The following is a 230,686-nucleotide window of genomic DNA, read 5'->3' on the forward strand; positions in this document are numbered from 1 at the left end:
GAGAAGCGTCTCGTTTCTGCTTTCTAGGCTCTTAATCAGCCATTTTGCCTCTTGCAAATTGCTGCGAATGTACTGGCTATCCGCACTGTTGCCTTTGCCTAGTTGCGCATATTGTTGATTTACTTTTAGTTTCGGAATGCTGTCAGGGTTAATGGATACGGTCCACTTACCATGATCTTTAAATACAGACACATCCGGAATGACGTATTCAGTGTCATCAGGTGTGATACGGCTGCCTGGGCGAGGGTCAAGTTGTTGAATCAACTTCAATACTTCACGCAGATCAGCTTCTTTAAGCTTAGTCTCTTTGATAACAAGCTTGTAGTCGCGATTACCAAGGTGATCGATATGATCGCTAAGAATCATCTTCGCTTCAGCAAGCCATGGCGTGTCTTCAGGGAATGTCGCCAGTTGCAGTAGCAAGCACTCTTGTAGATTGCGAGAAGCAACGCCAAGTGGGTCAAACTGCTGAATACGCTTACGTACTGCTTCTACTTCATCCAATTCCACTTCTTCGTTGTCGAAGCTCTCGTGAATTTCTTCAGGAGAAAGGGTTAGGTAGCCGTAGTCGTCGATAGCATCGATGATCGCGAGGGCAATGGTGCGGTCGGTTTCACTGAAAGGTGTTAAATCTAACTGCCACATAAGGTAGTCATGCAGCGATTCGGTAGTTTCACCTTGGTAGACAGGCATGTCGTCGTCAAGCGCTAGGCCTGTGCTGCCGGTGTTTGCGCTGTAAACGTCATCCCAAGTGGTATCGATTTCTAGCTCAGAGCTGATTTCTGATTTCTCAATCACATCTGAACTGTCTGGCAGATCGGGCTCTGAGGCATCGTTGGCTTCGTTCGCACTGTTATCAGCAGATTCAGACGCTGATTTGTCTTCACCGTTTGCTTGAGGTTCTTCGTGGCCTTCTTCAACTTCCAGTAGCGGGTTGGAGTCAAGTGCTTCTTGGATTTCTTGTTGAAGATCGAGCGTCGACAATTGCAACAAACGAATCGCTTGCTGCAGCTGCGGCGTCATGGCTAACTGTTGACCTAGCTTGAGTTGTAATGAAGGTTTCATTCAGTGTTACTTACCTTGTAATGCTCAGAATCTTACCGTTCCTAATGTAATCATAGACGGAATTGTTCGCCGAGATAAACTTGTTTCACCTGTTCGTTATTGAGAACTTCATCCGGAGTTCCCGATGCAATTAGGTGTCCTTGGCTTACGATATAGGCTTTTTCACAAACGTCCAAGGTTTCGCGAACGTTATGGTCAGTGATTAACACGCCAAGGCGCGATCGCGCAAGTGTTCAATGATTTTTTTGATGTCGTTAACCGAAATTGGGTCAACACCCGCGAACGGTTCATCCAACAAAATGAATTGAGGGTTAGCGGCCAGTGCTCGGGCGATTTCTACACGGCGGCGCTCACCACCTGATAGTGCCATACCCGCACTGGTGCGTATGTGCTGTATGTGGAATTCTTCCAACAAATCTTCAAGCTTATCTTGGCGTTCTTCTCGAGTAAGCTCTTGGCGAGTCTCTAAAACAGCCATGATGTTGTCTTCTACCGACAGCTTACGGAAGATCGATGCTTCTTGTGGCAGATAGCCAATACCTAAACGTGAGCGGCTGTGCATCGGAAGGATACTGATATCTTGATTGTCGATAGTAATGGTGCCTTCATCACGTGGCACCAAACCCACAATCATGTAAAACGATGTAGTTTTACCCGCACCGTTTGGACCCAAAAGACCAACAATTTGGCCAGACTCTACTTCGAGACTTACATCGGTAACGACCTTGCGCTTTTTGTAGCTCTTCGCAAGGTTCTTTGCGCTCAGTACTGCCATATTAGTTCTCGATTTGGTTCGGTTGTAGGATGGTGGTTACGCGCTCATCCTTCGAGCTGTCAGCGACTAGCTTCTGTTGACCAATTTGGTAACGAATCGACGAACCTTTGATGGTATTGCCGTCTTGTGCCAGTTGTGCTTGACCTTTCATGGTCAATTCATCAGTAGAGATGCGGTAGTCTAACTCAGTTGCTTGGCCGCTTAGCGTTTTGCCATCGTCCATCAACTGAGAAAACGTAGCAGGCTTACCAAATGCTTGGATCTGCTTGATAGACTCGGTCTTAGGATCGCGAGTCACAACGATTCTATCAGCATCGATATTGATGCTACCTTGCTTAAGCGATACATCACCTTTAAAGATGACCTGGTTACTCTTCATGTCCACCTGTTGGGTGTCTGAATTGATGTAAACCGGTTGTTGAGTATCCGACTTAAGTGCTAACGCTTGCGGCGCTGCTAAAACCAATGCCAGTAGGCTAAGGTGTAACGGTTTCATATCGACCTTGAACTTCATCAGTCAGAGTCGCAGTGTGAGCTTTTAAGTTGCCCTGCATTGCGCCTCCGGTAGTTTCAAATTGCGGTCCAACCAACATCACTTGTTGATCGGCTTTAAAATCACGATTACTTAGATTGATGACCAGTTTGTCTGTTGCCATGGTGTCGAAACTCGCATCAGGCAATAGATTCTGCATAAGTACTTTGTCGTACAAGGTCAGAATTTGGTCTTCATCTAGTACTGCTCTTGTTGCAGTAACTTTCCACTCCACAACGCTACCTTCGCGGTAAACCATCAGTGTTGGGCTTTTAAAAATCGTGTCTCCACTCTTGGCATAGTGATCCAAGTTGGTGGAACGGATGATGTAACTGCGGACACCATCTTCACCATAAGTGATATTTTCTAGTCCAGTACCACTGAACATAGGCAGTTCTAAATTTGGTGCTACTTGGATATCTTCATTACCTTTTGGCGTGAGTAGGTAATAACCACACCAAGCGACAACAAAAACCAAGAGCAAATAAATAAGGCGAGTAAAACTCATAAAATAAAGGCCTTTATCTTAGCTCAGTACTTCCCTGACCATTGCCTTAATCTGTTAAATCAAATCGTTAAGTCTTTTGGAGGCGCGATCTTACATCACGCCTGCTTTAAGTAAATCATGCATATTGAGTGCGCCAACAATTTTATTGTTATCGCACAAGATCAGAGCATTGATGTTCTTGTCTTGCATTAAGTTTAGTCCTTCCACAGCCAGCATTTCTGGGTGCGCGGTGGTTGGGTTCTTCGTCATTACGTCACCGATCGCTGTGGTATGGATATCAATGCGTTTGTCCAGAGTACGGCGCAAATCACCATCGGTGAATATACCAAGCATAGCATCGTGCTCATCGACAATAGCGGTCATACCCAAGCCTTTTTCAGAAATCTCGAGTAAGGCGTCACGAATCAGAGCGTCCGGTGATACTTTTGGTAGTGCATTACCGAAGTGCATTATATCAGACAGCTTAAGCAGCAATTTTCTTCCCAGTGCACCGCCAGGATGTGACAGGGCGAAGTCTTCTGCTGAAAAACCGCGAGCTTGCAATAGCGCAACTGCAAGGGCATCGCCCATTACTAATGTCGCCGTTGTGCTGCTTGTCGGAGCAAGGCCCAGCGGACAAGCTTCTTTAGGGACTGTAATTTGCAAATGCAGATCGGACAGTTTCGCCATATTTGATTCTGGCTTGCCTGTCATACTGATGATTTTGATGTTCAGGCGTTTCAAAACTGGGAATAGAGACAAAATCTCATGAGACTCTCCCGAGTTTGAAATCGCAATAACAATATCACCCGCGCTGATCATGCCTAGGTCACCATGTGCAGCTTCGCCAGGGTGAACGAAAAATGCCGAAGTGCCAGTGCTCGCAAGGGTCGCAGCAATTTTGTTGCCGATATGACCTGATTTGCCCATGCCCATTACGACAACTTTGCCGTTATTGGAAAGAATCAATTCGCAAGCTTGTTCAAACTGCGCGTCAAAGTATTGGTCAAGTTGTTGTAAGGCCGTTACTTCGATATCGAGAACTTGTTTAGCAGCAGCGCGAAAATCAAATTGAGTGGACATATCAGTGCTCCAATTTGTCTTTACTTATTATGTTATTAAGCGGCCATGTTTGCGAATAGGTACACTTGGTAAGCCAAGAAACATACAAACAGGATGCCACCTTCAAGGCGGTTAATGCTGCGTGATTTACCAAGACACATCGCTACCAAGAGTAGAGATACACCTAGCATCACCCAGAAGTCACGACCCATTGCGTATTCGCTCAAGGTTGAAGGGTTAATGATGCCTGGCAGGCCCATTACCGCAAGAATATTGAATACGTTTGAGCCGATGATGTTACCCACAGCCATGTCGTCTTCGCCTTTTAGAACGCCAGCAAGAGAAGCGGCAAGCTCAGGAAGACTTGTACCAATGGCAATGATGGTTAGGCCGATAACAAGATCACTCATGCCGAAGTACTTAGCAATAACCACGGCGTTATCAACCAGCATGCTTGCTGCCAAAGGAAGCAGTATCAAGCCAATCACTACCCACATAACGGCTTTTGAGTTGCTCACACCGTCTGGAACTTCAGACTCTTGCTCATCAACGAAAGCATCGCCCGCTTTTTGTTCTTTGCGGCTGATTTGCAGCATGGCAAATAAGAAGCCACCAAACAAAACAAACAACAGTACACCTTCGTAGAAACCTAGATGACTATCCCAAAGTAAGATACCCGCTAGAACAGTCACTGCTATCATCAAAGGCAGCTCACGACGAATAACGGCAGAACTGATAGAAAGTGGTTTAATTAGGGCTGTAATACCTAGGATCAGAGCGATGTTGGCAATGTTCGAACCCAGAACGTTACCTACAGCAGTGTCGGTTTTGCCGTCCCATGCTGCGGTTGCAGAAACCATCATTTCTGGTGCCGAAGAGCCCATTGCTAGAATGGTCATACCGATCACTAGAGGTGAAATACCGACGTTGCGGGCCAGAGCGGCAGAACCAAAAACAAGTTTATCTGCACTCCAAACAAGTAAAACAAGACCGACGATAAGCAACGCTACGGCTTCGAGCATGATGATTCCTAAGTAATAAAATAAGTGAAATGAGTAACCGCTAATTTTGACCTTTTGCGGCCAAAAATGGAAGATAAACAACAAATAAATTAAAGGTTAGTAACGAAATTGTGTTTAATTGTTGCTCATATACTCGTCGTTTAGAATACGGTTAATCTGGCTCGAGATATAAACACCTTCCTTTCATTTCGTCATATTTTATGAAGATTTGCTTGAATTTCGTCGGCTTTATTTAATTGAACAGTGCTTTTAATTAACGTTCAATGTGCTTATGATTGCAGCCTAATAAGTGTACCGAAGTCACTTTAGGATATTCTCGACGTAATATCTTGAAAACAATCGGGGTTGAGTTGGATTGCAACTCTGTGAGAACCGCTCACAAACAGTAGAAGAGATAGTATGTCGAACAACGATTTAGTTACCGTTAACAATCTCACTTTTTCACGTGGCGAACGCAAGATCTTCGATGGCGTTGATTTGCATGTGCCAAAAGGAAAAGTGACTGCCATTATGGGGCCGTCAGGGATTGGTAAAACGACACTGCTGCGTCTGATAGGCGGGCAGCTTTATCCTGAGCAAGGAGAGATCTGGTTTGATGGCGACAATATCCCATCACTATCTCGTAAAAAGCTTTATCACGCTCGAAAGAAAATGAGCATGTTATTTCAGTCGGGCGCTTTGTTTACTGACTTGAACGTGTTCGACAACGTGGCGTTTCCTTTACGTGAACACACAGAACTTTCTGAGGAATTCATCCGTACCATGGTGCTGCTAAAGCTTGAAGCCGTTGGCTTACGTGGTGCGGCAAAGCTGATGCCTAGCGAATTATCTGGCGGTATGGCTCGACGTGCTGCGTTAGCGCGTGCAATTGCACTTGATCCAGACCTCATCATGTACGATGAGCCGTTTGTAGGGCAGGATCCAATCACCATGGGTGTGCTGGTCGAATTGATCAGTAATTTGAATCGAGCACTAGGTCTGACTTCAATTGTCGTTTCTCACGACGTTCCTGAAGTGATGAGTATTGCCGATTGGGTTTACTTGATGGCCGATGGAAAAATCATAGCGTTTGGTACGCCGCAAGAACTGAGAGATAACCCTGACCCTCGCGTGCAGCAATTCTTAAAAGGTGAAGCTGATGGTCCAGTGCCATTCCGCTTCCCTGCTCAAAGTATCGAAAAGGACTTATTTGATGGCCGATAGCTTTATTCAATTTGTCGCTTCTCTAGGAAGACGTACGCTCGCCATCTGTGAAGCGTTTGGTCGCGCGACTTTAATGCTCATTGGCGCCTTGGTGACTCGACCTCAGCCAATAAAAAACTTTCCGTTACTGATTAAGCAGCTTTACTCGGTTGGCGTTCAGTCATTGGCGATTATCGTCGTTTCGGGTTTGTTTATCGGTATGGTGCTTAGTCTGCAAGGTTATGTTGTGCTGGTGGACTATGGTGCAGAAGGTAGCCTTGGTCAAATGGTGGCTCTATCGTTGCTACGTGAACTTGGCCCTGTTGTTACGGCGCTTTTGTTTGCTGGCCGTGCTGGCTCTGCTCTAACAGCAGAAATCGGACTCATGAAAGCAACGGAGCAGCTTTCTAGTATGGAAATGATGGCCGTCGATCCACTAAAACGTGTTATCGCACCGCGTTTTTGGGCTGGTGTTATCTCAATGCCTCTATTGGCTATGATCTTTATGGCGGTTGGCATTTGGGGAGCTCAGATTGTCGGTGTGGATTGGAAAGGCGTAGACCACGGCAGCTTTTGGGCTGCGATGCAATCTTCGGTTGAATTAGGCCAAGACATCGGTAATAGCATGATCAAATGTATCGTGTTCGCGATTACCGTTACTTGGATCGCTTTATTTAATGGCTATGACGCTATTCCAACTTCGGAAGGGATCAGCCGAGCAACGACGCGCACTGTTGTGCATTCTTCTTTAGCAGTACTGGGACTAGACTTTGTACTGACCGCATTGATGTTTGGGAATTAATCATGCAACAAACACGTAAAACAGAATTATGGGTTGGCAGCTTTGTATTAGCAGGAATTTGCGCGATTCTTGTGATGATTTTTCAGGTTGCTGACGTAAAAAGCATTGGCTCTGGCAATACTTACACCCTGAAAGCCGAGTTCGATAATATTGGTAGTTTGAAAGTTCGCTCTCCAGTGAAAGTTGGTGGCGTTGTTATCGGTCGTGTAAGTAACATTACACTTAACCCTGATAGCCTATTACCGGTCGTGAGCTTGTCGATTAATAGCCAGTATAACCAGTTCCCTGAAACTTCTAGTGTGCAAATTTTGACATCAGGATTGATTGGTGAGCAGTACATTGGCTTGGTTCCGGGCTTTGTTTTTGACGATGAAGAAATGCTTGTTGATGGTGATACCATCGAAGACACTAAATCTGCATTAGTATTAGAAGACCTGATTGGTCAGGTACTTTACAGCATTGGTGGCTCAGGCGATTCTGGTGACACGAGTAAGGAATAACCTATGTTTTCTAGACTATTACTTTCATTCGTAGCGGCGTTTACTGCTTTTGGCGCAGTGGCAGCTGAAGTAGATAAAACTCAGCCATATTCAATGATGAAGCAGGTTGCTGAAGTGACGTTCGAGCGTCTGAAAAACGAGCAACCGCAAATCAAACAAGATCCTAACTTGCTCAAAACCATTGTTGAAGAAGAGCTGATGCCTTACGTCAACGATCGCTATGCGGCATTGAAACTGCTTGGTCCAAACTTGAAAGGGGCGAAGCGTGAAGATGTGGGTGAATTCATCACAGCATTCCGTGCTTATTTAGTGACTTCATACGCGCAAGTGTTAACACAATACACGGATCAGCAAATTGAATTTGGCCCTGAGCCAAAACTGGACCCTTCTAAGCGCATCACGAGTATCAAAGTTGATATCATTGACGCGCCGCGTCCGAATATCAAACTTGAGTTCAAACTGCGTAAAGATAAGAAAACCGGTGAATGGTTAGCATTCGACATGGTTGCAGAAGGTATTAGCTTACTATCGAGCAAGCAATCAGAGTGGAATACTCAGATTCGCCAAGACGGTATTCTTGCGGTCGCAAAAGATTTAGAGAAACTGGCAGCACAGCCAATTCGCTTCGAGGCAGCAAAGTAATGGCGCAGTCTCATTCTCAGTGGCATTTACAAACAGACATTCTTAAGCTTACAGGGGCGCTGGATCGCGATACAGTGCCCGCACTGTGGGCGGTGGCACAGCAATGGCAACCTTCTCAAACCGAGCTAGAATGCTCGCTCCAAGAGATTGAACGCATTGACTCTGCGGGAATGGTGATGTTAATCCACTTATTAGAGCATGCAAAAAAGCAAAACTGTCATATAATGCTCAGTTTCGTGCCGGCGCAATTGCGCACTTTGTTTCAGCTGAGCAACGTTGAATCTTTAGTGGCCAAACATATACAGAATTATCAGGGGTAAATTGTGGATAGCGCAAAAGTACAACAGTTACTAGAAGAAGCACTAAACCTTCAAGAAGTGCATGTAAAAGGTGAAGGTAGCCACTATGAGGTGGTTGCTGTTGATGCTTGTTTCGATGGAATGAGCCGCGTTAAGAAGCAGCAGTTAATTTACGGTCCTCTGATGGATTACATCCAGCGTAACGACATTCACGCGCTATCGATCAAAGCGTTCACTCCAGAAGAGTGGGCTCGTGATAAGAAGCTAATGTCGCTTTAAGGTTTATTGATGGAAAAGTTTCGAGTTATTGGGTCAGATAAACCACTGGTTGGTGAAGTGACCATTTCAGGTGCAAAAAACGCAGCACTGCCGATTTTATTTGCGTCTATCTTGGCGGAAGAGCCTGTAGAAGTGACGAACGTGCCACACCTTCGTGATATCGATACAACCATGGAACTGCTTAAGCGTCTTGGCGCAAAAGTAAGTCGTAATGGTTCCGTTCATGTCGATCCAAGCAGTATCAACGAATACTGTGCTCCTTACGATTTAGTAAAAACCATGCGTGCATCTATTTGGGCGCTTGGTCCTCTTGTAGCTCGATTTGGCCAAGGTCAGGTTTCTCTACCTGGCGGTTGTGCTATCGGTGCTCGTCCTGTTGATTTACACATTACTGGTCTAGAACAGCTTGGCGCAACCATCACCCTAGAAGATGGTTACGTGAAAGCGGAAGTCGATGGTCGCCTTAAAGGCGCGCACATCGTGATGGACAAAGTGAGTGTTGGTGCAACGATCACTATCATGTGTGCAGCAGCGCTTGCTGAAGGCACAACAACGCTAGACAACGCAGCGCGTGAGCCTGAAATCGTTGATACAGCGGATTTCCTAAACACACTTGGTGCAAAAATCTCTGGTGCGGGTACAGATACCATCACTATCGAAGGTGTTGAACGTTTAGGTGGTGGTAAGCACAGTGTTGTGGCTGACCGTATCGAAACCGGTACCTTCCTAGTTGCAGCAGCGGTTTCTGGTGGCAAAGTTGTATGTCGCAACACCAATGCACATCTGCTAGAAGCGGTACTGGCTAAGCTAGAAGAAGCGGGCGCATTAGTAGAAACTGGTGAAGACTGGATTTCTGTTGATATGACAGACCGGGAACTGAAAGCAGTAAGCATTCGCACGGCTCCGCATCCAGGTTTCCCTACTGACATGCAGGCGCAATTCACGCTATTGAACATGATGGCGAAAGGCGGCGGCGTGATCACGGAAACTATCTTTGAAAACCGTTTCATGCACGTACCAGAATTGATGCGTATGGGCGCGAAAGCAGATATTGAAGGTAATACGGTTATCTGTGGCGACGTAGACTCTCTAAGTGGCGCACAAGTGATGGCAACTGACCTACGAGCTTCGGCAAGTTTGGTGATTGCAGGTTGTATCGCCAAAGGCGAAACCATTGTTGATCGCATCTACCACATCGACCGCGGTTACGACAAAATCGAAAATAAACTGTCTGCACTTGGCGCAAATATTGAGCGCGTGAGTGAGGCAGGTTAAACTGCATCGCAGTTGACCTAGATATGAAGAGAGCCGAAACTCAGGTTTCGGCTTTTTTATATCGCGCTTTCTGTCATAGTTCATGACTATGTTCAAAGAGACAATAATAGCTGTAGCTGGCGCAAAGCCGGTTCCTGGAGAACAACAATGATTGCACTGTTACGTGTATTTGCTGTCGCAATTTTCGCAATTGTGATGTTTATTGGTGGTTGTGGTTACTGCCTACTAAGCCCTCGAAACCCTAAGCACGTGTTCACCTTTGGTCGTCTATTCGGCAAGATGTCGCGCGTATTTGGTATCAAGCTTGAGCTGCGTCTTCCGGATGATGCGTACTCTCGCGGTCAGCATGTTTACATTGCTAACCATCAAAACAACTGGGACCTTTTCACTGTATCTTCTGCGGTAACACCAAAAGTAGTAACAGTAGGTAAAAAGAGCCTAGCGTGGATGCCGTTGTTTGGTCAGCTTTACTGGCTAACAGGTAACATCTTGATTGACCGTGCAAACCGCTCTAAAGCAAAAGGCACTATCGACCAAGTCGTGGACAGCATCAAAAACAGTGATGTTTCAGTATGGATGTTCCCAGAAGGTACGCGCTCACGTGGCCGTGGCTTACTGCCATTCAAGACTGGTGCATTCCATGCCGCTATCGGTGCAGAAGTGCCAATCATTCCAATCGTGTGCAGTTCGACAGACCATATCAAATTCAACCGCTGGAACAATGGTCATGTGATCATTGAGATGCTGCCACCAGTTAGCTCTGAAGGTTACGGCAAAGAAGGCGTACGTGAGCTAGCGAATATTTGCCGCGAGCAAATGAAAGAGAAGTTGGCTGAGTTGGATGAAGAAGTGAAACAGCGCAACGCTGCTTAAGTTTTGCTGCGATATCATTACAAAAAGACAATAAAAAACGGGTAGCCTGAGCTACCCGTTTTTTTATGCTTGTCAGCAAGTGCAATTATTTGCGAACTGCAATTGCTTCAATCTCGATGCCTACATCTTTAGGTAGACGAGCGACTTCCACGCAAGAACGCGCAGGGTAGTTTGCTACTTCGTGCTCATCGAAGAACTTGCCGTAAACTTCGTTCACTGTACCGAAGTCGTTTAGGTCTTTCACGAATACTGTCATTTTAACGATGTCAGTCACTTTAAGGCCTGATGCTTCAACAACAGCTTTTACGTTCTCTAGAGATTGACGAGCTTGCTCTGCGATGTCTGCAGACACTTCACCTGTCGCTGGGTTTACTGGGATTTGGCCAGAAGTTAGAACCATGTTGCCTAGATCTACGCCTTGAACGTAAGGACCGATTGCTGCTGGTGCAGACTCAGTGTGAAGTACTTTCGTCATTTGAATTGTTCCATCTGTTTAGGGGGAATAAAGAGTTTGCTCAAGTATCTTGAGCGTTCTTAAGAAGAATCAGTTTGCCTTTAAACATGAAGCACGTAAAGAGCAAAATACCCCGCATTAGCGGGGTATCAGTCAATTTATCGTTAGCAAGAATCGAAGCGAGAAATTAACGCTCAGTCACGATCTCACGTGCGAATACTTTCTCACAGTATTTACACTTCAGACGGATTTCTTCCTTCTTCTCGAACACTTGGAAGCTGCTCGCAACTGGCTCGTTGTGGGTAATGCAGTTAGTGTTTGGGCATTCAAACACGTTGTTAACTTGCTCTGGTAACTCCAAAGCAAGCTTCTTCACAACTTCGTAGTTTTCGATTTGGTTTACGGTCGCATGTGGTGCGTAAAGTGCTAGCTTGCTTGCCTGTTCTTCGTTGATGAACACGTTCTCAATCTTCAGCAAGTCTTTATGACCGAGTGCTGATGAAGGTAGGTTCAGACCGATGGTTACGCGTTGAGAAGAGTTGTGCATATCGAACAGCTTCAGCACCTTAATACCAATTTGTGCTGGAATGTGGTCGATTACTGTGCCGTTTTTGATTGCTTCAACCTGCAATTGAGTTTCTTTAGCCATGTTATTCTCTCCCTCGATTACAGTGTTTCGTTAAGAACCAGTGCCAACAACGCTTGGCGCGCATAAACGCCGTTTTCTGCTTGTTGGAAGTAGTAAGCGTGTGGTGTGACGTCGACGTCTGTGGTGATTTCATCCACACGTGGCAGTGGGTGTAGCACTTTCAAGTTCTCACGCGCACCTTCTAGTAGCGCCGCTGTTAGGATGTAAGCTGACTTGATGTGCGCGTATTCAGATTCATCGAAGCGCTCTTTCTGTACGCGAGTCATGTACAGGATGTCTAGCTCAGGAATCACGCTTTCCATGTCTGTGTGCAAGCTGTATTGGATACCTGCTTCATCAAGTTCTTCGCATAGGTAATCTGGCATCGCAAGTGCTTCTGGTGCAACGAAGAAGAAACGGATGTTATTGAACTTCGCCAATGCTTGCGTCAATGAGTGTACGGTGCGGCCGTACTTTAGGTCACCAACGAACGCAACGTTCAGGTTGTCTAGACGACCTTGTGTTTCCGCGATGGTGTATAGGTCGAGTAGCGTTTGCGTTGGGTGTTGGTTTGCGCCATCACCAGCGTTGATAACTGGTACGCCGTTAGAGAACTCAGACGCCAAGCGCGCTGCGCCTTCTTGAGGGTGACGCATCACGAATGCATCGACATAAGAAGAGATCACTTGAACTGAGTCAGACAGCGTCTCGCCTTTTTTCGCCAGAGAGGTGTTACCACCGTTATCAAAACCAATAACATCGCCACCGATACGTTGAATCGCTGTTTCGAATGACAGACGAGTACGTGTGGATGGCTCAAAGAAACAGCTCGCTACAACCTTGTTTTTTATCAGTTCTGGACGAGGTTCTTTTTTTTAGCTGACCTGCAGTTTCTACAATCAGTTCCAGTTCTTCACGTGAAAGCTCTGGAATAGAGATGATGTGCTTCTGGTAAAGCGAGTTCGCCATGATCTTCTTCCCTATAACAGTGGTGACTATCCCCAAAATTACCCTGATGGAATTTCGGACATAAAAAAACCTCCCCAATTGGGGAGGTTTTAAAATTCAATAGAATTAACGAAAATAACAGCACGTAAGCGTAGTCGCTTAGCTAGAGCAAATCGCGTTTTTACGTCAGCAATCGGCGTGGTCATTTCGTAATCCTCAGACAAATTGCCGAGCATTATACGCTTAACTTTCGTGAGCGCAAGCGATTACATCATGGTTTTTGTTACCATTTTTAATGCTTTGGTTTAGCTGCCTAAGGTTGCCACCATCACGGCTTTAATCGTGTGCATGCGGTTTTCGGCTTCGTCGAATACGATAGAGTATTCAGACTCAAACACCTCTTCGGTGACTTCAAGCCCTTTCATTCCGTATTTCTCTGCTACTTCTTTACCCACAGTCGTTTCATCGTTGTGGAAGGCTGGCAGGCAGTGCATGAACTTCACATGAGGGTTGCCCGTTTGCTTAATCACATCCATATTGATTTGGTAAGGTGTCATCAGCGCAACACGCTCATCCCAAGCCTCAGCCGACTCACCCATCGAAACCCAAACGTCAGTGTATAAGAAGTCACAGCCTTTGACGCCTTCTTCAACGTTTTCAGTGAGCGTGATTTTCGCGCCGGTTTGTTGGGCAATTTCTTGGCAAGTTGTCACTAATGCTTCTTCTGGCCAGAACGCTTTTGGCGCTACAAGGCGGATGTCCATGCCCATTTTTGCTGCGCCAACCATGAGTGAATTACCCATGTTATTGCGAGCATCACCAAGGTAAGCAAACGTCATCTCATGCAGTTGTTTCCCACGTCCGTGCTCTTGCATGGTCAGGAAGTCTGCAAGGATTTGGGTAGGGTGGAACTCATCCGTTAAACCATTCCAGACAGGTACACCAGCATAAGTACCAAGCTCTTCAACGATCGATTGACCAAAGCCACGGTATTCGATGCCATCGTACATACGACCAAGAACACGAGCGGTATCTTTCATCGATTCTTTATGACCGATCTGTGAGCCAGAAGGACCGATGTAAGAGACTTGAGCGCCTTGGTCAAAGGCCGCGACTTCAAACGCACATCGGGTACGAGTAGAAGATTTCTCAAAGATTAGTGCGATGTTTTTACCTTGAAGTTTCTTCTGCTCTGTTCCTGCATATTTAGCTTTTTTAAGCTCTGCAGACAGTTCGAGCAAAAACTGGATCTCTTTAGTTGAGAAGTCCAATAGCTTCAAAAAGTTGCGATTACGTAGATTGAAAGCCATAGCTCGTCCCTTAGGTCGTTTGGTTGATAAAGAATAAAAGCATTAAAACATATAAATGCTTTTATTGTGAATAATTATTTTAATTAAAAACAAAAAAAGGTTGATGCATTCACATCAACCTTAGTCTCAATTGGTTTTATTTGGTGGGAGAGGTTTCTCAAATATCGTCACGTTCGATTGGGCAACTCATACAACGTGCACCACCACGACCGCGACCAAGCTCGTTACCCGGAATAGTCAGGACTTCAATGCCAGCTTTGTCGTACTTCTCGTTAGTGTAGACGTTACGTTCGTAACCAATCACAACACCTGGCTTCACCGTCAGTACGTTGTTGGCATCGTTCCATTGCTCTCGCTCAGCTTCGTAGCTGTCACCACCGGTTGTGATGATCTTCAATTGGTCTAAGCCAAGTGCCGATTCAATGGCATGCAGATAGTTGTGTGATGCTTCGACATGCATTTCACCGTTGCCTTTAGGTGTTAGGCGCCAAGTATCTAAATCTTTACGCATGATCTCTGGGTATACCGAGAAAGTGTCTACATCCATGTGCGTCATGACCGTATCAAGGTGCATGCACGAGCGGTGTTTTGGTAGGTCGATAGCAATCACTTCTTTCGCCTGACCAGATTTAAACAGGCTTGCCGCTAAGTTTTCTACACCTTGCGGGGTTGTGCGCTCAGACATACCAATTAGAACTGCACCTTTACCGATAACCAGTACATCACCACCTTCAACGTTAGCATTGTCGTAGTGTTGGTCTTCATCACCAAAGTAGTTAATGAAATCTTGACCCGCGAAGGTTGGGTGCCAGCGATAAATCGCGCGCAGATGGTTGGTTTCGCGTTGACGTGCAGGCATCATCATTGGGTTAAGAGAAACGCCGCCATATACCCAGCATGATGTGTCACGGGTAAAGAGGTGGTTAGGCAGAGGTTCGATCACAAAATCCAGTGGGCGCTTCATCTTCGGCAGCATTGATGAAGATTTGATTGGCAGTTCGGAGTAAGCCAAGCCGCCAAGGAGAATGCTTGCTAAGTGCTCATCGTCCATCTCTGCGAAGTACTGACGCAAATCACGAGCGAAAGTCGGACCATAACGGAAGTCAGAGATCTGAGTATTCAACAACCATTGTTTTGCTTCTGGAACCGCAAGGGTTTCAACCAGCAGATCATGAAGCAGTAGTACTTCGACATCTTGTTCACGCAGTGTGCGCGCAAATGCGTCGTGTTCTTCACCAGCCGCTTCGACCGCCAATACGTCATCAAACAGTAGCTCATGGCAGTTCGATGGCGTTAGGTGGGTGAGGGCGCGCTCTGGGCGATTTAATAGAACTCGTCTTAGTTGACCAACTTCTGATCCAACGTACAGCTTACTCATTTTGCATCCTTACAAATATTCCAGCCGTTAGTTATGACAAGCTTGGTGCAAAGATGCAAGTCCTAGAACTTTGCTTATATATTGCAAAAATATCGTTTTTTGGCGCTATATTTTGTAAATGATTTCTTGGTGTATTTTTATTCTATATTTTGTTGTTTGTTCATGACTTTTAAAAAGTGCGTTTTTATTCTTTTTCGTTCGAGAAAGGAGTCATACATCAATAGTGCATAAAACGTGCATAACCATTCTGAAATATGCAGTTTTTAGCTTTCTTTTATTCGTTAGGTCAGAATTACCGAGCCGTTGCTGTATTCACTCCAAGATCATAAACACGCAAACAAGTCTAAAATTACTCGTCTTAGGTTCAATTAGGATCTTCTGAATATTAAAGATTAGCCGTTTTTGTTAATTTTTTGTTTCTGTGAGCGGGGTTTAGATTTGCGAGCAAAAATTATCATCAAGAATCACCGCAGTTTGGTGTTTGTTTGTGGCTTTTCATCGCAATCCGTGCCATATTTCACCGCATTAACGTACTCAGTTTAGAGTATAGTGTTTCCATCAAGTAACTAATCTGGAGCCAAAACATGTCTCACGAAGATGAATATCTATCAGTAGAAGAATTAATTGAGATTCAAAAGGAAGAGACTCGCGATATCATTGCAGCATTGCTAGAAGACGGCAGCGATCCAGATTCACTATACGAAATCGAGCACCACCTATTTGCTGAAGACTTCGATACGCTAGAAAAAGCGGTTGTTGAAGCGTTCAAGATGGGCTTTGAAGTTCTTGAAGCTGAAGAAACAGAAGATGAAGACGGCAACAAACTGCTTTGCTGTGATGCAACAATGGAATCTGCACTAAACGCAGAAGCAATTGATGCACAGGTTGAGAAACTGGTTCATCTTGCAGAAAAGTACGACATCATTTACGACGGTTGGGGTACTTACTACGAAGGCGAAGATGCGCTTTACCCTGAAGAAGATGATGAAGACGAAGAGTAATCCTCTTATTCAATCTAAAAAGCCAGCGTTTATCGCTGGCTTTTTTGTGCCTTGAAAATGATAACCGAAGATAACGATAAATAATTCTCATTGAGTTTGTCTGCTTATAGCCTGTAACCCTAAGTTACTTGTGTATATAATGCGTGAAAATTGATCTAGCTCAAGGTGTATATGCAACTCTCACTCGCCGGTTTATGGCAAGTCTCTCCACTGACGGACCTTTCTATCCCACAGGATGACATTACTTTCCCTGCTCCTTTGAGTCAGGTATTGCCTGCTGAACTGACTGAAGAAGCGATTCGTCAGCAAGAGTGGCACCTGATGCACGACATTGAAGTGGACGAATCCATGATGGCATTCCCTGCGGTAGAAATGGTGTTGGGTGGTGTGGATTACCATGCAGAAGTGCGTTTGAACGGGGTAGCATTGTTTGACTGTGACGGCTCACAAAGCGTGTACAAGAAAGACATTCGTCCGTTCATGCAGATGGGGCGTAACCGTTTTGAGATCCTGTTCCTTGAGGAAGAAGAAGATCTTCTGTTGGATGAGGATAAACCAGAGTTGTGCTCACTTGCGGATCATGAATACCAAAAGAGTGATGAGCGCTTAGGGGTATGGCAAGAACCGTATCTGCAGTTTATTCGCAATGTGCGTTTAGACCGCGTGGCTACCGAGCAGATTTGGCACCACGGTGGTGGTTGTGAGTTTAAGGTGGATTTGTACTATCAAACTTTTGCGCCGGGTTTAGTATCGGCATCGGTTAAGTTTAATGGCATGACTTACCATATTCCTATTGATGTCCGAGCGGATCATGCGAGTGCTTTATTCCAGATCGAAGCGCCAAAGTATGCCGATCTTAATGATCCCGATCCAAAAGATCTCTACGAACTCGTGGTGGAGTTGGATGGGCAACGTCAAGCATTTACAGTGGCGCTTAGCCAAGAGCTCTGTGTTACCCACCTTGTACTTTAAGTTTTGGGATAAAGCGCTATAACGTTTTAAGCATCACGACTTCACATGCATCATGCCCCGTTTGTCCTAGCGGGGCATCGAGATGCTCAAAGCCTAGTTTTTCATACAAGCCTACCGCTTCTCTTAGACATTCTGTCGTTTCTAAATAGCACTGCTGATACCCAAACTGTTTCGCCAGTTGTAAGCTCAATGCGACGATGCGTTTGGCTAAACCGTGCCCTCTTGTTTGAGGTAAGAAGTACATCTTTTGCAACTCACACACATTTGGCTCACCAGCTAAAGGTGCAAAGCCGCCGCCGCCCACAATCTCGCCTTGGTATTCGACTACCCAGTAGGCTGCGCCTTGCTGGTCGTAAACCGAGTACATGTCATCAAGCGTTGGATCGGCCACACCATAACCTTTGTCTGCGGTTAAACCGTATTCTGCAGAGACTTTACGAATCACGTCTGCAACTTGCGAGTTATCTGCTTTGGTAAGAGGTCGAAGAACGTATTCCTCAGCCTGACATACTTTTGTTAGCCCTTTTAGGTAAGTCTCCAGACCAAGTTTGAGTTGCTCTTGCTCGCTGTCATCCAGTTGGGTAAGCAGTTGTTCAAAGAAGCTGTTTTGCTGCTGGTCTAGTTGCGATAACGCCAGTTGCCCTCGCTCTGTAAGCGCTACAAGTTGGCTACGTTTGTCTTTTGGGTTTTCGATGCTCTCAACCAAGCCTAATTTAATCAGACCGGTAACGGTTCGACTCGCATTGGACTTGTCGACATTAAGCTGCTGTGCCAGTTGATTGATGGTCAACGGCTGCAGCTGGATTTCACCTAACGCGTGCGCTTGCACTGGAGTGAGAGCGACATCGCCGCATTGTTTATCGAGCATACCAAGCAATCGGACGGCTTGACGGGAATAGTGTCGAAGTTGACGAGCATTCATTATCACTTACCTCTAAAAATAAAGTTGCGCACCGCAATTAAATTAATTGCGGTGCGCAACTTTGTCAATGGTAAATGTTATTTTGCTCGTTAGGAGGCGTATTGAGCCTCCATGTTTAAGCGTGTTGGTGTAAACAGAACTGTGGTGCTTGGTTATCTGATTTACGCATCCATACTTTCTCGTGGAAGTAGTAAGCCACAGTGTTCAAGCTTGGCTCTAGCATCGCCATGATACCGCCGACAAACGCATCACCTGTTAGTAAGTAAACCACGCTAAACGCAACACTGAAGTGGATAGTGGCAAAGCTTACGGTTTTTAATTTGGTCATCCACTGACGAGCTTTAAGCGCTGGGACTTTTGCCCATGCCTTCTCATGAAAGTAGAAAGCGACGGTGTTCACTGAAGGCTCAATCATGGCAATTAAACTACCAATTAGAATGTCGCCAGTAAGCACGTAAGCGACACTAAACGCGATAGTAAAATGGAGTGCTGCAAAGGTTAGTGTCTTTTTCATGATAATTACTCAATCGTTGTGTTGTTTCGATAGGTCTATTATTGAGAATTATTATCATTAAATCTAATGGGCAGTTAAGATTAGTTTGATAGGTAAAAACTATTAAATAGGAGGGAGTAGGAGAGAAAAGTGAATACCTTTGAAAGCTTTCCGTGCGATAAAATGCAAAAAGGGTTGATGCTTTCACACCAACCCTTTGATTCTTTTACTCTAGCTTTTAGCGATTAAAGTGCAGCGATCGTTGTCTTCTGCTCTTCTAGCTTAGCTAGTGTCTCTTTGTAGCCTTCAAGTTTCTCACGCTCTTTGGCAACAACCGCTTCAGGAGCTTTCGCTACGAAGCCTTCGTTACCTAGTTTGCCTTCGATACGCTTGATTTCGCCGTGAGTTTTCTTGATTTCGCCATCTAGACGAGCAAGCTCAGCGTCTTTGTCGATCAGACCCGCCATTGGGATCATCAGCTCAGACTTAGCAACCAATGCTGTTGCACACGCTGGCGTTTCTTCGTCAGCAGCAAGTACGCGTACAGATTCTAGTTTCGCTAGAGACATTAGTACTTGTTTGTTTGCTTCTAGACGCGCTGCGTCTTCTGCGTTTGCAGCTTTCAGCATAACGTCAAGCGGCTTACCTGGGTTGATGTCGTATTCAGCACGTAGGTTACGGATGCTGGTAATGAACGCTTTCACCCATTCAATATCGTCTAGCGCTTCTTGGTTGAAGTTTGCTTCGTCGAATTGAGGCAGTGCTTGAAGCATGATTGTCTCACCTTCTACACCTTCAACGAGTGGCTTGATGCTTTGCCAGATAGTTTCAGTGATGTAAGGAATCACTGGGTGAGCCAGACGTAGCGTCTTCTCAAGAACTGTGATTAGCGTACGGCGAGTACCACGCTGTTGCGCTTCAGTACCTTTCCATAGAACTGGTTTAGTTAGCTCTAGGTACCAGTCACAGAATTGGTTCCAGATGAATTCGTAAAGCGTGTTTGACGCCATATCTAGACGGAAGTTGTCGATATGGTTGTTGAACGCTTTCGCTGCAAGTTCAAACTGAGACTCGATCCACTTATCCGCTAGTGAGTATTCAATCTCACCACCGTTGAAGCCACAATCTTGCTCTTCTGTGTTCATCATTACGTAACGGCTTGCGTTCCATAGTTTGTTACAGAAGTTACGGTAACCCTCAAGGCGCTTCATATCCCAGTTGATATCGCGACCTGTTGATGCCATTGCTGCAAGAGTGAAACGTAGTGCGTCTGTACCGTATGCTTCGATACCGTTTTCAAACGTCTTACGAGTGTTCTTCTCGATCTTCTTCGCTAGCTGAGGCTGCATCATGTTGCCACAACGCTTCTCTACTAGAGACTCTAGGTCGATACCATCGATCATGTCGATTGGGTCAAGTACGTTACCTTTCGACTTAGACATCTTGTCGCCGTTTTCGTCACGGATTAGACCAGTAACGTAAACTGTCTTAAATGGTACTTGTGGTTTGCCGTTTTCGTCTTTCACGAAGTGCATGGTCATCATGATCATGCGCGCAACCCAGAAGAAGATGATGTCGAAACCAGTTACTAGTACGTCTGAAGGGTGGAATACTTTCAGATCGTCAGTTTGCTCTGGCCAACCTTGAGTACCGAACGTCCATAGTGCAGAAGAGAACCATGTATCCAGTACGTCTTCGTCTTGGTGAAGTTCAATGACTGACTCTAGGTTGTTGTTCTTACGAACTTCTTCTTCGTCACGACCTACGTAAACATTACCTTGGTTGTCGTACCAAGCTGGGATGCGGTGACCCCACCATAGCTGACGAGAGATACACCAGTCTTGAACGTCACGCATCCAAGAGAAGTACATGTTTTCGTATTGCTTAGGAACGAATTGGATGTCGCCGTTTTCTACTGCTTCAACTGCTGTTTTCGCTAGAGGTGCAGTACGTACGTACCATTGGTCAGTCAGCATTGGTTCGATAACCACGCCACCACGGTCGCCGTAAGGAACTTGTAGATCGTGATCTTTCACTTCTTCAAGTAGACCTAGCTCGTCGAATTCAGCAACGATAGCTTTACGAGCTGCAAAACGCTCCATACCGTGGTACTTAGCTGGTAGCTCAGTGCTGTAAGCGTCGCTTGCTTCGCCGTTGGTGTTGAATACTTCAGAAGCGTCACGGATGTTCGCGTCGAAAGTCAGAATGTTGATCATTGGTAGCTGGTGGCGCTTACCAACTTCGTAGTCGTTGAAGTCGTGCGCAGGTGTGATTTTCACACAGCCAGTACCTTTTTCCATATCTGCGTGCTCATCGCCCACGATTGGGATGCGACGATCAACGATAGGAAGGATGATTTCTTTACCGATAAGATCTTTGTAACGTGGATCTTCTGGGTTAACTGCAACACCAGTATCGCCTAGCATGGTCTCTGGACGAGTCGTTGCAACAACGATGTAGTCTTTGCCATCTGCTGTTTTAACGCCATCTGCTAGTGGGTAGCGGAAGTGCCACATGTTGCCTTTAGTGTCTTTATTCTCTACTTCTAGATCTGAAATCGCTGTGTGTAGCTTTGGATCCCAGTTAACTAGACGCTTACCGCGGTAGATTAGATCGTCTTCGTATAGACGTACGAACACTTCTTGAACCGCGTTAGATAGACCATCGTCCATCGTAAAGCGCTCACGGTCCCAGTCTACAGATGCGCCAAGACGACGAAGCTGCTTAGTGATAGTGCCGCCAGACTCGCCTTTCCATTCCCAGATTTTGTCGATGAAAGCTTCACGACCGTAATCGTGTTTTGTTTTGCCTTCTTCTGCAGCGATCTTACGCTCAACAACCATCTGAGTTGCGATACCTGCGTGGTCCGTACCTACTTGCCAAAGAGTGTTTTTACCCTTCATGCGCTCACAACGGATAAGCGTATCCATGATCGTATCTTGGAACGCGTGGCCCATGTGTAGGCTACCAGTGACGTTCGGTGGCGGGATCATGATGCTGTATGATTCTTTAGTAGTGTCACCGTGTGGCTTAAAGTAGCCTTTCTCTTCCCAAGTCTGATATAGAGCTTGTTCGATTGAAGTTGGGTTGTATGTCTTTTCCATAGCGCTCTTTTAATGGATACGTTGATGGTTGAATCTAAGTCAATCTTTATAAGTGAACTCTCTGAGTGGAGAGCTTAACTATAAGGATTGACCGTTAAGGATATTGAATTTCGATCGTTTGCAGTTGATAACCTGCCTGACGGTAAATTTTATACCTTTCTCTTGCGAGCTGTTTAGCTTTTTCTTCGCAAGGCACGAAGTCTACCACTTGAGCAAACTTGTTCGCAAAGGTTGTCTCATTTTCCGCCAAATTAATTACCAGTTGACGGTTCCAGTTAGGTTTTACACCTTCATGGCCGATTTCAATATTGGTGGCGTATTTCGGTCCTTCACCTACAAGATTATGTGCCATGAACTTGTCTGCATCAATTTGCCAAAAGGCTTCAGCGAGCTGCTCGGCGTGCGGTTTGTCTTGGCAGTTCAGATATACTTTTGCGCCTTGGCGAGCAAAGTGCTGAGCCAAAAACACGATGTATTCTTCAAAGCCAGCCACCGTTGCTTGCGGGCTCTCTTCGTTAATGATGTAGAAGGTTGCAGTTTGCATCATTCTCTCACTTGCCGTTGGTCTCTTCCTGAAACCATATTAAATCCGATTTTCAATCAAGAAAATCGAGGTAATAAAAAAGGGCCTTGCGGCCCTTTTAGATGTTGTTCAGAAATTACTCTTCTGTCTCTTGGCCGCTGCGGTTCAAAAGGAATTGGACAAGCATTGAGACAGGACGGCCCGTTGAGCCTTTCGCTGCGCCTGATTTCCACGCAGTACCTGCGATATCGACGTGTGCCCAGTTGTACTTTTTAGCAAACTTAGACAGGAAACAACCCGCAGTGATAGTACCAGCAGGACGACCACCGATGTTTGCCATATCAGCAAATGGGCTCTTCAACTGCTCGTGGTACTCGTCTGCCATTGGTAGACGCCATGCACGGTCACTCGCTTGCTCAGAAGCGTTGACTAGCTCATGAGAAAGTGGGTTGTGGTTAGAGATTACGCCGCTGATATGGTGGCCTAGTGCAATAACACAAGCACCAGTTAGCGTTGCAACATCTACTACGCAGTCTGGTTCGAAACGCTCTACGTAAGTCAGTGCGTCACAAAGAACAAGACGACCTTCCGCATCCGTGTTCAGAACTTCTACAGTTTGACCAGACATGGTTGTTAGGATGTCACCTGGACGGTAAGCGTTGCTGCCTGGCATGTTTTCACAGCCTGCTAGAACACCAATAACGTTGATTGGTAGGTTTAGCTTCGCTAGCGCTTTCATTGTACCGAATACAGACGCAGCACCACACATGTCGTACTTCATCTCATCCATACCTTCACCAGGTTTTAGAGAGATACCGCCTGAATCGAACGTCAGACCTTTACCGACAAGTACGATAGGTTTTGCTTCTGATTCTGGGTTACCTTTGTATTCGATAATCGACATCATTGATTCGTTCTTCGAACCACGACCTACTGCTAGGTAAGATGTCATGCCCAGTTTTTCCATCTCTTGCTCACCAATGATCTTGGTGGTTACTGTTTCGTAATCGTCAGCAAGGCGACGTGCTTGAGAAGCAAGGTACGCTGGGTTTGCGATGTTTGGTGGCATGTTGCCAAGATCTTTTGATGCTTTCACACCAGATGCGATAGCTAGACCGTGAGTGATTGCTTTCTCACCTAGGTTTAGTTCACGACGCGTTGGTACGTTGAATACTAGCTTACGCAGTGGACGACGAGTTTCTGGCTTAACGCTCTTGAACTGATCGAATGTGTAAAGACCATCTTTAGTCGCTTCTACTGCCTGGCGAACTTTCCAGTAAGTGTCACGACCCTTAACGTGAAGTTCAGTTAGGAAACATACTGCTTCCATAGAACCTGTTTCGTTAAGTGTGCTGATCGTCTTTTGAATGATTTCCTTGTACTGGCGCTCGCCTAGCTCACGTTCTTTACCACAACCTACAAGTAGAACGCGCTCTGACAAAACACCTGGTACTTGATGCAGTAGCAGCATCTGACCAGGTTTACCCTCTAGATCACCACGGCGAAGTAGTGAACTGATGTAACCGTCACTGATTTTATCAAGTTGCTCGGCTACTGGAGAAAGGCGACGTGGTTCAAACACACCAACAACGATACATGCGCTACGTTGTTTCTCTGGACTGCCACTTTTAACACTGAACTCCATGCGTACTCCTACATCCTGAAGACAAATTGCTCTAAATGTTAGATAATGATCGCTTACTTGTTGAATTTAAGCTCAGGTCTTACCAACAGAGCTGATTTAAGCGCTAACATCTAGTTTATAATTTTTAAAAAAATAAATGGTTCAACGGGAAACTATAGTGATTCGACCAAAAAAACAAGTTTTGTATAGGTAATTTCAGCGTGATTATTGTTAGATATTTGATCCGCGAAACACTCAAGAGCCAATTTGCGATTTTCTTCGTGCTTTTTTTGGTGTTTTTGAGTCAGAAGTTTATCAGTGTTCTTGCTGACGCTTCGGACGGGGATATTCCTGCTGGATTAATTTTCTCAATTGTTGGTTTAAACATGCCAGCAATGGGGCTATTAATGCTGCCATTGAGTTTGTACATCGGCATATTGATCACGTTTGGTCGTTTATATGCAGAAAGTGAAATCGTGGTGATGAACGCAACAGGTATTGGGAATAAATTCCTAGTACAAGCGGCGTTGTACTTGGCGATCATTACTTCTGGTGTTGCGGCGTTTAACGCATTATGGCTATCACCTTGGTCGCAAGACCGCGTAGAACAGCTTTATGAACAAGTCGCTGCCGAAAACAGCGTTGATCTACTTAAGAAAGGTCAGTTCCAAGGCACGCCAGATGGTTCTTCGGTTGTTTTCATTGATGACATTAAAGACAGCACGTTAAGTAACGTGTTTGTAGCACAGATGCGCCCACGTGATTCTATTTTGCCTAGCGTGATGTTCTCTTCTTCGGGTGAAGTGAAAGAATTGTCGGATGGCCGTCAGATCATCACCATGCATGAAGGGACGCGTTATGAAGGTGTGCCGACTCGTGTTGAGTACATGGTGACTAAGTTTGATCAGTACGAAGGTGTGATTGGCCAACGTGAGGTGAAGCAAAAAGGTCGCGACTGGGAGGCATACCCAACGGCGGACTTGATTGGCCATCCAGATCCTGAAGCGCAAGCAGAGCTGCAATGGCGTATCTCATTGTTCGTATGTATTCCACTATTAACGATGCTGGTTATTCCTTTATCCGCAGTTAACCCACGTCAGGGGCGTTTCGCTAAAATGGGACCGGCCATCTTGATTTACCTTGCGTACTTCCTTGCAATCAGTGCAACGAAATCGGCGTTAGAGGATGGTGCGATTCCTGCAGCTATAGGTATGTGGCCAATCAATGCAATGTTGTTGATAGTGGCTATTTTGGCAAACATGATGGACAGCGTTCCTGTTCGACGAATGAAAGACAAATTCCGCAAGAAGAGGCTCGCGTAAGCTGTGTTTAAACTCTTAGACCTTTACATCGGTAGAACGATCATCTCTACCACTGCCTTGGTTCTGGCGACCTTCGTTGGCTTGTCGGGCATCATCAAATACGTAGAGCAGCTGCGTAAAGTCGGCCGTGGTGCTTATGACTTAATGCATGCACTTTACTTTGTACTGTTGAGTATTCCTCGCGACATCGAAATGTTCTTCCCGATGGCAGCGCTACTGGGTGCCTTGATTGGCTTGGGCATGCTGGCTTCAAGCTCTGAGCTTGTGGTGATGCAAGCGGCGGGTTTCTCTAAATTGGACATCGGCTTATCTGTGCTTAAAACGGCTGTACCATTGATGCTTATCGTTATGACGCTCGGTCAATGGGGCGCGCCAGAAGCTCAAAAGATGGCGCGTGATTTACGTGCGTTTGCTTTGTCTGGCGGTAGTATTGTCTCCGTTCGGGCTGGGGTATGGGCTCGTGATGCCAATGACTTCATTTTTATCGGTAAAGTAGAAGACGATAAACTCTACGGTTTGAACATGTGGCGTTTTGATGAAGATAAGAACTTAGACAAAGTTATCTTCGCAGAAGAAGTCGACTACCAACAAGATAACAATTGGTTGATGCGTTATGTGCAAATCACCGATATGGAAAATGAAAATGTCATTACCAAGCGCGATTTAGAGCAGATGGAATGGCACACCTCATTAGCGCCAGATAAGCTTGCGGTGGTAACGGTGAAACCAGAAGAACTTTCTTTAAGTGGCCTGTATGACTATGTGACCTATTTGAAGGCCTCGGAACAAGATGCTTCACGCTATGAACTGGCATTTTGGCGCAAGCTATCTCAACCACTCTCTATCGCAGTAATGATGCTGATGGCGTTGTCGTTTGTTTTCGGCCCATTGCGTAGTGTAACCATGGGCGCAAGGGTGCTCTCAGGGGTAGTTGCCGGTTTTACCTTCTACATATCCAGCGAGTTCTTTGGGCCTCTTACCTTGGTATACGGCATTCCGCCAGTGTTTGGTGCATTGGCCCCTAGCTTGGTGTTCCTAGCTATTGCGGTATCCTTGCTAAGAAGAAAACTGTAGGTTTTCAAAATAGATAAACATAAAAAAAGGAAGGTACTGTGCCTTCCTTTTTCTATTCTGCTTGCGCGGTTTCGCTATTTTGCTTTTGGCAAGACAACGACTTCAGTTTTTGCCCAGATGTCGTGGAAGCCACGTTTTTGCGGATCGATTGGCACAGTCAAGTTAGCTAAGCCAAAGCCCGACGTACCTAAACGAATTAACGCCTGAGTAACCGTAATTGGTGCACCATCCTTACTGTTACGAATTTGCATTTTCCAAGCTCGCATCCCTAAGGTTTGTCCTGCTCGTGTCCAGAAAAAGACAAAGAAATATACCCAGACTGCCGCCAGGTAGAATGTAAATAGTGGGCTTAGTACAGGATGTTTTCCTAGCATGTCAGCTGCATCCGCGTATTCCCCGTAGCTCAGCAATCCTGCTGCATTCAGCGCAAAGACGATTGCCATTACAACACCTGCAGCCATCATTTCAATCGCCAAGATAATCAGCGTGTCGTAGAACAACGCCGCTAATCGACGAAAGAAGCCTGCTGGTGGAAGAGTTGTAGAAGTCGTCATAGTTCCATCACTTACCTTTAAAATTGTGCGTCAGGATATAGATTCCGCTTGTTGGTGAAAAGAGAGCTAACGCACAGAGTCTCTAATTACGAAGAAATCACCGTAGCAGAAGACACTTTATACTGATGAATCCCCTAATGATTTTTATCAAAATCATTAAGTTAAGGTAGATACACATCTTGTCATATGATCAAATGGTTTCGCCAAAAATCAATAATCAGACAACAAAATGTGCGAACTCGATATTTTACACGACTCTCTTTACCAATTCTGCCCCGAATTACACTTAAAACGACTCAACAGCTTAACGTTGGCTTGCCACGCCTTACTTGACTGTAAAACTCTCACTCTTACCGAACTTGGCCGTAACCTGCCAACCAAAGCGAGAACAAAACATAACATCAAACGAATCGACCGATTGTTAGGTAATCGTCACCTCCACAAAGAGCGACTCGCTGTATACCGTTGGCATGCTAGCTTTATCTGTTCGGGCAATACGATGCCCATTGTACTTGTTGACTGGTCTGATATCCGTGAGCAAAAACGGCTTATGGTATTGCGAGCTTCAGTCGCACTACACGGTCGTTCTGTTACTCTTTATGAGAAAGCGTTCCCGCTTTCAGAGCAATGTTCAAAGAAAGCTCATGACCAATTTCTAGCCGACCTTGCGAGCATTCTACCGAGTAACACCACACCGCTCATTGTCAGTGATGCTGGCTTTAAAGTGCCATGGTATAAATCCGTTGAGAAGCTGGGTTGGTACTGGTTAAGTCGAGTAAGAGGAAAAGTACAATATGCAGACCTAGGAGCGGAAAACTGGAAACCTATCAGCAACTTACATGATATGTCATCTAGTCACTCAAAGACTTTAGGCTATAAGAGGCTGACTAAAAGCAATCCAATCTCATGCCAAATTCTATTGTATAAATCTCGCTCTAAAGGCCGAAAAAATCAGCGCTCGACACGGACTCATTGTCACCACCCGTCACCTAAAATCTACTCAGCGTCGGCAAAGGAGCCATGGATTCTAGCAACTAACTTACCTGTTGAAATTCGAACACCCAAACAACTTGTTAATATCTATTCGAAGCGAATGCAGATTGAAGAAACCTTCCGAGACTTGAAAAGTCCTGCCTACGGACTAGGCCTACGCCATAGCCGAACGAGCAGCTCAGAGCGTTTTGATATCATGCTGCTAATCGCCCTGATGCTTCAACTAACATGTTGGCTTGCGGGCGTTCATGCTCAGAAACAAGGTTGGGACAAGCACTTCCAGGCTAACACAGTCAGAAATCGAAACGTACTCTCAACAGTTCGCTTAGGCATGGAAGTTTTGCGGCATTCTGGCTACACAATAACAAGGGAAGACTCACTCGTGGCTGCAACCCTGCTTACTCAAAATCTATTCACACATGGTTACGTTTTGGGGAAATTATGAGGGGATCTCTCAGCACTTTATATCCATCCTTCCACTTAACAAAGCTATCCAGTTCAAACTTCGCGCTACCCAGCCTGTGAAATCATCAAACATACGTTACCTTGCTGAGTTAACGAAATTACGAATGATGTGATAGAGGTACAAGATGATCGTAATTACTGGCGCGAGTAGTGGCTTAGGTGCGCAGTTAGCCAAGTTGTATGATGCTCAAGGCGAAGAAACACTGTTAACCGGACGCAGTGAAGAGAAGTTGGTGACTCTTGCTCAGCATCTCTCCAATAAAGCGCAAACGCGCAGCTGTGATTTGGTGGATACATCCCAAGTCGAGAATTTGTTTGATGAGCTGCCTAAAGCGCCTTCTACGCTGATTCACTGTGCGGGAAGTGGGTATTTTGGTTTATTAGCTGAGCAAGACCCACAAGAGATTCAAAAGCTGATTGAAAATAACCTCACTTCGGCGATTAACATCCTTCGAGAGTTGGTCAAGCGTTATCAAGATCAGCCAGTAAATGTTGTGATGGTGATGTCGACAGCAGCGCTGCAACCTAAGGCACAAGAATCGACCTATTGTGCGGTGAAGTGGGCTGTCAAAGGTTTGATTGAATCCGTTCGTATGGAATTAAAAGACAAACCAATGAAAATTATCGCTGTGTATCCCGGGGGGATGGCGACGGAATTTTGGGAGACGAGCGGTAAGTCATTAGACACCAGTAGCTTTATGAGCGCAGGAGATGCAGCGACGATGATTCATGGCGCGCTATCTAATATAGGTAATGGTTACGTTTCGGAGATTACTGTTAATCGCTTATAGGGTTGAAGGGGAGGTCTTGTTATCAGGTTATATGGCAGACTGGACTGTGATGAGATCTCCTTTGTCACACTTTGTGGCGAAATTATCAGCAAACGATAGTTATTTAAGGTTTTTCTGCTTGCGCAGGTCAAAAGCTTACGTATAATGCCAACCATCAAAGGGCAATAGCCCAGAGATGCCGGTGTGGTGAAATTGGTATACACGACGGATTCAAAATCCGTTGCCTTCGGGCGTGGCGGTTCAAGTCCGCCCACCGGTACCATATTCCAAGACAGAGCCTCGACGAAAGTCGGGGCTTTGTTGTATCTAGGTTTTGTGAATTCAAATCCAGCGTGGCGGCAGGAGTGCCTGTCCAATCAGCTCCGCCCACCAGTACCATATTCTAAGACAGAGCCTCGACGAAAATCGGGGCTTTGTTGTCTCTAGGGTTTGTGAATTCAAATCCAGCGTGGCGGCAGGAGTGCCTGTCCAATCAAGTCACCCGCTGGTACCATACATAGAAAGGTCGCTTTTATAGCGGTCTTTCGTCGTTTTGGGTGTTTGGAAATGGCGGGAGAAGGTTAGCGTAACCTTCGCGGTGGCGTCAGGAGTGCCTGCCCAGTCAGGTCGGAACGCCGATACGGTAGCTCAAGGCGGTGCCTCGAAGTTTCTGAATCCTCAAAACAAAAAAAGCGCGAGGGGTATGCCTCGCGCAAACTACTACATGGTGATAGTAGGAACAGCCTATAGAGCTGTGAACAAGGTGTTCTGTGTATGCGGAGTCCAGTCTGCTTGTGATACATGCGGTACGTTGACTAGATAGCGTAGGCCTTGGTAAGTCACGACATCACCTGCTTCATAAGAAACGTTAAGTGTCCAGTTTGTTGCAGGATCTGCATTGGTCCAAAGGCTAGAAGTAGAAGATGGTGCCCAGTCTTGCTGCGCGATGTGCGCTGTCACTGATTTGTAAACAGTGCCAGAATGCGTTACGTAATCACCAGCAGCGTATGCGTTGCCGACCTGCCAAACAGGCGTGTAGTTATCCATGGTATCGAAAACGTATCCTGCTTCCTTTGCGATTTGGATAAACTTAGCCAGCTTAGGTAAGTTTTTGGTTGCTCCCATGCCGCGTTTGCCATCTTCGAATAAGAACTCATGCGTTAACACGATAACTTTGTCTGCGTGTAGCGGGGTACCACAAGGGAATTCCTGAGCTTTGGAGTTGATAGGATTGATCGTTGTTGGTGCACAACTGTTAAGAGCGGCGTCGACATAGCCTAAGAAAGGTTCTGCTTCCGTCAAACTGTTGGCTGGCATTGCAATGCCCCAGTTCTCCGGGGCCCAGTCGAGATCCCACCCATGAGTTTGATAGCCTTTATTCGCAAGAATATTTTGTACTTCAATGGAAGCTTTTACACTGTTTGATGGATTATGTGTATCACACACATAGCCTGGTTCCCAAGGCTTTAGATCGTCAGAAGTTGCGCACAAGCCATCCGCTTTGAAGTTCTTTGTTACACGCCAACCATTGGTGTAAGGCAATCGTGCAAATTCTTCGCCACGATAGTTTGGATAACTGTTGATATTCGGCAAGTATCTTTCCAATACAGCTAAGTTCTCAGCAAACGTACCCGCATCATAAACAGGATCTTGGTAAGAGTTGATTTGATGATCGCCGGTTGCATTACACTCCGCGCCGCTGTTTGGGCCAAATTCCTCTACACAGTTATGGATCATGTGGGCGTAACTATGGTTAGCAACGATATGCCCAGTGTCTAGAGCAAGTTTAAGTGCTTCTAAAGCACGATCCTCATTCTCATCGCCAATGCCATCTAAGTGCCAAGCATTAAAGTAGAAAGTACCTTTAACGCCTTGTTCATTAAGCACATTAATCACATCAATAGAAGCGTTAATAGGACCATCATCAAAGGTCAAATATATCGTGCCTTTTGGTGCAGTTTGGGCAAATGAAAATTGAGATAGCGCAGTACCTAAAAGTGTAACCATAGCCAGTTTATTTAATTTCATTTTCTATTCCTTTTTAGAAATTAATTATGACGTTGTCAGTAGTAATATATTGATAGTTATAAATATAAATTAATGCATTTTGTTATTTTGTTGGCTTTTATCCTAGACCTAAATAATTAATAAAAAATAGGCTGTATTTTCTAAAATGAGATTTAGTTCACGAACAATGCAACCGGTTGCGCTTTTTTGCGTTGGTTATTTTTGCTACAGTTTTTGTAGATTGAAATTTACACAATGGGAGTAAGGCTATGAAAAAAATTCTTTTGTGCTGTAGTGCTGGGATGTCGACCAGTATGTTGGTTAAAAAAATGGAGCAAGCAGCTGAAAAACAAGGCATTGACTGCAAGATAGATGCGCTATCAGTGAATGCGTTTGATGAAGCGATTAAAGAATATGACGTCTGCTTGTTGGGGCCACAAGTGCGATTCCAACTAGAAGAGCTTCGTAAAACAGCAAATGAACACGGCAAAAATATTGAAGCGATTTCCCCTCAAGCTTACGGAATGATGAAAGGGGAAGAAGTATTACAACAAGCATTAGAACTTATTAACTAATTCAATAATTTAAATAAAAGTAAGAGTTTTTAACTGAATATAAATATTCGGTACGGAATTCTTTTGTCTGAAATAAGGATGGAATCTATGAAGCTTTATGATGCGATTATCGGAATCGTCGAAAAGCATATAGCCCCAATTGCGGCTAAAGTGGGTAATCAACCTCATGTTAGAGCAATGAGAGACGGATTTATTGTGGCAATGCCGTTTATTATTGTCGGCAGTTTTATCTTAATTTTTGCGTTTCCCCCATTTGCTGAAGGTACCACGTTTACTTTAGGGCAAATATGGTTGGATTTCGCGACAACGCATTTCGATACCATAATGATGCCCTTTAATATGTCGATGGGGATCATGACCATATTTGTCTCGCTTGGGGTCGCCTACAGCTTGGCGAAGGCGTACAAGATGGACGGCATTACCAGTGCGGTTTTGTCACTCATGAGCTTTTTATTGGTTGCTGCTCCAGCCAAAGATGGCGCTTTAGCGATGAATCACATGGGAGGAACAGGGATCTTTACAGCGGTTATGTGTGCTTTCTTCTCAGTTGAACTGTACCGATTTATGAAGAAACATAACATTACTATTCGTATGCCAGAGCAGGTTCCGCCAGCTATCGCTCGTTCTTTTGAAGTTTTACTGCCAGTTTTGGCAATTTTTATTACGCTCTATCCGTTGAGTATTTTTGTTCAAACTCAATACGACATGTTGATCCCTGATGCCGTGATGGCAATGTTCAAACCATTGATCAGCGCTTCTAATACTTTACCAGCGATTATTGGTGCGCTGCTTGTGTGTCAGTTGTTGTGGTTTGCAGGTATCCACGGGGCGGCAATCGTTGTTGGTCTGTTATCCCCAATCTTCCTAACTAACATCAGTGCGAATATTGATGCGTTTGTTGCTGGTCAACCTATTCCAAACGTATTCACTCAACCTTTCTGGGATTTCTATATCTTCATTGGTGGTTCGGGTGCAACGCTGGCGCTAGTCTTGCTGATGTCTTTCAGCCGTTCAGCGCACCTTAAAAGTATTGGTCGCATGAGTGCTGTTCCGGGATTCTTCCAAATCAATGAACCAGTCATTTTTGGTAGCCCTGTAGTGATGAACCCAATTCTATTTATTCCATTCGTATTTGCTCCAATCTTGAATGCAACCATCGCATATTTTGCTGTGCATCTTGGTTTTGTTGGTATGGGTGTCGCGACCACACCTTGGACAACGCCTGCGATTATTGGTGCGTCATGGGGAAGTGGTTGGACATTCTCACCTGTTTTGTTGGTGATTGGCCTGCTTATTCTTGACCTCTTTATTTACCTGCCGTTCTTCAAGATGTTTGAGAAACAGGTACTTGAGCAAGAGCTACCGACCAATAAAGAATCCAAAGAAGCAGAGCAGCCTTCGGGTGAAGGCGTGACGGCTTAAATATCAATTGGGCTGTGACTTGGCAGCCCTTCTTTTCGGAGAGAAGACATGGAACAAGAATTAGTTGTGATGGAAATCATCTGCAATGCTGGTGAGGCTAGAAGTCTAAGTTACGAAGCGTTACGTCTATCGAGAGAGAAAGACTTTGTTGCTGCAGAGGAAAAGCTTTCTCAAGCTAGAGAGTGCATTAACAAAGCACACTTGATTCAAACTCAGTTGATCGAAGAAGACCAAGGAGAAGGCAAAGTACCAATGACGTTAGTGATGGTACATGCTCAAGACCATTTGATGACCACAATATTGGCGCAAGAAATGGCCGTTGAAATCGTCGCGCTGAATAAGCAACTCGCTGAGAAATAAGGAAACCATTATGCCAAGAGATGCAATCAAGCTTGCCATTATTGGTGGCGGCAGCAGCTATACACCGGAACTGGTAGAAGGGGTGCTCAAACGCTTGGAGTTTTTGCCAGTCAAACAGATGCACTTTGTGGATATTGAAGCAGGCGCTGAGAAGCTAGAGATCATCAAGGGCTTAGCTCAGCGTATGGTGGATAAAGCTGGTGCAGATATTGAAATCAAAGCTGGATTTGACCGACGTGAGGCGATCAAAGGTGCTGATTTTGTTATGACTCAATTCCGAGTCGGTGGTTTAGCTGCACGAGCTAACGATGAGCGTATCCCAATTAAGTACGATGTCATCGGCCAAGAAACAACAGGCCCTGGTGGATTTGCAAAAGCATTACGAACTATTCCCGTGATTCTGGATATTTGTAAAGACATTGAGGAGCTTGCGCCAAATGCTTGGATGCTGAATTTTACCAATCCAGCAGGTTTAGTCTCTGAAGCGGTGAGCAAGTACTCTAAGGTTAAAAGTATTGGTTTGTGCAATGTCCCTGTCTCGATGGAGATGATGATAGCTGAAATGATGGAGTGTGAACCGAAGGAGCTTCAACTCGAGTTTGCAGGCTTGAACCATCTTGTCTGGGTGCTAAAAGCTTGGTTGAAAGGCGAAGACATTACTCAAACGGTGCTAGAGAAAGTCGGTGACGGTGCCAATTTCAGTATGAAGAACATTTGGGAAGAACCATGGGATCCTGCATTTCTAAAAGCGTTAGGCGCAATACCGTGTCCTTATCATCGTTACTTCTATCAAACCGACGCAATGCTAGCTGAAGAAAAGCAAAGTGTAGGGGAGCAGGGGACACGTGCTGAGCAGGTGATGGAAACCGAAAGTGCACTCTTCAAACTTTACCAAGATCCAAATTTAGACCACAAACCCAAGGAGTTAGAAGAGAGAGGTGGCGCTTATTACTCTGATGCTTCTTTAAATCTTGTGGATTCGATTTACAACAATCGTAACAGTATTCACGTTGTTAATGTGCTAAATAATGGTGCAATCAATGGCTTAGCTGATGATGCCGTTATTGAATGCAGTGCCGTTATCGGAAGTTGGGGGGCAAAACCTCTGGCTGTTGGCAATTTATCTACCAATATCAGTGGATTGCTTCATCAAGTAAAAGCCTATGAGCAACTCGCAATAGAAGCGGCGGTTGAGGGGAGTTATGACAAAGCCTTAATGGCATTAACTAACAACCCGTTGGTTCCAGATATTGGTCGTGCGAAATCCATCTTAGATGAAATATTGGAAGTGAATGCGCCATATCTGCCGCAGTTTAAACTGACGACTTTGTAACTCGAGGAACATCGCGAATGAAAGTGATTTTTAACGCAGATGATTTTGGTTTAACTCAAGGTGTAAACAACGGCATTATCAAAGCCCATCAACAAGGTGTTGTTCTATCGACAACCATGATGATGGGTATGAACGCAGAGCAACACGCTGTTGAGTTAGCGAATCAGAATCCGAACTTAAAAATTGGCGTCCACCTTCGTTTTACTGCAGGGAGCCCTCTAACTGGGCATCCAAATCTTACCAGTGGTGGGGAGCAGTTTGTTCGTTTTAATGAGTTATGGAAGAAGCGTGATTTCCAAGAAGAGGCGGTTTACCAAGAAGCGGTTGCTCAAGTTGAGCATTTTCTTTCATTGGGATTACCGCTTAGTCATATAGATAGTCATCATCATGCTCATACTCATCCTCAATTATTGCCAGTGATTCAAAGAGTGGCTGAGCAGTATCGAGTGCCGTTGCGTGGTAGCGGTTTGTGTCATATCGACTGTGATACCACGTATCATTTTACCGATGAGTTCTATGATCAGGGAGTGAGTTTAGATGGTGTTATGGCGCATCTAAAAAGTCTCAAGTCTCAATATGATGTGGTTGAAGTGATGTGTCACCCTGCTGATGTCGATCAACACTTATTGTCTATTAGCGGCTACGCTCTGCAGCGAGAGTTAGAACTTCAGGTGCTGACCTCTCCAATATTAAAGCAAGAGCTGGCCGAGCACGGTATGAGCATCACGGATTATTCGACTCTCATTTCTACTCGTAAATTTGCCAGTGTATGATTAAGGCTGCCAGCATCGCCCCCTACACACCTTACGATTTGCTGGCAATCACTTTCTGGTATTGTCTCCATTAACAAAAAGCAGTTGGATTGAATAAGCACGATGGCAAGGATTAAAGATGTCGCTGAACTTGCGGGAGTAAACCGCTCTACCGTTTCTCGCATTATTAATGGAGAGGGAAAGTTCAGAGAAGAAACAAAGAAAAAAGTTGAAGCTGCGATGGCTGAACTTAACTACCGCCCTAGTGCTATTGCCCGTTCGCTTGCAACTTCATCTAGCAACATGGTTGGTTTGTTGGTGACGTACTATACCGGTGGATTCTTTGGTGAGATGATGGAGCAAGTGCAGACCGAATTGGACATGCATAAGAAGTTCCTAATTACAGCGCAAGGGCACCATTCGGCGGAAGGGGAAAAGGAAGCCATTCAGCGTTTTAATGATCTGCGGTGTGATGGTTACGTGCTTCATAGCCGCTACCTATCTGATGATGATTTACGAGAACTCGCCAAGTTGCCAACGCCGTTTGTATTACTCGATCGTTATGTCGAAGGCATAGAGGAGCGTTGCGTCACCTTCAACCATCATCACGCCAGTCGAATTGCCGTTGAACATTTAATTGCTGGTGGTCATAAACATATCGCTTGTATTAGCGGCCCTTCTCTGCGTCATAACAGTTTATTGCGAAAACTCGGCTACGTGGATGCAATGAAAACGGCTGGCATTAATATAGACGAAAGCTGGTGTGAAGAAGGAAATTACGGACGTCAAAGCGGTTATGATGCAATGGCCGCTATTTATCTCCGCCATCCTGAAGTGACGGCTGTGTTTTCATGTAGTGAGGAGATGACGGTCGGAGCGATGCAGTTCTTGCATGAAAAACGTATCCCAGTGCCAGAACAAATCTCATTGGTGAGTTTTGATAGCGTGGATTTGTGTGAAAGCTTATATCCAACGGTGTCTGCAGTACATTTCCCAATCAGCGAGATGGCTAGAGTGGCAGTTCAAACGTTAATGGGGTTAATCAAAGATCAGCAATCACACACCAAGCCAGTATTTGAAGCAGAGTTAAAACTACGCAAAGCGGATCGAACTCTTTTATAACCCTTCTTTATTACTCTCTGTGCGAGTTTGTTGATGACATGCACAGAGAAGCTTCATTCATCTCCCTTATTGATGAATTTATTTACAAAATCTACTAGTATTCGAGGCTTATCAATAAAGTCTTATCAACAGTGGAACAGTGGCAGCAATTAAACTTACAGTGGATCGTATTCAGCCCGGGTTACATATCCGTCTTCCGCTAAAGTGGAACGATCACCCATTCCTACTCAATAGCTTCAAGATTAAAGACCAAGAACAAGTGGAGATGATTCGTCACCTTGGCGTGAAGTTTGTGTACTTTAATCCGGAACAAAGCGATGTATCTCCCCTTCCTGCTAATCAGCCTCAAACCGAAGTAAAGAAAGACGATGCCTTAGATCTTGAGGCTCAAAAATTATGGCAAGAGAAGCAAAAACGAATTGAAAAGCTGAGCGCTTATCGTCGTCGCGTTATTCAATGTGAAAAAGAATTTGAACGATCACTCGCTCGAATGCGTTCGGTGATGACGAAAATTCGTAACCGTCCCGCAGATGCGGTAGGGGAAGCAAAGCAACTGATCGACGATATCGTTGAGAAGTTAATGTGTGATGACAATGTGACTTTGCACTTAATGAACGGTAAGAATGAGTTCGAAGATATCTACTTCCACTCTCTTAACGTTGCCGTTATTGCGATGATGATTGGACGAGCGAAAGGTTATTCTGCCGAGCAACTAAAAGCACTTTCGTTTGCTGCTTTGTTTCATGACATGGGCAAGATAAAAATCCCAACCGCTATATTAAGGAAGCAAACGCCACTGAGTGAGCCCGAAAGCAACTATCTAAAGCTGCACACCAAGTACGGCCTAGATATGGCTAACCAGATTGAAGATTTTCCTGAAAGCGCAAAAACCGTGATCGCTCAACATCATGAACTGCGCGACGGCTCTGGCTACCCAGAGGGTTTGAAGGGGGATGAGATTGATGAGCTCGCACAGGTGATTATTGTTGCTAATGCTTTTGACAATCTGTGTCATACCCCAATCGTTTCTGAACAGAAAATTCCATATACAGCACTTTCCCACTTATATAAGAACTGTAAGCATCTATATAAAGAAGAGAACCTTAATATCTTAATTAAGTTTATGGGCGTATTCCCTCCAGGGACGGTAGTTCAGCTTTCTAACAATATGGTGGGCTTGGTTATCTCAGTGAATGCATCTCACCTATTGTTCCCGAATGTGCTGGTCTATGATCCTGCTGTTCCAAGAACGCAAGCGCCAATCATTGACCTCGCATCTAAAGATATAAAGATAGTTAATGCGATTCATCCGTCTAAATTGCCGGAAAAAATCAAAGAGTATCTTAATCCGCGCTCACGCATTTCCTATTTCTTCGATAGCGATGAGTAGTTATCCACAGTCTTTTGTGGGTAAATTGTAGAGATCCTGAGTGTTATTTCTGGGTAATTTTAAGGTTGGATGGAAAGTGTTCGTTTGGCATGTTTTTTTAGAAAAAATGCATTTTTAGTCTTGCCAAAGAAAATCTTCTCCCTATAATGCGCATCCGTCGACACGGCAGACGCCACAAGGTTTCAGCGGAGTCGAAGAGGTGAAAAGCTTCTGCGAAAATTAGTTGAAAAAAGTGTTTGACACTCTCAATTATCTCGTTAGAATGCACCTCCGCTTTGAGAGAAAAACTTCTTGATAAGCAAGCTCTTTAACAATATAGACCTATCAATCTGTGTGGGCACTCGTTGATGATAATCCAATTAGAAACTTCGGTTTCAAATTAGGTTTCAATGAAACGAAGTGACCATTGAGTCGAAAGACTCAGCACAGTCAATTCAAACATTACTTATGTAATGTTCAGTATTCATTGAGCCGACAAAATCTTAAATTGAAGAGTTTGATCATGGCTCAGATTGAACGCTGGCGGCAGGCCTAACACATGCAAGTCGAGCGGAAACGAGTTATCTGAACCTTCGGGGGACGATAACGGCGTCGAGCGGCGGACGGGTGAGTAATGCCTAGGAAATTGCCCTGATGTGGGGGATAACCATTGGAAACGATGGCTAATACCGCATAATGCCTACGGGCCAAAGAGGGGGACCTTCGGGCCTCTCGCGTCAGGATATGCCTAGGTGGGATTAGCTAGTTGGTGAGGTAATGGCTCACCAAGGCGACGATCCCTAGCTGGTCTGAGAGGATGATCAGCCACACTGGAACTGAGACACGGTCCAGACTCCTACGGGAGGCAGCAGTGGGGAATATTGCACAATGGGCGCAAGCCTGATGCAGCCATGCCGCGTGTGTGAAGAAGGCCTTCGGGTTGTAAAGCACTTTCAGTCGTGAGGAAGGTAGTGTAGTTAATAGCTGCATTATTTGACGTTAGCGACAGAAGAAGCACCGGCTAACTCCGTGCCAGCAGCCGCGGTAATACGGAGGGTGCGAGCGTTAATCGGAATTACTGGGCGTAAAGCGCATGCAGGTGGTTTGTTAAGTCAGATGTGAAAGCCCGGGGCTCAACCTCGGAATAGCATTTGAAACTGGCAGACTAGAGTACTGTAGAGGGGGGTAGAATTTCAGGTGTAGCGGTGAAATGCGTAGAGATCTGAAGGAATACCGGTGGCGAAGGCGGCCCCCTGGACAGATACTGACACTCAGATGCGAAAGCGTGGGGAGCAAACAGGATTAGATACCCTGGTAGTCCACGCCGTAAACGATGTCTACTTGGAGGTTGTGGCCTTGAGCCGTGGCTTTCGGAGCTAACGCGTTAAGTAGACCGCCTGGGGAGTACGGTCGCAAGATTAAAACTCAAATGAATTGACGGGGGCCCGCACAAGCGGTGGAGCATGTGGTTTAATTCGATGCAACGCGAAGAACCTTACCTACTCTTGACATCCAGAGAACTTTCCAGAGATGGATTGGTGCCTTCGGGAACTCTGAGACAGGTGCTGCATGGCTGTCGTCAGCTCGTGTTGTGAAATGTTGGGTTAAGTCCCGCAACGAGCGCAACCCTTATCCTTGTTTGCCAGCGAGTAATGTCGGGAACTCCAGGGAGACTGCCGGTGATAAACCGGAGGAAGGTGGGGACGACGTCAAGTCATCATGGCCCTTACGAGTAGGGCTACACACGTGCTACAATGGCGCATACAGAGGGCAGCAAGCTAGCGATAGTGAGCGAATCCCAAAAAGTGCGTCGTAGTCCGGATTGGAGTCTGCAACTCGACTCCATGAAGTCGGAATCGCTAGTAATCGTGGATCAGAATGCCACGGTGAATACGTTCCCGGGCCTTGTACACACCGCCCGTCACACCATGGGAGTGGGCTGCAAAAGAAGTAGGTAGTTTAACCTTCGGGAGGACGCTTACCACTTTGTGGTTCATGACTGGGGTGAAGTCGTAACAAGGTAGCGCTAGGGGAACCTGGCGCTGGATCACCTCCTTAAACGATGATTACTCACGATGAGTGTCCACACAGATTGATACGGTTTATAAGTAAAAGAGACGATACTGGGTCTGTAGCTCAGGTGGTTAGAGCGTTCGCCTGATAAGCGAGAGGTCGGTGGTTCGAGTCCACTCAGACCCACCAATTTCTTTTGAGATTGGTATGCAGTATCGACACCTTGATGGGGCTATAGCTCAGCTGGGAGAGCGCCTGCCTTGCACGCAGGAGGTCTGCGGTTCGATCCCGCATAGCTCCACCATCTTTAAGCATTCTTACGAGTGTGTTTAAAAATGGTTTCATCAGAAAATCTAGCTCTTTAACAATTTGGAAAGCTGACAAAACAATCTTTAAGATTGTTTGTAAAGTTCTCAATGTTTGTCTTTATGACAAACACCAAAAAACACATTCAAGTGTTCTTGGGAATATCACTTTTAAGTGATTATTCGAAATTGAGTCCGGCAAAATCGAAATGTCTCTCGCTCATTCAAATAATGAGAGACAACTTTGGTGATTTGAACATCAACTCGAAACTCCTTCGGGTTGTATGGTTAAGTGACTAAGCGTACACGGTGGATGCCTTGGCAGTCAGAGGCGATGAAGGACGTATTAACTTGCGATAAGCCCAGATTAGGTAGTAAAAACCATTTGAGTCTGGGATTTCCGAATGGGGAAACCCACTTACATAAGTAAGTATCGCTGCGTGAATACATAGCGCAGCGAGGCGAACCGGGGGAACTGAAACATCTAAGTACCCCGAGGAAAAGAAATCAACCGAGATTCCGAAAGTAGCGGCGAGCGAAATTGGACTAGCCCTTAAGCTTTTTATGCGTCAGGTGAAACTTCTGGAAAGTTGTGCGATACAGGGTGATAGCCCCGTAACCGGCAACGCATATAAAGTGAAATCGAGTAGGGCGGGACACGTGATATCCTGTCTGAATATGGGGGGACCATCCTCCAAGGCTAAATACTACTGACTGACCGATAGTGAACCAGTACCGTGAGGGAAAGGCGAAAAGAACCCCTGTGAGGGGAGTGAAATAGAACCTGAAACCGTGTACGTACAAGCAGTAGGAGCACCTTCGTGGTGTGACTGCGTACCTTTTGTATAATGGGTCAGCGACTTATATTCAGTGGCAAGGTTAACCATCTAGGGGAGCCGTAGCGAAAGCGAGTGTTAACTGCGCGACTCAGTCGCTGGATATAGACCCGAAACCAGGTGATCTAGCCATGGGCAGGTTGAAGATTGAGTAACATCAATTGGAGGACCGAACCGACTAATGTTGAAAAATTAGCGGATGACTTGTGGCTAGGGGTGAAAGGCCAATCAAACCTGGAGATAGCTGGTTCTCCCCGAAAGCTATTTAGGTAGCGCCTCGGACGAATACTACTGGGGGTAGAGCACTGTTAAGGCTAGGGGGTCATCCCGACTTACCAACCCTTTGCAAACTCCGAATACCAGTAAGTACTATCCGGGAGACACACGGCGGGTGCTAACGTCCGTCGTGGAGAGGGAAACAACCCAGACCGCCAGCTAAGGTCCCAAATTACTACTAAGTGGGAAACGATGTGGGAAGGCTCAGACAGCCAGGATGTTGGCTTAGAAGCAGCCATCATTTAAAGAAAGCGTAATAGCTCACTGGTCGAGTCGGCCTGCGCGGAAGATGTAACGGGGCTAAGTAGTAAACCGAAGCTGCGGCAATGCACTTTAGTGCATTGGGTAGGGGAGCGTTCTGTAAGCGGTTGAAGGTGTGTGGTAACGCATGCTGGACGTATCAGAAGTGCGAATGCTGACATGAGTAACGATAAAGGGGGTGAAAAACCTCCTCGCCGGAAGACCAAGGGTTCCTGTCCAACGTTAATCGGGGCAGGGTAAGTCGACCCCTAAGGCGAGGCCGAAAGGCGTAGTCGATGGGAAACGGGTTAATATTCCCGTACTTCTTACAATTGCGATGGGGGGACGGAGAAGGCTAGGTGGGCCTGGCGACGGTTGTCCAGGTTCAAGTGCGTAGGCTGAGAAATTAGGTAAATCCGGTTTCTCTTAAGGCTGAGACACGACGTCGAGCTACTACGGTAGTGAAGTCATTGATGCCATGCTTCCAGGAAAAGCCTCTAAGCTTCAGATTGTAAGGAATCGTACCCCAAACCGACACAGGTGGTCGGGTAGAGAATACCAAGGCGCTTGAGAGAACTCGGGTGAAGGAACTAGGCAAAATGGTACCGTAACTTCGGGAGAAGGTACGCTCTTGATGGTGAAGTCCCTTGCGGATGGAGCTGACGAGAGTCGCAGATACCAGGTGGCTGCAACTGTTTATTAAAAACACAGCACTGTGCAAAATCGTAAGATGACGTATACGGTGTGACGCCTGCCCGGTGCCGGAAGGTTAATTGATGGGGTTAGACTTCGGTCGAAGCTCTTGATCGAAGCCCCGGTAAACGGCGGCCGTAACTATAACGGTCCTAAGGTAGCGAAATTCCTTGTCGGGTAAGTTCCGACCTGCACGAATGGCGTAATGATGGCCACGCTGTCTCCACCCGAGACTCAGTGAAATTGAAATCGCTGTGAAGATGCAGTGTACCCGCGGCTAGACGGAAAGACCCCGTGAACCTTTACTACAGCTTGGCACTGAACATTGACCCTACATGTGTAGGATAGGTGGGAGGCTTTGAAGCAAGTACGCCAGTATTTGTGGAGCCGTCCTTGAAATACCACCCTTGTAGTGTTGATGTTCTAACGTCGACCCCTAATCGGGGTTGCGGACAGTGCCTGGTGGGTAGTTTGACTGGGGCGGTCTCCTCCCAAAGAGTAACGGAGGAGCACGAAGGTGGGCTAATCACGGTTGGACATCGTGAGGTTAGTGCAATGGCATAAGCCCGCTTGACTGCGAGAATGACAATTCGAGCAGGTGCGAAAGCAGGTCATAGTGATCCGGTGGTTCTGAATGGAAGGGCCATCGCTCAACGGATAAAAGGTACTCCGGGGATAACAGGCTGATACCGCCCAAGAGTTCATATCGACGGCGGTGTTTGGCACCTCGATGTCGGCTCATCACATCCTGGGGCTGAAGTCGGTCCCAAGGGTATGGCTGTTCGCCATTTAAAGTGGTACGCGAGCTGGGTTTAGAACGTCGTGAGACAGTTCGGTCCCTATCTGCCGTGGGCGTTGGAAGATTGAAGGGGGCTGCTCCTAGTACGAGAGGACCGGAGTGGACGAACCTCTGGTGTTCGGGTTGTGTCGCCAGACGCATTGCCCGGTAGCTAAGTTCGGAATCGATAACCGCTGAAAGCATCTAAGCGGGAAGCGAGCCCTGAGATGAGTCTTCCCTGATACTTTAAGTATCCTAAAGGGTTGTTCGAGACTAGAACGTTGATAGGCAGGGTGTGTAAGCGTTGTGAGGCGTTGAGCTAACCTGTACTAATTGCCCGTGAGGCTTAACCATACAACACCCAAGGGGTTTTGATGGACTCAATGTAAGAACATTGAATGTGTAAATAGAACTTAAAACAGCTTTCCGAATTAAAGAATTTGCTTGGCGACCATAGCGATTTGGACCCACCTGATTTCCATTCCGAACTCAGAAGTGAAACGAATTAGCGCCGATGGTAGTGTGGGGCTTCCCCATGTGAGAGTAGGACATCGCCAGGCTTTAAATTTAGTTTTTGCCTCTTTAAGAAGGTGAAGACAAAAGTTAAGAGAGCCCGTTTGAAAAAGCGGGCTTTTTTAGTCCTCACGGACACAGATAATGTGCTGATATGGCTCAGTCGGTAGAGCGCATCCTTGGTAAGGATGAGGTCCCCAGTTCGATTCTGGGTATCAGCACCATTTACTGTTTGTTTTACGCTTTGAGTTAAAGCTTAAAACAAAACGTAAAGAATTTTGCTTGGCGACCATAGCGCTTTGGACCCACCTGACTTCCATTCCGAACTCAGAAGTGAAACGAAGTAGCGCCGATGGTAGTGTGGGGCTTCCCCATGTGAGAGTAGGACATCGCCAGGTTCTTATTTAGACTCCAGAGTCTAACCAGTGCGGAGCGGTAGTTCAGTTGGTTAGAATACCGGCCTGTCACGCCGGGGGTCGCGGGTTCGAGTCCCGTCCGCTCCGCCACTTATTCAGATAAAGCCCTAGCAGAAATGCTAGGGCTTTTTCGTTTTTGAGCATAATAATTTCCCTTTCAGGGAACGAGTCCCGGTTGCCCGCAACCCCGAACTAGGCGTCCCCGCCGACTAGCCACTTATTCCAGACCCCAGCAGAAATGCTGGGGTCTTTTCGTATTGACGATATTATTTTGGTCTACGACCAATGAGTCCCGCTCGTGTGCGAGTCCAATTGCGTGCAAGCCCAGCCACTCCACTACTTATTTAGAAACCCAGTCTTCGGACTGGTTTTTGCGTTTTAGGGAATATGATTTTCGTTTATAGGAAAGTAAGTCTCACAAGGCATTGTCTGCAGCCTACAAGCTCAACCATTTATTCAGATAAAGCTTCTAGTCTATCCACGCTTATTGAACATCTACTCTGCCATTTGGTTACGTTCGAGATGCCCTCTAATGCTTTGTCTATCAAAGAATGGGGGACATTCAATAACACCAAACTTATGACCCATTAAATGGTTGCCTTCTGCAATAATGGCTATCTCTGTTGGTGTTCTCTTCTCTGTATCACCGGTTAACCTTACAGGGTCATCACTTCTCATATTTACGCTGAAGAAAACTTTGTTTGCTTTACTCTTATTTGTCAGAAGGATTAACCTAGTAAAGGTTCTTATGGGAGTACAACCTAATGATGCAGCAGATAAAAAGTGAAACGCTAAGAGTCTTATTCGAAAGCCTGTCTTCTCAAGATGGGATTGCCGTTATTAACCCTGCGACTGAGCAAGAACTGATTCGCTTAAAGCCTAGCTCTTTGGATGAGTTAGATGCGCAAATAGAAGCGTGTAAATCGGCTCAAGTCGAGTGGGCAAAACTCAGTGCTAAAGCACGCTCCGCTTCCCTAAAAAAGTGGTTCCAATTGCTTGTAGAGCATACGGAAGACATCGCGAACATCATTACCTAACAAGGTAAACCTCTTACTGAAAGCCGTGGAGAAGTCGCATACGGCGCATCTTTTGTTGAATGGTTCGCAGAAGAGGCTAAACGTGCTTATGGTGAGGTAATTCCTGCACCGGCGGTAGATAGACGCCTCTCTACCATCAAACAGCCTGTTGGTGTGTGTACTGCGATTACACCATGGAATTTCCCTATTGCAATGATCACTCGAAAAGCGGCTCCTGCTCTGGCTGCAGGATGTGGGATGATCATTAAACCTTCTGAATTAACGCCTTTAACTGCTCTGGCTGTGGTGGAGCTTGCTCATCAGGCTGGCATCCCTAAAGCTCTATTGTCTACCGTTGTTTCTGAGCAAGCAGCAGAATTTGGTTTGGTATTAAGTACCGATCCGCGTATTAAGAAGATCTTTTTCACTGGTTCGACACGTGTCGGCAAGATCTTGATGAAGCAGGCAAGTGATACGGTTAAAGCCGCTTCTATGGAATTGGGTGGTAACGCACCTTTTATTGTTTTTGACGATGCAGATTTAGATGCAGCAGCGAATGGCTTAATTGCGTCTAAGTTTCGTAATGCCGGACAAACCTGTGTGTGTACCAACCGCTTGTATGTGCATCAGAGCGTAAAAGAGGCGTTCTTAGCTAAGCTTCTGGAAAAAGCGGCAGACCTGACGGTCGGTAATGGTCTTGAGGAAAATACAACTCTTGGTCCTGTGATTACAATTGCTTCTAAGCACCGTCTAGAAGCGGTGATCGATCAGGCTGTACAAGAAGGGGCAACTATACTTAACCAGCCTCAAAAACGCTCTGGGCGCTTTATGGAGCCTGTTATCTTAGATAATGTGGAACAGAATATGGCGATCGTGCAACAAGAGCTGTTTGGCCCGGTTTTGCCAGTCATTAGTTTTGAGGATGATGAGCAAGTGCTTTCGATGGCGAACGACACCGAATATGGTTTGGCTTGCTACTTCTACACCGACAGCTTGAAGCGCATCATCAAATTTAGTGAAGGTTTGGAATATGGCATGGTGGGGGGAAATGAAGGAATTATCTCTACGGAAGTGGCACCGTTTGGTGGGATCAAAGAATCAGGCATTGGTCGTGAAGGGGCTAAGCAAGGTATGGATGAGTATCTAGAGACGAAGTACATCTGCCTTGGAGGTTTGAGCTAGCCTTCCGCTTAGACACTCATTGATACGATACAAAAAGAGAAAGCTAGGTACATCACCTGGCTTTTTGTTTATTGAGATAAAGTTGGATGAAGAGGGGAGCGGTGAGTTTTCTTCAGATGCAAAAAAGCCGCATCAAGTGATGCGGCTTCTTCTAATATGGCTCCTCCTACTGGACTTGAACCAGTGACCTGCGGATTAACAGTCCGTCGCTCTACCAACTGAGCTAAGGAGGAACAAATTTTAATAAGTGGTGCCGACTACCGGAATCGAACTGGTGACCTACTGATTACAAGTCAGTTGCTCTACCTACTGAGCTAAGTCGGCGTACCGTTATTCTTTCTATTGTTCGTGTTAGACACCAACAATTTTAAATTGTGGTGCCCGGAGGCGGAATCGAACCACCGACACGAGGATTTTCAATCCTCTGCTCTACCGACTGAGCTATCCGGGCGACGAGGTGTATTAAAAGGCTTTTCGGCTTTCAGGTCAACAATAAAATTAAAATAAAATATCGTTTGATGAATTTGTGCTCGGAGTGGGCTGTTTTTATGCATTTTGAGCAGCAATGCACCATGCTTTAAGCGCTGTTTTAAGAAAAGTAGGGCGCTCTGTCGCAAAATAAAGGCGAAAAAACAAAAAAGCACGTCTGAAAACGTGCTTTTTATTGAACAATTGACTTTAAACTAGTGCTTTACTGAGAACTTGTTCACCCAACCTTCGAGTTCATCCGCTAAAGATGCCAATGTTTGTGTGCTTGATTGGCTTTCTGTGACCACCGTATTTAGCTGGCTTCCGCTTTCTTCGATTAGGTTGATGCGGTGTGCGATGTCATCACTTACTTGAGTTTGCTCTGCAGCGGCAGTTGCGATCTGTTGGCTCATCGCTGTGATTGACTCTAGTGCTGTCACTATCTGTTGTAGCGCTTCTGAGGCGTTCATAGACTCTGTTACCGTGCTTTCACTGGTTTCGGCACAGATCTCCATTGTATGGATAGCATTGCGCGAACCTTCTTGAAGGTTAGAGATCATCTGTTGAATCTCTTTTGTGCTGTCTTGCGTGCGTCCTGCTAGGTTGCGCACCTCATCTGCTACTACCGCAAAGCCTCGACCTTGTTCACCCGCACGAGCTGCTTCAATGGCGGCATTTAACGCCAGTAGGTTAGTTTGCTCAGCAATATCGCCGATTACGTCGAGAACTTTCACGATGCTGTTTACATCTTGATCAAGATCCGCAACCGCTTTACTAGCCGTATTGAGCTGAGTCGCCAAGCCTTGAATATTATCTACCGTACTGTGGATCAATGATTGCGTGTGTTGGCTCTGTTTGTCTGCTTCATCGGTGTTATGTGCAGTGTCACTTGCCGAACTTGCAACATGGTTGGCTGAAGAAGCCATTTCTGTCATCGCTGTTGCGATCATCGCCGTCGATTGCTGCTGAGACATGGTTAGATCAGCGATTGAATTAGAGCGAGACTCTACGGCTGATAGCTCTGAACGTAATGCGTGCATTGATTCGTCCAGGTTAGTTACCATCTTAGCCAGAGATTGACTCATCTCTTGTACGGCACCATAGATGCTGTCTTTAGGGGCTGTGTATTCAAAGCTGGTTTGGATATTACCCTGAGCGACGGCCTGAACGGCTTGTCTAACGTCATTTGGCTCACCGCCAAGTAGATTAAGCATCTTACGGATAGAGATGATTAAGCCGCCTAGAATCGCGCCAGCAATCACTAGACACAGTGCTAGCTGCCATTGTGCTGTTGACCAGAAGCGTGCATTAACTTCATTAAAGCCAATACCAGTACCGACCACCCAGTTCCAATGTGGTGTTTTCTCGGCGATAGAGTGCTTTTCTTCGATCGTGCCGTCAGGCAATTTTTGTGTCCAAGTGTATTCAACGATCTGACCTGTTTTGCGGCCCAGCACATCTAAGATCAGTTGACCAACACTGTTGCCATCACCATCGCGGAAGTCGTGGAAACTTGTTCCATGCAGTTGAGGGTCAAGAGGGGCCGCAACGAACATCATGTTCTCATCGGCAACATAAACGTATTCGTTGTCTTTGTAGATATTGTTACGAAGCAGACGGGTAGCAAGAGCTTTGGCTTCAGCTTCGGGCATTTTGCCTTCCACTGCCATTTGCTCAACTTCAGTCAGAATGCTGTAGGCACTCTTAAATAGCTCGGTAACTCGAGCTTTGTTATCAAGGTTACTTGCTACACGCAATGTCCATAGACCTGTTGCTGTAAGAGCAAGTAGGGCAACCAATATGATTGCAGATAATAAATAGGCTTGAGTTTTTAATTTCATAGTTAGCTCACGAGACGTATTTCATACTATGCAATGCATAGCTTATAAGGGGGCGTAATAATAAATTCATCATATTGAACTTGTATACAAGCGCCTATGCGGTCGTGTTGAAACTATGAGTTGGATTAAATTTTTAGCGTGAAATAAGTGTTTTTTATCAAATCAACCAAGAGTTAATAGGGATGTTTTTAGGTGGAGTCAAAGGAGAAGAACCGATGGAATTAGAAAGTAGGGGAGAGAGTTTTGGTATTGCAGATAAGAAAAAAGCCAAGTCCGAAGACTTGGCTTTCTAATTTGGCTCCTCCTACTGGACTTGAACCAGTGACCTGCGGATTAACAGTCCGTCGCTCTACCAACTGAGCTAAGGAGGAACTATTCTGTTTGTGTCTTGCTTTAAGCAAGTGCACCAAATATGGTGCCTCGAGGCGGAATCGAACCACCGACACGAGGATTTTCAATCCTCTGCTCTACCGACTGAGCTATCGAGGCAAAAGAAGAATGGTGCCGACTACCGGAATCGAACTGGTGACCTACTGATTACAAGTCAGTTGCTCTACCTACTGAGCTAAGTCGGCGTACCGTTTTCTTTTTTGAAGAGTAAACTCTTCATTTTTTAGAATCTCATTTACATGAAACTCTAGAAGTTGGCTCCTCCTACTGGACTTGAACCAGTGACCTGCGGATTAACAGTCCGTCGCTCTACCAACTGAGCTAAGGAGGAACTATTCTGTTTGTGTCTTACTTTAAGCAAGCGCACCAAATATGGTGCCTCGAGGCGGAATCGAACCACCGACACGAGGATTTTCAATCCTCTGCTCTACCGACTGAGCTATCGAGGCAAAAGAAGAATGGTGCCGACTACCGGAATCGAACTGGTGACCTACTGATTACAAGTCAGTTGCTCTACCTACTGAGCTAAGTCGGCGTACCGTTTTCTTTTTAACTGTTCGTGCTAAGTACCAACAATTTTAAATCGTGGTGCCCGGAGGCGGAATCGAACCACCGACACGAGGATTTTCAATCCTCTGCTCTACCGACTGAGCTATCCGGGCAACGGAGCGCTATTAAACGGATTTTCCCGCTTTCCGTCAACCACTTTTTTTAAATAATTTCAAAAAAGTGCTTGTTCGAACGCTTTTTATTCAACTGTCGGTAAAAAGTTTACCCTGCGTTAAATTCCTTTTTGAAATTTGTAACTTTTTCTAGGTAACGGCGTGCTTCTGCATTCGGATGTTTCTTGGTTAGCGCCCAATAAACTTGGTTTGGCTGTAAAGAATTCAAATCTTGCATCGCACGTTTGCGATCTGTGCGGTGGAAAGTGTTCAAAACACCACCAGTTCCGCCGTTGTAAGCAGAAATCATGCTGTACTCCAACGAGGTTGGGTGTTGTACATCTTTCAAATAACGGTTTTTAAGGATGTAGAAGTAAGCCGTTCCGGTATCAATGTTGTTTTCTGGATTAAACAAATACTCAGGGCTTGGTTGCCCTGAACGATTCTTCACTAGCTTAAACACATCACGCCCCGCAGTTTTTGGTACAACCTGCATCAATCCATACGCATTTGCCCAGCTTACTGCATACGGGTTAAAGCTACTTTCGGTTTTGATGATGGCGTAAATCAGATCTTCAGGAATATCGTATTTCTTCGAGGCGCGGCGCACGATGTCTGCGTATTGGTAACTACGTTGTGAGAAGTGATCTTCTACCATTGGGATTTCAACGTAGTAGGCTTTCTTGAAATCGACATCCTTGGTTTTGACTTGGTTAGCAATCAAGTAATCGGCAAAGCGATTCGCGCGCCATGACCATTGAATGGGCTTTTTGTCTTGATCAACGACCTGATTGTAAAGAAAGGGCTGGCCTTCCAGTTTGATCTCTTTAGAGGAGAATAGATCGACACTGGCTGGATCGTCTGGTGTCAAAAGGGTTGTGATGATAGCGCTCTTGAGGTGTTTTTGTGGTTCGGTTGGAGAAACCGTCTCGATAGTAATCACACCTTTTTGGAAATCGACTTCGGCACGGCTCAAATAGTTATCGATATATTTGACGTAATTGCTTTTACCCGCGACTTTAACTTCGCGTTGACCCCATCGCTTTTTGATGTTGCCAGAGAAGCTACTGATCAGTGAATCTAAGGCATCGGTGTCTTTTTCAAACTGTCCTGGCAGTTCTGCTAGATTGTTGGCAAAACGGTTGGTCGGCTCGTAATCGACGTCATAAATCTTTTCTACAAACTCACGGCTACAACCTGCCATTAAAAGGGCAGTAGCGATAAAGGCGATTTTTTTCATAACTATTGAGATGGCTTTGTGGTCTCTAATATAAAAATGACACCACAAGTTTGGTTGTGATGTCATTGTTTTAAAACAAGTTTGCTTTATTCGCTTGGTGGCGTGTAGCCCTCAATGTGAACCTCTTTGCCTTCGAACAGGAAGTTCACCATTTCTGTTTCAAGCTGTTTACGATGCTCTGGATCCATCATGTTGAGCTTCTTCTCGTTGATCAACATGGTTTGTTTCTGTTGCCATTGAGCCCAAGCTTCTTTCGAGATGTTATCGAAAATGCGTTTACCTAGTTCACCTGGGTAAAGTTGAAAGTCTAGACCTTCGCCTTCTTTCTTTAGTCGAGCACAAAAAACAGTGCGGCTCATAATGACTCCTTGCAATTAATTAACGAAGTTCGTGGGGTAGCGCTTCCAGTAGCAGTTTTACTGGTGCAGCTAAACCGACTTCTTCAGGTTTAGATAAGTTATACCAAAGACCTTTGTTACCTTCCATCACCACATTGGGTTGCTTTGACAGGTCAATCAAAATCGGTGTGATATCGAGATGGTAATGGCTGAATGTATGACGAAACGTTATCAGCGTCTCTTGACGTCTAATATCGTTGGCTTGAATTCCACGTTGTTCCAGTAGCAATTCAATATCACTTTCAACGTCAATATGCTCAGTTTGTGGGAAGCAAAATAGCCCGCCCCAAATACCTGTCTGCGGTCTTTGTTCTAGCCACACTTCGTGACTATCACCATTTTTGTGGTGAAGCATAACGAAACGTGTTTGCTTAACCGGTTTGTCTTTTTTCGGCTTCTTACCCGGATAATCAAGCACATTACCTTGCTTCTTTGCCACACAAAGATCGTTTACTGGACACAAGGTGCATTTAGGCTTGCTGCGGGTACACATCATGGCACCCATATCCATCATGGCTTGATTGTACTTGTCGACGTCTGTTTGTGGCGTGTGCGTTTCTGCGATTTCCCACAATTGATTTTCGACTTTCTTTTGTCCAGGCCATCCATCTACGGCAAAGCAGCGTGAAAGTGTGCGCTTTACGTTGCCATCTAATATCGCATGTGGCTGTTTATAGACAGACGACAGAACCGCAGCGGCGGTGGAGCGACCAATTCCCGGTAGGGCATTCATCTGCTCTAGGTCTAGAGGAAACTCACCATTGTATTTATGGGCGACCTCTTTTGCGGCTTTATGAAGGTTACGAGCACGTGCGTAATAACCCAAGCCGGTCCAAAGGTGCAGCACTTCATCCTGCTCAGCATTGGCAAGATCGACCACGGTCGGGAAGCGCTCCAAAAAGCGTTGGTAATAAGGGATAACCGTAGTGACCTGAGTTTGCTGAAGCATGATTTCAGACAACCAGACACTATAAGCGGTCTTGTTTTGTTGCCACGGAAGATCTTTTCTTCCATATGCGTCATACCATTCTAAGATGGCACTGGCGAAAGGTGTCACGACTTGCTCTGTATTCTATTATTGGTTAGGAGCAAAATTGCACCACAGATTGTGGTGTAAGTACAACAGATAAACTGTGGGGATATTGTGTCTAGTTTGTTTGCTTTTGGGCTGCCATAGTCCGATAGCTCAACAAATACTTGCACCTAAGTGAATTCTTTGGATAATCCCCGCTTTGATTAATCAATGTGCAGGCAAAATCAATGAGTGAAGTAACCACTAACGAATACAACGAAGACGGTAAAATGATCCGTAAAATCCGCAGTTTCGTGCGTCGCGAAGGTCGTCTAACTAAGGGCCAAGAGAATGCGATGAACGAGTGCTGGCCAACAATGGGTATCGACTACAAAGCTGAACTTCTTGATTGGAAAGAAGTGTTTGGCAACGATAACCCAGTAGTGCTTGAGATCGGTTTTGGTATGGGTGCTTCATTGGTTGAAATGGCAAAGAACGCGCCAGAGAAAAACTTCATCGGTATCGAAGTGCATAGTCCAGGCGTTGGTGCTTGTCTTGCAGATGCTCGCGAAGCCGGTATCACGAACCTACGTGTAATGTGCCACGATGCGGTAGAAGTATTCGAACACATGATCCCAAATGGCAGCCTAGCAACGCTACAACTGTTCTTCCCAGACCCATGGCACAAAAAGCGTCACCACAAGCGTCGTATCGTACAGCTTGAGTTCGCTGAAATGGTTCGTCAGAAGCTTATCCTGAATGAAGGTATCTTCCACATGGCGACAGACTGGGAAAACTACGCTGAACACATGATTGAAATCATGAACCAAGCGCCTGGTTTCGAAAACATCGCTGAAGAAGGCGACTTCATTCCTCGTCCAGAAGAACGTCCACTGACTAAGTTTGAAGCTCGCGGTCACCGTCTAGGTCACGGTGTGTGGGATATCAAATTCAAGCGTACTGCTTAAGGAGCCAGTAGATGTACCACTACGCGATATTAGCGAATCCGGGTCATAACCGTATTTACTTTGATAGCGCAATGACGATTGCATGTTCTGAGCTAAAAGCGATTTTGGCGTCGGAAGGTGTTGAAGTAACTGAAATTGGCAACAAAGACGTGGGTCTGCCTGCTGCACTTGTGTTCTCTTGCGAAACGGAACTAAGTGAAGCACAGGCAGGCAAGATTGCTGCGTCATCTATCTATTACGCGCTATTTGAAGTGCGTGAAGATGGCTTATTACGTCCAATTCAGGCGCCTGCATTCAATACTTTCCCTGAGAGCATGAGTCAGATCCTGCGTTACACAGGTAAAACAAACGAGCAGTTTACGCGTTTGATGGTGAACCTAGGCGTCAGTGCTGCCAACACGGGCAGTGCGCAATTGACGCTAATGGATCCTATGTGTGGTAAAGGTACAACACTGTTTGAAGGTTTGATCCACGGCTTGAATGTTGTGGGTGTTGAGATCAACCAGAAATGGGTTCAAGAGATCCAAACCTTCATCGTTAAGTTCATGAAGAACGGTCGCTTTAAGCACAAAGTGAGCAAAGAAAAGCGCACTTCTGGTGGTAAAAAAGTGGCAGATGGCTTCGTGGTCGAGGCAGCAGCAGACAAAGACGATTACAACAAAGGTAATCTTCAAACGATGAAGCTGTACTCAGCAGATACGCGTATTGCAGACCAAGTTGTGAAGAAGAACTCGGTAGATGTGATGGTGTCTGACTTGCCTTACGGCGTGCAACACGGCAGCAAAAATGCCAAAGACAGTAAGCTGAACCGCAGCCCACTGGAGCTTCTTAAAGAAGCTCTGCCTGCATGGAAAGTGGTGTTGAAGAAACAAGGTTCTGTGGTGCTGTCTTTCAACGAATTCACTTTGAAGTGGAAAGACGTGGCGGCATTATTTGAAGAGCAAGGGTGGAAGGTACTTTCAGAAGAGCCTTACATCGGTTATCTTCACCGTGTTGATCAATCCATCAACCGCAACATCATTGTGGCAATAAAACCATAATCGACTCGAGTCGAATAAATTCCATGGAAAAGCCAACGTCCGCGTTGGCTTTTTTTACCTCTGAACTCAGCCATTTGGGTTCTTGTGACAAGAAGGTAGAAGATGAAACCTACAGCGCAAATTTTGACAGACATTCTAGCGGAAGTTCGCCCTTTAATTGGTCAAGGCAAAGTCGCCGACTACATTCCCGCATTGGCAAAAGTACCCAATACTAAACTGGGTATCGCGGTATACACCAATGAAGGTGAAGTGATTAAAGCGGGCGATGCAGAAGAGTCGTTTTCGATTCAGTCGATCTCAAAAGCGTTGAGCCTGACTCTGGCTATGTGTTTGTACAAGCAAGAAGAGATCTGGTGTCGTGTAGGTAAAGAGCCTTCTGGTCAGGCGTTTAACTCGATGATCCAGTTAGAGATGGAGCAGGGCATTCCACGTAACCCGTTCATTAACGCTGGTGCTATTGTGGTAGCTGATTTGCTGCAAAGCCGTCTCTCTGCGCCTCGTCAGCGTCTATTGGAATTTGCTCGTCAGCTATCTGGTGACACTCATATCGTGTACGACAAAGTGGTTGCAGCTTCTGAAATGATGCATGGCGACCGCAACGCTGCGATCGCGTACTTGATGCGTTCATTTGGTAACTTCGAGAACGAGGTTATCCCAGTTCTGCAAAACTACTTCCATGCTTGTGCGTTGAAGATGAGCTGTGTCGATCTGGCGAAGACCTTTAGCTACTTAGCCAATAAAGGCACGTCGGTACAAACGGGTAAGCCTGTGGTATCACCAACGCAAACCAAGCAGTTGAATGCATTGCTAGCAACTTGTGGCTTGTACGATGGGGCCGGTGAATTTGCTTACCGCGTTGGTATGCCGGGTAAATCAGGTGTTGGTGGTGGCATCATCGCTGTCGTACCGGGTGAAATGACGATTGCTGTTTGGTCTCCAGAGCTCGATGCATCTGGTAACTCACTCGCTGGTACTAAAGCGCTTGAGCTACTTGCTGAACGTATTGGTCGTTCGATTTTCTAAGGGAAGAGACGACAAGTGAGAACGAACTTCGTCCTTGTGGATTCGGGACTTAGGAGCGTTTCGCTTTAGATAAGTGTTGTTACGAATAAAAGAAAGGGTTGGCGTTTATGCGCCAACCCTTTTTGTTTCTCGAAGGACCCAGTCCGTTCCCAAATCTCGATTTCCTTTCTTATTCCTCTTCCGCCATAAAGGCTTCAAGCAAGTCATTCAGGAACAGCTTACCTTTCTCGGTAATTTGCCAGTGAGCCTCTGTTTCACTCAAGTAACCCATCTCAAGCGCCCAATCGATAGTATCTTGAATTGAGCTCAACGGCAGACCGGTTGTATCGATGTAGTCTTGCTTCGGGCACGCTTCCATTAAGCGGAAACGGTTCATAAAGAACTCAAACGGACGATCTTCATCAGCCACAAGCTGTTCACTATCCAAGTACGGCTTCACCATGTTTTGGTATGCCATCAGATAGCCACGCGGGTGCTTGACCTTAGTGGTGCGAACGATGCGGCCATCTGCGAAGCTCAGCTTGCCGTGTGAGCCACAACCAATGCCAAGGTAGTCACCAAAGCGCCAGTAGTTCAGGTTATGCTGGCACTGATAGCCCGGCTTGCTGTAACCAGAAATCTCGTATTGAACGTAACCCGCCGCTGCGAGTTTCTCATGCCCTTGTTCGAAGATATCCCACAAGTCATCGTCATCTGGCAAAGTCGGTGGCTTGTAGTAGAACATGGTGTTTGGTTCGATGGTCAACTGATACCAAGACAAGTGCGGCGGCGCCAACTCAATCGCTTTGTCCAAATCTGCTAAGGCTTGTTCGATGCTTTGATCTGGTAAACCGTGCATGAGATCGAGGTTAAAGCTGTTCAAACCGATTTGGTGCGCCAGCTTCGCTGCATTCACGGCCTCGTCTTGACCGTGAATACGCCCCAAACGCTCAAGCTTCTGTTGCTCAAAGCTTTGCACGCCGATAGAGATACGCGTTACACCAGCCTTGCGGTAGCCAACAAAACGCTCAGCTTCGATGGTGCCTGGGTTGGCTTCCATGGTGATTTCTATTTCAGGCTTGAACGGAATTCGCGCTTCAATGCCCTTAAGCAGACGCTCGATGCCTTCTGCCGAAATCAAACTTGGCGTACCACCACCAATGAAGATTGAATGCAGTGGACGTGGCGCTTCGTTAAGACGGTATTTCTCAATGTCGGTATCCAAGTCTTCAAGAAGGGCATTGATGTACTCTTCTTCTGGGATCTCGGCTTTAAGTGCGTGAGAGTTAAAGTCGCAATACGGGCACTTTTGTACACACCACGGGATGTGTACATACAAGCTCAGTGCTGGGGGCGTTAACATGGTCTAATTCGCTCGTGATTACTGAGACACTTGCTCAGACAGTTGAGCAAACAACGACTTGAGCGCTTTACCACGGTGAGACAGTTGCTTCTTACGTGCTGGCTCAAGTTCGGCAGACGCGCAGTTGTCTTCGGGTACGAAGAAGATCGGGTCGTAGCCAAAGCCATTTTCACCGTGTGCTTCAGTTAGAATGCGACCTTCCCACTTACCGTGACAAACGATAGGGGTTGGATCGTTCTCGTGACGCATCAAAACCAATACACAGTGGAAGCGAGCGGTGCGCTCTGCTTCTGGTACACCTTCCATTGCTTTAAGCAGCTTCTCTAGGTTCTCTTGGTCAGAGGCTTTTTCACCTGCATAACGCGCAGAGTAAATGCCCGGAGCGCCTTTCAAGAAATCGACTTCTAAGCCAGAGTCGTCCGCAATCGCAGGAAGACCCGTTTCTTGTGCTGCATGGCGAGCTTTGATGATCGCGTTTTCGATAAAAGTTGTGCCAGTTTCTGCTACTTCAGATACGTTGAATTCACTTTGCGCCAATACTTCAAAACCGAAGTCAGACAGCAGATCTGCCATCTCACGAACTTTGCCTTGGTTGCCTGTTGCTAGCACTATCTTTTTCATGGTCGTCTCTTTCTGTAGCGATAAAGGGAGAACGCAGTGTTCTCCCTGATTAAATTGGTTCTGGGGCTATGATGTTCTAAAGCTTTAGAACATCATAGCCCAATTACTTTTCGACATAAAATTTCTGGGTGAATTTAAGCTTACCTGAGCCTTTGTTTCCAGCTTTAACGTCAATATCGAAGGTAAAAGTTTCTTCGTTAGTAATACCGAGCTCTGCTAGGTAGTAAATCGCATCACCTTCTTTCACTTCACGGAAGGTGAGCTTTTGCGTTTGACCGATAAGGTTCTTCGCCTGACCACTGATGTTAGCTTCAACTGCAGGTTTACCAAGAGAGGCACTGTCGAGCACACTGATGTTCAGTACTGCATTGTAGCCATTACGCTTGATGTCGTAGCTACGGGCGATCTTGGGAGTTAAAAAGGTCGAGTTAAACGCGATGTAGTGGACCTCGATGTCTTTCATGGTTTTGAACTGACCTGCCATGCTTGGTAAAGACAACAGGCTGATCAGTAGGGCGGTAATCCATTTGCTCATTATCACTTCCTCGAATCGGGCGTTTTATTATTGGTACGAATTTCGTAAATAAAAAGCCATCAAATGATGGCTTTAATTTCTGTTGGTATTTGTACTGGGGATTCTATCCGAATTTGTTTATGACGTCCCAGTTCACCTTTTTCTATGTGAACCAAACCTTTAGCAACTTTAAATTGTTTGGCTAAAAACTTGGTTAGGTGTGCATTCGCTTTACCATCGACAGGCGGTGCGGTGATGGCAATTTTTAGCTCTTCACCATGCAAGCCGACGATCTTGTCGCGGCTTGCTTTTGGTTGGATGTAGAGCCGAAGCACCACATCTTCGCCGTCATGCCAAACTGCTTCTGACATTATAGTTGGTACCAGATAGGACCAATCATGTCGCCCATCAGGAAGTTAGCAAATTGCAGACCAATGAACAGTACAAGAACGCTCAAGTCGAAGCCGCCCATTGCAGGGATGATGCGACGGATTGGCGCTAGCATTGGTTCAGTTAGTTGATGGAATACGTACTCGATAGGGCTGCGACCTTGGCTAACCCAGCTTAGGATTGCGCGGATCAATAGTACCCAGAATAACAAGCCGCCAGCGGCTTTAATCAGAGACAATAAGCCTAGAAATAGGAAATCCATGCTGAATGACACGGAACCGCTAGAAGCGATCAGGATCAGCGCAACAAACTTAAGCACACAAAGTACGTAAGCAAACAGTACCGTTGCTAGGTCGATGCTGCCGATGGATGGGATCACGCGGCGCAGCGGTCCTACAACCGGTTGGGTTGCTTTGACGATGAACTGCGAGAATGGGTTGTAGAAATCTGCACGAGCAGCTTGCAACCAAATACGCAAAATCACGACCATGATGTACAGGTCAAATAGGGTTGAGATGAGAAAACTCATTGAATTCATAAGGTACCCTTAACAAGTAAGTGAGTGACACAGAGTGGGTGCCACTCAAGTCATTAAAACAGTTTTTCCATTTCTTCAGCACGAGCAACCGCAGCTTGCATTGCTTTTGCCACAATATCAGACAGTTGGTGCTCGTTGAACGTACGTAGCGCTTCTGCCGTTGTGCCACCTTTTGATGTCACGTTCTCGCGTAGCGTTGAAAGCTCAGTTTGTGGATTTTCCACTACCATGCTTGCTGCGCCAAGTGCTGCTTGCTGAACCAACGTGCGAGCCGTGTCTTTATCGAAGCCTTGAGCAATCGCTTCTGCCTGCATCGCTTCCATAAACAGGAAGAAGTAAGCCGGTGCGCTGCCTGCCGCTGCAATTACGTTATTGATGCCAGATTCTTGCTCAACCCAACATACCTTACCGCAGGCTTGCATTAGTTCTGCCGCGAAAGCTTTATCTTGTTCTTGCACATGTTCAGGCGCGTAAAGCCCGCTCATGCCCAAACCAAGTTGCGATGGTGTATTTGGCATCACGCGAACCAAGTTGAGCTTAGTCGCTAGCATGTCATCCAAACGTGAACAGTTGATACCAGCCGCAATAGAGATAACCAGTTTATTGCTGAAGTCGATAGATCGCAGTGGTTTACACACTTCTTCCATCATTTGTGGCTTCACAGACAATACCACAACATCCGCTTCTGTCGCGGCTGCGATGTTATCGCTGGTGGTACGGATACCAAAGTCTTGCTCAAGAGGTTGGCGACGCGTCTCAGATGGGGCAGTCGCAATGATGCTCTGTGCAGGGTAGCCATTTGCTACAAGGCCAGAAACAATCGCTCGCACCATGTTTCCCGCGCCGATAAAGGCAATCTTTTTATGTTCCATATGTCTGATTTCCAAATATAAATTCTTACAATTTGTTGTGCGCTCAGGTGTATAATTGCGTCACTTTATTCTGACTACCGAAAGAGACGGCAGTCAGACTCAAATTCACAGTGTCTAACAACGATTTGCTTTATTGCTGTTTGCTGTAGTCGCGCGCGCCAAAATCGCTGTGCCGATGCGCACCATGGTGCTACCTGCTTCGATAGCTGCATCCATGTCGCCGCTCATTCCCATAGATAGCGTATCGACATCAGGGTATTGCTGAGCTAGCTTTTGCTTTAGCGCTTCCAGTTGTTTAAATGCACGAAGTTGTGATTCGTAATCTGGCACGTTGGCAGGAATCGACATCAACCCTCTTAACGTGAGGTTTGGAAGGCGAGAAATCAACTCAGCCAGCTCGAATATTTCTGCATCGCTGACGCCTGATTTTGATTCTTCACCACTGGTGTTTACTTGAATCAGAACTTGCAGCGGTTTTAGTTCGCTAGGACGTTGGTCATTGAGGCGCTGAGCGATCTTAGCGCGATCAACGGTGTGAACCCAATCGAAATGTTCAGCAACAGGACGTGATTTATTGGATTGAATTGGACCAATGAAGTGCCATTCGATTCGATTATCTGGATAATGCTCGGCAAAGTGCTGAACTTTACTGACGCCCTCTTGGACGTAGTTCTCACCAAATGCCAGCTGGCCACCTTGGTAAGCTTCGAGAATTGCCTCGACAGGTTTAGTTTTGCTTACTGCTAGAAGTTGCACGGACTCTGGAGAACGACCGCATTTTTGTTCGTCGTGTCGAATTTGAGAGGTGATATGTTCAATGTTTTGTTGAATACTACTCATAGCTGTACTTTAGACTTAAGGATTTTAAATGGATATCACTGAGTTACTGGATTTTAGTGTAAAACATAATGCTTCGGATCTACATCTTTCTGCAGGTGTACCACCAATGGTTCGTATTGATGGTGATGTGAGAAAGCTGGGAATTCCAGCGTTTACACACCAAGAAGTGCACCGTTTGGTTTTTGAAATCATGAACGATGCGCAGCGCAGTGAGTTCGAAGAAAAACTCGAAGTCGATTTCTCATTTGAATTGCATAACGTTGGCCGTTTTCGTGTCAACGCTTTCAACCAATCTCGCGGTTGTGCGGCTGTGTTCCGTACCATCCCAAGCAGTATTCCAACACTGGAAGAGCTAGAAGCTCCTGAGATCTTCAGAAAAATCGCTAACGCCGAGAAAGGTCTGGTACTGGTTACTGGCCCAACGGGTTCTGGTAAATCGACGACCTTGGCAGCCATTGTTGACTACATTAACCGTAATCACAATAAGCACATCCTAACAATTGAAGATCCAATTGAATTTGTTCACAACAACAATAAGTGTCTGATCAACCAACGTGAAGTACACCGTGATACACACAGCTTCCAAAACGCGCTGCGTAGTGCATTGCGTGAAGACCCGGATGTGATTCTAGTTGGTGAGATGCGTGACAAAGAAACAATCAGTCTAGCGCTGACAGCGGCTGAAACCGGTCACCTTGTTTTCGGTACACTACACACGAGCTCCGCGGCGAAAACCATCGACCGTATTATCGATGTGTTCCCGGGGAGCGATAAAGACATGGTGCGCTCGATGTTGTCGGAATCTCTCCGTTCGGTTATCGCGCAAAAGCTTTTGAAACGTAACGGCGGTGGTCGTATCGCGTGTCATGAAATCATGATGGCAACACCTGCGATCCGAAACCTTATTCGTGAAGATAAAGTCGCGCAGATGTACTCGATCATTCAGACCGGTGCAGCTCACGGCATGCAGACCATGGAGCAGAATGCTCGTCAATTGATGGCGCAGGGCATGGTCTCGCGTGAAGAAGTGGATAAGAAAGTTGAAATTGAAGCGCAGCAATTCTCGTAACGAATCACACAGGTAATAGCGAATACGGACGATGGATTTGAATAAATTTCTCGAAGGCATGTTGGCGTTAAAAGCGTCGGATCTCTACATCACTGTTGGTGCGCCGATCTTGTTTCGTGTCGATGGCGAGCTGCGCCCGCAAGGCGATAAGTTGACTGAAAATGATGTTGCTGTGCTACTCGATAGTGCGATGGATCCGGAGCGACGTCAGGAGTTTCGTAAAAGCCGTGAGTCGAACTTTGCCATTGTCCGTGATTGCGGTCGTTTCCGTGTCAGCGCCTTCTTCCAACGTGAATTGCCTGGCGCGGTGATTCGTCGTATCGAGACCAATATTCCTACTTTTGAAGAACTTAAACTCCCTTTGGTTCTACAAGACCTTGCGATTGCAAAGCGTGGTTTGGTGCTGGTGGTTGGTGCAACAGGTTCTGGTAAATCAACGACTATGGCCGCGATGACTGGCTACCGTAACAGCAATAAAACGGGGCATATTCTTACGGTAGAAGACCCGATTGAATTTGTGCACGAGCATAAGCGTTGTATTGTGACTCAGCGTGAAGTGGGCTTGGATACCGACAGCTATGAAGTAGCGTTGAAGAACTCATTACGTCAAGCACCAGACATGATTTTGATTGGTGAGATTCGTAGCCGAGAAACGATGGAATACGCAATGACCTTTGCTGAGACGGGCCACTTGTGTATGGCGACACTGCACGCCAACAATGCAAACCAAGCGCTTGAGCGTATTCTGCACTTGGTGCCGAAAGATCAGAAAGATCAGTTCCTGTTTGATCTGTCGATGAACTTAAAAGGCGTGGTAGGTCAGCAGTTGATCCGTGATAAGAACGGTCAAGGTCGTCATGGTGTGTTTGAGATCTTGTTAAACAGTCCACGCGTTTCGGATCTGATCCGCCGTGGTGATCTGCATGAGTTGAAAACGACCATGGCACGCTCGAATGAATTTGGGATGCTGACCTTTGACCAGTCACTCTACAAGCTAGTGATGCAAGGTAAGATCAGTGAAGAGGATGCTTTGCACAGTGCTGATTCAGCTAACGATCTGCGTTTGATGTTGAAGACGCAGCGCGGTGAAGGCTTCTCAACGGGTACGCTGGCGAATGTAAAGATCGATATGGATTAATCCATTCCAGAAACGAAAAAGGTTGGCAGATGCCAACCTTTTTTCATTGTGCTTGAAGTGCTTACTCACCCCAAAGGCTTTCAAACCAGCTCTCAAGAATCACGACCGCTGATTGGCAGTCGATATTGCCTTTCGATAGTGCTTTGTAGCCACCCATACTGAATAGTTCTGAGCGTGCTTCGGCTGTCGATAGGCGCTCATCATGCAATTCAACGGGTAAGCCGTAGCGACCTTGTAGGCGATTAGCGAACTTTTTCGCTCGTGGCGTGATGGTTTCTAAAGCTTTACCGTGTAAATCGGTAGGCAAGCCAACGACCAATAAATCCGGTTGCCACTCTTTAATTTGCTTCTCTATATCATCCCAGTTTGGAATGCCGTCATTCGCTTTGAATGCTTTGAGTGGGGAAGCTGTGCCCGTGATTTCTTGTCCGATGGCGCTACCAATGCTTTTGGTACCGAAATCGAAAGCCATAATAGTGCGTGACATAAGGTGTCTCGAATCTAAATCAATAAAAATAGGTTGTCGTGGGAGAGCGTGTTACGCGTGTCCAGCATCGGAAGATAACTGGCTTGGATCGATGCCCAATTTCTCAACGGCTTTTTTCCAACGGTCAATGATAGGTGTCTCAAAGATGATCTCTGGCGTCGCCTCAATGGTCAACCAAGAGTTCTCTACTAGCTCAGCTTCTAACTGTCCTGCACTCCAACCGGAGTAACCCAGCGCCACGAGGTAATCACTTGGTTCCGCTTCAGTACCGAGTACCGACAAGATGTCTTTAGACGTGGTAACCGTGAGCTCATCAGTCATTTGAATGCTTGATTCGTAGTAGTCTTTTGGTTTGTGCAGGATGAACCCGCGATCTTCAGAAACAGGTCCACCATTGTAGACAGGTCTATCTAAACTTGCTTCGAACAATCTAGGGTGCACGGGTTGCACTTCGACTTGCTTGAGCATGTTACCAACCGTGATATCGACGGGTGCATTGATCATTAACCCCATCGCGCCCTCTTCGTTGTGTTCACAGACGTAGATAACGCTATTCTGGAAGTAGGGATCTTTCATTCCCGGCATCGCAACTAAGAAATGGTTTGTGAGGTTCATTCTCATCTCGACCTTATAAGGCTATTAGAAACACTTAAGCAAACACCATGCTTGCAACCCTAGGGTATGTGCATGAGTTTGCTTAAGTTAATGCACAACGCTCTCTATTAACTGTAATACAGTTTGAGTTATTCGCCTTTTACGCGGCGCTCAACTGCGTCCATTAGCTTGCCAGTGATGGAAATATCAAAAGCCGCTTCGATTTCGCGAATACAAGTTGGGCTCGTTACGTTGATTTCTGTTAGCTTGTCGCCAATCACGTCAAGGCCAACAAAGATAAGCCCTTTTTCTTTCAGTGTTGGTGCGACTGCTTGAGCGATCTTCATATCCGTTTCGCTTAGTGGACGAGCTTCACCTGTACCGCCTGCCGCTAGGTTACCGCGCGTTTCGCCTTTTGCAGGGATACGAGCAAGGCAGTAAGGCATTGGCTCACCGTCAACCACTAGGATACGTTTATCACCGTTGCTGATGTCTGGCACGAAGGTTTGCGCCATTGCGTAGTTCTGGCCGTGGTTTGTGAGTGTCTCGATGATTACCGATACGTTTGGATCGTTCTCTTTCACGCGGAAGATAGATGCGCCGCCCATGCCATCAAGTGGTTTTAGGATCACATCACCGTGCTCTTCACGGAAAGCTTTAATCTTCTCTGCTTTACGCGTCACGATGGTGGTTGGCGTTAGCTCTGGGAACCAAGCGGTGAACAGTTTTTCGTTACAGTCACGTAGGCTTTGTGGCTTGTTCACGATCAGTGCGCCTTGCTCTTCAGCACGCTCAAGGATGTACGTTGCGTAGATGTACTCTGTGTCGAACGGAGGATCTTTACGCATTAGCACGGCATCAAGCTCAGACAGTTCGATAGTCTGCTCAGATTTGAATTCGTACCAACCCGTTGGATCTTCTTTAAGCTCAACCACTTTGGTGTCTGCGAGCGCTTTACCTTGGTCTAGGTGCAGATCGTTCATTTCCATGTAGTGAATTTCGTAGCCGCGGCGTTGCGCTTCAAGCATCATGGCAAAGCTAGAGTCTTTTTTGATGTTAATGGACGAGATTGGGTCCATTACAATACCGAGTTTGATCATTATTTTTCTCCGTTTTAACCAAGATCGCCGAAACGAACTTGTAAGGCTGTAATTGCTGTCAGAGCCGCAGTTTCGGTACGCAGAACGCGAGGGCCGAGTAGCGTCTCTTCAAATTGGTATTCGCGAGTCATGTCGATTTCGTCAGAAGATAGACCGCCTTCAGGGCCAATCAATAGACGAACTTTTTCAACCGGTGTTGGCAGGGTATTGATTGAGTATTTCGCTCGTGGGTGTAGGTTAAGCTTCAAGCCATCGTATTCTTCCTGACACCACTCTTCTAAGCTCATGATAGGGCGAATTTCAGGTACTACATTACGGCCACATTGCTCACAGGCACTGACCGCGATTTTTTGCCACTGAGCGAGTTTCTTCTCGAAACGTTTTTGATCCAGTTTTACGCCGCAACGTTCAGAGATAAGCGGTGTAATCGTATTTACGCCAAGCTCTACGGATTTTTGGATGGTGAATTCCATCTTGTCGCCACGTGAAATCACCTGACCAAGATGAAGGTCAAGCGGTGATTCAATGCTGCTTTCTACGCGTTCAGAGATCTCAACCATCACATTCTTTTTGCTGACTTCACTGATGACTGCTGGGAATTCTGCGCCGCTGCCGTCAAAGAGCAGGACTTCTTGACCTTCTTTCATGCGAAGTACGCGACCAATATGGCCAGCTGCATCGTCGCTAAGAGCAATAGCGCCAAGTTGTTGAATGGTTTCTGGATGATAAATTCGAGGGATACGCATTGTGTTTCGATTTCCTGCATACGCGAGTGTTTAGACACTAACATGGATGCTTTCCAGCGAAAAAACAAGGGGCAAGAGGCGTTTCCATTACAGTAAATGACAACGCCTCGAATAGTGGAGGTGCAATGCGGTAATTACGGGAAGAATTACAGCGCGCGACAAGCTTCTTGAACGAATGGGTTGTGGTTGCCTTGAATCTTCGCAATGCGTTCATCACGCTCACATTCCCACTTGTCTACTGGATAGGTTTTGTTCCAAGCACTCATCAATTGAGTTTGCTGCTTCGAAAGTTTAAAACCGTATTCTTTGCTCATGTACAAGTAAGTGCGGGCAATCGAACCACGTGCGCGATCGGGCGGCATTACTTTACGTTGCTTAAAGTTCACTTGCATTTCACATCGGCCGTAGCTGACGCCATCCATGCCATTCCACTGACTGAAGTTGTAGTTAGAGCGGTCACCGTTTACCTCTCCGATAGCTGGTGTTAGGTTGTGGAGATCGGCTTCCATAGATTTGAAGACTTTGTCGTTTCTTGTGCAGTTTTTGCGTCCACCATTTTGCCAACACTGACGCTGGTGGCCGAACTGCCATGCAGGAACCACGTGCTCCCACTCGATGCGCGATGCGCGTTTTTCTTGCTTACGAACTTGATAGCCACAAGAAGAGAGATCCGGCACGCCCTTTTTGCCTTGCCATTTAATGTCACAACCACAGTAGAAGCTGGTTGGGTGATCGGCGTAGATTTTTACCGCTTCGCGCTTGGCCGCGGAAAAAGAGCTTGGAGGCGCAGCAATCGCTGCACTAGAAAGTGCAAGCAGGAATAAAGAGAAAAGATATTTCATGATTAAAGTCTTTATAAAGTATGACTTTATTCATTCTAACACGCACAAATTAGCTTTAGTGATGAGCAAACCAACAATAACAGGCAAAAAGAGACACTTTGAGAGCGAATGTCTCTCTTTCTGGAATAGAAAAGTAGGAAATTTGTGCTGTTAGGAGAGCTGAGTTCCCGTGAAGTTCAGCGGTTGGCGGCACTTTTGGCATGAGTATACTGCCTCTTTACGCTGCACTTTGTTGTGACGACGAATTGAAAGTGGGTACGTCATACAACCACATCGGTATTCAAAGGTTTTACCTTGAACAGAGGCTACATCAAAGCTGTGAGTGGTTTTGGCTGGTACTTTGAATACCGCCTCCATAACACCTTGCCACTCTTTCCCGTGTGGGCGAACGCGACCGTAAACTTGGTAGGTAATCAAGTGGGCGACTTCGTGAGGAATAACCTCTTGGATAAACGCTTGTGGATTTTCGCTGAACAGTTTGGGATTCAAACGGACTTCGTTCAATTGTAGATACGCTTTACCCGCAGCTTTGCCACGCACATTGAAAGTCAGAGAAGGAATAGGAAAAGAACGCTTGAAAGCCTGCTCTGCCATCGCGATGCAATCTGCCATCACTTGCTTGGCTTTGTAGCTCAGTTCTATATCCACGACTCACCCCATTTACTCAATAAAAAAGCCCCCGCGTTTGCGAGGGCCGGATCATAACATCTGTTTTCTAAGGCGTGTGTTTTTTCTTAATCGTTGCATGGTAAGCATGCCATGTACCATACCCTAAGATTGGCATGGTGAAGAGCATACCAATACCGTAAGTCGCAAAGCCGATTAAGATACCGCCACAAATAATCGCAGCCCAAACAATGATCGCTGGGATGTTAGACTTCACAGCGTTAAAGCTGGTGAACACTGCGGTCATCATATCGACGCGGCGCTCCATCATCAGCGGTATTGAGAAAGCAGAAATGCTGAATACTACGCAAGCCAAGACAAAACCGACGATTGAGCCTATAACCAAGAAAGGCAAGAATTCAGTCAGTGGAGCGCCTTGTACAGAAGGGTACAGCGCATGGAGCAGGGCAGCAATTCGCATCCAGAAAATCATACATACCGCGAGCATCACAGCAAATGCCCACTGAGAGCTGGAGTTGCGTCCGATGGCTTTCATTGAATGGAACAAACTTGGTTTGTGTCCGCGTTCTCTCTCCCAACTCGCATCATATAAGCCGAGCGCTAAGAACGGACCGATTAACATGTAAACAATCAGGCTTGGCATCACGACGAGATGCGTGCCTTGCCATTGAACCAGAAGCACGATACCAATCGCAGCAGCCATAAAACAGATGCCGTAGAAGGCACTGATGAGCGGCATGCGGACAAAGTCATGCAGACCCAACGCGAGCCAATGGAATGGTGCCGATAAGCTAACGGTATTGCACGGAATGGTTCTGGCGTATTCATTATCTGGAACTTCCTTTCGTTTACCCTGGAAGTCAGACGGGTTCACGGTACGAGGCATAACTCCTCCTTGATTTATTCCCACGGTGGCACCTAGGCCATATAAAGATGTTTGGCTGACGTTTTTCATGACTCTTTTAGCCACGTGAGCCTGCATCATAGTTCTCTACGTTATATACATCGAAAAGTGCATTTAACATTATGTTAACTATTGGCGGAGATGAGGCAATTTACAAATAATTGCTGAATTTTTGTTCAAGGAAAGAATGAGAAGGCAGAGAAGGGGGCAGAAACAAAAAGCCCCCGCCAGAGGCGAGGGCTTTATCGATTCTTGTGTGGCTCGATTACTTGATGCCAGCGAAATCGCGTAGGATAGCTGCTTTATCTGTAGCTTCCCATGGGAACTCTTCGCGACCGAAGTGACCGTATGCTGCTGTCTGCTTGTAGATAGGTTGAAGCAGGTTAAGCATTTCTTGTAGGCCGTATGGACGTAGGTCGAAGTTTTGACGAACCGCTTCAATGATGATTTCGTGTGATACTTTCTCAGTACCGAACGTTTCAACCATGATAGACGTTGGATCAGCAACACCGATAGCGTATGAAAGTTGGATTTCACAACGGTCAGCCATGCCAGCTGCTACGATGTTCTTCGCTACGTAACGTGCTGCGTAAGCCGCGCTGCGGTCTACTTTCGATGGATCTTTACCAGAGAATGCACCACCACCGTGACGAGCTGCGCCGCCGTATGTATCTACGATGATTTTACGACCAGTTAGACCACAGTCACCCATTGGACCACCGATAACGAAACGACCGGTTGGGTTGATGAAGAAGTTAGTGTCTTTAGTGATCCACTCTGAAGGTAGTACTGGCTTGATGATCTCTTCCATTACTGCTTCACGTAGGTCAGGTGTTGTTACTGAATCACAGTGCTGAGTTGAAAGAACAACAGCATCGATACCAACAATCTTACCTTGGTCGTATTGGAACGTTACTTGAGATTTCGCATCTGGGCGAAGGAAGTCTAGTTTACCGCTCTTACGAACTTCAGCTTGTTTTTTAACAAGTAGGTGAGAGTAAGTAATTGGAGCTGGCATTAGAATTTCAGTTTCGTTCGTTGCGTAACCAAACATGATGCCTTGGTCGCCTGCGCCTTGCTCTTTAGGATCGGCTTTATCAACACCTTGGTTGATGTCTGGAGACTGCTTACCGATGGTGTTTAGAACCGCACACGAGTTCGCATCAAAGCCCATGTCAGAGTGAACGTAGCCGATTTCACGAACTGTTTCACGAGTGATTTCTTCGATATCAACCCATGCAGAAGTCGTTACTTCACCACCAACCATAACCATGCCGGTTTTAACGTAAGTTTCACAAGCCACGCGTGCTTTTGGGTCTTGCTCAAGAATTGCATCAAGAACTGCGTCAGAGATTTGGTCTGCGATTTTATCTGGATGACCTTCTGATACCGACTCAGAAGTGAACAGGTGCTTAGCCATGATAGCTCCAATCTTAAGGTTTACTCATGGCTAACTAACGCAAGCTTGCCACGAAAAATACAATACAGTTTGTAGGTGTTTCTACATCTAGACGTCTATTTTAATTTCCCACAGTCGAATTACAAGCTCTTTTTCGATTTGAATTCGTCTAGCTTATTTCCCAATCGTTTGCTTTTGATGGGGTGAATTTTTCATAAATTGCCCATTAACTGCGAAAAGATTGAGTTAAAACCTCAAAAATGGTGAGTAAAACGTTTGCAGTCAGATTTTGGCTCTGAGAGAATATTGCCCGCACTTTCGTACTTGGTTCACTCAATGAAAGTGCCCACATTCCTTTATCAATTCGCTTAATGCACTCAGGAGCAGACATGTCTTCTCGTAAACATCTGGCAAATGCAATCCGCGCTCTTAGCATGGATGGTGTTCAACAAGCTAACTCTGGCCACCCAGGCGCACCTATGGGTATGGCTGATATCGCTGAAGTTCTTTGGCGTTCTCACCTAAACCACAACCCAGCTAATCCAGAGTGGGCTGACCGCGACCGTTTCGTACTGTCTAACGGCCACGGCTCTATGCTGATTTACTCTCTACTGCACCTGAGCGGTTACGAGCTATCTATCGACGATCTTAAGAACTTCCGTCAGCTTCACTCTAAGACTCCTGGTCACCCAGAGTACGGCTACGCACCTGGTATCGAGACAACAACGGGTCCTCTAGGTCAAGGCATCACCAACGCTGTTGGTATGGCAATGGCTGAGAAAGCGTTGGCAGCTCAGTTCAACAAAGAAGGTCACGACATCGTTGACCACTTCACTTACGTGTTCATGGGCGATGGCTGTCTAATGGAAGGTATCTCGCACGAGGCATGTTCTCTTGCTGGTACACTAGGCCTTGGCAAACTGATCGCATTCTGGGATGACAACGGCATCTCTATCGATGGTCACGTTGAAGGTTGGTTCTCTGACGACACGCCTAAGCGTTTTGAATCTTACGGCTGGCACGTAATCCCTGCTGTAGATGGTCACGACTCTGAAGCGATCAACGCAGCAATCGAAGCGGCAAAAGCAGATCCACGCCCTACGCTTATCTGTACTAAAACTATCATCGGTTTTGGTTCTCCAAACAAATCAGGCTCTCACGACTGTCACGGTGCACCACTAGGTGCGGAAGAAATCGCAGCAGCACGTGAATTCCTAGGTTGGGAACACCCAGCATTTGAAATCCCTGCAGACGTATACGCTGAGTGGGATGCGAAAGCGGCAGGCACTGAGAAAGAAGCGGCTTGGAACGCGAAGTTCGAAGCGTATGCAGCGGCTTACCCAGCAGAAGCAGCAGAGCTTAAGCGTCGTCTAAACGGCGAACTTCCTGCACAGTGGGAAGAGAAGACAAGCCAAATCATTGCTGACCTTCAAGCAAACCCAGCAAACATCGCATCACGTAAAGCATCTCAAAACGCACTAGAAGCGTTTGGTCAAATGCTTCCAGAATTCATGGGCGGCTCTGCTGACCTAGCGCCTTCTAACCTAACTATGTGGTCTGGTTCTAAGTCTCTAGAAGCGAACGACTTCTCTGGTAACTACATCCACTACGGTGTACGTGAATTCGGTATGACAGCGATCATGAACGGTATCGCACTACACGGTGGTTTCGTTCCTTACGGCGCAACATTCCTAATGTTCATGGAATACGCACGTAACGCTATGCGTATGGCTGCTCTGATGAAAGTTCAGAACATCCAAGTTTACACGCACGACTCTATCGGTCTTGGCGAAGACGGCCCAACTCACCAACCAGTTGAGCAAATGGCATCTCTACGCCTGACTCCAAACATGAGCACATGGCGTCCATGTGACCAAGTTGAGTCTGCAGTAGCATGGAAACTAGCGATTGAACGTAAAGATGGCCCATCGGCACTGATCTTCTCTCGTCAAAACCTAGCGCAACAAGAACGTACTGCTGAGCAAGTAGCGGACATCGCGAAAGGTGCTTACATCCTGAAAGACAGCGATGGTAAGCCTGAGCTAATCCTAATCGCGACAGGTTCTGAAGTTGAACTAGCAGTGAAAGCCGCTGAGCAACTAACGGCTGAAGGTAAGAAAGTACGCGTTGTTTCAATGCCATCAACAGATGCATTCGACAAGCAAGACGCGGCTTACCGTGAATCAGTACTGCCATCAGACGTAACAGCTCGTATCGCTGTAGAAGCGGGCATTGCTGACTTCTGGTACAAGTACGTTGGCTTCGACGGTCGCATCATCGGTATGACAACATTCGGTGAATCTGCGCCAGCTGACCAACTGTTCGAGATGTTTGGTTTCACTGTAGAAAACGTAGTGAACACAGCAAAAGAACTGCTAGCGTAAGCTTACAAAGATAAAAGAAAAACCGAGCGTTAATGCTCGGTTTTTTTGTGCCTACTCGAATTCTTTTCCCCAGTTATCCTTCTCTTTGTGTCCACATTCCTTACAGGTGACATAGCGATCCATATCGTAATAGTGACCGCCGTTCAGCAGGGTATGAGCCCAAAGCTTTAACGTTCCAAGAATTGATTTATCCGTATCATAACGACTTGGTTTACGGACCAGCACTTCAGAGTGCGGTGTTTCTCTATTGCATCGCTTGCAAAAGTGAGCAGCGGGAAAACCTGACATACGCATTTCCTTTGGTGGTCAAACAAGGAGCTAAAGTGCCAAGCGAAATACGTAACGTCAGAACTCAATATATTGGTGATATGAATATTCCGGGAAGTGAAAAGATAGTTTACCGCGAGTGAGATCACTTACTTAATGCGTTCAGCCTCCGTATCAGGTACTATCTGTGACACGAATTTTTGGTGAGGCGAAGGATAAATGCTAAAAGTTGCGATCAATGGATTTGGACGTATCGGTCGTAATGTACTGCGAGCAGTATATGAGAGCGGTAAGCATCAGCAGATAAAAGTTGTGGCGGTTAATGAACTCGCGCAACCCGAAGCGATGGCACATCTTCTTCAATATGACACCAGTCATGGCCGCTTCGGAAAGAAAATCTCGCACGACCAAGAACACCTCTATGTTCACCACGACAGTGGCGAATACGATCCCATTAGAATCCTTCACCTTGCTGAAATTGAACTCTTGCCATGGCGTGACTTAGAAGTCGACATCGTGCTCGATTGTACTGGTGTTTTCGGCTCACAAGCCGATGGCCAAGCTCATATTGAAGCTGGCGCGCAAAAAGTTCTGTTTTCACACCCTGGCGCAAGCGATCTCGATAACACCATTATCTACGGTGTGAACCACGAAACCCTCAAAGATGAACACCGCGTGGTGTCCAATGGTTCATGTACCACCAACTGTATCGTTCCTATCATCAAAGTATTAGATGAGGCCTTTGGCATTGAGTCTGGCACTATCACCACGATTCACTCTTCAATGAACGATCAGCAAGTTATCGACGCTTACCACAATGATTTACGCCGTACGCGTGCAGCCAGTCAATCCATCATTCCTGTCGATACCAAGTTGCATAAGGGTATTGAAAGAATCTTCCCGAAATTTTCCAACAAATTCGAAGCAATTTCGGTTCGAGTTCCGACAGTTAACGTCACTGCGATGGATTTAAGTGTCACAATTAGTACAAATGTGAAAGTTAATGACGTAAATCAAACCATTGTTAACGCATCTCAGTGTACATTACGTGACATTGTTGACTATACTGAATCGCCGCTCGTTTCCATCGACTTTAACCACGATCCCCATAGTGCAATTGTGGATGGAACTCAGACAAGAGTGAGTAACGGGCAACTCGTTAAAATGCTCGTTTGGTGCGATAACGAATGGGGCTTTGCTAACCGGATGCTGGATACCGCCTTAGCAATGCAAGCTTCTTCACAAGTGGAGCAATAATGGTGAAGAAGCGATGGAGAAATTTTTTATTTTAAGCCTTGAAATAAATCTGACGTATCTCCATATCAGTAACCAGTTTGAAGAATTAACGGGCTTGGCAGGATTGCCGAGTTTTTAAAAACTTTAATTATTTAATATTTGAGAGGACACATCATGTCTGTAATCAAGATGACTGACCTGGATCTTGCAGGTAAACGTGTATTTATCCGTGCTGACCTAAACGTGCCAGTAAAAGACGGTAAAGTAACTTCAGATGCACGTATCATCGCATCTCTTCCAACTATCAAGCACTGTCTAGAAGCAGGCGCTAAAGTTATGGTTACTTCTCACCTAGGTCGCCCAACTGAAGGTGAATACGCTGAAGAGTTCTCTCTACAACCAGTAGTTAACTACCTAAACGACGCACTAGACTGCGAAGTTAAACTAGCGAAAGACTACCTAAACGGTCTAGAACTAAACGCTGGTGAACTAGTTGTTCTAGAAAACGTTCGCTTCAACAAAGGCGAGAAGAAAAACGAAGAAGAACTGTCTAAGCAGTACGCTTCTCTATGTGACATCTTCGTAATGGACGCATTCGGTACAGCTCACCGTGCACAAGCATCTACTCACGGTGTTGGTATGCACGCAGACGTAGCATGTGCTGGTCCTCTACTAGCGAACGAACTAGAAGCTCTAGGTAAAGCAATGGACAAGCCTGCTCGTCCAATGGTTGCTATCGTAGGTGGTTCAAAAGTTTCTACTAAGCTAACTGTTCTTGAGTCTCTATCTAAAATCGCTGACCAACTAGTTGTTGGTGGTGGTATTGCTAACACATTCATCGCAGCTGCTGGCCACAACGTTGGTAAGTCTCTATACGAAGCAGACCTAGTTGAAACAGCTAAGAAGCTAATGGACGAGTGTGCAATCCCAGTAGCAACTGACGTTGCATGTGCGAAAGCATTCGACGAGAACGCAGAAGCTGAAATCAAGCACGTTTCTGAAGTACAAGACGACGACATGATCTTCGACCTTGGTCCAGATTCAACTGCTGAACTAGCAGAAATCCTTAAGAACGCTAAGACTATCCTATGGAACGGTCCAGTAGGCGTATTCGAATTCAAGAACTTCGAAGCAGGTACTAAAGGTATCTCTGAAGCTATCGCAGCTTCTGAAGGTTTCTCTGTTGCAGGTGGTGGTGACACGCTAGCAGCTATCGACAAGTTCGGTATCAAAGCTGACGTATCTTACATCTCTACTGGCGGCGGCGCTTTCCTTGAGTTCGTAGAAGGTAAAGTACTTCCAGCAGTTGAAATGCTAGAAGCACGCGCTAAGTAATATTAGTAAAGCGGGAGTCCTCTCCCGCTTTCTTGTTTGCTGCAACGAGAGTGGAACTCTGCTAAAATAGCCTCAGTTGTGAGCAAACGTTTGCAAGATTTTCAATTTAACAAGTTTTGTTTATAAAACGACAGATAAATAGGATTACATCCATGTCTAAGATCTTCGACTTCGTAAAACCAGGTGTTATCTCTGGCGATGACGTTCAGAAAGTATTTGAAGTAGCAAAAGAGAACAACTTTGCACTTCCAGCAGTAAACGTTGTTGGTACTGATTCTGTAAACGCAGTACTTGAAGCAGCTGCAAAAGTTAAAGCTCCAGTTGTTGTTCAGTTCTCTAACGGCGGCGCATCTTTCTTCGCTGGTAAAGGCGTTAAACTTGAAGGTCAAGGTGCACAAATCCTTGGCGCTGTAGCTGGTGCAAAATACGTTCACGCTGTAGCTGAAGCTTACGGTGTGCCAGTAATCCTACACACTGACCACGCTGCTAAGAAACTTCTACCATGGATCGACGGTCTACTAGACGCTGGTGAAGAGTTCTTCGCTCAAACTGGTAAGCCTCTATTCTCTTCTCACATGCTAGACCTTTCTGAAGAGTCTCTAGAAGAGAACATCGAAACATGTGCTAAGTACCTAGAGCGCATGGCTAAAATGAACATGACAATCGAGATCGAACTTGGTTGTACTGGTGGTGAAGAAGACGGCGTTGATAACTCTGATATGGACGCATCTGAGCTTTACACTTCTCCAGAAGACGTTGCATACGCATACGAGAAACTAAGCGCTGTTAGCCCACGTTTCACTATCGCAGCATCTTTCGGTAACGTACACGGTGTATACAAGCCAGGTAACGTTGTTCTAACTCCAACTATCCTACGTGACTCTCAAGCATACTGTGCAGAGAAGTTCGGTATCGCACCAAACGCTCTAAACTTCGTATTCCACGGTGGTTCTGGTTCTACTGAAGCAGAAATCCAAGAGTCTATTGGCTACGGTGTTATCAAAATGAACATCGATACTGATACACAGTGGGCTACATGGGACGGTATCCGTGCATACGAAGCGGAAAACCGCGATTACCTACAAGGTCAAATCGGTAACCCAACTGGCGAAGACGCTCCAAACAAGAAGTACTACGACCCACGCGTATGGCTACGTGCTGGTCAAGCTTCAATGGTAGCTCGCCTAGAGAAAGCATTTGCTGACCTAAACGCAGTAGACGTACTATAATTCGTCTCAACTGAGTTTCTAAAAACCCGCTCTAAGAGCGGGTTTTTTTTGTGTCTAAACAATGAGACAACCCAGAATCTCCTTCCTGTAGCAATTGATAACTAAATCAACTGCTATATGATCACCGCACTTCATATCCCTTCTGTTTTTGGCGCAAATTTCGAAACTCAGCGCATTTCCGCACCAAGTGGCATAAAACCAAGTAAAAAGTGTGGCGAAATGTAAATCCATTGCGTACTCTGTAACATGCCAGTATCAGAAAAATCTGATAAAGCTTTGTTTTGTAGGTCTTTGCTAAACTCTGACTTTGCAAAATTTCAGTTTTGAGATATTGTGCCAAAAATCTGACACTGTTCAGGAAAACAATAGGGATGTTGTTGTGAATAAGAACCTATAAAAAACAAGGTTCATAAATTAACGGCAATTAGATTTAATATCTTTATTTTGAGGATACGAATTATGGCAGGTGAATCGATGGGTATCGATACCTCTTTAACGGATGGTTTGAGCAAAGCTGAAACATGGCTAAATAACAACTCAGATCTTCTTATTCAGTACGGTGTGAACATCATTTCTGCACTGCTGATCCTATTTATCGGTAACATTATCGTTAAAGCGGTAGCAAACAGCGTTTCAAAAGTGCTTGAAAAGAAAAAGATGGACAAAGCTGTTGTTGAATTCGTCAATGGTTTAGTTCGTTACCTTCTATTTGTTATCGTACTTATCGCGGCACTAGGCCGTGTAGGTGTTCAAACTGCATCTGTAGTTGCGGTAATCGGTGCGGCAGGTCTTGCTGTTGGTCTTGCTCTGCAAGGCTCACTATCTAACTTTGCAGCGGGCGTACTAATTGTTGCATTCCGTCCATTCAAGTCTGGTGACTACGTAGAAATCGGCGGTGTAGCAGGTAGTGTTGAAGCAATTCAAATCTTCCAAACTGTACTAAAAACACCTGACAACAAAATGGTTGTTGTACCGAACTCATCAGTTATCGGCGGCGCAATCACGAACTACTCTCGCCACGCTACGCGTCGTGTAGACCTAGTTATCGGTGTTTCTTACAGCGCTGACCTTAAGCAAACTAAGCAAGTTATCCGTGACGTGCTAGAAAAAGATGAGCGTATCCTTAAAGATCCAGCAATCCAAATTGGTGTACTGGCTCTAGCAGATTCTTCAGTGAACTTCGTGGTTCGTCCATGGTGTAAAACTGCTGATTACTGGGACGTTTACTTCGATTCTACTCAAGCAATCAAAGAAGCGTTGGATGAAGCAGGCATCGAAATTCCATTCCCACAAATGGATGTTCACTTGAACAAAGTAGAAGCTTAATCCCTTCGATTGAGAACATGAAAAAGCGAGGCAATGGCCTCGCTTTTTTTATATCCCAGTTTTCTAAAGTTCTAACAGAGTGTTACTGCCAGCAAGGAGCAGACGTTTAAGTTCGCTGCCTGCAAAGCCAAAGGTTAACTCGGGTAAACCTGGTGTATAGAGCAACTCATCATGTTGGTAGAGTGCTGTATCGACGATAATGGTGACATGTTCAGGTAAGCCAATAGGGCAAACTGCGCCGGGCACACAACCTAGCTGCTCAATCATTTCATCATCGCTGCAAATTGAAGGTCGTTTACCCGTAATGGCTTTGATTTGCTTGGAGTCTAGACGCGAGTCCTTGTCGGTTAGGTATACTGCATAACCTTGTCCTTTTAGCTTGAGAAAAAGACTCTTAGTATGCGTGCCTGTCCAACCGAGTTGTGCGGCGACTTTGACGTCGGTTTCGAAGTCGAGAATAGCTTCGTGTTGCCATTCTCGAAAGGGGATGGAGAGCGCATTGAATCGCTCTCGGTTGATTTGATGGATTTTTTCCAGTGACTCCATGTCGTGTTTCTTTCCTATTTGTCTTTACCAGTATTTGGTGACTAGTTCATTAGCAAGAACAAAAGCGATAGTAAACATCATAGCGGCAACCGCAATATCGATGCCTTTCTTCACTTTTGGTTTTGAGAGCGTCGGACCTAATTTCGCAGCACCTAATGAGAGTGTGTAGAACCACACAAATGAAGCCATGATGGTGCCCAAAGCAAATGCGATACGATCGTTGCCTTCGAATTGACCACCAATTGAACCCAAGATCACTACGGTATCTAAGTAAAGATGTGGGTTCAACACTGTGACGGCAAGTGCGCCAAGAATCACGGTACGACGACCTCGAGCGACGACTTCCCCTTTCGATTCAGAGGCGTCTGCCGGTTTGAATGCGCTTTTTAGTGACAGTAAACCGTAAACACTTAAGAAGGCAATGCCACCTAAAGTGACGGAGGTCAGCAGGATTTCATTTTGCGATAGAATCGCACCACCACCAAAAATACCAAGCGATATGAAGATCATATCTAGGATGCTACAGATGGTCGCGGTCGTCAGGTGATGTTGACGCTTAATACCTTGGTTAAGGACGTACGCATTCTGCGCACCGATTGGAATGATCATCGTCGCACCTAAACCGAATCCTTGTAATAACACCCAAAAGCTCACAACACACCTCAAAAATTAGCAATAGAACAACAGAGGAATGGAAGATAAAGCTTTTATTGAAATAAGTATAATTAATGATTTTAATATATTATTAGTAACACTTATCTGGTGTTTTGGGCGTTTATTAAGGAGGAAAAACACGTGCGAGGATTGGACTATAAATGGATTGAAGCGTTAGATGCGGTGGTACATCAAGGCAGTTTTGACCGAGCGGCTGAGCACCTTTTTGTCTCACAATCCGCCATTTCCCAGCGTATCAAGCAGCTAGAGAAGTACCTTGCCCAACCGGTTCTTATTCGTGAGCAACCACCAAAACCCACCCCGATTGGTAAGAAGTTACTCGGGCTTTATCGCCGAGTAAGATTGCTTGAGCATGAAATCCTCCCTGAACTAAAAAACGACACGACAACACGTCCTGTACAGCTTTCATTGGCAACCAATGCAGACAGTCTCGCAACCTGGCTTTTACCTGCGTTGCAAGACGTAATGAAGCATCGCCAAGTGGAACTAAAACTGACTATTTATGGCGAGTCGCGTTCGATTGAGAAGCTAAGAAGTGGTGAGGTTGCTGGGGCGATCAGTTTAGAGTCTCAAGCCATCCCGGGCTGTCGAGCAGACTATCTTGGTCGCATCGATTATGTTTGTGTCGCCAACCCAGAGTTTTATCAACGTTACTTCTCGGAAGGGGTCAACAACCAGACTTTAGCCAAAGCGCCAGCGGTATCTTATGACCAATATGATGATCTGCATAAGAAGTTCTTAACGGAGCACTTCAACGTGAGGCCAGATAGCGTGATTCATCACAACATCAGTAGCTCAGAAGCTTTCCTTAAGATGGCGTTAGCAGGCGTGGCTTATTGTTTGATTCCCCGATTGCAGATCACCGACGAACTGGAGAAAGGTGAGTTGATTGATATTACGCCGGGCTTTTTGATGTCCTATCGAATTTACTGGCATCACTGGCAGTTAGAAACGGGGGTGCTTCAAGAAATCTCACAAGCGATCGTTGGCTACGCGCAACAGCATTTGCCACAATAAGTTCCCGCTTGCCTCGCGTTTTAAGCTGAAATCACGGCGAAGTAACACAGTCAAAGTTGTGTTAGAAGTCGCTTAGGGCGCTTGGATAATTGGCAGAAGTTTCTATGATGAAGCTATATACACTCCAGTTCATTGGTGCCTCTTATCTTTCTGGTTTTGATGAGGCATCAACTTAATCCGCCATGGCATTCATCGAGTATCTCGTCTTGAACTCCGGCATTTGGAGTGACTTTTCTATTTCAATACGGATGGATTTATCGAATGAAACTGTCTTCAATCTTTCTGGCTTCGGCACTAAGCCTTACTAGCGTTTCTGTACTTGCGAATGAGGCACCTGATTTTGCTCACGTGAGTACGACTGGATACGGTGAAGTTGTAGCAACTCCAGATATGGCCACTTTCTCTGTGAAGGTAGTTGATACCACGATGACTGCGGAGCAAGCGAAGCAATCGGTCGATAATACCGTTGATGCGTTTCTAAAAAGCTTAGCGGATACAGGGTTGTCAAAAGATAACATCACCAGTTCAAACTTGTACTTAGCACCGCAGTATCACTATCCGAAATCGGGCAAAGCAGAGCTAGTTGGCTACCGCGCATCACGTAGTATTGATGTGACGGTTAACGATCTTGCCAACTTGAATGAATACTTGGACATGGCGTTAAAAGCTGGCATTAATCAAGTCGATAATATTCAGCTTAAAGTGAGTAACCAGTCTGAGTATCAGCAAAAAGCGCGTATGGAAGCAATCAAAGATGCGCAAAGCAAGGCGGCATCTTTAGCGACGGGTTTTGACAAAAAGTTGGGTGATGTTTGGCAGATTAATTACAACCAAATGCACGCCCGTCCAGTGCTTTTACGTTCAATGGCAATGGATGCAAGAGAGAGTTCGAATAGCTACCAAGACTCTACGCTTGTGATTCGTGACCAAGTGGATGTGGTTTACAAGCTGAAATAGTAATAAGAATATTACGACGAACAGAAACAGAAAAGGCAGGGGAGTCCCTGCCTTTTTTATGTCGAGTAATCAGCGATTAATGAAGGATACGAGCACGAATTGTGCCTTCGATGCCTTTTAGTTTCACTAGTGCTTCTTCTGCGCGAGAAGTCTCTACGTCGATCACTACGTAACCGATCTCAGCTGCCGTTTGTAGGTACTGACCTGCGATGTTGATGCCGTCTTCCGCAAAGATGGTGTTGATTTGCGTTAGGATACCAGGGCGGTTTTTGTGGATGTGCAACAAACGTGAACATTCACGATGCTCAGGCAGTGATACCTCTGGGAAGTTCACACTTGATAGCGTTGAACCGTTGTCAGAGTATTTCGCCAGTTTACCAGCAACTTCGACACCAATGTTTTCTTGCGCTTCTTGCGTTGAACCACCGACGTGTGGCGTTAGGATGACGTTGTCGAACTTCTGCAGTGGAGACTCAAATGCATCAGCATTGGTTTTTGGTTCTACTGGGAATACGTCAACCGCAGCGCCTGAGATGTGACCAGACTCTAGACTGTGGCATAGGGCAGGGATGTCTACCACAGTACCGCGCGCAGCGTTGATAAAGATGGCGCCCGGCTTCATGCGTGCGAACTCTTCTGCACCCATCATGTTCTTGGTCTCTGGCGTTTCAGGAACGTGCAAAGAAATGACGTCACACTTGTTCAGTAGTTCGCTCATGGTGAACACTTGCGTTGCGTTACCTAGCGACAGTTTGTTTTCAATGTCGTAGTAGTAAACGCGCATGCCTAAGTTTTCTGCGATGATACCCAGCTGAGTACCGATGTGGCCGTAACCGATGATACCCAGACGCTTACCACGTGCTTCGTAAGAGCTGTCTGCACTCTTTTTCCAAATACCACGGTGTGCGAGTGCATTTTTCTCAGGGATACCACGAAGAAGCAGTAGTACTTGGCCTAACACCAACTCGGCAACACTGCGCGTGTTTGAGAATGGTGCATTAAATACAGGGACACCGCGTCGAGCGGCAGCACTTAGGTCAACTTGGTTGGTACCGATACAAAAACAGCCAATCGCAACTAGCTTGTTCGCCGCATTGATCACTTCTTCCGATAGGTTCGTTCGGGAACGGATACCGATGAAGTGCACGTCTTTTACTGCTTCAATCAGCTCTTCTTCTGAAAGGGAACCTTTGTGATATTCAATGTTGCTGTAGCCAGCTGCTTGAAGAACTTCAACTGAAGAAGGGTGGAGTCCCTCTAGCAAGAGGATCTTAATCTTTTCTTTTTCCAGTGAAACTTTGGCCATTTTTCTCGTCCTTAAAATGGAAAGGTGGGCTAATGTGGCGCACATAAAGCAAAACCATTAAAAAGGGGATAATTAACAGTTTTGTCGGAAGACAAACGTTTCCCTGTGCGTCTTCTGTTCAATAAAGTAACAAAAAATTTTTGCTTTGGGTAAGAAAATTACGGAATAAGGCATGCTTTTCTTAGAAAAAGGAAGAAAAAACGGCGCCCTAGGGCGCCGTCTGTAATGAAATAACAGAAAATTTAAATCATCTAATGATTTATTCTTCTATTTTCGCACCTTCTGGTGTACCAGTGATAACCACGTCTGCACCACGGTGAGCGAACAGGCCTACCGTTACCACACCTGCAATGCCGTTGATCTTGTCTTCAAGTTCTTTCGGGTTAGTGATTTGCATGTTGTGCACGTCTAGGATCACGTTGCCGTTGTCCGTTGTTACGCCTTCACGGTATGCAGGGTCACCACCTAGTTTTACCAACTCACGAGCAACGTATGAGCGCGCCATTGGGATTACTTCTACAGGAAGTGGGAACTGACCAAGTACGTCAACTGCTTTTGTGCCGTCAACGATACATACGAATTTTTCTGAAATTGCCGCAACGATCTTTTCACGAGTCAGTGCAGCACCGCCGCCTTTGATCATTTCACGCGCTGCGTTGATTTCATCTGCACCATCAACGTAGATATCCAGCATTGCTACGTCGTTACACTCGTAAACCTCAATACCAAGCTCTTTTAGACGCTCAGTAGAAGCAACAGAGCTAGACACTGCGCCTTTGATATCATCTTTGATACTGCCTAGGGCATCGATGAAGTGATTCACGGTAGAGCCAGTACCAACACCGACAATGCTGCCTTTCTCAACATACTTAAGTGCTGCCCAACCAGCCGCTTTCTTCATTTCATCTTGAGTCATGCCAATCTCCTGAATAGATGTTCGTTAACGTTTGCGGCGTGATTATAGCGGGTAAGTGTTACTTTTCCCATTGCCAGATTTGGCTTGGAGTCACGATCTTAGGTAATGGAATATCCCAGCTTTCAACGGGGAGGCGATCTACATGCTGGCAATCGTGGGCGATACCGATCGGTTTGGCACCTTCGCCAGTGCTAAACCAACGTGAGAGTGTCCGGTCGTAGTAGCCTCCGCCCATACCTAAGCGATGGCCGGCACTGTCAAACCCGACTAACGGCGTACAAATGACATCCAGCTCACGGACCGGTTTGAGGGCGCGGATATCAAGCGCAGGTTCTAAGATTCCGTATTTGTTGTACACCAACTGTTCATCATTGATGTATTGCAAGAAGAGTAATTGACCTTTAGAGAAAGGGTGAATGACGGGCAGGTAAATCGACTTTCCTTGCTGCCATAGCGACTCAATCAAAGGTTTGGTGTCTAATTCGCCATCGGCAGACAAATAGATGGCAATGTGCTGTGCGGTTTTGATTTCTGCTAACTGCGAAAACTGCTGAACGAGATCGAGCCCGGCTTGAAACTGAGTATCGCTACAAAGGGCGTTGCGTTTTTCGCGGATGAGTTTACGGAATTCTTGTCGAGATAGGTCTGACATAGAGAGGATACCCCAGGGTGCCGTTGAGGATTGTGGCCCTTGAACCAGCTGGTTCAAGGCGGATCAGCAATGATAACCGTAGGCTTCTCGGTGCATGCCAAGCTTGCTCAATAGCTATCAAGTACTAACCCTTTGGTATTGCTTATCGGCTCAGGGACTTAAATCCAACTGACGCACACCCCAGGGTAAATTTTGTATCTACTGCTGTCCTTGCTTTACCTTACTAAGCGCACTTTCTAAAGACGCGGTGAGCTTTTCCATTCGCTCAGTAATTTCTTGTTGCTGACCGTTAGATTCGTATGATTTTGTATGCAATTCATAACAAATGTTCAACGCAGCAAAGGTCAGTAGCTGAATTTCATTGGTTACCTTAGTACGCTCGCTCATCTCTTTCAATCGACGATCAAGATCTTTAGCCGCTGTAATTAGTGACTCTTCTTGCCCTGAAGGACAATTGACTCGTGTCATTTTGCCAAGGATTTCAACGTCGATCGCTTGATTGCTCATGATGAATAAACTCTATATTCGCGCTATCTAAGGCGTTGCGTTATACAACTACCGAGGAGGAAACTATAGGAAAACCGCTATTAAGATTCAAGCATTTCCCATCACAGAAAGAAAAATGGTGAAGTGATCACACAGGAATTGGGCAAATTGATTAAATGCTGTCCAAAATTGAATTTGATAGCCGTTTCAGCCGAGTAGGCTTGATGGTAGGATATGTCGATACATTATTACGCAAGAATGAGCCAAGATTATGAGTGAAATCACCCTTCCTGAATACCAATCTATTGCTGCTGAACTGAAATCTGCAAGCCTTGCTGTGACCCCAGCAGAATTGCACGGTCTACTTGTTGGCATGCTAAGTGGTGGATTGGCGATTAACGACCAAACCTGGCAACCGATTCTGTTTGATTACACCAATGAAGGCATGGGCTGGCCATCAAGCGCATTAGCATTGGCACAAAGCGTGTTCCAAGTAACCGTTAACGAGCTAACTGGCACTTCTATGGAGTTGTCTCTGCTGCTTCCAGATGAAGCGGGCGAAGAAGGTTTGTTTGCACTAGCAGATGGTGTGTCTGACTTTGTGAACCACTTTATCTCAGGTATGGGCTTAGCGGGCATTGCGATTGATAAGGCATCAGACGATGCAAAAGAAGCCTTGGCTGATCTAGAAGAAATCGCCAAGCTTGGTATTGATGAAGACGATGACCTAGGCGAGCAAGCGCTATTACTAGAGCAAGTAATCGAACACGTTAAAGCCTGCGTATTAACTATTCATGCAGAGTTTGGTGCTCGTCCTGAAAACAATGAAAACAAACCAACGATTCATTAATCACTCGTTCCCCATTATCGAATAGTTTCTAGAGGTTAGCATGAGGCAATATGACGTTGTAATTGCTGGTGGTGCCATGGCTGGTGCCACACTTGCGTTAGCAATCGACCGTTTATCTAAAGGCGCGCTGCAAATTGCGGTTGTTGAGCCTTTTAAAGCCCAATCGGATCAACATCCGGGGTTTGACTCGCGCTCGATTGCTCTGTCCTACGGTACGGTCAACATTCTGCGTCACTTGCAGTTGTGGTCTGCTATCGAGCCTTGTGCAACCCCAATTGAACATATTCATGTTTCTGACCGCTCTCATGCGGGCATGACTGAGATTACCAAGCACGAAGTTGGCATTGAAGCCCTTGGCTACGTAGTGGAACTCGCTGATGTTGGCCGCGTCTACCAAGATCTCTTGGATAAGAGTGAGGCTATCACTCTGTTTTGCCCTGATTCGGTTGCGAACATCGAACGTGAGCAAGACAAAGCACACATTGAGTTGAGCAGTGGTGAGAAGCTGGAAGCTAAGTTACTGGTGGCTGCCGATGGGGCAGTATCGCAATGTTGTCAGCTAATCGGCTTAGAGTTGTCTGAACATGATTTCGACCAAGTGGCAGTGATTGCGAATATCGTGACGCAAGAGCCTCATCAAGGTCGCGCTTTTGAACGCTTTACCGAAAATGGTCCAGTTGCACTGCTGCCGATGAGTGACAACCGCATGTCGTTAGTATGGTGTCTGCGTCCTGAAGAAGCGCAAACCGTAGTGAGCTTATCTGATGCAGAGTTCCTTGAACGCCTGCAGAATGATTTTGGTTGGCGGCTAGGTGCGATGCAGAAAGTCGGACAACGCGCGAGTTATCCGCTTCTTCTGCGTCATCGTAAGCAGAACATTTCGCACCGCTTTGCTATTGTCGGCAATGCTGCACAAACGCTTCACCCGATTGCAGGACAAGGCTTCAACCTTGGTATTCGTGATGTGGCATCGTTAGCGGAAGAGGTTGTTAAGCAAACTGAAGACGCGGGTCGTTACCAAGGCTTAATGCGATTTAGCCAGCGCCGTGAAGATGATCGCAGCGAAACAATTTGGCTAACCAGTTCTCTAGTGCATATTTTTTCAAATGATTTACCGGCGATGCGAATTGGGCGTAACCTCGCTCTCGCAACAATGGATAACCTTTCTACTTTTAAGCAGCCGCTGCTACGCCATACGCTTGGTCTAGTGAAACGATAAACGGCAACGAATTAGGTAACAAAAGCAATGATGCAAAGTGTAGATATCGCCATCATCGGCGGTGGAATGGTAGGTTTGGCATTAGCTGCCGCTTTTAAGGACTGTGACCTGCGAGTAGCCGTTATCGAAGGCGCAGTACCAAACGACACACTAAATGAACTGCCAGATGTACGCGTATCGGCGTTGAGTCGTTCAAGTGAAACTATCCTTCGTAAACTTGGTGCTTGGCAGGGTATCGAGCAGCGTCGTGCTTCTCCGTACCATGCGATGGAGGTCTGGGAGCAAGACAGTTTCGCTAACATCGCATTTGATGCACAAAGCATGGCTCAACCAGACCTTGGTCATATCGTTGAAAACCGCGTGATTCAATTGGCGCTGCTAGAACAAGTTCAAAAGCTGGATAACGTAACCCTGTTTATGCCTGCTCGTTGTGCAACGCTTGCGGTGGGTGAGCAAGAAAGCTGGCTAACGCTCGACAACGGTCAGGCTATGACTGCTAAGTTGGTTGTTGGCGCAGATGGTGCAAACTCTTGGCTGCGTAACCAAATGGATATCCCACTAACGCATTGGGATTACGGCCATAGTGCACTTGTTGCGAATGTAAAAACCGCTGACCCACACAATAGTGTCGCTCGTCAGATCTTTACACCACAAGGTCCATTGGCTTTCCTTCCAATGTCTGATCCGCACATGTGTTCGATTGTGTGGTCTACCGAGCCAAATCGTGCCGAGCAATTGCTGGCGATGAATGAGCAAGAGTTCAATAAAGCACTGACTAGCGAATTTGATGTGCGTTTAGGTTTGTGTGAAGTGGTTGGTGAACGTGCGGCATTCCCACTTAAGATGCGTTATGCGCGTGACTTTGTGGTTGAACGCGTGGCGTTAGTTGGCGATGCCGCACACACAATTCATCCACTAGCAGGACAGGGTGTGAACCTTGGTTTATTGGATGCTGCGAGCTTAGCGCAAGAGGTGTTGGCGCTATGGAAACAAGGGCAGGACATTGGCACCAAACGTAACCTACGTGGTTATGAACGTTGGCGCAAAGCTGAGGCGGCGAAGATGATCGCGGCGATGCAAGGCTTCCGTGATCTGTTCTCCGGTGAGAACCCTGCCAAGAAGCTGGTTCGTGGTATTGGTTTGAGCCTAGCAGGACAACTACCGGGGGCGAAAGATGAAATCATGAAGCGTGCGCTAGGTTTGAAAGGCAATTTGCCGGAACTAGCGCGTCAATAATCGCGTTTCTCGCTTCACGAATAGAAGACACAAAAAAGGCTGGTTAATCCCTGTCTCTTATACACAAATCCCCAAGCTTATAGCTTGGGGATTTTTTTTTGAACTCTTTAACGTGTGTGCGCTCTGATCACTTAAGAATCCTTACTGAAACACTAAGATGACACACTCAGACGCTAAACTTTGGGCACAAGAACAATTTGGACAAGCACAACTTAAAGACCCTCGAAGAACACAACGCCTCATCAGTTTAGCGACTTCCATTGCTAATCAACCAGGAGTCTCCGTGGCTAAACTTCCTTTTTCTCCCGCCGATATGGAAGGGGCATATCGCTTTATCCGCAATGAAAACATCGATGCAAAAGACATCGCTGAAGCAGGTTTTCAATCAACGGTATCTCGAGCTAACGAGCATGAGGAATTACTCGCGCTTGAAGATACAACAACGCTCTGTTTTCCTCATCGAAGTATAAAAGATGAACTCGGGCACACGAATCAAGGCGACAGAATTCGAGCTCTCCATGTACATTCGACGTTACTTTTTGCACCACAAAGTCAGACCATTGTTGGTCTTATAGAGCAACAACGATGGAGCCGAGATATTACTAAGCGTGGGCAAAAGCACCAACACGCGACTCGTCCTTACGAGGAGAAAGAGAGTTACAAATGGGAGCAAGCTTCTCGCCGTGTCGTTGAGCGCCTAGGGGATAAGATGTTAGATGTTATCTCGGTCTGTGACCGAGAAGCTGACCTATTCGAATACTTAACTTATAAACGTCAACATCAGCAGCGTTTTGTCGTTCGTTCAATGCAAAGCCGCTGTCTAGAAGAGCACGCTCAAAAGCTTTACGACTATGCGCAAGCGTTACCAAGCGTCCAGACAAAAGAGCTTACCATCCCCCAAAAAGGAGGAAGAAAAGCGAGAGATGTAAATCTTGATGTTAAATATGGTCAGGTGACATTAAAGGCTCCAGCAAACAAAAAGGAGCACGCAGGCATACCTGTTTATTATGTTGGTTGCCTTGAGCAAGGGACATCAAAAGACAAGTTAGCATGGCACCTCTTGACGTCGGAGCCAGTAAACAACGCTGAAGACGCCATGAGAATTATCGGTTATTACGAGCGTCGATGGCTGATTGAAGACTTCCATAAAGTCTGGAAAAGTGAAGGTACGGATGTGGAGTCACTAAGACTCCAAAGTAAAGGTAACTTAGAGAGGTTAAGTGTCATCTATGCCTTTGTTGCGACACGTTTATTGGCGTTACGCTTCATTAAAGAGGTTGATGAGCTATCAACAGAAAGTTGTGAAAAGGTCTTGGGCAAAAAAGCTTGGAAGCTGCTGTGGTTGAAACTAGAAAGTAAGACGTTACCTAAAGAAACGCCGGATATGGGCTGGGCGTACAAGAATCTCGCTAAATTAGGCGGTTGGAAAGATACCAAGAGGACGGGCAGAGCTTCAATAAAGGCACTTTGGGAAGGATGGTTTAAACTACAAACCATCCTTGAAGGCTACGAACTCGCAATGTCTCTTGATCACTAGACTTGTGATCAAGAGACAGGGTTAATCCAGCCTTTCTTATTACATCGATGTTTAAGCTAAGCGTATGCGCATCTGAGCTTCATAATCTCTTGGTTAATCTCTTTTACTGCCTGAAAGTGACGTTTCTCAGCTTTCTCTGGCAACATCAATTTTCCGTTATCAAACTCGAACTTACCGACTCCGTAAATATAAATTCTTCCTTTAAAAAGACGACTTATGTGTTTAGCAATCATACCTGGTGTATAGCGCTTAAACAGTCTCATATTTACTCTTCCTTATCTCTTACCTAGCCCAGTTATTCTACGTTTTTCGCGTAAAAATTATTGTGACAGCAATAGTATTAAGTGCAGTTGAGGTACTTGGCTTTAGAGATTTGTGCTGCCTTAGACAAATTGACAGAGTCATATCTCAAATAGCGTGAGGATTACCTCAAAAAATCATTATCGAAGGAACCAGTCCTTGAGTCCTCCTGTTCTTACGTGGTGCATTAAGCAACAGTTTTGTTACAGAAATAAGAATAGAAGGAAAATGATTGTTTGCTAAATGTTTTTACTCAATGGGTTGCATTTTGTTCGTTTTGACGAGGTTGAAACCTCAAATGCATTGCTTTCATTGAGTTAGAGGAAGGAAAAGGGAAAAAGTTCCACGCAAAAAAAAGGTTCATCGCGGATAAGCGGGAACTGAAAACAAAAACGGTAGTAAGTGATAGAGTTTTATCGCCAAACAAAACCTACACAAACTACCGTTTTCATGTCGAATCATACTTTCCTATCTTCATTCTGGGAAGGCTTTCATATAGTAAAGTCTCATCAGACGCCATCATTAATAAAGCTCACTCTCAAACCTAACTCTATCGCTAGGTGTCCGTGCGGGCTTAAAGCTCAAGCCATACATGAGTATCAATGGCGTAACGTGAAGGAAGCCACACTGCTAGGAGCTCCCGTTGAACTGTCCGTTCAAACCCGACGCATCAAGTGCAGCCACTGCGGCATTAAAACAGAACAACTATCTTGGTTGGAACCCTATGCTCGTATCACTAACCGCCTACGAAGCTATATAGAACAGTTGTTGCCCCTGCTACCAATCAAACATATAGCCCAAGTGACTGGTGTTCATTGGCACACAATCAAAGAGATAGATAAACGTCGGCTTCAACAGGTAGTACCGCCAGTTAAATGGGGTGAATTAAGGCAACTCGTCATGGACGAGTTCGCCATTTTTAAAGGGCACCGTTACGCGACAGTCATTGCAGATGCGAAAAGTCATCAGGTTATCTGGATAGGGCTAGGTCGTAGCCGCAAGGATATTCGACCGTTCTTTGAACAATTAGGCGAGCACGGAAAAAATATCGAAGCAGTAGCAATGGATATGAATACGGCTTTTGACCTTGAAGTCCAAGAGCATTGCCCAAATGCCCGTGTCGTTTATGACTTGTTCCACGTTGTTGCTAAGTTCGGTCGTGAAGTGATGGATAGAGTCAGAGTCGACCAAGCCAATAAGCTAAAACAGGATAAAAAAGCAAGGCAATGGGTCAAGCGTTCGCGCTGGGTATTATTGAAAAATAAGGATAATTTAAATACACAACAGGAAAGCTACCTCACAGAAATATTGAATATGAATCAGGACTTGATGACAACCTACTTACTGGGTGCGCAATTAAAAGAGCTATGGCGTTGCGGCTCTGAACTTCAGGCTAAAAACCTGTGGCAGGTATGGTTGGGACAAGTGAATGAGAGTGGAATTAAGCCGCTCAAAGAGTTCGCTCGAAAGCTCCGTCCATACCTTCATGGGATCACTGCTTCAGCAAGCTACCCGCTGAATACCTGTACGCTTGAAGGGATAAATAACAAGATAAAGTTAATTAAGCGGATGGGATATGGCTATCGAGATACTGATTACTTCTTCTTAAAGATAAAAGCGGCTTTCCCCGGAAAGCCGCGATGAACCAAAAAAAAGCCCGCTTCGGCGGGCGAATAGTCACAGATGCATTACACAAAAGTGGACGACTGACTTAATGAACGCTGTCATACAAGTCAGCAGATTCACTTTACGTTGGCTAAGTCGTTGTTGAAAACTTAACCAACGAATTCAGCATATACGAGTTTTTCATGTGTGACTATTTATGTTTTAAAAATGATTAAAAATTCTTAAGTGTAATCGGCGAGATATGAGTGAGATCACGCAGGAGTGAGAATCCTGCGCTTGATTACATGTTAGCGGCAGATATCAGCCATGGTCGGTTGGCATAATTGGATTAGATCATCGATGGATAGCGCTAAGCCAGCCATACGATCTCCGCTGCTAATGGTGATTTCTTTTTCTTCAAGCAAACTTGGGTCAAATACGATCGGCATGTAGCGTTTTAAGAGTAGTGGTGTGACAGTACCAATTTTGTATCCGGTAATCGCTTCTACATCCGCTTGATCAACGCACGTCATACGACGGCACTGCAGTAATGCGCGCACCTTCTTTGGATCAACGCTACGATCACCTGGTGCACAAGCAAGCGCATATTGGTTCCCCATATCGCGCAAAAGAATCGCTTTGACCATTTGAGAAGGGCGAATGCCGCGTTGTTGCGCGGCATCCTCAATGGTCGTTGCAGGTCTTTGATGAGGAAGGAGGCGAAACTCGATGTTCTGGTCTGCCAAAAACTGCATCAAAGGGGTATGAATGGTGTTACTCATCGTCAAGGCTGTACGGCAGTGGTGCGATTTCCCATTCACACTCAGGTTGAGCAACCAAGCGCAGACGAGTGTCATCGTCTAGGTTGTTTGGCAATACAATGAGCCCCATCGCTTGGTTGTCGCTGAATTGGTAATGCGTGAGCAATGCGCCTACTGAACGCCAGTTTTCACCAACGCTACGCTCCAATTCAATCGCACTCTCACCTAAGGCTTCAGCAGTTGCACCTTTAACAATGTACATTGCACGTTTGTTGGTGCCGCGATATTTCGCGCGCGCTACGGTTTCTTGACCTGTGTAGCAGCCTTTCGTAAAGCTGATGCCGCCAAGCGCTTGTAGGTTTAGTGCTTGTGGAATGTGCTCGTTTTGCGCGTCTGCTTCCACGTATGGTAATGCTGCTTCAATATCGAAACGAGTCCAAAGCTCATGAGTAGTCAGCGTTGCTTGGCTACCTTCCACTAACGATTGTGCTGCTTCTGCTGTAAGCGCAAGCAACCAGTGGTTTGAAGCAACTTTGACTGCAGTGCCACCTTCAACTGTACGCACGTCGCCAGAATCAGCATTTAGGGTTGAGATGAACGCATCTGCATTCTCACCAGCAACACCCAGCACGACATCGCTAGACTCTTCGATGGTCACTTTCGAGAACACCGCGTATTTTTTGATTTCTTTTAGTTCCACTTCAATCGCTGATTTCGGCTGAACCATTGCATAGCCATCGTTATGGTGGAATAGGCGGAAGACACTCCACACTTTACCTTTCGCATCACAATGTGCACCCAACATTGATTGGTCTTTCTCAATAGAAACCACATCGCAGGTAACTTGACCGTGTAGGTACGACTTTTTGTCATCCCCAACCATGGTGATCATGCCTAGGTTATCCAATAGCGAGATAGACAGCTCAGGTAGTGCGTCTTGTGTCGATAGGTTCAGCGGTGAAAAGCGAGTTTGCCATTCCATGATTACAATGCCTTTTGAAGATATTTTTCAGCTATGTTAAATGCAGAATCGGCATTTGTCAGCACTCAATATATCCACTCAATTTTAAGGTGTTTGGCTTTGCTGAACGTTTGTTTATTAAATGCGTTCAGGATTTGCAGCGACTTGGCTACATATTGTGACCCGCACACTAGTGACGTTGCACATCCCTTGTTACACTCCGCACTAAGAACAAGACATCTATGAAGGAATACTGAATGTACACTGCGGAAGAAAAGGCGCGTATTAAATGGGCTTGTCGTCGTGGCATGCTTGAGCTTGACGTGGTGATTATGCCGTTTTTTGAAGAGTGCTTTGATGCACTAAATGAGCAAGAGCAGCGTGATTTCGTCTCACTACTAGAATGCGATGATCCCGATCTGTTTACTTGGGTGATGGGCCACGGTCGCAGCGAAAACCTAGGTCATGCATCGATGGTTGATAAAATTGTCGCACACAACCTCAGCAAGGTTCGTTAATCTTAAGGTTAACACTTCTCTATACGCCCAAATTGCCAACCAACTTCTTCTCCTAGGTTGCGTTTGGGCGGTTATCTGCTTTGATATCCCGCTCGTCTTATCAACTTATCTGTTACTACTGATTATCCGTTGCCAATTGCAAGGTGGCTTTGTCGTACCTTCAGCCTGTAGTGGTTGGTATTTGCATCGTGATGGCACAGTACGCAATGACAAACAAACTTCGACAATATCGAGCGTTGATGTGTCGGCGGTGGCGTTCAAAGTCACGTTTGAATTAGTGTCGGGTGAGAAAGTCACGATTTGGCGAGACAGTTGTGAAGACGTGGAATATCGTCAACTGTGTTTGATATTACGACAATGGAAAATGGGAGCCGAAGCTCCCATTTGATCTTGTATCTGACGGTTACTTTTTAGTGTCAGAGCTATTTGTTTGGCGTAAGAATCGTTGGGCCGCTGTTTTCTAGCTGGTTTGGATAATCCAAGGTGTAGTGCAGACCGCGACTCTCTTTACGCTGCATCGCACAACGCACCATTAGCTCTGCGACTTGCAGAAGGTTACGCAACTCTAGCAAGTTGTTTGATACGCGGAAGTGACTGTAGTACTCGTGCGTTTCTTGTTGCAGCATCTGGATACGGCGCAGTGCACGTTCAAGGCGCTTATCGGTACGAACGATACCCATGTAATCCCACATAAATAGGCGCAGCTCATGCCAGTTGTGTTGGATGATCACTTCTTCATCACTGTTGGTCACTTGGCTTTCATCCCAACATGGAACTTGCGGTGCGAGTTCTACTTCGTTGTGATGTTTAAGAATATCTTTGGCTGCAGACCATGCGTAAACCACACACTCAAGTAGCGAGTTCGATGCCATACGGTTCGCGCCGTGCAAGCCTGTGTAACTCACTTCACCAATCGCGTAGAGGTTCTTCAGATCGGTATGGCCGTTTTGATCGACCATGACGCCGCCGCATGTGTAGTGCGCCGCAGGTACGATTGGGATTGGCTCTTTAGTCATGTCGATACCCAAATCCATCAAACGAGAGTAGATGGTTGGGAAATGCTTAGTAATGAAATCTGCTGGCTTATGGCTGATGTCGAGATACATGCTGTCAGCACCTAAGCGCTTCATTTCGAAGTCGATAGCGCGAGCCACGACATCACGCGGAGCAAGCTCTTTACGCTCATCAAAATCCGGCATAAATCGTGAGCCATCAGGACGACGTAAATACGCGCCTTCACCACGCAATGCTTCTGTTAGTAAGAAGTTGCGCGCTTCTGGGTGGAACAGACAGGTCGGGTGGAATTGGTTGAATTCCATGTTCGCAACGCGACAACCTGCGCGCCACGCGATTGCAATACCATCACCAGATGAGACGTCTGGGTTAGACGTGTATTGGTAAACTTTGGAAGCGCCGCCCGTTGCGAGAACAACAAATTTTGCGCGTACAGTTTCAACTTGCTCTTCGTTGCGGTTCCAAATATAAGCACCAATGATCTTGTTTTTGTCGCCGCCAATTTTATCTTCGGTGATCAAATCCAGAGCATTGTGACGTTCAAGAACATGAATGTTTGGGTGGCTGTGTGCGTTGTCTTGCAGAGACGTTTGCATTGCCATACCAGTGGCATCGGCTGCGTGCAAAATACGGCGACGACTGTGTCCGCCTTCGCGAGTAAGGTGATAACGTGGTTCTTCGTCAGAATCATCGTCTTCACGGTCAAATGGCACACCACCATCAATCAACCACTGTACGCACTCTTTTGAGTTTTCCGCGATGAATTTAACCGTCTCTTCGTCACAGATACCATCTCCAGCAATTTGTGTATCTTCAACGTGAGACTCAATGGTGTCCGACTCATCAAATACCGCAGCGATACCACCTTGCGCGTAAAATGTCGCGCCTTCGCTACGTGGTCCTTTACTTAGAACCATCACCTTACAGTGGTTTGCGACACGCAAAGCCAACGACAAGCCCGCGGCGCCACTCCCTACCACTAACACATCACATTCATGTTCACGATTTGTGTTCATATTACTTTTACAATCCCAAGCTAAGGTAACAAGGCTACCTTGTGTATATTTTGCACACCATGTGCATCCATTAACGTGACATCCGTCGCTAAGGGCTAAGTTGGGAGGTATCTAAATCACCGCAACTCTGGTGACTTGTGCCACTCTTATTTTTGCATGTCGATGACATGCGAATGCTTCCTGAGTTTTATTTTAAACGCGTTGTTCAGATAGCCATTAGCCGTGCCAACAAAAAGTAATAGTTTGTCAATGCCATTGCTTTTCTAGGCTCTACCCAGCACAATCTGGGACAGAGATCATCCATTATACCCATTTCCCCAACACTATGCTCGCTTGTCAAAACGAGACGTAATTCAGACGTGGCGAGGGATTTGGCTAGTGACATCACACTGTGAAAAAACAATGACAAAAAATTTGAGAAACTATGGAACTTTCTCATTCACGTCGGAGTCACAATAGTGCTCAAGTAAGCAGTGGTGTCAATACTACGTTTTGCATAATTAGTACCCATATCTGAGAAGAGTAGGGGCATAACAAATAGGAGTATCCGCTCGAATGAACGAGCAGCTGACCGATCAAGTATTGATTGAGCGAGTTCAGAATGGAGATAAGCAAGCATTCAACCTGCTGGTAACAAAGTATCAGAACAAGGTATGTAATCTTATTTCCAGATACGTAAGTAATCCTGGCGATGTTCCAGATGTAGCACAAGAAGCGTTTATCAAGGCTTACCGAGCTATCCCTAGCTTTCGCGGGGAGAGTGCGTTTTACACTTGGCTGTATCGCATTGCGGTGAATACTGCGAAGAATCATATCGTTGCTCAGGGTCGTAGACCGCCTGCGACGGATGTTGATGCTGAAGATGCTGAATTTTACGAAACAGGTAATGCACTGAAAGAAATTTCGAACCCTGAGAACTTAACGTTGTCCAAAGAATTGCAACGGGTAGTGTTCAGCGCAATCGAAGCCTTACCTGAAGATTTGAAAACGGCAATGACTCTGCGTGAGCTTGACGGCTTAAGCTATGAGGAAATTGCTGAAGTAATGGATTGCCCGGTGGGAACGGTACGATCACGTATCTTCCGTGCTCGTGAGGCGGTGGAAAAGAAAATCAAACCTCTTTTGCAGCGCTAGTACAAGTGATAACTATGGTGAAAACAATGGCTGACAAAGAAAAACTTTCAGCTCTCATGGATGGAGAATTGGTCGATAAGGCTTTAATTCAAGAATTAGAGCAAGACCAAGAGAGCCGTGATGCTTGGCAGAACTATCACCTGATTGGTGATGTGATGCGAGGCGAAGCGCCAGCAAAGCCTGAGTGGAATATTGCTGAAAGCGTAGCGTTAGCGTTAGAAGACGAGCCTGTGCATCGTGCTATCGATTCGCGCAGTGCAAACGTGATTTCAATTAACGACGCGCCAAAAGAGTCGCAACCAGAGCCACAAAAAGCGAAACGCCAATTGCCAGCTTGGTTGACCCAGTTTGGTCAAGTTGCGGTCGCTGCGTGTGTGTCACTCGTTGTGATTTTAGGTGTGCAACAATACGGTGGTAGTGACCCAATGTCGCCACAAGCCGATCAACTTCCTGTGCTTCAAACCGTGCCATTCGCTGGCAGCGCTGAACCAGTAAGCTTGACGCGTGAATCCGTAGAGCGTTCGGTTGGTGAAGCAAATATGCAAGAGCAACGCAAACGCGTTCATGCTATGCTTCGTGACTACGAACTGCAGCTAAGAATTAACAGTGATGCGTCTCAGCAAGATGCACATCTGACTCCGGATATTGAATGAAAAAATTTCTGATCAGCGCTTGCGCTCTGTTCAGTCTGATGTCTTCGCAAGCCTTTGCTGGTGATAAGCCAGCGGAGGCTTTATTGCATCAAATGAGCGAGGCGAGCAAAAATTTAAGCTACGAACTCTCTTATATCCTTATCAAAAAGAACAGCATTGAGCCTTTGCTGTATCGTCATGCGACTCACGACAAAGACCAGTACGCACATCTTGTGTATCTAAGCGGTCCTGTGCGTGAGGTTATTCGTCGCGGCACTGAAGTAAGCTACATCGAAACCGGCGCGGAACCATTTACCATCGAATCGGGTAAAATGGTTGCTCCAATCATGCCGATGCTGAACGCGAACATCGACGAGCTAAACTTGTACTACGACTATGTAAAAGTAGGTCGTGCCCGTGAAGCCGGCGTACCAACACAAGTGCTACGTATCGTGCCAAAAGATGGCTTGCGTTATTCTTATGTGTTGTGGATTGATGAGAAGAGTAAGTTGCCACTGCGTGCTGATCTGGTCGATCGCGATGGTGAAATGCTTGAACAATACCGAACTATCTCTTACTCAGTGAACCCTAAAATTGGCGAGCTGATGAGTGGTTTGGAAGAGGTTCAATTACCTGGTGTTTTGACCATGCCGAAAGGTGATATCGGCACCAGCGATTGGACTGTGGGCTGGATACCAGAAGGTTTTCACCCAAATGAACTGAATCGCTACCGTATGGCAGTGACCGACCAAATGGTAGAAAGTCAATTGTACTCAGATGGGCTGTTTAGTTTCTCTGTGTATGTGGCGAACAAAGATGAGCATTCGCTGAAAGGCCAGCTGGTTCGTCAAGGTCGTCGCACTCTACATAGCTTTATTAACGGCAACCATGAAATCTCTGTTGTAGGTGATATCCCACCAACAACGGCTCAGCGCATCGCACAATCGGTCACTTTTAATGTAACAAAGAGTGAAGTGCAATGATGACTGCATTGGCTACCGTGACGGGTGTTCATCGCCACGGTCAGCAATATGATGTCGATCTCAGCTGCGAGCAACAGACCAGTTGCAGCAGCTGTTCATCGCAAAAAAGCTGCGGCACTGGCGTGGTTACCAAAGCCATCGGTAACAAAACGCTGTCGTGGCATTTGCGTACCCCCAAATCCGTCAAAGTAGGGCAGGTGGTGGAAATTGGCTTCCCTGAAGCAAGCCTGATCAAATCAGCCATGGCGGTCTACCTTCTTCCTTTATTTGGTTTGATTCTCGGTGCCGTGATTGGCAACTTCCTGCTTGCGCCTTTAACCGCTGGCGGTGAGGGTATTACCATCCTCGCTTCGGTATTGTTCGCGGCTGGTGGTATGTGGCTCGCAAAACGTGTGTCACGCCCGCTAGAAGATGAGTCCAAACGTCAAGTCACCCTCATTCGAGTTCTCGGTGAACCTATTCAATAAGTTCTAAACTTTAAATAAGGTGCGCCCGTTAACGAAATTGGGTAGAATCTGCCAACTTGATTGAAATGCCGTCAACTGACGGCTTTCTTACTGTCCCTATTTGTAAAGAGTTAGTCACCCTAAATCTATGAAGCACATTCGTAACTTTTCGATTATCGCCCACATCGACCATGGTAAGTCGACCCTATCTGACCGTCTAATCCAAGTTTGTGGTGGATTAAGCGATCGTGAAATGGCCGCACAGGTTCTGGATTCTATGGATCTTGAACGTGAGCGTGGTATCACCATCAAATCTCAGAGTGTGACGCTGAACTACACCGCTAAAGACGGCGAAACGTACCAGTTGAACTTCATCGATACTCCGGGACACGTTGACTTTGCGTACGAAGTATCACGTTCTCTAGCCGCTTGTGAAGGTGCGCTACTGGTGGTTGACGCAGGTCAGGGTGTAGAGGCTCAAACGCTAGCTAACTGTTACACCGCGATCGAAATGGATCTAGAGGTTGTGCCAATCCTGAACAAGATTGACCTACCAGCAGCTGATCCTGAGCGTGTAGCGGAAGAAATTGAAGAAATCGTTGGTATTGATGCAATGGAAGCTACTCGCTGTTCTGCAAAGACAGGTATCGGTGTAGATGACGTTCTAGAAAACATCGTATCAGCAATTCCAGCACCAGAAGGTGATCCAGAAGCGCCACTTCAAGCGCTGATCATCGACTCATGGTTCGACAACTACCTTGGTGTTGTTTCTTTGGTTCGTATTAAAAACGGCTCACTGAAGAAAAACGACAAGATCAAAGTAATGAGCACAGGTCAAACTTGGGGTGTAGACCGTCTAGGTATCTTCACGCCTAAGCAAGTGGACACTGATGTTCTGCGTACTGGCGAAGTAGGCTGGGTAGTTTGTGGTATCAAAGACATCCTAGGTGCACCTGTAGGTGATACGCTGACACTAGCGAAAAACGGTAGCGAGAAGCCACTACCAGGCTTTAAGAAAGTAAAACCTCAGGTATACGCGGGTCTGTTCCCAGTATCTTCTGATGATTACGAAAACTTCCGTGACGCACTAGGCAAACTAAGCCTTAACGACGCATCGCTATTCTACGAGCCAGAAAACTCAGCAGCACTAGGCTTTGGTTTCCGTTGTGGTTTCCTTGGCATGTTGCACATGGAAATCATCCAAGAGCGTCTAGAGCGTGAATACGACCTAGACCTGATTACAACGGCACCAACAGTAGTTTACGAAGTTGAGCAAACAAACGGCGAGACTCTGTATGTTGATAGCCCGGCAAAACTGCCAGCGGTTAACGACATCGAAGAGATCCGTGAGCCTATCGCGCGTTGTAACATCCTAGTTCCTGCCGATTACCTAGGTAACGTAATTACACTTTGTGTAGAGAAACGTGGTACTCAGGTAGATATGGTTTACCACGGTAACCAAGTAGCCGTTACTTACGATATTCCAATGGCAGAAGTAGTACTGGATTTCTTTGACCGTCTGAAATCTACATCACGTGGTTATGCGTCTCTGGATTACAACTTCCAACGCTTTGAAGCATCGAACATGGTACGCGTAGACGTACTACTGAACGGCGACAAAGTGGATGCGCTAGCGTTGATTACGCACAAAGACCAGTCTCAGACTCGTGGTCGTCAGCTTGTAGAGAAGATGAAAGAATTCATCCCTCGTCAGATGTTCGACATCGCGATCCAAGCGGCTATCGGTAACCACATCATCGCGCGTTCTACTGTGAAACAGCTACGTAAGAACGTAATCGCGAAATGTTACGGTGGTGACGTGAGCCGTAAGAAGAAACTTCTGAAGAAACAGAAAGAAGGTAAGAAACGTATGAAGCAGATCGGTAACGTAGAACTGCCTCAAGAAGCGTTCCTAGCAATTCTTCACGTTGGTAAAGACTAGAGTTGAACTATCTCGTACTCTTGTCTGTCATAAGACGTTAGATAGTAAAATAAGTGAAAGGGTTTCGGCTCTTTCACTTTCGTATTTTTAGATAAGGGAATTTAATGGCGAATACATTCTCACTGATTCTAGTTATCGTGACTTTGGTAACTGGCGTAGTTTGGCTACTAGAAAAGCTGGTGTTTGCGAAAAAACGTCAAGCAAAGGTCGCGGAGATCCAAGCGCAAACAGCAAATGGTCTGGATGCAGTGACGCTACAAAAAGTAGAAAGCCAGCCTTGGTGGGTAGAGAACAGCGTCTCTATCTTTCCAGTGATTGCATTCGTACTGGTATTACGTTCTTTTATCTATGAACCGTTCCAAATCCCTTCAGGCTCAATGATGCCAACCCTACTAGTGGGTGACTTCATTTTGGTTGAGAAATACGCATACGGCTTGAAAGACCCTGTATGGCGCACGCAGCTAGTGGAAACTGGCAAGCCTGAGCGTGGCGACATCGTGGTATTCAAATACCCACCACAGCCAAACATTGACTACATTAAACGTGTGGTTGGTTTGCCTGGTGATACCGTGCGTTACTCTGCTGACAAACAGGTATGTATTCAATCGAAAGGTGAATCATCTTGTAAGCCAGTCAAATTGAGCAATGTTGAAGAGAGCCAATTCATCCAAAATGGCATTCCTCTGATTCAGATGAATGAAAAACTGGGTGAAGTTGAACACCAAGTTTTGGTGAACCCGCTCGCTCGTGACCGTGTGCAGAACTACCAGCCACGTCCAGGAGTTAACGAATGGGTTGTACCACAAGGTCAGTACTTTGTTATGGGTGATAACCGTGATAACAGTGCTGATAGCCGTTACTGGGGCTTTGTTCCAGAAGCAAACTTAGTCGGTAAAGCTGTGGCGATCTGGATCAGCTTCGAGTTTGATCGTGGCGCAGACGGCGTTCTACCTTCATGGATTCCAACTGGTGTGCGTTTTAACCGCGTCGGTGGTATTCACTAACCATTACATATCGAGAGAGTATGAATTCTCCAATTGATAAACTAGAGAGAAAGCTCGGCTACCAATTTAAGGATGCTGGGCTTATCAACTTGGCGCTGACTCACCGCAGCGCCAACAGCAAGCATAATGAACGTCTTGAGTTTCTGGGCGATTCAATTTTAAGTTTTGTCATCGCTGATGATCTGTACCATCGTTTCCCGAAAGTGAACGAAGGTGACATGAGCCGTATGCGCGCTACTTTGGTACGTGGGCACACATTGGCGGAACTGGGTCGTGAATTCGGTCTAGGAGATTATTTAAAATTAGGTCCAGGTGAATTGAAGAGTGGCGGATTCCGCCGAGACTCTATTCTAGCCGATGCGGTAGAAGCCATTATTGGTGCGATTTACCTTGATAGTGATATTGAAGCCGTGCGCGGTATTGTACTGAGCTGGTACAACTCGCGTCTTGAAGCCATCAAGCCTGGCGTATCACAAAAAGATCCAAAAACTCGCCTACAAGAGTTCCTGCAAGGCAGAAGAAAACCACTGCCTGTCTACACAGTGACTAATATTAAAGGTGAAGCGCACAACCAAGAGTTCACGGTTGAGTGTGACGTAGCAGGTGTGGATAAGCCTGTCATTGGTAAAGGCACCAGCCGCCGCAAGGCAGAACAAGCGGCTGCTGAAACAGCACTTGAGCAATTAACAAATGGCTGATAACGAATTCGATATCGATGCATTTTTTGCATCCAATGGTGAAGTCAGTTCACCAGAAAACCAGCACTGTGGCTTTATTGCGATTGTTGGTCGCCCAAACGTTGGTAAATCGACGCTTCTAAACAAAATTCTTGGTCAGAAGATTTCGATTACATCTCGTAAGCCGCAAACGACTCGTCACCGCATCATGGGTGTGGACACCGACGGCGATTACCAAGCGATCTACGTAGATACGCCAGGACTTCACATTGAAGAGAAGCGCGCGATTAACCGCTTGATGAACCGTGCAGCAAACTCATCTCTAAGTGACGTGAACCTAGTATTCTTCTTGGTCGATGGTACGCATTGGACGAAAGACGACGAGATGGTGCTGACTAAGCTTCAAAAATCGAACTTCCCAGTTGTGCTTTGTGTGAACAAAGTAGACAACGTGCAAGATCGTAACGAAGTGATGATGCACATGGCCGACATGTCTAAGAAGATGGACTTCGTTGACGTTGTGCCAATCTCTGCAAAGCAAGGTAAGAACATCGACGTCCTGCGCAAGCACGTTCGCGATCACTTGCCAGAAGCAACGCATCACTTCCCAGAAGAATACGTAACCGACCGTTCTCAGCGTTTCATGGCGTCTGAAATCGTGCGTGAAAAGCTGATGCGTTTTACTGGTGAAGAGCTGCCATACTCGGTAACGGTTGAGATTGAGCGTTTCGATTACAACCCGGAAACTGACGGTTTCCATATCAACGCCCTGATTCTTGTTGAACGCAATGGTCAGAAGAAAATGGTGATTGGTAAAGGCGGCGAGAAGATCAAGACAATTGGTCGTGAAGCACGTCTAGATATGGAAGAACTATTCGGTCGTAAGGTTTACCTAGAGACTTGGGTAAAAGTGAAATCTGGTTGGGCAGACGACGAACGTGCACTGCGCTCACTAGGTTACATCGACGACTTATAAGTTTGGTGACGAAGACACTTCGTTCCAACATCGACTAAAATATAATATCGATTAAAATAAGGAGCCACTTGGCTCCTTATTTTTTATTACCGACTTAGGCACACTGATTGAAATGAGCAACCAGTCTTCAGAAGGCTTCCAGCGCTGCTTTGTATTGCACCGACGCCCTTACAGTGAATCGAGCTTAATCCTTGATGTATTCAGCGAGGAGTATGGTCGTATCACGTTGATGGCGAAAGGCGCGCGCAGTAAACGCTCCAATCTAAAAGGCGCATTGCAGCCCTTTACGCCGCTATTGCTGAAATGGTCCGGAAAAGGTTCGATGAAAACCTTACGTCAGGCTGAGCCAATCAGTTTAGGCTTGCCGTTGTTCGGGATAAACCTTTACTCCGCAATGTACGTAAATGAATTAGTCGGGCGCGTGTTAATGGCGGAAGTGCCGATGCCAGCCCTGTTTCATGATTATCTGCATGCACTAACGGAATTGGCTCAGAGTGACAACCCTGAACCGGGATTGCGTCGTTTTGAATTGGCTCTGCTTTCTTCAATGGGCTATGGCGTCGATTTCTTGCATTGCGCCGGGACAGGTGAGCCAGTCGATCCTGAGATGACTTACCGCTATCGTGAGCAAAAGGGATTCATAGCTTCAGTAAGGCGCGACAACCTGACATTTTTAGGTAATGAATTGATTGCGATTAGTGAACGGCGATTCGTCACTAAAGAGCAATTAAAAGCGGCGAAACGCTTTACACGTATGGCATTAAAGCCGTATCTTGGCGGCAAACCTTTAAAAAGTCGCGAATTATTCATTCAGACATATCGAGCACGGAGTAACGGAAAATGAGCTCAATCTACTTAGGCGTTAATATCGACCATATTGCCACTCTACGTAATGCACGTGGTACTAAATACCCAGATCCAGTTCATGCTGCTGAGATCGCAGAGCGTGCGGGTGCTGACGGTATTACCATCCACCTACGTGAAGACCGTCGCCACATCCTAGATCGTGACGTTCGCATCCTACGTGAAACCATTCAAACTCGCATGAACCTTGAAATGGCAGTAACGGACGAGATGGTTGAGATTGCGCTACAAACTAAGCCTGAGTTCGTTTGTCTGGTTCCTGAAAAACGTGAAGAATTGACAACAGAAGGTGGTCTGGACGTTGTAGGCCAACTTGAGAAAGTGAAGGCAGCAACGCAAAAGCTAACCGAAGCAGGCATCAAAGTATCTTTGTTCATCGATGCTGACCGTCAACAGATCGATGCGGCAAAAGCTTGTGGCGCACCTTACATTGAGCTTCACACTGGTCACTACGCTGATGCGACAACAGAAGAAGATCAGCAAGATGAGCTGAAGAAGATCGCAGCAGGCGCTAGCTACGCTGATGACCTAGGTATCATCGTAAACGCAGGTCACGGTCTGACTTACCACAACGTTGCACCAATCGCAGCTCTGCCAGAAATCTACGAGCTAAACATCGGTCACTCGATCATTGGTCGTGCTGTTTTCGATGGTCTAGAAAAATCTGTGGCAGAAATGAAAGCCATCATGGTTGCGGCTCGTAAGTAATCAGATTTAAGCATGGCAATTTTAGGATTAGGCACTGACATCGCAGAGATTGAGCGCATTGAAAAAGCGCTCGGTCGTACTGGTGAACCCTTTGCAAAGCGCATTTTGTCGAAAGATGAAATGATAAAGTTTGCTGAATTGAAGCAAAAAGGGCGTTACCTTGCGAAGCGTTTCGCAGTAAAAGAGGCGGCCTCAAAAGCGTTAGGAACTGGCATCGCAAAAGGCGTGACCTTTCATGATTTTACGGTTTCGAATGATGAGTTTGGTAAACCAGTATTGACCTTATCCGGTGTGGCGAAACAAATCGCTGAGTCGATGGGCGTCAATCATGTTCATCTGTCTATTTCGGATGAGCGTCATTACGCCGTTGCGACGGTGATTTTTGAATCCTAACTTAGCCTGACTACGGATTAATAACCGAATACGAAAAAGCCAGAGTCGATGCTCTGGCTTTTTTATTACTCTGATTTATGCCGTTATTATCTACTGCTCAAGATAGAGTTTCGCGGTGCTAGTAACCTTTATCATCTCATCTTGCAGTTCAAACATTTCTGGCTCGATGTCTTCAATGCTAGCCCCTGAGCGCAGCGCTTGTTCCAAGGTGGCACACAATGACTTCAATCTAGGCACACCGCAGTAAGAGCTGCTGCCGTGAAGTTTATGCACCACATGAATAAGGTCATCACGCGAGAAGTCTTCTTGCTCTAATGCTTGATCGACCACTTCTTCCACCTCAGGAATAAAATCAATCAGCATGCGCAGCATGTCTTTGGCTAAGTCTTCTTTGTTGGCACTTTGTTTTAACGCTGCTTGCCAGTCGATGATGACATCTTGCTGTGGTTTTTCTGGCGCTGGTAGCGCAGTTTCCACAACAGGTTCGACATACGATGGCGCGATTTTGTCGACACTCTCTGTACAGGTATTTGGATTCCAATGAACCAAAACCTGTTGCAGCACATGCTCTTCAATTGGCTTGGTTAGGTAGTCATCCATACCCGCTGCTAATAGTCGGTCACGCTCGCCCGCCATGGCATGCGCAGTTACCGCAATCACAGGGGTGTCTTTGTTCAGCTCTAGCTCTTTAATGTGCTGACAAGCGGTCACGCCGTCCATCAATGGCATTTGAATGTCCATGAAGATCAGATCGTATTTCTTCTCAGTCGCGAGATTCACCGCTTGCTGACCATTGCTGCACGCCGTTACCGTTTCTACACGCTCTTTTAGTAGCGCAGAGATCAGTTTCAAGTTGGCCGGGTTATCATCAACCGCAAGCACCGTCAGTGGCAAGCGTTCATTCATCACTGGCTCAATTGGTGCAATTACTGCTTGAGGCGTTTCGACATGATCTGTGATCAGGCTTTGTAGAAGCTTACGACGCGATAATGGCTTGGTCAGACATTGGATCTGATGGTCGTTCATCACTTGGTCTGCCAGTGCCAGTTCGGTACTCGGCGTACCCATGATCACACTCGGCGCCATGCGTTTGGCTTGCTCAATCCAAGCTGCTACCGACTGTTCGTCGTAGGTTTGGTTGGCAGCCAAGTTCAACAAGACGTAATCGTAGTTCTCATCGTTTTCTGGCAACGAAGAGCGGTAGGTCACCAGAATGCCTTCTTGGCTCAGGATCTGTTGTGTCACTGACGCCGCTTGCATGTTTGGTTCAACCAACAGCAATTGCTTACCAGTTAGTAGTTCGACTTCAATCAGATCGCTCATTGGCATTTCAGTTGAGTGCAAGCGAACCGTAAACCAGAAGGTTGAACCTTGGTGTAGGCGACTGGTTAGGCTGATTTCGCCGCCCATCTGGCTCACCAGTTTCTGAGTGATAACCAGACCCAGACCGGTACCACCATAGCGACGTGAAATACTCGCATCCGCTTGGCTAAACGCTTGGAACAACTGTGCTTGCTGACGTTCGGAGATACCAATACCAGTATCGCGCACCATGAATTGCAGTTCGACCGAATCACCAGATTGTGAGCGCATCTCAACGCTGATGTCGATGTTACCGCGCTCAGTAAATTTGATGGAGTTGCCGACCAAGTTGGTGAGGATTTGTTGGATACGCAGTGGGTCACCCACCAAGCCTTGCGGGATTTTCGGATCCACTTTCAAGGTGATTTCCAAACCTTTCTCGTGCGCGCTGGTGGCTTGTAGGTTGATTACTTCTTCTAAGCTTTCACGGAATTCAAACGGAATGTTTTCCAGCGCTAGCTTACCGGCTTCCAGTTTCGAGAAGTCGAGGATGTCGTTGATGATGTTCAATAGGTTGTTTGCGGACTTCTCAATGGTCTGCAAGTAATCCGTTTGGCTGTTCGAAAGCTGTGTTTTCAGCATTTGGCGGGTAAAGCCAATTACGCCATTCAATGGAGTACGAAGTTCGTGAGACATGTTCGCTAAGAATTCGGATTTCACACGAGCTGCTTCTTGGGCGCGCTTCTTGGCGATGTCCAACTCCACGTTTTGAATCTCTAGCTGTTCCAGAGTCTCACGCAAGTCTGATGTCGCTTGGTCTATACTGTGCTGCATCTCAACGTGGTATTCCGACAGCGAGACCGCCATGGCGTTGATACCGTTTTTTAGCTGGTCCAACTCACCGTGCATTTTGCCTTCGATACGCACATCAAGGTGACCACGACGAATACGGTCAACCACGTTCTTCATGTGCGTGATCGGCTGAGTAACGTCATGCATGAGGCGAGAGGCGAACACACTCGCGAGACCAAGACCGAGGATCAACACCAAGAACGCAGAGAACACTTCTTGGTATTGCTGTAATCGAAGCGACGAAAGATCCATTTCTACTGCGATGTAGCCGATGGCTTTTGTGCCCTGATTCTCATTTGAGAGCTCCGAAAGATAGTGACCTTCAGATAGAATCGGCACGCGCAGAATAAGCGAGTTATCGAAGATTTCCGAATTGCCTAACTGAGGGATTGGCTTATCCTTCGGGAACATCAGAGCTTCAAAGTTGGGATGGAAGTTAGAAGTGACGAAAAGCTCATGATTTTCATCGAATACCGCGATACTACGAACCAGTTTTGAGTTCTTGCGATGGGCGTAACTGATAAGGCGACGAACGGCTTCGCGACTTTCGGACAGTAGGTGAGTTTCACTGGCAATCGCAAGCGGTTCGATAATGCTATTGCCTGTGGTGATAACTTGTTTCTCGAGGTCTTGGTAGCGGTTAAATGAGAAAAAGCCGCTCAGTAATAAACCAATAATGAGAGTGGGAGCGAGAGTTAGTGTAATTACACGTGCTCTTAAGCCATATCTGGTCATGTTATCTAATTACATCGGAGTCTGGATATGGGAAAATAACGCATTATTTCTCAAGCGCACGATAAAGCCTTGAGCAAAGAAGTGACGTCACCGGATAAACGGTAAGCATAATCAAGTCACTCGAATCACACAACGGCTGCAATCAAGAATAGTGAAGCAGTAGAGCAATTAGACACAAATCAGGCACAGAGCATGGCACGTATCTTTCAACCTAAAAAGAAAACGCAACTTAATACCCGCCACCAAGCGGTACAAGTGGAGCGTTTGGATCACCACGGCGCAGGCATTGCTTACCTTAAGAAGAAACCATTGTTTATTGATGGTGCGCTACCGGGTGAGGAAGTGGTAACCCAATTGGTGGAAGAAAAGAGCAAATTCGCTCGCGGTAAGTTGATTAAAATCCTTAAACCGAGTGACGCTCGCGTGGAGCCATTTTGTCCGCACTACCATGAATGCGGTGGCTGTGACCTGCAGCATCTGAACTATGATCAACAATTGACGCACAAGCAGCAAACGCTTCGTCAGTTGATGAGAAAATTTGCCGGCAGTGATATCGAGTTGGATGCGCCTGTATTGGGTGAGTCTCTTGGCTACCGTCGCCGTGCTCGTGTGAGCTTGTTCGTAGATAAAAAGACTCGTCAGTTGCACTTTGGTTTCCGTAAGAAACAGAGTAAGCAAATCGCGCAAGTGACAGACTGCCCAGTGCTCGCACCTGAGTTGAATGTGCTATTGCCAGAAATCTACTCGACGTTAAAAGCGTTTAAGAAGCCAGAGCAACTTGGTCACGTAGAGTTGGTGCTAGGCGACAATGGTCCATGCATCACATTACGCCATCTAAGTAAGCTGACTGAAAAAGAAACTAACTTGTTGGTGGAATTGGCGAAGCGTCACAATGCATCGCTCTACTTGATGCCAGAAACCGATCAGCTTGATTTGATTGAAGGTGAAGTGCCTTTCTATCAAGAAGCGGGTGTCACCGTACCATTTACGCCAAATAACTTTATTCAAGTGAACCAAGCGGTAAACCAGAAAATGGTCGCTCAGGCAGTAGAGTGGTTAGACCCACAAAGTGACGAACGAGTGTTAGATTTGTTCTGTGGTCTGGGTAACTTCAGTTTGCCTATCGCAAAACGTGCAAAACACGTGGTTGGCGTAGAAGGCGTGGCAGAAATGGTGGAAAAGGCGGCAAATAATGCATCTTTGAACCAAATCAATAACGCGCAATTTTATCACGCTAACCTTGAGCAGGATTTTGAAGGGCAAGTTTGGGCGACTGAACAATTCGACAAAGTGCTGCTTGATCCTGCACGCGCTGGCGCGAGTGGGATCATCGATCAAGTTTCTGCGCTTGGCGCACAGCGTGTAGTTTATGTTTCGTGTAATCCTGCTACCCTTGCAAGGGATAGTCAGAGCTTGCTGGAGCAAGGCTACCAATTAACTAAATTAGGTATGCTGGACATGTTCCCTCATACCAGTCATCTAGAATCGATGGCACTGTTTGAAAAGTCTTGATAATTGGGACTTTGTTGATCACTTACACGTGGTGGGTGGTCAATAAGCCAACGCTTAAAGCTTGGCACAAGAACTAACCTGGATGGTGTTAGTCAAACCACACAAATATAATAATTAGGATGATGAGATGGTTGCGGTAAGAAGCGCGCATTTAAACCAAGATGAACAGTTTGAACTTGAAAACTGGGTGGCTAGCCTAGCTCAAGAGAAGAACACAGCGAAACGCTTAACCGAAGTGTATCGTGATTGCCAATCGATTTTGGCGAACCACGAGCAGGCGGAGCTTTTGTTGTGGCGTGGACGAGAGATGATCGAAATCTTGATCACCTTGTCGATGGATAAAGCGACACTCGTCGCTGCGCAACTGTTCCCTTTGGTCTCAAGCGGTGCTTTTGATAGAGAACTCCTTGAGGAAAAATACAGCAAAGAAATCATTAAGCTGATCGATGGCGTCGACGAAATGGCGGCAATCGGCCAGTTGAATGTAACAATGGATGGTGGTGCTGCCTCGTCTCAAGTAGATAATGTTCGTCGTATGTTGTTGGCCATGGTGGATGATTTCCGCTGCGTGGTCATCAAGCTGGCAGAACGTATCTGTAACCTGATTGAAGTAAAAAAAGCGCCGGACGAAGTTCGTCGTGCAGCGGCAAAAGAGTGTGCAAATATCTATGCGCCTCTGGCAAACCGCCTTGGTATTGGTCAGCTGAAGTGGGAAATCGAAGATTACGCCTTCCGCTACCAACAACCAGAAACCTACAAGCAAATCGCGAAGCAATTGGCAGAGCGTCGTATTGTCCGTGAACAATACATCAAAGACTTTGTCGACGACCTTACTCAAGAAATGACCGTATGCGGCATCAACGCAGAAGTTAGTGGTCGTCCAAAGCACATCTACAGTATCTGGCGCAAAATGCAGAAGAAGAGTCTGGCGTTTGATGAATTGTTTGACGTACGTGCGGTACGTATCATCGCTGACAAACTTCAAGACTGTTATGCCGCTCTAGGTGTGGTTCACACCAAATACAAACACTTGCCAAGTGAGTTCGACGATTACGTAGCGAACCCGAAACCAAATGGCTACCAGTCCATCCATACCGTAATTCTTGGCCCTGAAGGCAAGACCATCGAGATCCAGATTCGTACTAAAGAGATGCACGAAGACTCGGAGCTAGGTGTTGCAGCGCACTGGAAATACAAAGAAGGCGCAAGCAGCCGTAGCGGTTACGATGAGAAGATCACGTGGCTACGTAAGCTACTGGATTGGCAAGAAGAGATGTCTGACTCTGGCGAGATGTTGGATGAGCTGCGTAGTCAGGTATTTGATGACCGCGTGTATGCCTTTACTCCACGTGGTGATGTCGTCGACCTACCGATGGGCGCAACTCCATTAGACTTCGCTTACCACATTCACTCAGAAGTGGGGCATCGCTGTATCGGTGCCAAAGTAGCGGGTCGTATCGTACCGTTCACTCATAAACTGCAAATGGGCGATCAGGTTGAAATCATCACCCAGAAAGAACCAAACCCTTCACGAGACTGGTTAAACCCGTCGCTAGGCTTTGTGACTTCAAGCCGAGCGCGTGCGAAGATCAACGCTTGGTTCCGCAAGCAAAGCCGTGAGAAGAACCTAGAAGCGGGTCGTGAAATTCTAGAACACGAACTGGCGAAAATCGGCGCAACACTGAAAGACGCTGATAACTACGCATTGAAACGCTTTAACGTTAATAGTGCTGATGAGTTGTATGTTGGTATTGGTAGTGGTGACTTGCGTATCAACCAGATCATCAACCACATTAACGCATTGGTGAACAAGCCGACCGCGGAAGAAGAAGATCAGCAAGCGTTAGAAAAACTGCAAGAAGCAGAAAGCCGCGCGCCAGCACAGAGTCGTCCGAAGAAAGATGCAGTCGTAGTGGAAGGCGTCGATAACCTAATGACGCACCTAGCGCGCTGTTGTCAGCCTATCCCAGGTGATGAAATCGCAGGTTACATCACCCAAGGTCGCGGAATTTCGGTTCACCGTAGTGACTGTGAGCAGCTTGAGGAGCTTCGTCATCACGCACCAGAACGTATTATCGATACCGTCTGGGGCAGCGGCTTTGTCGGTTCTTATATCTTGACGGTTCGTGTTGAAGCAATGGAACGTGGCGGTCTACTTAAAGACATCACAACGCTGTTTGCGAACGAGAAAATCAAAGTCACCAGTATGAAGAGCCGCGTCGATTACCGCACGCAAATGTCGATCATGGACTTTGACCTTGAAGTGACCAACCTTGAAGTGTTCTCACGCGTTTCGAAACGTGTTGAGCAGATCAAGGATGTAATGTCGGTGAAACGCTTAGGCTAACTTTCACGTTGTACTTGTCACTTTTACTGCGTTAACTGCGTTTTCTTGCTCCATCACATAGGCGAGCTATGCTCAGGAGTCGCGAAAACTTGTTGCCTTGTCAAAGTAACAATTACTTAGTGAAAGCCGCTGAGAAAATAAAATAATCTAGAAGGTGAGTGGTTTTGGCTGCTCACCTTTTTCTTTAGATAGAAAGGTTTAAAGGAACAGAGAAAATGAGTCATCCAATTGAACAGTTAGAACAAATCATGGCGAAGTTACGTGACCCAAAAAGCGGTTGCCCTTGGGATTTAAAGCAGACCTTCGACACCATTGTTCCGCACACTATCGAAGAAACCTACGAAGTAGTGGATGCGATTCAAAACCGCGATTGGCCGAACTTGCAAGAAGAGTTGGGTGACTTATTGTTCCAAGTGATTTTCTACAGCCAAATGGCGAAAGAGCAGGGACTATTCGACTTTTCTGATGTGGTGGAAACCGTCAATGAGAAACTGACGCGTCGCCATCCACATGTTTTTTCAGAAGTAGAGTTCGATTCTGAAGAGGCTATTAACGCTAATTGGGAGGCGGAAAAAGCCAAAGAGAAAGCGCAAGTAGGCAAAGCTGAAGAAAGTATTCTAGACTCAATACCAAACTCTCTACCCGCACTTTCTCGTGCTACAAAGATCCAGAAAAAGTGCGCAAAATTCGGCTTTGATTGGGACTCGCTTGGCCCTGTTGTCGGAAAAGTGCAGGAAGAAATTGAAGAGGTGATAGAAGAAGCGCTTCAAATTACTCCGGATGAGGAAAAAGTCGAACTTGAATTAGGCGATCTTTTATTTGCTACCGTGAACCTATCTCGTCACCTAGGAAAAGACCCTGAAGTGGCACTGGCAAAAGCCAACTTAAAGTTCTCGAAACGCTTTAAAGGCGTGGAAACTAAAGTTGCAGCGCACGGTAAACAGCTCACAGACTTTACTCTAGATGAACTCGATTCCATGTGGGATGAAGTGAAACGAGAAGAGCAAAGCTGAAATTGCATGAATACTCGACTTTGATTTGAAGCAAAAAATAAAAAATTACGGTGTGATAGATTTCACGTTGTGGCGGTTAGGAGCTTCTGGTATATTTACGTCCCGTCCAGAAGCACTCCATTTCCCTCATTCAACCAATTTCAGGTTAAACATGACGACAAATTACATTTTTGTTACTGGCGGGGTTGTATCCTCTCTAGGTAAAGGTATTGCAGCAGCATCTCTTGCAGCTATTCTAGAAGCTCGTGGTCTAAAAGTGACTATGATGAAGCTTGACCCTTACATCAACGTTGATCCAGGCACAATGAGCCCAACTCAACACGGTGAAGTGTTCGTTACGGAAGATGGCGCAGAGACTGACCTTGACCTTGGTCACTACGAGCGTTTCATCCGCACCAAGATGACTAAGCGTAACAACTTCACTGCTGGTCGTGTTTATGCAGACGTACTACGTAAAGAACGTCGCGGCGATTACCTAGGTGCAACCATTCAGGTTATCCCTCACATCACTAACGCTATCAAAGACCGCGTAATCGCAGGTTCTGAAGGCCATGATGTTGCTATCGTTGAAGTCGGTGGTACGGTAGGTGATATCGAATCACTACCATTTATGGAAGCTATCCGTCAGCTTGCTGTGGAACTAGGCCGTGAACGCGCAATGTTCATGCACCTAACGCTAGTTCCTTACCTAGCAGCTGCAGGTGAAGTGAAAACTAAGCCAACTCAGCACTCTGTTAAAGAGCTGCTATCTATCGGTATCCAACCAGATATTCTTGTTTGCCGCTCTGATCGTATGATCCCAGCGAACGAGCGTAAGAAAATTGCGCTATTCTGTAACGTTCCTGAGAAAGCGGTAATCTCAATGAAGGACGTAGATTCAATCTACAAGATCCCTCAACTTGTTAAGTCTCAAGGTCTAGATGACCTAGTTTGTGCTCGCTTTGGTATCAACGCACCAGAAGCTGACCTGTCTGAATGGGAACAGGTTATCTATGAAGAAGCGAACCCAACTGGCGAAGTAACTATCGGTATGGTCGGTAAATACATCGAACTACCAGATGCTTACAAGTCAGTAAACGAAGCACTTAAACACGCAGGCTTGAAAAACCGTCTAAACGTCACAATTAAATACGTAGACTCTCAAGATGTTGAGACGAAAGGCGTAGAAGTGCTTGAAGGTCTAGATGCAATCCTAGTACCTGGTGGCTTCGGTGACCGTGGTATCGAAGGTAAGATTCGCGCAGCACAATACGCTCGTGAAAACAAAGTACCTTACCTAGGTATCTGTCTAGGCATGCAAGTAGCACTTATCGAATACGCGCGTAACGTAGCGGGTATGGAAGGTGCACATTCAACAGAATTTAACAAAGACACTAAGTACCCTGTGGTAGGTTTGATCACTGAATGGGTAGACGGCGAAGGTAAAGTTGAAGAACGTACTGAAACGTCTGACCTAGGTGGTACGATGCGTCTTGGTTCACAGCTATGTCACCTAGAGAAAGGTACGAAAGCTCGTGAACTATACGGCAACGCGACAATTCATGAGCGTCACCGTCACCGTTACGAAGTAAACAACAATCTTCGTCCGCAAATCGAAAAAGCGGGTCTGAAAGTATCTGGCCTATCAGCGGACAAGAAACTAGTGGAAATGATTGAGAACCCAGCTCACCCATGGTTTGTAGCGGCTCAATTCCACCCAGAATTCACCTCGACGCCTCGCGATGGTCACCCACTATTCGCAGGTTTCGTTAAAGCTGCAGGCCAAAACGCTCGCGGCGAATTCGAGAAGTAAAAGGATACGGGCAGCGGCAAAGGTTGTACTGCTGCCCTTTAAAATTGACATTTATATTTGAAACGAGAGGAAACATTAATGTCTAAGATCGTTAAAGTTCTAGGTCGTGAAATCATCGACTCACGTGGTAACCCAACTGTAGAAGCTGAAGTACACCTAGAAGGCGGTTTCGTAGGTATGGCAGCAGCTCCATCTGGCGCATCTACTGGTTCTCGCGAAGCTCTTGAGCTACGTGACGGTGACAAAGCACGTTTCCTAGGTAAAGGTGTTCTTAAAGCTGTTGAAGCTGTAAACGGCGCAATCGCTGAAGCTCTAGTTGGCAAAGACGCTAAAGACCAAGCTGCAATCGACGCAGTAATGATCGAACTAGACGGCACTGAAAACAAATCTAAGTTCGGTGCGAACGCTATCCTAGCTGTTTCTCTAGCAAACGCTAAAGCTGCAGCAGCAGCTAAAGGCATGCCTCTATACGAGCACATCGCTGAGCTAAACGGCACAGCTGGTCAGTTCTCTATGCCTCTACCAATGATGAACATCATCAACGGTGGTGAGCACGCAGACAACAACGTTGACATCCAAGAGTTCATGATCCAACCAGTTGGTGCTAAGACTCTTAAAGAAGGTCTACGTATCGGTGCTGAAGTATTCCACAACCTAGCTAAAGTTCTTAAGTCTAAAGGCTACAGCACTGCAGTTGGTGACGAAGGTGGTTTCGCTCCTAACCTTAAGTCTAACGCTGAAGCTCTAGAAGTTATCGCAGAAGCTGTTGCAGCTGCTGGTTACGAACTAGGTAAAGACGTTACTCTAGCTATGGACTGTGCTGCATCTGAGTTCTTCGACAAAGAAGCTGGCATCTACAACATGAAAGGCGAAGGTAAAACTTTCACTTCTGAAGAGTTCAACCACTACCTAGCTGAGCTAGCTAACCAATTCCCAATCGTTTCTATCGAAGACGGTCTAGACGAGTCTGATTGGGCTGGCTTCAAGCACCAAACTGAACTACTAGGTGACAAGCTTCAACTAGTAGGTGACGACCTATTCGTTACTAATACTAAGATCCTTGCTGAAGGTATTGAGAAAGGCGTAGCTAACTCTATCCTTATCAAGTTCAACCAAATCGGTTCTCTAACTGAGACTCTAGCTGCAATCAAGATGGCTAAAGACGCAGGTTACACAGCAGTAATCTCTCACCGTTCTGGCGAAACTGAAGATGCAACTATCGCTGACCTAGCGGTAGGTACAGCTGCAGGTCAAATCAAAACTGGTTCTATGAGCCGTTCTGACCGTGTTGCTAAGTACAACCAACTAATCCGTATCGAGGAAGCTCTAGGTGAGCGCGCTCCTTTCAACGGTCTTAAAGAAGTTAAAGGTCAAGCTTAATTCTTAACTGAGTTAACCGCTTAACTTAAAGCTTTTGAAAACGCCTCGCACTTGCGGGGCGTTTTTGTATCTGACATATGAGAACGGGCTTCGCCCTTCGAGGACGTTTCGCTTAGATTGATGGGAGCTAACTTTGCTTTTTGATGTTTTTCGCTCACGTTGATTTGTCATTCCCTAAAACGATGAAGGAGAGAGTAGGGAAGTCTCTTTGTTTCATTTTGCTGCTTTTTTCCTGTAAGGAGCGTGTGAGTCTCTTTTTCTGCCCTAGAGCCAACCACGCATTTATGCTATATATGTCACCTTATCTAATCCCTTCCGGTACAGAATGTTAGCAACGATATGCGAATCTTTGTTATAGCCCTTACGTTACTGTTTGGCTGGCTTCAATATACCCTTTGGTTTGGCAAAAACGGGGTGTCTGACTACTACACAGTAGAAGATGAAATTGAAGTGCAGCAGCAAGTAAACAGCAAGCTGCAAGCTCGTAATAACGAGATGTTCGCTGAGATTGATGACTTACGACAAGGTCTTGATGCAATCGAAGAACGTGCACGTCATGAACTTGGTTTGGTTAAAGATGGCGAAACCTTCTACCGAATTGTCGATGAGGAAGAGCATTAATATGTTGGATACTAACACTCCAACCCATATTGCTATCGTGCCAGCCGCAGGTGTTGGCAGCCGCATGAAGGCAGATCGCCCAAAACAATACCTGTTGATTGACGGCAAAGCGGTACTGGAACATACCGTAGAGAAACTGCTTTCTCACCCAAAAATTTCTAAGGTTATCGTGGCTATTACCGACGGCGACCCATACTACCCTGAACTCTCCATTGCTCAGCACCCTGATGTGATTCGTGTGGCTGGTGGTAAAGAAAGGGCAGACTCTGTGTTATCAGGGCTAAACTATGTAAGTACACATCTGGAAAGCGAGTGGGTATTAGTCCACGACGCTGCAAGACCGTGTGTATTAACATCCGACATTGACCATTTGATCGACGTTTGTAGCGCGCACCCAACGGGTGGCATCCTCGCATCTCCAGTGAGAGACACAATGAAGCGAGCAAACGCAGCACAAGATATTGATCATACGGTAGATAGAGAAGCATTGTGGCATGCATTAACTCCACAAATGTTTAAAACTCAGCAGCTTACTCAAGCACTGACTGACGCATTAGAACAAGGTGCAACCATCACTGATGAAGCCTCGGCTTTGGAATGGTTAGGTGAAAAGCCGGCACTTGTTCAAGGGAATGCGAATAATATAAAAATTACTCAGCCAGAAGATCTTGCGTTAGCCGAGTTTTATCTAAGCCGTGAGCGCGGCGAATAAAGAAAGGATAGAAAATGATTCGAATTGGTCATGGTTTCGACGTACATAAATTCGGTGGTGAAGGTCCGGTAATCATTGGTGGTGTAGCGATCCCTTACGAACAAGGTTTGATTGCACACTCTGACGGTGATGTAGCGCTGCATGCGTTAACGGATGCCCTGCTTGGCGCTATTGCTGCAGGCGATATTGGTCGTCACTTCCCTGATACGGACGAAAAATGGAAAGGTGCAGACAGTCGTGAACTACTGAAAGACGTTTATCGCCGAGTCAAAGAGCAAGGCTACCGTCTTGGTAATGCCGATGTCACTATCATGGCACAAGCGCCGAAGATGGCACCGCACATTGACGCAATGTGTGCTGCTATTGCCGAAGACCTTGAAACCGACATTAGCAACATTAACGTAAAAGCAACGACGACAGAACGTCTTGGTTTTACTGGACGCAAAGAAGGCATTGCAACGGAAGCAGTTGTACTTCTGTTTAAGCAATAATTAGCAATTTGCTCCTCTAAGCTGTGATATCAGCGGAAATACATCATGTCAGACATTTTATCTTCATTGGCTTACCTAACAGGTAAGCCAGTTGCATCTGCAAAAATCAAAGCGCAGCCAGAGCACTTTCAGGTTCGCGAAGATTTAGGTTTTGCCTTTACGGGTGAAGGCGAGCATTTAATGGTTCGTATCCGTAAAACAGGTGAGAACACCAGTTTCGTTGCTAACGAACTAGCAAAAGCCTGTGGTGTTAAGTCGAAAGACGTTAGCTGGGCGGGTCTTAAAGACCGTCATGCTGTGACTGAACAGTGGCTAAGTGTGCATTTACCAAAAGGTGAAACGCCAGATTTTTCAGCATTTTTGGCGCAATACCCGAGCATCGAGATCCTAGCAACGGATCGTCACAATAAAAAACTGCGCCCTGGTGACTTAGTAGGGAACGAGTTCGTGGTTACTTTGTCTGAAGTGACAGATATAGCGGATGTTGAACAACGTCTTGAAAAAGTGAAACAAGTGGGTGTGCCAAACTACTTTGGTAGTCAGCGTTTTGGTAACGATGGCAACAACCTTGAAGAAGCACGTCGATGGGGACGCGAGAACGTTCGTACCCGCAATCAAAACAAACGCAGCATGTATCTGTCAGCGGCTCGTTCGTGGATCTTCAACCGCATTGTTTCAGCTCGCCTAGAGAATGGTGTATTTGACAAGTTCACCGACGGTGATGTTGCGCAGACAGCTTCTGGCACTCAGTTAGTTGATGCAAGCAACATCGCCGAGTTACAAGCACAATTTGCTCAAGGCGAAGTGGCGATCACCGCGGCAATGGCGGGCGATAACGCACTACCAACTCAAGCGGATGCGCTAACCTTAGAACAACCGTTCTTAGATGAAGAACCAGATTTGATGGCACTGATTCGCGGTAACCGTATGCGTCACGACCGCCGCGATATCGCACTCAAGCCACAAGACCTAGCTTGGACGGTCGATGGTAATAACATCACGATGACATTCTCGCTGGATGCGGGTTCATTTGCGACCTCAATCGTGCGTGAGCTGGTCATCGAAGAAAAGGTAGAAAGAGAATATTAATGGAAATGGATTCACACAACGCGAAGCCATTAAGAATACTGCTCAGCAATGATGATGGTGTTCATGCTCAAGGAATTCATGCGCTTGCTGATGAGCTGAGAAGCATTGCCGAAGTAACGATTGTCGCACCAGACAGAAACCGCTCTGGTGCATCTAACTCATTGACGCTGGAGCAACCGCTGCGTGTCACCGAGATTGCGCCAAAGACATTCTCTGTGCAAGGTACGCCAACAGACTGTGTACACTTCGCGCTGAATGAGTTGATGAAAGATGACCTGCCAGACCTCGTGCTGTCAGGCATCAATCATGGTGCTAACTTAGGTGACGACGTGCTGTACTCTGGTACAGTCGCTGCGGCGATGGAAGGGCACTTTCTTGGTGTGCAGGCGATTGCTTTCTCCCTCGTCGGCAAACAGCATTTTGAGTCTGCTGCGAAAGTTGCGCGTCAGCTGGTTGAGCAACACTTGGTTCGTCCGATCCCAACTAACCGTTTATTGAATGTAAACGTCCCTGATCTTCCGTTTGAAGAACTTGGTGAGATAGAAGTGACTCGCTTAGGTGCTCGTCATCACGCTGAGAATATGATTAAGCAGAAAGATCCGCGCGGACATGATATTTATTGGCTCGGCCCTCCGGGTAAAGAGCAAGATGCTGGTATTGGTACAGACTTTTACGCGATTGAACATGGCTTTGTTTCAATCACGCCGCTACAAGTCGACTTAACAGCTCATGAGTCATTGCGTGCAATGGATAGTTGGTTAAAGGAAGAGAATTAATGAGTAACCCACATGCTGACAGGCTGATAGCGTTTCTTATCTCCAGTGGCATCAGTGATCAACGCGTGTTGGATGCAATTTATCGTTTGCCACGTGAGAGCTTTGTCTCACAAGCGATGATGCACCAAGCATACGACAACAATGCGTTGCCGATTGGTCAGGGACAAACTATTTCTCAACCTTACATCGTCGCGAAAATGACAGAACTGTTGGATCTAAAATCGGACAGTAATGTTTTAGAAATCGGCACGGGCTCGGGTTACCAAACTGCAGTGCTTGCGCAAATTGTCGATCATGTCTATTCCGTTGAACGCATTAAGTCTTTGCAATGGGATGCTAAGCGTCGTCTGAAACAACTGGATATTTATAACGTCTCTACTAAACATGGAGATGGTTGGCTTGGATGGGAAGCGAAAGGTCCATTCGATGCGATTATTGTCACTGCGGCAGCGGAAAGTGTTCCCCAAGCACTTCTATCCCAGCTGAAAGAGGGCGGTAAGATGCTCATTCCTGTTGGTGAAGATGAACAACAACTATTAAAAATTGAACGTCAAGGTGAACAATATCTGTCGACCGTGGTAGAAATGGTAAGATTTGTGCCATTAGTTGCAGGTGATTTAGCTTAAGGGTTAAAGACTAGGTGAAGAAGTTATTACGTCGTTTTGGTATTAGCTGTTTATTGGCTGCGGGACTGGTTGGTTGCGCGGCTCATTCACCTGCACCTGTTTCAAGCCTAAATAAAGATTACTCGACGGTTGAGCGTGGTAGTTATAGAGGGAGTTATTACGAAGTAAAGAAAGGTGATACCCTTTATTTTATTGCCTACGTCACAGATAAGGATGTAAATGATCTTGTTCGTTACAATGAATTGTCTGCGCCTTACACGATTTTCCCGGGGCAGAAGTTAAAACTTTGGGCTCCGAAATATGTTGCGCCTAAATATGGTCATAAAGTGGAACCCGTTGTTGCTCCTGTAGTTGCGGCGAAACCTGTTCCAGTGACTAAAACATCAACAGCGTCAAAGCCGTCAAATTCAAGTAAAAGCTCTACTCAAAAACCTAAACCGACTAAGACTCAAGTTGCACAAAAACAGCCTCCAAAGAAGGTTGAACAATCCAAACCAAAGGAGTATGTTGGGTCAAAAGGTAATCAGAATGTTAAACCGAAACCGCCAGTAACTACCGCGAAAAACGATAAAGTATCGAAGTGGTTATGGCCAACAAAAGGGAGAGTAATCAAGAACTTCTCAGCGGGAGAACAAGGAAATAAAGGCATAGACATCGCAGGACAGCGTGGTCAGCCAATCGTTTCAACCGCAGCCGGCACAGTCGTGTACTCAGGTAATGCGCTACGAGGTTATGGCAACCTAATTATAGTGAAGCATAACGACAATTATTTAAGCGCATACGCACACAATGACAGATTGCTGGTCTCAGAAGGACAAAGTGTTAAGAGCGGACAAAAAATAGCGACCATGGGTAGTTCTGGTTCTAAATCCGTCAAACTTCACTTTGAAATTCGCTATCAAGGTAAATCAGTGAATCCAAAGCGCTATTTACCGTAGAACTTTGAATAACAACTTGCGACATCATTTAGCGACATATTGAGTTGTCATGTCTTGCTAACTCGCCAGGGGGAGGCGTTATGAGTATCAGCAACACAGTAACCAAAGTTGAAGAGTTCGAATATGATAATGCACAATCGGAAGGCATTTCTAACGGACTTGAAAAACCATCTAACGGAACCAAAACAGCAGCACGCGAAGAGTTTGATGCGAGCAGCAAGAGTCTAGACGCGACTCAGCTTTACCTAGGTGAAATTGGTTTCTCACCTCTACTTACTGCAGAAGAAGAAGTACTTTATGCACGACGTGCACTGCGTGGCGATGAAGCCGCTCGCAAACGCATGATCGAAAGTAACTTGCGTCTTGTAGTGAAGATCTCTCGCCGATACAGCAATCGTGGTCTTGCGCTTCTTGATCTTATTGAAGAAGGTAACTTAGGTTTGATCCGTGCGGTCGAGAAGTTTGATCCAGAACGAGGCTTCCGTTTCTCAACTTACGCGACGTGGTGGATTCGCCAAACGATCGAACGTGCGTTGATGAACCAAACTCGTACAATCCGTCTGCCAATTCATGTGGTTAAAGAGCTGAACATTTATCTGCGTACAGCGCGTGAACTTTCTCAGAAGCTCGACCATGAACCAACAGCAGAAGAGATTGCTGCACAGTTAGATATCCCAGTAGAAGACGTAAGTAAAATGCTTCGCCTTAACGAGCGTATTAGCTCTGTCGATACTCCAATCGGTGGTGACGGCGAGAAAGCGTTACTGGATATTATTCCTGATGCAAACAACTCGGATCCTGAAGTTTCCACCCAAGACGATGACATCAAATCTTCATTGATCCATTGGCTAGAAGAGCTGAATCCAAAACAGAAAGAAGTGCTGGCACGTCGTTTTGGTCTGCTTGGTTATGAGCCATCAACGCTTGAAGAAGTGGGACGTGAAATTGGTTTAACACGCGAACGTGTTCGCCAGATCCAAGTGGAAGGCTTACGTCGACTACGCGAGATCTTGATTAAACAAGGTCTGAACATGGAAAACTTGTTCAACGTAGAAGACGACTAAACGTAGGCAGCGACAGAGGCTAGATCAGAATAAACAAAAGGCTATGGGTGACCATAGCCTTTTTGCGTTTTACTGTACCAGTTAGCCCAAGAACTAGAGCATCTTCTTCAAGCGGTATAGCTCTTCCAGTGCCTGACGTGGCGTTAAATCATCAGGATCGATATTCGACAATGCTTGTTCAACATCACTAGGTTCAGGGATCAGGCTGAGTTGGTTTGCCACATCAACGGTACTCGGACGAGGTGAGTCATTACCTTGACCTAATTGTTCAAGCTGCGACAGTTTGTGACGTGCATTCTTGATGACTGGTTTTGGAACGCCCGCTAAACCAGCAACCGCTAGACCATAAGACTTGCTTGCCGCGCCTTCTTGAACGGCATGCATAAAAGCAATGCTGTCACCGTGTTCTACCGCATCAAGGTGAACGTTAGCGAGATTTGGCAGCAAGTTTGGCAGCTCAGTCAGTTCGAAGTAGTGCGTTGCGAACAGAGTCATTGCCCCAATCTGAGTTGCAAGCCATTCTGCACTTGCCCATGCCAAAGACAGACCATCGTAAGTACTGGTACCGCGACCAATTTCATCCATCAGCACCAAGCTGTTCTTAGTGGCGTTGTGAAGAATGTTGGCGGTTTCAGTCATTTCTACCATGAAGGTTGAACGGCCAGATGCCAAATCATCAGATGCACCGATACGAGTAAAGATGCGGTCTAGAGATCCAATATGAGCTGATTCTGCAGGAACGTATGAACCAATGTGAGCCATCAAAGCAATCAATGCAGTCTGGCGCATGTAGGTTGATTTACCACCCATGTTTGGACCGGTGATGATCAACATCTTACGATCTGAGCTCAGTTCAATTGGGTTAGCTATAAATGGTTCGCTTGTTACTTGCTCCACGACAGGATGACGACCCGCTTGAATGCTAATGCCCGCCTCTTTGTCCAATGTTGGGCGACAGTAATCAAGTGAATCTGCACGCTCGGCTAGGTTTTGTAGTACGTCCAACTGAGAGATCGCCGAAGCAAGGTTTTGCATCTTCTCAAGGTTTGGCATCAACAAATCAAATAGTTCTTCCCACAGTTTTTTCTCAACTGCTAGCGCTTTTGATTTTGAATTCAGAACTTTATCTTCGTGCTCTTTCAGCTCTGGAATGATATAGCGTTCTGCATTTTTCAGTGTTTGGCGACGTACATAGTGTGGTGGAACCAAGTGGCTTTGACCACGGCTAACCTGAATGAAGAAACCGTGTACAGCGTTGTAGCCAACTTTTAGGGTGTCGATACCATGACGTTCACGCTCGTCTGCTTCGAGTTTTTCAAGATACTCGGTTGCGCCGTCTGCAAGCTTTCGCCATTCATCAAGTTCCGCATTGTAGCCTTCTGCAATCACGCCTCCCTCGCGAATAACCACTGGTGGGTTTTCTTTGATTGCGCGCTCAAGTAAGTCACATACCTCATCCATTGGCGCAGCAAATTGAGCCAACTTTTTAAGGTATGGGTGAGCTAGAGAAGAAGTGACTGCTTCCAACTCTGGCAACTGTTGCATAGCATGGCGTAGACGAGCCATATCGCGCGGACGTGCTGAGCGCAGCGCCAAACGGGCTAGGATACGCTCGATGTCACCAATTTGTTTGAAGATTGGTTGAATGTCGGTGAACAAGCTCTGATCTTTGATCTCACCAATTGCATCAAGACGGTTGTTAAGAGTATCGACACAGCGCATTGGTTGATGTAACCAGCGCTTCAGCATACGGCTGCCCATTGGGGTCGCACAGTGATCGAGTACTTCGGCTAGCGTGTTATCGGTCCCACCAGATAGGTTTTGCGTCAACTCTAAGTTGCGACGTGTTGCCGCATCAAGAATGACTGAGTGATCTTGGCGATCAAACGTCAATGAACGAATGTGTGGTAGGGCAGTACGCTGAGTATCTTTTACGTATTGGATCAAACAACCCGCAGCACACAGGCCCAGTGAAGCGTGCTCAACACCAAAGCCTACTAAATCGCGCGTACCAAATTGTTGGTTCAACTGCTGCTTCGCGGTATCTAGTTCAAATTCCCAGACCGGGCGACGACGGTTGCCGTTGCGGCTAGACATGAGGTGAACTGCCTCAAAATCTTCAGGGAAGAGTAATTCGCGAGGTGCCGTGCGCTGCAACTCAGCAGCCATTGCTTCTTCGGTTTCTGGCTCGACTAGTTGGAAGCGACCCGAAGTCACATCCAATGTCGCGTAACCGAACTTACCATTGTGTTGGTAAATTGCTGCAATCAGGTTGTCGATACGCTCAGACAGTAGAGCTTCGTCGGTCACCGTACCTGGGGTGACGATACGCACTACTTTACGCTCAACCGGGCCTTTGCTTGTCGCTGGGTCGCCAATCTGTTCACAGATCGCAACAGACTCACCTAGTTGAACAAGTTTAGCCAGATAACCTTCAACAGCGTGGAATGGGACGCCAGCCATAGGAATTGGTTCACCTGCCGATGCGCCGCGTTTGGTCAACGAGATATCTAACAATTGAGATGCACGTTTTGCATCGTCGTAGAAGAGTTCGTAGAAGTCGCCCATGCGATAGAACAGCAAGATTTCTGGGTTCTCAGCCTTTAGCTTGAGATATTGCTGCATCATAGGGGTATGCGTTTGGCTTAAATCTTTGTTTTTTGTGGTGTTTTTTTTCATTTAATTCTATCTTTTCAATAAGTTATGAAAATTATGAAGATCCCATTAAATCCCACTAGATTTCAAAGAATTCCACCTAAGCGCAGCAATTAGTGTAGGTAAAAGTGTAGGTTTTTATTTCCTATACAACGGAATAGAATTGTCAAATCACCTAGCGATATGGGAGCCAGAAATGGCAGAGAGTAAGAATAGCAAACCTCTAACTAATAGAGCAATTGAGACATTAACTACTAAGAAAGGAGTTGTGGCTGACGTTGGCGAAAACCGAGGCTTAAGGATCGCCTGCGGTAAGACAGGAAGGAAAACATTTACTTATCGTTTTCGAAGTCCAGAGAATGAAGGAAAGATTACTCAAATTAAGTTAGGCGTTTTTCCCGAGTTGTCGTTAGAACAAGCTAGGATCAAGCTAAGAGAGTTTAAGGCTATGCGTGATGCAGGTATATGCCCTAAAGCTGAGCTTGATAGAATAGAAGAAGAGCGTAGGAAAAGTGAACAAAAAGGTACTGTAAAGCAAATTCAGGTTAAAGATATCGTTGATCTATACTTGGAACAATACATTGAAGATAGGGTAAATGCGGTAGGAAAAAGAATTTCTGGAGCTAGAAAACCTAAAGGTCAAAAAGAGGTGCGACGAACACTATATGTTGATGTAGTTAATGCTGTTGGTAGTTGTTCTGTCAGCAATTTTAAGAAGAATGATGTTGTTTCTCTGATTCAAGGCATTATAGACCGTGGTGCTCCTGTGCAAGCGGGTTCAGTGATTAGAGAGCTATCTAGTGCTTATGATTTTGCTATCAGTATGGATTTTTTACCTGAAGATTTTGTTAACCCTGCGCTCCTTGCATTGAATACATTTAAAATGAGGAAAGTTAAGCTAACTTGTTCAAAAGGAAAAAGAGTACTGGATCACTCGGAGTTGATTAAAGTTCTCCATTGGTTACCTACGTCTGGGTTCACAGACAATCAAAAGGGAATCCTAAAGTTAACTCTATGGACTGGCTGTCGAACGGGGGAATTGTGTGGATTAAAGTGGGAACAGATCGATTTTGACAAAGGAACAATCTTTCTTGAAGAAACCAAAATGGTAATTCAAGATATGTACAGTTAGTCTCTCAAGCTCTTGTTTGGTTGAAACAATGGCAACATACGCGCTTGCCATCAAAATCTCCTTTAGTTTTTCCATTGAGAAGTGATTGGAAAAGGCGACATGTTGTTCAAAAGCAGCTATCTGAAAATATGTGGCGAATGCGACAAAATAATACAATGCTCTCAATCCCTCAATGGACTGCCCATGATCTTAGGCGCACCGTTCGAACTGAGCTTGCTAGACTTGGCTGCCCTACTTCAGTTGCGGAGGCTGTTCTTGGTCACAGTCCTAAGGGAATTGAGGGAACATATAATTTGCACCGTTATGAGAATGAGTGCCGAGAGTGGCTTCAGCGTTGGGCCAATTTTCTTGATAGCTTAGTGTATTCAGATGATAACGTGGTTGAATTATCACGAGTTAGCTGATCTCTATCCATATATATTGGAATAAATAATAAAAGCGTTACATAAATAGTAACGCTTTTTGTTTGGATAAATAGTATTATTCAGGTGCGTTTGATTAGCTGTTTTTTTTATGTGCATCATTTATGAGAGCATTGATGGTTTTTCTTATTTTTGCATCACTCTTTCCTCCCGCCAATTCAACCAACATTTTCCAATGTCTTTCATTCAACGAGATAGAAAAGTCATTAGCTTTTGATTTATCTAATGATAACTTGTCAGTGATATGCTTTATTTCCTTAGTATAGTTTTCTTCATCTAGTGTTAAATACAGTAAGTCAATAGTTGTTTGAATGGTTTGATTCTTAGCTTCTATTGTCTCTGCTGAACCTAAAAAATCAATGATATTATAACGTTTAACTAACCTTTGATAAGTTGAGTTAATTAGATTTTCGTTTTTAATTTTGAATACATTGTATTTTAAAGGAATGCTATCTATAACCTTAAAATAGTGATTTTTAAGTTCGTCAAGCAATACTAAACTAGTTCTGAAATTTTCACGCCTATCTAATACTAAATAATCAAATTGAATGATGATTTTTTCGTATATATGATCATCTTTATTTGCTTGAAGTGGTTCAAAGTTAGAAAATAATAAATCCCTGTTGGTTGGATCGAAATCATCTAATATGTGTAAGTTGTTTTTTTTATAAGTTGAATCTTCGTTGTCTATACGTTTTCCCTTAACTTTTTTTAATATTTGATGTTGTGTAATATCATTGTTTAATAATTCAAAATTACGAGTTTTACACATTGCATTTATTATAGATGTGACAAGATAATATGAACGTATGCTATTTAACCATGAGAATTTTTCATCTGGTATCAAGAGATTAATTTCATTTTTTATTAAGTCATCTATAAGATGTTCGAGGTCATATTCTGTATCAATATGTAATCGGTTTGAAAATAATTCATCAGTTCCAATATTTAAATAAATAGCTACAGATTCAAGGAATACCTGTTTTAGTTTTTCGCCTTTGAGCTGTATTAGGTTTGTAATAGTTAAGTGACATTGAGTACTACTTATTTGCTTTCGCAAATACAAGATGTGTAGTCGAAGAATTCTATCATCACTTTTTGCTATGGTTTTTAATCTTTCTAACTGCATTTTTATTCACTATTTGGTAATCGATTTATCTGAAATAAACGAGAGAAAAAGATAAAATGAAACATAAAAAAAAAGTGTGAATTAGCGCAGGTTTAAAGAAAAAAAACGCAAAAAAATAGTGCTTTGTGCTGATTTGGTAAAGGCTCCAATGATGGTGCTTCTCTAAGTCAAAGTTCATAACTCTTAAAGTAAGTTGGTTTTAGTTTTAAATGCGTTCAAAGTAATTATGGATTGATAATTGTGCGTAAAGATGAACTTATGTCGTTTGTTACAACGTTTCGTTAGCGGTCGTGATTATGTTGAATTTTGGGGGTTAGTAATGTCCTTAACTTCCGAGTTGATTAACGACGTCAATCCTTTTTATGTACTGCCTTCACCGAAAGAAACACTGTCGGTAATGTTTAATATATATCACTACCTATATCTATCACTACTCATCTATACCTATATCCATATCTACTATATCTCTAAGATAACAACTCATTGAGTATCTACTAAAAAATAACAGAGAACTCTCCTCTATGAACAAAAGGAGAACTCACATGACTAATCGTAAAAACAAACTACTTAAACAAAAAGAATTCAAAGGTATAAATCTAACGTCTAGAGAAAATGAATTGTTAGAGGATAGAGTAAGCAAGATTTATGAAGTGTTGACTCATGCTACAAGCTGTTTTCCTAGAACGTTTGCTTTTAGAGTAGACCTTAGATTTCCTCGTGGTTATAAGTTTGGTGAGACATTCCCCTATATGAAGAAATTCTTTGCTTCTTTAGAAAGCCAAATAACAGAGGAATTAACAAGACGAAAAAGAAGGTTTAGATCTGTTAGTGAAGAGAGGCTTAGATATATATGGTGTAAAGAAATCGATAAATCAGAGAACCCACACTATCATCTGGTTATTTTCCTCAACAAAGATAACTTCCAAAGTTTAGGCGATTTTAAACGTGTAATTAGAGATGAGCGCAAATGTAAGCACTTATACCAAATGTTATTATGTGCTTGGTCGAGAGTATTAGGTATTGAACTTGAAGAGGCTCATAGAGCGGTACACATACCAGAGAATGCAACTTATATAGTTCAGACTTTTGATGGAGAAGTGGTAGCGGGAAATGAAGAATTCACAAAATTGTTTAATCGTTCTATTTATTTAGCTAAAGTTCGTACTCAGGCAATAGGGTTGTCTAGGAGTTTTGGCAGAAGTAGTAAGTAATTTTTGTTACTTTTTGACGAGTATTCATGCGGCAGTGGATAATGATGTGTTAGGTGTGAAAAAAGAAAGGAGCCTAAGCCCCTTTCTGTTATCTATCAGTTATTCTTAACGATAGTTACACATGCTTTCCATGGAAAGTTAGCAGGTGCAGGCTTTACTGTATTAACCGTAACACAGTCTTCGAATGAATCACCTTCAAAGTCTACATCCGTTAGGCGGTACCAAATACTAACGCCAGTATCAGTGTATTCAATTGATGCGATTTCACCATGTTTAAATTCACCCGTAACCTCGAATGTCATAGGACGACCTTGGTAATCGATAGCACCAGCGCCAGCTGGACGTAGTCCTCCGATTTCATCAGAACCGATGCCAACACCTGAAGTGTAGCGGAACACAGGTAGGTCTTTGTTAGGCAATACGCCGTCACCGCTTACGTCGATAAAGTAATCGATGTGTGGGATATCGAACTCTAGACCGTTATCAGCGAAATAATTCATAGTGTTTTCATAAGCCGCAGTTTTATACAGTGCAAGACTATATTCATTCAGAGCTTGTTTCATTTCTTCAAACTGAGCTGACTCAGGCTCTAACAACACTTGACCAATTTCATCAATTTGCTCCTCTAACGTGAGTTTGTTATCGGTAGCCATCGTCAAAGTACTGGTAGAGATAACCAGTAGTAACGTACTGGTATCGCCAGAGTTAGATAGGTTGGTGTTGTAGAAGTTAATATGACCTGACCATTGTTCAGGGGCATAGCTATAAAGTTTCAGCAAGTCAGAAGTCGCTTTGTCTACCGCTTCGTTAAACTCAGTGCCAGCTTGTACTTGTGCCATGACAGATTGCTTCATCGCGGCAGTTGCTACGTTGAAGTTCACTTGTGAGGTTGCATTCATATCGACGAATGCACTCATACTCATCTGTTCGTCAGCATGGTTTGTTAGTTCGTTAAAGTAATAGCCGTGGGCAACGAGCTCAGCATACGGAGTACTAAATCGCTCTTTTACACTGTAGTTACCTTCATAATCTTCGATTTGAGTCGTGTAGCTTCGACCAGTTGGCTGGAGGTCTTGATTAAGTTCGTTGATGGTTACAACAGAGCCCGGCTGTAGAGGACCTTTTTGTACAGCACCACTAAATTGATACTGCTGACCAGAACCATTGTTGTGTCCATCTGATGAGCCGCCACACCCTGTTAAGGCTAAAGGTACAGTAAGCACAGTGGCAAGTAAGGTTTTAGATAGGTTCATTCTATTTCTCCATAATGAGTGTAAGAGGGTTATATCGTGTTGAATTCAACGTGAGTGTCAGTCACATCAAATAATTGCTGAACGTCCAAAGACAGTAGCGTTGCATCGGTCTGGAGTTCGAAGCGAAAGCTCGACATCGTGGCTTCATGGATGTTGCTTAGGGCGAGAGTGTTTAGTTTGCTATGCGTGTGTGTACGCCAAACGAGATAAGCGTTTCCATGATGAAGTATAAGACCGACTGGTTGAACGTTAGTTAGATGTAGATGGTGGTCACCGTCGTTTATCTTTAATGAGATAAGACGTTGCTGAAGCGTCGCTAAACAAACAATTTGGAATACACCAACGTTAATGTATAGGGGCTCACCGCTCATCGCAGAGTCAGTAACATGCACTTTGGATGACCAATGACTTTGAATGTCTTTTATGTTTTCAGGTGCAATACCTGAGAGAAAGTTATCCAGTAGAGAAGTAAGGCTGTTAGGCAGTTGATGCTTGGTTGACTTGATTAACCAATAGAGCAGCACTGCTTCATGAGCAGTGGTACTCAATGCAAGCGTTTCGGCTTTTTGGTAACCAAAAGGTTTATCGCGGTCATCTATCATGACATCTGGAAACATGGCACAAATAGCGGACAGATTGCGTTGGATAGTGCGTAAGGAGCGCTCTAAACCAAGCGGTGAAAGCTGAGCTTGGATTTGTTTCGCGGTGATTTTCTTATTGTATGGAATAAGGTTGTAAATCGCCAAGATAAGCTCAAGGTGGTACTGAGTTTGGTTAGGTTGCGTCATGGTAAGCTCAACGAGGTTCGTTCTGTTGGGCATGACGATATCAAAAAGGTGCGACAAAGCTTGTCGTATCAATGTCTTAGGCTAAATTGCTACGACGAACTCTATCGCACTTGCGTCATGATGTGTCGTAATGAAGGGGAAGAAGGTCACTTTCCAACGATAGATAAATGGATCTCATCAAAAACTACTTTTGAAAGGTGACGAGCGAACGTTTTCATCCATATCTGCAAAAGATCTAGAACCTCTGGATGATTGAGATTCGCTGAGCCAGTATCCGGTTGGTAACACCAACCATTTGCTAAATGGAAATAAAGCTCAGGCTCTACTGAGTGCGCGCCTTCAAATGGGTAAGAAAAGCTAGCAAAGAAGACAACCTGCCAAGGCTCTGAACTTGAAGCGCGTTTGAACTGCACTTCAACAGGATGTATTCCTTGACCATTCCGATAATAGTTCATTTGACGACAATTCAAGACTAGCCGCTTTGCCTCATCGGATAAGTTGTAACGCGCGAACAACGCTTCTAGTTGCTGATGAAGTTGAGGTACTAACGAAACGCCACCATAAGCTGAATTGATCATAACCATCCCTTCTCTGCAAATGAGACACTGCTTTCTCCAACCACAATGTGATCCAGAACTTTGACATCCACTAACGCTAAAGTATCGACAAGCTTACGTGTAATGCGTCTATCTGCCTGAGATGGTGATGGATCTCCGGATGGATGGTTGTGCGCCAGAATGACGGCGGCAGCGTTGACCTCCAAGACGGTTTTGACAACCTCACGTGGGTAAATACTGGCTGAGTCAATGGTTCCTTTAAAGAGCGGCTTGAACTCAATGAGGCGGTGCTGACTATCGAGCAGTAGTAGCGCGAATACTTCATGCTCTGAGCTGGCTAATTTAAATCGAACGTACTCCTTTGTTGCATTCGGATCACAAAGGGCATCGCCGCGAACATAACGGTTAGCGAGGATTTCGGCGGCATGCTCTAGGATTTCATTTTCTTGGTATTTCTGTTGTTTTTGGTAGTGAAGGTTATCGGTCGACATAGGTCCTCCAAGAGTGAAACGATAGGAACTTCACTAAGAGGACATATATCTGAAAGTAATTGATTTGATGGGAGAGAAAGAGCTCTGAACGTTTTTTCTAACACACCGCGTTATCCCATGGGTAAAAGAAATAGGAGTCAATCCCATGAGATTTTTAAAGCTGAAAGAAGTAATGGAAAAGACCGCACTGAGCCGTTCGGCCATCTACAGAAAAATGAGCGAAGATGCTTTCCCTAAATCAGTCAATTTAGGTGATCGCGCGGTAGCGTGGGTAGAAAGTGAAGTTGATGACTGGATGGAGAGTATTCTATCGACACGTTGAGGTGAGGAGCGTAGCTGCTTTGATTTGAGTTATTTATGAATATATATCATCTAGATGTGCAGGCTTCTCTTACAAAAAAGAGAAGTTCAACATCATGTTATTTCACAGAAGGGGTTGCCGATGGCAACCCCTTTTTAATGCTCAATGATAAAGGAGTTTTTATGTCTTGGTATCAAACAGTTGGTAAAGCGGTCGCTGGTACAGCAAGCGTTGCAGGTGTGATCACCGCAGCCCCAGTATTTGGTGCAATTGGAACCATCACCGCTGGCGGTATTGTTGTGTCTGCTTTTGTTGGCACATCCGCAGCGTTAATCGATAAAGCGTTGCAATCGACACGCACACCACATCCCATGGTGACATCGAACGAATACTCTGACGACCAATAGGAGGACTCATTATGTCCAAACAATCTTCAATCCGAACTCAAATAGGCTTCCTTACTCATCGTATTTCAGGCAAAGCGTTTCCAGTATCGGAGCGGTTAGCGATATGCCTTGTCAGGGCACTCGCATCTCATATCTCGCTTAAGGGAGAAGTTGCAGAGTCATTACTCTCTGGTCATCGCGTGGTATTTAATTTTCGTGACAAAAGCTACAGTGCTGAAGGAGGCGGTTTTCGCCCTGTTGAAATTTGTTTGCTTCGAAACGCTGATGGCGATTGGCAATACCAATACGTGACCGAGTTTGCTTATATTGGCAATTATTATCCGGAGTTAGAAAAAGCACTGGATTTTGATTTCCACAGTTGCGGAGCGTATTCGTGCGGTATTCCTATGCGAAACCAACAAGAGGCAAATGAACTTTACCAATTGTGGGAGCATAACTTTTTGACGTATTTTGAAATGGACGCTTACGACGCTATCAGCATAACGTCAGCTTAAGTACTGGCTCTTTTCTATCGATTTAACCGTGACACAACGTCACGGTTTTTTTATGCCCGGACATCAAGGGATCTTTATTTTGAACACATCTATAGAAGCGTCGAGAACGCAAAAGAAAATCAAACCGATATCGGTCAAGGTGCATTGGTCAGAATCACGTGAGTTTGATGAAGACACCCACTATGACTTTATGGACTTTGAGCGCAAAGCCTTAGAGGTCGCCAAGACCAATCCACGAGGTGGTTACGATAAAACAAAAGTCACGGTGCTTTTTGATAATGAAGACCGTTACGAATGCCGCTTAGATTTAGGCTGTGATGGCAATGATGCCGGATTTGCGTCGCACTGCCTTAATATGCTGGCTTACTATCTGCGCCACCAATACGACGTAGATAAACCGTGGTTGCACGATCAGCACCACCTATCACTCATTGACGCTATCCAAAGCTATGAGTTCGATACGGCGTTTGTAGAAAATGCCAAAAAAGAAATTGAACAGGCAGAAATGAATGCTAAAGCCGAAGATGAAGGCAAAGCGCAAGCAGAGCAACGAGAATGGGAGCGACAAAACAGGGAGCATCAAGAGAAGGAGAACGCGTTTCAAGCATCACTGACCATTCCATCGTGGGCAAAGGCGGTCATTGTTGCTACCTACACGGATTACGATGCAGAAAATAGTGACCCGCACTCGGGCTACCACGCAACCAAGACGGTCAGAACCTTGATACTGGCGTGGTCCAGACACACTCGTAATTTGTTTCCTGAACTTCGTAAGGCGTGCTTGAACCATCCATCCACCGCTTTTCTTAATCATCCAGAGCAAAGTAATGAACACCGTGAAACGCATTGGTCAGGCGATGGCTACTACCTGACGGACATTAAGTACCTTCGCTATGGGTGGTCGGTTCGAAAGCATGTCTTTTATAACGAAGCGCAGAAAGCGAAGTATGTGCCACTGGGTGAGTTAGTTATACCTGATTAGTCAGCGATTGAGGTGAAGCGCTTTATGCTTCACCTCAAGTCGTATTATTTTTTTGTCGAAATATAGCAATCATATCCACGTTTTACCCCGTCTATTGCTTGAATTGATTGCCCTTGAAATTCGAAAAGCCCCTCCCCATATGGTGGGTATCACTTACAGACTAAAAAACATCCATGCAAATCAAACGAGATTTTGATTATTACTACAACTTACATCATGTGGTGATCCACTCTTTGCTTCACTTGCTTTGTAAAGTCTCTGCGACCGAGCGCCATGTTCCAGTGACGACTCGAAATGATATTCTCATTAAGTTCTTGAAGCCTAAGCTAACGGATAAATCGCTTGCCAATGTAAAGAAAGACATCAAATTGATGCTTAATGTGGCGAGAAGAAAAGGAGGGAACTTAGAAATGAAATTGCATGAACTTAACTCTCAAGCGAATAAAACGAAGCTCGTTGGGGCAGAAAAACTCTACAACTTACTGGTTTATCTCTACGATGCTGAAGGGATTGAATCTCGTTTATTCGATGAGGGGATGGAAGCGGAGCCGGGCATCCTATATATGCTTGATGAGCAAATAGAATACGGTTTTGATGAAAGCCATAAACAAGTTGCACCTCTCTCTATGCTTATCCAGTTAGAAAGGGCTCCTGAGCTCATTGATGTGATTAATCAGCATGGTTTTTTTGTCGCAGAGATGAAAGAGTGGAATTTAGATACACACCAAGCGCATATCTTGGTACATCCAGTTAAGTAAATCGCAGAAATGCCTTTTGATGAAAAGCATAGAGCTCAGCAGTTTTTAATAAAAGCGCAAGCTAAATACGGTGACCTGTATGATTACTCTCAGGTTGAGTATGTAAACAAAACCACTCACGTCAAGATTGGTTGTTCAAAGCATGGTGCATTCTACTCTTCGCCGAAAAATTTTCTCGCTACAGTGAAGAAAATAGGGTGCCCTTATTGTAGCCGTGAAAAACGGTTTCAATATGAAATGAAGGACAATACACCAGCAAAAGAAACAAAAGGGTGTGAAACGGATCATTTTAATGTGCGTGGAGGTACAAAGAAGTATCCACACTTATTACTCAAAGTGTTTGATTAATAAAAGCTATTTATAACAAGCTTTGCGATTGACTTCACATGCCCAACTTTAAATGTACTCTCTGATGGTGGCAAGATATTGACTTGGTATGCTATATCAACGGTTAGGTCAGTAATGCCCAAGTATAATGAATCACAGATAAAGCTCCGTATTGAACGAGTCCTACAACGATATCCAACTTCAACATCACAAGATGTACGACAGCGTTTAATGCTTACAGTAAAACCGAGCTATCTATACTCTTATTTTGTCCCATTTTACGAGAGCGGGCGAATTGATGATCGTGCAGATATTCAACGAGCAATAAGAGCTATGATGAAAGAACATTTAGGGTTTAGTGTGATAGCGCAAAAGTTGGCTAGTGGACGTTATAATTTTTTGCAAGTGGAGCAAGCTTTGAGGCTTCTTCAAGCGGAATTTGACCATGTGGCGCAAACTAAGCGTTGTAAAGTAGCTCGCTTCGGTTCAGAGCGACCAATAGATGAACATCATCAATCTCAAGTGGTTATGTATTTACAAAAGAAAGGGCACCGATTAACGGATATCTGGAGTGTGCTGAGAGATGAGCGTTTTGAATTTTGAACTGGAGCGTACAGCGGGAATCGAAAAAGGTAGACCTAAAACGATATACTTTATGTTGCCCTATACTCTCCGCTTTAGAAACTTCAAAGCGCTGAGAATTATGCTCTTAAGCCTTGTTAGTCATTTCCTTAAGAAGAGTTCGGCGCATTATAGCAGTAAGATCTCACATTGCAACAAAAAATAATTCTAGTAAAAACACCTTTCAAAATCAAGACATCTGCATCATACTTTAATACTTCTGTACTTTAAGGGATTATGATGGATTTCTTCAGTTTTTATTCAATCAAGTGGGTCAGAACCACCGAATACCCCAAGTTCGATATCCCTATCATGTTTTTTGATGGAGAGCCTGCAATTGGTGTTAACCAATGGATCAGCGGGATGATAAAGCAAGGAATCACTCCTTCATCACTAGAAGAAGCAATGAGAGCAATTGGTCATTTGTATAATTTCCATAAAGTGCTCACCATCCATGAAGGTGACGATTATGATACCAATCGACTAATTGAAAAGTTTCTTGATGCTAAGATGTTTGGGACAGATCAGTTCTGTACGTTAACATCCGATTCTTATCTCAAATTAGCCTTTCTTGGCTGGAAGCCCGTCAAAGCCAAAAGCATAAAAACAACGTACCTTCGACACATTAATGATTTTGATAAGTTTCAAAGTGCATTTCACGGTGCTGACAGGTTAAATCCTTCTGAAACTGTCTTTCTATCCTCTTATGAAAAGTACCTTGCCTTTAAACAACGTTCAGGTTGGGACGCTTTATTACACCTTTTCCCAGCTCAAGAGCATGAAAAAGAAGAATTTTCTATTTCTGTTCGAGAAGACCGAGTCCATAAGCGAGCGAAGCGCTTACAAGACAGAATAAATAAGTGTTTTCCCGCTGACCGTTTTATAGAGCTAATAGAGACCCTTGGCAATCCCAGAGATAAATTAGTGTTTTTGATGTATGGCGGAGGCTCTCTTCGAAGATCTGAACCTCTACATACCTTTTTTGATGATGTTATTGGTATCGATAACAATCATATGCTTCGAGTTCGCCTGGATGACCCGACTTATGGTGAAATCTCGTGGAAAGATTCTGATGGCAACATCAGGAAAACCACCAGAAAAGAATACATGGAAGAGAATTACGCGAATGAGCAGTTACCACCAAATCACCCACTAAGGCACCTACAAACCAGAGATCAGGTATTGAATCGTAATGACGGGTTGCATTCTGGTTTTAAAGGAATGACGTTTTTAGAAGCATCGTTTACCCCTTCGGAAGCATCAAGCAGAGATGGCGAAGTGTTCTGGTGCTCCCCAGAAATAGGTCGTTATGCCGCTAAAGTGTTTGAAGAATATATGAACACCTACATTTATCGCAACCCTAGTACAGGAAAAGCAAACCCTAATGGCTGGCCGTGGCATCCTTGGCTGTTCATCAAAATAACCGACGATGAGTATGGGTTGCCTCTTACGATATCCGCTATCAATGCCTCATTAAAACGTTCACTCGCAAAAATGGGGCTGGCAGGAAAAGGCTATGGTTTGCATTCATTAAGGCATTTATTCGGATTTTATTGCGCCACTGTGTTGAAGATAGACATCACAAAGCTTCAAGGGATGCTGCATCACAGTCAGATTTCCAGTACGCAGATCTACTACCACTTATCGGATGCTACCGTTCGTCACGAACTGCTACTTGCTCATCATAAGCATATTGGCGAACCATCCGATGTCCCATTAGACCTTCCTGCTGTGGCAGATTTCGACCAACACTTTAAATACCAGTATCCAAACAACTGGCTGAGATAATCATGACACCAGATATCATCATTAAAGATAATGCTCACTTACTTGAACTACACGCAGCAGGAACACTCTCAGGCGCTTTAATTCAAGTCCCTTCATTTAAAGAAAATGAAGATCCAATACTGGTAAATCTTTCCTCTAACTTACGCTTTCAAAACACGAATGCATCAGTGCTAATAGAGCATATTGAAAAAAATCTCATGGCTGCTTTTAAACAAGCGCTCATTCAACTCTCTTTAGATTTTTACCGTCAGTTTCATGCTAACAAGTCTAAATCTCGTAACTTTACTTTGATGTCAGCTACAGGAAACAAAGCTCTTGATGCTTGGTTGGCGTCTTATGCGGAGAAAAGTCCCGTAAAAAATAGAAAGTCATTGCGAGGCTATATTTTCAGTCTTACAACAGACGAAGTCGAAGAGGTCATTGGTAAGATCATTGATGAGTTGATGATGTTTGAAGCTTGGGCTGATGCGATCACAGAAGAAGCCTTGGCAAAGCTTGACATCAACCTTTTCCCTGCATTACTGCTAAGCAGAAAACACGCTATAAGCAAGTTGGGATGTGGTCACATTGCAGAACAAATACTATGGTGCATAGAGCAACTTGATGATGTTAAACGTAAAAAGACTGCCAATGACTTAATTTCAATACTAGGTGACGCTGACTGCTTATTGATTTTTAGTGGCGAACATCTGGCAGAAACCAATCGACGAAAGTCTTCGCTGTATCGAAATATCTACCTCAAGCTGCTGTCTTATGGAACCGTGACAAAAAGCTGGCTTCCCGCTTATTCGAAGAAAACACCACGACTACAATTTCGCGCTCTCGCTTCTAATGATATTGATAACGCAATCACGCAAGCTTTCAGTAGTGATCGTAAGTCTATTCTAACCTCTCTTTGGTCTCGATTTATCTTTTGCACATCCATCGGGCAAACGTTGAATTTTCCGATACAAATTCGACTACTTTGTGGCTATTTATTCGATGAGGATAGAGCGACAAGACTTGGTTATCGAAAGATAATGGAGCAGCTTACACAGTCCGTAGGGTTAGGATACCCTCTGGAGATGTGCGACACCATTTATAAGCAGCAAGACTCAAATTCATTACATTGGTATGAACGCTATAAGATGGTTGAAAGAAATGGCGCTGTTACTGTTGAGTCAGCAGCAGATATCCCTATCGGTGTAGTAGCGCAACCGCTGCCCGATGCATGGCAAGATGCTTTATCAATATTCCATCAACAAAAATTGACGTCAGATGGTTATAAATCTGACATCATGCATTTTGTAAAATGGGCGGTTCAATACCGTGGGGCGCTAAGCCCTTGGGATGTAAAGCCAATTGATTTATACACTCCCTCTCCATTTATAAATGCGTCTGAGTGTTATTTTGACTACATCAATAACACTCAAAGCGTCAAATCCAAGAAGACCAAAAGACACCGATGGGGGCTAGCAAAAAGTTTTTATCGCGGCGTAGCAAACACACTGAAGTTGGAAGAGCGAGATGTTGAATCACCATTTAAAAATCTACCCAAAGTAGACTTTACAGGTCGAGGAAGACGCTCAAAAACACCAAGAGCCAGAATCACGTCAATGGTTGTCGATAAAATGGTAGAAATACTTTGTGGCTTTGATAGCAAAGGTGTACCAACGTACCAGTGGGCAGAGCAAATTTCACTCGCAGCTCTTAATAGCCATCATGCCAAAGGGCGTACTGACCATTTCCTAGATCCAGAGTCTCAACAATATGTATTTTGCCCTTCCAGAGCCGCCTCTCTCGCTTTTTTGTTATTGTTGCCGATACGAGGCGTTCAGGCTCGTTGGTTAGATCAAGGCTACTTTGACCAAGAGATCTTTGACCCGACAACCAAAAGCTTTAAAGAAAACCTATCCCCTTTGAAGCATTTTGAAAGTGAATACCATCGAACACAATGGGATGTGAATGGCGGTGCCGTTGGCGTTTTACAACGCCCATCAAACCGATTGATGTCGGGAGATTCCGACTTTTCCATTTATATCAATACGAACAAAACTCAGATGTGGTCGCCTGATGAAAAAAATGGATATGAGATCCCTTGGCCTTACATATCTAATCCTCAACACACCTATGAGAAAAGCTTAAATCATCCATACAATGTATTATTTGAGCAACTTCAATGGCTTGAACAATATTCAGCCGATGCGCAGCCTCTAAGGTTCGACCATCTTCCATCCGATAGAGAGCGTATTACCAATGCCAGAAATGTCATGGCAAATGTTCCGTTTATACTGCCTGTATTCAGAGACTTAACAGAAACTGTCAGCTACAAACTCAGTGGTAAGCACATTATTACCCACCCACCGATCAGTAAGTATAAAATTGAACGCATTTTTGATGAGCTGTGTTTAGAAACAGAAAAGCAACTTCGACAAGAAGGGCTTGATGTCACGCTAACGGATGCGGATGGAAAATCTATCTTTGATATCCATACATTACGAGTAGCTGGGATTTCTCATTTACTCGATATTGGCGTGCCTTTACATATCGTCTCGGAGTTTATCGCTGGACACGCTTCTATTTTCATGACCTTGGGTTATAGCAAAGCAGAATCGGATGTCATAAAGGAAAGCATTCTGCAAGCAAACGAGTCCACGCCATACGCACCATCAGCCAGTGATAAAGTCCTGCTAGGACAAGACAAAAGACAACTATTTGCTCCCAATGACCATTCCTCAGATATTGATTTAAACCATCGAAATATCGCAACCTTCGCCCCTGTCGAGGGCGGGATGTGTCCTCTCGGTGGCAAAGGTTGCGCAGGATGCTCAGAAGGTATGCCTCACCCAGAGGAAGATAATGCATTTGTTCCTGTTCAGGGCGGGTGTGGTAATTGTCGATTCTGGCTAACTGGTTTTGATTTTTTGATTGAACAAATCATGGAGCTGAATCGAATCATGTTTGTTTTAAAAGAATCCAGTAAAGAAATCCAGTACCTCAATGAGTGTGTTGAAGAGATTGAATGGGCGCTAGAAGATGCCGAGACCCCTGAAGAACGACAAAGACTTAATGTCAAAATCACTTCTACTCAATCCAGCATTAAGGGTATCGAAGAATCGCTAATCCCTTTAATGAAGGCATGGAAGAACCGTTATCTAGCTGTGTTACAGTCGGAAGAACTTCGGGACACAAACGATACCGAGTCAGGCAATAAACCCGCCTTGATCGGAGATGTGAATATCACCGCCAACTTGAAGTCAGGTTCAGAGTATCAATTAATACACACGATAGTTGAACAAGCGTACCTTCTTCCGAAAGGCTCCGTTCCTATTCCAGAAAACCCAGCCAGGGCGTTACGAGAGTTTTTAGATACTATCGTGAGTCACCTTGATTCTTCCTTTTTGTTTGCACGGATCAAAGATAAACACTTAGCGAACAAAGGTGCTTTAAAACTCGCTGATTATTTGAATGAGCACTTCAGTCAAAGTGAGATAGCGGCCTTGTCTGACGGACGATTAATGGAGATCAGCCAACTCAAACTGGAGAAGGTCACAAAAGCCGCCAACTTACTTCAGTCAATGATCGATCAACAACTAACATTACCCAAAAATCAAAAAAGCCTTACGCATCATATGTTAGAGGAGAACATTTGAGATGACACAACAACTCAATGACATTGAACAAAAATTCAGAGATGAAGAAGAAGCACTTTTCGCTCAATGTGAAGAGAAGTGTGGTACGCCCATTTCGAAGATGTCACTCCGAAACATAAGAAAAGCAGCCAAAACCATGCTGGCTTCAGGTGCGAAAATAAACAACTCAACGATTGCCGCTTTCATCCAAAACGTTGACAACTCAGATCTGTTTGAAAAAACAGAGAAAGAGAGCGTTCCCCCTAAATATCAATCTATTGCAAATAATGTAAATTTTAAGGCGTTTATCTCCTTCTATGTGATTGAACAAGATAAACGCATGGGTGCTAAAAATAAGGCTCCAGTAAGTCAACGGAGCGAAGTGAGTTTTCCTGTAGATCAATTAGATCCTAAATCAAGAGCTTATGTCAGAACACTTCAAATGCAGGTGCAAGCTTTAGAGAATGAAAGAAAAGTATTAACCGCCAAACTACAGGAACAATCGAGAAAGCAACCCATTAGCCTTGCGCTCTCGCACCAAACGACTGCTAAAAAAGGGCTTCCGACATTAGAGGTAATTTCAGACACCTCAGCCGAAGATGCTCTGTTCGCTCAGATAATATCAAAGTTAGTTAATCTACCAGAGCAGTTTCCTGAATACTTCCAAACCGAAACTCGAAATGAAAAAACGGTGTTAAAAATCGTCAGCAATTCTCGGAAGCAAGTCCTGTTTCGCAGTGACGAATGGAAATACATTACTGATGCTTTAACGGGACGGTCTCATGAGTGATTTTGGTTTAACAGAAGATGCCGACAAAAAGCTCTCTAGTGGCGATAAAAATGCCTCAAAATTCGAAACGTGGTTAAGTAGCAAAACTCCATTGGACGCCAATGGTTGTAAGATTTACGACTCTAAAACTTGGCTGCCACTTGTAAATGCTAAAACACATAATCTCGCAAGAGCGGAGCTATCCGCTCAATCAGGCGTAGGGCTTTCGGCATTGCGGCAAAACCCGAAAATTAAAGCATTGCTGGAAGAGCTAGAAACAGAGCTTAGAGAGAAAAATATTCTGCCCGCTCTCACGGAGTCAGGCAAAGTCGCTCAGGATTCACCGAAGAAATACGATCAGGGCGCTTCTCAGCGCCATGTGGATACAAATCGACTCAGAGAGCTTGAAGAAGAGAACCAGCGCCTTAGAGCTGAATTAAAGCGCTTTGAAGAGCTAAAAGAAATCATGAGCGAAATGGGTATGGGGGTGGAGCTATGATGACCGCCTATATGGAGATAACAGCTATCCATTTTGAAACCAGCAAAGAAGCTCAGTTCACAGGAATCTTCATACGCAAATCACAACCTGAAATGGTCTCAGCCAAATCTTATGTGCTGGTTCGCTGCCCTGTGAATGTCATGGATTTTGCCCCTTCTGAAGGTCAATGCGTTCAGATCACGGGAGATTTCGTGATAGTTGATGACTTGCGAGGGCATTATCAACTTAAACGCTTTGACTTCATCAATCCAAAGCGTGTGAAGCTGGTATTGCCATCAGCCTCCAATGAGTTTGTGAACTTTATTTCGAAAGAGCGTGATTTTGTTGGTATTGGTATAAGTAAAGCCAAAGAGTTGTGGCGCACCTATGGTTCGAGAATCTTTGAGATCCTTGAGAAACAACAACTGAACCCGTTACTGAGTATTCTCACCGAAAAATCGGCGGTTGCACTCATTGCAGGCTTTGAAAAATATCAAACCCTAAAGTACACGGAATGGTTTTGCTCTCATGGTATACCGCCTGCGATACAGCAAAAGCTCTTCAAATATCATAAAGATACAGTCGTTGAAGAGTTAAAGGACAATCCCTACTTACTTGTGACCTTCGGTATGAACTTCAAAGATGCCGATGAGATTGCTCGCTCTTACTTTCATATCGAACGCCACGCAGATATCCGATTTATTGCTGCGATAGAGCAAACGATACGTAACCATACCCGCTCAGGGCATACGTACATGACAAAGGGAGAACTAAGAAGCAAGTTGTTTGATATAATGCGCAGCTATGACGTTGTCGATAAAGCCATGCAAGTGGCAGGACATAAATTATCCTTCCGCATCGACCCTGATACCCAACACTATCATCCTGTAGGGATGTACGTCACAGAAGCGGTGATCGCAAAAAGGTTAGTGAAGCTCGTCACCTCTGAAGCTAAGTGGAACTACACAACTGAAACGGCAATGCATCAAGCCATCAATGAATTACCTTTTACGCTCGCAAATAAACAACAGCTTGCAGTCAAAGAAGCCTTGTCACACCACATTTCCATTATCACTGGCGGTGCAGGTACAGGAAAAACCACCATACTAAAAACGGTTTTAAAAGCTTACTCCGCATTGAAATACAACATTTATCCGATGGCACTCTCTGGCAGAGCCGCGATGCGGCTGCATGAATCAATCGAGCTACCAACATCAACGATAGCAAGGTTTTTAAGAGAGCCACCTATCGGCGCAGGCAAAAACCTTATTGTTATCGATGAAGCTTCTATGCTTGATCTGCACACCATGTATAAGATTGTGACGCATTCAGATCCGTCAGTTCGCTTCTTGCTTGTCGGAGACCGTGACCAGCTACCGTCCATCGGCTCAGGTTTAGTGCTGTCTGACATGATTGATTCAGAGCTTATTTCTGTCGTGAAGCTTGATATTGTGCAAAGGCAATCTGAATCCTCTGGAATACCCGAATACTCAAAATCAGTCAATGATGGGATCGTACCGCTAGAGTTGAGTACAGGATGCATTCATTTTCATCCCGTCCGTGACGAAGATATCGTGGAGACCTGTACAAGGCTTTACTCAGAGGCTCCCTCAGACAGTCAAGTGGTCTCTTCCTCAATAAAGATCACTTCAGAAATTAACGAATCCTGCCAAAAGATGGTAAATCCTGATGGCGCAGCCATGTATGTTCATATGTACAGTAATGAAAAACTAGAGACAGACTTTAGAATCAATGACCCTGTGATATTTACCATCAATGACTACCAAGCAGGCGTTCAAAACGGCACGCTTGGCGTATTAGAAAGCATTGAGTCAAGAGGGAATCACCTAGGTCGAGTAAGAACGGATGACGGCAAAGAGGTCAACCTGACCAGAGCACTCTTTGATTCGTTGAAACGCGCCTACTCGATCACGCTACATAAAGCGCAAGGCTCTCAATTTAAACGAACCATAGTGGCATTGGATGGCGCACCAATGGTTGACCGTGCGTGGTTATATACTGCGATAACTCGAACAGAAGATGAACTGCATATCGTTGGCTCCGAAGCGAACTTCAAAAAAGCAGTAACGAGCTTGAGCGCACGGTACAAGCGCAGAACTTGGCTGGACAAGCTGATCCACGAAGAGTACCTCTATGCCACCAATCAAAGAGAGAGACCTGTCGTCACACTTCGAAATCAATGGCAAAGAGTGAGTTAATCAATATCGTAGCTGCTGCGTTCACGCAGCTTGCGAAGCCTTTTAACTCGCAAAGCTCCAAATACAAGCCGCGATGTAGAAGGCTAAGCTGACATAGCCAAGCCCTTTTAACGCTAAATCATAGAGGTGCTCGTTATTCCTCTTATCGTAGTGATCCACGACAATAATGATACAGGCGATAGCAAGCATCACAAAAGAGCCAAATAAAACATAAAGAGAATCACCGACAAAAGTAATGCCATGCCCTCGTTTGGAAGGTAAGTAAATTTCTCCGTGGTTAATACCAAACAAACCATAGAGCACTAACCCAGCCGCAATCGATAGAAAGAGAATCCGAATATTTTTGGGGATAACATTCGGCTTATAAGGTTTACTTTTCTTAATAAACTCATATTCACCATTTCGTTTGTTTAGAAAGGACTTCTTCACAAACAGCTTCATGATGAACTCTTCTTCCTGTGACGTGTAGTACCCCGTATTCAGCTTTGAAAACATTGCCTTAGCAACTTCAGGGCTTATATCTTCTTTACCCTGATACAATATCTTCCGTTGCTCAAGGTGAAAGTAAAGGCGATTCAGCATCTGCTTATATTACCTAGTCATTTTAAGTCTGAATATCGTCGTCACCGAGTCAAGTCGGAGTTACTGATTGCAAATGACATCTCGACCATAGCTATCAACTTCTTCTTGAGTGGCAAACATCACGAATGAGCCACAAGGAATACGTAGAGCATTTGGATCATCATATGCCGCATAAGTTGAGTATGTATGCGTAGCAGTGTAGTAAATTGAACCACCCCAGATTGTTGCACACAGAGCTAGAAACCAAAGAACACTTGATTTATTTCGCCACCGCGCTGGAATCCAATCCCATAGTTGCTCGCTATGGAATGTTTTTCGATACAGGTCATAGTTAGCCCACTGGGAGCACAAGCACGCTGATAAACTCCAAAAAACCACATCAGGAATGACGACACCACTGACAAACTCAATTCCTGCTAGAGCAGCTATCCAAAGCATAGATAAAGAAAGAATTACCAAGCCTTTTAGATGCATACGCTTATAAAAGTAGTATATAAAACCACCAAAAAACGCAGCAAAATTAGAAATAAAAGAGATACGTTCTTTAAAAGACAATGCCCTATATGCTTCACTCTTCAGAATCAAAGCATGGCTGAGTTCATCTGCCCCTAGATTTTTCAATAGATGAAAACGGCGCTTCCACTTATTACTAACATCTAGGTCATCAATTGCATTTATACTATCTTGCAAACTATAAAACCTTTCTCGAATTAAACACCAAGCGTTGTTCACGCCAAAAATAAGGCTCAGCGTCACCGTGAACCTTCTCTGAGTAAGAACTCTTTCCTACCTAAAACTTTTCACACTGGCTGACATCTAGAACGTAGTCTCGAAGTAAATTCTTTTTGTAGCCGATCTTTTTCGGGCAAAGCACATAGCCGTTATCAGGAATGATCTTGTGAAGTAAGATGATGTTAGACACGAAGGAAAAACCACCGCCGATGATTGCTACTATAAGAAAAAACTTCTTTATATTTCGCAGAGTAAAATAACGCATTTTCATTGGCTGCGGAGTTAACGTTATTTCAGCTTGTTTATACCAAACGTATGTAATTAAAGGTAAAGATAACAGCGTGGTTATGCCAAGAATAGAACCAGACACTCCAAAGATTATTGACATAAAATATAGCGGATCAGCAACTAATTCCGATGAAGGATTAAAAATTTGTACAACATAAAATTGCCAATAAACCCACCAAGTAATAACCGAAATTGCGAATGCAGTTAAAACAAAAGCGATACAACCTATTTTATTCGCCATCGAATTCATCAACGACAGCCTCCACTAGTCTTTTCTCAAAATCAGTCTCTTTATCAATAAACCATACCCCAAAAGCAGAGAAAGCAAGGATACTTAAAGATACGGGAACCGTTACAGGAAGTGATAACAATCCTGCTCCAAATGCGACGATTTTACCCAAAACTAAAGCAGTACCAGCAACACTTACCGCATGAACCAAAAGCTTAGCTTCATCAACACCTAATTCTCTTAGTGTATAGTCATCGGTTAATAGATATTTAAGACCATTGATCCCTGAGCCAAGAAGAAATTCGGCTGGGGCGTAAGTTTTCACGTAACGGGTCATGCCTTTAACTGAATCAAGAGCACCCATTCCCATTTTCACCACTTGAGGGTTATCGGCACGGAAGACGCCACCATGCAAAATTGTCTGTTTAAACTTATCGTAATTATTTAAATAGAGATACTCGACACCATCGATGTTTTTGACAATAGCGGTCACACCCAAGCCACCAAGTGCTTTGGCAGTTTCTCTGGCATTATATAACCCTGTTAGCGAGTCTTTGACGGTCTTAACATCACCATTGAAGTCCCAAATCTCAAACAGTTTTTTCCACTCTTCAGGCGTAAAGATCGCGATCTCTGCTGTCTGGCTGCGATAAATCACCTCTATCTGTTTTTCACCTTCTTTAGCAAGGAAGTTATAGGCAGGCCAATACGTGTGAGTGGCGTTGATAACAGGAGTGTTAGCCGACACGCTTTGATCTTGGGAAATATTAACCAACTTATCATTGATGGTCGTATGTTGATATTTTCCCCATACATCACCTAAAGAATGGGCTTTTTCAATGGTTTTTATCGGATGTGGTTGATCCGATATGCTGCATTGTTCTGGTGCTTGCCACTCCCTTACTTGAAGTTTATCGCCGACTTTTAGCGATAATGGGTCTTGTTCATAAAGAGGATTTAGTGTCAGTAGTTCCTTGGGAGCAAGTCCATACTGAGCTGCAATATCTGTCCAAGTTTCGCTTTGCCCTGTATCAACGTGAGTCTTAACTGTGTGAGTTGGGGCTGACTTTTCTTTAAAGTCGCTTTGTGACTCAGTATCTTTTGGACGCTCCAGAAGATCTGTTTGTCGAATAGAAACGAGCTGTTCAATATCTAATGTAACTGCGTTCTCTTCAAGCCATGCATGGTTAATATTTGCTAGCTCTTCAGATGTCAGTTTTTCAGTTCTAAAAAGAATATGTTGAGGTGGCAGCGATTTCTCTTCTAGCTTATAAGGCAATAAAATAGAAGTGTAATGATGGTCAGATAATAGTTCATCAGACAAAAAGAGGGCTTTTGAACGAGTCAGATAAAAAGACCAACGATCATCACCCGCCACTTTGTATTCTTTGGCTAATACTCCATCAAGGAAGTGGTAATAGTAACCATGTGTAGCCCAAGCTAAGCCGCTTTCTGAAACTTGCACCATTAACTTAACAGGGATGTACTCAGCATGTATATGTGATGAGTTAATAGGCTTCGGTGTGATAGTTTGCTGAGTAATATGACCAGCATCAACAAATACATCATGAAGTAAGCTCTTTTCTTCATTGGATAAGCACTTAGCCGAAAGTAACACCTCACTCTCTTGCGTTGCTTTTTTAGTCCAACTCATGACTTTAGGCTCGTTCGATGTTTTAGCCAAAGACCAAACTCCCACCTGAAGCTGATTTAGTTCTTCAAGTGTACAAAGTATTTTAATATTACACTCATGGGTAGGTGTTGGCTCTGGTGTGTCTTTTACCCGTTCTGTCGATGGCGTGTATTGAGGGACATCATCCAAAACAGGTTTATAGCCTGCGCCTCTAATTCTTACCTGATCGAGTGGTTTCTTCATGCTTCGCTGCCTGATAACTTCCTAACACTCCAACATACTGGTTTTACGAGAAAATTAGAATAGTCATATTCACCAATTAGTTAGGCAAAAGGCATTTAACATTAGCGTTGTTCAATAAAGGTTCTCAGTATGATGATCATTACGGTACTTTCTGAGGTGAACCACATTTTCTTACCTATCAGATAGGTATGAGCCAAAGACAGGATGTCATTCCACTATCATTTAGAGATTGATAAACCTATATGATAGATTTATCTTATAACTATGTTAATGATAGAGGTATGTGCATTATGGCGATATACGGATATGCAAGGGTTAGTACCTTAGAGCAGAACCTTGAACAGCAGATAGCGTTGCTTAAATCGACAGGTTTTAACTTCGACAAAATCTTTAGTGAGAAAGTCAGTGCTAAAAATACAACTGACCGAGAGCAGTGGCAAAGGCTGATGGATTCACTAAAGCCTCAAGATCAGATTGTCACTCAATCAATCGACAGACTGGGTCGTTGCACTCGTGATGTGCTCGACTTAATTGATAGATGCAAATCTGACGGGATCAAAATTTTCATTGCCGACTTAGGAAGTATCGACATCACCAGTGCGACTGGTCAATTAGTTGTCACCACTCTTTCAGCCGTTGCCCAAATGCAACGTGAGCAAATGCTAGAAAAGCAGTTCATTGGCATAGAGAGAGCAAAGGCAGAAGGAAAATACAAAGGTAAACAACAAACTCAATCGACGATAAACAAATGCATAGAAGCGTTGAAGTATGTTGAAAAAGGGATGAGTAAGGAGAAAGCAGCGAAGGCTGCTGGGATAGGAATTGCCACACTTTACCGCTATATCAAACAAACCAATCGCGGATAGCGACAGGAGTGCCAACCGTTCACCCGAAGCAAACTTTAGGTAACAGTGTAGAGCATGACTTCAAATACAGCATCACACGAGATATGACTATATTTCTAGTATTGATAGGGAGAGAGTAGTAGCTGATCGAGCTAAAAGGAAAAAGTGTACTCTGAGCGCGTAGCGAGAATCGAACTCGCAGCATCAGCTTGGAAGGCTGAGGTATTACCATTATACGATACGCGCTCAGAGTACACTCATAAATCTGGAGTGACTAATCAAATTGTCTATGCTCTAGAGTAGAGCATAAAGTAAGGTCATTTTCAAACTAAAAGTAAATATACTTTAGCTTGCCTTACTTGCGGTGTCCTTCAAGCCCAATAAGATAAGCAATTCACTCACTCACCTGTTAGTTAAAGTATGATTTTGGGTCTACATTTATCGAACCCGCATCATCAGCTTGGAAGGCTGAGGTAATAGCCATTATACGATGTACGCGATGCTAATGTATCTTCCTTGAAGAACAATGTGGTGTCTAGTGCTTTTTACGTTCGATGCCTTTTTGTTGCTTCAGATGTCTCGCTACAAAGATTTAATGTGAATAACTTCTCATAATGAGAGCAAGCGAAAATTAAGTCGCCGCTCTTATCACTAATGCATCCTTTCTTTATTGAATGCCGACAATCAATATAAGTCTGTGTTTAGATAAATAGCCTCTTTGAAAGGGCGTTTATCCTGTCAGTTCGTCACGATGCCCTTGCTGCATTACCTTGATACAGTTTGACTATTTAACGTGTGGCGGTGAACCCTTTTCCGCTCATTTCCTCGTTGTCATAAGAGCCGAATGGTATGGTTAATGATGTAAATTTCACCTTTGATGTTTCTGGGTTCTCCGGTGCATTTAAAGTCGAAAGCTTTCGAATAACAGAGACAGTCTCTTCTCCCTTTGAAATAAACCTGACGGTATTGTCCGATGATGATGCCATTACATTTGATATGTTAAGCCGAAAAATGGGTGTTCTGAGCTTGTTTGGACAAGGTACGGGAAAGGCTCGCCAGTTTAACGGCAGTATCTCTGAGCTCCGCTATTTAGGCTCTGGCCGCCGCTTTTCGCGCTATCATATAACCTTGGTCCCACACCTTTGGTTTCTCACTCAGCGCCAAGACTGTCGAATCTTCCAGATGCAAACTGCGCCCGACATCCTTCGTCAGGTTTTTGATGATGCGGGAATGAGCGATTACCGCTTTGAGTTGTCGGCGCAATACGAAGCGAAAGAGTACGTTCTTCAATACCGTGAGAACGACCAGCATTTTGTACAGCGACTAATGGCAGAGCACGGCCTTTGGTATTATTTCGAGCATAACGAGGCTGGACATACCATGGTCATCGTCGATAGCAACGATGCGATTCCTGAACTCATCAGTTCACCCACTAATGCTTCTTACCTAGGACCTGTGATTTATCATGCCCAAGGTGGTGGCACGCCAGGTCGAGAACACATCTTCGACCTCGAACAAACGCATCTTACTCGCACTGGCATCGTCAGCTACGGCGATTACAATTATCTCACGCCAAAAATTCCGCAAGGCAAAAGTGCAGATGAGGGGCCGAACTTCGATTTGCAGCGCTACGACTATCTTGGTCGTTACACAACGCCAGAATTAGGTCAGAAGCGTGCAACAGAGTGGATGTCCGAATACACGGTGGACAGCCATCAGATTGAAGCTGCGAGCGATATCATGCGTCTTACCTCAGGTTATAGCTTCGATATCAGCCAGCACCCTCGTTCAAACATCAACCGTGATTACCTCATGTTGACGGTGATGCACACGGGCTTTAACCCTCGTGTGCACGAAGAAGAATCGAGCGATGAGCCTACAACTTATCACAATCAGTTTGTCTGCTTACCACGAGACGTGACATTCCGTGCACCTAAAATGGCGTCACCTGTCGTTGATGGTCCTCAAACCGCGGTTGTAGTTGGTCCTGCGGGTGAAGAAATCTACACCGATGAATATGGGCGCATTAAAGTTCAGTTCCATTGGGACCGCTATGCGCAAAGTGATGAGCATAGTTCATGTTGGCTACGTGTTAGTCAATCAATGGCAGCACCCAACTGGGGAGCAGTCTATCTACCTCGCATTGGGCATGAAGTGATTGTGACCTTCCTAGAGGGTGACCCAGACCGCCCGTTAGTGACGGGCGCGGTGTACAACGGTTTACATACGCCGCCATACCCATTACCAGAAAACAAAACGCGCACCGTGTTCAGAACCCAAAGCCATAAGGCCGAAGGTTACAACGAAATGTACTTTGAGGATGAGAGTGACCAAGAAGAGGTTCACTTCCGTGCTCAAAAAGACATGAAGACCAAAGTGCTCAATAACCGTTACCGAGATATCGGTAATGATGAAGAGTTAAAAGTCGGCAACAACCAAGAAAACAACATCTTAGGCGACCGCAAAGAAGTCATTGATGGGCATAAAACCTCCATCACTAAGCAGACCTTTATGGAACGAGTTGAGAAAGATGTTCACGTTACTTACAACGCCAACGAATCCGAGAAAATCGCCAACAACCGAGATTTGTACATCGATGAAAATCGTCAGACCTTGATTGGTAAAGACGATTCATTGGATGTAGGTCAAGACCAAAATACGGTCATCAAGGCATCACGTTCTATCGATGTGGGCGCAGACGACACGCACAGTGTCGGTAATCACCTCAGTGTTGAAGTCAACGGCAATACCTCTATCCGCTCTGATGGTGAAACAGCGGTGGTCTCTGCGGATGAAATCAAGGTGCAAGTCGGTGCATCCAGCTTAGTGCTAAAGAGCAGCGGTAATATTCATTTAAACGGCACCTCAATCACGATTGACGGTGCAAGTAACGTTACCGCTACGGGCGGCAAGGTAGACATCAATCCAGGCGGCGCGGCAAACAGCAACAGCAGCGTTTCTACAAGGAGGCCAAAGAAGCCATCGCTGGCGATGAAAGCGATGCCTGTGATGTCACCAGCGGCGTATGCCGGATTAGTTGAAGACGGCACGTTACTGCAAGAAATTTGTGATTGTGGGAGTGGAAGAACATGCCAACTGCACAGCTAAACCCAGAATGGGACATTCAACTTAACGAGCCGCTATTTCCATCCGCTGATGAAAAGCTTTATGTGCTGCTTGAACCTACGTTGTGGTCGGACTGGGAGGAAACCCTATCGGAAGGCGAAAGTGTTCCACTTTTTGCCAACACTCGATTCGCTGCCTTGGGTAATGGGCCGGTATTGGCGGAGGTTGTCAGTAAACAAACACTCGAAAGCGTTAAAAGCCACCTAGAAGTGACGCCTTCAGGTTCTCTTCTCTTTACCCCTAGCTCGATGGATATGGCGAGAGTGGCCGAGTCCTTAAGCCGACGCCTTGTCGTGCAGCATGGTAAGACACAAGCGATGATGCGTTTTTATGAGCCTCGCAAACTGGTCTCACTCATCGGGTCAATGACAACCCATCAAAGGCAGCAGTTTTTTCCATCGTTGACTCGTATCCAATGGTTTGACCGCGACTGGCTGGACGCCTCATGGCACACACCAGAGCAGAGCACGCCATCCATTTGGGATTTAACGCCGCCGCAAATCCAACTCATGAACTTAATCTCAGCCCATTGGCAAGGAGTAAACTCCTAATGAGCCAAACTTACACCATCAAATCCGGTGACACATTGCTACAAATTGCGATTGAGCAAGAGGTGGACTTCACGACATTGCTTGAGCTGAATCCTCAATATCAAGCGAACCCTGATTTTATTCGTATCGGTGAGGCGCTTACCTTGCCGGATGAATCGGCGATTGAACCTGTTGAGCCTACCTACCCAGTAGAACCTGTTTCAGCGATGCGTCCGTGCTCTAACGACGGCACATTGTTTGCGCCTCCGCTGTGTAAGAAGGGAGAGAGTGTTTATGATGTCGTCTTTATTACAGGCGATGGTCCACTGGAATATTATTTATTAGACGAGAAAGCCAGCAACCAGCTAGAGCATGAAGCAAAGGAAACCGACCGCTTAGTCGAAAGCTATAAAGCGTTGCTAAGCTCTGCCCCTAGCGATAAAGAGGCGACCCGAGAAGCACTTGAGCAACATACCTTGAAGAGAACTGCGTGGTTTGAAGATGCAATGCACGCGGGGATTTTCGGTGATAACAGCCGCCCGTTTAGCCCAGCTTCACAACGTGCCGCCGCCATGAGAGCGGCGCAGCCCAAGCCAAACCCGAACCTCGATTTAACTCAAGACAGACTCACTTCACTGCAACAGCGAAAAGCTTTTGTAGAGCAATACCGCTACCGTTGGCTTGAAGAAACCTCGATGGAAACACTGAGAAAAGAAACCCTTCGTCAGTTAGACCGTCAAATTGATGAATTCAAAAAGCTAGAAACGAAAGCAAAACCCAAAGAAGAAAGCCCAACCAAACTTGGCATTGATGCGAACAATTTCACCAATGATAAAACTCAGCTTGTGACACAAAAGGCCAAGCGCCATGTTGTTGAAGCCTACTCCATCAACCAAGGTCGTTACGTGTACCTTCGTCACGCCTTTTTTGAACGAGAAAAGCCACGTTGGAGCCAGTCTTACCATCACAGTAATGCCCACGCGGCGCTCAAGCGAGGGGACTTAAATCGTCTGAGTCAGGAGATTGCTAAAGACATCAAAGAGAGCACCAAAGAGTTTAAGGTCGAAGCGAAGTTTGCCGAATGGAAAGCAGACGGCGGTAAATTCCACGAATGGAAGTCCACTCAGAAATACTTAACGGAAAGTGGTAAAACACGATTTGCGATTAGCCCAGAAGCACAGTTGCTCCGCTGGGGCGCTCAAGCCAGTGTCGCGACCGTGTTTGAACCCACGAACGGGCGAGTCGACATCGGTATTGGCGCAGAGGCCAGTGTATCGCTCGCAGAAGCCAAAGTCGAAGCCAATCTTTACCTTCCGTACGAGAAAGGTTGGCACATCCGACTCACTTACCTCGATGCAAATAAAAAAACGGCGACTCATTCATTTGGTCGCTTCCGTTTTGTCGGCAAAGTTGCAATTGGCTGCTTTACTGGTGCAATGGCGGAAGGCAGAGCAAGCGTTGCAACGGGCGGGCGTCAACAAAGCAGAGAGGTCAATGAATATGGCGAGAGCGTTGGCGTCATGTATTCACCGAAAGTGAACCTTGCCCAAGGCGCTAAAGGTGACGTCGGTTTTAAGGTGCAAGGGTTTGCGGGAATGCAGGCCAATGGTCAGTTAGTGGGTGGCGTTGAGTGGCTACCACCTAAAAATGCCTCTTCTTCAACAGATGAGGAAGGTACTCAAAAGGAAAGCAAAGAGGCTGAGTTTCAAGCATTAGCTGAAGTCAAACCAGAGGGTAATATTGCGTTTGGTGTGGGCGTCAACGCCGAGTTTCAACTGGCTCTGGAGGGCGGTAAGTTTTATGTCAAATGCTCAGGTCAGATTGTTTGTGGTTTTGGTGCTGGCGGTGGCTTTGGCGCGATGCTAGACACGACCCAGCTTTGGGCACTGACCAAAATTATTTTACAAGGGTTGCAGTACGTTGATTATCGGTTTTTGAATAATATTGACCGCAGAGCATATGAATACTTGGTTAACTCAACACTGGTTGCATTTGCTAGAGGTTTGGTTACAGATCCTTCACAAACCTTTGAAAAGGTATTAATTAACGGTGAGAGGCAGGTGATGATATGGAGAGATGAATTTAACAAAGTACGTGATCGGCAGAAAAAAGCGATGATTCTTGCCACTCGTATTCTTGATGAATCGACCTTGTCAGGTGTGCCATTTGAGCAACTGCTACCTGAAGCCATTGGGATTATGCTAGATGTATTGGTTGAAGAGTTTTTGTTTAGCTTTAATGAGCAACAAGAGAGTGCGATACATAAATTGCTATGTAAAAGCACTTACAGCTGGCATAAGTTTGAAGAGATTTTGCAACGCATGAACCCAGATGGGCGTGCTATTGCTGGTGAGAAAGCGATGTTTGATAACCTTGCGCGCATTAATGCGATTTTGGACAATATCCAGCAGCATGACTTTAACTTGTGGGTGACGCAGTTGGCAGAGAAAAATAAACTGGATGCTACCAACACGCCTTATACACCGCTAAGCGGTGAGGCGCTTGCACGCAAGAAAGCCCAAATTACCGCGCCTAGTGATGAACATCTGCCGTATCGATGAACCTAACAAGCGAGGAAATCGGTCGTTGTGACCGATTTCTTCTTTCGCATCATTACTTGGCTGGCGAGGCTTGCTGAAGTGCACAACGAAAGCTCACTGATGGAAAATACCACTCTAAGACTGGTATATCATGGATACGTGAAAAGACCATAGTGGTTCCCGCCGCATCACGAAGCACTTTTTCTGTACCCGACTCGGGACCTTGCGGATTATGCTCTGGTGAGACAAGATAATAATCTTTGGCATACCAATCATTTACCCACTCACTTATTTGGTTCGACATGCCTGCTACACCTAATGGGTTGGGCGGGTACGCGTCCACATCTTTGATACTTACAGCTGCATTCACCTCTTCATCCGTGTATTTAATATAACGATTAGATACAGGGTCAAAGTAATGGTCACCTTGGAGTTGTGCATAACCATTGTTGGTTGCGAAATATACCTTTTGTCCACGACTTCTTGCGGCATATTCCCATTGTGCTTCTGTTGGCAGATCAAATGGCAATGCGCTGACATCACCTAGCCATTGACAATAGTCTTTCGCTTCTTGCCATTTCTTTGCAGATGCCGCAGTATTTTGCCCGTCCTCCATTGCATACACATAACGTTCAGAATCTCGTTCAATAGTTGCGCGGTCAGATGAACCATTATAAAAGTCTTTCGCTACTGGTAATCCATTGATCCATCGCATCCACTCCATATCGACAAAGCGCGTTTCAAATTTTGCAATCGAGTATGAGTCTAATGTTACTTTGTGCAGGTTATAAGCACCCGTTTCTCCGGTGCTTGGGGAGCTAAAGCACTGCACATCCGGTGACCAATCCATTCGACTTGGTGTGCCGCTTGGAATTTCGCATGGCGCACCAAAGTCCCCCATCTCAAAACTTCCGCCTTCAACAAACACAAGTTCTTCAATTGCTCGAACTACGGTTTTTGCTGCTCTCAATTTTTGCTCTTGAGTTGCCTCTGGATAAAGCTTATTGATGTTCGACACAATCGTATCGATTTGCTTTTGAGATACGGTCTCGCTAGACACTGGGATTGCTGAACTCTCGCGATTGCATGCAACCAATAAGGGAAGCACACAAGCCATACCTAACCATCTGTTTTTCATTTGATATTCCTTTTACTTTATGAGCATATTTTACGCAAAAATAAAAGGCGAAAACAGTTTCAAAGGCACTGTATGACTAGTTATAACGACTTCGTTCCTGTTTTGGGGGGTACATTGTCTTAGAAGCTACTTTGTGGTCAAGCACACGAATACTCTAAAGACAAGGAGTATTCGGTGCCATCAAATAGCAACCTTAAACTGAACCAGATTATGATGGCTACCCAACAGTCGAACAATAAACTCTCACGCTCGTACCCTGCTAATTTGTAATGAAGGTCGTCTTTGGCGTTCATCGGCATGTTGATAGAGTGAATAACGATGGCTAGGGGAATAAGTCATAGCTTGCCCTCTAAGTAACATAGGGAAAGAGATTCACAGCGATGACATGTATTTGAAGTACAAAATTGGATGATAGCTAGGAGGGAGGTGGCGCGATGAGCGAATAAGTGCTTTATCGTGTGTTTATTGATAAGTTTAGAGTGAATAGCCATCGTTAAATACTTTTGCTATGTGCTAGCTGCGCGAGAGTTTACAAACGAATATTAGAGTATGACTTTAATTTCGTCATAGCTCCCCTCTCGGACATGCTTAATAAAGCTTTTCTCCCATATTCGATATAAGTCCTCCACTTTGGATGATTGGATACGCTGCCAACCAGCTTCAATAGTGAAATAGAGTTGGTGACTAAAATCGAAGTCAATATGACGTTTTATCTCTGGATACAGATTTCCTACATAAGCAAAATCAGTGATGTAAATGATCGTTACATTTACCTTATTGGTTATGTTTAGACCAACTTCAACTGGATGGGAACCGCCGTTTTCTACGCTATAGCTTTTATCACGAAAGCAGAGAGTCAAGCGCTTGCTGGTGGCTTCCCAACTATCTGAAGCAAGTAACGTTTGACAGTGTTCGCTTAATAGTTGTTGAAACTGCTTGGATACTGGTAATGAAACGGAAGTGAAGTTTAGTGTTGTCATGTGAGCTTCCTAAGAAAGAAATTCATCGTCAAAGTTATTGAAGGAGGGGATATTCTGTTTTGGATTGGTAACATCGGGAATTAACAGGCGAGGAATTAGAATGTTTACTTTGGAGAGTGTCTTGTGCATAAAAACTCCTAAAAATTAATTGGTTAAGGTATGCACGAAGGTAATATATATCTAAGTTTATTTTGTTTAGATGGACTAGTTATAAGCGTTGTTTGTGCTAGAGATTGGTGAAGCTAGAAGTGTGGCTTTCTCATTGAGAAACCTTGGGAATCACTAATTTCAATGATGAGCAAATAAACGATAGAAAAGGAAGAGCAGAGTGTGGCGTGCTTTACGGATTTTACGGTTAGTTTGTTCGTTAACCAGAGAGTGCTATTAGTCATTTCATTCGATTCATAGTTCGATGTGGTTAGGGTACAATGCCCATCAGTCGAGACCAGTCATTATGACGTATTTATTCATTTACGTATTTGGTAGCAAAAAATGATAACGAAAGAAGCTCAAATTGAACAAGCGCTCATAGATAAGTTGGGCGATCTAAAGTATTCGTACCGGAAAGATATCCGAACAGAGCGAGCTCTCAAGCAGAACTTTCGTGAAAAGTTTGAGGCGTTAAACTTCGTCAGCCTAACTGATAATGAATTTGAGCGCTTGTACCAAGACATCATTACAGCTGATGTTTTTGAAGCCGCTCAAATGCTGCGTGAACGTGGTTACTTTCAGCGTGAAGATGGCACGCCACTACATTACACCTTAGTGAACATTAGAGATTGGTGTAAAAATGAGTTTGAAGTCATTAACCAATTGCGCATGAACACAGATGATAGTAATCATCGTTACGATGTCATACTACTGATTAATGGTGTTCCGACGGTGCAGATTGAGCTGAAAGCCTACGACATTGTAACTCGTAGAGCCATGGAACAGATCGTTGATTACAAAAGCGATATTGGTAATGGCTACACCAATACGCTGATGTGCTTCATTCAAATGTTTATTGTCAGTAATGAGCACCATACTTATTACTTTGCTAACAACCGTAATGAGCATTTTAGCTTCAATGCTGATGAACGTTTTTTACCTGTTTATCAACTAGCTAATGAGAATAACCGCAAAATTTCGCATTTACATGACTTTGCCGATGCCTTCTTAGCGAAGTGTACTCTTGGGCAAATGATCAGTCGTTATATGGTGCTAGTTCAATCAGAACAAAAGCTATTGGTGATGCGTCCGTATCAAATCTATGCAGTGGAAGCTATTGTTGATTGTATTCATGAAGGGCGAGGAAATGGTTATATCTGGCATACCACAGGATCAGGTAAAACCCTAACTTCTTTTAAAGCATCAACGCTGCTTAAAGATAATCCTGACATTGAAAAATGCTTGTTCGTCGTAGATAGAAAAGACTTGGATCGCCAAACCCGAGAAGAATTTAATAAGTTTCAAGACGGCTGTGTGGAAGAGAACACCAATACAGAAACGTTAGTTCGTCGTATGCTGTCAGAAGACTATGCTGATAAAGTCATCGTTACAACGATCCAGAAACTCGGCTTAGCGTTAGATGAAAACAGCAAGCGTAACCAGAGTAAATTGAAAGAGGGTAAGAAAACTTTCAAAGAGCGATTAGAACCATTACGAGATAAGCGTATTGTTTTTATCTTTGATGAATGTCACCGCTCTCAGTTTGGTGAAAACCATAAAGCGATTAAAGAGTTTTTCCCTAAAGCACAATTGTTTGGCTTTACGGGTACTCCTATATTCAAGAAAAACTCAACGTATATTCAAATCGATGGCAATGTGGGTTCCTTTAAAACTACAGAGAGTATCTTTGAGCAAGAACTACACCATTATACGATTACTCATGCAATTGAAGACAAGAACGTTCTAAGTTTCCATATTGACTTTTTTGGCAAACATTCAGCGAACAAACAACTAGCAGACGTCAGCAATGATGAATCTGAAGTAACGGTGAAAAGAGTTACGCCTCCACCACGAGCTGTTGTTCAAGAAATATTAGAGAAACATGATGCTGTGACGAATCACCGCCGATTCAATGCCATTCTAGCAACGGCTTCTATCAACCATGCGATTGAATACTTCGAAGAGTTTAAGAGCCAGCAAGAGCTTAAAGCGTCAGAATCTGAAGACTATATTCCTTTAAATATTGCCTGTGTGTTTTCGCCACCAGCACAGCTTAGTGATAAGGACAAAGAAGATTCAGATTTAAATACACTCGCTCGAAATGTGAAAGATATCCAGCAATTACAGGAAGATTTACCACAAGAAAAAGCTGATAACGAAGTTGAGCCTGAGCGTAAGAAGCAAGCCCTGATCGATATTATTAATAGCTACAACCATCAATATTCAACGAATCATACTATTAATGAGTTTGACCTTTATTACCAAGACGTGCAGCAGCGGATTAAAGATCAGCAGTACGACAATGCTGACTATCCTCATAAAAACAAGATCGATATTGTCATCGTCGTTGATATGCTGTTGACAGGATTTGATTCCAAGTATCTGAATACTTTGTATGTGGATAAGAACTTAAAGCATCATGGATTGATTCAAGCATTTTCACGTACTAATCGTGTATTGAATGATAGTAAGCCTTGGGGGAATATTTTAGATTTCCGAGGTCAAGAAAAAGAAGTTAATGAAGCGATTAAACTTTTCTCTGGTGAAAAGGAAGAAGGCGCTGAGCTGGTTTGGTTGGTAGATCCTGCGCCTGTTGTCGTTGAAAAATACAAACAAGCAGTTGATAAGTTAGAAGCCTTTATGCAAAAGCAAGGTTTGGCATGTGAACCTTCGGAAGTGACCAATCTTCAAGGTGACGCGCAAAGGGCTTCTTTTATCAATCACTTTAAAGAAGTACAAAAATTTAAGAACCAACTAGAACAATACACAGAACTAGATGACGAACAGAAAGCTCAGGTTGCCGCGACATTACCAATTGATACCTTACGTGGCTTTAAAGGAGCGTATTTAGAAACAGCCAAAGACCTGAAACGCAAGCTAGATACGAATGAAGGGAAAGGAGACTTACCTGAAGAAGTCGAACAGCTAGAGTTTGAGTTTGTGTTGTTTGCATCTGCTTTAATAGATTACGACTACATCATGGGATTAATTGCTAAGTCGACTCAGGGAGCAAGTACGCAAAGCATGACTCGTCAACAGCTCATCGATTTAATTTGCTCGCAAGCAAATTTGATGTCTGAGCGCGATGAATTAATTGCTTATATACATAGTTTACCTTCAGGTGAAGCATTAGATGTGTCACAAATTCATGCCGGCTACCAAGCATTTAAAATGAAAAAGGCGACCAGTGAGCTCAATGATATGGCTATAAAACACGGTTTAGCTACAGAGAGCTTACAGGTATTTGTTGATGGGATTATGGGGCGAATGATTTTTGATGGTGAGAAGCTAGGGGATCTGTTGGAGCCACTAGATCTTAGCTGGAAAGAACGTACGAAGAAAGAGTTAGTATTAATGGAAGATTTGGTTCCTTATCTACATAAACTTGCCCAAGGGCGTGAAATATCTGGGTTAGCAGCTTATGAGTAAGTTAGAACCTAGAGATTTAGTGCCTGAATTACGCTTTACTGAGTTTAGAGAAAGTGAAGGATGGACTCAAAAAACAATAAAAGATATTTTTTCAATTTTCCAAGGATATGCTTTTTCTAGTACAGACAGTGTGGCTACAGGGACCAGGTGGCTGAAAATTGCTGATGTCGATATACAGAAAATGAACCACAATTCACCTTCTTTTTTACCAAAAGATTATGAAGGAGAGTATGGCAGATTCATAGTTAAAAAAGGTGACTATGTAATGGCTTTAACTCGTCCAATTCTAGGTGGAAAGTTGAAAGTAGCTTGTGTAGATGATGTGTTTGATGGGGCTTTATTAAATCAGCGTGTTGGTAAACTAGTCACGCAGGAGAATAGTACTTTCGTCTATTATCTAATCCAAACATCTCAATTGGTTAGTGATATAGAAAGAAGCATAGCTGGGAGTGAGCCACCTAACTTATCATCTCAGCAAATTAAAGATATTAAAACCTATATCCCATCAGATGAAAGAGAAATAAAAAAAGTAGCTGATTGTCTTTCTTCAATGGATGACTTGATTACTAAAAATACTCAAAAGCTAGAGTCGCTGAAACTACACAAAAAAGGCTTGATGCAGAAACTCTTTCCAGAAGAGGGAAAAAGTATACCTGAGTTTGTTTTTGCTTGTAATGTCAAATGGATAAAAAAAACATTTGAAGAGGTTTATTCTTTAAAGACTACAAATTCATTATCTAGAGATAAGCTTAATTACGATGAAGGCTTAGTTAAAAATATTCACTACGGTGATATTCATACTAAGTTTTCAACTCTGTTTGATATAACGAAAGAATATGTTCCATTTATTAGTGAAGAAATATCTCTGGATAAAATTAAACAAGAGTCTTATTGTCAAGAAGGTGATATGGTTTTTGCAGATGCTTCAGAAGATATAGATGATGTTGGTAAAAGTATTGAATTAATTAATATTAATGGAGAAAAGTTGCTTTCTGGACTTCATACAATATTGGCGAGACAAAAAGAAAGTTATTTAGTTAAAGGTTTTGGTGGGTATCTTTTTAAATCAGAAGCAATGAGAAAGCAAATTCAGAAAGAATCTCAAGGAGCTAAAGTTCTTGGTATATCATCAGGTCGCATATCCAAGATTGATGTTATCTACCCAATAGAACAAAGTGAGCAACAAAGAATAGTCGATTGTTTATCGTCTTTAGATAAATTGATAGATGCTCAAACAAAAAAAATTGAAGTATTGAACAAATATAAAAAAGGTTTAATGCAGAAGTTATTTCCAGAAATTAAGGAATTTATTGCATGAGCGAACTTGTTTATTCTGATCTTGGAAAAGTTTCTGAAAAATTTAGAGATGTCTTTGAAAATGGCGTTCCTAGAGGAAAAAAAACTCAAACAGTAAATCAGATACTAGTCTTTGCTTACAATGGTACTGGTAAAACTCGCTTATCGATGGCATTTAAAGAGCTAGGTAAAGACGTTATTTCGCGCCCTGCTAATGTTACGGACGATGTCACAACACCATTAGAGGTAGAGGAAGCAACAAGAGATACTCTTTATTTTAATGCTTTCACGGAAGATTTGTTTTCTTGGGATAACGATCTAGATAATGATCAACAACGAGTGCTAAAGATTAATCAAGATTCTCATTTTTTTGATGGCTTGCAAGAACTTGAAATGGAGAATCGTATTCGCCCTTTATTACAGCGTTATGCCGATTTTGACTTTCAAATTGATTATGCAAAGTGGACGGTTAATTTTAAACGAGAGATTCATAATGACGATGACTCACATGAAATTGTTGAACATATTAAAGTCTCTCGTGGTGAAGAAAATATTTTTGTTTGGTGTTTCTTTTTAGCAGTCGCGCAATTGGCTATTGACGGGCAAGAAGCTTATAGCTGGGTGAAGTATCTATATATAGATGATCCTATTTCTTCATTAGATGATCACAATGCTATTTCTGTTGCAAGTCATCTTTCTCAATTATTAAAATCAGCTAACGGTTCAATTAAAGCTGTAATTTCATCCCACCATGCGCTATTTTTTAATGTAATGTGGAATGAGTTGAATGAGAAAGGAAAATTACAGCCGTATTTTCTAAAACACGATAAAGATAATAAAAAATATTCTTTAAAATATACTAGAGACACGCCATTTTTCCATCATGTAGCATTGTTAGAACAACTTCACCAAGCTTCTGAATCTGGAAGTTTGTTTACCTATCATTTTACAATATTACGAAGTATATTGGAAAAAACGGCTACATTTCATGGTTTTAATAACTTTTCTGCTTGTATTAAAAAACAAGCTAACGACCCTGAAGGAATATTGCATGCTAGATTGGTTAATATTTTAAGTCATGGCAATTACTCTCTATTTGAGCCAATGGAAATGACAGAAGAAAATAAAGGCCATTTCAGGAATATTTTAAGCGATTTTATGGAAAATTATCGGTTTAACCCAGAGCTGTTTCCTGATTTAGTTGAACAAAAAACAGTAACAGAGCAATAAGTAGAGATATATTGAGATGACTCAAGAGCAATTAAACAAATTAGGTAAAACTCTGTGGGATATCGCGGACACTTTGCGTGGTGCAATGAATGCCGATGATTTCCGTGACTACATGCTGTCTTTTCTATTTTTACGTTACTTATCTGATAACTTTGAAGCCGCAGCTAAGAAAGAGTTAGGAAAAGACTACCTTGATTTACCTAAAGATGTACTTAGGGATCTAAAAATGTCTAACCCGTTGGAAGTGTGGTATGACGAAAACCCTGATGACATCTCGTTTTTTGAAACTCAAATGCGCCGTAAATTGCATTACATTATTAAACCTGAGCATTTATGGTCAAGTATCGCAGAGATGGCGAGGGTTCAAGATGATGAGTTGCTCAAAACGTTAGAAGAAGGGTTTAAGTACATTGAAAATGAAAGCTTCAATAGTAGCTTTCAAGGCTTGTTTTCTGAGATCAACTTAAACTCAGAAAAGTTAGGGAAAAAGCCATCAGATCGTAATGCAAAGCTATGTACTATTATCCAAAAGGTTTCTGAAGGTATTGCTCAGTTCTCTACTGATACTGATATTTTAGGGGATGCTTACGAATACCTTATTGGCGAGTTTGCTGCCAACGGCGGTAAAAAGGCTGGTGAATTTTATACCCCGCAACCAATTTCAACCATCCTCTCGGAAATTGTCACATTAGACAGCCAAGAACCTAAGATGGGTAAAAAGAAGAACTTAAATCGAGTATTGGATTTTACTTGTGGTTCCGGTTCTTTGCTATTGAATGTTCGCAAACATATCACGTCTGCTGGTGGCAGCATCGGTAAGATTTACGGGCAAGAAAAAAATATCACTACTTATAACTTAGCTCGCATGAACATGTTGCTTCATGGGGTAAAAGATACTGAATTTGATATTTTTCATGGTGATACGTTATTCAATGATTGGGACGTGCTTAATGAAAAGAATCCTGCTAAAAAGCTTAAGTTCGATGCTGTAGTTGCTAACCCACCATTTAGTTATCGATGGGAATCAGATAGAGCCGAGTTTAAGGAAGATTTTCGTTTCAAAAATCACGGTATAGCTCCTAAATCTGCTGCTGATTTTGCTTTTCTTTTACATGGTTTCCACTTTTTAAGTGATGAAGGCACGATGGCTATTATCTTGCCTCATGGTGTCTTGTTTAGAGGTGGCTCGGAGCAACGCATACGCAGTAAGTTATTAAAAGATGGGCACATTGACACTGTTATTGGTCTACCTTCGAATCTGTTCTTCTCAACAGGTATCCCTGTTTGCATTTTAGTGCTCAAAAAATGTAAGAAGTATGATGATGTTTTGTTTATCAACGCTAGTGATGAAGAGAACTTCGAAAAAGGTAAACGCCAGAATAAGCTTCGCCCAGAAGACATTCAAAAGATAGTCGATACGTATAGATTTAGAGATCAAGAGGAACGCTATTCTCGTCGAGTCTCAATGGAAGAGATCGAGAAGAATGATTTCAATTTAAATATCTCGCGATACGTAAGTACGGCTAAAGCTGAACCTAAAGTGAATTTAGAAGCGGAGCACCAGAAGTTAGTGAACATTGAGAAAGACATCAATGAGGCTTTAGACAAACATAACAGCTTCCTCAAAGAACTAGGTTTGCCTCCATTGCCTAGGTAGCAATAATTTTCAATCTATTACGGGCTGCATACACAATAAAGTGATGCAGCCTTTGTTTTTTCTGTCGTTAGTTAAATTTAAACAACCTTCAATTGCCTCATACCAGTTACTGAGAGACTGTCTTTGGCAGCCTCTCCTATATGCCCGCTCCACCAGCACATCATTGGTTTTCTGCGTTCTAGGTAGTCTGTACGGTTGTATGCACCGCGGACCTGATTATCATCGATGTGAGCTAAAGCAGCCTCAATCAAATCGGCTTCAAATCCTTGTTCATTATTGAGCTTTACATTTATTGGTTGTTCGACAAATTACCGAACAATTGTAATTTCTGCTTGTATTCAAAACTCGCTCGATTGGAAATTTAGGATTCTTTAATATCGATGCTTACTAACTATCATTTTCTCACGAGTCTCTAGGACTTTTGGCTAACTTGAGTGCTTTTGCCAGATTTCGGAATCGCCGATAATCCCGAGAAAAAGAAAGTGTAGCTAAAAGTGTAGTTTGTGATTTATTTGGGTTTTAACTATATGATTTGACAGGTTTTACACGCTAATGCATCAGGAGTATGTTTTTGTTCAGCTTTCACAGGTAAGTACTTTTGTTTATTTCCGTAGCGGCTTAGGATACGTGAATCCCTATCAAGTAAAAAGAGACAAAGGGCATTTTTGGCTATGGAAAGAGCAACAAAATTGAGTGCCGATCTAGGCGCATTATTGGCTAAGCATGGACATGTTTTAACCACCGCAGAATCATGCACGGGTGGTGGTGTTGCAACCGCTATTACTGACATTGCTGGTAGTTCAGCTTGGCTTGATCGCGCATTCGTCACTTACAGCAATGAAGCGAAAATGGAGATGCTTGGTGTACAGGCTTCAACGTTAGAAGCGCACGGTGCAGTGAGTGAACCAGTTGTGATTGAAATGGTGCAGGGCGCAATTAAAAACTCCAATGCCACCATCGGCGTATCCATCAGTGGTATTGCTGGGCCGGGAGGAGGCAGTGAAGAGAAACCTGTCGGAACGGTCTGTTTTGCTTTTGCTGATAATCAAAATTGGCAGCAAGTCGAAACCATGCATTTCACTGGTTACCGTGCGGAAGTTCGCAAAAAAGCGGTCGAGCATGCACTGACTCAATTGCATCAACATCTGATTTAGAATTTGTGAAATTGTTTTAGCCCAGCGTTGATAAGGGCTAGAGCAAATCACAGCTTTAGGTCAGTCAAATTTTTTTCATACAGGTATAGACACTGTATGAATCAACAGTATAATAACTTTCATTGCTGAGCAGTTCTTCTGCTTAAGAAAAATGAATTACTATTCGTCGCCCAAAGAAGATGAATAAATCGGAGAAAGTAATGGACGAGAACAAACAGAAAGCGCTCGCCGCTGCGCTAGGTCAAATTGAAAAGCAATTCGGTAAAGGCTCTATCATGCGCCTTGGTGATAACCGCGCAATGGACGTAGAAACCATCTCAACGGGTTCTCTTTCTCTTGATATCGCTTTGGGTGCTGGTGGTCTACCAATGGGTCGTATCGTAGAAATCTTTTAAAGTAAATCTGATTTTGGTTCGTGTTGACTAACTCATTTATTTTGCTAGGATAAATTAAATTATAACGAAATGATCCGGTTCATATCTTACCTATCTGCATGACTTGAGCCACTATGAAAAAAATACTACCGCTTTTAGTGAATATCAATTCACTAAAATGAATAAATAAAAGTAAAGGAATTCTAATGTCTGTAGACGAAAATAAGCAAAAAGCGCTTGCAGCCGCGCTAGGTCAAATTGAAAAGCAGTTTGGTAAAGGCTCAATCATGAGGTTGGGCGAAAACCGCACAATGGACGTTGAAACTATCTCAACAGGTTCGCTTTCACTGGATATTGCGTTGGGTGCAGGTGGTCTACCTATGGGCAGGATAACCGAGGTATATGGCCCAGAATCGAGCGGAAAAACAACGCTAACCCTTGAGCTTATTGCTGCCGCACAACGTCAAGGTAAGACATGTGCATTCATTGATGCGGAGCACGCATTAGACCCTATCTATGCGAGAAAGCTCGGTGTAGATATTGACAATCTACTTGTATCACAACCCGATACTGGCGAGCAAGCACTAGAAATTGTTGATGCATTAGCTCGCTCAGGTGCAGTAGATGTGCTTGTAGTCGACTCGGTAGCAGCACTGACTCCTAAGGCTGAAATTGAAGGTGAGATGGGTGATAGCCACATGGGTCTGCAAGCACGTATGCTGAGTCAGGCTATGCGCAAGATTACTGGTAACCTAAAGCAGTCTAACTGTATGTGTATCTTCATCAACCAAATCCGAATGAAGATAGGGGTCATGTTTGGCAACCCAGAAACAACAACTGGCGGTAACGCACTTAAATTCTACGCATCGGTTCGTCTTGATATCCGTCGTACTGGCGCAATCAAAGAAGGCGACGAAGTAGTTGGTAACGAAACTCGCATCAAAGTCGTTAAGAACAAAATTGCTGCACCATTTAAAGAAGCTAATACTCAAATCATGTATGGCCAAGGTTTTAACCGCGAAGGCGAACTGGTTGATTTGGGTGTGAAGCACAAGCTAGTTGAAAAAGCGGGTGCTTGGTACAGCTACAATGGTGACAAGATTGGCCAAGGTAAAGCGAATGCTTGTAAGTACCTGCGCGAAAACCCAGAAGTGGCAAAGACCATCGATACTAAACTTCGCGAGCTACTCTTGACTCCTGCTAAGCCTGAAGATGTTAGTGTTGATGAAAACGATGTTGCAGAGGACGATGCGTTCTAACTGACATACTTTCACATGGGGCGGTATTCTTCTGCCCCATTGCACACACCCTTCCCCATCTTGCTCATTCAGAGAATCTCTATGGTGCTAAGACCAAATCTCACGGTAATTAAATCTAACAGTGAAGAAAGCTGTTTAACTAGAAAGTTTTCAGATAAAGAATACTACTCCCCTTTATCTAAAGACTTTTTGTCTTGCTTAGACGAAACCTATCACAAGTATGTTACAGAAGACCAAAACACCTCACGGAGTGGTGACAAGGCAATACATCACCATATCAAACGGTTCTTCGACTATATAGTGTCAGCAGGTACGGATAATACGCGACATCTAATTGATACAATTCAACAGGAAGGGTATGCGAATGTTAAGTATCTTGAATGGCAGTTTGTGTTAGACGAATACCGCGATTCAATCATTCTGTCAAAGGGAAAAAAGGTATATTCCCACAATATAATATCTGGGCTTTCATCATTTCTAAGATATGCTGCCTCTGAAGGCTTATGGCCTCACAAGCTCAAGATTAGTAGCTTCAAACTACCACCGTCATTAGCGAAGTCTCTCGTTACCCATAATCAGGCTATACCATCATCAGAGCTAGTAGATGATGTCAATCTGTCTATTGAAAAGATGGATTTGGATGGTCATAACAATGAAATAAAGAATTTTGTTTCTAACGTTATTAGGCTAGCGAATAAAGAGATAAAAACTAAAGCTCAGTTAGTGCAATTTACTTGTGAGTATTTAACTGAAACGCTAAAGCAGCTACGGCTAAATGCTGAGGTTGAGCTTAGATATTTGATTGAGAGACATGATACTGCCATCAAGACTGCCAAACTTCACATTGATGCTGCAAGAAGTATTAATGAGTTAGTTCTTGAGCGAGATAAGCTTCTCTGTGAGTCCCTTCAGACTGATAATGGTGGTCGACCTACGTGGGTAACTGAATCTCTCAAGGAGATAAGGTCTGCTATTTGCTCATATGGCAAAGGTGGGCTTTATGCGTATTTCTATCATTATTTCGATGGCATTACACCACGTGACTGTGAAAGAACTAAAGAGGAGTTTAAATACCAAAATAGACATCTCTACCACTTCTTCTCCTCCGTGTGCAAGGAGGTCGGAATAAAAATAAAGGAAATCAACGATGACCTGAATTTGAGTTCACGCGCACAAGTTCTTGCCCAATGCATCCTGTATATTGATACATCGGCAAACGAGACCAGTGTTCGTTATCTACAGCATGACTGCCTAGTCACAGAGGTTATTGAATTAAAGAGTTCTTCTGATGGGAACAGGAAGAAACGAATCCATACCTACACTGATGTTAAGAACCGTGCCAACGAAGCAGAGTACAAACCTTTAGTGTTTACTGACGACCCAAACGAAAAACGTATTGATATGTTGGTCTTTTCAGATGATGAGAAGATTAGTCTCAGTGTGCCTGCTGTAATTGAGTACCTTCAGTCTGCGACAAAAAACTATAGGAAACACACCCTTAAGAAGCATGAGAGTCGTATGTTCCTAACGATGAACAGGAACAACAATGGGAAGCACGGAGGCTACATTCCTACGCCATTGAGCGGAGGTAGGAACACTAAACTGTTTGGGGAAATAGTTGCTGAGATAACCATGGGGGCCCTAAAAGTCCCACCAAATATTATCAGACAAAGCACAATGCAGTTAACGGCATTATTGACTAAAGATCCTCTTAGGGTTAAAGAGCAAGGTAGGCACAGTCGCATTGCAAGCGCATCAGCATACTTGATGCACCTAGCGATACAGTTTGGTAATGAGCTGGATATCCGAGAGTTTCAGGCCGCCTTAGAGGCACTGGTTACGGTCGATACAGCGAAATTCATTGAGTTTGCAGGTGTTGATGAGGAGTCTTACCTACAAAGTGTTGAGCAGTCAAAGAAGATCCTACAGAGTCACTTTGGTGGTGCTTATTGCTCAGAACCTACTGGAGGAGAACATACGGAAAAAGGCAAGGTGTGCGATCAGGTGCACAATTGTCCTACATGTCCTAAGCGTCGACCTGTGCTCCTCGCTTCAACCCATTCGATCATGAATACCCTCTTATGGGACAAGGCGTTGAAGACAGCCATAGACAAACTTCCCAAAGAACAAATGAAAAAATGGCAACTTTGGATTGCATTTAATAGCTACGCACTATCAGTTTTTGAGCAGCCGACTTATGAAGCTGAGTACCAACAGGCTTTAAAATTATCAGAATCTCGTATTAATAACCCATATTTGAAGGTGTTTGCATTATGAGCGCAGCTATTGCAAAGGCGTATGCCCAACTAGGTCAGATAATTGATCTTTCGGATGTTAGCTCCCCCAAGCACAAGCGGTTGGTTTCAGAGTTTTCTGACAATGAATGGACTCTACAGCTAGGTGAAGAACAGCATAAAGAAGACTACAAGATCTCTTTCGATGTAGTAATCGACTCTGGATTATCTTTAGTTGATGAGGTTGACCTGCTGAAGTCGGTGAAGTGGCTAATTCTCTTATCTATTGTTGATACCAAGGCAGCAAAGTCTCCATTTGGTAACACAGACTCTATTAGAAAGTATTTAGATTTCATATTGTACCTTGTTCGGTATTTAAGAGTTATTGGTGTCCGTCGTCCAATTAATGCCACTACTGGAGACTTGGAGCTTTTTGCTAAGAGCTTGGTCAATACTGTCGGCAAAAACCTTCAATACATCAGAAGGTTTAATGAGTTCTCAGATAAAAAAGGTGGTGATTTATCTGAATACTGCGACAAGAAGAGTGGAAATAATAGAGGTACATCCTTTGACCTATCAAGGATGCTATTTGATATCGGTATCCCACTTACAAGTTGGGCTAACTTTAGAGAGTTAGCTGAAACTTCGGACTCCCTTCGTGCAAAGTACGAAAGTAACTACAGAATAGATAAAACTCTGTCAGGTAACAAACGCTCCATTGAGGATGTAGGGAAAAAAGGGAGTGTAATAAAGAACGTTTCCTTTTTGAACCGTATTTTGAAGACAACGACCCACTTCCCATCATTAATCCCAATGTTTCCAGCAATGACGCTTCCATCAGAGAAGATTCTGAAAAAGGTCATTCAGAACAAAGCTAAGGCAGATGGGAAAACGAAGGACGTGCCATTCCTTGTAATGAGGGACACTCTAGAGAGGTCAATTAGATACATTATTCACTTTAGCCAACTGACAAAGCTCAAAGACAAAGCGCTTGAGGGCTTCGAGGGTTATATGGCTGCCAACCCTAGTCGACCACGAACAGAAATAGCTAAGAAATTCTTTTTGGAGAACCCAATAATTTTAGAGGGTGACAGTGAACTAGGTTTTCCGACCATACGCATTACAAACTTTGATCGAACCTCTCCGGTGAAATCCACAACAGAGGAGAAGGCTCAGTGGGCAGAAGTCGCCATACGTAATGCCAATGGAGATTCATTAAAGAAGCTTGCTACAGAAAAGGGTGTTGCTAAATCTACTATTGCTTTGTGGATCAGAAAGCACAATGACCCCTTCAGAGAGCAAGAGTTTAATTACGGGTTAAGTACGTTTCTCCATAACCACATGATGGTAGCGATAGAGATGGTTCTCTGTTTTCTAACGGCTAGAAGAAGCATGGAGGTTAACAACCTTGAGGCAGGTTGTATTAGTACAACTGAATCCGGTCATTGGATAAAAATGTACGTTGCCAAAACGTATCAGGTTCACGATGACTTCCCCGCAACCAACCTTATTAAGGTCTGTGTTGAAATCCTTGAGAAGCTAAGTCTTACAGCTAGAAATGAAACTGGAAACGACAAGCTGTTTCAGTACGCAAGTTTTATTGACCCAAGCAACGTTAGTCAATACGAGTTTAAAAGTTGTCGAGCGGCATTTCTAGAATTTATAGGTATCACTGAAGACCATAGCTGGGACTGGAGTGAGCACCAGTTTCGCCGTTTTTTTGCAGGTACTTTCGTAAACCATTTTGGTGGAAGCGTTGATGCTCTTAAATATCACCTGCGCCATACTGATATCGCGATGACATTCGAGTATCTAAATAAGATTATGACTGGCGCTACACTGGACACCCTACAAGCTGAAGCAATGATTGAGGTTCTCGACCAACAGGCTCAAGCTAATGGTGGATTTGATGATGAAACCGAGTTGGGTAAAAGACTTAATGAGTGCACTGAATGTCTCTCTAATGCTGTAGGCATCACAGAGAAGCGTGCCCATAACAAACGGGCGTTTGAACGGTTAGTTCAGGAGGATGACATCGTATTTGAAATGATCGAGGAAGGGCTTTGTGTCGGTAATACCAAAAAGTACCGCCACAGATCAAAGTGTATCGTTGATGACGGTGGTTTTGCGCAAACGGCAAATGCTGATTGCTCCTTCTGTGCTGGTTGCGAGAACAAAATCAAATTAGATAACTGGGAATATAAAAACGTCGGTAATGAGTGCCTAATGAATCCAGAGGATTCCGACATCCTAAATGCTGTCGTGGAGAGCAATAATGACTGGCATTAAGAAGAGTGCAACGCAGGTAGCCTCAGAAGCTAACCAGAAAAATTCTGATGAGAAAATTAAAAACAAAATCAGTGCCATTAAGGCAATTGCTCTATGTGATACTGAGCTACAGAGACTCCGTGATCAGTTTGCTGAAACGTCCCCTAACCGCAAGACTATAAGCCTTAGTCAGCGATGGTTTAGTAGCTGGAAAGGGTTGGATGGAGAGTTGTCTTTCACAGGCAGAAATACAGACACCTATGAAGCCAATAAAGAGGTTATCGTAAAGGAGCTAGGATACCTAGAGGAAGCACTAAAAGGTGGTGGAAAAAGTAAATCTACATCCAACGACGTAAACTACGAGGATAAGTATAAAGAGCTACAGAGAGCACAACAGATTCAATTTGAAGATTTATTAGATGAGCGTAGTGAAAACAATAAGTTACGCGAGCAAATTGAACGTTTAACAGCCGCTATTAGAGAGCTGGATGAAGAAAAATCTGAGCTTCTAAAAGAGAATACTCAGCTTAAAGAGCAAAATAGAAGGCTTAAACGTGCGCGTCCATCGATCACAGTTGTTAAGGAGTCCGATTGATGGGGTTTCAACATCATAAGACGCGACCGCAATTCACAGAGGATGGTGATACAGCGTATCTCGTAACATACCCAAATCATCATATTTACTGGGATGCGACAGATTACCTAACAGATCGCCTGAGTTACTCTGATCAAAGCACTACGTACTACCACACGTTGTACATTACCAAGTTCTGTAACTGGGTGATTAGAGGTTTCACATGTGATAACCCAAGTGAGTTCTACTCGAACGCGATTAACAATGTTCAGCATAAGAAGCTTAAAGAATACAAAGAGTTCTTGCTAAAAACACTCAAGCCTAACTCAGTAAATCAAAACCTAGCTGTTGTTGTCGAATACTACTGGTGGTTACAGAAAAATAAGCGGACTAAGCATCGATTTCTATGTGGGTGGGCTGACAATGAAAAAGGGATACCTAAGCACCGAATTCAGGTAAAACCCCCGAAAAAGAATGGTGAGTTCTCTAATCCACTGCTAATCAAAGGTACATCAAAAACTCAGATAGGGTATGTACCATCTAAGAAAGAGATGGCTGAAATATATCGACTGGTCGTACTCCTTGCAAGACAAAGTGCGCCGAAGCCTCCTAAATTCAAGCTTGACCTTTCAGATGAATACAAGGAACGAAACCTCCTTATCACGGACTGGCTGTCTCAGGCGGGAGTTCGCAGAGAAGAGTTACGAATGATGCAAACCTCTGTGATATACGATGCACAAAGGAATGCTCAGAATGAAGAAGATGGGATTGAACAGCAAGTCGCTAAGCTACGTGGGGAGAAGTATGAAAGAAGGAAAATTAGAAAGCTGGTCAAGGTAGAGATCAAAACCGGACTAAAACACCGGAAAGAGCGTGTTGTACATATTACACCTGAGCTTCTTGAGAGAACCATAGATTACATTGAGATCGAGAGAGAGGACATATTAGCTAGTGGTAAATGCAGGGATACAGGAGAGGTCTTTGTTGTTGTTGCAAATAAGGCTGAAGGATCTTCATGTCGGATGTCTAAGCCTTACATTAACAACATATTCAAATTTGATATGAAGTTAAATGGTGAGCAGGTTCCAAAGGATAAGGACGATGTGATCCCACATGCATTGAGGCGATATGCGTTAAAGCAGTACGCAATAATCCTGTGGACAGTTGAGCTAGACAGGGTTCGCAAAGGAAATAAAGACAGCGTTGATGAGACTGCTGTATTGAATGCTTTGAGAAACTTTGCAGGACACAACGAAGATCAAACAACTCTCAAGCATTACGTGGATATAACAAAAGTTATTGCTGAGGCGGGCGAACTTGCTGTAGAAGAAACAAGGGCGGAAATCGAGTTCCAAAGAATCCGCATCGCCACACTAGAAGAGTCACTGGAAGATTAAACGGTATAAATGTCAAAGAAAAAAGCACCTATACCTAAACAACAGGCTGAACTAGACAAGGTAATGGATTACGTTGTCTCACTGGGATTTGACTTTAACAACTCTCAAGAAATGGAGAACGCTATAGCTGTAGTTGTTTTTCTGAGTCAAGCTATACACCGTATCTAATTCTAATCCCGAAGTTTTATTGAACGAGATGCTGTAAATTAAACGTAGTCTATGTTTACGTAGATTAATTTACGGGAAACTTTACACGAAAGGTTGCAAGGCTGTGTAAATATACATACTTTAAGGAATGTAAATAAAACGAACGTTTGATTAACCTTAAAAGGACTTCTAATGATCCATGATGTAGTTACAAAGCATGTTGGCACTCAAGCCGCTATTTTCCTGACTAATGAGCACCTTCATCTATTTATCAATAATGAAGGATATGAATACTATGTGGACTTAATGCAAAATGAACATAAGTTCCTCGTTCGTGATTTCGAAGAGTTACCTGTAGCTGCATGGTATTGTGCAGAAGAAAATATCGCAGTTGATCTTGAGGTTATTAAGTTCTTGAGTAGTTCAGGCTTTATCTGCTCAAAGACTGAAGCTGGCGGTAATGACTACATCTTGAATGTTAACATGCCCGAAACCTGCAAAGAGTTAACTGAAGAATCTCTAGAGACTGGAGAGTAAATATTTAAGGTATAAGCTGCTCACGATGGGCAGCTTATTTAGAGGGAATTATGCTAATTGGCTATGCACGAGTTAGTACACTAGAACAAAACCCTGAAGGGCAAGAGTCAGCTCTTTTGAATTATGGCTGTGAGCGTATTTATGTGGAGTCAGCAAGTGGTAAAGATTCGAAAAGTAGGCCAGAGCTACAAAGGATGCTGGATACACTGAGAGCAGATGATATTGTCGTTGTTCAACGCTTAGATCGTCTAGGAAGAAGCCTGAAAGACCTGATCGAATTACTAGAAGGCTTTAAAGAGTCCGGTGTGAGATTTGTGTCTATCCATGATGGTATCGATACAACAACAGCTACAGGTGAGCTTATATTCCATGTTATCGGTGCTATTGCGCAATTCGAAAGAAGATTGATCTCAGACAGAACAAAAACCGGATTAGCTGCTGCGAGAGCACGAGGTCGAAAAGGTGGTCGTAAGCCATCTCTATCTGCGTCGGACATCCGAAAAGCCAATGCAATGCTACTCGATCCCAAAGTTACAAAGGCAGAGGTGGCTAAGCACTTTTGTGTAAGTCGTCCAACCTTAAACAAAGCCTTAGCTTCCCTAGATAAATGAAAATTTAACATGGTTGTAGTTCTGGTTTTAGTGTACTGAAGCGCAATCCATACTTACTGAATTTTAAGAAGGAGCCTAAAGTGGAGGAATTTGTTCGGTATATTGATAAGTTAAACTCTGAAGACAGAATGAACTTGTTTCATGTAGTAAATGTCAGCCTTGGTGAAAAAGGGTGTGAGCTAACTTTATCTATAAAATCGTCAGAACCAGAGTTATCTAGCGATTGGTTGATTTCGTGCAAGGACTGCTTGAAGGTGAACATAGATAGAACAAATATGCCTGCCCATGAGATCACTATCAAATATGGGATAATACTAATCGGAAGCTCTTATATAACAGGCTCTTATTTTAAAGCTGTAAAACTACACACATCCCACATGTGATTGGTCAGCTCTTACACTGCTAGCAATGAGAGAAAATACTCGGATAGCCCTATCCGAAACTGTCGAGTCGAATTCGCCGCATTTTTGTAAATACTGCCTTTAGCGTCCAACTCCATTACCGAGCACTTTTTCCAGTGAGTAGCATTCTTGCTATAGTCTAGCTTGCCTAGTTCTCTACCTGCGTTACTTAAGTCCGTTAGTGACGCGCCATTGTTCACTAATTGATGGATTGTGAGGCCTATTGCTTGCCAAACTTGAGGAGATAAATGGTAACCAGAGCGATTATGCACAAACGCTTCCTTCAATGGTTCAAGCCAAGCTGCTAAGAAGGTGGCAATATTACTTACATAACCTTCTGACAAGATAGATGAAAGACTATCGCCACTCGATAAAGTAACGTCTTTCGACATCTTACTGTACTCTTGCGTTCCTACCCCAGCCACGGCACCAACAATTAATTTGAATAATATATACTGTGTGGTGATGCTGCTCTCTGATACTTTTACGTGCTTAGAATTAAAGTTAACACCACCATAACGTTCAATATTCGCTTCTTTTATTAGCTGATTTATATAATCTTTTAGTGGGAAGTCATCATTCGGTAGTAAGTTTCTTCCTTCACTCAGATGAGGGAGGTTCAAGGATGAGTCAAAAATGCTGCTTTTTTTAAACAGGTCGATAGCATGACTGGCTTCCAAGCCCTTCTCGTCATCAAATACAACTCGTACCTCCACGTTTTCCATAGCTAGGCGCTGCCTAAGCTCGCTCTTCTGATTAGCTTCTTTAACACTTAGCCTTGAGCTAAACAAAAACGTTTTTAAGCCCAGAATCTTACAGATTGCTACCAGCACTAAAACGTTCCCCACAATATGAGTATCCGAGGGGTTGTAACTCAGTGTGGGCAGAGAACGAGCTGCATGATGAAGGTGTGGCTTTCCGATAACCGCGAATGTTAGGGACAACGGCATGCATACCGATTTATCAAACAGGATACTCTCTAGCTCAGCTTGGATTTCTTGAACCTTATCAGCGTTTTTAGCGTTAACAGCGGCATCGGCTGCCCATTTTAATTCAGGCAATAAGTTTCCTACCGAAAAAAAAGCGGCGACCTCAAACACAGGCATAGTTGCAATTAGTGTTTTTTGCGTTCGTCCTTCCGAAGAAAGCAACGTCCCACTGATTTTTTTATCCGAAAGTATCAAGTTTTTTCATCCAGTTATCTGAAAAGCGCAGTCTAAAACAAAATTAAAAATTGATCCGACAAGCTTGTCGGATCAATAATGGTAATTATCTAAGGCAGATGAATGCCTAGTCATTATATTGCCACAAGTAATACAGAGAGGTCGCAAATGGCAGATAACAAAGAAAACGCATTTGATGAAATATCAGATCAGGAATTAGAAACATCGATCGTTGACACATTGGTAGATAGGTATGATGAAAAAGAAAGCTCTAGTTATTTAGCAAGCTCTAAAAAACTTTTAGCTAATTCCAGTTCTGTTCTATCGTCCGAACAACTTCAGGATATTTTTAAGTCGAATGCTCGCTACTACTCTGGGGTAAAGCAGATTGAAACAACCCTAAAACACACGGTCATTTACATCACCCCCCAATTAGCCAGAGACATGTTGAAGTTTTCTCGGCGCGGAGCCATAAATGACAACAATAAAAATAGAAAATTGAGCAAAGCAAAGATCAGGAAATACGCGGAAGCTATGGCGAAAGGCCAATGGTGCCTTACTGGTGAACCACTCATTTTCTCTGATGAGGGAGAAATTTTGAACGGACATCATCGTCTAGAAGCATCCTATGAATCAGGGGCTGGATTTATTGCGCCCGTAACCTATGGAGTCACTGACGATCTGTCCTTCGCGCATATCGATGTAGGCAACCTGAGATCTAGATCTCAGGTTTTAGAAATGGCGGGGGTTAAGGTCAACGCGAACGTACTGTCACGAGTAGCGATGTTAGCAAAAGCATTTGAGAAAAGTTCTAACCCTTATGCGTTTAGAGGAACTCAAGGCACATCCTTTCAACCCGCTGAGATTTTGGCATATGTGGAAGAAAATGAGGAGCTAGCGTTATCGGTGCATTTTGTTGCAACTGTAGTAAAGCGCCATCGACTGGAGAGCCAAGTTTCTGAGGCAATTTATGCGTTTGCACACTATCTGATTACGCAAAAACTCAAAGAAACTTCACTTAATGAGACTTTGCCTATGACACCAGAAACTTATCTTACTCGTATCATTTCATCATTGGGTTTGGAGTCGGAGGATGATATTGAGTATCAGGTACGGAACTATCTTCAGTCACTCGTTCATGAGTCCACCTCGTACTCACTGTTGTGCAAATTATCTGCAATTTTCAAGGGGTGGAACATGAATCTTGGTATTGCGGTTACAGGAAACAAAATTAGCGTGCGAAGGGTTGCACGATACAAAAAAGATGCGGACGGAAACAAAATCCAACTTCCTGCTGCTGGTAATATTAATGAGGCCTTCACTATTCCTTGCTTACCTAAAGGAAGGACGCCAAAAAACATTCAAAAACAAGGTAATGTTCAGCTCAAGAGCGCTTAATCAAAGTAAGGGGTGAGCATGTCCGCTCACCTCTGCTTCCCATTCCTTCCCCTGCCTTTGAACCATGCGTTTATCCAACCACAACACCTCCACCTAAAGTACGAATATTGCCAAGGAAAAATACGTGTTCGTTACGTATTTTTCCTCTTCTTTAGTGATAGAATTGCAGCAACAAACATAAATAACAATGAAACTCCTTTTTGCTAAGTCACTGAATCTTTGATTGTAAACATTAGCTAATGTTGGTTTCGATTTGATATTCACCATTATTCAAGAGCAAGTAGTAAATGCCCCATACTAATATCAGTCAAGATGCAATAAACAAAGCCGTCTGGGCTGCCTGTGATACTTTCCGAGGCACCGTTGATCCGTCGATTTACAAAGACTTTATCCTAACCATGTTGTTCTTAAAGTACATTTCTGATGTACATAGAGATAAAGTAGCTGAACTAACGGTTGAATACGGGGATGAACCAGAGCTGATCGCAGCAATGATGGAGAGCCAGTCTTTTAAAGTCCCAACAGGCGCAACTTTTTGGGATCTATACGAAGCTCGTCATGAAGCAGGTAACGGATCACGTATCGACCAAGCTCTGCACGCTATCGAAGAAGCCAACGGCACCAAGCTAAAAGGCGTGTTCCAAGACATCAGCTTAACACCGATAAACTTGGTGATGAAAAGCAAAAGAACGAAATCCTTCGCCACTTACTGGAAGATTTTGGTAAAGAGACGTTGAACCTTCGCCCTAGCCGTGTTGGCTCATTAGATGTGATAGGTAATGCCTACGAGTATCTAATCAAACACTTCGCGGCAAGTAGTGGCAAATCGGCTGGCGAGTTCTATACACCACCAGAAGTCTCTGATTTACTCTCTATCATCCTTGAACCACAACAAGGCGACAGTATTTGTGATCCTGCATGTGGTTCTGGCTCACTATTGATGAAGTGTGGTAAGCAAGTTCAAAAGAACTTTGACGGCTCTAAGCAATACGCTTTGTTTGGACAAGAAGCCATTGGTTCAACTTGGTCGTTGGCGAAGATGAACATGTTCCTGCATGGCGAAGATAACCACCGTATTGAGTGGGGGGACACCATACGTAACCCTAAGCTACAAGATCAGGAAGGTGGATTACTGCACTTTGATGTGGTTACCGCCAACCCTCCATTTTCCTTAGATAAATGGGGATACGACATCGCGAGCAATGATCACTTTGGTCGCTTCCGCCGTGGTCTTCCACCAAAAACCAAAGGTGACTATGCGTTTATCTCACACATGATTGAGACGTTAAAACCACAGACTGGTCGTATGGGGGTCGTTGTACCTCACGGTGTGCTATTCCGAGCATCCTCCGAAGGTAAAATCCGTAAACAACTGATTGATGAAAACTTGCTAGATGCCGTCATTGGTTTACCTGAGAAACTGTTCTTTGGTACAGGCATCCCAGCAGCCATCCTGATCTTCAAAAAGCAGAAAAACGATAACAAAGTATTGTTTATTGATGCTTCTCGTGAGTTCAGATCAGGTAAGAACCAGAACCAACTAACGCCTGAGAACATTCAAAAGATTGTCGATACTTACAAGGCGCGTGAAACTACAGATAAATACTCATACCTAGCAACGCTCGAAGAGATTGTCGAGAACGACTACAACCTCAATATTCCTCGTTATGTCGACACGTTTGAGGAAGAAGAAGAGATTGATTTAGTTGCGGTACGAACTGAACGTTTAGCATTGCAGAATGAGTTGGCTGATTTAGAGGCTGAGATGGTAGGTTACCTAGAGGAGCTAGGTTATGAGTAAGTATCCTTCTGACTGGAAGAGTCAAACCCTTGGTGACCTTGTTACATTGCAAAGAGGCTATGACTTACCAAGTCAAAATAGGATTAATGGCGAAGTTCCAATTATGAGTGCTGCTGGTTTAGCTGGCTACCACAACACATCGAATGTATCAGGCCCGGGCATTGTGATAGGAAGAAGTGGATCAGGTTTTGGAAATGTTCATTATTCCGAGCAAGATTTTTGGGCGCACAATACCGCTTTATTCGTTAAAGATTTTAAAAATAACGACAATCAGTTTGTTTACTATATTTTGAAGTCCATCGACTTTACTAAGCATAATAGTGGTGGGGTTCAACCTTCGCTCAATCGCAACTTTATTTACCCAATAAGCGTTGGTATACCTCCGCTGTTAGAACAACAAAAAATCGCCCAAATCCTCTCAACTTGGGATAAGGCGATTGCTACCACTGAAAAGCTGATTGAAACCAGCAAGCAGCAGAAAAAAGCCTTAATGCAACAGTTGTTGACGGGTAAGAAGCGTTTGGTTAATCCTGAGACGGGTAAGGTGTTTGAGGATGAGTGGGAATTCGTTCGAGCAGGGAATGTATTCCAGACTAGATCAAACAAGAAGCATAATTCTGACTTGCCAATATTGGCTATTACACAAGATAAAGGCGCGATACCTAGAGAGCTTATTGACTACAATGTTTCAGTAACCAATGACAGCATTTCAGGTTACAAAGTTGTTGAGCAAGGAGACTTCATCATAAGTTTAAGAAGCTTCCAAGGTGGTATTGAGTACTCCAAATACAAGGGTATTTGTAGTCCAGCTTATGTCATTTTATATCCGAAAATAAAAATTGTGGATGCTTTCTATAAATACCATCTTAAATCTCATCCTTTCATTCAAGCAATGAAGAGTCGTCTTGAAGGGATTCGTGATGGAAAAATTATCAGCTATAAGTACTTTTCAGAGATCAAGTTGCCTCAACCATCATTAAAAGAACAACAAAAAATCGCTTCAGTCCTGACCGCTTCCGATAAAGAAATCGAGCTATTAGAAGTCAAGCTCGCTCATTTCAAGCAGGAGAAAAAAGCATTGATGCAGCAACTGCTGACTGGCAAGCGTCGCGTGAAAATGCAAGATGTTAAAGCACAAGAGCTAAAAAAAACTGAACCAGCTTAAACACATAGAATATCCGCCCAACTACTGGGCGGATAAAACACTAACAATAATAATTAAGGCTAGGAATGGATAAGACAGAACTTTCTCGTTACGAAGCGTTATTAGAAAAAATTAAAGGCTTACCATCTCAACCCGATTCGGAAACAAGCATTTTTGGTATCGGTTCTAAGGGATATTTTGAAAATCCTACTACGGACATTTTGGCGTTCTTTTGTGATGATAACGGTGACCATCGCTTAAATGCTTTGGTGTTAGAATCCTTAGTTCAATGTTTACCTGAATCCGTTAACGCAATTGATTGCTCGCTTTGTTCTTCTCCTGAGCGAGAAGTCACAACAGAGTCAGGCAAGCGTATCGACTTGTTATTAGAGGCTGATGATTGGGTTATCGTTTTAGAAAACAAAATTTACCATCATCAGAATAACCCTTTCGATGATTACGAAGCTTTTGTTTCTGGGAATAAATACCAGCGATTTAAGAATAAACAGCCCATTTTTGTCGTGCTGTCACCATCTGGTGACGCCCCTCAAGACTATTCGCAATGGCATGGGGTCAGTTACCCTAAGCTGATTCAAGCAATAAAAGACAATTTATCTCAGCACTTCTTTTCTCAGCCGCTAAATAAGTGGGTAATCCTGCTACGTGAATTTATTTTGCATTTAGAGACGCTTATGACAACTCAAACAACCCCAGAAGAAACGTTAGAATTTGTATTAAAAAACTTGGGTGATATCCAAAAACTACAAGAGTTAAAATCAAACGCGATTAATGACTATCATCAAGAGTTACAGCAACTTATCCAAGAACAAATTGAGCAGTCAGTTAAAATTCGTTTGCACCATTGGTATAAATTGCCAGCGCTTCGTTTTGCTTTAGAGTCATGGCAATCAAAGTCAGATGTTGTACTCCACTTAGACGGTGACGAGTCATACGCAAAATTTAATTTATATGCGCATCTTCCATCTCGTGAAGATGCCCCTATTGCTGAAAAGTATATTAGTGCTGGACACAAACATAGTTGGTTCGAGTCTTGTTATCGTGGTTATGACGTTTTTATTCCGAATGCGTCTAAAGAGCAGATTGTGAATGAGTTAGTTAAGCGATTGAAAATGATGGACGCTTATGAGCTGGCTGTACGTCCAAGCGATAATCGGGGTTAGTTGATGGCACATCAAGTTCCTAACTTTAAAGAAGAACAAAGTGCAAAAATCCCTGCACTCACGCTTTTGAGTAATTTGGGTTATATCTTTGTTCCACCAAGTGAGTGCTTGGTCATGCGGGGTAGCTTATCACTGGTCATCTTGCCTGATGTGTTGCGTGAAGTGTTAAAACACAAAACCTTCAAGTTTATGGGCAAGGATCACCAGCTATCAGAAGCCTCTATCGATAAAATCATTCACGAGCTGGCTAACCCAGCCATGAATGAAGGGCTGAAAGTTGCCAACGAAAAAATTTATGATGCTTTAACTTATGGCATCGGTGTTACAGAGTTTATTGATGGCAAAAAGGCCAACCCAACCATCAATGTGATTGATTGGCAAACTCCATCCAATAACCAGTTCCACTTTACTGAAGAACTGATCGTAGAAAATGCTCATGGCACCGCAAATCGTATTCCTGATATCGTCTGCTTTGTGAATGGCTTGCCTTGGGTAGTCATAGAAGCCAAGCGCCCAGACTCATCTCATGAGGGTAAGCCAACGGTAGCTGAAGGTATTTCTCAAAACATTCGCAACCAAAAAGTGGATGAGATCCCACATCTTTTCGCTTATAGCCAATTATTACTGTCAGTGAATGGGCACGATGGCTTATACGGTACATGTGGCACCCCTGAAAAATTCTGGGCTAAGTGGAAAGAAGAAGAGATCACTGAAGCGACCTTTGAACGCTTGAAGAATACTCCACTTACTCAAGAAAAATTGGATCTTATCTTTAATCACCGTCCTGCTAAGGTTCGAGATGAATACCTTTCGCTTATCGCAGGCGGTAAGCTTGTAGTAACCGCTCAAGACCGTCTATTGGTGTCGTTATTGCGCCACGACCGTCTACTCGAAATGACTCAGCTATTTACTTTGTTTGATAAGAAAGTTGGCAAAATTGTGGCTCGTTATCAGCAAGTATTTGGTATTAAGGCCTTGATTGAACGGGTAACTTCTTTTGATGAAAAAGGTGCTCGTAACGGCGGTGTAATCTGGCACACCACTGGCTCTGGTAAATCTTTTACCATGGTGTTCTTATCTAAGGCTCTAATTTGGATTAAAGAATTAGCTAAATGTCGTGTTGTTGTCGTGACCGACCGTGTGGATTTAGAAGACCAGCTTGCCCGAACATTCGCTTCTGGCGGTGCTTTGTCCGATAAAGACCATAAATCAGCCATGGCAACGACAGGCCGCCGCTTAGCCGAACAAATCGGTAAAGGGAATGAACGGATTATCTTTTCCATCATCAATAAATTCGGCACAGCGATTGAGTTGCCTGAGTGTTATAACGATAGCCCAGACATTATCGTTCTGGTTGATGAAGGTCACCGTAGCCAAAACGGTGAGAATAACATTCGCATGCAACAAGCTTTACCTAAAGCAGCTTATGTTGGTTTTACGGGTACACCACTGTTGCAAGATGATAAGACCGAGAACAAGTTCGGTAAGATCATTCACTCTTACACGATGCAGCAAGCGGTGGAAGACAAAACCGTTACTCCACTGCTATATGAAGAGCGTATTCCAGATCTAAGCACCAATGACAAAGCAATTGATGCATGGTTTGACCGCATTACCGATAAGCTCTCAGAAAAACAGCGTACCGATTTGAAGAGAAAATTTTCTCAGAAAGGTCAAATTTATCAGACAGAAGGACGCATAGAGCTTATTGCGCATGATATCTCTGATCACTTCCAAAACTTTAAGAACCAAGGTCTGAAAGGGCAACTTGCGTGTGACTCAAAAGCTTCAGCTATTACCTATAAAAAACTACTCGATCAAATTGGTAAAGTTACCTCGGTAGTTGCCATGTCGCCACCAGACACACGAGAGGGACACGATACGGTAGATGGTGAAAGCAAAGATGTGGTGCAGAATTGGTGGAAAGAGAACGTTGGCAGCGAAGATGAAAAGGAGTACACCAAACATATAATTGAAGAATTTGGTAAAGATGACGGCCCTGATTTAATGATCGTGGTCGATAAACTGCTAACGGGCTTTGATGAGCCAAAAAACACCGTGCTCTATATCGACAAGCCACTCAAGCAGCACAACTTGATTCAGGCTATTGCCCGTGTGAACCGACTGCATCAAAAGAAACAGTTTGGCTATCTGATTGATTATCGAGGCATCTTAAAAGAGCTAGATGCTTCTATTGCGAGCTATCAAGAACTAGAGGAACGTATCAAAGGTGGTTTTGATATCGAGGATCTAAAAGGCCTCTACAGCCGCATGGATACCGAGTACAAGAAGCTTCCGGGTTTCTACAGCGACCTATGGTCGATTTTTGAAGGAGTCCAAAATAAGCAAGATGGTCAGGCGCTACGCCAAGCACTTGCACCCAAGATAGATACCATAGATGGTCAGCTAACTGATACTAACCAAAAGAAACGTGAAGACTTTTATTCAGCTCTCACCGCATTCTCGAACTGCCTGAAAGTGGCTTTGCAGTCTGCAACTTATTTCGAAGACAAGAGCTTTGACGACAAGCGAGAACTCTATAAAAAGACGCTGAAATCCATGTCTGAACTGCGTAAGCAAGTACGTGAAGATGCGGAAGAGACTGTCGACTACGATGAGTATGCAGAGAATATTCGTACCATGCTGGATAAGCACATTGGTGGTGTTGAAATTCAAGAGTCAAAAGGTGCGTACCTTGTCGGTAATATGGGTAAGAACGTTAAGCCAGAAGAGTTGACGGATGATGAGGCTCGCAACAAGAAGGATGCTATCACTGGTCGTGTCACTAAAATGATTGAACAGGACTTGGCAGACGACCCATATGCTCAAGAATACTTTTCAAAGCTACTTAAACAAGCGATTCAGCAAGCTAAAGATATGTTTGATGCGCCTGTAAAACAGTACCTTCTATTTGCCGACTTTGAAGAGCAAGTAAAGGAACGCAATGTCGATGGTATACCCACCGACCGCTTCGCTGAATTCGACCCTAAGGTTAAGCGACATGTTCAGGCGTACTTTGGTCTGTTCTTAAAGCACTTACCAGACGTGAGCACCTTCAGTGAAGATGAGCGTTTTAATTATGCTGTGCAAATAGACGAGGTAGTTACGGCTTCGGTTGCGGAGTTCTCGATTAACCCACAAGAAATCGAGAACCAAATTCGTCGTAAGTTATTGCCTGTTCTATTTAAAGCCATTGGCATGGATACAGCAAAAGTGATAATTGCAGACGTTATCCAAATTACTCGTCTTGGCGTTGCAGGTCATCACTAATGACATCGGTAAGTTCAAAAGAAGGCAACAGAGAGGAATACAGCTTCATCTACGGTGATGAAGCTGTCCCATACGAGGTGGTTCGTAAACCTCACCCAGAAGGCAAGAAACGCAGGATAACTATCAAAGTTCATCCAAACTGTGAAGTGGTCGTTTCATCTCCAGAAGACGCGGAGCGTGAAGACATTCACCAAGCAGTAATGAAGCGTGCCAAGTGGATTTATGATGCGCTGAAAGAGTTTCGAGGCCACCTTGAGTATGTGCAGCCAAAGAACTATGTCAGCGGTGAGATGCAGTTCTACCTTGGCCGCCGTTATGTCCTGAAGATAGTGGAAGATATTGATGCCTTGCCAACTGTAAAAATGACTCGCGGCAAGCTACTTGTTACCTTAACTCGGTTTAACGACGACAAGACTGCCATGGTTAAAGCTTTAGTGCGCAACTGGTACAAGGTTCGTGCTGAACGCATTTTCCATGAACGTTTGTCTGAGCTACTGCCTCAAGCTACATGGGTAACCGGAATCCCAAGCTTTCGTGTTTTACCAATGGCTAAGCAATGGGGTAGCTGTTCAGCGAAAGGGAATTTGATGCTCAACCCACACCTCATCAAAGCACCCAAGGAATGTATTGATTATGTGATATTGCATGAGCTTTGCCACATCGCTGAGCACAACCATAGTGACAGGTTCTGGCGGTTGCTAACCAGCGTAATGCCTAACTGGAAAGAAGTGAAAAGCCGTTTGGATGGAATGGCAGAGTTGTATTTGAATGAGTGATGGCAGGTTAACCTAAATAGACTTTGCCCTAAACAAGTTACGAGTCATTGTAAATCATTTTCAAACGAGTAGAGTTTGTATTAGATGAGCTAATACAACTAATGCCCAAGCAAGTAATAGGTAAGACGTAACCTCCTCCCAGTAGTTGGAAGGAGGTTACGTCTATGATTTATTTATCCAGCTACGATTGGAAGCGTAATCGCTTTGTACGTGACCAGCACTGTAAAACCAAGTAATACGATAGCGAAAACCATAGTAGCTACTAGCTTGAGCCAGACTCTCAGCTTTCTTGTGTCTAAGTCCTGCTTTAATGTTCTAAGCTCGTCCTTTTGCCCACCTTCAAGTTCATCACCAAGACGCTTGAACAGGTCTTTATATTCACTCTCAGTAGCACTTAATGTCGCAAACTGACCTAATAGATTCCAACAGACCACAACAACTAGGAAGAACACCATCACGCAGTACGAGATATTCTTAAAAAATTGAAGACTTTCCATCGAGTCTGTTGCTTGCATTTGCGAAGTAGCAAACCATACACCTAATGGAATCGAGAATGTTTTGGCGGCAACTTCATCAAAAACTTTATTTACTTTATCAATGTACTCTGTTGCTTTCTCTCGATACTCTTTACGTACTTTATCAAATGAATAGTTTCGAACATATTGCTCATAACTAACTAATAGCTTGCTTGTAAAAGCATTAAAATGGTTAACTAGATGAGACAATCTCGACTTAGGATCAAGATCACTTAATAGGTTGTAAAGAGCCTCGCGAACTAAACTGTTCATCGCTTCTTTGTGCTGGTCTTTACCGAGCAACTCATCATAAAAACCAATATCAATGTCTGCACTAAGCACAGAGTCATCAACAGACAAAGTTATGTCTAGTGATTGACCACATAAAATAGTATATGTGTTGCCTTTGTTTGCATGGGCAACATCCTTAACTAAGTTACACACTTCCGAAACATTTAGATAAGTTGTGAACTTAGCATCTTTAGAATCTTTTGTGAGAATCTTGTTGAGGTCGCTGATATAGACCGCTTCAACTGGATTGAGCAGATAACCTGTATAGTTTGTTAAATCAGCCCAAGTAGAGCATATAAAGTGATCTTTGTTTTGAGCTGATTGTTTGCTTAATTCGATCTTAGCTCGATTACACGCAGTGTAGTGCTTGTCAGTAATCTCATCGTTTACTGTTAAATCAAGCTTTCTAGTATCGTCTTTATAGATATCAAATGAAGCCGAGCACAGCCCGACTTCATTCAACTGCTTAAGCTTGTTAACAATATCTGCGTTAAAGTCTACAAAACCAGACACGTCGTTACCGTCAACAACCACATCGGACATCAACTCTCTTATCGACTTGTATAGCTTTAACGTCTCAATATTCATAACTAGTCATTGTCTTTAGCTTCTCGCTGAAGGTCTATAATGCTCTGTTTCAATGTCTCTGGGATATCAGTAAAAATCAACTGTTCATCTTCAAATGTAACGGTCTTGCCAAGCAATTCGTTGTCAAAACTAATTGATACACCTTTACCACGGCCACTTAAGCGAACATAACGTTTCAACTCTGCCGAACTAATCGCTATTTGCTCACTTAGTTGGTGTTCATCGTTACGAGCAACTGCTAAGAAATCGTCAGTTGAATCAGGGAAAACTGCATTAGCGACATGTGTTAGGAGCACTTCTTTACCCGCTTTCTGTTGCTCTTGGATAAAGCTATGAGCACTATCTAATTTTGATTGCGTCTCATCACTATCTAAGCCTAGATCAGAAGAATAAGTTTTGATCGCAGTTTTTAAAGCACTCGTTTCACGAGTTGCGGCTTGTTTATCACGCTGACATCCAATGAAAGACTCAAAGTAATCGCGCATTTCAACAGAACGTCCTGTTTTGAACTTGATGTAACGACTACTCAAGCCCTCGTTCCAGTCAGTTAAGTTGATAGATGCACCCAAGTGTAAGCGGTTAAGGTCTATGATTGTAGCCGAACTTAAATCAAGATCTTTACTAGCGTTAATACCGTCAATTCGATTTAGTACGGTAATCGCTAACAATGTGTTCTCACGATACTCATACATGTAGAATGCGAGTATACCTCCTTTTACACTTTGGAGTTTAGGTTCACTGATAATATCAGCAAATCGCTCGGCCATGTCCTTGGTAGTTTCAACGAAGGTTTTCTCTTTGTTATGTAGGCGCTTTAACTGCTGCTCGAAAGCTGGTTCAAGCGTCGGATCACCATCTACACCAAACTCACCAATGTTAAGCGTTGATTGAGAGAATAATTCAATTAGTTGTTCAGTTAGCTTGCTTCCTAAGCCTTCAGTGGAGTTTTCTTCGTCACGCAGATTTGTTACTACTGGTTCACCATCTTTGTCACGAGTAACTTCATGAAGAATGACGTTCTTTATTGCCATGCTCTAGCCTTTATATAAATATATTATGCACATAGTACATTACGCTAGTGTTTTCAATGAAGCTTTTTTTGATGGAAGCAGCTTGGCTCTCAATGAACATCCACCGAGTTCACTGACACATTTTTGCTTTACTTTGCACAAACCATTGCTTATCCGAAAGCATCAATTTAGAGCTTCGGTTATAAACTATTTTTGTCCAAAAGTGAGCTGCGGGATGTCGAGTGCGGGTGTTCGATTCAGTCACACTATATAATTAAAACTGTCAGGGCGTGTATGAGTTAGCACATATCAACCACACAATATCAAGCATCTCTGTGCTGTTGACCACCATTGACTACGCGTGGTCAATGGTGGTCAATGCTTAAAAATGTAGTCTGTAAGACTGCGGACTCGATAAAGAGATCGCCTCTATTTTTCAAGTTGAGATGGACGATGACTTGATACAGTTACGTCATCGACATATCTAGTGTATGTCATACCCTTGTGGCTAAGTTTTTCTACGAGTTTGGCTCACGACTCCAAAGAACTAGATTACTGATCACTTAACGACTACTACTTTATGTAAAAACCATAGTTTGAATGTTTTACCTAAACCTACCCAAACTTGAATATAGTGAGATTTAGTGATCTAAACGAGACATTCATATAGCTCCGCAAGGAGAGGTTGCTAAATTCACTAAAATGAATAAACTATGAATAGACGAAGGACGTTAGAGTTACGCCTTTAGATCATCAAGATGAACCAGTTAAGCTAATAATAGTAAGTTTGACATTAATCTACGGTCCAGAATCTTCAGGTAAAACAACGCTAACTCTTGAGCTTATTGCTGCAGCGCAACGTGAAGGCAAAACTTGTGCGTTTATCGATGCAGAGCACGCTCTAGATCCTGTATACGCAAAGAAACTTGGTGTTGATATTGATGCACTATTGGTTTCTCAGCCAGACACTGGTGAGCAAGCGCTAGAAATCTGTGACGCACTTGCACGTTCTGGTGCGATTGACGTTATGGTTGTCGACTCAGTTGCTGCACTAACACCAAAAGCAGAAATCGAAGGCGAAATGGGCGACAGCCACATGGGTCTTCAAGCACGTATGCTTTCTCAAGCGATGCGTAAGCTAACGGGTAACCTAAAGCAATCTAACTGTATGTGTATCTTCATCAACCAAATCCGTATGAAGATTGGTGTGATGTTCGGTAATCCCGAAACAACAACAGGTGGTAACGCACTTAAGTTCTACGCTTCTGTTCGTCTAGATATTCGTCGTACTGGCGCAATCAAAGAAGGTGACGAAGTAGTAGGTAACGAAACGCGCATCAAAGTTGTTAAGAACAAGATTGCTGCACCGTTTAAAGAAGCAAACACGCAAATCATGTACGGCCAAGGTTTCAACCGTGAAGGTGAACTGATTGACCTAGGCGTGAAGCACAAGCTAGTTGAAAAAGCGGGTGCATGGTACAGCTACCAAGGCGACAAGATTGGCCAAGGTAAAGCAAACGCTTGTAACTACCTACGCGAAAACCCAGAAATCGGTAAAACTATCGATACTAAACTGCGTGAAATGCTACTTTCACCAGCACTACCTGAAGCACCAGAATCAGGTGAAAAATCAGAGCAAGAAGAAGAGTTTTAAGCTTCTGATTGAATCATATTGAACAAAGCCCTGCTATGCGGGGCTTTGTTGTATCTGCTGAAATCAAAATCAAAAAACAAAAGCTAGGTTAATATCAATTAGAGTAGGCAAGCGATCAGAACTAGTGCGTTGGTAAGCTAGAGTGAGCGGTTATTTACTGCGATTGTTATAAAGCCTGTACAGCAAAAACAGTTTTAGGATCATCATGTACCAAAAGCGTCAAGCACCGACTCTATCTAGCAAAGAAGCGGCTATCCAATTATTGAGCCGTCGAGACCATGGGCAATACGAGTTATACCAAAAACTGGCTCTAAAAGGGTATGAAGAGGCAGACATCGAAGCGGCCATTAATTTTTGTCTCGACCACAACTATTTAGATGACCTGCGTTACGCCAAAAGCCAAGTGCGCCAGCATGTTTACAAAGGTCATGGTGAGCGCCGCATTCGTCAAGAATTGAACCAAAAGCGTGTGGCAGAATCCATCATTGATATGGCGATGGCAGAAGAGCCCCAAGATTGGTTTGAACTGGCAAGAATGGCTGCTGAGAAGAAATTCAAAGGAATAAAAGCCAAAGACCAGAAAGAGTACGCAAAACAGGTGCGATTTCTGCAATATCGTGGCTACAGTTTTGACCAAATTAGCTATGCGCTGAGCTTTGAGGACGAAGATTAGCGGTCAGCCGTTCGCACTGTTTTTTGTTTTGCTTCAAATTTTTTCTTCTAATGCCTCTTTTCCGCAAGAAAACTAGTCGTAGCTGATTGCATGATCTACAATACGGCAAAATTCTAACTCGACTATTTTCAGGAAGAGCTGCATGTACATGAGCACTGATGAGGTTCGTAACGCGTTCCTCAAGTTCTTTGAGAGCAAAGGACACCAAATCGTAGAAAGTTCATCGTTAGTTCCACATAACGACCCAACCCTGCTGTTCACAAACGCGGGTATGAACCAATTTAAAGATTGTTTCTTAGGCTTAGAAAAACGAGCCTACACTCGAGCGACTACGGCTCAACGTTGTGTACGTGCTGGTGGTAAACACAACGACCTGGAAAACGTTGGCTTCACTGCTCGTCACCACACATTCTTTGAAATGCTAGGTAACTTCAGCTTTGGCGATTACTTCAAAGAAGACGCTATCGCATTCGCTTGGGAATTCCTAACAGTAACCCTTAAGCTGCCAGCAGACCGTCTACTTGTTACAGTTTACGAGACAGACGACGAAGCATTCGATATCTGGAACCAAAAAGTAGGTGTTCCAGCAGACCGCATTATTCGCATCGGCGACAAGAAAGGTGGTAAACCATACGAGTCAGATAACTTCTGGCAAATGGGTGACACAGGTCCTTGTGGTCCATGTACTGAAATCTTCTACGATCACGGTGAGCACATTTGGGGTGGCCGTCCTGGCACACCTGAAGAAGATGGTGACCGTTTCATCGAGATCTGGAACAACGTATTCATGCAGTTCAACCGTCATGCAGACGGTACTATGGAACCGCTACCAAAGCCATCGGTAGATACTGGTATGGGTATCGAGCGTATCTCTGCAATTATGCAAGGCGTTCACTCAAACTACGAAATCGATGTATTCCAAGCTCTTATCAAAGCAGCTGCTGAAGTGATTGGCTACGAAGATCTATCAAACCAATCGCTACGCGTTATCGCTGACCACATCCGTTCATGTTCATTCCTGATCGTTGATGGCGTTATGCCTTCAAACGAAGGCCGCGGTTACGTTCTACGTCGTATCATCCGTCGTGCAGTTCGTCACGGTAACAAGCTGGGCGCACAAGGTGCATTCTTCCACAAACTGGTTGGTGTACTAGCGGAAATCATGGGTACGGCTGGTGAAGAGCTGAAGCGTCAACAAGCTGTGGTTGAAAAAGTACTGCGTATCGAAGAAGAAAACTTCGGTCGTACACTTGAGCGCGGTATGGCGATTCTAAACGAAGCTCTAGATAACATTTCTTCGCAAGGAACGGACGGTAAAGTACTAGACGGCGAAACCGTATTTAAACTTTACGATACTTACGGCTTCCCAGCTGACTTAACTAACGACGTTGCACGTGAGCGTGAGTTCGCAATCGACGAAGAAGGTTTCGAGAAAGCGATGGAAGAGCAGCGTCAACGTGCGCGTGAAGCTGGTAACTTCGGTACTGACTACAACGCAGCAATCAAAGTTGATACGCAAACAGAATTCTGTGGTTACACAGGTACTAAAGGCTCTAGCTCTGTAGCGGCGATGTTCGTTGAAGGCAACGAAGTAGAATCTCTATCTGCAGGCGACAAAGCAATCATCGTGCTTGGTGAGACACCATTCTACGCAGAGTCAGGTGGTCAATGTGGTGACGCTGGTGAAATCCGTACTGAAGCTGGTGTATTCCGTGTTGAAGATACTCAAAAGCTAGGTAACGCAATCGCACACCACGGTGTAATGGCGGAAGGCGTTCTAGCGAAAGGCGACGAAGTAGCAACTATCGTTGACGCAGAGCGTCGCGCAGCTATCTCTCTAAACCACTCAGCAACGCACTTACTACACGCAGCTCTTCGCCAAGTTCTTGGTGAGCACGTAACGCAGAAAGGCTCTCTAGTGAAAGCTGACAGCCTACGTTTCGACTTCTCACACCTAGAAGCAGTAACTGCAGCTGAACTGAAAGAAGTTGAGCGTCTAGTTAACGCGCAAATTCGTCGTAACCATACGATTGAAACCAACGTGATGGACATTGAGTCTGCTAAGAAGAAAGGCGCAATGGCTCTATTTGGCGAGAAGTACGACGACGAAGTACGCGTACTGTCTATGGGCGACTTCTCTACTGAACTTTGTGGTGGTATTCACGCTTCAAACACAGGTGATATCGGTCTATTCAAGATCACATCTGAAGGTGGTATCGCAGCAGGTATCCGTCGTATCGAAGCGGTAACGGGTGAAGGTGCGCTAGACGCAATCGAAGCTCAAGCGGCTAAGTACGAAGAGAAACTGGCTGAATCAGCGCAGAAAGCAAAATCTCTAGAGAAAGAAATCCAGAAACTGAAAGACAAGATGGCTGCGGCAGAAAGCGCAAACATCATGGGTAAAGTTCAGGACATCAACGGTACTAAAGTACTGATCGCTGCTCTAGAAGGCGCAGATAACAAGAACCTACGAACTATGGTTGATGACATCAAGAACCAAGTAGGTAGCGGTGTAATCCTTCTTGCTAACGTGAACGATGACAAGATCGGTCTGATTGCAGGCGTAACCAAAGACCTTATCGGTAAAGTGAAAGCGGGTGACCTAGTTAAGATGGTTGCTGAGCAAGTTGGCGGTAAAGGCGGCGGTCGTCCTGACATGGCGCAAGCGGGTGGTACTGATGTTGCCGCGCTGCCTGCGGCGATTCAGTCCGTACAGCCTTGGCTAGAAGAACGCCTATAAGCTTTTAAAATAATGAATTACGCTCAATCAAGCTTCTTTGATTGAGCGTAATTTTTTTATGGTAACCAAGTGGTTTAATTGACCGTATTTTAACCAGGTCATTTACGCTGCTTGGTTTTTGTTGTAACTACCGCTTATATAATTTATCTCAATGGAGTATGAGTGGTCCTAATGAGACTTTGGTCTTGGGAAGGTGAAGACTGGTGAAAAAGCCCCTTATCGTGCAAAAGTTTGGCGGAACCTCAGTGGGTTCAATTGAAAGAATCCACCAGGTAGCTGAACACATCATTAAGGCGAAAAATGATGGTAATCAAGTTGTCGTTGTTGTGTCTGCAATGTCAGGCGAAACAAATCGACTAATGGATCTCGCTAAGCAAGTAGATAGCGTTCCAACGGCTCGAGAACTTGATGTTTTGCTCTCTGCTGGTGAGCAAGTGTCGATGGCACTGCTGGCGATGACTCTGAATAAATTGGGTTATGCAGCGCGCTCACTTACCGGAGCACAAGCGAACATTGTGACGGACAATCAACACAATGACGCGACGATTAAACACATTGATACATCTACGATTATGGATTTGCTTGAACAAGACCAAATCGTCATCGTAGCTGGCTTCCAAGGTGTGAATGAAAATGGGGATATCACCACATTAGGTCGAGGTGGCTCAGATACGAGCGCAGTGACACTGGCTGGCGCATTATGCGCGGATGAATGTCAAATCTTTACCGACGTTGATGGTATATATACTTGTGATCCACGTGTAGTGAAAAACGCTCAAAAGATGGCAGTTATCGATTTTCCTTCAATGGAAGCGATGGCGAGCCGTGGAGCGAAAGTGTTACATCTCCCTTCTGTGCAGTATGCATGGAAGAATAATGTTCCACTACGCGTGCTTTCGACATTTGAACTGAATGAAGGCAGTTTGGTGAAAGGGGAGTCAGGCTCAAAAGCCGTCTCTGGTCTAGCCATTCAACGTGACCTTGCCATTATTGAAGTTGACGACGAACATTTGCCTAGCGTTACAAAGCAATGTCAGATGTTAGGTATCGACATTTGGAATGTGATCGAGGAAACAGAACGAACAGGTATCATGATAAAACAAGATGCATGTGCCAAGTTGGATCTGGTGTTCAGCGATAAAATCCGTAATAGTGAAGTAGTAAGCCTGTTGACCGCTGTGGGGCTAGAAGCCAATGGAATGGTTGACCATGCCTGTGAATTGTTGGCACAGCAAGATATTGCGATCAATTTCTGCTCAACGAATGCACTCACTATGATGCTAGTCTTACCACCTGAGAGTGTGGATGCAGCAGCAAACATTCTTCATAATGCTTACGTTACATCTAGTGAAGTATTAAACATTCAGCAAAAACATGCCTTTTTGGGCTAATTTTCGGTAACAAGGTAGTTTACGAAAATATAACTTTTGTTGGATAATAGCTTTGTAGCAAGAAAATTTAGAGATTACTCAAGGAGCAAAGAATGCTAATTTTGACTCGCCGCGTAGGCGAAACACTTATGATTGGTGATGAAGTGACTGTAACTGTACTAGGTGTTAAAGGTAACCAAGTACGTATCGGCGTTAACGCTCCGAAAGAGGTTTCTGTTCACCGTGAAGAAATCTACATGCGCATTCAAGCTGAAAAAGGCAACGGTAACGTTGCTTCAGGTAACTACTAAGCCGCTCCTGTTTACAGAGCTTAGTTTGAATGAAAAAGGCTAGCCGAATGGCTAGCCTTTTTAGTTTCGAAAAAATGTCATTTTTTAAGAGAAGACTCTCTTTTTTTCATCATAATAGAGTGATAAAGTTTGTTTAATAATCACTTTGATTAAATCCGCATCGGTTAAGCGATTTTTGCGTTTTTTTTCAAAGAAAGTGTTTGACATATTTTCGGTAAAACGTAATATGTGCCTCCGCAAGACGGTGAGGTGGCCGAGAGGCTGAAGGCGCTCCCCTGCTAAGGGAGTATACGGTTTATCCCGTATCGAGGGTTCGAATCCCTCCTTCACCGCCATTCTTGCAACGTTGATTTATCAACAAAAAGTGCGTCCTTAGCTCAGCTGGATAGAGTACCTGGCTACGAACCAGGCGGTCGGAGGTTCGAATCCTCCAGGACGCGCCATATCTCTTCTGAGATATAACAATGAAAACGGTGAGGTGGCCGAGAGGCTGAAGGCGCTCCCCTGCTAAGGGAGTATACGGTTTATCCCGTATCGAGGGTTCGAATCCCTCCTTCACCGCCATTCATTGACTGGCCCGACGGCCTTTTTTTTGTTTCGTAAGAAATGAATGTGATTTACTTCACAACTTCCTAGCAAGAAGATCTGCGCGTCCTTAGCTCAGCTGGATAGAGTACCTGGCTACGAACCAGGCGGTCGGAGGTTCGAATCCTCCAGGACGCGCCACTATTTAATAATTCGTTTGATAAACGGGTTATACAAAGTAAAATAAAGATTATTGCGCGTCCTTAGCTCAGCTGGATAGAGTACCTGGCTACGAACCAGGCGGTCGGAGGTTCGAATCCTCCAGGACGCGCCACTCTTTAGGGTTTCCTAGTGAACTCCTGATATTGGTAACACTGATATCGAAAACTGCGCGTCCTTAGCTCAGCTACGAACCAGGCGGTCGGAGGTTCGGACGCGCCACTCTTTAGGGTTTCCTAGTGAACTCCTGATATTGGTAACACTGATATCGAAAACTGCGCGTCCTTAGCTCAGCTGGATAGAGTACCTGGCTACGAACCAGGCGGTCGGAGGTTCGAATCCTCCAGGACGCGCCACTCTTTAGGGTTTCCTAGTGAACTCCTGATATTGGTAATACTGATATCGAAAACTGCGCGTCCTTAGCTCAGCTGGATAGAGTACCTGGCTACGAACCAGGCGGTCGGAGGTTCGAATCCTCCAGGACGCGCCACTCTTTAGGGTTTCCTTGTGAACTCCTGATATTGGTAATACTGATATCGAAAACTGCGCGTCCTTAGCTGAGGGTTTCCTTGTGAACTCCTGATATTGGTAATACTGATATCGAAAACTGCGCGTCCTTAGCTCAGCTGGATAGAGTACCTGGCTACGAACCAGGCGGTCGGAGGTTCGAATCCTCCAGGACGCGCCACTCTTTAGGGTTTCCTTGTGAACTCCTGATATTGGTAATACTGATATCGAAAACCGTGCGTCCTTAGCTCAGCTGGATAGAGTACCTGGCTACGAACCAGGCGGTCGGAGGTTCGAATCCTCCAGGACGCGCCACTCTTTAGAAAAAGCCTCGCTTATGCGGGGCTTTTTTGTACCTGCTGCTCGGCCATGAGGCTCTGTGCCTCCTGCTTATTTGCCGCCTCCTTTTGCACGAGACTTTGTTTCAAACGCATGGCCCTCAGTTTTTGAGGCAATAGCATTGATTCGCCTAAATAGTCATCTTAGAGCTCCTGAGCGCGCTTTCTCTCGTCTTATTGATTAAGTGGCCCACATAACGTCATTAAAATATTGGCGAGAACACAAGTGTTTCGTTGTTGTTATTGATTTGTTTTGTGTGTGTTAATTTATTCTATCTTCCTGTTTTTATTTTATTTTCTTCTTAAAAACTCTTTTCGTTTTGAAATCCCAATCGCAGTTTTTGCAAACACTTTAATTTAGTGTGGTTATATGTTGAGCGAACCCGCTAAAGAAGTGAGTTTTCGTATAATTTGTGATCTGGGTAGTGAATAAATAATCAATATTAAGGATTATTTAAAAGCTTCCTTAAACAAAATTGACAAAATTTAACCAATCGAGATAATCCATTGGTCGGGATTTGACGCTATTAAAGTCCTGCACATTGTCAGGATGACAAAGAAAGGAAGCAACATGACGAATATAGGAAGCCTGCTAGTAGATGCGGCCACCCTGATGTTAACAGGGATGGCGGTCGTATTTATTTTCCTCACCATTCTAGTTTATCTCGTTCGGCTGATGTCCAAATTGGTACCGGAAGAAGTACCAGCGCCGATCGCAGCACCGAAAACAAATACCAACGTTCAATCAACCTCTTCAGCTGTTAGTCCACAAGTAGTGGCGGCGATCTCGGCTGCGATTCATAAACATCGCGCCTCTGTCGCGAAGTAGCCGAAAGATAGGATTAAAAAGGAGTTTAAGAACATGTCTAAACCACTCGCTATTACAGATGTGGTCCTTCGTGACGCCCATCAGTCTCTATTCGCAACGCGTATGCGTATCGAAGATATGCTGCCTATCGCAGCTGAGTTAGATAAAGTTGGTTACTGGTCGCTAGAGACTTGGGGTGGCGCAACCTTTGATGCGTGTATCCGTTTCTTGGGTGAAGACCCATGGGAGCGCCTACGCGAACTGAAAAAGGCCATGCCAAATACACCAATGCAAATGCTACTGCGTGGTCAAAACCTTTTAGGATACCGCCACTATGCCGATGACGTAGTAGAGAAGTTTGTTGAACGCGCGCACGCAAATGGTATGGATGTGTTCCGTATCTTTGATGCAATGAACGATGTACGTAACTTCCAAAAAGCAGTGAAAGCCACTGTTGATGTTGGTGCACACGCTCAAGGGACCTTGTCTTACACTACCAGCCCTGTACATAACGCGGATACTTGGGTGGATTTGGCTAAACGTCTTGAAGACTTAGGCTGTCACTCTCTATGTATCAAGGACATGTCCGGTCTACTCAAGCCATATGAAGCCGAAGAGCTGATCACTCGCATCAAAGCGTCTTGTGATGTTCCATTGGCGCTTCATTGTCACGCAACAACCGGTCTATCTACTGCGACTGCTGTGAAAGCGGTAGAAGCAGGCATTGATATTCTAGATACCGCGATTTCTTCGATGAGCTGCACATACGGTCACACGCCTACAGAGACAGTGGTTGCGATGCTGCAAGGTACAGAGCGCGACACGAATCTAAAACTAGACCAAATTGAGCCTATTGCGGCTTACTTCCGTGAAGTGCGTAAGAAATACGCAAAATGGGAAGGTCAATTGAAAGGTGTGGATTCGCGCATTTTGATCGCTCAAGTACCAGGTGGCATGTTGACCAACATGGAAGGTCAGCTTAAAGAACAAGGCGCTGCAGATCGTATCGATGAAGTATTGGAAGAGATCCCACGTGTACGTGAAGATCTTGGCTTTATCCCACTAGTAACACCGACGTCTCAGATCGTCGGCACTCAAGCGGTGATCAACGTACTAACAGGCGAGCGCTACAAGAGCATCACCAAAGAAACAGCGGGTGTTCTAAAAGGCGAATACGGTGCAGCTCCAGCAGCAGTAAACGCCGAGCTACAAGCAAAAGTGCTGGATGGCAAAGAAGCCATTACTTGTCGTCCTGCCGATTTACTTGAAGCAGAAATGGAAACCCTAACCGTTGATTTGATGGAGAAAGCGCAATCAGAAGGCATTAAGCTAGCAAGCGAACGTGTCGACGATGTCCTAACTTACGCGCTGTTTCCTCAAGTCGGTCTGAAATTCCTGAAAAACCGTGGCAATCCAGATGCCTTTGAACCAGCACCAACTTTAGAAGCTGCAAAACCAGCTGCTGCACCTGTAGCGCAACCTGCTACTGGCGGTGTAGAGACCTACAGCGTGCGTGTTGATGGTCAAGTGTATGAAGTAGAAGTGGGGCCGCAAGGTCAATTAACTTCTGTGACGCCAAATGCGGCGGCAGCACCTGCTCAACCTGCAGCGCCAGTTGCTGCCAATAGTGCTGCGGAAGCAGTACCAGCGCCACTTGCGGGCAACATCTTTAAAGTCAATGTTCAGCCGGGTGCTGAAGTGGCGGAAGGTGATGTACTTTTGATTCTTGAAGCGATGAAGATGGAAACAGAAGTTCGCGCTGCACGTGGTGGTGTGGTTCAAGAGTTGAACGTGAAAGAAGGGGACGCTGTTACCGTTGGCTCACCTCTTCTTAGCCTGGCGTAAGGGAGTATCATGGACGGATTGATGACCTTATGGTCAGAAACAGGGATCGCGAACTTTGAGTTCGGCCAAATTTGTATGATGTTGGTTGGCTGTACCTTGCTGTTTTTGGCGATCAAAAAAGGCTTTGAGCCCTTACTGTTATTGCCAATTGGTTTTGGCGCTATCTTAGCGAACATTCCAAATGCTGGCTTTACCGATCCGGGCGGCTTGTTGTACTACGTCTACTATATTGGGATCGAGTCGGGCGTGTTCCCGCTGTTGATCTTTATGGGCGTAGGGGCGATGACCGACTTTGGCGCTTTGATTGCGAATCCGAAAACCTTGTGGTTAGGTGCTGCGGCGCAGTTTGGTATCTTCGCAACATTATTTGGTGCGATTCTGCTTAACTACGTTCCGGGTATGGAGTTCTCCATGGCAGATGCATCGTCTATCGCGATCATCGGTGGTGCGGATGGCCCAACGGCTATTTTCTTGGCGAGTAAACTTTCTCCAGATCTGTTAGGTGCAATTGCCGTGGCAGCATACAGCTACATGGCCTTAGTACCGATCATTCAGCCACCAATCATGAAAGCTCTGACAACCAAAGAAGAGCGCCAGATCAAGATGGCTCAGCTTCGCCATGTGGGTAAGTGGGAGAAAGTGATCTTCCCACTTGCTGTGTTACTGATGACGATTCTGTTCTTACCTTCGGCAACGCCACTAGTTGGTATGTTCTGTTTGGGTAACCTGATGCGTGAAGCTGGTGTGGTGGATCGTTTATCGAAAACCGCTCAAAACGAACTGATCAACATTGTGACCATTTTCTTGGGGCTTGGTGTTGGTTCTAAGTTGCAAGCTGAGCAGTTCCTGAACCTAGAAACGCTAGGTATCTTGGGACTTGGCGCAGTAGCGTTCAGTATCGGTACTGGCGCGGGTGTTCTGATGGCGAAACTGCTCAACAAGTTCTCGAAAGAAGACATCAACCCACTTATTGGTGCGGCAGGCGTTTCTGCAGTACCAATGGCGGCACGTGTTGTGAATAAGGTTGGCCTAGAAGCAAACCCACAAAACTTCTTGTTGATGCACGCGATGGGACCAAACGTTGCTGGGGTACTCGGTTCAGCAGTCGCGGCTGGTATTTTGCTCGCACTTGTCGGCTAGTGTGTCACCGTAAGTAGCGCCTGAAAGTTGGTGGATATTCTATGAAATGGAATTAGCTATCAATTTACAAATTGGCGATTAACTTCGACAAACAAAATGGTTTATAGTCAAAGGGATGCTCTTGCATCCCTTTTTGTTTTCTCGCAGGGAATGGGTTATGGAACACAAACAGATAGCGATTACCGAATTTGGCGACGCAGACGTTCTTGCACTGCAAACCACCACAACACCGGCACCACAAGCGGGTGAAATCCTCATTAAAGTTGCGTACTCAGGCATAAATCCAATTGATGTTAAAACTCGAGCAGGGCTTGGATGGGCTGCCGCACAAAATAAAGATAACTTACCTTGGGTTCCGGGTTATGACATCTCAGGAAAAGTTGTTTCCTGCGGAGAGGGAACGTCGCGTTTTAATGAAGGCGACGAGGTAGCTGGATTTATCGGCTTCCCTATCCGCGGCGGTGGTTACAGTCAATACGTGTGTGTTCCCGAATCTGAACTCAGTCATGTTCCAAATACTGTCACTTTAGAAGCGGCAGCGGTACTACCTCTTGCGGGACAAACGGCGGCTCAAGCATTAAGCAAGGCCAATGTTACCGAAGGCGACCGAGTATTGATTCTCGCTGGCGCTGGTGGCGTTGGGCATATAGCGGTACAAATCGCCGTGGCAACCAAAGCCGAAGTCTTTACTACCTGCAGTGAGCGAAATTTAGACTACCTCGCCACATTGGGGGCGCATGCAGTGAACTATCAATTTGCGCCAGTGTCAGAACGTGTTGAAGATGTGGATGTTTTGATTGATCTTGTTGGTGGCGATGCTGCACTTGATGCTCTCAAATGCCTGACTGATGATGCTCGAGTCATCACCGTTCCAACCATTACCGCCGAACTGATCTGCGAAAAGGCGAAGCTGCTTGGCTTTGAGGCGAGCGGTATGTTGGTGGAACCCGATCGCGAACAACTCGACACCTTACTTTACATGGTTGGGGTTGGATTGTTGAAAACAGAAATACAACACGTCTATCCGATGAATGAGGTTGTGGAAGCACACAAACAAGTCGAATCCGGACGGACGCGAGGCAAGATCTTGCTTGATATGACATGTTAGAAGCCTTTAATGCGGCTTTTGAAAACCTAGCACTGTGGTTTTCTGACTCTGCATTGTGGGTGCTATTCATCACCGGTTTTCTCAGCGCCACTTTGTTACCGGGTGGCTCTGAAGCGGGGTTGATAGCCACTTTATCGTTAAACCAGTACTCCGTTTCTTCCATTATTATTGTTGCCACGATCGGTAATACGCTTGGTGGTTTGACTAACTATTGGCTTGGGTTGTGGATTCCTAATAAAACTCAAGACGAAAAGCACGGTCACACCGCATTGAAGTGGCTGTCAAAATACGGTTACTGGGGATTATTCTTTAGTTGGTTGCCTGTTATTGGCGACCCACTATGTTTAGCGGCAGGGTGGTTAAGGATGAAGTTTCTGCCGTGTTTAGTTCTTATATTTTTAGGCAAAGCCGCAAGATATAGTGTGCTGGCTGCCATCTATCTCGGTTTATTTTAAGGAAAGCGCATGAGAATGTTTTGGGTAAGTGCGTGCTCACTTTTAGTGATCACGGGCTGCGCATCAAACGCCCCTGTTTCGTCATTGCCTGATGGGGTGACTTTCGTTGAGTCATCAAAAGCAGAAGAAGGCAAAGTAAAAATTCCATACCAGAAATATCAGCTCGATAACGGCCTTACGGTGATTCTGGCACCTGAAGATTCCGACCCACTTGTGCATGTGGATGTTACTTACCACGTGGGTTCTGCACGTGAAGAGATCGGTAAATCTGGCTTTGCGCACTTTTTTGAGCACATGATGTTCCAAGGCTCTGAGAACGTGGGTGACCAAGAGCACTTCAAAATTATTACGGAAGCGGGTGGTGCCCTAAATGGTACAACTAACCGTGACCGCACCAACTACTTCGAAACCGTTCCGGCTAACCAGTTAGAAAAAATGCTGTGGCTCGAATCGGATCGCATGGGCTTTTTGCTCGATGCCGTGTCTCAACGTAAGTTTGAGATCCAACGTTCTACCGTGAAGAACGAACGAGCTCAGCGTTATGACAATCGACCTTATGGTTTGATTTGGGAACGCATGTCTGAAGCCTTGTACCCAGAAGGTCATCCATATTCATGGCAAACCATCGGTTACGTAGAAGACCTTGATCGCGTGGATGTGAACGACCTGAAAGCTTTTTTCTTGCGCTGGTATGGCCCAAACAATGCGGTATTGACCATTGGTGGTGATATCGATGTAGAACAGACGTTGGCGTGGGTGAACAAATACTTCGGCTCGATTCCTCGTGGCCCTGAGGTAGAAAATGCACCTAAAGTGCCTGCTAAGCTTGCTGAAAGCAAATACATCACATTAGAAGATCGTATCCAGCAGCCTATGGTCATGATCGCATGGCCGACAACTTATAGCGGTGAAGCAAATCAAGCCTCGCTGGATACTTTAGCTAGTGTGTTGGGCAGCGGCACGAACAGCGTGCTTTACCAAGACTTGGTCAAAACACAGAAAGCTGTCGATGCGGGATCATTCCAAGATTGTGCTGAGCTATCGTGTAATTTCTATGTTTATGCGATGGGAGATTCTGGCGACAAAGGTGACTTATCTAAGCTTTATGATGAGTTGATGGCATCGTTGGATAAGTTCGCCAAAGGTGGGGTAACTAAAGATCGTCTTGAGCAACTGAAAGGTAAAACCGAAGCCGACGCGATTTTTGCTCTAGAAAGTGTAAAAGGCAAGGTAACGCAGTTAGCATCAAACCAAACGTTTTTTGGTAAGCCAGATCTGATTGAACAGCAACTTGAACAGCTTCGTGCTGTTACGCCTGAATCGGTAGAAAAAGCATACAGTGACTTTATTCAAGGCAAGAACAAGGTAACGCTGAGCGTTGTGCCAAAAGGTAAGACAGAGTTAGCTGTGAAGCCCGCAACCTTCGTTACGCCAAAACGCACATTACCTGAGTACGAAAAGATCACCGATGACCAATTGGCTTATCGTCGTGCAACGGACAATTTCGATCGCTCTGTCCAACCGCCAACGGGTGCGCCAGTTGAAGCGACGATGCCAAAACTGTACGACATTCACTTCAAAAACGGTTCGGAATTACTTGGAACCGTAAGCAGTGAAACACCAACGGTGACAATGCAGTTTAGCTTGCCAGCTGGTACGCGTTTTGTTGAAAGAGGCAAAGAAGGTCTTGCTCAGCTTACCGCAGCGATGTTGCAAGAGGGCACAACTAAGCGCTCTGCAGAAGATATCCAAGCTGAGTTAGACAAGCTTGGCAGCGTTATTTCTGTCGATGCGAGTGGCTACACGACGGACATCAGCGTTTCTGCACTTGAGAAGAACCTTGCCCCAACGTTGAAGATTGTTGAGGAGATGTTGTTGTCTCCGGCATTCAAGCAAGAAGACTTTGACCGAGTGAAAACACAAGCGTTAGAAGGTCTGGTTTATGAACACCAAAAACCAAGCTGGATGGCATCACAGGCAAGTCGCCAAGTGTTGTATGGTAACTCTATCTTTGCACGCCCGAAGGATGGCACCAAAGCGGGGCTTCAAGCGCTGACGTTGGATGATGTTCGTGATTTCTATGCGAAGCATTACACGCCACAAAGTGCACAGATCATTGCCGTTGGTGATATCAGCAAAGTGGACTTAGAGAAACAACTGTCTTTCTGGGCAAATTGGGAAGATGAAGCCGCTCCACTTTACGCGCCGCAAACTATCGCACCACTCGGTACGCAAAAAGTGCACTTGGTGGATAAGCCAGGGGCACCACAAAGTGTGGTCATGTTGGTTCGTCAAGGCATGCCTTACGATGCGACAGGTGATTTCTATCTGGGTCAGTTAGCAAACTTTAACCTAGCGGGTAACTTTAATAGCCGTATCAACCAAAACCTTCGTGAAGACAAAGGCTACACTTATGGTGCTTATGGTTATTTCTCCGGTAATGTAGAAACGGGGTCGGTTGTGTTTACTGCGCAAGTGCGTGCGGATTCGACGGTGGCGTCTATCATCGAGATGGAGAATGAGTTGAACGAGTTCTCACAATCGGGGATGACTGACGATGAATTGAAATTTATGCGCCAAGCGGTCGGTCAAAAAGATGCACTGAAATATGAAACGCCAACACAGAAAGGCAAACTCATCAGTGATATTTTGAAATACAACTTAGATAAAGATTATCTACAACAACGAAACGCTATTGTTGAGACCGTCGATAAGCAGACGCTCAACGCTCTAGCACAGAAATGGTTTGACCCGAACGACTATCAAATTGTGGTCGTCGGAGATGCGACTTCCCTTCGCCCTCAACTAGAAAAGTTAGGGAAAGACGTGGAAGAGCTTGAAATCATTCGATAGAGTACACATTTAATAGCGGAGAGGAGACTCTCCGCTATTCGTTTCTAACTAGATAAATGACTTTTTGATGGGTTATTTATCTAGATGGATTATATATCAATAACTTAGCTTTCACTTGCCACGCTTGGCGAGTGTCCTGCTCCCAATATAAGCGAACCTCATTTTGACTGATTTTGCTGCGCGACTAAAACAAGTTGCATCAAACCCAGAAGTATTTAAGCAGTTTGGACGCGGTGTTGAGCGAGAAACTTTGCGCTATCGTCAGGATGGACACCTAGCAACAACACCTCATCCAGAGGGTTTGGGCTCAGCGTTCACAAACAAATGGATCACGACAGACTTTTCAGAATCTCTTCTGGAATTCATTACGCCTGTATCACATGAGATCCCTGAATTGATGGGGCAGTTGAAAGACATCCATCACTTCACTCAAACCAAAATGGGTGAAGAGAAAATGTGGCCACTATCGATGCCATGTTATGTAGGCACTGAAGATGATATTCAGCTAGCTCAATATGGCTCATCTAACTCAGCAAAAATGAAAACGCTTTACCGTGAAGGTCTAAAACGCCGCTACGGTAGCTTGATGCAAATTATCTCAGGTGTGCACTTCAACTTCTCTTTCCCTGAATCGTTCTGGGATGCGCTGCATGGTGAGCAAGATGAAGAAGCTCGCCAAGAAACGAAATCTGCAGCGTACTTTGCTCTAATCCGTAACTACTACCGCTTTGGTTGGATGATCCCGTACTTCTTTGGTGCGTCACCAGCATTGTGTGGCTCGTTCATTCAAGGACGTGAAACGGATCTGCCATTTGAGAAAATTGGTGGCACCTTATACCTACCAAAAGCAACCTCTCTGCGTCTGAGTGATCTCGGTTACACCAACAGCGCTCAAAGCGTGCTTAAGATTGGCTTTAATAGTATCGACCAGTATCTTGAAGGTTTGAGTGACGCGATTCGTCGTCCATCTGAAGAGTTTGCTGAGATTGGTGTGAAAGTCGATGGTGAATATCGTCAGCTTAACTCAAACATTCTGCAAATTGAGAATGAACTGTACGCCCCAATTCGTCCGAAACGTGTAACGAAGAGCGGTGAAAAGCCTTCGGAAGCGCTTAAACGTGGCGGTGTGGAATACATTGAAGTTCGCTCGCTAGATGTAAACCCATTCAGTGCCGTTGGTGTGAGTGAAGAGCAGGTTCGCTTCCTTGACCTATTCCTAACGTGGGCAGCGCTTTCAGACTCTGATCCGATGGATAACTGCGAGCTAGAATGTTGGCGTGACAACTGGAACAGAGTCATTGTTTCTGGCCGCGAGAAAGGCTTGATGCTGCAAATCGGTTGCCAAGGCGAGCGTCTGTCTCTACAAGATTGGGCTCATCGCGTATTCGCTGACCTTCGTATGATTGCGGTTGAAATGGATGCCGCAGCTGGTGGCAATGCGTACCAAGCGGTTTGTGACAAACTAGAATCTTGGATTGATGAACCTGAGCTTACCATTTCTGGCCAACTGCTTGAGCTGACAAAAGAGCACGGCGGTTTAGGTAAAGTGGGTTGTGCGCTTGGTATGAAGTTCCGTGAAGAAAACCTAGCCCACAGCTATGAGCAATATTCAGCTGACGCAATGGAAACGGAAGTTGCGACATCGGTAGAAAAGCAAAAACAAGCAGAGCAAAGTGATACGTTATCCTTTGATGACTTCTTAGAAGATTACTTTGCTTACCTAAAACAATAATCAGCAGTAAGGACAGGGATTGGACATTAAGCCGTTAGTGGTGTCTGTACTTGGGAGCGTGATGTTAGCCGGTTGTGCGACTGCGCCCCCAAAGCAACAAGACAACCTATGTGAAATATTCCGAGAAAAATCTGGTTGGTATGAAGATGCCAAAGACATGGAAGAAGAGTGGGGCACGCCAATCAATGTAGCGATGGCGATCATTAAGCAAGAAAGTAGCTTTCGTCATGATGCTCGACCACCTAAAGACTATATTCTCGGCTTTATTCCGTGGGGACGCGTTAGCAGCGCTTACGGTTATGCTCAAGCCCAAGACCCTGCTTGGGATGATTTCCAAGATGCGACGGGACAAGGTGGCTCACGTACGAACTTCGACGACTCCATGATGTTTGTCGGTTGGTACACCCATGAAACTCGTCGTCAATTGGGTATCTCGTTGTGGGATCCTTACAATCAGTACCTTGCGTATCATGAAGGACGTGGCGGCTACAAACGCGGCACTTATAACAGCAAACCAAGCTTGATTAAGGTTGCAAGACGCGTAGAGCAAACCGCAAAGACTTATGGCTGGCAGCTGAAACAATGTCGTCAGGAATTGGAAGACAACAGCGGCTGGTTCTTTTAGCTCACTCAATCCATGGATTATGAGTGAGGGAATGAACAGAAATAACGACCAATACTTGTGAGTGTTGGTGATTACAATCAGGAGAGATGTAATGCCTTTATTAGACAGTTTTACCGTAGACCACACACGCATGAATGCACCAGCAGTCCGTGTGGCTAAAACGATGCAAACTCCAAAAGGGGACACCATCACGGTATTCGACCTACGTTTCACTGCGCCAAACAAAGACATCCTTTCTGAGAAAGGGATTCATACATTAGAACACTTGTACGCAGGCTTTATGCGTAACCACTTAAATGGTGAGAGTGTTGAGATCATTGATATTTCACCAATGGGCTGTCGCACTGGTTTCTACATGAGTTTGATTGGCACACCTTCAGAGCAACAAGTGGCTGACGCTTGGATTGCCGCGATGGAAGATGTTTTGAAAGTAGAAAACCAAAACAAGATCCCTGAGTTGAACGAATACCAATGTGGCACGGCAGCAATGCATTCTCTGGATGAAGCAAAGCAAATCGCGAAGAACATTCTAGAAGCCGGTGTATCAGTCAACAAGAATGACGAGCTTGCGCTGCCAGAGTCAATGCTAAAAGAACTACGCATTGATTAATCTGTCTTTCAGATAAGAGCGTGGAATTCGAAACGCATAAAAAGAAAGAGCCTGACAATGTCAGGCTCTTTTTTGTTTTTTCGACACTATTTATCGCTACTTTTCTTGAGTTTTGGGTATACCTTAACAAGCTTTATGCGATTCTCTTCAATGTCGACAATTTCCATTGGATGCCCAGCGACTTGCACGCTTAAATGGCTTTCTGGAATGTCTTCTAAATGTTCTAGAATCAGACCATTCAAAGTTCGTGGGCCGTCGGTCGGTAGTTTCCACTTCAAGCCTTTGTTGATATCACGAATGTTAGCACTACCTTCAATCAAGAAGCTGCCATCACCTTGTGGTGTGATTTCTTCCGATAAGCTCGGTGCAATGGATGTGGTAAATTCGCCAACAATCTCTTCCAAGATATCTTCCAACGTTACCAAGCCATTAATGTCGCCATACTCATCGACAATCAAACCAATGCGCTGTTTGTTGCGTTGGAACTTCAACATCTGCACGTTCAGAGGTGTGCCTTCTGGGATGTAGTACACCTCATCGGCAGCACGTAGCAGTGTTTCTTTGTTGAACTCGTTCTTCTCTAACATCAAACGGTACGCTTCGCGCAGACGCAGCATACCAACCACTTCATCAATCTGGTCGCGGTACAGCACAATGCGGCCATGAGGAGAGTGAGTCAGCTGACGTACGATAGATTTCCAATCATCATTGATGTCGATGCCAGTGATCTCATTACGAGGCACCATGATGTCGTTCACGGTGACGTGCTCAAGATCCAAAATCGAAACCAGCATGTCTTGGTGACGGCGCGGAATCATGCCTCCCGCTTCATTTACAACCGTACGTAACTCTTCTGAACTAAGGTGATCTTCTGTGTTGTGATCGGCTTTCACACCAATAAGGCGGATAAAACCATTAGTAATAAAGTTCACTAACATCACCAGAGGTGACAGAACTTTCATCAGAATCGTAAGGAGAATACTACTCGCGTAGGACACGCGTTCAGGGTAGAGGGCGGCGATGGTTTTCGGTGTGACTTCTGCAAACACGAGCACCACCATAGTCAGTGCACCAGTTGCGATGGCAACACCGATATCACCGTATAATCGCATACCCAAAATGGTCGCGATGGCAGACGCCAAAATATTAACAAGGTTGTTGCCGATAAGGATAAGACCAATCAAACGATCTGGACGGTCTAATAGCTTTTCGACTCGCTTCGCCCCTTTATGCCCATTATTGGCTAAGTGCTTTAAGCGGTAACGGTTCAAAGACATCATCCCTGTTTCTGAACCTGAGAAGTAACCTGATATGACGATAAGACACGCGAGTAGCGCAAATAAGATACCCGTAGATATGTCGTCCAAAACGCAGCAGTTCCTTGTATGTGTTTGGTTAATTTATGACCGAGCTTGGCCGTTAAGTCAATGGAATAAGGGGTACTCTATTTTATTTACCCATCAATATAAAGGATAAGGAGCACAAGGCTCCTTATTAATTGAATTTAATAGATGGATTACATCAACTTAAAATGATCTCTTTCACGAAGCGACTGCCAAAGTAAGCCAAGGTCAGTAGTGTCGCACCCGCGACTGCAAACCAAGTCACTTTCTTACCACGCCAGCCTTTTTGGTAATGGCCCCAAAGCAAGATGGAATACACAATCCAAGCGATGAAAGAAAGAATGCCTTTGTGTGCTTTACCTTGAGCAAACATGTCTTGTACGAAGACAAAACCAGTAATCAATGTGCCTGTGAGTAATAAGTTACCAATCAAGATAATCTTGAACAGTTGTCGTTCAACCATCATCAATGGTGGCAAGTTCGGATTAATTGCCAACGACTTCTTGGCTTTGAGCTTGTGGTCGAGCCACGCCAGTTGCAGTGCGTATAGTGCACCAATGGTTAAGGTTGCGTAGGAGAACAGCGCAAAAGAAATGTGAATAAGTAGCTTAGGGTCGTTCTCTAAATGCTTAATAAACGTGCTTGGTAAGAAGGTAGCAGCAGTTAAATTGATGGCAGCAAAGCTATAAACCACAGGAAGAAGGAACCACAAACGATTCTTGAGCATCGCCACACTCATTACCAGCGAGATGATAAAGCTGATCAAAGAAGCGACGTTAAGAATGCTGAGGTTTTGCCCTGAACCGTCGAAAATCAGATCACTCAGAATCCAAGCGTGAAAAACCAACGCACATGCCGCACTGGCAAATACGGTTTTCGCTTTGATTCCTGACTGCTGAGAGAGTCCGGGAATGATGGTCGCAATTGCCAAAACGTAAAGAATGGCGGCTGCGATGGCAATTAAGCTATCCATGAATCTTAAGAGTTATTGTGCACAATGGTGAAAATTATACCTTGCATTACTCTTTGGGGCTATGGGCGATGCCTCATCAATCACGAGAGATGAGATATTGAAATTAACAAGTTAGCCCTCAAGTTAAGGATAAGAGCAGTGTTCGGGTATGACTGTGACGTTGGCTAAGGTATACTCACACTAATTAATCGCCATTTTAGCGAAGAGACAAAGATGTTTGAGAATTTAACGGATCGATTATCCAAAACGCTGAAGAATATCAGCGGTAAAGGTCGTCTGACCGAAGACAACATTAAAGAAACCCTACGTGAAGTACGCATGGCACTATTGGAAGCGGACGTTGCGCTTCCTGTTGTACGTGAATTTGTAAACCGCGTTAAAGAAAAAGCGGTGGGTGTAGAAGTTTCTAAATCCCTAACACCGGGTCAAGAGTTCATCAAGATCGTTCAAGCTGAGCTTGAAGCGGTTATGGGTGAATCTAACGAAGCTCTTAACCTAGCAGCACAGCCGCCAGCAGTGCTTTTGATGGCAGGTCTACAAGGTGCGGGTAAAACTACATCGGTAGGTAAGCTTTCTAAACTGCTAAAAGAGCGTGATAAGAAGAAAGTTTTGGTTGTGTCTGCCGACGTTTACCGTCCTGCGGCAATCAAACAGCTAGAAACCTTAGCATCAGACATCGGTGTCGACTTCTTCCCATCTTCACCGGATCAAAAGCCAATTGATATTGCTAACGCAGCTATCGATCACGCGAAGAAGAAATTCTACGACGTGTTGATTGTCGATACCGCGGGTCGTTTGGCTATCGATGAAGAAATGATGGGTGAGATTAAAGATCTTCACTCAGCGATTAACCCTGTTGAGACGCTGTTTGTTGTCGATGCAATGACAGGTCAAGATGCGGCGAATACAGCAAAAGCATTCGGTGATGCGCTACCGCTAACTGGTGTGATTCTGACTAAAGTTGATGGTGATGCACGTGGTGGTGCGGCGCTATCAGTTCGTCACATCACAGGTAAGCCAATCAAATTCCTAGGTGTGGGTGAGAAAACCGACGCACTAGAACCGTTCCACCCTGATCGTGTTGCATCGCGCATTCTAGGTATGGGTGACGTACTGTCACTTATCGAAGACCTACAACGCAATGTAGACCAAGAAAAAGCAGAGAAGCTAGCGAAGAAGTTCAAAGAGAAGAAAGGTTTTGACCTTGAAGACTTCCGTGAACAGCTAGGTCAAATGCAAAACATGGGTGGCATGATGGGTATGCTAGACAAGCTACCAGGCATGTCTCAGCTACCATCAGACGTGAAAGACAAAGTTGACGACAAGATGTTTAAGCAGATGGAAGCGATCATCAGCTCAATGACAATGAAAGAACGTCAACGCCCAGAAATCATCAAAGGTTCGCGTAAAAAGCGTATCGCTGCAGGTTCTGGTGTTCAGGTTCAAGACGTTAACCGTCTATTGAAGCAGTTCACCCAAATGCAGAAGATGATGAAGAAAATGCAAAAGGGCGGCATGAAAGGCATGATGCGCAACATGCAAGGCATGATGGGCGGCGGCGGTATGGGTGGAGGCGGTGGCTTCAATCCATTTGGTCGTTAAACGATTGCCTAGACTTTAGTTTCAGGGTGTTAGCTACATCACAAACTTGAATTTCAATTTATGTTGGTGAAAAAGTAACTAAATCCCTTGCATTGCTTCGGGATAAGAGTAAAATTCCGGAGCTTTATTTTGGCACGAGACCCCAGGTTGTTCAGTTTTATGAATGATTATTGGGGTTAATTTTATTTTTGAGAAAGCAAAGAGGACGACATGGTAACCATTCGTTTGGCACGTCACGGCGCTAAAAAGCGTCCATTTTATCAAATCGTAGTAGCGGACAGCCGCAACGCTGCAACTGGCCGTTTCATCGAGAAAGTTGGTTTCTTTAACCCAACTGCAAAAGGTCAAGAAGAAGGTCTACGTCTAGACCTAGACCGCGTTAACCACTGGGTTGGTCAAGGCGCGTCTCTATCTGACCGCGTTGCTAAGCTAGTTAAAGACGCTCAAAAAGCGGCTTAATTTTTTTACTTTAGAAGTAGAAACTAGTTTATGTCGATGAAAGGTAAAGAAACAATGAGCAACGAAAAGATTGTTGTAGGCAAGTTTGGTGCTACTTACGGCATTCGTGGTTGGCTTAAAGTTTTTTCCTACACAGACAATGCTGAAAGCATTTTCGATTACAGCCCTTGGTTTATTAACCAAAAGGGTACGTGGGTTGAGTACAAAGTAGAAAGCTGGAAGCGCCATAACAAAGGTATGGTGGCTAAGCTGGAAGGTCTAGATATTCGTGAAGACGCGCATCTCATGACAAACTTTGAAATTGCTATCGACCCTGCGGTACTTCCTGAATTGTCAGAAGATGAGTTCTACTGGCGTGAATTGTTTGGGATGCAAGTAGTAACCACTAAAGGTTACGATCTAGGTGTCGTATCTGACATTCTAGAAACTGGCTCAAACGATGTTCTGGTTGTTAAAGCAAATCTTAAAGATGCTTTCGGGCAGAAGGAACGATTAATCCCGTTCCTTGAAGAGCAAGTGATCATCAAAGTTGATCGCGAAGCTCAACGGATCGAAGTTGACTGGGATCCTGGATTCTAATCTCCAAAATTACAGAGCGAGATAAACATGTGGGTTGGCGTAATTAGCCTGTTTCCTGAAATGTTCCGTTCTGTTACTGATTTTGGGGTAACAGGTCAAGCGGTTAAAAAAGGTCTTTTGTCGATTGAGACTTGGAATCCTCGCGATTTCACTCACGACAAGCATCGCACTGTCGATGACCGACCTTACGGTGGTGGCCCTGGTATGCTAATGATGGTTCAGCCTTTGCGCGATGCCATTCATACCGCGAAAGCAGCCTCACCGGGTAAGACGAAAGTCATTTACCTTTCTCCTCAAGGTCGCAAGCTCGACCAAAAAGGGGTTGAAGAACTGGCAACGAATGAGAATTTACTTCTGATTTGTGGCCGTTACGAAGGGGTAGATGAGCGCATCATTCAATCCGAAGTCGACGAAGAATGGTCGATTGGTGATTTTGTGATGACGGGTGGTGAGATACCAGCCATGACGTTAATCGATTCTGTCTCTCGGTTTGTTCCGGGTGTACTAGGGGATTTCGCGTCGGCAGAAGAAGACTCTTTTGCAAATGGCTTGTTAGATTGCCCTCACTATACGCGTCCTGAAGTGTTGGATGATAAAGAAGTGCCAGCGGTACTGATGTCAGGCAACCACAAGGACATTCGTCAATGGCGACTAAAACAGTCGCTAGGCCGAACTTGGCTAAGAAGACCAGAGCTTCTGGAAAACCTAGCTCTGACTGACGAACAGGAACAATTACTTGCTGAATTCATTAGTGAACATAACGCAAAGTAACCTAATTTATTTAGTATCAGTTTATTCTAGGAATTTAAAAAATGAGTAACATCATCAAGGCTCTTGAAGAAGAGCAAATGAAATCAGGCCTGCCTAAATTTGCACCAGGTGACACTGTTGTAGTTCAGGTTAAAGTTAAAGAAGGTGAGCGTGAGCGTCTACAGGCTTTTGAAGGCGTTGTAATCGCAATCCGTAACCGTGGTCTTCACTCTGCTTTCACTGTACGTAAGATCTCTAACGGTGAAGGTGTTGAGCGTACGTTCCAAACTCACTCTCCAGTTGTTGATAGCATCGAAGTTAAACGCCGTGGTGCAGTACGTCGTGCCAAGTTGTACTACCTACGTGAGCGTTCTGGTAAGTCAGCTCGTATCAAAGAGAAACTTGCTAAGAAGTAATGCTATAACTAGCGTTCTCATAGTAAACGGAGCCCATTTGGGCTCCGTTTTTTTATGCGTGAAAAAGGACGCTAAGCTCTGATGAATCCCCTAATGATTTTTATCAAAATCATTAAGTTAAGGTAGATACACATCTTGTCATATGATCAAATGGTTTCGCCAAAAATCAATAATCAGACAACAAAATGTGCGAACTCGATATTTTACACGACTCTCTTTACCAATTCTGCCCCGAATTACACTTAAAACGACTCAACAGCTTAACGTTGGCTTGCCACGCCTTACTTGACTGTAAAACTCTCACTCTTACCGAACTTGGCCGTAACCTGCCAACCAAAGCGAGAACAAAACATAACATCAAACGAATCGACCGATTGTTAGGTAATCGTCACCTCCACAAAGAGCGACTCGCTGTATACCGTTGGCATGCTAGCTTTATCTGTTCGGGCAATACGATGCCCATTGTACTTGTTGACTGGTCTGATATCCGTGAGCAAAAACGGCTTATGGTATTGCGAGCTTCAGTCGCACTACACGGTCGTTCTGTTACTCTTTATGAGAAAGCGTTCCCTTTCAGAGCAATGTTCAAAGAAAGCTCATGACCAATTTCTAGCCGACCTTGCGAGCATTCTACCGAGTAACACCACACCGCTCATTGTCAGTGATGCTGGCTTTAAAGTGCCATGGTATAAATCCGTTGAGAAGCTGGGTTGGTACTGGTTAAGTCGAGTAAGAGGAAAAGTACAATATGCAGACCTAGGAGCGGAAAACTGGAAACCTATCAGCAACTTACATGATATGTCATCTAGTCACTCAAAGACTTTAGGCTATAAGAGGCTGACTAAAAGCAATCCAATCTCATGCCAAATTCTATTGTATAAATCTCGCTCTAAAGGCCGAAAAAATCAGCGCTCGACACGGACTCATTGTCACCACCCGTCACCTAAAATCTACTCAGCGTCGGCAAAGGAGCCATGGATTCTAGCAACTAACTTACCTGTTGAAATTCGAACACCCAAACAACTTGTTAATATCTATTCGAAGCGAATGCAGATTGAAGAAACCTTCCGAGACTTGAAAAGTCCTACGGACTAGGCCTACGCCATAGCCGAACGAGCAGCTCAGAGCGTTTTGATATCATGCTGCTAATCGCCCTGATGCTTCAACTAACATGTTGGCTTGCGGGCGTTCATGCTCAGAAACAAGGTTGGGACAAGCACTTCCAGGCTAACACAGTCAGAAATCGAAACGTACTCTCAACAGTTCGCTTAGGCATGGAAGTTTTGCGGCATTCTGGCTACACAATAACAAGGGAAGACTCACTCGTGGCTGCAACCCTGCTTACTCAAAATCTATTCACACATGGTTACGTTTTGGGGAAATTATGAGGGGATCTCTCAGCGCTAAGCTTCGAGATTCGAGAGCGCTTCGCTTTAGGTATCGAGAGTTGTTGTTGGAAGGCTAGTGCAAGAAGCTTGGCCCCCCGAAGATGTTGACAGGGCTTGTCCCTAAAAAAACAAAATAGAGCCGAATCCCGAATCCCGAATCCCGAATCCCGAATCCGAATCCCGAATCCCGAATCCCGAATCCCGAATCCCGAATCCCGAATCCCGAATCCCGAATCCCGAATCCCGAATCCCGAAAAACAAAAAGGGCCGATGCTCTCACATCAACCCTTCTCTTTATTGTCGAAGCGTAGCGCTGTCGTATCTCGACTCTAGCCTCTCAATTCTCAATTCTCAGTACTGGTCTTCAGACCAACCATCGCTGTCCGACATATCTGGAGCACCGGCGATGGCGTTTTCTTCATCAGCCCATTCGCCAAAATCAATCATTTGGCATTGCTTGCTACAGAAAGGGCGGTGAGGGCTTTGTTCGCCCCACTCAACGTCAGCGCCACATTGTGGGCATGGAACGACTGTAATTTTAGACATCGTCATTCGTCCTATTTATTCGGTGTTCAAAGGTATTAAGGCAATAGTAGTGCTTGTTGAGCTTAGCTACAAACAGCAAGTTCAAACTCGACATCTTGCGTGCAAGCTTGACCACTTTCGAAAGCCATGAATTTGATGGCAAAACGGTTTTTATGACCCGAGATCATCGGGTAGACACCGTATTCCATTGGAATGTGTAAACGCAGGATGTTGGCTTCGTCCGCGTCGCTTTGGAAGAATCCAGTGCGAGCGATTTGTGCTTTGAAATGTCCTGTTTCGCGAGTCAGCTTGAGCCAGAGTGCTAAGGCATCAGACAAAGGTTTTAAACTCGCTTGCCACTGTTCTGCATCGTGTTTTTTACGCTCAATAGGTAAATGAAGCCAGTAGTGCAACGCAGGAAGATCAAAACAACATGACCCTCCAGGTAAGTTAAAGCGTTGGCGAATTGAACTTAAGAAGCGATCTTCTTTAAGTGCCTGACCAAAACGCTCAGCAGTCATCAGTTGGCTATGGACCACGTCGATCTCTTTTAAGAGTTCGCTAAGGGCTTGCTGATCGACACCGTCAACATTGAGCCAGTTACGATAAGCTAAACGCTGCTTTTCAAGATCTTTAGCCAGTTCGCTTTTTAGCTGGATTTGCTCGAAGATCTCGACCATATCGAAAAGGGCACGAAAGAACAGCTGATATTGATGGTTATCTGCAAAACCAGAGGCTAGATGAGCCTGACGCAGCAAAGACTCAACTCTTAAATAGATGCGAGTTTTTTCATTTAACGGATGTTCAAATTTGTGCGTGGTCATCGACATTAGCCTTGGTGAGTTTCATTCCTATTTTCGCAGATTTTTCTTACACATGGCTAGGTACTTTTCGTGTAAATCTGTGATTTGAAGCAAAAGATCTGGGTCATCTGGATTATTCTTCACCACATCATCCGCCAGAGCAAGCCGTTGCTCACGAGAAGCCTGGGACGCCAAGATCGCATTTGCCTGCTCTTCGCTTACGTTATCGCGTTTTACAGTTCTGGAGATCTGGGTTTGTGGGTCAACATCGACGACAAGAACTCGATCACATAAGCTATCAAGCTTGTTCTCTACCAATAAAGGTACAACCAAGAGGGCATAGTCCGATGTGACTTGCTCCAAATCTTCGATCATCTTTTCACGAATCATCGGATGCAATAAACCATTAAGCCATGCTTTCTCTTCTGGATTGGAGAAGATCTTTTCTCTTAATTTGGCTCTATCAAGTGCCTGATCATCGCGAACAATATCCGCACCAAAGTGTTCGATGATGGCATTAAGTCCGGGAGTCCCCGGCTCAACCACTTCTCGAGCTACGATATCAGCATCGACAATATCGATTTTGAACTGCTGTTTGAATAGGTTTGCCACCGTGGTTTTGCCACTCGCAATACCGCCAGTTAAGCCAATAACAAAAGCCATTTACACTCCTAGAATCGACGTAAAGTACCAGTTGAGGATTTGATGGCCCCAAATTAGGCTCACCCATCCCGCAATTGCAAGGTAAGGGCCGAAAGGAAAGGCTTTCTCGATACCTTGCTTTTGCAAACGCAGTTGGATAAGACCAAAGATGACGCCCACTACGGATGAAAGCAAAATGATCATTGGTAGAGATTGCCAACCCAACCAAGCCCCTAAAGCTGCAAGGAGTTTAAAGTCACCATAGCCCATGCCTTCTTTGCCTGTAAGGAGCTTAAACAAACAGTAAACACTCCACAGACACAGATAACCTGCCATAGCACCAATGATGGAGTCTTGTAGGTTAACTGGGCTGATACCAGAAAGCGCGAGCGCAATACCTGCCCACATTAATGGCAATGTAAGCTGGTCTGGCAACAACATGGTATCGAGATCGATAAATGTGGCGGCAATCAATACAAAGGTAAAGAAAACCAGCGCGACAGTGAAGTAGCTAAAACCGAAGTGAAAAGCGATAAAACCCGAACAAAAGGCAGTAAGCAGTTCGATAAGAGGGTAGCGTGCACTGATAGGAGATTGGCAGTTGTGACATTTACCGCGTAGAAGCAGCCAACTAATCACTGGGATATTGTCACGAATACGAATTTGCGTGCCACATTGCTGACAAGATGAGCGTGGTACGCTTAATGTCAGCTTCTCTTTTGGTGGTTCGATTTTGTATTCAGGGAATGATTCCGCGCATTCGCGTCGCCATTCTAATTCCATGATTTTGGGTAATCGATAAATTACAACGTTGAGGAAACTACCCACGATCAAACCGAAAATCGTGGCAAATACAACGAATAGCCATGGGTAGTACTGGAATACTTCCATATCTGTCTCTTGAGCGATGAATCAAACAAGCAAGGTGCTGTTTTGAAGGAATTAATTTGCTAAAGGATCATTCTATCCCAATACGCTCATCAAGTTAAAGATTGGCAAGTACATTGCTGTGACCAAACCGCCAACAACGACACCGAGAAAAACGATGATAAGTGGCTCTAAAATCTTACTTAGGTTATCGACGGTATTGTCGACCTCAAACTCGTAAATTGCAGCAATCTTGTTGAGCATGTCATCCAAGCGGCCAGATTCTTCGCCAATCATGACCATTTGCAATACTAGCTCGGGGAAGACATTGCAGTTGCGCATGGCAATATACATTGGCATGCCCGCAGCCGTGTCTCTGTATACTTCTTCGATTGCCAATTGATAGTGCATGTTACCCGAGGTCTTTGAGGTGGTTTTTAACGCGGTGAGGATTGGGATACCGGCACTAAAACTGGTGGCAAGCGTACGGCTAAACTTGGCAATGGCGGCTTTGGATAAAACAGGGCCCAAGATGGGAATCTTTAAACTGGATCGTGCGAGCAATAGCTTGAAAGAATCAGAGCGGTTCGATATGACTTTTGAGCCGATCAAGAGACTCAAGAAACCGAGTCCAATGAAAGGGCCCCAGTTTTGAGTCCAAGCAGAGAGGTCTAATACCATCTGAGTAAAAGCAGGTAAATCCGCACCAAAGCCGACAAACATCTTTTCAAACTCAGGGATGACCCGGGTCAGCATTAGGTAGGAAACCCCTAGGGCAACCAAGACAACCATGGCCGGATAAATCAGTGCTTTGATCACTTTCGCGCGCAACTGTTCGCTTTTTTCTCTGTAGGTTGCCAAACGCTCGAAGACTTGGGATAAGTTACCGGACTGCTCACCCGTTGCGATTAAATCGGTATAAAGCGGATCAAAATGCGTGCTAGCGGTACGCATGGCTTTCGACATTGGTGTTCCGGCTTCAACAGCCCTTGTGACACTCATTAAAATCGATTTCATTTCCGCTTTTTTATGGTTCTCTGAAACCAACTTAAGTGCCTGAACAATTGGGACGCCTGTCATCAGCATAGTAGCGATCTGACGGGTAAACACCGTGATGTCTTTCCCTTTGACTCTGTGGCTCAGTTTAGTAATAAAAGAAATACTGCCCTTTTTCAGTTTCTTGATTTTGATGTGTTGAGCATCGAGGCGTTCTCTTACTTCGATTTCCGTCATGGCAAGGACATTACCTGAGGTCTTTTTGCCCGAGCTATTGATGCCTTTCCAACGGTAGTTCTTAAGTTGAGGAGTGATGGTTTTCATAAGCGGAGTGACTGCCTAAAATTTCTGAAAAAGTTAAAAGTAGAGAACGCGTTGCAATTCGCTGAAGCTAGTGACGCCTTGTTTGAGTTTTTCGATGCCAGACATTTGTAGGGTTTGCATCCCTTTGGCGATGGCGAGTTTTTCTAATTCGTGTACTGAAACTCCTTTTATGAGCGCCTCAGATAGGGACTCATCAAACTTCATCACTTCATAGATGCCCGTTCGACCTGAATAACCGTGGGTACACTCGTTACAACCATCTGGATTGGCTTTAAAGACATGCTCTGTGTTGGTAATCCCAATATGTTGCAGTTGGGCATTTGGCTCTTGCGGTTGTCTACAGTGCGGGCACAATTTGCGTGCTAACCGTTGGGCGATGATCAAACTGAGTGAGGAGGCAAGGTTAAAGCTTTCTACACCCATGTTGGATAAGCGGATTACGGTCTCAGCGGCCGAGTTGGTATGTAAAGTGGAAAGAACCAAGTGACCAGTTTGCGATGCTTTGATCGCGATTTCTGCCGTATCGAGGTCCCGGATCTCACCCACCATGACAACATCAGGATCCTGACGCAAGAAAGAACGAAGTGCTTCAGCAAAACCAAAACCGATCTTCGGCTGAACTTGAACTTGGTTAATGCCGGGTAAGTTTATCTCCACAGGGTCTTCCGCAGTCGAGATGTTGATCTCTGGTTTGTTAAGAATGCTTAGCCCTGTATAAAGAGAAACGGTTTTGCCACTACCTGTTGGACCTGTCATCAGAATCATGCCTTGTGGCCGGCGCAGAGCATCCAAATAAAGCTGTTTCTGTTGATCGCTATAACCAAGTTTATTGATATCTAATGCTGCAGAACTGCTGTCTAGCAAACGCAGTACGATCTTTTCTCCAAACAGAGTTGGCAGTGTGGAGACACGCATATCAACCGCGGTGTCTTGGTTTAATTTGAGTTTGATGCGCCCATCCTGCGGCAAACGGCGCTCAGCAATATCGAGCTTAGATAGGATCTTTATTCGGGCAGAGAGACGACGGCTTAAATGGCTAGGAGGCTGTTGAATTTCAATTAAGATGCCGTCGCAGCGTAAACGGACTCGATACATGTTTTCGTAGGGTTCGAAGTGAATATCGGAAGCCCCTTTGCGTACAGCATCGAGTAAGATTTGGTTGATATAACGACTGACGGGGGATTCGTCTTGACTGAGATCTTCAATGTTCTCAATCTCATCATCTCCAACCTCAACCAAGCTTGCGAGCTCGTCTTGGTTTATTTCTTTTAACCTCGATTTTTCCTGCCCAAGTGCTCGGCCATATAAGCGCCGAATCGCAGCGGTCAGCTCGCGAAAATCAGCCAGAACAAGTTCGACTTGCAAGCCTGTCGCAAAACGAAAGTCGTCTTCAGCTTGAAGGTTGGTTGGATCGGCAACCGCGAGAATCAAAGTTGATGACGTGCGATTAAGCGGCAGAGCGTTGTGCCGAGTGATCAAATCTCGCAAACCTAGCGTTTGGCATAACGAAGCGTATTCGTATTGATTGAGAGAAGTGCAAGAAAGCCCGAAAACAGAGCTTAGGTGCTCCGTTAATTCATGAGATTGGAAAAAGCCAGAATTGAGTAAAGCTTCTGGCATTGATATACCAGAAGCTTTGGCTTGCTCAAGTAACAGCTCTTCTTGGGAAAAGGTGAGTATCCCCGCTTGGCGAAGAACTGTTGAGAGGTTGGTTAGCACTATTTACAGCCAGTTACTAAGTCTGCAGCGTCACCTGTAGCGTCACAGATCCAACCAGCATTTGCGTCTCTAGTTATTGTAATTTTAGCGCCACTAATGTTTGTTAATGACAACTCAATTTGTCCTGCTTTTGGTGCAAGTGTCCCCAAACTTGTTGAGCCAGAGGATATTCCCAAGTCTCCTAAGTTAGTCGAGGTTGTGATATCCCCATTTTCTTGGTAGTAAAGCTCTGCTGGTGTAATTAAAGACTTCATTGTTGCAACGGCAGATGCGACTTCGCTTTTCTTTACATAATCTTTATATGCAGGGATAGCTACAGCTGACAAAACACCAATAATTGCTACCACAATCATCAATTCAATCAGCGTAAAACCTTGCTGCTTTTTCTGTTTATTCGTTTTCATCTTCTTTCCTTAAGATAAATTTAGTTAATGCTTATGCATGGGGCAGAAGAGTAAAAAGAGTAGAAACAAGTGGAAACTGGAAACGAAGTGGCTCTCGAGTGAGATAAAGATCTTTGCACTGTAGTTGCATATTGCATGCAAGGTTTTGCGAGTGGTGTTATTTTTTAAGCGGATAAAAATAAAGAGCCTTGCGGCTCTTTATTGCGGTTTGAAAAGCGTAACTCTATGAGATTAAGATAGTTAGTATCGCTTGGTTCTCTGGGATTACTTGAAGCGCATCGAAAGATCCATCGCTTTTAGGTGCTTAGTCAGAGCACCTACCGAGATGTAATCGACGCCAGTTTCTGCATATTCAGCGATGGTCTCTAGAGTCACGTTGCCAGAGTTTTCTAACGCTGCACGACCTGCGTTGATCGCGACCGCTTCACGCATCATATCTGTCGTGAAGTTATCTAGCATGATGATGTCTGCACCTGCTTCGATCGCTTCTTTTAGCTCGTCCAAGCTTTCCGTCTCAACCTCAACAGGCTTACCTGGGTTCAATTCTTTTGCGGTAGTGATCGCTTGAGTAATGCCGCCACAAGCAATGATGTGATTTTCTTTAATAAGGTAGGCATCGAACACACCGATACGATGGTTGAAACCACCGCCACAAGCTACTGCGTATTTAAGTGCGCTACGTAGACCAGGAATCGTTTTACGTGTATCTAATAAACGGCATTCAGTGTGGGCAATTTTCTCTGCGTACTCAGCGGTAACGGTCGCGCAACCTGAAAGGGTTTGAATAAAGTTCATTGCGTTGCGCTCGCCAGTGAGCAAATCACGAGCAGGACCTGTCAGTGTGCAAAGGGTTTGGTTTGGTTCAACCTTGTCGCCATCTTTTACATGCCACTCGATGGTCACTTTGCTACCCAGTTGTTTAAATACTTCATCTGCCCATGCTTGGCCACAAAACACACCGTGTTCACGAGTGATGATGGTTGCCGTGTTAATAGCGTCAGCTGGGATAAGCGATGCGGTGATGTCTTTGTCTGCATCCAATGTGCCACCTAGATCTTCTTTTAGGGTATCGGCCACGGCGCGAGTGATTTCTAATGGAAGTTGTTGCTTAAGGTATTCTAGGCGTTCTTGGCTGTTGTGTGTGTTCTTCATCGCAAATCTTGTCTTGAAAGGGAGATGGCAACGAATGATACTCTCCGGTGTCAATAATTTCAGCAGTTAATTTGCAAAGTAGAGAGGTTGATATGTGCCTAAAAATCGAGAATGGTTGGTTGACGGAGGCAAAGCACGTCCCATCTCCATTTTTTGATGCTCGTTCTGATAAAAATGACATCTCTCTGCTGGTGGTTCACAACATCAGTCTGCCACCGGGTCAATTTGGTGGCTCTTATATAGAAGACTTTTTCACGGGCAACCTTGACCCCAACGCACACCCATTTTTTGAAGTAATTCACAAAATGGGCGTTTCAGCACATTGTTTAATTAAGCGTGACGGCGAGATTGTTCAGTTTGTTTCTTTTTTAGACAGAGCATGGCATGCAGGGCAATCCAGCTTTGCTGGCCGTGAACGCTGTAACGACTATTCAATTGGTGTTGAGTTGGAAGGTACCGAGTTTGTTGCGTACACAGAAGAGCAATATCAATCACTTACTGCATTGACCCAAGCTGTAATGCATTCCTACCCAAAAATCACCTTGCCGAGAATCACGGGGCATCAGTATATCGCTCCCTTGAGAAAAGCCGATCCTGGTCTAAGCTTTGACTGGGTCAAGTTCCGGCACCAGATAAAACGCTAACTTGTAGCGAAAGTGTAAATTCAAAAAACAGAAATAAATAAGGCATACACTCAGGTATGCCTTTTTTCGATACAAGAAATATGAGCGCTTGTTAAAAGTTAACTACATTTTGAACGCTTAAATCGGCGATTGGTGCAAAAGTGTACAGATAATTTTGTCATTTTTTGTTTTTGTTGATCAAATTTACTAGCACGCAGAGCTCCCATCTGTTTTGTTTATGTAATTGGTCATACCAATTTTATTGCCGTTTTAATAGTCGATTGTTATCAGAGTGTTGGTTGTAAGTCCATTCTATGATTTAGGTCAATTTTTGGCTGGACAGTGGCGTTTTAATTATGTTAATTTCTGCACCATCTTAAAATTGGTATTACCAATTACCTGCAAGAGTAGAAGAACAATAAATTATGGCTTATCAAAGGATTCGTCAGCCAAAACTCTCTGATGTTATTGAACAAGAGTTAGAAAGGTTGATTGTGGAAGGAACATTGTCTCCGGGGCAGCAGTTGCCACCAGAGCGCGAACTCGCTAAGCAGTTCGATGTGTCTCGTCCATCTGTCCGTGAAGCCATTCAACGCTTGGAAGCAAAGCGTTTGCTTACTCGCCGTCAAGGCGGTGGCACATTCGTTAGCGAAAACATCTGGAAAAGCTTTTCAGATCCTTTGTTGAACTTGTTGTCGACTCACTCCGAAACGCAGTTAGACCTACTTGAATCGCGTCATGCGATGGAAGGAATTTCGGCGTACTTTGCAGCATTGCGTGGTACCGAAGAAGATTTTGCACGCATTCAAGCTTGCCTGAATCAAATCAGTGAAGAGCAAAAAAGCGACAACGTTGAAGCGGAAGCTGCAGCAGTAATGCAGTTCCTTATTGCTTTAACAGAAGCGGCACACAACGTTGTTCTGCTTCATATTGTTCGTAGCCTTGCGCCTTTGCTTGAGCAAAATGTTCTACAGAATCTAAAGCTCTTACATCGCCGCGAAGAAGTGGTCGATAAAGTAAGTAAACACAGAGCTAATATCGTGGATGCGATTGTTTCTGGTCAGCCTGAAAAGGCGCGTGAAATGTCTCACTCACATTTAGCTTATATCGAAGAAACATTGTTGGATTTGACTCGAGAAGAGTCTCGACGAGAGCGTTCTCTGCGTCGAATTCAGCAAGGTAACGATTCTTAATACAAGAATCGCTTACTTAAATAAGTAGATCCAACCAACAGAAGGATAGATCGCCATGTCTGACATGAAGCATGACGTAGATGCACTGGAAACTCAAGATTGGCTACAAGCCCTTGAATCAGTTGTTCGTGAAGAAGGTGTAGAACGTGCACAGTTTCTACTAGAAACCGTTCTAGAAAAAGCACGTCTAGACGGCGTTGATATGCCAACTGGCATCAACACAAACTACATCAACACTATTCCAGCTGCACAAGAACCAGCTTACCCTGGTGACGTAACTCTTGAGCGTCGTATTCGTTCGATTATTCGCTGGAACGCAATCATGATCGTATTGCGTGCTTCTAAGAAAGACCTAGACCTAGGTGGTCACATGGCTTCTTACCAGTCAGCTGCAGCGTTCTACGAAGTTTGTTTCAACCACTTCTTCCGTGCTCCAAACGAGACGGACGGTGGCGATCTAGTTTACTACCAAGGTCACATCTCACCAGGTATCTACTCTCGTGCGTTCGTTGAAGGCCGTCTAACTGAAGAGCAGCTAGACAACTTCCGTCAAGAAGTAGACGGTAAAGGTGTTCCTTCATACCCACACCCTAAACTGATGCCTGAGTTCTGGCAGTTCCCAACAGTATCTATGGGTCTTGGTCCTATCTCTGCTATTTACCAAGCACGTTTCCTTAAGTACCTAAACGGCCGTGGCCTTAAAGATACTTCTGCTCAACGTGTATACGCTTTCCTAGGCGACGGTGAGATGGATGAGCCAGAATCACGTGGTGCAATTTCTTTCGCTGCGCGTGAGAAGCTAGACAACCTATGTTTCCTAATCAACTGTAACCTACAGCGTCTAGATGGCCCTGTAATGGGTAACGGTAAGATCATTCAAGAGCTTGAAGGTCTATTCAAAGGTGCAGGTTGGAACGTAGTTAAAGTTATCTGGGGTAACAACTGGGATGCACTACTAGCTAAAGATACGACTGGTAAGCTACTACAGCTTATGAACGAAACGATCGATGGCGACTACCAAACATTCAAATCTAAAGATGGCGCATACGTACGTGAGCACTTCTTTGGTAAGTACCCAGAAACAGCTGCACTAGTTGCAGACATGACTGACGACCAAATCTTCGAATTGAAGCGTGGTGGTCACGATTCTTCTAAGCTGTTTGCTGCATTTAACAATGCAAAAGAAACAAACGGCAAGCCAACAGTAATCCTAGCTAAGACTGTTAAAGGTTACGGCATGGGTGAAGCGGCTGAAGGTAAGAACATCGCTCACGGTGTTAAGAAGATGGACATGACTCACGTACAATACCTACGTGATCGTCTAGGTCTACAAGACATTCTTTCTGATGAGAAAGTAGCTGAACTGCCTTACCTAAAACTGGAAGAAGGTTCTGCTGAATACGAATACCTACATGCTCGTCGTAAAGCACTGAAAGGTTACACGCCACAGCGTCTACCTAAGTTCACACAAGAGTTCAAAGTACCTGAACTAGAAGAGTTTGCTCCTCTACTTGGTGCTCAGAAGCGTGAAATCTCAACGACTATGGCTTACGTACGTACGTTGAACATCCTGCTTAAAGACAAGAACATCGGTAAGAACATCGTTCCTATCATATGTGATGAAGCGCGTACGTTCGGTATGGAAGGTCTATTCCGTCAAGTGGGTATCTACAACCCAGACGGTCAAGAATACACACCTGAAGATAAAGGCATCGTTTCTTACTACAAAGAAGCAACATCAGGCCAAGTTCTTCAAGAAGGTATCAACGAACTAGGTTCAATGGCATCTTGGGTTGCTGCTGCTACTTCTTACAGCACAAACGATCTGCCAATGATCCCGTTCTACATCTACTACTCAATGTTCGGTTTCCAACGTATTGGCGACATGGCATGGCTAGCAGGTGACCAACAAGCTCGTGGCTTCCTACTAGGTGCTACAGCTGGTCGTACAACACTGAACGGTGAAGGTCTACAGCACGAAGATGGTCACTCGCACATTCAAGCTAACACTATCCCGAACTGTATCTCTTACGACCCAACATTCGCTTACGAGCTAGCAGTAATCATGCAAGATGGTATCCGTCGTATGTACGGTCCTGAGCAAGAAAACATTTACTACTACCTAACAGTAATGAATGAAAACTACGCAATGCCAGCAATGCCAGAAGGCGCTGAAGAAGGCATCCGTAAAGGTATCTACAAGCTTGAGTCTCACGAAGGTGCTAAGGGTAAAGTTCAGCTAATGAGCTCTGGTACTATCATGAACGAAGTACGTAAAGCAGCGACTATCCTAAGCGAAGAGTACGGCGTAGCATCTGACGTGTTCTCTGTAACTTCATTCAACGAGCTAACTCGTGATGGTCAAAATGCAGAGCGTTACAACATGCTTCACCCAGAAGCTGAAGCGAAAGTGCCTTACATCACTACTGTTCTTGGTAACGAACCAGCAATCGCTGCGACGGATTACATGAAGAACTACGCTGAGCAAGTACGTGCATTCATGCCAACTGAGTCTTACAAAGTTCTTGGTACTGACGGCTTCGGTCGCTCAGACAGCCGTGAGAACCTACGTCGTCACTTCGAAGTTAATGCAGGCTACGTGGTAGTTGCAGCACTAACTGAACTAGCGAAACGTGGTGATGTTGAGAAGTCTGTTGTTGCTGAAGCAATTGCTAAGTTCAACATCGACACTGAAAAAACAAACCCACTTTACGCTTAATACAGCGCTTAACTAGAAGGTAAATAAGCAATGGCAATCGAAATTAATGTACCTGACATCGGTGCGGATGAGGTTGAAGTTACTGAGATTCTTGTAAGCGTTGGCGACAAGGTTGAAGAAGAACAGTCTCTGATCACTGTTGAAGGCGACAAAGCTTCTATGGAAGTTCCAGCGTCTCAAGCAGGTATCGTAAAAGAAATCAAAGTTGCAGAAGGCGATTCAGTAACAACTGGTTCTCTTATCATGATTTTCGAATCCGAGGGTGCAGCTGACGCTGCACCTGCTCCTGCGGCTGAAGCGGCTCCAGCAGCAGCTCCAGCTCCAGCAGCAGCGGCAGCAGAACTAAAAGAAGTTCACGTTCCTGATATCGGTGGCGACGAAGTAGAAGTTACTGAGATCATGGTTAAAGTTGGCGATGCAGTAGAAGAAGAGCAATCACTTCTAACTGTAGAAGGCGACAAAGCTTCTATGGAAGTACCTGCACCATTCGCAGGTACAGTTAAAGAGATCAAGATTGCTGAAGGTGATTCAGTAACAACTGGCTCTCTTGTGATGGTATTTGAGGTGGCGGGCTCAGGTGCAGCAGCTCCTGCAGCGGTTGAAGCGCCAGCAGCACCTGCGGTGGCTCCTGCGGCAGCAGCTGAAAAAGAAGTGAATGTTCCAGATATCGGCGGTGACGAAGTAGAAGTTACTGAGATCATGGTTAAAGTTGGCGATACAGTAGAAGAAGAGCAATCTCTAATTACTGTAGAAGGCGACAAAGCTTCTATGGAAGTACCTGCACCATTCGCAGGTACAGTTAAAGAGATCAAGATTGCTGAAGGCGACAAAGTAACGACTGGCTCTCTAATCATGACTTTCGTTGTTGAAGGCGCAGCACCTGCTCCTGCGGCGGCTCCAGCTCAAGCGGCAGCACCTGCTCCAGCAGCAGCTCCTGCACCAAAAGCTGAAGCTCCAGCGGCGGCACCTGCAGCGAACGATTTCCAAGAAAACAACGAATACGCACATGCGTCTCCAGTTGTTCGTCGTCTAGCTCGTGAGTTTGGCGTAAACCTATCTAAGGTTAAAGGTTCTGGTCGTAAGAGCCGTATCCTAAAAGAAGACGTTCAAAACTACGTGAAAGATGCGCTTAAGCGTCTTGAGTCTGGCGCAGGTGCAGCAGCATCTGGCAAAGGCGACGGTGCAGCACTTGGTCTACTACCTTGGCCAAAAGTTGACTTCAGCAAGTTCGGCGAAACTGAAGTTCAGAAGCTGTCTAAGATCAAGAAGATCTCTGGTGCAAACCTACACCGTAACTGGGTGATGATTCCTCACGTTACACAGTGGGATAACGCTGACATCACTGAGCTAGAAGCATTCCGTAAAGAACAGAACGCAATCGAAGCGAAGAAAGACACTGGCATGAAGATCACTCCTCTTGTGTTCATCATGAAAGCGGTAGCGAAAGCACTAGAAGCGTTTCCAGCGTTTAACTCTTCACTTTCTGAAGATGGCGAAAGCATCATTCTTAAGAAGTACGTGAACGTAGGTATTGCCGTAGATACGCCAAACGGCCTTGTTGTTCCAGTATTTAAAGACGTGAACAAGAAAGGCATCTACGAGCTATCTGAAGAACTAATGGCAGTTTCTAAGAAAGCACGTGCAGGCAAGCTAACAGCAGCTGATATGCAAGGCGGTTGTTTCACAATCTCTAGCCTTGGCGGTATCGGCGGTACAGCGTTTACACCAATCGTAAACGCGCCAGAAGTTGGTATCCTAGGTGTATCTAAATCTGAAATGAAGCCAGTGTGGAACGGTAAAGAGTTCGAACCACGTCTACAGCTTCCACTGTCTCTATCATACGACCACCGTGTGATCGATGGTGCAGAAGGTGCACGCTTCATTACTTTCCTAAACGGTGCACTATCAGACATTCGTCGCCTAGTACTGTAATATAGAAAGTAATAGTTAAGGTGGCTTTCGGGTCACCTTACTTCTTTATATAAAAGACTATTTTTAGACGACAATTTCTCACATCGTTCAGAATCTGAAAGATGAATTGTTGTCTAGCTCACAGGCTAACTTAAAGCTGCTTTCACACTGTTAACATCTCTGTAAAATATTGACCGTTTGAAAGCCTAATAATTTAAGAACATCTACTCAGCCTGTTAGGGATAATGACTACAAGAGGTCACAATGAGCAAAGAAATTAAAGCCCAAGTTGTTGTACTTGGTTCTGGTCCTGCTGGTTACTCAGCTGCATTCCGTTGTGCGGACTTAGGTCTAGAAACAGTACTAGTTGAACGTTACAGCACTCTTGGCGGTGTATGTCTAAACGTTGGTTGTATTCCATCTAAAGCACTTCTTCACGTTTCAAAAGTTATCGAAGAAGCGAAAGCGATGGCTGAGCACGGTGTTGTGTTTGGCGAACCACAAACAGACATCAGCAAAATCCGTATCTGGAAAGAGAAAGTTGTAAACCAACTGACTGGCGGTCTTAGCGGTATGGCTAAGATGCGTAACGTTACTGTAGTAAACGGCTACGGTAAGTTCACAAGCCCTAACTCTATCCTTGTAGAAGGCGAAGGCGAAGCAACAACGGTTAACTTCGACAACGCTATCATTGCTGCGGGTTCTCGCCC

General features: G+C 44.7%; 194 protein-coding genes, 25 tRNA genes, 4 rRNA genes, 1 other RNA gene and 10 pseudogenes (2 of these 234 running past the window's edge). 145 read left to right on the forward strand and 89 right to left on the reverse strand.

Going from position 1 to position 230,686, the window contains the following annotated elements; translation table 11 throughout:
* The 6 genes and pseudogenes from KJB05_RS02410 to KJB05_RS02435 all read right to left on the reverse strand — a co-directional run.
* Window positions 1-1,065, reverse strand: the 5' portion of a protein-coding gene (locus tag KJB05_RS02410) for an RNA polymerase factor sigma-54 (RefSeq protein ID WP_005442216.1). It extends 411 nt beyond the left edge of the window; only the first 1,065 of its 1,476 coding nucleotides appear in the window; it begins with the start codon at window positions 1,063-1,065; its stop codon lies off the left edge, out of view.
* A gap of 50 nt (window positions 1,066-1,115) precedes the next feature.
* A pseudogene (gene lptB / locus KJB05_RS02415) lies at window positions 1,116-1,840 on the reverse strand (LPS export ABC transporter ATP-binding protein).
* Between the two features lies 1 nt (window position 1,841).
* On the reverse strand, window positions 1,842-2,336 hold the full coding sequence (gene lptA, locus KJB05_RS02420; protein WP_005432860.1) for a lipopolysaccharide transport periplasmic protein LptA: 495 nt from the start codon (window positions 2,334-2,336) through the stop codon (window positions 1,842-1,844).
* Window positions 2,317-2,880: an LPS export ABC transporter periplasmic protein LptC gene (gene lptC, locus KJB05_RS02425; RefSeq protein WP_005436380.1), complete on the reverse strand. Its 564-nt coding sequence runs from the start codon at window positions 2,878-2,880 to the stop codon at window positions 2,317-2,319. The genes lptA and lptC overlap by 20 nt, the downstream gene beginning before the upstream one ends.
* Before the next feature lie 90 nt (window positions 2,881-2,970).
* Entirely contained in the window at window positions 2,971-3,942 is a 972-nt protein-coding gene (gene kdsD / locus KJB05_RS02430; RefSeq protein WP_005436381.1) for an arabinose-5-phosphate isomerase KdsD, read from the reverse strand.
* Between the two features lie 35 nt (window positions 3,943-3,977).
* The gene (locus KJB05_RS02435) at window positions 3,978-4,943 is read right to left on the reverse strand and encodes a calcium/sodium antiporter (RefSeq protein ID WP_009707637.1); all 966 of its coding nucleotides are present in this window, start codon (window positions 4,941-4,943) and stop codon (window positions 3,978-3,980) included.
* Between the two features lie 399 nt (window positions 4,944-5,342).
* On the opposite strand from KJB05_RS02435, the gene mlaF reads away from it, so the two are divergent.
* The 8 genes from mlaF to KJB05_RS02475 all read left to right on the forward strand — a co-directional run bounded on the left by mlaF (window position 5,343) and on the right by KJB05_RS02475 (window position 10,795).
* Entirely contained in the window at window positions 5,343-6,146 is an 804-nt protein-coding gene (gene mlaF, locus KJB05_RS02440) for a phospholipid ABC transporter ATP-binding protein MlaF (protein ID WP_038896979.1), read from the forward strand.
* A complete protein-coding gene (mlaE, locus tag KJB05_RS02445) occupies window positions 6,136-6,927 on the forward strand; it encodes a lipid asymmetry maintenance ABC transporter permease subunit MlaE (RefSeq protein ID WP_005436385.1) in 792 nt (263 codons plus the stop codon). Before mlaF ends, mlaE begins: the two co-directional genes overlap by 11 nt.
* Window positions 6,928-6,929: 2 nt before the next feature.
* Entirely contained in the window at window positions 6,930-7,427 is a 498-nt protein-coding gene (gene mlaD / locus KJB05_RS02450; protein WP_005436386.1) for an outer membrane lipid asymmetry maintenance protein MlaD, read from the forward strand.
* Window positions 7,428-7,430: 3 nt separating this feature from the next.
* A complete protein-coding gene (mlaC, locus tag KJB05_RS02455) occupies window positions 7,431-8,069 on the forward strand; it encodes a phospholipid-binding protein MlaC (RefSeq protein ID WP_005436387.1) in 639 nt (212 codons plus the stop codon).
* Complete coding sequence (locus tag KJB05_RS02460; protein ID WP_005436388.1) at window positions 8,069-8,389, forward strand: lipid asymmetry maintenance protein MlaB; 321 nt, start codon at window positions 8,069-8,071, stop codon at window positions 8,387-8,389. Before mlaC ends, KJB05_RS02460 begins: the two co-directional genes overlap by 1 nt.
* 3 nt (window positions 8,390-8,392) lie before the next feature.
* A complete protein-coding gene (gene ibaG / locus KJB05_RS02465; protein WP_005432865.1) occupies window positions 8,393-8,647 on the forward strand; it encodes a BolA family iron metabolism protein IbaG in 255 nt (84 codons plus the stop codon).
* Window positions 8,648-8,656: 9 nt separating this feature from the next.
* Entirely contained in the window at window positions 8,657-9,922 is a 1,266-nt protein-coding gene (gene murA, locus KJB05_RS02470; RefSeq protein WP_208444973.1) for a UDP-N-acetylglucosamine 1-carboxyvinyltransferase, read from the forward strand.
* 147 nt (window positions 9,923-10,069) lie between these two features.
* A complete protein-coding gene (locus tag KJB05_RS02475; protein ID WP_208444974.1) occupies window positions 10,070-10,795 on the forward strand; it encodes a 1-acylglycerol-3-phosphate O-acyltransferase in 726 nt (241 codons plus the stop codon).
* Window positions 10,796-10,880: 85 nt separating this feature from the next.
* Here KJB05_RS02475 and KJB05_RS02480 read toward each other — a convergent pair whose 3' ends face one another.
* The 6 genes and pseudogenes from KJB05_RS02480 to arcA all read right to left on the reverse strand — a co-directional run bounded on the left by KJB05_RS02480 (window position 10,881) and on the right by arcA (window position 15,513).
* The gene (locus KJB05_RS02480; RefSeq protein WP_005432832.1) at window positions 10,881-11,270 is read right to left on the reverse strand and encodes a RidA family protein; all 390 of its coding nucleotides are present in this window, start codon (window positions 11,268-11,270) and stop codon (window positions 10,881-10,883) included.
* Window positions 11,271-11,436: 166 nt separating this feature from the next.
* Window positions 11,437-11,898 (reverse strand): aspartate carbamoyltransferase regulatory subunit, encoded by a 462-nt coding sequence (gene pyrI / locus KJB05_RS02485; RefSeq protein WP_077262166.1) that lies wholly within the window; start codon window positions 11,896-11,898, stop codon window positions 11,437-11,439.
* A gap of 17 nt (window positions 11,899-11,915) precedes the next feature.
* Window positions 11,916-12,846: pseudogene (pyrB, locus tag KJB05_RS02490) on the reverse strand (aspartate carbamoyltransferase).
* An 89-nt stretch (window positions 12,847-12,935) separates the two neighbouring features.
* On the reverse strand, window positions 12,936-13,061 hold the full coding sequence (locus KJB05_RS28925; protein ID WP_005432831.1) for a hypothetical protein: 126 nt from the start codon (window positions 13,059-13,061) through the stop codon (window positions 12,936-12,938).
* A gap of 69 nt (window positions 13,062-13,130) precedes the next feature.
* Window positions 13,131-14,135 (reverse strand): ornithine carbamoyltransferase, encoded by a 1,005-nt coding sequence (locus tag KJB05_RS02495; RefSeq protein WP_038879681.1) that lies wholly within the window; start codon window positions 14,133-14,135, stop codon window positions 13,131-13,133.
* 157 nt (window positions 14,136-14,292) lie between these two features.
* Window positions 14,293-15,513 (reverse strand): arginine deiminase, encoded by a 1,221-nt coding sequence (gene arcA, locus KJB05_RS02500; RefSeq protein ID WP_005432859.1) that lies wholly within the window; start codon window positions 15,511-15,513, stop codon window positions 14,293-14,295.
* 584 nt (window positions 15,514-16,097) lie between these two features.
* Here arcA and rraB point away from each other — a divergent pair.
* Both rraB and KJB05_RS02510 read left to right on the forward strand, forming a co-directional pair.
* On the forward strand, window positions 16,098-16,514 hold the full coding sequence (gene rraB, locus KJB05_RS02505; RefSeq protein ID WP_005432867.1) for a ribonuclease E inhibitor RraB: 417 nt from the start codon (window positions 16,098-16,100) through the stop codon (window positions 16,512-16,514).
* A gap of 171 nt (window positions 16,515-16,685) precedes the next feature.
* Complete coding sequence (locus KJB05_RS02510; RefSeq protein ID WP_017187889.1) at window positions 16,686-17,486, forward strand: hypothetical protein; 801 nt, start codon at window positions 16,686-16,688, stop codon at window positions 17,484-17,486.
* A 16-nt stretch (window positions 17,487-17,502) separates the two neighbouring features.
* Here KJB05_RS02510 and KJB05_RS02515 read toward each other — a convergent pair whose 3' ends face one another.
* From KJB05_RS02515 to pepA, 5 genes are all read right to left on the reverse strand, one after another.
* Entirely contained in the window at window positions 17,503-18,408 is a 906-nt protein-coding gene (locus tag KJB05_RS02515) for a bifunctional helix-turn-helix transcriptional regulator/GNAT family N-acetyltransferase (protein ID WP_114321944.1), read from the reverse strand.
* Window positions 18,409-18,523: 115 nt separating this feature from the next.
* Entirely contained in the window at window positions 18,524-18,922 is a 399-nt protein-coding gene (locus tag KJB05_RS02520; protein ID WP_045491915.1) for a DUF2061 domain-containing protein, read from the reverse strand.
* Between the two features lie 224 nt (window positions 18,923-19,146).
* On the reverse strand, window positions 19,147-22,005 hold the full coding sequence (locus KJB05_RS02525; RefSeq protein WP_005432830.1) for a valine--tRNA ligase: 2,859 nt from the start codon (window positions 22,003-22,005) through the stop codon (window positions 19,147-19,149).
* A gap of 94 nt (window positions 22,006-22,099) precedes the next feature.
* Window positions 22,100-22,549 carry a DNA polymerase III subunit chi gene (locus KJB05_RS02530; RefSeq protein WP_005432852.1) on the reverse strand — a complete coding sequence of 150 codons (450 nt, stop codon included), beginning with the start codon at window positions 22,547-22,549 and terminating at the stop codon, window positions 22,100-22,102.
* A 115-nt stretch (window positions 22,550-22,664) separates the two neighbouring features.
* A complete protein-coding gene (pepA, locus tag KJB05_RS02535; protein WP_005432840.1) occupies window positions 22,665-24,173 on the reverse strand; it encodes a leucyl aminopeptidase in 1,509 nt (502 codons plus the stop codon).
* A gap of 200 nt (window positions 24,174-24,373) precedes the next feature.
* On the opposite strand from pepA, the gene lptF reads away from it, so the two are divergent.
* Complete coding sequence (lptF, locus tag KJB05_RS02540; protein WP_009707625.1) at window positions 24,374-25,474, forward strand: LPS export ABC transporter permease LptF; 1,101 nt, start codon at window positions 24,374-24,376, stop codon at window positions 25,472-25,474.
* Window positions 25,475-25,477: 3 nt separating this feature from the next.
* Window positions 25,478-26,548 (forward strand): LPS export ABC transporter permease LptG, encoded by a 1,071-nt coding sequence (gene lptG / locus KJB05_RS02545; protein ID WP_005441983.1) that lies wholly within the window; start codon window positions 25,478-25,480, stop codon window positions 26,546-26,548.
* Between the two features lie 74 nt (window positions 26,549-26,622).
* On the opposite strand, the gene KJB05_RS02550 is transcribed toward lptG, so the two are convergent.
* On the reverse strand, window positions 26,623-27,102 hold the full coding sequence (locus KJB05_RS02550; protein ID WP_005441982.1) for an RDD family protein: 480 nt from the start codon (window positions 27,100-27,102) through the stop codon (window positions 26,623-26,625).
* A gap of 229 nt (window positions 27,103-27,331) precedes the next feature.
* Here KJB05_RS02550 and KJB05_RS02555 point away from each other — a divergent pair, with 229 nt between their 5' ends.
* The 3 genes from KJB05_RS02555 (at window position 27,332) to KJB05_RS02565 (ending at window position 29,613) form a co-directional block, all read left to right on the forward strand.
* On the forward strand, window positions 27,332-28,540 hold the full coding sequence (locus KJB05_RS02555) for an IS4-like element ISVsa5 family transposase (RefSeq protein ID WP_001352368.1): 1,209 nt from the start codon (window positions 27,332-27,334) through the stop codon (window positions 28,538-28,540).
* A 145-nt stretch (window positions 28,541-28,685) separates the two neighbouring features.
* Window positions 28,686-29,351: an SDR family NAD(P)-dependent oxidoreductase gene (locus KJB05_RS02560; RefSeq protein ID WP_208446384.1), complete on the forward strand. Its 666-nt coding sequence runs from the start codon at window positions 28,686-28,688 to the stop codon at window positions 29,349-29,351.
* A 177-nt stretch (window positions 29,352-29,528) separates the two neighbouring features.
* Window positions 29,529-29,613, forward strand: a tRNA-Leu gene (locus tag KJB05_RS02565).
* Between the two features lie 461 nt (window positions 29,614-30,074).
* On the opposite strand, the gene cod is transcribed toward KJB05_RS02565, so the two are convergent.
* Window positions 30,075-31,358, reverse strand: coding sequence for a carbohydrate-binding protein (gene cod / locus KJB05_RS02570; protein ID WP_208446383.1), 1,284 nt, complete (start codon window positions 31,356-31,358; stop codon window positions 30,075-30,077).
* A 248-nt stretch (window positions 31,359-31,606) separates the two neighbouring features.
* Here cod and KJB05_RS02575 point away from each other — a divergent pair, with 248 nt between their 5' ends.
* From KJB05_RS02575 to KJB05_RS02645, 15 genes are all read left to right on the forward strand, one after another.
* Window positions 31,607-31,912, forward strand: a complete 306-nt coding sequence (locus KJB05_RS02575; RefSeq protein WP_020197390.1) for a PTS sugar transporter subunit IIB — start codon at window positions 31,607-31,609, stop codon at window positions 31,910-31,912.
* 87 nt (window positions 31,913-31,999) lie between these two features.
* Window positions 32,000-33,334: a PTS sugar transporter subunit IIC gene (locus tag KJB05_RS02580; protein ID WP_009707622.1), complete on the forward strand. Its 1,335-nt coding sequence runs from the start codon at window positions 32,000-32,002 to the stop codon at window positions 33,332-33,334.
* Between the two features lie 48 nt (window positions 33,335-33,382).
* Window positions 33,383-33,694, forward strand: coding sequence for a PTS lactose/cellobiose transporter subunit IIA (locus KJB05_RS02585; RefSeq protein WP_005441971.1), 312 nt, complete (start codon window positions 33,383-33,385; stop codon window positions 33,692-33,694).
* A 10-nt stretch (window positions 33,695-33,704) separates the two neighbouring features.
* Window positions 33,705-35,027 (forward strand): 6-phospho-beta-glucosidase, encoded by a 1,323-nt coding sequence (locus KJB05_RS02590; protein ID WP_208446382.1) that lies wholly within the window; start codon window positions 33,705-33,707, stop codon window positions 35,025-35,027.
* 17 nt (window positions 35,028-35,044) lie between these two features.
* A complete protein-coding gene (gene chbG, locus KJB05_RS02595; RefSeq protein ID WP_208446381.1) occupies window positions 35,045-35,800 on the forward strand; it encodes a chitin disaccharide deacetylase in 756 nt (251 codons plus the stop codon).
* A gap of 102 nt (window positions 35,801-35,902) precedes the next feature.
* Window positions 35,903-36,901, forward strand: coding sequence for a LacI family DNA-binding transcriptional regulator (locus KJB05_RS02600; RefSeq protein WP_208446380.1), 999 nt, complete (start codon window positions 35,903-35,905; stop codon window positions 36,899-36,901).
* A gap of 139 nt (window positions 36,902-37,040) precedes the next feature.
* Complete coding sequence (locus KJB05_RS02605) at window positions 37,041-38,291, forward strand: HD-GYP domain-containing protein (protein ID WP_208446379.1); 1,251 nt, start codon at window positions 37,041-37,043, stop codon at window positions 38,289-38,291.
* A gap of 484 nt (window positions 38,292-38,775) precedes the next feature.
* Window positions 38,776-40,328, forward strand: a 16S ribosomal RNA gene (locus tag KJB05_RS02610).
* 67 nt (window positions 40,329-40,395) lie between these two features.
* A tRNA-Ile gene (locus KJB05_RS02615) sits at window positions 40,396-40,472 on the forward strand.
* A 39-nt stretch (window positions 40,473-40,511) separates the two neighbouring features.
* Window positions 40,512-40,587 (forward strand) — tRNA-Ala (locus KJB05_RS02620).
* A 287-nt stretch (window positions 40,588-40,874) separates the two neighbouring features.
* Window positions 40,875-43,765, forward strand: a 23S ribosomal RNA gene (locus tag KJB05_RS02625).
* A gap of 89 nt (window positions 43,766-43,854) precedes the next feature.
* Window positions 43,855-43,971, forward strand: a 5S ribosomal RNA gene (rrf, locus tag KJB05_RS02630).
* A gap of 101 nt (window positions 43,972-44,072) precedes the next feature.
* Window positions 44,073-44,148: transfer RNA gene (locus tag KJB05_RS02635), tRNA-Thr, on the forward strand.
* A gap of 57 nt (window positions 44,149-44,205) precedes the next feature.
* Window positions 44,206-44,322, forward strand: a 5S ribosomal RNA gene (gene rrf, locus KJB05_RS02640).
* Together the 16S, 23S and 5S rRNA genes with 4 tRNA genes alongside form the textbook arrangement of a ribosomal RNA operon.
* Window positions 44,323-44,353: 31 nt before the next feature.
* A tRNA-Asp gene (locus tag KJB05_RS02645) sits at window positions 44,354-44,430 on the forward strand.
* Between the two features lie 405 nt (window positions 44,431-44,835).
* On the opposite strand, the gene KJB05_RS02650 is transcribed toward KJB05_RS02645, so the two are convergent.
* On the reverse strand, window positions 44,836-45,018 hold the full coding sequence (locus KJB05_RS02650; protein WP_208445663.1) for a hypothetical protein: 183 nt from the start codon (window positions 45,016-45,018) through the stop codon (window positions 44,836-44,838).
* Between the two features lie 86 nt (window positions 45,019-45,104).
* On the opposite strand from KJB05_RS02650, the pseudogene KJB05_RS02655 reads away from it, so the two are divergent.
* Window positions 45,105-46,538, forward strand: a pseudogene (locus KJB05_RS02655) (NAD-dependent succinate-semialdehyde dehydrogenase).
* Between the two features lie 157 nt (window positions 46,539-46,695).
* Here the strand turns inward: KJB05_RS02655 and KJB05_RS02660 are convergent.
* From KJB05_RS02660 to mutY, 14 genes are all read right to left on the reverse strand, one after another.
* Window positions 46,696-46,771 (reverse strand) — tRNA-Asn (locus KJB05_RS02660).
* 15 nt (window positions 46,772-46,786) lie between these two features.
* Window positions 46,787-46,862: transfer RNA gene (locus KJB05_RS02665), tRNA-Thr, on the reverse strand.
* Between the two features lie 51 nt (window positions 46,863-46,913).
* Window positions 46,914-46,989 (reverse strand) — tRNA-Phe (locus KJB05_RS02670).
* Between the two features lie 232 nt (window positions 46,990-47,221).
* A complete protein-coding gene (locus tag KJB05_RS02675; protein ID WP_122068817.1) occupies window positions 47,222-48,847 on the reverse strand; it encodes a methyl-accepting chemotaxis protein in 1,626 nt (541 codons plus the stop codon).
* A 295-nt stretch (window positions 48,848-49,142) separates the two neighbouring features.
* A tRNA-Asn gene (locus KJB05_RS02680) sits at window positions 49,143-49,218 on the reverse strand.
* Window positions 49,219-49,260: 42 nt separating this feature from the next.
* A tRNA-Phe gene (locus KJB05_RS02685) sits at window positions 49,261-49,336 on the reverse strand.
* Window positions 49,337-49,346: 10 nt separating this feature from the next.
* Window positions 49,347-49,422 (reverse strand) — tRNA-Thr (locus tag KJB05_RS02690).
* Between the two features lie 70 nt (window positions 49,423-49,492).
* A tRNA-Asn gene (locus KJB05_RS02695) sits at window positions 49,493-49,568 on the reverse strand.
* A gap of 42 nt (window positions 49,569-49,610) precedes the next feature.
* Window positions 49,611-49,686, reverse strand: a tRNA-Phe gene (locus tag KJB05_RS02700).
* 10 nt (window positions 49,687-49,696) lie between these two features.
* Window positions 49,697-49,772, reverse strand: a tRNA-Thr gene (locus KJB05_RS02705).
* Between the two features lie 51 nt (window positions 49,773-49,823).
* Window positions 49,824-49,899 (reverse strand) — tRNA-Phe (locus KJB05_RS02710).
* Window positions 49,900-50,008: 109 nt separating this feature from the next.
* The gene (gene mltC, locus KJB05_RS02715) at window positions 50,009-51,139 is read right to left on the reverse strand and encodes a membrane-bound lytic murein transglycosylase MltC (RefSeq protein WP_208445664.1); all 1,131 of its coding nucleotides are present in this window, start codon (window positions 51,137-51,139) and stop codon (window positions 50,009-50,011) included.
* Window positions 51,140-51,225: 86 nt separating this feature from the next.
* Window positions 51,226-51,498, reverse strand: coding sequence for an oxidative damage protection protein (locus tag KJB05_RS02720; protein ID WP_005436530.1), 273 nt, complete (start codon window positions 51,496-51,498; stop codon window positions 51,226-51,228).
* 19 nt (window positions 51,499-51,517) lie between these two features.
* On the reverse strand, window positions 51,518-52,594 hold the full coding sequence (gene mutY, locus KJB05_RS02725; RefSeq protein ID WP_199460989.1) for an A/G-specific adenine glycosylase: 1,077 nt from the start codon (window positions 52,592-52,594) through the stop codon (window positions 51,518-51,520).
* 203 nt (window positions 52,595-52,797) lie between these two features.
* On the opposite strand from mutY, the gene trmB reads away from it, so the two are divergent.
* From trmB to glsB, 3 genes are all read left to right on the forward strand, one after another.
* On the forward strand, window positions 52,798-53,517 hold the full coding sequence (gene trmB / locus KJB05_RS02730) for a tRNA (guanosine(46)-N7)-methyltransferase TrmB (protein WP_005449665.1): 720 nt from the start codon (window positions 52,798-52,800) through the stop codon (window positions 53,515-53,517).
* Between the two features lie 11 nt (window positions 53,518-53,528).
* Complete coding sequence (locus tag KJB05_RS02735; protein WP_005425798.1) at window positions 53,529-54,557, forward strand: DNA methylase; 1,029 nt, start codon at window positions 53,529-53,531, stop codon at window positions 54,555-54,557.
* Window positions 54,558-54,659: 102 nt separating this feature from the next.
* Window positions 54,660-55,580, forward strand: coding sequence for a glutaminase B (glsB, locus tag KJB05_RS02740; RefSeq protein ID WP_005425799.1), 921 nt, complete (start codon window positions 54,660-54,662; stop codon window positions 55,578-55,580).
* A 169-nt stretch (window positions 55,581-55,749) separates the two neighbouring features.
* On the opposite strand, the gene hemW is transcribed toward glsB, so the two are convergent.
* From hemW to KJB05_RS02775, 7 genes and pseudogenes are all read right to left on the reverse strand, one after another.
* Entirely contained in the window at window positions 55,750-56,922 is a 1,173-nt protein-coding gene (gene hemW / locus KJB05_RS02745; protein WP_208445665.1) for a radical SAM family heme chaperone HemW, read from the reverse strand.
* Window positions 56,923-56,940: 18 nt separating this feature from the next.
* Window positions 56,941-57,543 (reverse strand): XTP/dITP diphosphatase, encoded by a 603-nt coding sequence (locus KJB05_RS02750; protein WP_005436525.1) that lies wholly within the window; start codon window positions 57,541-57,543, stop codon window positions 56,941-56,943.
* Between the two features lie 103 nt (window positions 57,544-57,646).
* Window positions 57,647-58,078, reverse strand: a complete 432-nt coding sequence (locus KJB05_RS02755; protein ID WP_208445666.1) for a DUF4426 domain-containing protein — start codon at window positions 58,076-58,078, stop codon at window positions 57,647-57,649.
* Between the two features lie 59 nt (window positions 58,079-58,137).
* Window positions 58,138-58,428 carry a DUF167 family protein YggU gene (gene yggU / locus KJB05_RS02760; protein ID WP_005425805.1) on the reverse strand — a complete coding sequence of 97 codons (291 nt, stop codon included), beginning with the start codon at window positions 58,426-58,428 and terminating at the stop codon, window positions 58,138-58,140.
* Window positions 58,428-58,985 (reverse strand): YggT family protein, encoded by a 558-nt coding sequence (locus tag KJB05_RS02765; RefSeq protein ID WP_005425806.1) that lies wholly within the window; start codon window positions 58,983-58,985, stop codon window positions 58,428-58,430. Before KJB05_RS02765 ends, yggU begins: the two co-directional genes overlap by 1 nt.
* Window positions 58,986-59,038: 53 nt before the next feature.
* Window positions 59,039-59,857: a pyrroline-5-carboxylate reductase gene (gene proC / locus KJB05_RS02770; RefSeq protein ID WP_208445667.1), complete on the reverse strand. Its 819-nt coding sequence runs from the start codon at window positions 59,855-59,857 to the stop codon at window positions 59,039-59,041.
* Between the two features lie 130 nt (window positions 59,858-59,987).
* Window positions 59,988-60,697, reverse strand: a pseudogene (locus KJB05_RS02775) (YggS family pyridoxal phosphate-dependent enzyme).
* A 28-nt stretch (window positions 60,698-60,725) separates the two neighbouring features.
* Between KJB05_RS02775 and KJB05_RS02780 the strand changes: the two are divergent.
* Together KJB05_RS02780 and KJB05_RS02785 are read left to right on the forward strand one after the other, a co-directional pair.
* A complete protein-coding gene (locus tag KJB05_RS02780; RefSeq protein WP_005436511.1) occupies window positions 60,726-61,766 on the forward strand; it encodes a type IV pilus twitching motility protein PilT in 1,041 nt (346 codons plus the stop codon).
* A gap of 31 nt (window positions 61,767-61,797) precedes the next feature.
* Window positions 61,798-62,904 carry a PilT/PilU family type 4a pilus ATPase gene (locus KJB05_RS02785; RefSeq protein ID WP_005436509.1) on the forward strand — a complete coding sequence of 369 codons (1,107 nt, stop codon included), beginning with the start codon at window positions 61,798-61,800 and terminating at the stop codon, window positions 62,902-62,904.
* 61 nt (window positions 62,905-62,965) lie between these two features.
* Here the strand turns inward: KJB05_RS02785 and ruvX are convergent, their stop codons facing one another.
* The 8 genes from ruvX to metK form a co-directional block, all read right to left on the reverse strand.
* Window positions 62,966-63,391 (reverse strand): Holliday junction resolvase RuvX, encoded by a 426-nt coding sequence (gene ruvX, locus KJB05_RS02790; RefSeq protein ID WP_005436506.1) that lies wholly within the window; start codon window positions 63,389-63,391, stop codon window positions 62,966-62,968.
* Window positions 63,392-63,442: 51 nt separating this feature from the next.
* Window positions 63,443-64,006: a YqgE/AlgH family protein gene (locus tag KJB05_RS02795; RefSeq protein WP_005436504.1), complete on the reverse strand. Its 564-nt coding sequence runs from the start codon at window positions 64,004-64,006 to the stop codon at window positions 63,443-63,445.
* 128 nt (window positions 64,007-64,134) lie between these two features.
* A complete protein-coding gene (gene gshB / locus KJB05_RS02800) occupies window positions 64,135-65,085 on the reverse strand; it encodes a glutathione synthase (RefSeq protein ID WP_208445669.1) in 951 nt (316 codons plus the stop codon).
* A gap of 14 nt (window positions 65,086-65,099) precedes the next feature.
* Entirely contained in the window at window positions 65,100-65,831 is a 732-nt protein-coding gene (rsmE, locus tag KJB05_RS02805; RefSeq protein WP_005436502.1) for a 16S rRNA (uracil(1498)-N(3))-methyltransferase, read from the reverse strand.
* 146 nt (window positions 65,832-65,977) lie between these two features.
* The gene (endA, locus tag KJB05_RS02810; protein ID WP_020197218.1) at window positions 65,978-66,673 is read right to left on the reverse strand and encodes a deoxyribonuclease I; all 696 of its coding nucleotides are present in this window, start codon (window positions 66,671-66,673) and stop codon (window positions 65,978-65,980) included.
* 150 nt (window positions 66,674-66,823) lie between these two features.
* A complete protein-coding gene (locus tag KJB05_RS02815) occupies window positions 66,824-67,321 on the reverse strand; it encodes a SprT family zinc-dependent metalloprotease (RefSeq protein WP_005436498.1) in 498 nt (165 codons plus the stop codon).
* Between the two features lie 67 nt (window positions 67,322-67,388).
* On the reverse strand, window positions 67,389-68,186 hold the full coding sequence (locus KJB05_RS02820; RefSeq protein ID WP_208445670.1) for a DUF2189 domain-containing protein: 798 nt from the start codon (window positions 68,184-68,186) through the stop codon (window positions 67,389-67,391).
* Window positions 68,187-68,469: 283 nt separating this feature from the next.
* Window positions 68,470-69,624: a methionine adenosyltransferase gene (gene metK, locus KJB05_RS02825; protein WP_005436492.1), complete on the reverse strand. Its 1,155-nt coding sequence runs from the start codon at window positions 69,622-69,624 to the stop codon at window positions 68,470-68,472.
* 368 nt (window positions 69,625-69,992) lie between these two features.
* On the opposite strand from metK, the gene tkt reads away from it, so the two are divergent.
* On the forward strand, window positions 69,993-71,987 hold the full coding sequence (tkt, locus tag KJB05_RS02830; protein ID WP_045480184.1) for a transketolase: 1,995 nt from the start codon (window positions 69,993-69,995) through the stop codon (window positions 71,985-71,987).
* A gap of 51 nt (window positions 71,988-72,038) precedes the next feature.
* Here tkt and KJB05_RS02835 read toward each other — a convergent pair whose 3' ends face one another.
* A complete protein-coding gene (locus tag KJB05_RS02835) occupies window positions 72,039-72,275 on the reverse strand; it encodes a hypothetical protein (protein WP_005534899.1) in 237 nt (78 codons plus the stop codon).
* A 198-nt stretch (window positions 72,276-72,473) separates the two neighbouring features.
* Here KJB05_RS02835 and epd point away from each other — a divergent pair, with 198 nt between their 5' ends.
* From epd to mscS, 4 genes are all read left to right on the forward strand, one after another.
* Entirely contained in the window at window positions 72,474-73,511 is a 1,038-nt protein-coding gene (gene epd / locus KJB05_RS02840; RefSeq protein WP_005436486.1) for an erythrose-4-phosphate dehydrogenase, read from the forward strand.
* A gap of 153 nt (window positions 73,512-73,664) precedes the next feature.
* Window positions 73,665-74,825: a phosphoglycerate kinase gene (locus KJB05_RS02845; protein WP_005436484.1), complete on the forward strand. Its 1,161-nt coding sequence runs from the start codon at window positions 73,665-73,667 to the stop codon at window positions 74,823-74,825.
* 152 nt (window positions 74,826-74,977) lie between these two features.
* Window positions 74,978-76,054, forward strand: coding sequence for a class II fructose-bisphosphate aldolase (fbaA, locus tag KJB05_RS02850; protein ID WP_208445671.1), 1,077 nt, complete (start codon window positions 74,978-74,980; stop codon window positions 76,052-76,054).
* Window positions 76,055-76,513: 459 nt separating this feature from the next.
* Window positions 76,514-77,380 carry a small-conductance mechanosensitive channel MscS gene (gene mscS / locus KJB05_RS02855; protein ID WP_005436480.1) on the forward strand — a complete coding sequence of 289 codons (867 nt, stop codon included), beginning with the start codon at window positions 76,514-76,516 and terminating at the stop codon, window positions 77,378-77,380.
* 63 nt (window positions 77,381-77,443) lie between these two features.
* On the opposite strand, the gene KJB05_RS02860 is transcribed toward mscS, so the two are convergent.
* Both KJB05_RS02860 and KJB05_RS02865 read right to left on the reverse strand, forming a co-directional pair.
* Window positions 77,444-77,926, reverse strand: coding sequence for a YbaK/EbsC family protein (locus tag KJB05_RS02860; RefSeq protein ID WP_020196162.1), 483 nt, complete (start codon window positions 77,924-77,926; stop codon window positions 77,444-77,446).
* A 24-nt stretch (window positions 77,927-77,950) separates the two neighbouring features.
* The gene (locus tag KJB05_RS02865) at window positions 77,951-78,580 is read right to left on the reverse strand and encodes a LysE/ArgO family amino acid transporter (protein WP_208445672.1); all 630 of its coding nucleotides are present in this window, start codon (window positions 78,578-78,580) and stop codon (window positions 77,951-77,953) included.
* A 141-nt stretch (window positions 78,581-78,721) separates the two neighbouring features.
* Between KJB05_RS02865 and KJB05_RS02870 the strand changes: the two genes are divergently transcribed.
* Window positions 78,722-79,618: a LysR family transcriptional regulator ArgP gene (locus KJB05_RS02870; RefSeq protein WP_009707613.1), complete on the forward strand. Its 897-nt coding sequence runs from the start codon at window positions 78,722-78,724 to the stop codon at window positions 79,616-79,618.
* Between the two features lie 261 nt (window positions 79,619-79,879).
* On the forward strand, window positions 79,880-80,575 hold the full coding sequence (locus KJB05_RS02875) for an oxidative stress defense protein (RefSeq protein WP_208445673.1): 696 nt from the start codon (window positions 79,880-79,882) through the stop codon (window positions 80,573-80,575).
* A gap of 76 nt (window positions 80,576-80,651) precedes the next feature.
* Here KJB05_RS02875 and serA read toward each other — a convergent pair whose 3' ends face one another.
* The 5 genes from serA to zapA form a co-directional block, all read right to left on the reverse strand.
* Window positions 80,652-81,881, reverse strand: a complete 1,230-nt coding sequence (gene serA / locus KJB05_RS02880; protein ID WP_009707610.1) for a phosphoglycerate dehydrogenase — start codon at window positions 81,879-81,881, stop codon at window positions 80,652-80,654.
* 259 nt (window positions 81,882-82,140) lie between these two features.
* On the reverse strand, window positions 82,141-82,797 hold the full coding sequence (gene rpiA / locus KJB05_RS02885; RefSeq protein ID WP_005436473.1) for a ribose-5-phosphate isomerase RpiA: 657 nt from the start codon (window positions 82,795-82,797) through the stop codon (window positions 82,141-82,143).
* Window positions 82,798-82,855: 58 nt separating this feature from the next.
* The gene (locus KJB05_RS02890; RefSeq protein WP_208445674.1) at window positions 82,856-83,449 is read right to left on the reverse strand and encodes a 5-formyltetrahydrofolate cyclo-ligase; all 594 of its coding nucleotides are present in this window, start codon (window positions 83,447-83,449) and stop codon (window positions 82,856-82,858) included.
* A 5-nt stretch (window positions 83,450-83,454) separates the two neighbouring features.
* Window positions 83,455-83,639: non-coding RNA, 6S RNA (gene ssrS, locus KJB05_RS02895), on the reverse strand.
* A gap of 8 nt (window positions 83,640-83,647) precedes the next feature.
* Window positions 83,648-83,956 (reverse strand): cell division protein ZapA, encoded by a 309-nt coding sequence (gene zapA / locus KJB05_RS02900; RefSeq protein WP_208445675.1) that lies wholly within the window; start codon window positions 83,954-83,956, stop codon window positions 83,648-83,650.
* A gap of 250 nt (window positions 83,957-84,206) precedes the next feature.
* On the opposite strand from zapA, the gene KJB05_RS02905 reads away from it, so the two are divergent.
* The 4 genes from KJB05_RS02905 (at window position 84,207) to KJB05_RS02920 (ending at window position 88,777) form a co-directional block, all read left to right on the forward strand.
* Window positions 84,207-84,785: a YecA family protein gene (locus KJB05_RS02905; RefSeq protein ID WP_199436555.1), complete on the forward strand. Its 579-nt coding sequence runs from the start codon at window positions 84,207-84,209 to the stop codon at window positions 84,783-84,785.
* A 40-nt stretch (window positions 84,786-84,825) separates the two neighbouring features.
* Entirely contained in the window at window positions 84,826-86,004 is a 1,179-nt protein-coding gene (gene ubiH / locus KJB05_RS02910; RefSeq protein WP_208445676.1) for a 2-octaprenyl-6-methoxyphenyl hydroxylase, read from the forward strand.
* 27 nt (window positions 86,005-86,031) lie between these two features.
* Window positions 86,032-87,240, forward strand: a complete 1,209-nt coding sequence (locus KJB05_RS02915) for an FAD-dependent 2-octaprenylphenol hydroxylase (RefSeq protein ID WP_208445677.1) — start codon at window positions 86,032-86,034, stop codon at window positions 87,238-87,240.
* Window positions 87,241-87,397: 157 nt separating this feature from the next.
* Window positions 87,398-88,777: an IS4 family transposase gene (locus KJB05_RS02920; protein ID WP_213053097.1), complete on the forward strand. Its 1,380-nt coding sequence runs from the start codon at window positions 87,398-87,400 to the stop codon at window positions 88,775-88,777.
* A gap of 56 nt (window positions 88,778-88,833) precedes the next feature.
* Here KJB05_RS02920 and KJB05_RS02925 read toward each other — a convergent pair whose 3' ends face one another.
* A complete protein-coding gene (locus KJB05_RS02925; RefSeq protein ID WP_005449772.1) occupies window positions 88,834-89,040 on the reverse strand; it encodes a DUF1107 domain-containing protein in 207 nt (68 codons plus the stop codon).
* 487 nt (window positions 89,041-89,527) lie between these two features.
* On the opposite strand from KJB05_RS02925, the gene KJB05_RS02930 reads away from it, so the two are divergent.
* Complete coding sequence (locus KJB05_RS02930) at window positions 89,528-90,721, forward strand: ISL3 family transposase (RefSeq protein WP_213053070.1); 1,194 nt, start codon at window positions 89,528-89,530, stop codon at window positions 90,719-90,721.
* Window positions 90,722-90,990: 269 nt separating this feature from the next.
* On the opposite strand, the gene KJB05_RS02935 is transcribed toward KJB05_RS02930, so the two are convergent.
* Window positions 90,991-91,464 (reverse strand): YbaK/EbsC family protein, encoded by a 474-nt coding sequence (locus KJB05_RS02935; protein WP_038891909.1) that lies wholly within the window; start codon window positions 91,462-91,464, stop codon window positions 90,991-90,993.
* Window positions 91,457-92,425, reverse strand: a complete 969-nt coding sequence (ygfZ, locus tag KJB05_RS02940; RefSeq protein WP_208445636.1) for a tRNA-modifying protein YgfZ — start codon at window positions 92,423-92,425, stop codon at window positions 91,457-91,459. Before ygfZ ends, KJB05_RS02935 begins: the two co-directional genes overlap by 8 nt.
* 236 nt (window positions 92,426-92,661) lie before the next feature.
* Here ygfZ and KJB05_RS02945 point away from each other — a divergent pair, with 236 nt between their 5' ends.
* Together KJB05_RS02945 and KJB05_RS28500 are read left to right on the forward strand one after the other, a co-directional pair.
* A complete protein-coding gene (locus KJB05_RS02945; RefSeq protein ID WP_005429937.1) occupies window positions 92,662-92,922 on the forward strand; it encodes a succinate dehydrogenase assembly factor 2 in 261 nt (86 codons plus the stop codon).
* Window positions 92,870-93,310, forward strand: a complete 441-nt coding sequence (locus KJB05_RS28500) for a protein YgfX (protein ID WP_307797869.1) — start codon at window positions 92,870-92,872, stop codon at window positions 93,308-93,310. The genes KJB05_RS02945 and KJB05_RS28500 overlap by 53 nt, the downstream gene beginning before the upstream one ends.
* A 34-nt stretch (window positions 93,311-93,344) precedes the next feature.
* On the opposite strand, the gene nadB is transcribed toward KJB05_RS28500, so the two are convergent.
* Complete coding sequence (nadB, locus tag KJB05_RS02955) at window positions 93,345-94,952, reverse strand: L-aspartate oxidase (RefSeq protein WP_208445635.1); 1,608 nt, start codon at window positions 94,950-94,952, stop codon at window positions 93,345-93,347.
* A gap of 555 nt (window positions 94,953-95,507) precedes the next feature.
* Here nadB and rpoE point away from each other — a divergent pair.
* From rpoE to acpS, 11 genes are all read left to right on the forward strand, one after another.
* Window positions 95,508-96,086, forward strand: coding sequence for an RNA polymerase sigma factor RpoE (gene rpoE / locus KJB05_RS02960; protein ID WP_005436461.1), 579 nt, complete (start codon window positions 95,508-95,510; stop codon window positions 96,084-96,086).
* A gap of 26 nt (window positions 96,087-96,112) precedes the next feature.
* Window positions 96,113-96,739: a sigma-E factor negative regulatory protein gene (locus KJB05_RS02965; RefSeq protein ID WP_005449785.1), complete on the forward strand. Its 627-nt coding sequence runs from the start codon at window positions 96,113-96,115 to the stop codon at window positions 96,737-96,739.
* Window positions 96,736-97,701, forward strand: coding sequence for a sigma-E factor regulatory protein RseB (rseB, locus tag KJB05_RS02970; protein ID WP_005436456.1), 966 nt, complete (start codon window positions 96,736-96,738; stop codon window positions 97,699-97,701). Before KJB05_RS02965 ends, rseB begins: the two co-directional genes overlap by 4 nt.
* Window positions 97,698-98,168 (forward strand): SoxR reducing system RseC family protein, encoded by a 471-nt coding sequence (locus KJB05_RS02975; protein ID WP_033005323.1) that lies wholly within the window; start codon window positions 97,698-97,700, stop codon window positions 98,166-98,168. Before rseB ends, KJB05_RS02975 begins: the two co-directional genes overlap by 4 nt.
* Window positions 98,169-98,295: 127 nt before the next feature.
* The gene (gene lepA, locus KJB05_RS02980) at window positions 98,296-100,089 is read left to right on the forward strand and encodes a translation elongation factor 4 (RefSeq protein ID WP_208445634.1); all 1,794 of its coding nucleotides are present in this window, start codon (window positions 98,296-98,298) and stop codon (window positions 100,087-100,089) included.
* Window positions 100,090-100,193: 104 nt separating this feature from the next.
* The gene (gene lepB, locus KJB05_RS02985; RefSeq protein ID WP_208445633.1) at window positions 100,194-101,093 is read left to right on the forward strand and encodes a signal peptidase I; all 900 of its coding nucleotides are present in this window, start codon (window positions 100,194-100,196) and stop codon (window positions 101,091-101,093) included.
* Between the two features lie 20 nt (window positions 101,094-101,113).
* Window positions 101,114-101,791 (forward strand): ribonuclease III, encoded by a 678-nt coding sequence (rnc, locus tag KJB05_RS02990; protein ID WP_208445632.1) that lies wholly within the window; start codon window positions 101,114-101,116, stop codon window positions 101,789-101,791.
* On the forward strand, window positions 101,784-102,746 hold the full coding sequence (gene era / locus KJB05_RS02995; RefSeq protein ID WP_005436447.1) for a GTPase Era: 963 nt from the start codon (window positions 101,784-101,786) through the stop codon (window positions 102,744-102,746). The genes rnc and era overlap by 8 nt, the downstream gene beginning before the upstream one ends.
* Before the next feature lie 112 nt (window positions 102,747-102,858).
* Window positions 102,859-103,590 carry a DNA repair protein RecO gene (gene recO, locus KJB05_RS03000; RefSeq protein ID WP_005426504.1) on the forward strand — a complete coding sequence of 244 codons (732 nt, stop codon included), beginning with the start codon at window positions 102,859-102,861 and terminating at the stop codon, window positions 103,588-103,590.
* A complete protein-coding gene (gene pdxJ / locus KJB05_RS03005; protein WP_005426507.1) occupies window positions 103,587-104,318 on the forward strand; it encodes a pyridoxine 5'-phosphate synthase in 732 nt (243 codons plus the stop codon). The genes recO and pdxJ overlap by 4 nt, the downstream gene beginning before the upstream one ends.
* A 12-nt stretch (window positions 104,319-104,330) precedes the next feature.
* Window positions 104,331-104,711, forward strand: coding sequence for a holo-ACP synthase (gene acpS, locus KJB05_RS03010; protein WP_208445631.1), 381 nt, complete (start codon window positions 104,331-104,333; stop codon window positions 104,709-104,711).
* 90 nt (window positions 104,712-104,801) lie between these two features.
* Here the strand turns inward: acpS and barA are convergent, their stop codons facing one another.
* Window positions 104,802-107,600, reverse strand: a complete 2,799-nt coding sequence (barA, locus tag KJB05_RS03015) for a two-component sensor histidine kinase BarA (RefSeq protein WP_208445630.1) — start codon at window positions 107,598-107,600, stop codon at window positions 104,802-104,804.
* Between the two features lie 192 nt (window positions 107,601-107,792).
* Between barA and rlmD the strand changes: the two genes are divergently transcribed.
* The 13 genes from rlmD (at window position 107,793) to rpoS (ending at window position 121,961) form a co-directional block, all read left to right on the forward strand.
* On the forward strand, window positions 107,793-109,112 hold the full coding sequence (gene rlmD / locus KJB05_RS03020; protein ID WP_208445629.1) for a 23S rRNA (uracil(1939)-C(5))-methyltransferase RlmD: 1,320 nt from the start codon (window positions 107,793-107,795) through the stop codon (window positions 109,110-109,112).
* Between the two features lie 127 nt (window positions 109,113-109,239).
* Window positions 109,240-111,459, forward strand: coding sequence for a GTP diphosphokinase (relA, locus tag KJB05_RS03025; RefSeq protein WP_208445628.1), 2,220 nt, complete (start codon window positions 109,240-109,242; stop codon window positions 111,457-111,459).
* A 215-nt stretch (window positions 111,460-111,674) separates the two neighbouring features.
* A complete protein-coding gene (gene mazG, locus KJB05_RS03030; protein ID WP_208445627.1) occupies window positions 111,675-112,472 on the forward strand; it encodes a nucleoside triphosphate pyrophosphohydrolase in 798 nt (265 codons plus the stop codon).
* Between the two features lie 151 nt (window positions 112,473-112,623).
* On the forward strand, window positions 112,624-114,264 hold the full coding sequence (locus KJB05_RS03035) for a CTP synthase (RefSeq protein WP_009707596.1): 1,641 nt from the start codon (window positions 112,624-112,626) through the stop codon (window positions 114,262-114,264).
* A 78-nt stretch (window positions 114,265-114,342) separates the two neighbouring features.
* Window positions 114,343-115,644 carry a phosphopyruvate hydratase gene (gene eno, locus KJB05_RS03040; protein ID WP_005425372.1) on the forward strand — a complete coding sequence of 434 codons (1,302 nt, stop codon included), beginning with the start codon at window positions 114,343-114,345 and terminating at the stop codon, window positions 115,642-115,644.
* A gap of 339 nt (window positions 115,645-115,983) precedes the next feature.
* Entirely contained in the window at window positions 115,984-116,265 is a 282-nt protein-coding gene (ftsB, locus tag KJB05_RS03045) for a cell division protein FtsB (protein WP_005452106.1), read from the forward strand.
* 1 nt (window position 116,266) lies between these two features.
* On the forward strand, window positions 116,267-116,977 hold the full coding sequence (ispD, locus tag KJB05_RS03050) for a 2-C-methyl-D-erythritol 4-phosphate cytidylyltransferase (protein WP_208445626.1): 711 nt from the start codon (window positions 116,267-116,269) through the stop codon (window positions 116,975-116,977).
* A gap of 14 nt (window positions 116,978-116,991) precedes the next feature.
* On the forward strand, window positions 116,992-117,468 hold the full coding sequence (gene ispF, locus KJB05_RS03055) for a 2-C-methyl-D-erythritol 2,4-cyclodiphosphate synthase (protein ID WP_009698769.1): 477 nt from the start codon (window positions 116,992-116,994) through the stop codon (window positions 117,466-117,468).
* A gap of 45 nt (window positions 117,469-117,513) precedes the next feature.
* Complete coding sequence (gene truD / locus KJB05_RS03060; protein ID WP_069218580.1) at window positions 117,514-118,557, forward strand: tRNA pseudouridine(13) synthase TruD; 1,044 nt, start codon at window positions 117,514-117,516, stop codon at window positions 118,555-118,557.
* A complete protein-coding gene (gene surE, locus KJB05_RS03065) occupies window positions 118,557-119,333 on the forward strand; it encodes a 5'/3'-nucleotidase SurE (RefSeq protein WP_005436425.1) in 777 nt (258 codons plus the stop codon). Before truD ends, surE begins: the two co-directional genes overlap by 1 nt.
* Window positions 119,333-119,959 carry a protein-L-isoaspartate(D-aspartate) O-methyltransferase gene (locus KJB05_RS03070; protein ID WP_208445625.1) on the forward strand — a complete coding sequence of 209 codons (627 nt, stop codon included), beginning with the start codon at window positions 119,333-119,335 and terminating at the stop codon, window positions 119,957-119,959. The genes surE and KJB05_RS03070 overlap by 1 nt, the downstream gene beginning before the upstream one ends.
* Before the next feature lie 14 nt (window positions 119,960-119,973).
* The gene (locus tag KJB05_RS03075; protein ID WP_009698767.1) at window positions 119,974-120,897 is read left to right on the forward strand and encodes a peptidoglycan DD-metalloendopeptidase family protein; all 924 of its coding nucleotides are present in this window, start codon (window positions 119,974-119,976) and stop codon (window positions 120,895-120,897) included.
* Between the two features lie 80 nt (window positions 120,898-120,977).
* Window positions 120,978-121,961, forward strand: a complete 984-nt coding sequence (gene rpoS, locus KJB05_RS03080; RefSeq protein WP_005452115.1) for an RNA polymerase sigma factor RpoS — start codon at window positions 120,978-120,980, stop codon at window positions 121,959-121,961.
* 93 nt (window positions 121,962-122,054) lie between these two features.
* On the opposite strand, the gene mutS is transcribed toward rpoS, so the two are convergent.
* Window positions 122,055-124,640: a DNA mismatch repair protein MutS gene (mutS, locus tag KJB05_RS03085; RefSeq protein ID WP_208445624.1), complete on the reverse strand. Its 2,586-nt coding sequence runs from the start codon at window positions 124,638-124,640 to the stop codon at window positions 122,055-122,057.
* A gap of 172 nt (window positions 124,641-124,812) precedes the next feature.
* Here mutS and KJB05_RS03090 point away from each other — a divergent pair.
* A pseudogene (locus KJB05_RS03090) lies at window positions 124,813-126,152 on the forward strand (tyrosine-type recombinase/integrase).
* A gap of 94 nt (window positions 126,153-126,246) precedes the next feature.
* Here KJB05_RS03090 and KJB05_RS03095 read toward each other — a convergent pair.
* Entirely contained in the window at window positions 126,247-127,299 is a 1,053-nt protein-coding gene (locus KJB05_RS03095) for a hypothetical protein (RefSeq protein WP_208445623.1), read from the reverse strand.
* A 542-nt stretch (window positions 127,300-127,841) separates the two neighbouring features.
* Between KJB05_RS03095 and KJB05_RS03100 the strand changes: the two genes are divergently transcribed.
* Complete coding sequence (locus tag KJB05_RS03100; RefSeq protein WP_208445622.1) at window positions 127,842-128,510, forward strand: inovirus Gp2 family protein; 669 nt, start codon at window positions 127,842-127,844, stop codon at window positions 128,508-128,510.
* Window positions 128,511-128,605: 95 nt separating this feature from the next.
* Here KJB05_RS03100 and KJB05_RS03105 read toward each other — a convergent pair whose 3' ends face one another.
* From KJB05_RS03105 to radC, 4 genes are all read right to left on the reverse strand, one after another.
* Window positions 128,606-129,763 (reverse strand): hypothetical protein, encoded by a 1,158-nt coding sequence (locus KJB05_RS03105; protein WP_208445621.1) that lies wholly within the window; start codon window positions 129,761-129,763, stop codon window positions 128,606-128,608.
* A gap of 29 nt (window positions 129,764-129,792) precedes the next feature.
* Window positions 129,793-130,584 carry a WYL domain-containing protein gene (locus KJB05_RS03110; RefSeq protein ID WP_208445620.1) on the reverse strand — a complete coding sequence of 264 codons (792 nt, stop codon included), beginning with the start codon at window positions 130,582-130,584 and terminating at the stop codon, window positions 129,793-129,795.
* 113 nt (window positions 130,585-130,697) lie between these two features.
* On the reverse strand, window positions 130,698-131,129 hold the full coding sequence (locus KJB05_RS03115) for a DUF2787 domain-containing protein (RefSeq protein ID WP_208445619.1): 432 nt from the start codon (window positions 131,127-131,129) through the stop codon (window positions 130,698-130,700).
* Window positions 131,126-131,599 (reverse strand): DNA repair protein RadC, encoded by a 474-nt coding sequence (gene radC, locus KJB05_RS03120; RefSeq protein ID WP_039540868.1) that lies wholly within the window; start codon window positions 131,597-131,599, stop codon window positions 131,126-131,128. The genes KJB05_RS03115 and radC overlap by 4 nt, the downstream gene beginning before the upstream one ends.
* 145 nt (window positions 131,600-131,744) lie before the next feature.
* Here radC and KJB05_RS03125 point away from each other — a divergent pair, with 145 nt between their 5' ends.
* The 12 genes from KJB05_RS03125 (at window position 131,745) to KJB05_RS03180 (ending at window position 144,354) form a co-directional block, all read left to right on the forward strand.
* Entirely contained in the window at window positions 131,745-131,921 is a 177-nt protein-coding gene (locus KJB05_RS03125) for an AlpA family transcriptional regulator (RefSeq protein WP_039540865.1), read from the forward strand.
* Between the two features lie 161 nt (window positions 131,922-132,082).
* The gene (locus KJB05_RS03130) at window positions 132,083-132,307 is read left to right on the forward strand and encodes a hypothetical protein (RefSeq protein WP_101905043.1); all 225 of its coding nucleotides are present in this window, start codon (window positions 132,083-132,085) and stop codon (window positions 132,305-132,307) included.
* A gap of 11 nt (window positions 132,308-132,318) precedes the next feature.
* Window positions 132,319-132,801 (forward strand): DUF2787 domain-containing protein, encoded by a 483-nt coding sequence (locus KJB05_RS03135; protein WP_208445618.1) that lies wholly within the window; start codon window positions 132,319-132,321, stop codon window positions 132,799-132,801.
* Between the two features lie 79 nt (window positions 132,802-132,880).
* Complete coding sequence (locus KJB05_RS03140; protein ID WP_244142942.1) at window positions 132,881-133,783, forward strand: LPD25 domain-containing protein; 903 nt, start codon at window positions 132,881-132,883, stop codon at window positions 133,781-133,783.
* Window positions 133,784-133,956: 173 nt separating this feature from the next.
* Window positions 133,957-134,541, forward strand: coding sequence for a DUF2913 family protein (locus KJB05_RS03145; protein WP_208445616.1), 585 nt, complete (start codon window positions 133,957-133,959; stop codon window positions 134,539-134,541).
* Window positions 134,542-134,550: 9 nt separating this feature from the next.
* Complete coding sequence (locus KJB05_RS03150) at window positions 134,551-134,889, forward strand: hypothetical protein (protein ID WP_050919037.1); 339 nt, start codon at window positions 134,551-134,553, stop codon at window positions 134,887-134,889.
* Between the two features lie 210 nt (window positions 134,890-135,099).
* A complete protein-coding gene (locus KJB05_RS03155) occupies window positions 135,100-135,471 on the forward strand; it encodes a RecX family transcriptional regulator (protein WP_236578135.1) in 372 nt (123 codons plus the stop codon).
* A 255-nt stretch (window positions 135,472-135,726) separates the two neighbouring features.
* Window positions 135,727-137,277 (forward strand): tyrosine-type recombinase/integrase, encoded by a 1,551-nt coding sequence (locus KJB05_RS03160; protein WP_082309561.1) that lies wholly within the window; start codon window positions 135,727-135,729, stop codon window positions 137,275-137,277.
* Window positions 137,278-137,279: 2 nt separating this feature from the next.
* Complete coding sequence (locus KJB05_RS03165; RefSeq protein WP_042770327.1) at window positions 137,280-140,909, forward strand: VPA1269 family protein; 3,630 nt, start codon at window positions 137,280-137,282, stop codon at window positions 140,907-140,909.
* 1 nt (window position 140,910) lies between these two features.
* Complete coding sequence (locus tag KJB05_RS03170; RefSeq protein ID WP_042770329.1) at window positions 140,911-141,678, forward strand: hypothetical protein; 768 nt, start codon at window positions 140,911-140,913, stop codon at window positions 141,676-141,678.
* A complete protein-coding gene (locus KJB05_RS03175; protein ID WP_052036771.1) occupies window positions 141,671-142,156 on the forward strand; it encodes a VPA1267 family protein in 486 nt (161 codons plus the stop codon). The genes KJB05_RS03170 and KJB05_RS03175 overlap by 8 nt, the downstream gene beginning before the upstream one ends.
* Window positions 142,153-144,354 (forward strand): AAA family ATPase, encoded by a 2,202-nt coding sequence (locus KJB05_RS03180; protein WP_082309562.1) that lies wholly within the window; start codon window positions 142,153-142,155, stop codon window positions 144,352-144,354. The genes KJB05_RS03175 and KJB05_RS03180 overlap by 4 nt, the downstream gene beginning before the upstream one ends.
* A 42-nt stretch (window positions 144,355-144,396) precedes the next feature.
* Here the strand turns inward: KJB05_RS03180 and KJB05_RS03185 are convergent, their stop codons facing one another.
* Genes KJB05_RS03185 through KJB05_RS03200 form a run of 4 tightly spaced genes read right to left on the reverse strand, consistent with a single transcriptional unit; the run spans window position 144,397 to window position 148,061 of the window.
* A complete protein-coding gene (locus KJB05_RS03185; protein WP_191686351.1) occupies window positions 144,397-144,936 on the reverse strand; it encodes a hypothetical protein in 540 nt (179 codons plus the stop codon).
* Window positions 144,937-144,996: 60 nt separating this feature from the next.
* On the reverse strand, window positions 144,997-145,692 hold the full coding sequence (locus KJB05_RS03190; RefSeq protein ID WP_244142980.1) for a DUF2628 domain-containing protein: 696 nt from the start codon (window positions 145,690-145,692) through the stop codon (window positions 144,997-144,999).
* Between the two features lie 34 nt (window positions 145,693-145,726).
* Window positions 145,727-146,206: a DUF1240 domain-containing protein gene (locus tag KJB05_RS03195; protein ID WP_042770331.1), complete on the reverse strand. Its 480-nt coding sequence runs from the start codon at window positions 146,204-146,206 to the stop codon at window positions 145,727-145,729.
* Window positions 146,187-148,061: a LysM peptidoglycan-binding domain-containing protein gene (locus tag KJB05_RS03200; protein ID WP_052036773.1), complete on the reverse strand. Its 1,875-nt coding sequence runs from the start codon at window positions 148,059-148,061 to the stop codon at window positions 146,187-146,189. The genes KJB05_RS03195 and KJB05_RS03200 overlap by 20 nt, the downstream gene beginning before the upstream one ends.
* A 242-nt stretch (window positions 148,062-148,303) precedes the next feature.
* Here KJB05_RS03200 and KJB05_RS03205 point away from each other — a divergent pair, with 242 nt between their 5' ends.
* A complete protein-coding gene (locus KJB05_RS03205) occupies window positions 148,304-148,927 on the forward strand; it encodes a recombinase family protein (RefSeq protein WP_241739714.1) in 624 nt (207 codons plus the stop codon).
* A 154-nt stretch (window positions 148,928-149,081) separates the two neighbouring features.
* Here KJB05_RS03205 and KJB05_RS03210 read toward each other — a convergent pair.
* Window positions 149,082-149,152 (reverse strand) — tRNA-Gly (locus KJB05_RS03210).
* 603 nt (window positions 149,153-149,755) lie between these two features.
* Between KJB05_RS03210 and tssI the strand changes: the two genes are divergently transcribed.
* Genes tssI through KJB05_RS03225 form a run of 3 tightly spaced genes read left to right on the forward strand, consistent with a single transcriptional unit; the run spans window position 149,756 to window position 155,123 of the window.
* A complete protein-coding gene (tssI, locus tag KJB05_RS03215; RefSeq protein ID WP_208444999.1) occupies window positions 149,756-152,014 on the forward strand; it encodes a type VI secretion system tip protein VgrG in 2,259 nt (752 codons plus the stop codon).
* Window positions 151,996-152,583, forward strand: coding sequence for a DUF4123 domain-containing protein (locus KJB05_RS03220; RefSeq protein ID WP_208445000.1), 588 nt, complete (start codon window positions 151,996-151,998; stop codon window positions 152,581-152,583). The genes tssI and KJB05_RS03220 overlap by 19 nt, the downstream gene beginning before the upstream one ends.
* A complete protein-coding gene (locus tag KJB05_RS03225; protein ID WP_208445001.1) occupies window positions 152,583-155,123 on the forward strand; it encodes a LysM domain-containing protein in 2,541 nt (846 codons plus the stop codon). Before KJB05_RS03220 ends, KJB05_RS03225 begins: the two co-directional genes overlap by 1 nt.
* A 52-nt stretch (window positions 155,124-155,175) precedes the next feature.
* Here KJB05_RS03225 and KJB05_RS03230 read toward each other — a convergent pair whose 3' ends face one another.
* Window positions 155,176-156,240 (reverse strand): SUMF1/EgtB/PvdO family nonheme iron enzyme, encoded by a 1,065-nt coding sequence (locus KJB05_RS03230; protein ID WP_208445002.1) that lies wholly within the window; start codon window positions 156,238-156,240, stop codon window positions 155,176-155,178.
* A 542-nt stretch (window positions 156,241-156,782) separates the two neighbouring features.
* Window positions 156,783-157,220, reverse strand: coding sequence for a DUF2787 family protein (locus KJB05_RS03235; protein WP_208445003.1), 438 nt, complete (start codon window positions 157,218-157,220; stop codon window positions 156,783-156,785).
* Between the two features lie 492 nt (window positions 157,221-157,712).
* Here KJB05_RS03235 and KJB05_RS03240 point away from each other — a divergent pair, with 492 nt between their 5' ends.
* From KJB05_RS03240 to KJB05_RS03255, 4 genes are read left to right on the forward strand one after another with little or no spacing between them, the layout of a single operon-like run.
* A complete protein-coding gene (locus KJB05_RS03240) occupies window positions 157,713-160,799 on the forward strand; it encodes a type I restriction endonuclease subunit R (RefSeq protein WP_208445004.1) in 3,087 nt (1,028 codons plus the stop codon).
* A complete protein-coding gene (locus KJB05_RS03245; protein ID WP_208445005.1) occupies window positions 160,792-162,117 on the forward strand; it encodes a restriction endonuclease subunit S in 1,326 nt (441 codons plus the stop codon). The genes KJB05_RS03240 and KJB05_RS03245 overlap by 8 nt, the downstream gene beginning before the upstream one ends.
* Window positions 162,114-163,325, forward strand: coding sequence for an AAA family ATPase (locus KJB05_RS03250; protein ID WP_208445006.1), 1,212 nt, complete (start codon window positions 162,114-162,116; stop codon window positions 163,323-163,325). Before KJB05_RS03245 ends, KJB05_RS03250 begins: the two co-directional genes overlap by 4 nt.
* A gap of 16 nt (window positions 163,326-163,341) precedes the next feature.
* Window positions 163,342-164,982: a type I restriction-modification system subunit M gene (locus KJB05_RS03255; protein WP_208445007.1), complete on the forward strand. Its 1,641-nt coding sequence runs from the start codon at window positions 163,342-163,344 to the stop codon at window positions 164,980-164,982.
* Window positions 164,983-165,059: 77 nt separating this feature from the next.
* On the opposite strand, the pseudogene KJB05_RS28505 reads toward KJB05_RS03255, so the two are convergent.
* Window positions 165,060-165,257 (reverse strand): annotated as a pseudogene (locus KJB05_RS28505) (integrase); the annotation flags it as partial.
* A 396-nt stretch (window positions 165,258-165,653) separates the two neighbouring features.
* On the opposite strand from KJB05_RS28505, the gene pncC reads away from it, so the two are divergent.
* From pncC to KJB05_RS03300, 9 genes and pseudogenes are all read left to right on the forward strand, one after another.
* Window positions 165,654-166,136, forward strand: coding sequence for a nicotinamide-nucleotide amidase (gene pncC, locus KJB05_RS03260; RefSeq protein WP_208445008.1), 483 nt, complete (start codon window positions 165,654-165,656; stop codon window positions 166,134-166,136).
* Window positions 166,137-166,315: 179 nt separating this feature from the next.
* Window positions 166,316-166,528: pseudogene (recA, locus tag KJB05_RS03265) on the forward strand (recombinase RecA); the annotation flags it as partial.
* Between the two features lie 188 nt (window positions 166,529-166,716).
* Window positions 166,717-167,769 carry a recombinase RecA gene (gene recA, locus KJB05_RS03270; RefSeq protein WP_208445009.1) on the forward strand — a complete coding sequence of 351 codons (1,053 nt, stop codon included), beginning with the start codon at window positions 166,717-166,719 and terminating at the stop codon, window positions 167,767-167,769.
* 81 nt (window positions 167,770-167,850) lie between these two features.
* On the forward strand, window positions 167,851-170,046 hold the full coding sequence (locus KJB05_RS03275) for a hypothetical protein (protein ID WP_244142920.1): 2,196 nt from the start codon (window positions 167,851-167,853) through the stop codon (window positions 170,044-170,046).
* Window positions 170,043-172,292, forward strand: coding sequence for a hypothetical protein (locus KJB05_RS03280; protein WP_208445010.1), 2,250 nt, complete (start codon window positions 170,043-170,045; stop codon window positions 172,290-172,292). Before KJB05_RS03275 ends, KJB05_RS03280 begins: the two co-directional genes overlap by 4 nt.
* Window positions 172,279-172,866, forward strand: a complete 588-nt coding sequence (locus KJB05_RS03285) for a hypothetical protein (RefSeq protein ID WP_208445011.1) — start codon at window positions 172,279-172,281, stop codon at window positions 172,864-172,866. Before KJB05_RS03280 ends, KJB05_RS03285 begins: the two co-directional genes overlap by 14 nt.
* Window positions 172,867-173,051: 185 nt before the next feature.
* Window positions 173,052-174,242: a hypothetical protein gene (locus KJB05_RS03290; RefSeq protein WP_244142921.1), complete on the forward strand. Its 1,191-nt coding sequence runs from the start codon at window positions 173,052-173,054 to the stop codon at window positions 174,240-174,242.
* Window positions 174,243-174,581: 339 nt separating this feature from the next.
* Window positions 174,582-174,926 carry a hypothetical protein gene (locus KJB05_RS03295; protein ID WP_208445013.1) on the forward strand — a complete coding sequence of 115 codons (345 nt, stop codon included), beginning with the start codon at window positions 174,582-174,584 and terminating at the stop codon, window positions 174,924-174,926.
* A gap of 50 nt (window positions 174,927-174,976) precedes the next feature.
* Window positions 174,977-175,537, forward strand: a complete 561-nt coding sequence (locus KJB05_RS03300) for a recombinase family protein (protein ID WP_208445014.1) — start codon at window positions 174,977-174,979, stop codon at window positions 175,535-175,537.
* Between the two features lie 394 nt (window positions 175,538-175,931).
* Here the strand turns inward: KJB05_RS03300 and KJB05_RS03305 are convergent, their stop codons facing one another.
* Complete coding sequence (locus KJB05_RS03305) at window positions 175,932-177,122, reverse strand: hypothetical protein (protein ID WP_244142922.1); 1,191 nt, start codon at window positions 177,120-177,122, stop codon at window positions 175,932-175,934.
* A gap of 147 nt (window positions 177,123-177,269) precedes the next feature.
* Here KJB05_RS03305 and KJB05_RS03310 point away from each other — a divergent pair, with 147 nt between their 5' ends.
* The 6 genes and pseudogenes from KJB05_RS03310 (at window position 177,270) to KJB05_RS03335 (ending at window position 186,671) form a co-directional block, all read left to right on the forward strand.
* Window positions 177,270-178,499 (forward strand): chromosome partitioning protein ParB, encoded by a 1,230-nt coding sequence (locus KJB05_RS03310; protein WP_208445015.1) that lies wholly within the window; start codon window positions 177,270-177,272, stop codon window positions 178,497-178,499.
* A 287-nt stretch (window positions 178,500-178,786) separates the two neighbouring features.
* Window positions 178,787-180,300 (forward strand): annotated as a pseudogene (locus KJB05_RS03315) (type I restriction-modification system subunit M).
* The gene (locus KJB05_RS03320; RefSeq protein ID WP_208445017.1) at window positions 180,293-181,465 is read left to right on the forward strand and encodes a restriction endonuclease subunit S; all 1,173 of its coding nucleotides are present in this window, start codon (window positions 180,293-180,295) and stop codon (window positions 181,463-181,465) included. Before KJB05_RS03315 ends, KJB05_RS03320 begins: the two are co-directional and overlap by 8 nt.
* Window positions 181,466-181,530: 65 nt before the next feature.
* Window positions 181,531-182,625 (forward strand): PD-(D/E)XK nuclease family protein, encoded by a 1,095-nt coding sequence (locus KJB05_RS03325; protein WP_208445018.1) that lies wholly within the window; start codon window positions 181,531-181,533, stop codon window positions 182,623-182,625.
* Window positions 182,626-182,628: 3 nt separating this feature from the next.
* Window positions 182,629-185,895, forward strand: a complete 3,267-nt coding sequence (locus KJB05_RS03330) for an HsdR family type I site-specific deoxyribonuclease (protein WP_208445019.1) — start codon at window positions 182,629-182,631, stop codon at window positions 185,893-185,895.
* Window positions 185,895-186,671, forward strand: a complete 777-nt coding sequence (locus tag KJB05_RS03335) for a SprT family zinc-dependent metalloprotease (protein ID WP_208445020.1) — start codon at window positions 185,895-185,897, stop codon at window positions 186,669-186,671. Before KJB05_RS03330 ends, KJB05_RS03335 begins: the two co-directional genes overlap by 1 nt.
* Before the next feature lie 173 nt (window positions 186,672-186,844).
* On the opposite strand, the gene KJB05_RS03340 is transcribed toward KJB05_RS03335, so the two are convergent.
* Window positions 186,845-188,065, reverse strand: a complete 1,221-nt coding sequence (locus tag KJB05_RS03340; protein WP_172440937.1) for a hypothetical protein — start codon at window positions 188,063-188,065, stop codon at window positions 186,845-186,847.
* Window positions 188,066-188,067: 2 nt separating this feature from the next.
* Window positions 188,068-189,096, reverse strand: coding sequence for a nucleoid-associated protein (locus tag KJB05_RS03345; protein ID WP_102590816.1), 1,029 nt, complete (start codon window positions 189,094-189,096; stop codon window positions 188,068-188,070).
* A 775-nt stretch (window positions 189,097-189,871) separates the two neighbouring features.
* Between KJB05_RS03345 and recA (KJB05_RS03350) the strand changes: the two are divergent.
* The 23 genes and pseudogenes from recA (KJB05_RS03350) to luxS form a co-directional block, all read left to right on the forward strand.
* Window positions 189,872-190,729, forward strand: a pseudogene (gene recA / locus KJB05_RS03350) (recombinase RecA); the annotation flags it as partial.
* Window positions 190,730-190,934: 205 nt separating this feature from the next.
* On the forward strand, window positions 190,935-191,402 hold the full coding sequence (gene recX / locus KJB05_RS03355) for a recombination regulator RecX (protein WP_005425358.1): 468 nt from the start codon (window positions 190,935-190,937) through the stop codon (window positions 191,400-191,402).
* Between the two features lie 142 nt (window positions 191,403-191,544).
* Window positions 191,545-194,142, forward strand: coding sequence for an alanine--tRNA ligase (gene alaS / locus KJB05_RS03360; protein ID WP_208445021.1), 2,598 nt, complete (start codon window positions 191,545-191,547; stop codon window positions 194,140-194,142).
* 203 nt (window positions 194,143-194,345) lie between these two features.
* Complete coding sequence (locus tag KJB05_RS03365) at window positions 194,346-195,533, forward strand: aspartate kinase (RefSeq protein WP_020196183.1); 1,188 nt, start codon at window positions 194,346-194,348, stop codon at window positions 195,531-195,533.
* Between the two features lie 92 nt (window positions 195,534-195,625).
* The gene (csrA, locus tag KJB05_RS03370; protein ID WP_004415691.1) at window positions 195,626-195,823 is read left to right on the forward strand and encodes a carbon storage regulator CsrA; all 198 of its coding nucleotides are present in this window, start codon (window positions 195,626-195,628) and stop codon (window positions 195,821-195,823) included.
* Window positions 195,824-196,066: 243 nt separating this feature from the next.
* A tRNA-Ser gene (locus KJB05_RS03375) sits at window positions 196,067-196,158 on the forward strand.
* 31 nt (window positions 196,159-196,189) lie between these two features.
* Window positions 196,190-196,266, forward strand: a tRNA-Arg gene (locus KJB05_RS03380).
* A 29-nt stretch (window positions 196,267-196,295) separates the two neighbouring features.
* A tRNA-Ser gene (locus KJB05_RS03385) sits at window positions 196,296-196,387 on the forward strand.
* 85 nt (window positions 196,388-196,472) lie between these two features.
* Window positions 196,473-196,549, forward strand: a tRNA-Arg gene (locus KJB05_RS03390).
* 56 nt (window positions 196,550-196,605) lie between these two features.
* Window positions 196,606-196,682, forward strand: a tRNA-Arg gene (locus tag KJB05_RS03395).
* 164 nt (window positions 196,683-196,846) lie between these two features.
* Window positions 196,847-196,923 (forward strand) — tRNA-Arg (locus KJB05_RS03400).
* 57 nt (window positions 196,924-196,980) lie between these two features.
* Window positions 196,981-197,057 (forward strand) — tRNA-Arg (locus tag KJB05_RS03405).
* Window positions 197,058-197,178: 121 nt separating this feature from the next.
* A tRNA-Arg gene (locus KJB05_RS03410) sits at window positions 197,179-197,255 on the forward strand.
* A gap of 57 nt (window positions 197,256-197,312) precedes the next feature.
* Window positions 197,313-197,389: transfer RNA gene (locus KJB05_RS03415), tRNA-Arg, on the forward strand.
* 594 nt (window positions 197,390-197,983) lie between these two features.
* Window positions 197,984-198,241 (forward strand): oxaloacetate decarboxylase subunit gamma, encoded by a 258-nt coding sequence (locus KJB05_RS03420; RefSeq protein ID WP_005448441.1) that lies wholly within the window; start codon window positions 197,984-197,986, stop codon window positions 198,239-198,241.
* A gap of 33 nt (window positions 198,242-198,274) precedes the next feature.
* A complete protein-coding gene (gene oadA, locus KJB05_RS03425) occupies window positions 198,275-200,065 on the forward strand; it encodes a sodium-extruding oxaloacetate decarboxylase subunit alpha (RefSeq protein ID WP_171370492.1) in 1,791 nt (596 codons plus the stop codon).
* A 9-nt stretch (window positions 200,066-200,074) separates the two neighbouring features.
* A complete protein-coding gene (locus tag KJB05_RS03430; RefSeq protein ID WP_005438059.1) occupies window positions 200,075-201,205 on the forward strand; it encodes a sodium ion-translocating decarboxylase subunit beta in 1,131 nt (376 codons plus the stop codon).
* A gap of 157 nt (window positions 201,206-201,362) precedes the next feature.
* Window positions 201,363-202,313 carry an NADP-dependent oxidoreductase gene (locus KJB05_RS03435; RefSeq protein ID WP_009707579.1) on the forward strand — a complete coding sequence of 317 codons (951 nt, stop codon included), beginning with the start codon at window positions 201,363-201,365 and terminating at the stop codon, window positions 202,311-202,313.
* Window positions 202,307-202,768, forward strand: a complete 462-nt coding sequence (locus tag KJB05_RS03440; RefSeq protein WP_005438056.1) for a YqaA family protein — start codon at window positions 202,307-202,309, stop codon at window positions 202,766-202,768. Before KJB05_RS03435 ends, KJB05_RS03440 begins: the two co-directional genes overlap by 7 nt.
* 9 nt (window positions 202,769-202,777) lie before the next feature.
* Window positions 202,778-205,621: a pitrilysin family protein gene (locus KJB05_RS03445; RefSeq protein WP_208445022.1), complete on the forward strand. Its 2,844-nt coding sequence runs from the start codon at window positions 202,778-202,780 to the stop codon at window positions 205,619-205,621.
* Between the two features lie 163 nt (window positions 205,622-205,784).
* Entirely contained in the window at window positions 205,785-207,353 is a 1,569-nt protein-coding gene (gene gshA, locus KJB05_RS03450; protein ID WP_208445023.1) for a glutamate--cysteine ligase, read from the forward strand.
* A 19-nt stretch (window positions 207,354-207,372) separates the two neighbouring features.
* Window positions 207,373-207,978, forward strand: a complete 606-nt coding sequence (locus KJB05_RS03455) for a hypothetical protein (protein ID WP_005438049.1) — start codon at window positions 207,373-207,375, stop codon at window positions 207,976-207,978.
* 91 nt (window positions 207,979-208,069) lie between these two features.
* Window positions 208,070-208,588, forward strand: coding sequence for an S-ribosylhomocysteine lyase (luxS, locus tag KJB05_RS03460; protein WP_005438047.1), 519 nt, complete (start codon window positions 208,070-208,072; stop codon window positions 208,586-208,588).
* Window positions 208,589-208,674: 86 nt separating this feature from the next.
* On the opposite strand, the gene KJB05_RS03465 is transcribed toward luxS, so the two are convergent.
* Entirely contained in the window at window positions 208,675-209,955 is a 1,281-nt protein-coding gene (locus KJB05_RS03465; RefSeq protein ID WP_009707575.1) for a CNNM domain-containing protein, read from the reverse strand.
* Between the two features lie 154 nt (window positions 209,956-210,109).
* Window positions 210,110-210,904 (reverse strand): inner membrane protein YpjD, encoded by a 795-nt coding sequence (locus KJB05_RS03470; protein WP_005438043.1) that lies wholly within the window; start codon window positions 210,902-210,904, stop codon window positions 210,110-210,112.
* A 213-nt stretch (window positions 210,905-211,117) separates the two neighbouring features.
* Here KJB05_RS03470 and ffh point away from each other — a divergent pair, with 213 nt between their 5' ends.
* The 6 genes and pseudogenes from ffh to KJB05_RS03500 all read left to right on the forward strand — a co-directional run bounded on the left by ffh (window position 211,118) and on the right by KJB05_RS03500 (window position 216,098).
* A complete protein-coding gene (gene ffh / locus KJB05_RS03475; RefSeq protein WP_005438041.1) occupies window positions 211,118-212,506 on the forward strand; it encodes a signal recognition particle protein in 1,389 nt (462 codons plus the stop codon).
* A 210-nt stretch (window positions 212,507-212,716) separates the two neighbouring features.
* The gene (gene rpsP, locus KJB05_RS03480; RefSeq protein ID WP_005438039.1) at window positions 212,717-212,965 is read left to right on the forward strand and encodes a 30S ribosomal protein S16; all 249 of its coding nucleotides are present in this window, start codon (window positions 212,717-212,719) and stop codon (window positions 212,963-212,965) included.
* Between the two features lie 30 nt (window positions 212,966-212,995).
* The gene (gene rimM / locus KJB05_RS03485) at window positions 212,996-213,544 is read left to right on the forward strand and encodes a ribosome maturation factor RimM (protein WP_005438038.1); all 549 of its coding nucleotides are present in this window, start codon (window positions 212,996-212,998) and stop codon (window positions 213,542-213,544) included.
* 27 nt (window positions 213,545-213,571) lie between these two features.
* A complete protein-coding gene (gene trmD / locus KJB05_RS03490) occupies window positions 213,572-214,315 on the forward strand; it encodes a tRNA (guanosine(37)-N1)-methyltransferase TrmD (RefSeq protein ID WP_005425529.1) in 744 nt (247 codons plus the stop codon).
* 41 nt (window positions 214,316-214,356) lie between these two features.
* A complete protein-coding gene (gene rplS, locus KJB05_RS03495) occupies window positions 214,357-214,710 on the forward strand; it encodes a 50S ribosomal protein L19 (protein WP_005438036.1) in 354 nt (117 codons plus the stop codon).
* A 185-nt stretch (window positions 214,711-214,895) separates the two neighbouring features.
* Window positions 214,896-216,098 (forward strand): annotated as a pseudogene (locus KJB05_RS03500) (IS4-like element ISVsa5 family transposase).
* Between the two features lie 351 nt (window positions 216,099-216,449).
* On the opposite strand, the gene yacG reads toward KJB05_RS03500, so the two are convergent.
* The 8 genes from yacG to nadC form a co-directional block, all read right to left on the reverse strand.
* Window positions 216,450-216,650: a DNA gyrase inhibitor YacG gene (gene yacG / locus KJB05_RS03505; protein ID WP_027726863.1), complete on the reverse strand. Its 201-nt coding sequence runs from the start codon at window positions 216,648-216,650 to the stop codon at window positions 216,450-216,452.
* A gap of 56 nt (window positions 216,651-216,706) precedes the next feature.
* On the reverse strand, window positions 216,707-217,447 hold the full coding sequence (gene zapD, locus KJB05_RS03510) for a cell division protein ZapD (protein ID WP_038897986.1): 741 nt from the start codon (window positions 217,445-217,447) through the stop codon (window positions 216,707-216,709).
* A 27-nt stretch (window positions 217,448-217,474) separates the two neighbouring features.
* The gene (coaE, locus tag KJB05_RS03515; RefSeq protein ID WP_208445166.1) at window positions 217,475-218,089 is read right to left on the reverse strand and encodes a dephospho-CoA kinase; all 615 of its coding nucleotides are present in this window, start codon (window positions 218,087-218,089) and stop codon (window positions 217,475-217,477) included.
* The gene (locus KJB05_RS03520; RefSeq protein ID WP_208445167.1) at window positions 218,090-218,959 is read right to left on the reverse strand and encodes an A24 family peptidase; all 870 of its coding nucleotides are present in this window, start codon (window positions 218,957-218,959) and stop codon (window positions 218,090-218,092) included.
* Between the two features lie 72 nt (window positions 218,960-219,031).
* Entirely contained in the window at window positions 219,032-220,255 is a 1,224-nt protein-coding gene (locus tag KJB05_RS03525) for a type II secretion system F family protein (protein ID WP_009707569.1), read from the reverse strand.
* Between the two features lie 33 nt (window positions 220,256-220,288).
* Window positions 220,289-221,974: a type IV-A pilus assembly ATPase PilB gene (pilB, locus tag KJB05_RS03530; protein ID WP_208445168.1), complete on the reverse strand. Its 1,686-nt coding sequence runs from the start codon at window positions 221,972-221,974 to the stop codon at window positions 220,289-220,291.
* Window positions 221,974-222,378, reverse strand: coding sequence for a prepilin-type N-terminal cleavage/methylation domain-containing protein (locus tag KJB05_RS03535; RefSeq protein ID WP_038878904.1), 405 nt, complete (start codon window positions 222,376-222,378; stop codon window positions 221,974-221,976). Before KJB05_RS03535 ends, pilB begins: the two co-directional genes overlap by 1 nt.
* Window positions 222,379-222,642: 264 nt before the next feature.
* Entirely contained in the window at window positions 222,643-223,530 is an 888-nt protein-coding gene (nadC, locus tag KJB05_RS03540; protein WP_208445169.1) for a carboxylating nicotinate-nucleotide diphosphorylase, read from the reverse strand.
* 92 nt (window positions 223,531-223,622) lie between these two features.
* On the opposite strand from nadC, the gene ampD reads away from it, so the two are divergent.
* The 5 genes from ampD to lpdA form a co-directional block, all read left to right on the forward strand.
* The gene (gene ampD, locus KJB05_RS03545; RefSeq protein WP_208445170.1) at window positions 223,623-224,174 is read left to right on the forward strand and encodes a 1,6-anhydro-N-acetylmuramyl-L-alanine amidase AmpD; all 552 of its coding nucleotides are present in this window, start codon (window positions 223,623-223,625) and stop codon (window positions 224,172-224,174) included.
* 404 nt (window positions 224,175-224,578) lie between these two features.
* Window positions 224,579-225,346, forward strand: a complete 768-nt coding sequence (pdhR, locus tag KJB05_RS03550) for a pyruvate dehydrogenase complex transcriptional repressor PdhR (RefSeq protein WP_005438026.1) — start codon at window positions 224,579-224,581, stop codon at window positions 225,344-225,346.
* A 55-nt stretch (window positions 225,347-225,401) separates the two neighbouring features.
* Window positions 225,402-228,065 (forward strand): pyruvate dehydrogenase (acetyl-transferring), homodimeric type, encoded by a 2,664-nt coding sequence (gene aceE, locus KJB05_RS03555; protein ID WP_039975498.1) that lies wholly within the window; start codon window positions 225,402-225,404, stop codon window positions 228,063-228,065.
* Between the two features lie 30 nt (window positions 228,066-228,095).
* Entirely contained in the window at window positions 228,096-229,997 is a 1,902-nt protein-coding gene (gene aceF, locus KJB05_RS03560) for a pyruvate dehydrogenase complex dihydrolipoyllysine-residue acetyltransferase (RefSeq protein WP_208445171.1), read from the forward strand.
* A gap of 243 nt (window positions 229,998-230,240) precedes the next feature.
* Window positions 230,241-230,686: the 5' end (the start) of a dihydrolipoyl dehydrogenase gene (gene lpdA, locus KJB05_RS03565; RefSeq protein WP_005438019.1), read on the forward strand. Its footprint extends 985 nt past the window's final position; the window shows 446 of its 1,431 coding nt (coding positions 1-446); the start codon lies at window positions 230,241-230,243; its stop codon lies off the right edge, out of view.

Origin of the sequence: Vibrio sp. B1ASS3, from assembly GCF_905175355.1 — a bacterium.
Taxonomy (GTDB): Bacteria; Pseudomonadota; Gammaproteobacteria; order Enterobacterales; family Vibrionaceae; genus Vibrio; species Vibrio owensii.

Excerpts from the sequence above, each read along its gene's own strand:
- lptA (WP_005432860.1), bottom strand. The coding sequence starts at position 2,336 with ATGAAACCGTTACACCTTAGCCTACTGGCATTGGTTTTAGCAGCGCCG.
- lptC (WP_005436380.1), bottom strand. The coding sequence starts at position 2,880 with ATGAGTTTTACTCGCCTTATTTATTTGCTCTTGGTTTTTGTTGTCGCT.
- kdsD (WP_005436381.1), bottom strand. The coding sequence starts at position 3,942 with ATGTCCACTCAATTTGATTTTCGCGCTGCTGCTAAACAAGTTCTCGAT.
- KJB05_RS02435 (WP_009707637.1), bottom strand. The coding sequence starts at position 4,943 with ATGCTCGAAGCCGTAGCGTTGCTTATCGTCGGTCTTGTTTTACTTGTT.
- mlaF (WP_038896979.1), top strand. The coding sequence starts at position 5,343 with ATGTCGAACAACGATTTAGTTACCGTTAACAATCTCACTTTTTCACGT.
- mlaE (WP_005436385.1), top strand. The coding sequence starts at position 6,136 with ATGGCCGATAGCTTTATTCAATTTGTCGCTTCTCTAGGAAGACGTACG.
- mlaD (WP_005436386.1), top strand. The coding sequence starts at position 6,930 with ATGCAACAAACACGTAAAACAGAATTATGGGTTGGCAGCTTTGTATTA.
- mlaC (WP_005436387.1), top strand. The coding sequence starts at position 7,431 with ATGTTTTCTAGACTATTACTTTCATTCGTAGCGGCGTTTACTGCTTTT.
- KJB05_RS02460 (WP_005436388.1), top strand. The coding sequence starts at position 8,069 with ATGGCGCAGTCTCATTCTCAGTGGCATTTACAAACAGACATTCTTAAG.
- murA (WP_208444973.1), top strand. The coding sequence starts at position 8,657 with ATGGAAAAGTTTCGAGTTATTGGGTCAGATAAACCACTGGTTGGTGAA.
- KJB05_RS02475 (WP_208444974.1), top strand. The coding sequence starts at position 10,070 with ATGATTGCACTGTTACGTGTATTTGCTGTCGCAATTTTCGCAATTGTG.
- KJB05_RS02480 (WP_005432832.1), bottom strand. The coding sequence starts at position 11,270 with ATGACGAAAGTACTTCACACTGAGTCTGCACCAGCAGCAATCGGTCCT.
- pyrI (WP_077262166.1), bottom strand. The coding sequence starts at position 11,898 with ATGGCTAAAGAAACTCAATTGCAGGTTGAAGCAATCAAAAACGGCACA.
- KJB05_RS28925 (WP_005432831.1), bottom strand. The coding sequence starts at position 13,061 with ATGCTCGGCAATTTGTCTGAGGATTACGAAATGACCACGCCGATTGCT.
- KJB05_RS02495 (WP_038879681.1), bottom strand. The coding sequence starts at position 14,135 with ATGGCTTTCAATCTACGTAATCGCAACTTTTTGAAGCTATTGGACTTC.
- arcA (WP_005432859.1), bottom strand. The coding sequence starts at position 15,513 with ATGAGTAAGCTGTACGTTGGATCAGAAGTTGGTCAACTAAGACGAGTT.
- rraB (WP_005432867.1), top strand. The coding sequence starts at position 16,098 with ATGTCTCACGAAGATGAATATCTATCAGTAGAAGAATTAATTGAGATT.
- KJB05_RS02510 (WP_017187889.1), top strand. The coding sequence starts at position 16,686 with ATGCAACTCTCACTCGCCGGTTTATGGCAAGTCTCTCCACTGACGGAC.
- KJB05_RS02515 (WP_114321944.1), bottom strand. The coding sequence starts at position 18,408 with ATGAATGCTCGTCAACTTCGACACTATTCCCGTCAAGCCGTCCGATTG.
- KJB05_RS02520 (WP_045491915.1), bottom strand. The coding sequence starts at position 18,922 with ATGAAAAAGACACTAACCTTTGCAGCACTCCATTTTACTATCGCGTTT.
- KJB05_RS02525 (WP_005432830.1), bottom strand. The coding sequence starts at position 22,005 with ATGGAAAAGACATACAACCCAACTTCAATCGAACAAGCTCTATATCAG.
- KJB05_RS02530 (WP_005432852.1), bottom strand. The coding sequence starts at position 22,549 with ATGCAAACTGCAACCTTCTACATCATTAACGAAGAGAGCCCGCAAGCA.
- pepA (WP_005432840.1), bottom strand. The coding sequence starts at position 24,173 with ATGGAGTTCAGTGTTAAAAGTGGCAGTCCAGAGAAACAACGTAGCGCA.
- KJB05_RS02550 (WP_005441982.1), bottom strand. The coding sequence starts at position 27,102 with ATGACGACTTCTACAACTCTTCCACCAGCAGGCTTCTTTCGTCGATTA.
- KJB05_RS02555 (WP_001352368.1), top strand. The coding sequence starts at position 27,332 with ATGTGCGAACTCGATATTTTACACGACTCTCTTTACCAATTCTGCCCC.
- KJB05_RS02560 (WP_208446384.1), top strand. The coding sequence starts at position 28,686 with ATGATCGTAATTACTGGCGCGAGTAGTGGCTTAGGTGCGCAGTTAGCC.
- cod (WP_208446383.1), bottom strand. The coding sequence starts at position 31,358 with ATGAAATTAAATAAACTGGCTATGGTTACACTTTTAGGTACTGCGCTA.
- KJB05_RS02575 (WP_020197390.1), top strand. The coding sequence starts at position 31,607 with ATGAAAAAAATTCTTTTGTGCTGTAGTGCTGGGATGTCGACCAGTATG.
- KJB05_RS02580 (WP_009707622.1), top strand. The coding sequence starts at position 32,000 with ATGAAGCTTTATGATGCGATTATCGGAATCGTCGAAAAGCATATAGCC.
- KJB05_RS02585 (WP_005441971.1), top strand. The coding sequence starts at position 33,383 with ATGGAACAAGAATTAGTTGTGATGGAAATCATCTGCAATGCTGGTGAG.
- KJB05_RS02590 (WP_208446382.1), top strand. The coding sequence starts at position 33,705 with ATGCCAAGAGATGCAATCAAGCTTGCCATTATTGGTGGCGGCAGCAGC.
- chbG (WP_208446381.1), top strand. The coding sequence starts at position 35,045 with ATGAAAGTGATTTTTAACGCAGATGATTTTGGTTTAACTCAAGGTGTA.
- KJB05_RS02600 (WP_208446380.1), top strand. The coding sequence starts at position 35,903 with ATGGCAAGGATTAAAGATGTCGCTGAACTTGCGGGAGTAAACCGCTCT.
- KJB05_RS02650 (WP_208445663.1), bottom strand. The coding sequence starts at position 45,018 with ATGAGAAGTGATGACCCTGTAAGGTTAACCGGTGATACAGAGAAGAGA.
- KJB05_RS02675 (WP_122068817.1), bottom strand. The coding sequence starts at position 48,847 with ATGAAATTAAAAACTCAAGCCTATTTATTATCTGCAATCATATTGGTT.
- mltC (WP_208445664.1), bottom strand. The coding sequence starts at position 51,139 with ATGAAAAAAATCGCCTTTATCGCTACTGCCCTTTTAATGGCAGGTTGT.
- KJB05_RS02720 (WP_005436530.1), bottom strand. The coding sequence starts at position 51,498 with ATGAGCCGCACTGTTTTTTGTGCTCGACTAAAGAAAGAAGGCGAAGGT.
- trmB (WP_005449665.1), top strand. The coding sequence starts at position 52,798 with ATGAGTGAAGTAACCACTAACGAATACAACGAAGACGGTAAAATGATC.
- KJB05_RS02735 (WP_005425798.1), top strand. The coding sequence starts at position 53,529 with ATGTACCACTACGCGATATTAGCGAATCCGGGTCATAACCGTATTTAC.
- glsB (WP_005425799.1), top strand. The coding sequence starts at position 54,660 with ATGAAACCTACAGCGCAAATTTTGACAGACATTCTAGCGGAAGTTCGC.
- hemW (WP_208445665.1), bottom strand. The coding sequence starts at position 56,922 with ATGTTAACGCCCCCAGCACTGAGCTTGTATGTACACATCCCGTGGTGT.
- KJB05_RS02750 (WP_005436525.1), bottom strand. The coding sequence starts at position 57,543 with ATGAAAAAGATAGTGCTAGCAACAGGCAACCAAGGCAAAGTTCGTGAG.
- KJB05_RS02755 (WP_208445666.1), bottom strand. The coding sequence starts at position 58,078 with ATGAGCAAATGGATTACCGCCCTACTGATCAGCCTGTTGTCTTTACCA.
- yggU (WP_005425805.1), bottom strand. The coding sequence starts at position 58,428 with ATGTCAGAAGCAGTTTGGCATGACGGCGAAGATGTGGTGCTTCGGCTC.
- KJB05_RS02765 (WP_005425806.1), bottom strand. The coding sequence starts at position 58,985 with ATGAATTCAATGAGTTTTCTCATCTCAACCCTATTTGACCTGTACATC.
- proC (WP_208445667.1), bottom strand. The coding sequence starts at position 59,857 with ATGGAACATAAAAAGATTGCCTTTATCGGCGCGGGAAACATGGTGCGA.
- KJB05_RS02780 (WP_005436511.1), top strand. The coding sequence starts at position 60,726 with ATGGATATCACTGAGTTACTGGATTTTAGTGTAAAACATAATGCTTCG.
- KJB05_RS02785 (WP_005436509.1), top strand. The coding sequence starts at position 61,798 with ATGGATTTGAATAAATTTCTCGAAGGCATGTTGGCGTTAAAAGCGTCG.
- ruvX (WP_005436506.1), bottom strand. The coding sequence starts at position 63,391 with ATGTCACGCACTATTATGGCTTTCGATTTCGGTACCAAAAGCATTGGT.
- KJB05_RS02795 (WP_005436504.1), bottom strand. The coding sequence starts at position 64,006 with ATGAACCTCACAAACCATTTCTTAGTTGCGATGCCGGGAATGAAAGAT.
- gshB (WP_208445669.1), bottom strand. The coding sequence starts at position 65,085 with ATGATCAAACTCGGTATTGTAATGGACCCAATCTCGTCCATTAACATC.
- rsmE (WP_005436502.1), bottom strand. The coding sequence starts at position 65,831 with ATGCGTATCCCTCGAATTTATCATCCAGAAACCATTCAACAACTTGGC.
- endA (WP_020197218.1), bottom strand. The coding sequence starts at position 66,673 with ATGAAATATCTTTTCTCTTTATTCCTGCTTGCACTTTCTAGTGCAGCG.
- KJB05_RS02820 (WP_208445670.1), bottom strand. The coding sequence starts at position 68,186 with ATGCCTCGTACCGTGAACCCGTCTGACTTCCAGGGTAAACGAAAGGAA.
- metK (WP_005436492.1), bottom strand. The coding sequence starts at position 69,624 with ATGGCTAAGCACCTGTTCACTTCTGAGTCGGTATCAGAAGGTCATCCA.
- tkt (WP_045480184.1), top strand. The coding sequence starts at position 69,993 with ATGTCTTCTCGTAAACATCTGGCAAATGCAATCCGCGCTCTTAGCATG.
- KJB05_RS02835 (WP_005534899.1), bottom strand. The coding sequence starts at position 72,275 with ATGTCAGGTTTTCCCGCTGCTCACTTTTGCAAGCGATGCAATAGAGAA.
- epd (WP_005436486.1), top strand. The coding sequence starts at position 72,474 with ATGCTAAAAGTTGCGATCAATGGATTTGGACGTATCGGTCGTAATGTA.
- KJB05_RS02845 (WP_005436484.1), top strand. The coding sequence starts at position 73,665 with ATGTCTGTAATCAAGATGACTGACCTGGATCTTGCAGGTAAACGTGTA.
- fbaA (WP_208445671.1), top strand. The coding sequence starts at position 74,978 with ATGTCTAAGATCTTCGACTTCGTAAAACCAGGTGTTATCTCTGGCGAT.
- mscS (WP_005436480.1), top strand. The coding sequence starts at position 76,514 with ATGGCAGGTGAATCGATGGGTATCGATACCTCTTTAACGGATGGTTTG.
- KJB05_RS02860 (WP_020196162.1), bottom strand. The coding sequence starts at position 77,926 with ATGGAGTCACTGGAAAAAATCCATCAAATCAACCGAGAGCGATTCAAT.
- KJB05_RS02875 (WP_208445673.1), top strand. The coding sequence starts at position 79,880 with ATGAAACTGTCTTCAATCTTTCTGGCTTCGGCACTAAGCCTTACTAGC.
- serA (WP_009707610.1), bottom strand. The coding sequence starts at position 81,881 with ATGGCCAAAGTTTCACTGGAAAAAGAAAAGATTAAGATCCTCTTGCTA.
- rpiA (WP_005436473.1), bottom strand. The coding sequence starts at position 82,797 with ATGACTCAAGATGAAATGAAGAAAGCGGCTGGTTGGGCAGCACTTAAG.
- KJB05_RS02890 (WP_208445674.1), bottom strand. The coding sequence starts at position 83,449 with ATGTCAGACCTATCTCGACAAGAATTCCGTAAACTCATCCGCGAAAAA.
- zapA (WP_208445675.1), bottom strand. The coding sequence starts at position 83,956 with ATGAGCAATCAAGCGATCGACGTTGAAATCCTTGGCAAAATGACACGA.
- KJB05_RS02905 (WP_199436555.1), top strand. The coding sequence starts at position 84,207 with ATGAGTGAAATCACCCTTCCTGAATACCAATCTATTGCTGCTGAACTG.
- ubiH (WP_208445676.1), top strand. The coding sequence starts at position 84,826 with ATGAGGCAATATGACGTTGTAATTGCTGGTGGTGCCATGGCTGGTGCC.
- KJB05_RS02915 (WP_208445677.1), top strand. The coding sequence starts at position 86,032 with ATGATGCAAAGTGTAGATATCGCCATCATCGGCGGTGGAATGGTAGGT.
- KJB05_RS02920 (WP_213053097.1), top strand. The coding sequence starts at position 87,398 with ATGACACACTCAGACGCTAAACTTTGGGCACAAGAACAATTTGGACAA.
- KJB05_RS02925 (WP_005449772.1), bottom strand. The coding sequence starts at position 89,040 with ATGAGACTGTTTAAGCGCTATACACCAGGTATGATTGCTAAACACATA.
- KJB05_RS02930 (WP_213053070.1), top strand. The coding sequence starts at position 89,528 with ATGTCGAATCATACTTTCCTATCTTCATTCTGGGAAGGCTTTCATATA.
- KJB05_RS02935 (WP_038891909.1), bottom strand. The coding sequence starts at position 91,464 with ATGAGTAACACCATTCATACCCCTTTGATGCAGTTTTTGGCAGACCAG.
- ygfZ (WP_208445636.1), bottom strand. The coding sequence starts at position 92,425 with ATGGAATGGCAAACTCGCTTTTCACCGCTGAACCTATCGACACAAGAC.
- KJB05_RS02945 (WP_005429937.1), top strand. The coding sequence starts at position 92,662 with ATGTACACTGCGGAAGAAAAGGCGCGTATTAAATGGGCTTGTCGTCGT.
- KJB05_RS28500 (WP_307797869.1), top strand. The coding sequence starts at position 92,870 with ATGCATCGATGGTTGATAAAATTGTCGCACACAACCTCAGCAAGGTTC.
- nadB (WP_208445635.1), bottom strand. The coding sequence starts at position 94,952 with ATGAACACAAATCGTGAACATGAATGTGATGTGTTAGTGGTAGGGAGT.
- rpoE (WP_005436461.1), top strand. The coding sequence starts at position 95,508 with ATGAACGAGCAGCTGACCGATCAAGTATTGATTGAGCGAGTTCAGAAT.
- KJB05_RS02965 (WP_005449785.1), top strand. The coding sequence starts at position 96,113 with ATGGCTGACAAAGAAAAACTTTCAGCTCTCATGGATGGAGAATTGGTC.
- rseB (WP_005436456.1), top strand. The coding sequence starts at position 96,736 with ATGAAAAAATTTCTGATCAGCGCTTGCGCTCTGTTCAGTCTGATGTCT.
- KJB05_RS02975 (WP_033005323.1), top strand. The coding sequence starts at position 97,698 with ATGATGACTGCATTGGCTACCGTGACGGGTGTTCATCGCCACGGTCAG.
- lepA (WP_208445634.1), top strand. The coding sequence starts at position 98,296 with ATGAAGCACATTCGTAACTTTTCGATTATCGCCCACATCGACCATGGT.
- lepB (WP_208445633.1), top strand. The coding sequence starts at position 100,194 with ATGGCGAATACATTCTCACTGATTCTAGTTATCGTGACTTTGGTAACT.
- rnc (WP_208445632.1), top strand. The coding sequence starts at position 101,114 with ATGAATTCTCCAATTGATAAACTAGAGAGAAAGCTCGGCTACCAATTT.
- era (WP_005436447.1), top strand. The coding sequence starts at position 101,784 with ATGGCTGATAACGAATTCGATATCGATGCATTTTTTGCATCCAATGGT.
- recO (WP_005426504.1), top strand. The coding sequence starts at position 102,859 with ATGAGCAACCAGTCTTCAGAAGGCTTCCAGCGCTGCTTTGTATTGCAC.
- pdxJ (WP_005426507.1), top strand. The coding sequence starts at position 103,587 with ATGAGCTCAATCTACTTAGGCGTTAATATCGACCATATTGCCACTCTA.
- acpS (WP_208445631.1), top strand. The coding sequence starts at position 104,331 with ATGGCAATTTTAGGATTAGGCACTGACATCGCAGAGATTGAGCGCATT.
- barA (WP_208445630.1), bottom strand. The coding sequence starts at position 107,600 with ATGACCAGATATGGCTTAAGAGCACGTGTAATTACACTAACTCTCGCT.
- rlmD (WP_208445629.1), top strand. The coding sequence starts at position 107,793 with ATGGCACGTATCTTTCAACCTAAAAAGAAAACGCAACTTAATACCCGC.
- relA (WP_208445628.1), top strand. The coding sequence starts at position 109,240 with ATGGTTGCGGTAAGAAGCGCGCATTTAAACCAAGATGAACAGTTTGAA.
- mazG (WP_208445627.1), top strand. The coding sequence starts at position 111,675 with ATGAGTCATCCAATTGAACAGTTAGAACAAATCATGGCGAAGTTACGT.
- KJB05_RS03035 (WP_009707596.1), top strand. The coding sequence starts at position 112,624 with ATGACGACAAATTACATTTTTGTTACTGGCGGGGTTGTATCCTCTCTA.
- eno (WP_005425372.1), top strand. The coding sequence starts at position 114,343 with ATGTCTAAGATCGTTAAAGTTCTAGGTCGTGAAATCATCGACTCACGT.
- ftsB (WP_005452106.1), top strand. The coding sequence starts at position 115,984 with ATGCGAATCTTTGTTATAGCCCTTACGTTACTGTTTGGCTGGCTTCAA.
- ispD (WP_208445626.1), top strand. The coding sequence starts at position 116,267 with ATGTTGGATACTAACACTCCAACCCATATTGCTATCGTGCCAGCCGCA.
- ispF (WP_009698769.1), top strand. The coding sequence starts at position 116,992 with ATGATTCGAATTGGTCATGGTTTCGACGTACATAAATTCGGTGGTGAA.
- truD (WP_069218580.1), top strand. The coding sequence starts at position 117,514 with ATGTCAGACATTTTATCTTCATTGGCTTACCTAACAGGTAAGCCAGTT.
- surE (WP_005436425.1), top strand. The coding sequence starts at position 118,557 with ATGGAAATGGATTCACACAACGCGAAGCCATTAAGAATACTGCTCAGC.
- KJB05_RS03070 (WP_208445625.1), top strand. The coding sequence starts at position 119,333 with ATGAGTAACCCACATGCTGACAGGCTGATAGCGTTTCTTATCTCCAGT.
- rpoS (WP_005452115.1), top strand. The coding sequence starts at position 120,978 with ATGAGTATCAGCAACACAGTAACCAAAGTTGAAGAGTTCGAATATGAT.
- mutS (WP_208445624.1), bottom strand. The coding sequence starts at position 124,640 with ATGAAAAAAAACACCACAAAAAACAAAGATTTAAGCCAAACGCATACC.
- KJB05_RS03095 (WP_208445623.1), bottom strand. The coding sequence starts at position 127,299 with ATGCAGTTAGAAAGATTAAAAACCATAGCAAAAAGTGATGATAGAATT.
- KJB05_RS03100 (WP_208445622.1), top strand. The coding sequence starts at position 127,842 with ATGACTAATCGTAAAAACAAACTACTTAAACAAAAAGAATTCAAAGGT.
- KJB05_RS03105 (WP_208445621.1), bottom strand. The coding sequence starts at position 129,763 with ATGAACCTATCTAAAACCTTACTTGCCACTGTGCTTACTGTACCTTTA.
- KJB05_RS03110 (WP_208445620.1), bottom strand. The coding sequence starts at position 130,584 with ATGCCCAACAGAACGAACCTCGTTGAGCTTACCATGACGCAACCTAAC.
- KJB05_RS03115 (WP_208445619.1), bottom strand. The coding sequence starts at position 131,129 with ATGATCAATTCAGCTTATGGTGGCGTTTCGTTAGTACCTCAACTTCAT.
- radC (WP_039540868.1), bottom strand. The coding sequence starts at position 131,599 with ATGTCGACCGATAACCTTCACTACCAAAAACAACAGAAATACCAAGAA.
- KJB05_RS03125 (WP_039540865.1), top strand. The coding sequence starts at position 131,745 with ATGAGATTTTTAAAGCTGAAAGAAGTAATGGAAAAGACCGCACTGAGC.
- KJB05_RS03130 (WP_101905043.1), top strand. The coding sequence starts at position 132,083 with ATGTCTTGGTATCAAACAGTTGGTAAAGCGGTCGCTGGTACAGCAAGC.
- KJB05_RS03135 (WP_208445618.1), top strand. The coding sequence starts at position 132,319 with ATGTCCAAACAATCTTCAATCCGAACTCAAATAGGCTTCCTTACTCAT.
- KJB05_RS03145 (WP_208445616.1), top strand. The coding sequence starts at position 133,957 with ATGCAAATCAAACGAGATTTTGATTATTACTACAACTTACATCATGTG.
- KJB05_RS03150 (WP_050919037.1), top strand. The coding sequence starts at position 134,551 with ATGCCTTTTGATGAAAAGCATAGAGCTCAGCAGTTTTTAATAAAAGCG.
- KJB05_RS03155 (WP_236578135.1), top strand. The coding sequence starts at position 135,100 with ATGCTTACAGTAAAACCGAGCTATCTATACTCTTATTTTGTCCCATTT.
- KJB05_RS03160 (WP_082309561.1), top strand. The coding sequence starts at position 135,727 with ATGATGGATTTCTTCAGTTTTTATTCAATCAAGTGGGTCAGAACCACC.
- KJB05_RS03165 (WP_042770327.1), top strand. The coding sequence starts at position 137,280 with ATGACACCAGATATCATCATTAAAGATAATGCTCACTTACTTGAACTA.
- KJB05_RS03170 (WP_042770329.1), top strand. The coding sequence starts at position 140,911 with ATGACACAACAACTCAATGACATTGAACAAAAATTCAGAGATGAAGAA.
- KJB05_RS03175 (WP_052036771.1), top strand. The coding sequence starts at position 141,671 with ATGAGTGATTTTGGTTTAACAGAAGATGCCGACAAAAAGCTCTCTAGT.
- KJB05_RS03180 (WP_082309562.1), top strand. The coding sequence starts at position 142,153 with ATGATGACCGCCTATATGGAGATAACAGCTATCCATTTTGAAACCAGC.
- KJB05_RS03185 (WP_191686351.1), bottom strand. The coding sequence starts at position 144,936 with ATGCTGAATCGCCTTTACTTTCACCTTGAGCAACGGAAGATATTGTAT.
- KJB05_RS03195 (WP_042770331.1), bottom strand. The coding sequence starts at position 146,206 with ATGAATTCGATGGCGAATAAAATAGGTTGTATCGCTTTTGTTTTAACT.
- KJB05_RS03200 (WP_052036773.1), bottom strand. The coding sequence starts at position 148,061 with ATGAAGAAACCACTCGATCAGGTAAGAATTAGAGGCGCAGGCTATAAA.
- KJB05_RS03205 (WP_241739714.1), top strand. The coding sequence starts at position 148,304 with ATGATAGATTTATCTTATAACTATGTTAATGATAGAGGTATGTGCATT.
- tssI (WP_208444999.1), top strand. The coding sequence starts at position 149,756 with ATGGTTAATGATGTAAATTTCACCTTTGATGTTTCTGGGTTCTCCGGT.
- KJB05_RS03220 (WP_208445000.1), top strand. The coding sequence starts at position 151,996 with ATGCCAACTGCACAGCTAAACCCAGAATGGGACATTCAACTTAACGAG.
- KJB05_RS03225 (WP_208445001.1), top strand. The coding sequence starts at position 152,583 with ATGAGCCAAACTTACACCATCAAATCCGGTGACACATTGCTACAAATT.
- KJB05_RS03230 (WP_208445002.1), bottom strand. The coding sequence starts at position 156,240 with ATGAAAAACAGATGGTTAGGTATGGCTTGTGTGCTTCCCTTATTGGTT.
- KJB05_RS03235 (WP_208445003.1), bottom strand. The coding sequence starts at position 157,220 with ATGACAACACTAAACTTCACTTCCGTTTCATTACCAGTATCCAAGCAG.
- KJB05_RS03240 (WP_208445004.1), top strand. The coding sequence starts at position 157,713 with ATGATAACGAAAGAAGCTCAAATTGAACAAGCGCTCATAGATAAGTTG.
- KJB05_RS03245 (WP_208445005.1), top strand. The coding sequence starts at position 160,792 with ATGAGTAAGTTAGAACCTAGAGATTTAGTGCCTGAATTACGCTTTACT.
- KJB05_RS03250 (WP_208445006.1), top strand. The coding sequence starts at position 162,114 with ATGAGCGAACTTGTTTATTCTGATCTTGGAAAAGTTTCTGAAAAATTT.
- KJB05_RS03255 (WP_208445007.1), top strand. The coding sequence starts at position 163,342 with ATGACTCAAGAGCAATTAAACAAATTAGGTAAAACTCTGTGGGATATC.
- pncC (WP_208445008.1), top strand. The coding sequence starts at position 165,654 with ATGGAAAGAGCAACAAAATTGAGTGCCGATCTAGGCGCATTATTGGCT.
- recA (WP_208445009.1), top strand. The coding sequence starts at position 166,717 with ATGTCTGTAGACGAAAATAAGCAAAAAGCGCTTGCAGCCGCGCTAGGT.
- KJB05_RS03275 (WP_244142920.1), top strand. The coding sequence starts at position 167,851 with ATGGTGCTAAGACCAAATCTCACGGTAATTAAATCTAACAGTGAAGAA.
- KJB05_RS03280 (WP_208445010.1), top strand. The coding sequence starts at position 170,043 with ATGAGCGCAGCTATTGCAAAGGCGTATGCCCAACTAGGTCAGATAATT.
- KJB05_RS03285 (WP_208445011.1), top strand. The coding sequence starts at position 172,279 with ATGACTGGCATTAAGAAGAGTGCAACGCAGGTAGCCTCAGAAGCTAAC.
- KJB05_RS03295 (WP_208445013.1), top strand. The coding sequence starts at position 174,582 with ATGATCCATGATGTAGTTACAAAGCATGTTGGCACTCAAGCCGCTATT.
- KJB05_RS03300 (WP_208445014.1), top strand. The coding sequence starts at position 174,977 with ATGCTAATTGGCTATGCACGAGTTAGTACACTAGAACAAAACCCTGAA.
- KJB05_RS03310 (WP_208445015.1), top strand. The coding sequence starts at position 177,270 with ATGGCAGATAACAAAGAAAACGCATTTGATGAAATATCAGATCAGGAA.
- KJB05_RS03320 (WP_208445017.1), top strand. The coding sequence starts at position 180,293 with ATGAGTAAGTATCCTTCTGACTGGAAGAGTCAAACCCTTGGTGACCTT.
- KJB05_RS03325 (WP_208445018.1), top strand. The coding sequence starts at position 181,531 with ATGGATAAGACAGAACTTTCTCGTTACGAAGCGTTATTAGAAAAAATT.
- KJB05_RS03330 (WP_208445019.1), top strand. The coding sequence starts at position 182,629 with ATGGCACATCAAGTTCCTAACTTTAAAGAAGAACAAAGTGCAAAAATC.
- KJB05_RS03335 (WP_208445020.1), top strand. The coding sequence starts at position 185,895 with ATGACATCGGTAAGTTCAAAAGAAGGCAACAGAGAGGAATACAGCTTC.
- KJB05_RS03340 (WP_172440937.1), bottom strand. The coding sequence starts at position 188,065 with ATGAATATTGAGACGTTAAAGCTATACAAGTCGATAAGAGAGTTGATG.
- KJB05_RS03345 (WP_102590816.1), bottom strand. The coding sequence starts at position 189,096 with ATGGCAATAAAGAACGTCATTCTTCATGAAGTTACTCGTGACAAAGAT.
- recX (WP_005425358.1), top strand. The coding sequence starts at position 190,935 with ATGTACCAAAAGCGTCAAGCACCGACTCTATCTAGCAAAGAAGCGGCT.
- alaS (WP_208445021.1), top strand. The coding sequence starts at position 191,545 with ATGTACATGAGCACTGATGAGGTTCGTAACGCGTTCCTCAAGTTCTTT.
- csrA (WP_004415691.1), top strand. The coding sequence starts at position 195,626 with ATGCTAATTTTGACTCGCCGCGTAGGCGAAACACTTATGATTGGTGAT.
- KJB05_RS03420 (WP_005448441.1), top strand. The coding sequence starts at position 197,984 with ATGACGAATATAGGAAGCCTGCTAGTAGATGCGGCCACCCTGATGTTA.
- oadA (WP_171370492.1), top strand. The coding sequence starts at position 198,275 with ATGTCTAAACCACTCGCTATTACAGATGTGGTCCTTCGTGACGCCCAT.
- KJB05_RS03430 (WP_005438059.1), top strand. The coding sequence starts at position 200,075 with ATGGACGGATTGATGACCTTATGGTCAGAAACAGGGATCGCGAACTTT.
- KJB05_RS03435 (WP_009707579.1), top strand. The coding sequence starts at position 201,363 with ATGGAACACAAACAGATAGCGATTACCGAATTTGGCGACGCAGACGTT.
- KJB05_RS03440 (WP_005438056.1), top strand. The coding sequence starts at position 202,307 with ATGTTAGAAGCCTTTAATGCGGCTTTTGAAAACCTAGCACTGTGGTTT.
- KJB05_RS03445 (WP_208445022.1), top strand. The coding sequence starts at position 202,778 with ATGAGAATGTTTTGGGTAAGTGCGTGCTCACTTTTAGTGATCACGGGC.
- luxS (WP_005438047.1), top strand. The coding sequence starts at position 208,070 with ATGCCTTTATTAGACAGTTTTACCGTAGACCACACACGCATGAATGCA.
- KJB05_RS03470 (WP_005438043.1), bottom strand. The coding sequence starts at position 210,904 with ATGGATAGCTTAATTGCCATCGCAGCCGCCATTCTTTACGTTTTGGCA.
- ffh (WP_005438041.1), top strand. The coding sequence starts at position 211,118 with ATGTTTGAGAATTTAACGGATCGATTATCCAAAACGCTGAAGAATATC.
- rpsP (WP_005438039.1), top strand. The coding sequence starts at position 212,717 with ATGGTAACCATTCGTTTGGCACGTCACGGCGCTAAAAAGCGTCCATTT.
- rimM (WP_005438038.1), top strand. The coding sequence starts at position 212,996 with ATGTCGATGAAAGGTAAAGAAACAATGAGCAACGAAAAGATTGTTGTA.
- trmD (WP_005425529.1), top strand. The coding sequence starts at position 213,572 with ATGTGGGTTGGCGTAATTAGCCTGTTTCCTGAAATGTTCCGTTCTGTT.
- rplS (WP_005438036.1), top strand. The coding sequence starts at position 214,357 with ATGAGTAACATCATCAAGGCTCTTGAAGAAGAGCAAATGAAATCAGGC.
- yacG (WP_027726863.1), bottom strand. The coding sequence starts at position 216,650 with ATGACGATGTCTAAAATTACAGTCGTTCCATGCCCACAATGTGGCGCT.
- zapD (WP_038897986.1), bottom strand. The coding sequence starts at position 217,447 with ATGACCACGCACAAATTTGAACATCCGTTAAATGAAAAAACTCGCATC.
- coaE (WP_208445166.1), bottom strand. The coding sequence starts at position 218,089 with ATGGCTTTTGTTATTGGCTTAACTGGCGGTATTGCGAGTGGCAAAACC.
- KJB05_RS03520 (WP_208445167.1), bottom strand. The coding sequence starts at position 218,959 with ATGGAAGTATTCCAGTACTACCCATGGCTATTCGTTGTATTTGCCACG.
- KJB05_RS03525 (WP_009707569.1), bottom strand. The coding sequence starts at position 220,255 with ATGAAAACCATCACTCCTCAACTTAAGAACTACCGTTGGAAAGGCATC.
- KJB05_RS03535 (WP_038878904.1), bottom strand. The coding sequence starts at position 222,378 with ATGAAAACGAATAAACAGAAAAAGCAGCAAGGTTTTACGCTGATTGAA.
- nadC (WP_208445169.1), bottom strand. The coding sequence starts at position 223,530 with ATGAAGAACACACACAACAGCCAAGAACGCCTAGAATACCTTAAGCAA.
- ampD (WP_208445170.1), top strand. The coding sequence starts at position 223,623 with ATGTGCCTAAAAATCGAGAATGGTTGGTTGACGGAGGCAAAGCACGTC.
- pdhR (WP_005438026.1), top strand. The coding sequence starts at position 224,579 with ATGGCTTATCAAAGGATTCGTCAGCCAAAACTCTCTGATGTTATTGAA.
- aceE (WP_039975498.1), top strand. The coding sequence starts at position 225,402 with ATGTCTGACATGAAGCATGACGTAGATGCACTGGAAACTCAAGATTGG.
- aceF (WP_208445171.1), top strand. The coding sequence starts at position 228,096 with ATGGCAATCGAAATTAATGTACCTGACATCGGTGCGGATGAGGTTGAA.